This is a genomic window from Roseinatronobacter thiooxidans (assembly GCF_001870675.1).
Taxonomy (GTDB): Bacteria; Pseudomonadota; Alphaproteobacteria; order Rhodobacterales; family Rhodobacteraceae; genus Roseinatronobacter; species Roseinatronobacter thiooxidans.
The window spans coordinates 112,362-334,904 of record NZ_MEHT01000045.1 but is presented as its reverse complement, the minus strand read 5'-3'; the positions used below and the strand labels follow the sequence as shown (position 1 = coordinate 334,904).

General features: G+C 60.6%; 230 protein-coding genes, 2 tRNA genes and 2 other RNA genes (2 of these 234 running past the window's edge). 112 read left to right on the top strand and 122 right to left on the bottom strand.

What is annotated here, in order from left to right; genetic code table 11:
• The 6 genes from dapD to BG455_RS15630 form a co-directional block, all read left to right on the top strand.
• Positions 1 to 289 carry the 3' end of a 2,3,4,5-tetrahydropyridine-2,6-dicarboxylate N-succinyltransferase gene (dapD, locus tag BG455_RS15655; RefSeq protein ID WP_071470913.1) on the top strand. The gene continues 542 nt to the left of window position 1, outside the view, so only the last 289 of its 831 coding nucleotides appear in the window; the start codon falls outside the window, past its left edge; the stop codon is at positions 287 to 289.
• 245 nt (positions 290 to 534) lie between these two features.
• Complete coding sequence (ileS, locus tag BG455_RS15650) at positions 535 to 3,498, top strand: isoleucine--tRNA ligase (protein WP_071470912.1); 2,964 nt, start codon at positions 535 to 537, stop codon at positions 3,496 to 3,498.
• 75 nt (positions 3,499 to 3,573) lie between these two features.
• Complete coding sequence (locus BG455_RS15645) at positions 3,574 to 3,789, top strand: DUF2798 domain-containing protein (protein WP_071470911.1); 216 nt, start codon at positions 3,574 to 3,576, stop codon at positions 3,787 to 3,789.
• A gap of 80 nt (positions 3,790 to 3,869) precedes the next feature.
• Positions 3,870 to 4,535, top strand: coding sequence for an SDR family NAD(P)-dependent oxidoreductase (locus BG455_RS15640; protein ID WP_071470910.1), 666 nt, complete (start codon positions 3,870 to 3,872; stop codon positions 4,533 to 4,535).
• Complete coding sequence (locus BG455_RS15635) at positions 4,529 to 6,055, top strand: cryptochrome/photolyase family protein (protein ID WP_071470909.1); 1,527 nt, start codon at positions 4,529 to 4,531, stop codon at positions 6,053 to 6,055. Before BG455_RS15640 ends, BG455_RS15635 begins: the two co-directional genes overlap by 7 nt.
• Before the next feature lie 45 nt (positions 6,056 to 6,100).
• Complete coding sequence (locus BG455_RS15630; RefSeq protein WP_071470965.1) at positions 6,101 to 7,201, top strand: pyridoxal phosphate-dependent aminotransferase; 1,101 nt, start codon at positions 6,101 to 6,103, stop codon at positions 7,199 to 7,201.
• A 113-nt stretch (positions 7,202 to 7,314) separates the two neighbouring features.
• Here BG455_RS15630 and plsY read toward each other — a convergent pair whose 3' ends face one another.
• Genes plsY through BG455_RS15610 form a run of 4 tightly spaced genes read right to left on the bottom strand, consistent with a single transcriptional unit; the run spans position 7,315 to position 10,668 of the window.
• Positions 7,315 to 7,923, bottom strand: a complete 609-nt coding sequence (gene plsY / locus BG455_RS15625) for a glycerol-3-phosphate 1-O-acyltransferase PlsY (RefSeq protein WP_071470908.1) — start codon at positions 7,921 to 7,923, stop codon at positions 7,315 to 7,317.
• Between the two features lie 3 nt (positions 7,924 to 7,926).
• Positions 7,927 to 9,237, bottom strand: coding sequence for a dihydroorotase (pyrC, locus tag BG455_RS15620; RefSeq protein WP_071470907.1), 1,311 nt, complete (start codon positions 9,235 to 9,237; stop codon positions 7,927 to 7,929).
• Complete coding sequence (locus BG455_RS15615) at positions 9,237 to 9,707, bottom strand: hypothetical protein (protein ID WP_084386499.1); 471 nt, start codon at positions 9,705 to 9,707, stop codon at positions 9,237 to 9,239. Before BG455_RS15615 ends, pyrC begins: the two co-directional genes overlap by 1 nt.
• On the bottom strand, positions 9,700 to 10,668 hold the full coding sequence (locus tag BG455_RS15610; protein ID WP_071470906.1) for an aspartate carbamoyltransferase catalytic subunit: 969 nt from the start codon (positions 10,666 to 10,668) through the stop codon (positions 9,700 to 9,702). The genes BG455_RS15615 and BG455_RS15610 overlap by 8 nt, the downstream gene beginning before the upstream one ends.
• A 97-nt stretch (positions 10,669 to 10,765) precedes the next feature.
• Here BG455_RS15610 and BG455_RS15605 point away from each other — a divergent pair, with 97 nt between their 5' ends.
• From BG455_RS15605 to BG455_RS15590, 4 genes are all read left to right on the top strand, one after another.
• Positions 10,766 to 11,563, top strand: a complete 798-nt coding sequence (locus BG455_RS15605; RefSeq protein ID WP_071470963.1) for a uracil-DNA glycosylase — start codon at positions 10,766 to 10,768, stop codon at positions 11,561 to 11,563.
• Positions 11,560 to 12,102, top strand: coding sequence for a molybdenum cofactor biosynthesis protein B (gene moaB / locus BG455_RS15600; RefSeq protein ID WP_071470905.1), 543 nt, complete (start codon positions 11,560 to 11,562; stop codon positions 12,100 to 12,102). Before BG455_RS15605 ends, moaB begins: the two co-directional genes overlap by 4 nt.
• Positions 12,103 to 12,181: 79 nt before the next feature.
• The gene (locus BG455_RS15595) at positions 12,182 to 13,666 is read left to right on the top strand and encodes an efflux RND transporter periplasmic adaptor subunit (protein ID WP_071470904.1); all 1,485 of its coding nucleotides are present in this window, start codon (positions 12,182 to 12,184) and stop codon (positions 13,664 to 13,666) included.
• Positions 13,667 to 13,669: 3 nt separating this feature from the next.
• Positions 13,670 to 17,095 carry an efflux RND transporter permease subunit gene (locus BG455_RS15590; protein WP_071470903.1) on the top strand — a complete coding sequence of 1,142 codons (3,426 nt, stop codon included), beginning with the start codon at positions 13,670 to 13,672 and terminating at the stop codon, positions 17,093 to 17,095.
• On the opposite strand, the gene BG455_RS15585 is transcribed toward BG455_RS15590, so the two are convergent.
• Complete coding sequence (locus BG455_RS15585; RefSeq protein WP_071470902.1) at positions 17,071 to 17,877, bottom strand: protein-disulfide reductase DsbD domain-containing protein; 807 nt, start codon at positions 17,875 to 17,877, stop codon at positions 17,071 to 17,073. The two genes, BG455_RS15590 and BG455_RS15585, sit on opposite strands and share 25 nt — an antisense overlap.
• A gap of 154 nt (positions 17,878 to 18,031) precedes the next feature.
• Between BG455_RS15585 and BG455_RS15580 the strand changes: the two genes are divergently transcribed.
• Complete coding sequence (locus BG455_RS15580; RefSeq protein WP_071470901.1) at positions 18,032 to 18,610, top strand: YqgE/AlgH family protein; 579 nt, start codon at positions 18,032 to 18,034, stop codon at positions 18,608 to 18,610.
• On the opposite strand, the gene ftsY is transcribed toward BG455_RS15580, so the two are convergent.
• Positions 18,601 to 19,695: a signal recognition particle-docking protein FtsY gene (ftsY, locus tag BG455_RS15575; protein ID WP_071470900.1), complete on the bottom strand. Its 1,095-nt coding sequence runs from the start codon at positions 19,693 to 19,695 to the stop codon at positions 18,601 to 18,603. The genes BG455_RS15580 and ftsY overlap by 10 nt on opposite strands.
• Positions 19,696 to 19,875: 180 nt before the next feature.
• On the opposite strand from ftsY, the gene BG455_RS15570 reads away from it, so the two are divergent.
• Both BG455_RS15570 and BG455_RS15565 read left to right on the top strand, forming a co-directional pair.
• On the top strand, positions 19,876 to 20,880 hold the full coding sequence (locus BG455_RS15570) for an alkane 1-monooxygenase (protein ID WP_245735565.1): 1,005 nt from the start codon (positions 19,876 to 19,878) through the stop codon (positions 20,878 to 20,880).
• A complete protein-coding gene (locus tag BG455_RS15565; RefSeq protein WP_071470899.1) occupies positions 20,877 to 21,287 on the top strand; it encodes a hypothetical protein in 411 nt (136 codons plus the stop codon). Before BG455_RS15570 ends, BG455_RS15565 begins: the two co-directional genes overlap by 4 nt.
• 671 nt (positions 21,288 to 21,958) lie before the next feature.
• Here BG455_RS15565 and BG455_RS15560 read toward each other — a convergent pair.
• From BG455_RS15560 to purD, 3 genes are all read right to left on the bottom strand, one after another.
• Entirely contained in the window at positions 21,959 to 22,306 is a 348-nt protein-coding gene (locus BG455_RS15560) for an MmcQ/YjbR family DNA-binding protein (protein WP_071470898.1), read from the bottom strand.
• Positions 22,307 to 22,310: 4 nt separating this feature from the next.
• On the bottom strand, positions 22,311 to 22,694 hold the full coding sequence (locus tag BG455_RS15555) for a VOC family protein (RefSeq protein ID WP_071470897.1): 384 nt from the start codon (positions 22,692 to 22,694) through the stop codon (positions 22,311 to 22,313).
• 126 nt (positions 22,695 to 22,820) lie between these two features.
• Positions 22,821 to 24,083, bottom strand: coding sequence for a phosphoribosylamine--glycine ligase (gene purD / locus BG455_RS15550; RefSeq protein ID WP_071470896.1), 1,263 nt, complete (start codon positions 24,081 to 24,083; stop codon positions 22,821 to 22,823).
• 74 nt (positions 24,084 to 24,157) lie between these two features.
• On the opposite strand from purD, the gene xseA reads away from it, so the two are divergent.
• On the top strand, positions 24,158 to 25,570 hold the full coding sequence (gene xseA / locus BG455_RS15545; RefSeq protein WP_071470895.1) for an exodeoxyribonuclease VII large subunit: 1,413 nt from the start codon (positions 24,158 to 24,160) through the stop codon (positions 25,568 to 25,570).
• 55 nt (positions 25,571 to 25,625) lie between these two features.
• Here xseA and BG455_RS15540 read toward each other — a convergent pair whose 3' ends face one another.
• From BG455_RS15540 to sseA, 3 genes are read right to left on the bottom strand one after another with little or no spacing between them, the layout of a single operon-like run.
• Positions 25,626 to 26,807 carry an amino acid aminotransferase gene (locus tag BG455_RS15540; RefSeq protein ID WP_071470894.1) on the bottom strand — a complete coding sequence of 394 codons (1,182 nt, stop codon included), beginning with the start codon at positions 26,805 to 26,807 and terminating at the stop codon, positions 25,626 to 25,628.
• A gap of 12 nt (positions 26,808 to 26,819) precedes the next feature.
• Positions 26,820 to 27,380 carry a GNAT family N-acetyltransferase gene (locus BG455_RS15535; protein WP_071470893.1) on the bottom strand — a complete coding sequence of 187 codons (561 nt, stop codon included), beginning with the start codon at positions 27,378 to 27,380 and terminating at the stop codon, positions 26,820 to 26,822.
• Positions 27,377 to 28,222: a 3-mercaptopyruvate sulfurtransferase gene (sseA, locus tag BG455_RS15530; RefSeq protein ID WP_177190893.1), complete on the bottom strand. Its 846-nt coding sequence runs from the start codon at positions 28,220 to 28,222 to the stop codon at positions 27,377 to 27,379. Before sseA ends, BG455_RS15535 begins: the two co-directional genes overlap by 4 nt.
• A 121-nt stretch (positions 28,223 to 28,343) precedes the next feature.
• Here sseA and zapE point away from each other — a divergent pair, with 121 nt between their 5' ends.
• Positions 28,344 to 29,438, top strand: a complete 1,095-nt coding sequence (gene zapE, locus BG455_RS15525; protein WP_071470961.1) for a cell division protein ZapE — start codon at positions 28,344 to 28,346, stop codon at positions 29,436 to 29,438.
• Between the two features lie 31 nt (positions 29,439 to 29,469).
• On the opposite strand, the gene queG is transcribed toward zapE, so the two are convergent.
• From queG to fsa, 8 genes are all read right to left on the bottom strand, one after another.
• Positions 29,470 to 30,546, bottom strand: coding sequence for a tRNA epoxyqueuosine(34) reductase QueG (queG, locus tag BG455_RS15520; protein ID WP_111361412.1), 1,077 nt, complete (start codon positions 30,544 to 30,546; stop codon positions 29,470 to 29,472).
• A 24-nt stretch (positions 30,547 to 30,570) separates the two neighbouring features.
• Positions 30,571 to 31,236 carry an FtsZ-binding protein FzlA gene (gene fzlA, locus BG455_RS15515; RefSeq protein ID WP_071470960.1) on the bottom strand — a complete coding sequence of 222 codons (666 nt, stop codon included), beginning with the start codon at positions 31,234 to 31,236 and terminating at the stop codon, positions 30,571 to 30,573.
• Positions 31,237 to 31,297: 61 nt separating this feature from the next.
• Positions 31,298 to 32,050 carry a monofunctional biosynthetic peptidoglycan transglycosylase gene (mtgA, locus tag BG455_RS15510; protein ID WP_084386497.1) on the bottom strand — a complete coding sequence of 251 codons (753 nt, stop codon included), beginning with the start codon at positions 32,048 to 32,050 and terminating at the stop codon, positions 31,298 to 31,300.
• A 90-nt stretch (positions 32,051 to 32,140) separates the two neighbouring features.
• Positions 32,141 to 33,016 carry a 3-hydroxybutyryl-CoA dehydrogenase gene (locus BG455_RS15505; protein ID WP_071470890.1) on the bottom strand — a complete coding sequence of 292 codons (876 nt, stop codon included), beginning with the start codon at positions 33,014 to 33,016 and terminating at the stop codon, positions 32,141 to 32,143.
• Between the two features lie 203 nt (positions 33,017 to 33,219).
• Positions 33,220 to 33,933, bottom strand: a complete 714-nt coding sequence (locus tag BG455_RS15500) for a CDP-alcohol phosphatidyltransferase family protein (RefSeq protein WP_177190892.1) — start codon at positions 33,931 to 33,933, stop codon at positions 33,220 to 33,222.
• Positions 33,934 to 33,972: 39 nt separating this feature from the next.
• Positions 33,973 to 34,911 carry a tyrosine recombinase XerC gene (locus BG455_RS15495; protein ID WP_071470889.1) on the bottom strand — a complete coding sequence of 313 codons (939 nt, stop codon included), beginning with the start codon at positions 34,909 to 34,911 and terminating at the stop codon, positions 33,973 to 33,975.
• Positions 34,908 to 35,624 (bottom strand): DUF484 family protein, encoded by a 717-nt coding sequence (locus tag BG455_RS15490; RefSeq protein WP_071470888.1) that lies wholly within the window; start codon positions 35,622 to 35,624, stop codon positions 34,908 to 34,910. The genes BG455_RS15495 and BG455_RS15490 overlap by 4 nt, the downstream gene beginning before the upstream one ends.
• A gap of 58 nt (positions 35,625 to 35,682) precedes the next feature.
• Positions 35,683 to 36,336, bottom strand: coding sequence for a fructose-6-phosphate aldolase (gene fsa, locus BG455_RS15485; RefSeq protein WP_071470957.1), 654 nt, complete (start codon positions 36,334 to 36,336; stop codon positions 35,683 to 35,685).
• A gap of 85 nt (positions 36,337 to 36,421) precedes the next feature.
• Between fsa and BG455_RS15480 the strand changes: the two genes are divergently transcribed.
• The 4 genes from BG455_RS15480 (at position 36,422) to BG455_RS15465 (ending at position 40,892) form a co-directional block, all read left to right on the top strand.
• The gene (locus BG455_RS15480; RefSeq protein WP_071470956.1) at positions 36,422 to 38,620 is read left to right on the top strand and encodes a primosomal protein N'; all 2,199 of its coding nucleotides are present in this window, start codon (positions 36,422 to 36,424) and stop codon (positions 38,618 to 38,620) included.
• 58 nt (positions 38,621 to 38,678) lie between these two features.
• Entirely contained in the window at positions 38,679 to 39,329 is a 651-nt protein-coding gene (gene msrA, locus BG455_RS15475; RefSeq protein ID WP_071470887.1) for a peptide-methionine (S)-S-oxide reductase MsrA, read from the top strand.
• Between the two features lie 160 nt (positions 39,330 to 39,489).
• Positions 39,490 to 40,356, top strand: coding sequence for a 50S ribosomal protein L11 methyltransferase (locus BG455_RS15470; RefSeq protein ID WP_071470886.1), 867 nt, complete (start codon positions 39,490 to 39,492; stop codon positions 40,354 to 40,356).
• A gap of 119 nt (positions 40,357 to 40,475) precedes the next feature.
• Positions 40,476 to 40,892, top strand: a complete 417-nt coding sequence (locus BG455_RS15465) for a hypothetical protein (RefSeq protein WP_071470885.1) — start codon at positions 40,476 to 40,478, stop codon at positions 40,890 to 40,892.
• Between the two features lie 84 nt (positions 40,893 to 40,976).
• Here the strand turns inward: BG455_RS15465 and BG455_RS15460 are convergent, their stop codons facing one another.
• Positions 40,977 to 41,186, bottom strand: a complete 210-nt coding sequence (locus BG455_RS15460) for a DUF1127 domain-containing protein (protein ID WP_071470955.1) — start codon at positions 41,184 to 41,186, stop codon at positions 40,977 to 40,979.
• Positions 41,187 to 41,420: 234 nt separating this feature from the next.
• Here BG455_RS15460 and ruvC point away from each other — a divergent pair, with 234 nt between their 5' ends.
• The 3 genes from ruvC to ruvB are packed head-to-tail and all read left to right on the top strand — an operon-like array spanning position 41,421 to position 43,633.
• Complete coding sequence (gene ruvC / locus BG455_RS15455; RefSeq protein ID WP_071470884.1) at positions 41,421 to 41,924, top strand: crossover junction endodeoxyribonuclease RuvC; 504 nt, start codon at positions 41,421 to 41,423, stop codon at positions 41,922 to 41,924.
• Positions 41,921 to 42,592 (top strand): Holliday junction branch migration protein RuvA, encoded by a 672-nt coding sequence (gene ruvA, locus BG455_RS15450; RefSeq protein WP_071470883.1) that lies wholly within the window; start codon positions 41,921 to 41,923, stop codon positions 42,590 to 42,592. The genes ruvC and ruvA overlap by 4 nt, the downstream gene beginning before the upstream one ends.
• A 3-nt stretch (positions 42,593 to 42,595) precedes the next feature.
• On the top strand, positions 42,596 to 43,633 hold the full coding sequence (ruvB, locus tag BG455_RS15445; RefSeq protein WP_071470882.1) for a Holliday junction branch migration DNA helicase RuvB: 1,038 nt from the start codon (positions 42,596 to 42,598) through the stop codon (positions 43,631 to 43,633).
• 15 nt (positions 43,634 to 43,648) lie between these two features.
• Here the strand turns inward: ruvB and BG455_RS15440 are convergent, their stop codons facing one another.
• Complete coding sequence (locus tag BG455_RS15440) at positions 43,649 to 44,371, bottom strand: alpha/beta fold hydrolase (protein WP_071470954.1); 723 nt, start codon at positions 44,369 to 44,371, stop codon at positions 43,649 to 43,651.
• A gap of 52 nt (positions 44,372 to 44,423) precedes the next feature.
• Between BG455_RS15440 and BG455_RS15435 the strand changes: the two genes are divergently transcribed.
• A complete protein-coding gene (locus BG455_RS15435; protein WP_071470953.1) occupies positions 44,424 to 44,879 on the top strand; it encodes an NUDIX domain-containing protein in 456 nt (151 codons plus the stop codon).
• On the opposite strand, the gene trxB is transcribed toward BG455_RS15435, so the two are convergent.
• Positions 44,876 to 45,817, bottom strand: coding sequence for a thioredoxin-disulfide reductase (trxB, locus tag BG455_RS15430; RefSeq protein WP_071470881.1), 942 nt, complete (start codon positions 45,815 to 45,817; stop codon positions 44,876 to 44,878). The two genes, BG455_RS15435 and trxB, sit on opposite strands and share 4 nt — an antisense overlap.
• A gap of 168 nt (positions 45,818 to 45,985) precedes the next feature.
• Between trxB and BG455_RS15425 the strand changes: the two genes are divergently transcribed.
• Complete coding sequence (locus tag BG455_RS15425) at positions 45,986 to 46,486, top strand: Lrp/AsnC family transcriptional regulator (protein ID WP_071470880.1); 501 nt, start codon at positions 45,986 to 45,988, stop codon at positions 46,484 to 46,486.
• Between the two features lie 3 nt (positions 46,487 to 46,489).
• On the opposite strand, the gene BG455_RS15420 is transcribed toward BG455_RS15425, so the two are convergent.
• The 12 genes from BG455_RS15420 to BG455_RS15365 all read right to left on the bottom strand — a co-directional run bounded on the left by BG455_RS15420 (position 46,490) and on the right by BG455_RS15365 (position 58,393).
• Positions 46,490 to 47,800 (bottom strand): P-loop NTPase family protein, encoded by a 1,311-nt coding sequence (locus BG455_RS15420; protein ID WP_071470879.1) that lies wholly within the window; start codon positions 47,798 to 47,800, stop codon positions 46,490 to 46,492.
• A gap of 57 nt (positions 47,801 to 47,857) precedes the next feature.
• Positions 47,858 to 48,361 (bottom strand): prepilin peptidase, encoded by a 504-nt coding sequence (locus tag BG455_RS15415; protein WP_071470878.1) that lies wholly within the window; start codon positions 48,359 to 48,361, stop codon positions 47,858 to 47,860.
• Positions 48,361 to 49,218: a tetratricopeptide repeat protein gene (locus BG455_RS15410; RefSeq protein ID WP_071470877.1), complete on the bottom strand. Its 858-nt coding sequence runs from the start codon at positions 49,216 to 49,218 to the stop codon at positions 48,361 to 48,363. The genes BG455_RS15415 and BG455_RS15410 overlap by 1 nt, the downstream gene beginning before the upstream one ends.
• A 20-nt stretch (positions 49,219 to 49,238) precedes the next feature.
• Entirely contained in the window at positions 49,239 to 49,739 is a 501-nt protein-coding gene (locus BG455_RS15405; protein ID WP_084386495.1) for a tetratricopeptide repeat protein, read from the bottom strand.
• A gap of 86 nt (positions 49,740 to 49,825) precedes the next feature.
• Positions 49,826 to 50,806 (bottom strand): type II secretion system F family protein, encoded by a 981-nt coding sequence (locus tag BG455_RS15400; protein WP_071470876.1) that lies wholly within the window; start codon positions 50,804 to 50,806, stop codon positions 49,826 to 49,828.
• Between the two features lie 42 nt (positions 50,807 to 50,848).
• Positions 50,849 to 51,817 carry a type II secretion system F family protein gene (locus BG455_RS15395; protein WP_071470875.1) on the bottom strand — a complete coding sequence of 323 codons (969 nt, stop codon included), beginning with the start codon at positions 51,815 to 51,817 and terminating at the stop codon, positions 50,849 to 50,851.
• A gap of 3 nt (positions 51,818 to 51,820) precedes the next feature.
• Positions 51,821 to 53,281 carry a TadA family conjugal transfer-associated ATPase gene (locus BG455_RS15390; protein WP_071470874.1) on the bottom strand — a complete coding sequence of 487 codons (1,461 nt, stop codon included), beginning with the start codon at positions 53,279 to 53,281 and terminating at the stop codon, positions 51,821 to 51,823.
• 14 nt (positions 53,282 to 53,295) lie between these two features.
• Complete coding sequence (locus BG455_RS15385) at positions 53,296 to 54,522, bottom strand: CpaE/TadZ family protein (protein WP_071470873.1); 1,227 nt, start codon at positions 54,520 to 54,522, stop codon at positions 53,296 to 53,298.
• Positions 54,523 to 54,802: 280 nt separating this feature from the next.
• Positions 54,803 to 55,426, bottom strand: coding sequence for an OmpA family protein (locus tag BG455_RS15380; RefSeq protein WP_071470872.1), 624 nt, complete (start codon positions 55,424 to 55,426; stop codon positions 54,803 to 54,805).
• Between the two features lie 36 nt (positions 55,427 to 55,462).
• Entirely contained in the window at positions 55,463 to 56,824 is a 1,362-nt protein-coding gene (locus BG455_RS15375; protein ID WP_071470951.1) for a type II and III secretion system protein family protein, read from the bottom strand.
• Positions 56,825 to 57,141: 317 nt separating this feature from the next.
• A complete protein-coding gene (gene cpaB / locus BG455_RS15370; RefSeq protein WP_071470950.1) occupies positions 57,142 to 57,975 on the bottom strand; it encodes a Flp pilus assembly protein CpaB in 834 nt (277 codons plus the stop codon).
• Between the two features lie 202 nt (positions 57,976 to 58,177).
• The gene (locus tag BG455_RS15365) at positions 58,178 to 58,393 is read right to left on the bottom strand and encodes a Flp family type IVb pilin (RefSeq protein WP_071470871.1); all 216 of its coding nucleotides are present in this window, start codon (positions 58,391 to 58,393) and stop codon (positions 58,178 to 58,180) included.
• Positions 58,394 to 58,803: 410 nt separating this feature from the next.
• Here BG455_RS15365 and BG455_RS15360 point away from each other — a divergent pair, with 410 nt between their 5' ends.
• Positions 58,804 to 59,610, top strand: a complete 807-nt coding sequence (locus BG455_RS15360; protein WP_071470949.1) for a lytic transglycosylase domain-containing protein — start codon at positions 58,804 to 58,806, stop codon at positions 59,608 to 59,610.
• Positions 59,611 to 59,628: 18 nt separating this feature from the next.
• On the opposite strand, the gene BG455_RS15355 is transcribed toward BG455_RS15360, so the two are convergent.
• From BG455_RS15355 to tldD, 5 genes are all read right to left on the bottom strand, one after another.
• Entirely contained in the window at positions 59,629 to 60,258 is a 630-nt protein-coding gene (locus tag BG455_RS15355) for a CoA transferase subunit B (protein WP_071470870.1), read from the bottom strand.
• A 13-nt stretch (positions 60,259 to 60,271) separates the two neighbouring features.
• A complete protein-coding gene (locus BG455_RS15350) occupies positions 60,272 to 60,967 on the bottom strand; it encodes a CoA transferase subunit A (RefSeq protein ID WP_071470869.1) in 696 nt (231 codons plus the stop codon).
• A gap of 82 nt (positions 60,968 to 61,049) precedes the next feature.
• Complete coding sequence (topA, locus tag BG455_RS15345; RefSeq protein WP_071470868.1) at positions 61,050 to 63,623, bottom strand: type I DNA topoisomerase; 2,574 nt, start codon at positions 63,621 to 63,623, stop codon at positions 61,050 to 61,052.
• A gap of 166 nt (positions 63,624 to 63,789) precedes the next feature.
• Positions 63,790 to 64,929: a DNA-processing protein DprA gene (gene dprA, locus BG455_RS15340; protein WP_071470867.1), complete on the bottom strand. Its 1,140-nt coding sequence runs from the start codon at positions 64,927 to 64,929 to the stop codon at positions 63,790 to 63,792.
• 96 nt (positions 64,930 to 65,025) lie between these two features.
• A complete protein-coding gene (tldD, locus tag BG455_RS15335; RefSeq protein WP_071470866.1) occupies positions 65,026 to 66,447 on the bottom strand; it encodes a metalloprotease TldD in 1,422 nt (473 codons plus the stop codon).
• Positions 66,448 to 66,702: 255 nt separating this feature from the next.
• Between tldD and coxB the strand changes: the two genes are divergently transcribed.
• The 10 genes from coxB to BG455_RS15280 all read left to right on the top strand — a co-directional run bounded on the left by coxB (position 66,703) and on the right by BG455_RS15280 (position 75,747).
• Positions 66,703 to 67,548 carry a cytochrome c oxidase subunit II gene (gene coxB / locus BG455_RS15325; RefSeq protein WP_071470864.1) on the top strand — a complete coding sequence of 282 codons (846 nt, stop codon included), beginning with the start codon at positions 66,703 to 66,705 and terminating at the stop codon, positions 67,546 to 67,548.
• A gap of 51 nt (positions 67,549 to 67,599) precedes the next feature.
• Positions 67,600 to 68,574 carry a heme o synthase gene (gene cyoE / locus BG455_RS15320; RefSeq protein ID WP_071470863.1) on the top strand — a complete coding sequence of 325 codons (975 nt, stop codon included), beginning with the start codon at positions 67,600 to 67,602 and terminating at the stop codon, positions 68,572 to 68,574.
• Positions 68,574 to 68,774, top strand: a complete 201-nt coding sequence (locus BG455_RS15315) for a hypothetical protein (protein ID WP_071470862.1) — start codon at positions 68,574 to 68,576, stop codon at positions 68,772 to 68,774. The genes cyoE and BG455_RS15315 overlap by 1 nt, the downstream gene beginning before the upstream one ends.
• Positions 68,771 to 69,352 carry a cytochrome c oxidase assembly protein gene (locus BG455_RS15310; RefSeq protein ID WP_071470861.1) on the top strand — a complete coding sequence of 194 codons (582 nt, stop codon included), beginning with the start codon at positions 68,771 to 68,773 and terminating at the stop codon, positions 69,350 to 69,352. Before BG455_RS15315 ends, BG455_RS15310 begins: the two co-directional genes overlap by 4 nt.
• Before the next feature lie 40 nt (positions 69,353 to 69,392).
• Positions 69,393 to 70,196 carry a cytochrome c oxidase subunit 3 gene (locus tag BG455_RS15305; RefSeq protein WP_071470860.1) on the top strand — a complete coding sequence of 268 codons (804 nt, stop codon included), beginning with the start codon at positions 69,393 to 69,395 and terminating at the stop codon, positions 70,194 to 70,196.
• A gap of 56 nt (positions 70,197 to 70,252) precedes the next feature.
• Entirely contained in the window at positions 70,253 to 70,957 is a 705-nt protein-coding gene (locus BG455_RS15300) for an SURF1 family protein (protein ID WP_084386489.1), read from the top strand.
• Positions 70,958 to 70,971: 14 nt separating this feature from the next.
• Positions 70,972 to 72,360 carry a threonine synthase gene (gene thrC / locus BG455_RS15295; protein ID WP_071470858.1) on the top strand — a complete coding sequence of 463 codons (1,389 nt, stop codon included), beginning with the start codon at positions 70,972 to 70,974 and terminating at the stop codon, positions 72,358 to 72,360.
• Positions 72,357 to 73,619, top strand: coding sequence for a M16 family metallopeptidase (locus BG455_RS15290; protein ID WP_071470857.1), 1,263 nt, complete (start codon positions 72,357 to 72,359; stop codon positions 73,617 to 73,619). The genes thrC and BG455_RS15290 overlap by 4 nt, the downstream gene beginning before the upstream one ends.
• Positions 73,619 to 74,206, top strand: a complete 588-nt coding sequence (locus tag BG455_RS15285; protein ID WP_071470856.1) for a GNAT family N-acetyltransferase — start codon at positions 73,619 to 73,621, stop codon at positions 74,204 to 74,206. The genes BG455_RS15290 and BG455_RS15285 overlap by 1 nt, the downstream gene beginning before the upstream one ends.
• A gap of 110 nt (positions 74,207 to 74,316) precedes the next feature.
• The gene (locus BG455_RS15280) at positions 74,317 to 75,747 is read left to right on the top strand and encodes an FAD-binding oxidoreductase (RefSeq protein ID WP_071470855.1); all 1,431 of its coding nucleotides are present in this window, start codon (positions 74,317 to 74,319) and stop codon (positions 75,745 to 75,747) included.
• Here BG455_RS15280 and BG455_RS15275 read toward each other — a convergent pair.
• From BG455_RS15275 to greA, 4 genes are all read right to left on the bottom strand, one after another.
• Positions 75,718 to 76,047 carry an AzlD domain-containing protein gene (locus BG455_RS15275; RefSeq protein ID WP_071470854.1) on the bottom strand — a complete coding sequence of 110 codons (330 nt, stop codon included), beginning with the start codon at positions 76,045 to 76,047 and terminating at the stop codon, positions 75,718 to 75,720. The genes BG455_RS15280 and BG455_RS15275 overlap by 30 nt on opposite strands.
• Entirely contained in the window at positions 76,044 to 76,748 is a 705-nt protein-coding gene (locus BG455_RS15270) for an AzlC family ABC transporter permease (RefSeq protein WP_071470948.1), read from the bottom strand. The genes BG455_RS15275 and BG455_RS15270 overlap by 4 nt, the downstream gene beginning before the upstream one ends.
• 152 nt (positions 76,749 to 76,900) lie before the next feature.
• Complete coding sequence (locus tag BG455_RS15265; protein ID WP_071470853.1) at positions 76,901 to 77,884, bottom strand: hypothetical protein; 984 nt, start codon at positions 77,882 to 77,884, stop codon at positions 76,901 to 76,903.
• 1 nt (position 77,885) lies between these two features.
• Positions 77,886 to 78,356 carry a transcription elongation factor GreA gene (greA, locus tag BG455_RS15260; protein ID WP_071470852.1) on the bottom strand — a complete coding sequence of 157 codons (471 nt, stop codon included), beginning with the start codon at positions 78,354 to 78,356 and terminating at the stop codon, positions 77,886 to 77,888.
• A 261-nt stretch (positions 78,357 to 78,617) separates the two neighbouring features.
• On the opposite strand from greA, the gene BG455_RS15255 reads away from it, so the two are divergent.
• From BG455_RS15255 to BG455_RS15245, 3 genes are all read left to right on the top strand, one after another.
• Positions 78,618 to 80,264: an electron transfer flavoprotein-ubiquinone oxidoreductase gene (locus BG455_RS15255; protein ID WP_071470851.1), complete on the top strand. Its 1,647-nt coding sequence runs from the start codon at positions 78,618 to 78,620 to the stop codon at positions 80,262 to 80,264.
• A gap of 126 nt (positions 80,265 to 80,390) precedes the next feature.
• Positions 80,391 to 82,103, top strand: coding sequence for a tetratricopeptide repeat protein (locus BG455_RS15250; protein WP_084386485.1), 1,713 nt, complete (start codon positions 80,391 to 80,393; stop codon positions 82,101 to 82,103).
• On the top strand, positions 82,103 to 82,942 hold the full coding sequence (locus BG455_RS15245) for a 4-(cytidine 5'-diphospho)-2-C-methyl-D-erythritol kinase (protein WP_425438774.1): 840 nt from the start codon (positions 82,103 to 82,105) through the stop codon (positions 82,940 to 82,942). Before BG455_RS15250 ends, BG455_RS15245 begins: the two co-directional genes overlap by 1 nt.
• Here the strand turns inward: BG455_RS15245 and BG455_RS15240 are convergent.
• Positions 82,936 to 83,937, bottom strand: coding sequence for a polyprenyl synthetase family protein (locus BG455_RS15240; RefSeq protein ID WP_071470849.1), 1,002 nt, complete (start codon positions 83,935 to 83,937; stop codon positions 82,936 to 82,938). The genes BG455_RS15245 and BG455_RS15240 overlap by 7 nt on opposite strands.
• Before the next feature lie 54 nt (positions 83,938 to 83,991).
• On the opposite strand from BG455_RS15240, the gene BG455_RS15235 reads away from it, so the two are divergent.
• The 6 genes from BG455_RS15235 to htpX all read left to right on the top strand — a co-directional run bounded on the left by BG455_RS15235 (position 83,992) and on the right by htpX (position 88,263).
• Positions 83,992 to 84,207 carry a putative signal transducing protein gene (locus BG455_RS15235; RefSeq protein ID WP_071470848.1) on the top strand — a complete coding sequence of 72 codons (216 nt, stop codon included), beginning with the start codon at positions 83,992 to 83,994 and terminating at the stop codon, positions 84,205 to 84,207.
• Entirely contained in the window at positions 84,200 to 84,964 is a 765-nt protein-coding gene (locus BG455_RS15230) for a tRNA1(Val) (adenine(37)-N6)-methyltransferase (protein WP_071470847.1), read from the top strand. Before BG455_RS15235 ends, BG455_RS15230 begins: the two co-directional genes overlap by 8 nt.
• A gap of 39 nt (positions 84,965 to 85,003) precedes the next feature.
• Entirely contained in the window at positions 85,004 to 85,648 is a 645-nt protein-coding gene (gene nth, locus BG455_RS15225) for an endonuclease III (RefSeq protein WP_071470846.1), read from the top strand.
• Complete coding sequence (locus tag BG455_RS15220) at positions 85,645 to 86,640, top strand: adenosine kinase (protein WP_071470845.1); 996 nt, start codon at positions 85,645 to 85,647, stop codon at positions 86,638 to 86,640. Before nth ends, BG455_RS15220 begins: the two co-directional genes overlap by 4 nt.
• Positions 86,641 to 86,701: 61 nt before the next feature.
• Positions 86,702 to 87,259, top strand: coding sequence for a hypothetical protein (locus tag BG455_RS15215; protein WP_071470844.1), 558 nt, complete (start codon positions 86,702 to 86,704; stop codon positions 87,257 to 87,259).
• A 116-nt stretch (positions 87,260 to 87,375) separates the two neighbouring features.
• Complete coding sequence (gene htpX, locus BG455_RS15210; protein WP_071470843.1) at positions 87,376 to 88,263, top strand: zinc metalloprotease HtpX; 888 nt, start codon at positions 87,376 to 87,378, stop codon at positions 88,261 to 88,263.
• Here htpX and BG455_RS15205 read toward each other — a convergent pair.
• The 3 genes from BG455_RS15205 to BG455_RS15195 all read right to left on the bottom strand — a co-directional run bounded on the left by BG455_RS15205 (position 88,260) and on the right by BG455_RS15195 (position 91,895).
• Complete coding sequence (locus tag BG455_RS15205) at positions 88,260 to 88,997, bottom strand: metallophosphoesterase (protein WP_071470842.1); 738 nt, start codon at positions 88,995 to 88,997, stop codon at positions 88,260 to 88,262. The two genes, htpX and BG455_RS15205, sit on opposite strands and share 4 nt — an antisense overlap.
• An 81-nt stretch (positions 88,998 to 89,078) precedes the next feature.
• The gene (gene serA / locus BG455_RS15200) at positions 89,079 to 90,674 is read right to left on the bottom strand and encodes a phosphoglycerate dehydrogenase (protein WP_071470841.1); all 1,596 of its coding nucleotides are present in this window, start codon (positions 90,672 to 90,674) and stop codon (positions 89,079 to 89,081) included.
• Between the two features lie 66 nt (positions 90,675 to 90,740).
• Positions 90,741 to 91,895 (bottom strand): phosphoserine transaminase, encoded by a 1,155-nt coding sequence (locus BG455_RS15195; RefSeq protein WP_071470840.1) that lies wholly within the window; start codon positions 91,893 to 91,895, stop codon positions 90,741 to 90,743.
• A gap of 166 nt (positions 91,896 to 92,061) precedes the next feature.
• On the opposite strand from BG455_RS15195, the gene serB reads away from it, so the two are divergent.
• Together serB and BG455_RS15185 are read left to right on the top strand one after the other, a co-directional pair.
• Positions 92,062 to 92,943: a phosphoserine phosphatase SerB gene (serB, locus tag BG455_RS15190; protein ID WP_071470839.1), complete on the top strand. Its 882-nt coding sequence runs from the start codon at positions 92,062 to 92,064 to the stop codon at positions 92,941 to 92,943.
• 115 nt (positions 92,944 to 93,058) lie between these two features.
• On the top strand, positions 93,059 to 94,222 hold the full coding sequence (locus BG455_RS15185) for a M20 aminoacylase family protein (protein ID WP_071470838.1): 1,164 nt from the start codon (positions 93,059 to 93,061) through the stop codon (positions 94,220 to 94,222).
• Between the two features lie 63 nt (positions 94,223 to 94,285).
• Here the strand turns inward: BG455_RS15185 and BG455_RS15180 are convergent, their stop codons facing one another.
• Both BG455_RS15180 and BG455_RS15175 read right to left on the bottom strand, forming a co-directional pair.
• On the bottom strand, positions 94,286 to 94,558 hold the full coding sequence (locus tag BG455_RS15180; RefSeq protein WP_071470837.1) for a glycine zipper 2TM domain-containing protein: 273 nt from the start codon (positions 94,556 to 94,558) through the stop codon (positions 94,286 to 94,288).
• Between the two features lie 200 nt (positions 94,559 to 94,758).
• Positions 94,759 to 95,439 carry a histidine phosphotransferase family protein gene (locus BG455_RS15175; RefSeq protein ID WP_084386483.1) on the bottom strand — a complete coding sequence of 227 codons (681 nt, stop codon included), beginning with the start codon at positions 95,437 to 95,439 and terminating at the stop codon, positions 94,759 to 94,761.
• Between BG455_RS15175 and BG455_RS16995 the strand changes: the two genes are divergently transcribed.
• From BG455_RS16995 to olsA, 3 genes are all read left to right on the top strand, one after another.
• On the top strand, positions 95,341 to 95,613 hold the full coding sequence (locus BG455_RS16995) for a DUF3553 domain-containing protein (protein ID WP_425438770.1): 273 nt from the start codon (positions 95,341 to 95,343) through the stop codon (positions 95,611 to 95,613). The genes BG455_RS15175 and BG455_RS16995 overlap by 99 nt on opposite strands.
• Before the next feature lie 133 nt (positions 95,614 to 95,746).
• Complete coding sequence (gene olsB, locus BG455_RS15170) at positions 95,747 to 96,532, top strand: L-ornithine N(alpha)-acyltransferase (protein ID WP_071470945.1); 786 nt, start codon at positions 95,747 to 95,749, stop codon at positions 96,530 to 96,532.
• A complete protein-coding gene (gene olsA / locus BG455_RS15165; RefSeq protein ID WP_071470836.1) occupies positions 96,529 to 97,365 on the top strand; it encodes a lyso-ornithine lipid O-acyltransferase in 837 nt (278 codons plus the stop codon). Before olsB ends, olsA begins: the two co-directional genes overlap by 4 nt.
• A 123-nt stretch (positions 97,366 to 97,488) precedes the next feature.
• Here olsA and BG455_RS15160 read toward each other — a convergent pair whose 3' ends face one another.
• The gene (locus BG455_RS15160) at positions 97,489 to 98,106 is read right to left on the bottom strand and encodes a thiamine phosphate synthase (RefSeq protein WP_071470835.1); all 618 of its coding nucleotides are present in this window, start codon (positions 98,104 to 98,106) and stop codon (positions 97,489 to 97,491) included.
• Positions 98,107 to 98,235: 129 nt separating this feature from the next.
• On the opposite strand from BG455_RS15160, the gene BG455_RS15155 reads away from it, so the two are divergent.
• From BG455_RS15155 to BG455_RS15145, 3 genes are all read left to right on the top strand, one after another.
• Entirely contained in the window at positions 98,236 to 98,997 is a 762-nt protein-coding gene (locus tag BG455_RS15155; RefSeq protein ID WP_111361137.1) for an RNA methyltransferase, read from the top strand.
• 405 nt (positions 98,998 to 99,402) lie between these two features.
• Positions 99,403 to 100,557 carry a heme A synthase gene (ctaA, locus tag BG455_RS15150; RefSeq protein ID WP_071470834.1) on the top strand — a complete coding sequence of 385 codons (1,155 nt, stop codon included), beginning with the start codon at positions 99,403 to 99,405 and terminating at the stop codon, positions 100,555 to 100,557.
• On the top strand, positions 100,554 to 102,023 hold the full coding sequence (locus BG455_RS15145) for a carboxypeptidase M32 (RefSeq protein ID WP_071470833.1): 1,470 nt from the start codon (positions 100,554 to 100,556) through the stop codon (positions 102,021 to 102,023). The genes ctaA and BG455_RS15145 overlap by 4 nt, the downstream gene beginning before the upstream one ends.
• Here BG455_RS15145 and BG455_RS15140 read toward each other — a convergent pair.
• The 6 genes from BG455_RS15140 to BG455_RS15115 form a co-directional block, all read right to left on the bottom strand.
• Positions 102,011 to 103,351, bottom strand: coding sequence for an ATP-binding protein (locus BG455_RS15140; RefSeq protein ID WP_071470943.1), 1,341 nt, complete (start codon positions 103,349 to 103,351; stop codon positions 102,011 to 102,013). The two genes, BG455_RS15145 and BG455_RS15140, sit on opposite strands and share 13 nt — an antisense overlap.
• A 208-nt stretch (positions 103,352 to 103,559) precedes the next feature.
• Positions 103,560 to 105,650: a hypothetical protein gene (locus BG455_RS17385; RefSeq protein ID WP_177190891.1), complete on the bottom strand. Its 2,091-nt coding sequence runs from the start codon at positions 105,648 to 105,650 to the stop codon at positions 103,560 to 103,562.
• 36 nt (positions 105,651 to 105,686) lie between these two features.
• Positions 105,687 to 106,556, bottom strand: a complete 870-nt coding sequence (gene motA / locus BG455_RS15130) for a flagellar motor stator protein MotA (RefSeq protein WP_084386477.1) — start codon at positions 106,554 to 106,556, stop codon at positions 105,687 to 105,689.
• 104 nt (positions 106,557 to 106,660) lie between these two features.
• Positions 106,661 to 107,233: a MotE family protein gene (locus BG455_RS15125; RefSeq protein ID WP_084386475.1), complete on the bottom strand. Its 573-nt coding sequence runs from the start codon at positions 107,231 to 107,233 to the stop codon at positions 106,661 to 106,663.
• A complete protein-coding gene (locus BG455_RS15120) occupies positions 107,230 to 107,670 on the bottom strand; it encodes a hypothetical protein (protein ID WP_071470829.1) in 441 nt (146 codons plus the stop codon). The genes BG455_RS15125 and BG455_RS15120 overlap by 4 nt, the downstream gene beginning before the upstream one ends.
• 8 nt (positions 107,671 to 107,678) lie before the next feature.
• Positions 107,679 to 108,161: a flagellar basal body-associated FliL family protein gene (locus BG455_RS15115; RefSeq protein WP_071470828.1), complete on the bottom strand. Its 483-nt coding sequence runs from the start codon at positions 108,159 to 108,161 to the stop codon at positions 107,679 to 107,681.
• A gap of 117 nt (positions 108,162 to 108,278) precedes the next feature.
• On the opposite strand from BG455_RS15115, the gene fliF reads away from it, so the two are divergent.
• The 4 genes from fliF to fliP are packed head-to-tail and all read left to right on the top strand — an operon-like array spanning position 108,279 to position 111,423.
• Positions 108,279 to 109,829 (top strand): flagellar basal-body MS-ring/collar protein FliF, encoded by a 1,551-nt coding sequence (gene fliF, locus BG455_RS15110; RefSeq protein ID WP_071470827.1) that lies wholly within the window; start codon positions 108,279 to 108,281, stop codon positions 109,827 to 109,829.
• Positions 109,826 to 110,434 (top strand): FliH/SctL family protein, encoded by a 609-nt coding sequence (locus BG455_RS15105; RefSeq protein WP_071470826.1) that lies wholly within the window; start codon positions 109,826 to 109,828, stop codon positions 110,432 to 110,434. The genes fliF and BG455_RS15105 overlap by 4 nt, the downstream gene beginning before the upstream one ends.
• Entirely contained in the window at positions 110,421 to 110,693 is a 273-nt protein-coding gene (locus BG455_RS15100) for a FliM/FliN family flagellar motor switch protein (protein WP_071470825.1), read from the top strand. Before BG455_RS15105 ends, BG455_RS15100 begins: the two co-directional genes overlap by 14 nt.
• 4 nt (positions 110,694 to 110,697) lie before the next feature.
• Positions 110,698 to 111,423, top strand: a complete 726-nt coding sequence (gene fliP / locus BG455_RS15095) for a flagellar type III secretion system pore protein FliP (protein ID WP_071470942.1) — start codon at positions 110,698 to 110,700, stop codon at positions 111,421 to 111,423.
• 171 nt (positions 111,424 to 111,594) lie between these two features.
• Here fliP and BG455_RS15090 read toward each other — a convergent pair whose 3' ends face one another.
• Both BG455_RS15090 and BG455_RS15085 read right to left on the bottom strand, forming a co-directional pair.
• Positions 111,595 to 115,038 carry a pyruvate carboxylase gene (locus tag BG455_RS15090; protein ID WP_071470824.1) on the bottom strand — a complete coding sequence of 1,148 codons (3,444 nt, stop codon included), beginning with the start codon at positions 115,036 to 115,038 and terminating at the stop codon, positions 111,595 to 111,597.
• 87 nt (positions 115,039 to 115,125) lie between these two features.
• On the bottom strand, positions 115,126 to 116,286 hold the full coding sequence (locus tag BG455_RS15085) for an alpha-hydroxy acid oxidase (protein ID WP_071470823.1): 1,161 nt from the start codon (positions 116,284 to 116,286) through the stop codon (positions 115,126 to 115,128).
• A gap of 114 nt (positions 116,287 to 116,400) precedes the next feature.
• Between BG455_RS15085 and BG455_RS15080 the strand changes: the two genes are divergently transcribed.
• Entirely contained in the window at positions 116,401 to 118,782 is a 2,382-nt protein-coding gene (locus BG455_RS15080) for an ATP-dependent helicase (protein ID WP_071470822.1), read from the top strand.
• 336 nt (positions 118,783 to 119,118) lie between these two features.
• Here the strand turns inward: BG455_RS15080 and BG455_RS16990 are convergent, their stop codons facing one another.
• Both BG455_RS16990 and BG455_RS15070 read right to left on the bottom strand, forming a co-directional pair.
• Positions 119,119 to 119,331, bottom strand: a complete 213-nt coding sequence (locus BG455_RS16990) for a DUF1127 domain-containing protein (RefSeq protein WP_084386474.1) — start codon at positions 119,329 to 119,331, stop codon at positions 119,119 to 119,121.
• Between the two features lie 219 nt (positions 119,332 to 119,550).
• Positions 119,551 to 119,976, bottom strand: coding sequence for an HIT family protein (locus tag BG455_RS15070; protein WP_071470941.1), 426 nt, complete (start codon positions 119,974 to 119,976; stop codon positions 119,551 to 119,553).
• 134 nt (positions 119,977 to 120,110) lie between these two features.
• On the opposite strand from BG455_RS15070, the gene BG455_RS15065 reads away from it, so the two are divergent.
• The 8 genes from BG455_RS15065 to mraY all read left to right on the top strand — a co-directional run bounded on the left by BG455_RS15065 (position 120,111) and on the right by mraY (position 129,676).
• The gene (locus BG455_RS15065; RefSeq protein WP_071470820.1) at positions 120,111 to 121,181 is read left to right on the top strand and encodes an Mrp/NBP35 family ATP-binding protein; all 1,071 of its coding nucleotides are present in this window, start codon (positions 120,111 to 120,113) and stop codon (positions 121,179 to 121,181) included.
• 796 nt (positions 121,182 to 121,977) lie between these two features.
• Entirely contained in the window at positions 121,978 to 122,448 is a 471-nt protein-coding gene (locus BG455_RS15060) for a division/cell wall cluster transcriptional repressor MraZ (RefSeq protein WP_143079944.1), read from the top strand.
• Positions 122,445 to 123,437 carry a 16S rRNA (cytosine(1402)-N(4))-methyltransferase RsmH gene (gene rsmH / locus BG455_RS15055; RefSeq protein ID WP_071470819.1) on the top strand — a complete coding sequence of 331 codons (993 nt, stop codon included), beginning with the start codon at positions 122,445 to 122,447 and terminating at the stop codon, positions 123,435 to 123,437. The genes BG455_RS15060 and rsmH overlap by 4 nt, the downstream gene beginning before the upstream one ends.
• A 7-nt stretch (positions 123,438 to 123,444) precedes the next feature.
• Positions 123,445 to 123,819, top strand: a complete 375-nt coding sequence (ftsL, locus tag BG455_RS15050) for a cell division protein FtsL (RefSeq protein ID WP_071470818.1) — start codon at positions 123,445 to 123,447, stop codon at positions 123,817 to 123,819.
• The gene (locus tag BG455_RS15045) at positions 123,816 to 125,597 is read left to right on the top strand and encodes a peptidoglycan D,D-transpeptidase FtsI family protein (protein ID WP_071470817.1); all 1,782 of its coding nucleotides are present in this window, start codon (positions 123,816 to 123,818) and stop codon (positions 125,595 to 125,597) included. Before ftsL ends, BG455_RS15045 begins: the two co-directional genes overlap by 4 nt.
• Positions 125,598 to 125,675: 78 nt before the next feature.
• On the top strand, positions 125,676 to 127,160 hold the full coding sequence (locus tag BG455_RS15040) for a UDP-N-acetylmuramoyl-L-alanyl-D-glutamate--2,6-diaminopimelate ligase (protein ID WP_071470816.1): 1,485 nt from the start codon (positions 125,676 to 125,678) through the stop codon (positions 127,158 to 127,160).
• The gene (locus BG455_RS15035; RefSeq protein ID WP_071470815.1) at positions 127,157 to 128,587 is read left to right on the top strand and encodes a UDP-N-acetylmuramoyl-tripeptide--D-alanyl-D-alanine ligase; all 1,431 of its coding nucleotides are present in this window, start codon (positions 127,157 to 127,159) and stop codon (positions 128,585 to 128,587) included. The genes BG455_RS15040 and BG455_RS15035 overlap by 4 nt, the downstream gene beginning before the upstream one ends.
• Positions 128,588 to 128,590: 3 nt before the next feature.
• On the top strand, positions 128,591 to 129,676 hold the full coding sequence (gene mraY, locus BG455_RS15030; protein ID WP_071470814.1) for a phospho-N-acetylmuramoyl-pentapeptide-transferase: 1,086 nt from the start codon (positions 128,591 to 128,593) through the stop codon (positions 129,674 to 129,676).
• Between the two features lie 60 nt (positions 129,677 to 129,736).
• Here the strand turns inward: mraY and BG455_RS15025 are convergent, their stop codons facing one another.
• Positions 129,737 to 130,939, bottom strand: a complete 1,203-nt coding sequence (locus BG455_RS15025) for a pyridoxal phosphate-dependent aminotransferase (RefSeq protein WP_071470813.1) — start codon at positions 130,937 to 130,939, stop codon at positions 129,737 to 129,739.
• Between the two features lie 90 nt (positions 130,940 to 131,029).
• Here BG455_RS15025 and BG455_RS15020 point away from each other — a divergent pair, with 90 nt between their 5' ends.
• Both BG455_RS15020 and BG455_RS15015 read left to right on the top strand, forming a co-directional pair.
• Entirely contained in the window at positions 131,030 to 131,449 is a 420-nt protein-coding gene (locus BG455_RS15020) for a helix-turn-helix domain-containing protein (RefSeq protein ID WP_071470812.1), read from the top strand.
• 2 nt (positions 131,450 to 131,451) lie between these two features.
• The gene (locus BG455_RS15015; protein ID WP_071470811.1) at positions 131,452 to 131,718 is read left to right on the top strand and encodes a succinate dehydrogenase assembly factor 2; all 267 of its coding nucleotides are present in this window, start codon (positions 131,452 to 131,454) and stop codon (positions 131,716 to 131,718) included.
• Between the two features lie 37 nt (positions 131,719 to 131,755).
• Here the strand turns inward: BG455_RS15015 and BG455_RS15010 are convergent, their stop codons facing one another.
• The 5 genes from BG455_RS15010 to BG455_RS14990 form a co-directional block, all read right to left on the bottom strand.
• Positions 131,756 to 132,559 (bottom strand): amino acid ABC transporter ATP-binding protein, encoded by an 804-nt coding sequence (locus BG455_RS15010; RefSeq protein WP_071470810.1) that lies wholly within the window; start codon positions 132,557 to 132,559, stop codon positions 131,756 to 131,758.
• 10 nt (positions 132,560 to 132,569) lie between these two features.
• Positions 132,570 to 133,868: an amino acid ABC transporter permease gene (locus tag BG455_RS15005; RefSeq protein WP_071470809.1), complete on the bottom strand. Its 1,299-nt coding sequence runs from the start codon at positions 133,866 to 133,868 to the stop codon at positions 132,570 to 132,572.
• Position 133,869: 1 nt separating this feature from the next.
• Entirely contained in the window at positions 133,870 to 135,141 is a 1,272-nt protein-coding gene (locus tag BG455_RS15000) for an amino acid ABC transporter permease (protein ID WP_071470808.1), read from the bottom strand.
• A gap of 101 nt (positions 135,142 to 135,242) precedes the next feature.
• Positions 135,243 to 136,262, bottom strand: coding sequence for an amino acid ABC transporter substrate-binding protein (locus tag BG455_RS14995; RefSeq protein ID WP_071470807.1), 1,020 nt, complete (start codon positions 136,260 to 136,262; stop codon positions 135,243 to 135,245).
• 256 nt (positions 136,263 to 136,518) lie between these two features.
• Positions 136,519 to 136,595 (bottom strand) — tRNA-Ile (locus BG455_RS14990).
• A 137-nt stretch (positions 136,596 to 136,732) separates the two neighbouring features.
• Here BG455_RS14990 and purM point away from each other — a divergent pair.
• Complete coding sequence (gene purM / locus BG455_RS14985; RefSeq protein ID WP_071470939.1) at positions 136,733 to 137,779, top strand: phosphoribosylformylglycinamidine cyclo-ligase; 1,047 nt, start codon at positions 136,733 to 136,735, stop codon at positions 137,777 to 137,779.
• Positions 137,776 to 138,369, top strand: coding sequence for a phosphoribosylglycinamide formyltransferase (purN, locus tag BG455_RS14980; RefSeq protein WP_071470806.1), 594 nt, complete (start codon positions 137,776 to 137,778; stop codon positions 138,367 to 138,369). Before purM ends, purN begins: the two co-directional genes overlap by 4 nt.
• Here purN and BG455_RS14975 read toward each other — a convergent pair.
• The 3 genes from BG455_RS14975 to rlmB are packed head-to-tail and all read right to left on the bottom strand — an operon-like array spanning position 138,353 to position 140,710.
• Positions 138,353 to 138,928 carry a DUF2799 domain-containing protein gene (locus BG455_RS14975; protein WP_170124705.1) on the bottom strand — a complete coding sequence of 192 codons (576 nt, stop codon included), beginning with the start codon at positions 138,926 to 138,928 and terminating at the stop codon, positions 138,353 to 138,355. The two genes, purN and BG455_RS14975, sit on opposite strands and share 17 nt — an antisense overlap.
• 2 nt (positions 138,929 to 138,930) lie before the next feature.
• On the bottom strand, positions 138,931 to 139,917 hold the full coding sequence (locus tag BG455_RS14970; protein WP_071470804.1) for an aldose epimerase family protein: 987 nt from the start codon (positions 139,915 to 139,917) through the stop codon (positions 138,931 to 138,933).
• Between the two features lie 4 nt (positions 139,918 to 139,921).
• Entirely contained in the window at positions 139,922 to 140,710 is a 789-nt protein-coding gene (gene rlmB, locus BG455_RS14965) for a 23S rRNA (guanosine(2251)-2'-O)-methyltransferase RlmB (protein WP_071470803.1), read from the bottom strand.
• 179 nt (positions 140,711 to 140,889) lie between these two features.
• Between rlmB and BG455_RS17380 the strand changes: the two genes are divergently transcribed.
• Positions 140,890 to 140,973, top strand: a tRNA-Tyr gene (locus tag BG455_RS17380).
• A gap of 262 nt (positions 140,974 to 141,235) precedes the next feature.
• Here BG455_RS17380 and BG455_RS14960 read toward each other — a convergent pair.
• From BG455_RS14960 to BG455_RS14885, 18 genes are all read right to left on the bottom strand, one after another.
• Positions 141,236 to 141,469: a DUF2442 domain-containing protein gene (locus BG455_RS14960; protein WP_071470802.1), complete on the bottom strand. Its 234-nt coding sequence runs from the start codon at positions 141,467 to 141,469 to the stop codon at positions 141,236 to 141,238.
• A complete protein-coding gene (locus tag BG455_RS14955) occupies positions 141,450 to 141,692 on the bottom strand; it encodes a DUF4160 domain-containing protein (protein WP_071470801.1) in 243 nt (80 codons plus the stop codon). Before BG455_RS14955 ends, BG455_RS14960 begins: the two co-directional genes overlap by 20 nt.
• 69 nt (positions 141,693 to 141,761) lie before the next feature.
• Positions 141,762 to 142,229 carry a hypothetical protein gene (locus tag BG455_RS17200; RefSeq protein WP_143079943.1) on the bottom strand — a complete coding sequence of 156 codons (468 nt, stop codon included), beginning with the start codon at positions 142,227 to 142,229 and terminating at the stop codon, positions 141,762 to 141,764.
• A gap of 126 nt (positions 142,230 to 142,355) precedes the next feature.
• Complete coding sequence (locus tag BG455_RS14950) at positions 142,356 to 143,381, bottom strand: IS110 family RNA-guided transposase (RefSeq protein ID WP_071470800.1); 1,026 nt, start codon at positions 143,379 to 143,381, stop codon at positions 142,356 to 142,358.
• Entirely contained in the window at positions 143,327 to 143,662 is a 336-nt protein-coding gene (locus BG455_RS17195; protein ID WP_143079942.1) for a hypothetical protein, read from the bottom strand. The genes BG455_RS14950 and BG455_RS17195 overlap by 55 nt, the downstream gene beginning before the upstream one ends.
• Before the next feature lie 17 nt (positions 143,663 to 143,679).
• Positions 143,680 to 145,479 (bottom strand): translation elongation factor 4, encoded by a 1,800-nt coding sequence (gene lepA, locus BG455_RS14945; protein WP_071470799.1) that lies wholly within the window; start codon positions 145,477 to 145,479, stop codon positions 143,680 to 143,682.
• A 54-nt stretch (positions 145,480 to 145,533) separates the two neighbouring features.
• The gene (locus BG455_RS14940; protein WP_071470798.1) at positions 145,534 to 146,382 is read right to left on the bottom strand and encodes an urea carboxylase-associated family protein; all 849 of its coding nucleotides are present in this window, start codon (positions 146,380 to 146,382) and stop codon (positions 145,534 to 145,536) included.
• Positions 146,382 to 146,582, bottom strand: coding sequence for a hypothetical protein (locus tag BG455_RS14935; RefSeq protein WP_071470797.1), 201 nt, complete (start codon positions 146,580 to 146,582; stop codon positions 146,382 to 146,384). Before BG455_RS14935 ends, BG455_RS14940 begins: the two co-directional genes overlap by 1 nt.
• Before the next feature lie 31 nt (positions 146,583 to 146,613).
• A complete protein-coding gene (locus BG455_RS14930; RefSeq protein ID WP_071470796.1) occupies positions 146,614 to 147,234 on the bottom strand; it encodes a COG3904 family protein in 621 nt (206 codons plus the stop codon).
• 137 nt (positions 147,235 to 147,371) lie between these two features.
• Entirely contained in the window at positions 147,372 to 148,151 is a 780-nt protein-coding gene (locus BG455_RS14925; RefSeq protein WP_071470795.1) for a succinate dehydrogenase iron-sulfur subunit, read from the bottom strand.
• A gap of 10 nt (positions 148,152 to 148,161) precedes the next feature.
• A complete protein-coding gene (locus tag BG455_RS14920) occupies positions 148,162 to 148,473 on the bottom strand; it encodes a hypothetical protein (protein ID WP_071470794.1) in 312 nt (103 codons plus the stop codon).
• The gene (sdhA, locus tag BG455_RS14915; protein ID WP_071470793.1) at positions 148,473 to 150,278 is read right to left on the bottom strand and encodes a succinate dehydrogenase flavoprotein subunit; all 1,806 of its coding nucleotides are present in this window, start codon (positions 150,276 to 150,278) and stop codon (positions 148,473 to 148,475) included. The genes BG455_RS14920 and sdhA overlap by 1 nt, the downstream gene beginning before the upstream one ends.
• 9 nt (positions 150,279 to 150,287) lie before the next feature.
• Positions 150,288 to 150,668, bottom strand: coding sequence for a succinate dehydrogenase, hydrophobic membrane anchor protein (sdhD, locus tag BG455_RS14910; RefSeq protein WP_071470792.1), 381 nt, complete (start codon positions 150,666 to 150,668; stop codon positions 150,288 to 150,290).
• Positions 150,669 to 150,681: 13 nt separating this feature from the next.
• Positions 150,682 to 151,065 carry a succinate dehydrogenase, cytochrome b556 subunit gene (gene sdhC / locus BG455_RS14905; protein ID WP_071470791.1) on the bottom strand — a complete coding sequence of 128 codons (384 nt, stop codon included), beginning with the start codon at positions 151,063 to 151,065 and terminating at the stop codon, positions 150,682 to 150,684.
• Between the two features lie 261 nt (positions 151,066 to 151,326).
• Positions 151,327 to 152,355, bottom strand: coding sequence for a MaoC family dehydratase (locus BG455_RS14900; protein ID WP_071470790.1), 1,029 nt, complete (start codon positions 152,353 to 152,355; stop codon positions 151,327 to 151,329).
• A gap of 74 nt (positions 152,356 to 152,429) precedes the next feature.
• On the bottom strand, positions 152,430 to 152,633 hold the full coding sequence (locus BG455_RS14895; protein WP_071470938.1) for a DUF1737 domain-containing protein: 204 nt from the start codon (positions 152,631 to 152,633) through the stop codon (positions 152,430 to 152,432).
• Entirely contained in the window at positions 152,633 to 153,193 is a 561-nt protein-coding gene (locus tag BG455_RS14890) for an NnrU family protein (protein ID WP_071470789.1), read from the bottom strand. The genes BG455_RS14895 and BG455_RS14890 overlap by 1 nt, the downstream gene beginning before the upstream one ends.
• Before the next feature lie 5 nt (positions 153,194 to 153,198).
• Positions 153,199 to 154,065 carry an HpcH/HpaI aldolase/citrate lyase family protein gene (locus BG455_RS14885; protein ID WP_071470788.1) on the bottom strand — a complete coding sequence of 289 codons (867 nt, stop codon included), beginning with the start codon at positions 154,063 to 154,065 and terminating at the stop codon, positions 153,199 to 153,201.
• A gap of 193 nt (positions 154,066 to 154,258) precedes the next feature.
• On the opposite strand from BG455_RS14885, the gene BG455_RS14880 reads away from it, so the two are divergent.
• The 4 genes from BG455_RS14880 (at position 154,259) to BG455_RS14865 (ending at position 157,388) form a co-directional block, all read left to right on the top strand.
• Positions 154,259 to 154,558 carry a hypothetical protein gene (locus BG455_RS14880; protein WP_071470787.1) on the top strand — a complete coding sequence of 100 codons (300 nt, stop codon included), beginning with the start codon at positions 154,259 to 154,261 and terminating at the stop codon, positions 154,556 to 154,558.
• 75 nt (positions 154,559 to 154,633) lie between these two features.
• Positions 154,634 to 155,509, top strand: a complete 876-nt coding sequence (locus BG455_RS14875; protein WP_071470786.1) for a MurR/RpiR family transcriptional regulator — start codon at positions 154,634 to 154,636, stop codon at positions 155,507 to 155,509.
• Between the two features lie 2 nt (positions 155,510 to 155,511).
• On the top strand, positions 155,512 to 156,837 hold the full coding sequence (locus tag BG455_RS14870; RefSeq protein ID WP_071470785.1) for an aspartate aminotransferase family protein: 1,326 nt from the start codon (positions 155,512 to 155,514) through the stop codon (positions 156,835 to 156,837).
• On the top strand, positions 156,834 to 157,388 hold the full coding sequence (locus BG455_RS14865; RefSeq protein WP_071470784.1) for a carboxymuconolactone decarboxylase family protein: 555 nt from the start codon (positions 156,834 to 156,836) through the stop codon (positions 157,386 to 157,388). The genes BG455_RS14870 and BG455_RS14865 overlap by 4 nt, the downstream gene beginning before the upstream one ends.
• Before the next feature lie 65 nt (positions 157,389 to 157,453).
• On the opposite strand, the gene infC is transcribed toward BG455_RS14865, so the two are convergent.
• A complete protein-coding gene (gene infC, locus BG455_RS14860; protein ID WP_245735564.1) occupies positions 157,454 to 157,942 on the bottom strand; it encodes a translation initiation factor IF-3 in 489 nt (162 codons plus the stop codon).
• Positions 157,943 to 158,186: 244 nt separating this feature from the next.
• Here infC and BG455_RS14855 point away from each other — a divergent pair, with 244 nt between their 5' ends.
• Positions 158,187 to 158,828: a hypothetical protein gene (locus BG455_RS14855; RefSeq protein ID WP_071470782.1), complete on the top strand. Its 642-nt coding sequence runs from the start codon at positions 158,187 to 158,189 to the stop codon at positions 158,826 to 158,828.
• Between the two features lie 87 nt (positions 158,829 to 158,915).
• Here the strand turns inward: BG455_RS14855 and BG455_RS14850 are convergent, their stop codons facing one another.
• The 4 genes from BG455_RS14850 to BG455_RS14835 form a co-directional block, all read right to left on the bottom strand.
• On the bottom strand, positions 158,916 to 160,955 hold the full coding sequence (locus BG455_RS14850) for an ASKHA domain-containing protein (RefSeq protein WP_071470781.1): 2,040 nt from the start codon (positions 160,953 to 160,955) through the stop codon (positions 158,916 to 158,918).
• A gap of 85 nt (positions 160,956 to 161,040) precedes the next feature.
• Positions 161,041 to 161,457 (bottom strand): universal stress protein, encoded by a 417-nt coding sequence (locus tag BG455_RS14845; protein ID WP_071470780.1) that lies wholly within the window; start codon positions 161,455 to 161,457, stop codon positions 161,041 to 161,043.
• 149 nt (positions 161,458 to 161,606) lie between these two features.
• Positions 161,607 to 162,023 (bottom strand): universal stress protein, encoded by a 417-nt coding sequence (locus tag BG455_RS14840; protein ID WP_071470779.1) that lies wholly within the window; start codon positions 162,021 to 162,023, stop codon positions 161,607 to 161,609.
• Positions 162,024 to 162,046: 23 nt separating this feature from the next.
• Positions 162,047 to 162,460 (bottom strand): universal stress protein, encoded by a 414-nt coding sequence (locus BG455_RS14835; protein ID WP_071470778.1) that lies wholly within the window; start codon positions 162,458 to 162,460, stop codon positions 162,047 to 162,049.
• Positions 162,461 to 162,655: 195 nt separating this feature from the next.
• Here BG455_RS14835 and glmU point away from each other — a divergent pair, with 195 nt between their 5' ends.
• From glmU to BG455_RS14820, 3 genes are read left to right on the top strand one after another with little or no spacing between them, the layout of a single operon-like run.
• Complete coding sequence (gene glmU, locus BG455_RS14830) at positions 162,656 to 164,005, top strand: bifunctional UDP-N-acetylglucosamine diphosphorylase/glucosamine-1-phosphate N-acetyltransferase GlmU (protein WP_071470777.1); 1,350 nt, start codon at positions 162,656 to 162,658, stop codon at positions 164,003 to 164,005.
• A 6-nt stretch (positions 164,006 to 164,011) separates the two neighbouring features.
• Entirely contained in the window at positions 164,012 to 165,829 is a 1,818-nt protein-coding gene (glmS, locus tag BG455_RS14825; protein WP_071470776.1) for a glutamine--fructose-6-phosphate transaminase (isomerizing), read from the top strand.
• Complete coding sequence (locus tag BG455_RS14820) at positions 165,826 to 166,515, top strand: DNA alkylation repair protein (RefSeq protein WP_071470775.1); 690 nt, start codon at positions 165,826 to 165,828, stop codon at positions 166,513 to 166,515. The genes glmS and BG455_RS14820 overlap by 4 nt, the downstream gene beginning before the upstream one ends.
• On the opposite strand, the gene hisA is transcribed toward BG455_RS14820, so the two are convergent.
• Together hisA and BG455_RS14810 are read right to left on the bottom strand one after the other, a co-directional pair.
• Complete coding sequence (gene hisA / locus BG455_RS14815; RefSeq protein WP_071470774.1) at positions 166,512 to 167,234, bottom strand: 1-(5-phosphoribosyl)-5-[(5-phosphoribosylamino)methylideneamino]imidazole-4-carboxamide isomerase; 723 nt, start codon at positions 167,232 to 167,234, stop codon at positions 166,512 to 166,514. The two genes, BG455_RS14820 and hisA, sit on opposite strands and share 4 nt — an antisense overlap.
• A 95-nt stretch (positions 167,235 to 167,329) precedes the next feature.
• Positions 167,330 to 167,920 (bottom strand): PAS domain-containing protein, encoded by a 591-nt coding sequence (locus BG455_RS14810; protein WP_071470773.1) that lies wholly within the window; start codon positions 167,918 to 167,920, stop codon positions 167,330 to 167,332.
• Between the two features lie 204 nt (positions 167,921 to 168,124).
• On the opposite strand from BG455_RS14810, the gene BG455_RS14805 reads away from it, so the two are divergent.
• From BG455_RS14805 to BG455_RS14795, 3 genes are read left to right on the top strand one after another with little or no spacing between them, the layout of a single operon-like run.
• Positions 168,125 to 169,027 (top strand): YicC/YloC family endoribonuclease, encoded by a 903-nt coding sequence (locus tag BG455_RS14805; protein ID WP_342742046.1) that lies wholly within the window; start codon positions 168,125 to 168,127, stop codon positions 169,025 to 169,027.
• Positions 169,028 to 169,031: 4 nt separating this feature from the next.
• On the top strand, positions 169,032 to 169,679 hold the full coding sequence (gene gmk, locus BG455_RS14800) for a guanylate kinase (protein WP_071470772.1): 648 nt from the start codon (positions 169,032 to 169,034) through the stop codon (positions 169,677 to 169,679).
• A 22-nt stretch (positions 169,680 to 169,701) separates the two neighbouring features.
• Positions 169,702 to 170,289 carry a 5-formyltetrahydrofolate cyclo-ligase gene (locus tag BG455_RS14795; protein ID WP_071470771.1) on the top strand — a complete coding sequence of 196 codons (588 nt, stop codon included), beginning with the start codon at positions 169,702 to 169,704 and terminating at the stop codon, positions 170,287 to 170,289.
• A 2-nt stretch (positions 170,290 to 170,291) separates the two neighbouring features.
• On the opposite strand, the gene BG455_RS14790 is transcribed toward BG455_RS14795, so the two are convergent.
• The 4 genes from BG455_RS14790 to hpt all read right to left on the bottom strand — a co-directional run bounded on the left by BG455_RS14790 (position 170,292) and on the right by hpt (position 173,614).
• Positions 170,292 to 171,383: an AI-2E family transporter gene (locus BG455_RS14790; RefSeq protein ID WP_111361151.1), complete on the bottom strand. Its 1,092-nt coding sequence runs from the start codon at positions 171,381 to 171,383 to the stop codon at positions 170,292 to 170,294.
• 206 nt (positions 171,384 to 171,589) lie between these two features.
• Positions 171,590 to 172,471, bottom strand: coding sequence for a cytochrome c (locus BG455_RS14785; RefSeq protein WP_071470769.1), 882 nt, complete (start codon positions 172,469 to 172,471; stop codon positions 171,590 to 171,592).
• A gap of 65 nt (positions 172,472 to 172,536) precedes the next feature.
• Positions 172,537 to 172,995, bottom strand: a complete 459-nt coding sequence (locus BG455_RS14780; RefSeq protein ID WP_071470768.1) for a c-type cytochrome — start codon at positions 172,993 to 172,995, stop codon at positions 172,537 to 172,539.
• A gap of 82 nt (positions 172,996 to 173,077) precedes the next feature.
• Positions 173,078 to 173,614 (bottom strand): hypoxanthine phosphoribosyltransferase, encoded by a 537-nt coding sequence (gene hpt / locus BG455_RS14775; RefSeq protein WP_071470767.1) that lies wholly within the window; start codon positions 173,612 to 173,614, stop codon positions 173,078 to 173,080.
• Between the two features lie 63 nt (positions 173,615 to 173,677).
• Between hpt and BG455_RS14770 the strand changes: the two genes are divergently transcribed.
• Positions 173,678 to 174,124 carry a type II toxin-antitoxin system RatA family toxin gene (locus BG455_RS14770; RefSeq protein ID WP_071470766.1) on the top strand — a complete coding sequence of 149 codons (447 nt, stop codon included), beginning with the start codon at positions 173,678 to 173,680 and terminating at the stop codon, positions 174,122 to 174,124.
• Here the strand turns inward: BG455_RS14770 and BG455_RS14765 are convergent.
• Together BG455_RS14765 and BG455_RS14760 are read right to left on the bottom strand one after the other, a co-directional pair.
• Positions 174,115 to 174,606: a CinA family protein gene (locus BG455_RS14765; protein ID WP_071470765.1), complete on the bottom strand. Its 492-nt coding sequence runs from the start codon at positions 174,604 to 174,606 to the stop codon at positions 174,115 to 174,117. The two genes, BG455_RS14770 and BG455_RS14765, sit on opposite strands and share 10 nt — an antisense overlap.
• On the bottom strand, positions 174,603 to 175,112 hold the full coding sequence (locus BG455_RS14760; protein WP_425438768.1) for a phosphatidylglycerophosphatase A family protein: 510 nt from the start codon (positions 175,110 to 175,112) through the stop codon (positions 174,603 to 174,605). Before BG455_RS14760 ends, BG455_RS14765 begins: the two co-directional genes overlap by 4 nt.
• Before the next feature lie 466 nt (positions 175,113 to 175,578).
• Between BG455_RS14760 and BG455_RS14755 the strand changes: the two genes are divergently transcribed.
• Entirely contained in the window at positions 175,579 to 175,767 is a 189-nt protein-coding gene (locus tag BG455_RS14755; protein WP_071470764.1) for a hypothetical protein, read from the top strand.
• Positions 175,768 to 175,874: 107 nt separating this feature from the next.
• On the opposite strand, the gene fumC is transcribed toward BG455_RS14755, so the two are convergent.
• The 3 genes from fumC to ssrA all read right to left on the bottom strand — a co-directional run bounded on the left by fumC (position 175,875) and on the right by ssrA (position 178,314).
• A complete protein-coding gene (gene fumC / locus BG455_RS14750; protein WP_071470763.1) occupies positions 175,875 to 177,269 on the bottom strand; it encodes a class II fumarate hydratase in 1,395 nt (464 codons plus the stop codon).
• Positions 177,270 to 177,369: 100 nt separating this feature from the next.
• Complete coding sequence (locus BG455_RS14745; protein WP_071470762.1) at positions 177,370 to 177,834, bottom strand: SspB family protein; 465 nt, start codon at positions 177,832 to 177,834, stop codon at positions 177,370 to 177,372.
• A gap of 129 nt (positions 177,835 to 177,963) precedes the next feature.
• Positions 177,964 to 178,314: a transfer-messenger RNA gene (gene ssrA, locus BG455_RS14740) on the bottom strand.
• A gap of 84 nt (positions 178,315 to 178,398) precedes the next feature.
• On the opposite strand from ssrA, the gene BG455_RS14735 reads away from it, so the two are divergent.
• The 6 genes from BG455_RS14735 to BG455_RS14710 all read left to right on the top strand — a co-directional run bounded on the left by BG455_RS14735 (position 178,399) and on the right by BG455_RS14710 (position 182,102).
• Positions 178,399 to 178,872, top strand: a complete 474-nt coding sequence (locus BG455_RS14735) for a DUF2867 domain-containing protein (RefSeq protein WP_071470761.1) — start codon at positions 178,399 to 178,401, stop codon at positions 178,870 to 178,872.
• A gap of 232 nt (positions 178,873 to 179,104) precedes the next feature.
• A complete protein-coding gene (locus tag BG455_RS14730) occupies positions 179,105 to 179,791 on the top strand; it encodes a 50S ribosomal protein L21 (RefSeq protein WP_071470760.1) in 687 nt (228 codons plus the stop codon).
• A gap of 6 nt (positions 179,792 to 179,797) precedes the next feature.
• On the top strand, positions 179,798 to 180,067 hold the full coding sequence (gene rpmA / locus BG455_RS14725) for a 50S ribosomal protein L27 (protein WP_071470759.1): 270 nt from the start codon (positions 179,798 to 179,800) through the stop codon (positions 180,065 to 180,067).
• Positions 180,068 to 180,202: 135 nt separating this feature from the next.
• A complete protein-coding gene (locus BG455_RS14720) occupies positions 180,203 to 180,754 on the top strand; it encodes a GNAT family N-acetyltransferase (RefSeq protein WP_071470758.1) in 552 nt (183 codons plus the stop codon).
• Between the two features lie 170 nt (positions 180,755 to 180,924).
• Positions 180,925 to 181,698 carry a gamma-glutamyl-gamma-aminobutyrate hydrolase family protein gene (locus tag BG455_RS14715; protein WP_071470757.1) on the top strand — a complete coding sequence of 258 codons (774 nt, stop codon included), beginning with the start codon at positions 180,925 to 180,927 and terminating at the stop codon, positions 181,696 to 181,698.
• Positions 181,695 to 182,102 (top strand): c-type cytochrome, encoded by a 408-nt coding sequence (locus BG455_RS14710; RefSeq protein ID WP_071470756.1) that lies wholly within the window; start codon positions 181,695 to 181,697, stop codon positions 182,100 to 182,102. Before BG455_RS14715 ends, BG455_RS14710 begins: the two co-directional genes overlap by 4 nt.
• A gap of 6 nt (positions 182,103 to 182,108) precedes the next feature.
• Here BG455_RS14710 and BG455_RS14705 read toward each other — a convergent pair whose 3' ends face one another.
• From BG455_RS14705 to surE, 5 genes are all read right to left on the bottom strand, one after another.
• Positions 182,109 to 182,744: a L,D-transpeptidase gene (locus BG455_RS14705; RefSeq protein WP_084386466.1), complete on the bottom strand. Its 636-nt coding sequence runs from the start codon at positions 182,742 to 182,744 to the stop codon at positions 182,109 to 182,111.
• Positions 182,745 to 183,002: 258 nt separating this feature from the next.
• Positions 183,003 to 183,644 (bottom strand): bifunctional 4-hydroxy-2-oxoglutarate aldolase/2-dehydro-3-deoxy-phosphogluconate aldolase, encoded by a 642-nt coding sequence (gene eda, locus BG455_RS14700; RefSeq protein ID WP_071470754.1) that lies wholly within the window; start codon positions 183,642 to 183,644, stop codon positions 183,003 to 183,005.
• Between the two features lie 85 nt (positions 183,645 to 183,729).
• On the bottom strand, positions 183,730 to 184,914 hold the full coding sequence (locus BG455_RS14695) for a LysM peptidoglycan-binding domain-containing M23 family metallopeptidase (RefSeq protein ID WP_071470753.1): 1,185 nt from the start codon (positions 184,912 to 184,914) through the stop codon (positions 183,730 to 183,732).
• Positions 184,915 to 184,983: 69 nt separating this feature from the next.
• Positions 184,984 to 185,643, bottom strand: coding sequence for a protein-L-isoaspartate(D-aspartate) O-methyltransferase (locus tag BG455_RS14690; protein ID WP_071470752.1), 660 nt, complete (start codon positions 185,641 to 185,643; stop codon positions 184,984 to 184,986).
• On the bottom strand, positions 185,640 to 186,425 hold the full coding sequence (gene surE, locus BG455_RS14685) for a 5'/3'-nucleotidase SurE (protein WP_071470935.1): 786 nt from the start codon (positions 186,423 to 186,425) through the stop codon (positions 185,640 to 185,642). Before surE ends, BG455_RS14690 begins: the two co-directional genes overlap by 4 nt.
• 176 nt (positions 186,426 to 186,601) lie before the next feature.
• Between surE and rnpB the strand changes: the two genes are divergently transcribed.
• An RNA gene (gene rnpB / locus BG455_RS14680) (RNase P RNA component class A) lies at positions 186,602 to 187,007 on the top strand.
• A gap of 150 nt (positions 187,008 to 187,157) precedes the next feature.
• Positions 187,158 to 187,325 (top strand): 50S ribosomal protein L33, encoded by a 168-nt coding sequence (rpmG, locus tag BG455_RS14675; RefSeq protein ID WP_071470751.1) that lies wholly within the window; start codon positions 187,158 to 187,160, stop codon positions 187,323 to 187,325.
• 204 nt (positions 187,326 to 187,529) lie between these two features.
• Here the strand turns inward: rpmG and gatB are convergent, their stop codons facing one another.
• Entirely contained in the window at positions 187,530 to 189,044 is a 1,515-nt protein-coding gene (gene gatB / locus BG455_RS14670; protein WP_071470750.1) for an Asp-tRNA(Asn)/Glu-tRNA(Gln) amidotransferase subunit GatB, read from the bottom strand.
• Positions 189,045 to 189,235: 191 nt separating this feature from the next.
• Here gatB and BG455_RS14665 point away from each other — a divergent pair, with 191 nt between their 5' ends.
• Positions 189,236 to 189,853, top strand: a complete 618-nt coding sequence (locus BG455_RS14665; RefSeq protein WP_071470934.1) for a hypothetical protein — start codon at positions 189,236 to 189,238, stop codon at positions 189,851 to 189,853.
• 93 nt (positions 189,854 to 189,946) lie between these two features.
• Positions 189,947 to 191,032, top strand: coding sequence for a FliM/FliN family flagellar motor switch protein (locus BG455_RS14660; RefSeq protein WP_071470749.1), 1,086 nt, complete (start codon positions 189,947 to 189,949; stop codon positions 191,030 to 191,032).
• Between the two features lie 136 nt (positions 191,033 to 191,168).
• Here BG455_RS14660 and BG455_RS14655 read toward each other — a convergent pair whose 3' ends face one another.
• The 5 genes from BG455_RS14655 to ald form a co-directional block, all read right to left on the bottom strand.
• Positions 191,169 to 191,594, bottom strand: coding sequence for a protein tyrosine phosphatase family protein (locus tag BG455_RS14655; protein WP_071470748.1), 426 nt, complete (start codon positions 191,592 to 191,594; stop codon positions 191,169 to 191,171).
• 12 nt (positions 191,595 to 191,606) lie between these two features.
• Positions 191,607 to 192,041, bottom strand: a complete 435-nt coding sequence (locus BG455_RS14650; RefSeq protein WP_071470747.1) for a DUF6691 family protein — start codon at positions 192,039 to 192,041, stop codon at positions 191,607 to 191,609.
• Positions 192,041 to 192,469 carry a YeeE/YedE family protein gene (locus BG455_RS14645; RefSeq protein ID WP_177190894.1) on the bottom strand — a complete coding sequence of 143 codons (429 nt, stop codon included), beginning with the start codon at positions 192,467 to 192,469 and terminating at the stop codon, positions 192,041 to 192,043. Before BG455_RS14645 ends, BG455_RS14650 begins: the two co-directional genes overlap by 1 nt.
• Before the next feature lie 73 nt (positions 192,470 to 192,542).
• Positions 192,543 to 193,406, bottom strand: a complete 864-nt coding sequence (locus tag BG455_RS14640; protein ID WP_071470745.1) for an MBL fold metallo-hydrolase — start codon at positions 193,404 to 193,406, stop codon at positions 192,543 to 192,545.
• Positions 193,407 to 193,567: 161 nt separating this feature from the next.
• The gene (ald, locus tag BG455_RS14635) at positions 193,568 to 194,686 is read right to left on the bottom strand and encodes an alanine dehydrogenase (protein ID WP_071470744.1); all 1,119 of its coding nucleotides are present in this window, start codon (positions 194,684 to 194,686) and stop codon (positions 193,568 to 193,570) included.
• A 136-nt stretch (positions 194,687 to 194,822) separates the two neighbouring features.
• Here ald and BG455_RS14630 point away from each other — a divergent pair, with 136 nt between their 5' ends.
• A complete protein-coding gene (locus tag BG455_RS14630) occupies positions 194,823 to 195,281 on the top strand; it encodes an Lrp/AsnC family transcriptional regulator (RefSeq protein WP_071470743.1) in 459 nt (152 codons plus the stop codon).
• A 35-nt stretch (positions 195,282 to 195,316) separates the two neighbouring features.
• Here the strand turns inward: BG455_RS14630 and mscL are convergent, their stop codons facing one another.
• Positions 195,317 to 195,703 carry a large conductance mechanosensitive channel protein MscL gene (mscL, locus tag BG455_RS14625; RefSeq protein ID WP_071470742.1) on the bottom strand — a complete coding sequence of 129 codons (387 nt, stop codon included), beginning with the start codon at positions 195,701 to 195,703 and terminating at the stop codon, positions 195,317 to 195,319.
• Positions 195,704 to 195,794: 91 nt separating this feature from the next.
• Entirely contained in the window at positions 195,795 to 196,241 is a 447-nt protein-coding gene (locus BG455_RS14620; RefSeq protein ID WP_071470741.1) for a YtoQ family protein, read from the bottom strand.
• 140 nt (positions 196,242 to 196,381) lie between these two features.
• Between BG455_RS14620 and BG455_RS14615 the strand changes: the two genes are divergently transcribed.
• From BG455_RS14615 to BG455_RS14605, 3 genes are all read left to right on the top strand, one after another.
• Positions 196,382 to 197,035: a protein-L-isoaspartate O-methyltransferase family protein gene (locus BG455_RS14615; RefSeq protein WP_071470740.1), complete on the top strand. Its 654-nt coding sequence runs from the start codon at positions 196,382 to 196,384 to the stop codon at positions 197,033 to 197,035.
• A gap of 58 nt (positions 197,036 to 197,093) precedes the next feature.
• On the top strand, positions 197,094 to 198,461 hold the full coding sequence (locus tag BG455_RS14610) for a TolC family outer membrane protein (RefSeq protein WP_071470739.1): 1,368 nt from the start codon (positions 197,094 to 197,096) through the stop codon (positions 198,459 to 198,461).
• Between the two features lie 173 nt (positions 198,462 to 198,634).
• A complete protein-coding gene (locus BG455_RS14605; RefSeq protein WP_143079941.1) occupies positions 198,635 to 199,258 on the top strand; it encodes a hypothetical protein in 624 nt (207 codons plus the stop codon).
• 6 nt (positions 199,259 to 199,264) lie between these two features.
• On the opposite strand, the gene BG455_RS14600 is transcribed toward BG455_RS14605, so the two are convergent.
• The 3 genes from BG455_RS14600 to BG455_RS14590 are packed head-to-tail and all read right to left on the bottom strand — an operon-like array spanning position 199,265 to position 200,997.
• Positions 199,265 to 199,708, bottom strand: coding sequence for a YcgN family cysteine cluster protein (locus BG455_RS14600; RefSeq protein ID WP_071470737.1), 444 nt, complete (start codon positions 199,706 to 199,708; stop codon positions 199,265 to 199,267).
• 42 nt (positions 199,709 to 199,750) lie between these two features.
• Positions 199,751 to 200,350: a methyltransferase domain-containing protein gene (locus tag BG455_RS14595; RefSeq protein WP_071470736.1), complete on the bottom strand. Its 600-nt coding sequence runs from the start codon at positions 200,348 to 200,350 to the stop codon at positions 199,751 to 199,753.
• Positions 200,347 to 200,997, bottom strand: a complete 651-nt coding sequence (locus BG455_RS14590) for a class I SAM-dependent methyltransferase (protein WP_084386464.1) — start codon at positions 200,995 to 200,997, stop codon at positions 200,347 to 200,349. The genes BG455_RS14595 and BG455_RS14590 overlap by 4 nt, the downstream gene beginning before the upstream one ends.
• Positions 200,998 to 201,126: 129 nt before the next feature.
• Between BG455_RS14590 and BG455_RS14585 the strand changes: the two genes are divergently transcribed.
• The 6 genes from BG455_RS14585 to BG455_RS14560 all read left to right on the top strand — a co-directional run bounded on the left by BG455_RS14585 (position 201,127) and on the right by BG455_RS14560 (position 208,410).
• The gene (locus tag BG455_RS14585) at positions 201,127 to 203,568 is read left to right on the top strand and encodes a ligase-associated DNA damage response DEXH box helicase (protein ID WP_071470735.1); all 2,442 of its coding nucleotides are present in this window, start codon (positions 201,127 to 201,129) and stop codon (positions 203,566 to 203,568) included.
• On the top strand, positions 203,565 to 204,251 hold the full coding sequence (pdeM, locus tag BG455_RS14580; protein ID WP_071470734.1) for a ligase-associated DNA damage response endonuclease PdeM: 687 nt from the start codon (positions 203,565 to 203,567) through the stop codon (positions 204,249 to 204,251). Before BG455_RS14585 ends, pdeM begins: the two co-directional genes overlap by 4 nt.
• 193 nt (positions 204,252 to 204,444) lie before the next feature.
• Positions 204,445 to 205,614 carry an FtsW/RodA/SpoVE family cell cycle protein gene (locus BG455_RS14575; protein WP_071470733.1) on the top strand — a complete coding sequence of 390 codons (1,170 nt, stop codon included), beginning with the start codon at positions 204,445 to 204,447 and terminating at the stop codon, positions 205,612 to 205,614.
• Positions 205,615 to 205,675: 61 nt separating this feature from the next.
• The gene (locus BG455_RS14570) at positions 205,676 to 206,725 is read left to right on the top strand and encodes a UDP-N-acetylglucosamine--N-acetylmuramyl-(pentapeptide) pyrophosphoryl-undecaprenol N-acetylglucosamine transferase (RefSeq protein WP_425438766.1); all 1,050 of its coding nucleotides are present in this window, start codon (positions 205,676 to 205,678) and stop codon (positions 206,723 to 206,725) included.
• Positions 206,722 to 208,134, top strand: a complete 1,413-nt coding sequence (gene murC / locus BG455_RS14565; RefSeq protein WP_071470731.1) for a UDP-N-acetylmuramate--L-alanine ligase — start codon at positions 206,722 to 206,724, stop codon at positions 208,132 to 208,134. Before BG455_RS14570 ends, murC begins: the two co-directional genes overlap by 4 nt.
• A gap of 15 nt (positions 208,135 to 208,149) precedes the next feature.
• On the top strand, positions 208,150 to 208,410 hold the full coding sequence (locus BG455_RS14560; RefSeq protein ID WP_143079940.1) for a hypothetical protein: 261 nt from the start codon (positions 208,150 to 208,152) through the stop codon (positions 208,408 to 208,410).
• A gap of 71 nt (positions 208,411 to 208,481) precedes the next feature.
• Here the strand turns inward: BG455_RS14560 and BG455_RS14555 are convergent, their stop codons facing one another.
• Complete coding sequence (locus tag BG455_RS14555; RefSeq protein ID WP_071470729.1) at positions 208,482 to 210,092, bottom strand: GMC family oxidoreductase; 1,611 nt, start codon at positions 210,090 to 210,092, stop codon at positions 208,482 to 208,484.
• Positions 210,093 to 210,332: 240 nt separating this feature from the next.
• Between BG455_RS14555 and BG455_RS14550 the strand changes: the two genes are divergently transcribed.
• The 4 genes from BG455_RS14550 (at position 210,333) to BG455_RS14535 (ending at position 213,593) form a co-directional block, all read left to right on the top strand.
• Positions 210,333 to 211,337 (top strand): ABC transporter substrate-binding protein, encoded by a 1,005-nt coding sequence (locus BG455_RS14550; protein WP_071470728.1) that lies wholly within the window; start codon positions 210,333 to 210,335, stop codon positions 211,335 to 211,337.
• 53 nt (positions 211,338 to 211,390) lie between these two features.
• Positions 211,391 to 212,188: an ABC transporter ATP-binding protein gene (locus tag BG455_RS14545; protein WP_071470727.1), complete on the top strand. Its 798-nt coding sequence runs from the start codon at positions 211,391 to 211,393 to the stop codon at positions 212,186 to 212,188.
• Entirely contained in the window at positions 212,185 to 212,952 is a 768-nt protein-coding gene (locus tag BG455_RS14540) for an ABC transporter permease (RefSeq protein WP_071470726.1), read from the top strand. Before BG455_RS14545 ends, BG455_RS14540 begins: the two co-directional genes overlap by 4 nt.
• Positions 212,953 to 213,083: 131 nt before the next feature.
• Complete coding sequence (locus BG455_RS14535) at positions 213,084 to 213,593, top strand: MarR family winged helix-turn-helix transcriptional regulator (protein WP_071470725.1); 510 nt, start codon at positions 213,084 to 213,086, stop codon at positions 213,591 to 213,593.
• 448 nt (positions 213,594 to 214,041) lie between these two features.
• On the opposite strand, the gene BG455_RS14530 is transcribed toward BG455_RS14535, so the two are convergent.
• A complete protein-coding gene (locus BG455_RS14530; protein WP_071470724.1) occupies positions 214,042 to 215,205 on the bottom strand; it encodes a bifunctional 2-C-methyl-D-erythritol 4-phosphate cytidylyltransferase/2-C-methyl-D-erythritol 2,4-cyclodiphosphate synthase in 1,164 nt (387 codons plus the stop codon).
• A gap of 190 nt (positions 215,206 to 215,395) precedes the next feature.
• On the opposite strand from BG455_RS14530, the gene dusB reads away from it, so the two are divergent.
• The 5 genes from dusB to ntrX form a co-directional block, all read left to right on the top strand.
• Entirely contained in the window at positions 215,396 to 216,454 is a 1,059-nt protein-coding gene (dusB, locus tag BG455_RS14525; protein ID WP_084386462.1) for a tRNA dihydrouridine synthase DusB, read from the top strand.
• Positions 216,451 to 217,545: a two-component system sensor histidine kinase NtrB gene (locus BG455_RS14520; RefSeq protein ID WP_071470723.1), complete on the top strand. Its 1,095-nt coding sequence runs from the start codon at positions 216,451 to 216,453 to the stop codon at positions 217,543 to 217,545. Before dusB ends, BG455_RS14520 begins: the two co-directional genes overlap by 4 nt.
• Positions 217,545 to 218,936, top strand: coding sequence for a sigma-54-dependent transcriptional regulator (locus BG455_RS14515; RefSeq protein ID WP_071470722.1), 1,392 nt, complete (start codon positions 217,545 to 217,547; stop codon positions 218,934 to 218,936). Before BG455_RS14520 ends, BG455_RS14515 begins: the two co-directional genes overlap by 1 nt.
• 154 nt (positions 218,937 to 219,090) lie before the next feature.
• A complete protein-coding gene (locus tag BG455_RS14510) occupies positions 219,091 to 221,346 on the top strand; it encodes a sensor histidine kinase NtrY-like (protein WP_071470721.1) in 2,256 nt (751 codons plus the stop codon).
• Positions 221,343 to 222,543, top strand: the 5' portion of a protein-coding gene (gene ntrX / locus BG455_RS14505; protein ID WP_071470720.1) for a nitrogen assimilation response regulator NtrX. The gene runs 185 nt beyond the window's last position; only the first 1,201 of its 1,386 coding nucleotides appear in the window; the start codon lies at positions 221,343 to 221,345; its stop codon lies beyond the right edge, outside the window. The genes BG455_RS14510 and ntrX overlap by 4 nt, the downstream gene beginning before the upstream one ends.

Below are 222,543 nucleotides of genomic sequence, written 5' to 3'. Positions count from 1 at the left end.
CATCATCGAGGACAACTGTTTTATCGGCGCGCGCTCGGAAGTGGTTGAGGGGTGCATTATCCGCGAAGGCTCGGTCTTGGGGATGGGAGTTTTCATTGGCAAATCCACCAAGATCGTAGACCGCGAAACCGGCGCTGTGACATATGGCGAGGTGCCGCCCTATTCCGTGGTCGTGGCAGGGTCCATGCCGTCGAAAAATGGCATCAACCTGTATTGCGCTGTGATCGTCAAGCGTGTGGATGCGCAGACCCGCTCGAAAACCGGCATCAACGAGTTGCTGCGCGACTGATCGGTTTTGAGATGGCACAGGCGCGGTCTGCATAGACTGCGCCCGTGCCATTGCAACAGTTTCGGTCTGAACCCTTGTGCTTCCACACCCCCTCTGGACCCTTTTTGTCATGGCTCCTATAACGCGTCACATGTCTGGTATGCGGATCATTCAGCGAATTAGTTTCCCGGCACTCTGACGCGCCCAGAGTGCCGGGACCGCTTTGGCGCTTGGCCATTCCCTGATCTTCGCGAAAGTAGCTGACCATGACACAGACCCCTGACTATAAAGATACCCTGTCCCTGCCACAGACAGATTTCCCCATGCGCGCGGGCCTGCCCGCCCGAGAGCCGGAATGGCTGGCGCGCTGGGAACGGCTTGGCATTTATGACGGGCTGCGGCGCACGGCTGCGGATCGCAAGCCCTTCGTGCTGCATGACGGCCCGCCCTATGCCAATGGCCACCTGCATATCGGCCACGCGCTGAACAAGGTGCTGAAAGATTTTATCGTGCGCAGCCAGCAGATGCTGGGGCGTGATGCGCGCTATGTGCCGGGCTGGGATTGCCACGGCCTGCCGATTGAATGGAAGATCGAAGAGAAATACCGCGCGGCAGGGCTGGACAAGGACAAGGTCGATATCGTCGATTTCCGTCAGGAATGCCGCCGCTTCGCCGAAGGCTGGATCGACATCCAGCGCGAGGAATTCAAGCGCCTTGGGATCACCGGCAAATGGGACAAGCCCTACCTGACAATGGATTACCACGCCGAAGCGGTGATCGCGGATGAGTTCATGAAACTTGTGATGAACGGCGCGCTTTATCAGGGCTCGAAACCCGTCATGTGGTCGCCGGTGGAAAAGACCGCGCTAGCGGAGGCGGAGGTCGAGTATCACGAACATACGTCGCATACGGTTTGGGTGAAGTTTGAGGTTGTAGCTCTTTACTGGAAGGGTCAGTTTGTTGGCGATAAGAAACTCGCTGATGAATTTGGTTCTGATGGGGTTAAGTTAGCCGAGCGTGAATTACTGGCATCTTCAGTCGTGATTTGGACTACAACTCCTTGGACCATTCCTCAAAACCGCGCTGTGTGTTTTGGCCCTGAAATCGACTACGGCTTGTATGAAGTGTCCGAACTTCTGGAGGGCGCAAAGGAAGAACTGGGCGCGAAGGTCATTTTGGCGGATGCCTTGGCCCAAAGCGCGCTATCCGCCGCCAAGGTCAGCGCCACCCGCCTGCGCACCGTCAGCGCCGATGAGTTGGCCGCCCTGACGCTTGCGCACCCCTTCAGGGGTGTGGACGGCGCCAATGGCGAATGGGATTTCGACGTGCCCATGCTGCCCGGTGACCATGTCACCGATGAGGCAGGCACAGGCTTTGTCCACACGGCCCCCAGCCACGGCGATGACGACTACCAGATCGGGCTGAAGCATGGCCTGCCGATGACGTATAATGTGCTGGAAGATGGCAGCTACCGCGCCGATCTGCCGCTTTTCGGGGGTGAGGTCATCATCAAGCCCGATGGCAAGGAAGGCGGCGCGAATGTGGCCGTCATCAAGCAGCTGGCCTATGCGGGTGCGTTGTTTGCCAAGGGCAAGCTGCGCCATTCCTACCCCCATAGCTGGCGGTCCAAAGCGCCGCTGATCTATCGCAACACACCGCAATGGTTCGCAGCAATCGACAAGCCGCTGGAAGATGGCATGGGCACGCATGGCGACACCATCCGCGCGCGCGCGCTGGAATCCATCGACCGGCTGGTAAAATGGACGCCGCAAACGGGCCGCAACCGCCTGTATTCGATGATCGAAGCGCGCCCCGACTGGGTTCTGTCGCGCCAGCGCGCTTGGGGCGTACCGCTGACATGCTTTGTCAAAAAGGGCGCAAAGCCCACGGACCCCGACTTTTTGTTGCGCGACCCGAAGGTGAACCAGCGCATTGTCGCCGCCTTCGAGGCTGAGGGCGCGGATGTTTGGTATGTGCAAGGATTCAAGGAACGCATCCTTGAAAACCTGCATGACCCCGACGCTTACGCGCAGATTTTTGACATTCTGGATGTCTGGTTCGATAGCGGGTCCACCCATGCTTTCGTGCTGCGTGACCGTGAAGATGGCGCGCCGGACGGGATTGCGGACCTGTACCTTGAAGGGACTGACCAGCATCGGGGCTGGTTCCATTCATCCATGCTGCAAGCCTGCGCCACCAAGGGGCGCGCGCCCTATCACGGGGTGCTGACGCATGGGTTCACGCTGGACGAGAAGGGCATGAAAATGTCCAAGTCCCTTGGCAACACTGTCGCCCCGCAAGAGGTGATAGACGAATATGGCGCGGATATTCTGCGGCTATGGGTTGCGCAGTCGGATTACACAGTCGATCTGCGCATCGGCAAAGAAATCCTGAAAGGGGTGGCTGACAGCTACCGCCGCTTGCGCAACACCATGCGTTTCATGCTGGGCAATCTGGATGGGTTCGGCGAGGCCGAGCGTGTGGCCCCTGCCAATATGCCGGAGTTGGAGCAATGGGTTCTGCACCGGCTGGCGGAACTGGATACAGAAGTGCGCAAAGGCTATGCCGCTTATGACTTTCAGGGCGTGTTCCAGAAGCTGTTTACCTTTGCGACCACGGATTTGTCGGCCTTCTATTTCGACATCCGCAAAGACGCGTTGTATTGCGATGCGCCCGATAGCCCCCGCCGCCGCGCCGCGCGCACGGTGCTGGACATTCTGTTCCACAGGCTGACCACATGGCTTGCGCCCGTGCTGGTGTTCACGATGGAAGATGTGTGGCTGTCGCGCTTCCCCGGTGAAGATGCCTCGGTGCATTTGCAGGATTTCCCCGACACGCCGGCCAATTGGCTGAACGAGCCATTGGCACAGAAATGGGCGGGCGTGCGGCAGGCGCGGCGTGTGGTGACGGCGGCGCTGGAAATCCAGCGGCGTGACAAGGTGATCGGCGCCTCGCTAGAGGCGGCACCCGTGGTGCATGTGCGTGACGATGCCATCATGGCCGCGCTGAAATCGGTGGATTTTGCCGATATCTGCATCACCTCTGCCATCTCGCTGACCGCAGACCCGATTCCCGCAGAGGCGTTTCGCCTGCCCGAAGTGCAGGGCATCGGCGTGATCTTTGAGCGTGCCGAAGGCGAGAAATGCCAGCGCTGCTGGAAGATCAGCCCCGATGTGGGCCGTCACGCCCATGCTGGCACCTGTGCCAGATGTGACAGCGCCCTGAGTTGAAAAGCATAGGGCCGCGCCCTTGCCCTCAACACATTCAATACTATGATTGTGTTGAGGGCGAATGAAAGGCAAAGAATGAAGCTGCGCATTGTCACAGGGCTGCTGATGGGGACAATCATGTCCGTGGTTATTTCCAGCATCATCACGTTCATCAATACCGGCATGGATGCGGGCTATCCTATGCGCTGGCTAAAGGCGTGGTTTGTCGCATGGTGCATTGCTGTGCCTTTGGCCGTTATCCTGTCGCCCATCGCGCGGCGCTGGGCCGAGGCATTGGTGGCACCGAAATAACTGCTATATCGTGACAAAACGTTTGATCACTGGACAGGCGCCATGCGCCGCCTAGGTCATGCGCTCAACACGGAGGCAGCATGACACGGGCATTGGTGATCGGCGCATCGGGTGGCATTGGCCGCGCGCTTTGTACGGAATTGGCGGCGCAGGGCTGGCAGGTTACAGGCCTGTCCCGCAGCGCCGATGGGCTGGATGTGACAGATGAGGCGTCAATCGCGCAGCATCTGGGCGCGCTGGAGGGGCCATTCCAGCGCATCATCATTGCCACGGGCGCGCTGGAGATTGAGGGCCACGCGCCCGAGAAAGCGTTGAAACACCTGAGTGCCGAAGCCATGGCGCTGCAATTCGCGCTAAACACCATTGGCCCCGCGCTGGTGATGAAACACTCTGTCCCATTGCTGCCGCGCGATGCGCCTTGCGTGATGGCGGCATTGTCGGCGCGCGTCGGTTCAATCGGGGATAACAAGGCAGGGGGCTGGCACAGCTACCGCGCATCCAAAGCCGCGCTGAACCAGATCATCCGCGGTGCGGCGATAGAATTGGGGCGGACACATAAGCATGCGGTTTGTGTGGCGCTGCACCCCGGCACAGTCGCTACAACTTTCACCGAGAAATACCTTGGCCGCCATCCGGCTGTCCCCGCAGGAGAGGCCGCATCCAACCTGTTGCAGGTGATGGAGGGTTTAAGCCCCGGAGAGTCGGGGCAGTTCTTCGACTGGGCAGGGAAGCGCGTGGCATGGTGAAGCTGGTATTGGTGCTGGGCGATCAGCTGACAGACAGCCTGTCCGCGCTGCAAAAGGCCGATAAATCGCGCGATGTCGTGGTCATGGCCGAAGTTGCGACCGAGGCGGAATATGTCCCGCACCACCCCAAGAAAATTGCCTTTCTGTTCACCGCCATGCGCAAATTCGCAGCCCATCTGCGCCAGCAGGGGTGGCAGGTTGCCTATACGCCGCTGGATGACGCGCAGAATGCAGGCTCTATTCCCGGCGAATTGCTGCGCCGCGCGGAAGAAACCGGTGCGCGGGTCGTCTTGGCGACAGAGCCGGGCGAGTGGCGGCTGATCACGGCTTTGCAAGAGGTGCCGCTGGATGTGACCTTGCTGCCCGATGACCGCTTTCTGGCCACCCATAAGGAGTTTGAAGACTGGGCCGAGGGGCGCAAAGCGCTGCGGATGGAGTATTTCTACCGCGACATGCGCCGCAAGACCGGATTGTTGATGGAGGGTGACCAGCCAGCGGGCGGCAAGTGGAATTTCGACCATGACAACCGCAAACCGGCGAAAGCCGACCTGCTGCGATCCGGCCCGCCAGAAGTGCAGATGGACGAGGTTCTGTCCGAGGTTCTGAATCTGGTCGCGGCACGCTTTCCCGACAATTTCGGCACGCTGCGGCCCTTTCAGTTCCAGACCGACCGCGCCGGGGCGTTGCGCGCGCTGGATCATTTCGTCACCCATTCGCTGCCGGATTTCGGTACCTATCAGGATGCGATGGTCGAGGGTGACCCCTATCTGTATCATGCGGTCATTGGCCTGTATCTGAATGCAGGACTGCTGACGCCGTTGGAAATATGCAAGCGGGTCGAGCGGGCCTATCTGGACGGCAAAGCCCCTCTGAACTCTGCCGAGGGGTTTATTCGCCAGATCATCGGCTGGCGCGAATTTGTGCGCGGGGTGTATTTTCTGGAAGGGCCGGACTATCCGCGCCGCAATGTGCTGAACCACCAGCGCAAGCTGCCCGATTTCTACTGGGGGGCCAAAACGCAGATGAACTGTATCGCGCAAGCCGTTGGCCAGACACGCGATCTGGCCTATGCGCACCATATCCAGCGGCTGATGGTGACCGGCAATTTCGCGCTGCTGGCAGGGGTAAACCCGACCGAGGTGCATGAATGGTATCTGGCCGTCTATGCCGATGCCTATGAATGGGTCGAAGCCCCCAATGTGGTGGGCATGTCGCAATTTGCCGATGGCGGCATCGTGGGGTCAAAGCCCTATGTCAGTTCGGGTGCCTATATCGATAGGATGTCGGATTATTGCAAGTCCTGCCACTACAAGGTCAAGGACAAGACAGGCCCGCGCGCCTGTCCGTTCAACCTGCTGTATTGGCATTTCCTGATCCGGCACCGCGACCGGTTCGCGGGGAACCCGCGCATGGCGCCGATGTACCGCACATTCGACAAGATGGACGAGAGCCGCCGTAACACCGTGCTGGCCGAGGGCGATGCCTTTCTGGACCGTATGGGCAAAGGGGCGCTGGTGTGAAACTGTGGCTTGCCCCGGCTTGGCCTGTCGCTTATCCATAAAGGCATGAGCACCGCACGCTTCACAGAACTGGTTGAAAACCTGCCTGCCACGGTTCCCTTCGTGGGGCCAGATGCGCATATGCGCGCGTCAGGCCGTGCATTTCGCGCGCGGTTGGGGGCGAATGAAAGCGGCTTTGGCCCGTCACCCAAGGCGATTGCCGCGATGCAGGACGAAGCCGCGCAGGCATGGATGTATGGCGACAGCGAATGCCACGATTTGCGCATGGCGCTGGCTGCGCATCACCAGATCGCGCCCGAGAACATTCATGTAGGCGAGGGGATTGACGGGATTCTGGGCAATCTGGTCCGCTTGCTGGTGGCACCGGGTGACGCGGTTGTAACCTCGGACGGGGCCTATCCGACATTTAACTACCATGTTGCGGGGTTTGGCGGTGCGCTGCACAAGGTGCCCTACCGCGACGACCACGAAGACCCCGCCGCGCTGCTGGTGCGGGCGGAACAGGTTGGCGCGAAGCTTTTGTATTTCTGCAACCCCGACAACCCGATGGGCAGCTGGCACAGCGCACGGATTGTCCAGCGCCTGATTGACGCTGTACCCGAAGGCACGCTGCTGGTGCTGGACGAAGCCTATATCGATGCCGCCCCCGAAGGCACGGCCCCCGCACTGGATGCGGATGATACGCGTGTTATCCGGATGCGCACCTTCTCCAAGCTCTACGGGCTGGCGGGAATGCGGATCGGCTATGCCATCGGTGCGGCCCCGTTGATCGCAATGTTCGACCGTATTCGCAACCATTTCGGTGTCGGGCGTCTGGCGCAAGCGGGCGCATTGGCGGCGCTGCATGATCAGGCTTGGCTGGCACATGTGAAAACCAACCTTGACGCGGCCCGCAAGATGCTGGGCGAGATTGCCTCTGACAATGGCCTGCATGCGCTGCCATCGGCCACGAATTTCGTGACCATTGATTGCGGGCATGATGGGGCCTATGCCCGCAAACTGGTGCAGGAACTGATGTCGCGCGATGTGTTTGTGCGCATGCCCTTTGTCGCGCCGCATGACCGCTGCATTCGCGTCTCTGCCGGCCCGCCGACTGAATTGGCCGTGTTTGCCGAAGTGCTGCCGCAGGCGTTGCGCAATATCTGATTGCCCATTGGCGCTTTGAGAGTTCTGCATTCAGTGGCCCACAAAGCCCCGCAAGCGACCCCATAAGCTGCAAGCTGGGCCAAAGGGCACCCCATATCTCAGGCTGTGCAGCCTTAGCGCTTCTTGTCAAACCGCGCTTCGGTGCCGGTCAGCAGGCGGCGGATATTCTCGATATGTTTGTAAAAGATCATCGCTGTCAGAACGCCAAACAATGCGGCCATGCTCTGGTAGCCAAAAACCAGCGCAAGCATAGGGCTGAAGGCGCTTGCCACCAGTGCCGCAAGCGACGAGATGCGGCCCAGTTTGAACACCAGCGCCCAGATCGCGCAGACCCCCAGCGCGACGGGCCATGCCAGTGCCAGCGCTGTGCCGATGAAGGTTGCCACCCCCTTGCCACCCCTGAAACCCAGATACACAGGGTACAAATGGCCCAGAAACGCCGCCAAAGCCGCCGCCTGTGCGGCGTCTTCGCCCAACAGCGCCCATGCCACCAATGCCGCAATCGCGCCCTTGCCTGCATCCAGCACAAAGGTCAGCACGCCTGCGGCCTTGTTACCTGTGCGCATGACATTGGTGGCCCCGATATTGCCTGACCCGATCGCGCGCAGATCGCCCAAGCCCATCACGCGCGCGACCACCACCCCAAAAGGGATCGAGCCGATCATATATGCCACCAGCCCCACAACCCCCAGCAGCCATAGCGGTGTCAGCAATTCGGGCATGGCTTAGACCTTGTGTTCATAGACGCAGTTGCCCGCGACATAGGTGGCCAGAACGCGCCCCTCCATCCGTGCCCCGTCAAAGGGGGTGTTCTTGGATTTCGAGCGTAGCGCAAAACGGTCCAGCACGAAGGGCGCGTCGGGGTCGAACAGCACCAGATCGGCCGGTGCGCCCACTGACAGCCGCCCCGCCGCCAACCCCAGAAGTTGCGCGGGGTTGAAGGACAGCGCGCGCCAGATTTGCGGCAGGCTTAACCCTTCGGAATGATACAGCCGCATCGCAGCGGGCAACAAAGTTTCCAACCCCACCGCGCCAGAGGCGGCTTCTTCAAACGGCAGGCGCTTGGATTCCTCATCCTGAGGGGTGTGCATGGAACAGATGACATCGATCAGCCCTTCGGCCACGGCGCGCACCATCGCGCCCCTGTCGGTTTCGCTGCGCAGCGGCGGGGTGAATTTGAAGAAGGTGCGGTAATCGCCCACATCCATTTCATTCAGCGTCAGGTGATGGATCGAAATGCCAGCGGTCACATGCAGCCCGTTGCGCTTGGCGCGTTCCAGCGCGGGCAGGGTGCGTGCGCTGGTGATCTGGTCGGCATGGTAGCGCACGCCTGTCATCTCGACCAAGCCCATGTCGCGGTCAAAGCCCATCCGCTCTGCCATGGGCGAGACAGCGGGCAGGCCACGCAGCGAAGCAAACTTTCCGCTTGTGGCGCAGGCCCCGTCCGACAACCCGCCATCCTGCGGGTGCCCGATAATCAGCGCGCCCAAGCCCTTGGCATAGGTCATGCAGCGTGCCAGAACCTTGGTGTCGCCTACAATCCTGTCGCCATCGGTAAAGGCCACAGCGCCCGCATCCAGCAAAAAGCCGATCTCGGACATTTCGCGCCCTTCGCGCGCGCGGGTCAGGGTGGCCATGGCGCGAATGTTGACGGGGGTGCGCGCCTCGGCGCGGCGGGTGACATATTCCAGCACTTCGGGCGTGTCGATGGCAGGTGTTGTGTCAGGGCGCATGATGATGGTCGTGACCCCGCCCTTGGCCGCCGCCAGGCCTGCGGTGCGCAAGGATTCCTTGTGCTGCGCGCCCGGCTCGCCCACCTGCACACCCATATCCACAATGCCGGGGGCAAGGCATTTTCCTGCGCAATCGCGCGCTTCGGCACCATCGGGGCAGGGGCCGTCCAATTCTGTTATCATGCCATCCTGCACCAACAGGCTTCCCAGACGCTCAACGCCGTGTTCAGGGTCAATCAGTCGTGCATTGTGAAACCAGATCACGCGTGCTTCCTTTGGTGAATTTGCAGCTTGCGGGGCCATCACGCCCCCTTTCGCTTGGCGCGTTTGGCGCGGGCGGCTTCGATCTCGGCCACCAACTGGTCGGATTGGCGGATGTGCTTGATCAGATGTTTGTCGCCGCTTTTGGTGATCAGCTGGATATCGCCAAACAGGCGGCGCGCCTTTTCCAGTTCCAGCAAATACACCTGTCGCCCGCCCGGTCCGACAAGGCGCATATTACTCAGCACCCAGCGGAATTTCATCTGTTCCGAATACAGCCACAGCCCGCGTACGGCCAGCGCCAGCACCGCCCCGAGTGAGCCGATGGCCACATGGTCGGACCCGATGACAGACAGCACAATCCCCACGACCCCCATGCCCAAGACTGCCATCACCCCGTGATCGCGCCAATAGGTGGCCTTGTCGGACCGGATGTCGCGCAGGATCTTTTCGCCCGGTTCCGGCTCGAACACTGTATCGCCAAGGCTGCTTTCGCGGATTTCTTCAGCCATGGGCGGCCTTTCTCAGTCTGTCGCGTTCGCGCGTGCGACGCAGGTTTCGGGCCAGCAGGTCCATCGCGGCCATGCGCACCGCAACCCCCATTTCAACCTGTTCCTGAATGACCGAGCGGTTGATGTCATCGGCGATGGCGCCGTCAATCTCGATCCCGCGGTTCATCGGACCGGGATGCATGACGATGGCATCATCCTTGGCATAGGCCAGTTTCTCGGCATCCAGCCCGTAGCGGTGGAAATATTCGCGCTCTGAGGGTACAAAGCCGCCATCCATCCGTTCGCGCTGAAGGCGCAGCATCATCACCACATCGGCCCCTGCCAGCCCTTCGCGCATGTCGTCGAACACCTCGACCCCGAACTCTTCGACGCCCTTGGGCATCAATGTGGGCGGGCCGACTAGGCGCACGCGGTTTTCCATCTTGCCCAGCAGGATCAGGTTTGAACGCGCGACGCGACTATGGGCAATGTCGCCGCATATCGCAATGCTCAGCCGGTGCAGACGGCCTTTCTTGCGCCGGATGGTCAGCGCATCCAAAAGCGCTTGTGTTGGGTGTTCATGCTTGCCATCGCCTGCATTCAGAACCGCGCAATTCACCTTTTCCGCCAGCAGGTTGACGGCCCCTGACCGGCCATGCCGCACCACCAGCAAATCGGGGTGCATGGCATTCAGGCTAAGCGCCGTGTCGATCAGCGTCTCGCCCTTTTTCAGGCTGGACTGGGCCATGGCCATATTCATGACATCCGCACCAAGCCGCTTGCCCGCCAGCTCGAAACTGGCCTGTGTGCGGGTCGAGGCTTCGAAGAACATGTTGATCTGCGTCATGCCCGATAGCGCCGAGCCATGCTTCTCGCTGGACCGGTTCAGCGCGACATATTCATCCGCCAGATCAAGGATGGTGGTAATCTCTGTCGGGTGAAGCGGCTCGATCCCCAGAAGATGATTCTGTGTGAAAGTCATGCGTCCCCCGCCATTTGCCGCTGTGCCGTTATAGAAACCGCGCCCCGCGACGACAAGGCCGCTTTACCCTTTGTCATGTGCACATTACGGTATGGGCATGACAACGCAGGCCCCATGGGAAACAGACTGGCACATTGCGCGCGCCTGCCTTGAGTGGCAGGTTGAGATGGGCGCGCTTGAAGCCATTTGTGACGCGCCCATTGACCGCTATGCGCTGGACCCTGCGCCTGTTGCGGCCCCGAAAGCCGCCGCCACCCCTGCCATGACCACGCCGGTTGTCAATGCCGACCCTGTCGCAGAAGCGCAGGCCATGGCCGGTGCCGCCCCTGATCTGGAGGCGCTGCAAGCCGCGCTTGCCGCTTTCGAGCATAGCGATCTGAAACTTGGCGCGCGCAATCTGGTCTTTTGCGACGGCCAGCCCAATGCCCGCGTCATGATCGTGGGAGAGGCACCGGGCCGCGAGGAGGACCGCGCGGGAAAGCCCTTTATCGGGGAAGCGGGGCAGTTGCTTGACCGGATGCTGGCGGCCATAGACATGCGCCGCGACCATCCCGACCCTGCGCATGCGGTTTATATCACCAATATCCTGCCGTGGCGTCCACCCCAGAACCGCGACCCGAGTGCAGAGGAACGCGCCATGTTCCGCCCGTTCGTGATGCGCCATATCGAGTTGATCAACCCCGATGTGCTGATCCTGATGGGGCGCATTTCGGCGGGCACCTTGCTTGAAAGCCAGGAGGCGATCACCCGCATTCGCGGGCAGTGGCGCGAGGTGGCGGGGCGGCCTGCGCTGCCCATGCTGCACCCTGCTTATCTGTTGCGCAACCCTGCCGCCAAGCGCGAAGCTTGGGCCGATCTGCTGGAGTTGCAAGCCCGACTAAGGACCGTTTCATGACCCGAATTGACGAGACCAAACCCTTCATGCCAGTGCGCTTTGCAGTGCTGACAGTGTCTGACACACGCGCGCAGGACAATGACAAATCCGGCGACACGCTGGCCGCGCGCATTGAGGGGGCAGGCCATATCCTTGCCGCGCGCGATATCTTGCGCGACGAGCGTGACCAGATCGCCGCGCAGTTGCGCGTATGGTGTGCCGATCCGGGCATTGATGCCATTCTGACCACAGGCGGAACTGGCCTGACAGGGCGGGATGTCACGGTCGAGGCGCATCGGGATGTCTATGAGAAAGAGATCGAGGCGTTCGGCACAGTCTTTACCATCATCTCGATGCAGAAGATCGGCACATCGGCCATCCAGTCGCGGGCCTGTGCGGGGGTGGCGCAAGGGACATATCTGTTTGCCCTGCCCGGCTCTCCGGGGGCGTGCAAGGATGCTTGGGATGAAATTCTTGCGCTGCAATTCGATTTCCGCCACCGCCCTTGCAATTTTGTCGAAATTTTTCCGCGATTGGATGAACATCTGCGACGGAAGTAACGCGTTGGTGCGTTCAAGTAGATTGAACTGATGCGGCTTTTGCGGCGTAATCTGTATGTCGCCTTGAACTGGAGTGGCCATGCGTTTCCTGACCCGCAGCCTGATTGCGCTGTTTCTTGCGGCATTGTCTTTTTCGGCCCTTGCATATGCAGGCTATACGCTGGTCACCGCGATCCAGAGCAGGGCAGAGGTGACAGGCGGGCCGGGGCAGGGCGGGCGCGAACGCGTGTTCACGGTGCGCGCCATGCAGGTCACGTCAGGCGAAGTCACCCCGACCCTGTCGGCATTTGGCGAAGTGCGCACGCGCCGTTCGCTTGAATTGCGCACGCCCGTGGGCGGACAGGTGCTGGAAGTGGCGGCAGGGTTCGAGGATGGCGCAGACGTGCGCGAAGGCCAGCTTCTGTTCCGCATAGACCCGTCCGATGCGCAAGCAGCGCTTGCTTTGGCGCAATCCGATCTTGCCCGCGCCAAGGCCGAGTTGCGCGATGCCACCCGCGCGCTGGAACTTGCGGGCGAGGATGTGGCCGCAGCGCAGGCCCAATTCGATCTGCGCACCCGCGCGCTGGAGCGTCGTCGCGGTCTGGCGGAACGCGGTGTGGCAACCGAAGCCGCGCTGGAAGAGGCAGAGCTTGCGCTGTCATCCGCGCGTCAGGCCACTGTCGGGCGCAGACAGGCCGAAGCGCAGGCCATCGCGCGCCGCGATCAGGCCGAAAGCGCGCTGGAGCGCCAGCGCATTTCCCTAAGCGAGGCAGAGCGCCGCCTGTCCGACACCCGCGTTTATGCCAGTTTCAGCGGCACGCTGGCCGATGTCGGCATTTCTGAGGGCGCGATTGTCAACACCAACGAACAGCTTGGCCGCATCATAGACCCCGCATCGCTGGAAGTGGCGGTGCGCGTGTCTACCGCGCAATATCTGCGCCTGATCGACGACGATGGCCGTTTGCTGAACAACGAGGCAGAAGTTGCGCTGGAAGTGGCGGGCTTCGAGATCACCTCTCCTGCGCGGTTGGTGCGGGCCTCTGCCACTGTGGAACAGGGGCAAAGCGGGCGGCAGCTGTTTGTCGAGCTGGTGGCCCCACGGGGCTTTCGTCCGGGCGATTTTGTGACCGTGCGCTTGCAGGAACCCGCGTTGCAAGATGTGGCCTTGCTGCCCGCAACCGCCGTGAATGCCTCGGGCGATGTGCTGGTCATCAATGATGACAACCGCCTGTCTGCGCTGCCTGTCACAGTGTTGCGCCGTCAGGGCGATGATGTGCTGGTCGCGGCGCGCGCGCTGGCCGGATTAGAGATTGTGCGCGAGATTGGCCCTGCCCTTGGGGCCGGTATTCTGGTGCGCCCGCAGCGTGAAACCGCCACGGGCGAGGTGGTCATGGATGCGCCTGAAATGGTGATGCTTGACCCCGAACGCCGTGCGCGGCTGATTGCGCAGGTCGAAGGCAACACCCGCATGCCAGAACCCGTGCGCGCGCGCATGATCGCGCAGCTTTCCGAAGACTCCGTTCCCGCCAGCATGCTGGAACGGCTGGAAAACGGGGGCGGCGGACGCCCCCAAAGCGGGGGCTGAACCATGGCTGTGCGCAGCACGAAAGACAGGCTTGCAGTGCAAGCCTTGGGTCTGTTTCGCTATTTCACCCGCCACAAAACCGCCGCGAACCTGCTTTTGGTGGTCATGATCGTGTCCGGTCTGGCAGCCATCCCGCAGATGCGCGCGCAATTCTTCCCCGATGTGGTGGTTGATAACATCTCGGTCGATATCCGCTGGCCGGGCGCAGGGGCCGAAGACCTTGATCGCGGTGTGGTCCAGCTTGTCGGCCCCGCGCTGCAAGCTGTGGACGGGGTCAGCAATGTTACCGCCCAGTCACGCGAAGGGCGCGCCAGTTTCACCATCGATTTTGAAACCGGCTGGGACATGGCGCGTGGCAGTGCCAATGTGCAAGACGCGCTGGATGCGGTTGGCACTCTGCCCGAAGATGTGGAAGATCCGGTCACCCGCCGGTCCAGTTGGGCCGACAGGGTCACCAATGTCGTTGTGACCGGCCCTGTTGCAGTGGAACAACTGGCCCGCTTTGCCGATGAATTTGCAGCGCGGCTATATAATGAAGGGATCACCCGCACCACCATACGCGGCGTGGCCAGCGCCGAGGTGTTGGTCGAAGTGCCCACGCGCAACCTGATCGAACATGACCTGAGCATGGCCGATATTGCGCAGGCCATCCGCAGCACGGTCAGCACGGACCCTTCCGGCGAAGTGTCTTCCGGCGGCTCTCGGGTGCGCACCGGCTCCGAGCGGCGCTCTGCCGACCAGATGGCCGAGATTGCACTGCGCACCCGCGCGGATGGAACTGTGCTGCGCTTGGGCGATGTGGCCGAGCTAAGAGAGGGGCGCATCGACCGCGACCGCGCTTTCTGGGTGGGCGATGACCCCGCCATCACCTTGCGCGTTGACAGGTCCGAGCGGAGCGATGCCATCGAAATTCAGGCGCGTGTGCAGACCATGGCCGATGTCATGAACCGCAATCTGCCCGAAGGCGTGAAAATCGAGCTGGTTTCAACGCGGGCCGATTTCATTTCTGGGCGCATCATGATTCTGGTCAAGAATGCAACACTTGGTCTTGGCCTTGTTGTGGTGTTGCTGTTTTTGTTCCTGAATGCGCGCACGGCCTTTTGGGTATCTGCGGGCATACCGGCGGCCATGCTGGCCGCGATTGCTGTCATGTATCTGATGGGCCTAAGCTTCAACATGATCTCGCTTTTTGCGCTGATCATCACGCTTGGCATTGTCGTGGATGACGCGATTGTGGTGGGCGAGCATGCGGATTACCGCGCGCGCGAGTTGGGCGAGACGCCTGCGCAAGCGGCGGAAAACGCCGCCACCCGCATGGCGCAGCCGGTTTTTGCGGCAACGATCACCACAGTTCTGGCCTTTGGTGCGCTTATCCTTGTGGGCGGGCGCTTTGGCACCTTGATTGCCGATATTCCCCTGACTGTTATTGCTGTTCTCACCGCCTCGCTGGTGGAGTGTTTTCTGATCCTGCCCAACCATATGTATCATGCAATCGCCAGTGGCCTGAAAGAACGCTGGTATGACTGGCCCTCGCGGCAGGTCAATCGCGGCTTCAAATGGATGCGAGAGCGCGCGTTCCGGCCCTTTATCGGCATGGTGATCGCGGCGCGCTATCCGGTTGTGGCAGGGCTGATTGCGCTTTTAACGCTTCAGATGGCCCATCTTGTGCGTGGTGATCTGCCGTTTCGCTTCTTCAACCCGCCCGAGCAAGGCTCGATCACTGGCAATATTGTCATGACCGATGGCGCAACCCGCGCCGATACGCTGGACATGCTGCGCGAATTGCAGCGCGCCACCGAGGCACTGGCCGCCCGCATGGAAGCCGAGACCGGCATCAACCCTGTAATGTTCGCCATGGCTGAATTGGGCGGCCATGCCGGGCGGCCGCTGGCATCGGCTGACAACAAGGATGGCGACCTTCTGGGCGCAATCTCGATTGATCTGGTCGATGCCGATCTGCGCGAGATGTCGTCTTTTGCCTTCGCATCTGCCCTGCAAGACGAGGTGCAGTCGCTTCCGCGGTTGGAGGAATTCAGTTTCCGGTCATGGGGGACTGGTCCGGGTGGCGATTCGCTGTCGGTCGATCTGACAGGGGCCGATGCCGAGACGTTGAAAGCGGCATCCGAGGCGTTGCGCACAGCCCTTGTTCCCTTTCCCGAGATTACAGGGCTGGAAGACAATCTGCCCTATGACAAGCTAGAATTGCTGCTGCAACTGACCCCGCAGGGGCAGGCGCTGGGCTTTACGGTTGAAGGGTTGTCGCGCGACTTGCGCAACCGTCTGTCGGGCATCGAGGCTGCGACCTTCCCTGACGGGTTGCGCACAGGGCGCATTCGTGTGGAAGTCCCGGCATCCGAACGGGCTGCGGATTTTCTGGACAATATGATGATGCGCGCGTCATCGGGCAGCTATGTGCCGCTGGGCGATATCGTCTCGGTCGCCGAGCGGCAGGGCTTTTCCAGCATCCGGCGCGAGAATGGCGTGCGCGTGGTCACCGTCACGGGCGATCTGTCCGAAGATGACCCCGCCCGCGCCCGCGAGATTACGCGCCTGCTGACAGAACGTATCCTGCCCGATCTTGAGGCCGATTTCGGCATCACAACGCGACTCTCCGGTCAGGCCGAACAGGAACGCGAATTCATGACGGATGCGGCCATCGGCATCGGGCTGTGCCTGATCCTGATCTATCTGACCTTGGCATGGGTATTTTCCAGCTGGCTGCGCCCGATGGTGGTTATGGCAGTCATTCCCTTTGGCCTGATCGGGGTGATTTACGGGCATCTGAGTTGGGACATGGCCATGTCGATGTTCTCGGTCGTGGGTATGATGGGGATGGCGGGGATCATCATCAACGATTCCATCGTGCTGGTCACAACTGTGGACCAATATGCACGGGACAGGGGGCTTATCCCCTCGATCATTGACGCAACCTGTGATCGCCTGCGCCCTGTGCTGCTGACGACATTGACCACGGTGCTGGGCCTGACGCCCTTGATGTTCGAAAACTCGACCCAGGCGGCATTTCTGAAACCCACTGTGATTACGCTGGTTTACGGGCTTGGGTTTGGCATGTTCATCGTGCTGCTGCTGGTGCCTGCCTTGCTGGCCATCGGGCATGACATGCGCCGTCAGGTTGTGTCGCTACGGCGCGCCCTGACACTGCCTGCGCGCGGTGTGTCGCTGGTGCCGCTTGTGGCCGCATTGGGGCTGGTGGCGTGGTTCATCGCAACGCTGGGCGGGGTGATCGTGACAGGGCAGGTGCTGTGGCCCGACCTTGTCGCAGGGCTGGCAGACTCGCCCATGCGCGCGGCGATGGTGCTGTTTCTGGGCGGCGCAGTTCTGGGCTTGGGGGTGGCATGGTGCCTTGGCGCGCTGGGGGTCTGGCTTGGCACCCGACGCAAGCTTCAGTCGGAAACCGCGCAGCCCTGATGCACAGTCGTGCCATATTCGCTGATAATGCTGATCCGCAGGGCAGAGCGGTCTATGGACCCGCCGGTTTTGGTGCGAAACAGGGTATGGCCTGTCAATGTATCGCCAAGCCGTTCAGAGGGCAGCGCGCGCGTGGGCATGCCACTGCCCATCATTTCAATCAGCACAAATTCGGTGTTGCCTTGCGGGGGCATTTGCAGGTTTGCACTTAGCCGTATTCCGCGTTTGTCGGGGGTGATGTTGCACTCCATTGCCTGCAAGCCGGCCGTATGCGCCGCTTTCGGGCGGCGTGTCAGTGCGGCTGCGATTGCGGTATCGGGCGCGCCCGCGCCCTGCGTGGCCAGTTTCAGCGCCAGATCGACCGGAATGCAGATATCTGCACACACGCCCACTGACAGGATCGCATCCAGTTCGACGGGCTGCGCGGGGTTGGCAGGCGTCAGTTCTATCGGCAGCACGATTTCATCTGTATAGCCGATGCTGGCAAAACCGGCTTTGATATACAGCTTCGGTTCCGGCCAGATGATGCGCGCACCCGCCAGATTGCGCGAGCCTGACACATCCAGCGTGGGCACAATCCCGCTTTCGCCCGGATGGCGCCAATAGGTCATCCATTCTGGTGCAAGCCGAACATGCAGCGCGGCCATGTATGTGCCTGTCTCGGTTTTCCAGCCGGGGCGCATATTGGCCTGTACAATTTCGGCCACATGGGGGGCCTGCGCCGGGGCCGTAACCGGCAGCGCCAGCGCGCAAAGCGTCAGAAATGTGCAAAGTCTTTTCATAGCCCCTAGATTCCCTGTGCGCCCCGAGAAGGGAAGTCACAAGGGCGCGACATGGCGCGCCTGTGACACAAAAGCCTGTCTGCCCCGCTTGTGAACCCCTTGGCAAGCCCGCGCAAGACAGGCATGCTGCCCCAAAGACATCTCTTGGACAGACATGACCCATCTCGTCGGAAAATTGCTGATCGCCATGCCGTCAATGCCAGACCCCCGATTCGCGCATTCGGTGGTGTTGCTTTGCGCCCATTCAGAAAGCGGCGCGATGGGGGTTATTGTCAACAAACCCTTGCCTGACCTGACCTTGTTCAAATTGCTGACCCATCTTGACCTTGAGGCCCCCGAAGCGGGCAAGGGCTTGGGCGAAGACCCGGTAGATGGCCCTGTTCATTTCGGCGGCCCTGTCGAGACTTCGCGCGGGTTTGTGCTGCACTCGCCCGATTTCTTCAATGCCGAAGGCAGCCTGCAAGTCGCAGAGGGTATCGTTCTAAGCACCTCGGTCGAGGTGTTGGCCGAGATGGCGCGCGGGCAGGGGCCTGCGCATTCCATCGTGGCGCTGGGCTATGCGGGCTGGGGGCCAGAGCAGTTGGACAGTGAGATTCAGGCAGGCGGCTGGCTGATCGCCGATGCCGCGCCTGCCATGCTGTTTGGCACCGAAGACGGGGCCAAATGGACCGCCGCGCTGGGCCGGATCGGGGTTGATCCGCGGCTTTTGTCAGGTGCGACGGGTCACGCCTGAAGGTCGGTGCCGATAAGCGCTGCGGCAAATTCCTCTGGGTCGAAGGCTTGCAGGTCGTCAATCTGCTCGCCCACGCCGATGGCATGGATCGGCAGGCCGAAGCGATCAGCCAGCGCCACCAGAACACCGCCGCGCGCGGTGCCGTCCAGTTTTGTCATGACCAGCCCTGTCACATCTGCCAGCTTGCGGAAGATTTCCACCTGATTCAGGGCGTTCTGCCCAGTGGTCGCGTCCAGCACCAACAGTGTATTGTGGGGGGCGTCGGGGTCCAGCTTGCGCAGCACACGCAATATCTTGGCCAGTTCTTCCATCAGGTCAGCGCGGTTTTGCAGCCGTCCGGCTGTGTCGATCATCAGCAGGTCAATCCCTTCCGCCTTTGCGCGCGCCAATGCGTCATAGGCAAGGCTGGCAGGGTCCGAGCCTTCGGGCGCGGTCATGACCGGCACGCCCGCGCGTGTGCCCCAGACCTGCAATTGTTCCACGGCAGCGGCGCGGAACGTGTCGCCCGCCGCGATCATCACCGATTTGCCGGCCTCTCGGAACTGGCTGGCCAGTTTGCCAATGGTCGTGGTCTTGCCCGCGCCATTGACGCCCACCACCAGCACCACTTGCGGGCGCGCGGCATATAGCGGCAGCGGCTTTGCCACAGGCTCCATGATGCGGGTGATTTCATCGGCCAGCGCGGCCTTGATCTCGGACACCGACATTTTGCGTCCAAAGCGCCCTTCGGCCAGATTGGCACTGACGCGCATGGCGGTTTCAACCCCCATGTCGGACTGGATCAGCAACTCCTCCAGCCGTTCCAGCATCTCATCATCCAGCACACGGCGCGGCGCGTCGTCACGGCCCAGCATCCGGCCCAGAAGGCCCGGTTTCGCGCCCTGTTCGGCGGGTTTCTCGATGGGCTGCTCCTGGGCCTGTGGCGCAGGCACCGGATCAGGGCGCGGCTGGGGGGCAGGGGATTGCTCTGGCGCAGGGGGGGCATCTGCGCCAGAGCCCGCCTCTTCCACCAGCGCCTCCAACCCCTCATCCAGTTTCGAGGATGAGCGGAACATGCGCTGTTTCAGCTTCTTGAAAAACGACATGGCCTGATCCTTGTCTTGTCTGAGTGAGAGCTACCTCATGCGTGCCCGTTTGGAAAGCACCCGAAATCTGCAAACAGTGGCAAAATGCGCGGCTGTACTGGTGCGGAGGGCGTGATATGTTTTGCATTATTACCCTTTGGCGGATTTGAAATGCCGGTTTTACATTTTGCTTTTGCTGCATTGGCCCCAGTTATTTTGCTGGCGATCGGGGCCATTCATGGCGGTTTCTGGGTCTGGCTGGCGCTGGCCTATATCTCGGTCATCGCTTTCGCGCTGGATGAGGTGGTCCATGTGCTGACCCCCGCCACCGCCCCTGAAAAGGGGGTGTTCTGGGCCAATGCGCTGTCGGTTGCGCTGGCGCTTGGCCATTTCGCGCTGCTGGCCATCGGCGCCTATGCTGTGACAGGGGCAACAGGGCTAGGCATGGCCGAACGCGCGGCTGCTTTTCTGGGGTTCGGGCTGTTTTTCGGGCAGGTCAGCATTGCCAATGCGCATGAGTTGATTCACCGCACCCATCGCGGCTTGTTCGCGCTTGGCAAATGGGTGTTCATTTCCATGCTGTATGGGCATGTCACCACATCGCACCGGCTGCTGCATCACCCGCATGTGGCCACGCCCAAGGATCCGAATTTCCCGCCCAAAGGCACCAGTTTCTACCGCTATCTGCCCCGCAGCCTGTGGCGCAACCTGACCGAAGGCTACCGGATCGAGCATGCGCGCGCGCAGCGCTCGGGGCGGATGAACCCCTATGTTACCTATACGGGCGGCGCTTTGGGGGTGTTGGTTCTGGCATGGGCCGCACTTGGTTGGGCGGGCGTTGCCGCTTTGGTGGGGTTTGGGGCCTATGCCCAGTTTCAGCATGCGATGGTGGATTATCTGCAACATTACGGGTTGGCACGCCGCGCGCTGCCCGATGGCAGCTATGCCCCGCAACAGGCCTGCCACAGCTGGAACAGCCCGCATTGGTTCAGCGCGCTGATGACAGTGAATGTCACCCGCCATTCCGACCATCACGCCCATCCCGGGCGCATCTATCCGGCCTTGCGTTTGACGCCCGATATGCCGATGCTGCCCTATAGCCTGCCCGCAATGGGTGTGATCGCGCTGGTGCCGCCGCTATGGTTCAGGATGATGGACCGGCGGGTGGACCGTGTGTTGGCACAAGCACAAGGAGAGCGCGCATGACGCAGATCAAAAGCATTGCCATTCTGGCCCTGACCGCCTGCCTTGGCACAGCCGCACTCGGCCAAACCCCCATGAGCGCTGCGGAGTTCGAGGCCTATGTCACAGGCCGCACCCTGACCTTCGGGCAAAATGGCTTGCCCTACGGGATCGAGGAATTTCACGCAGGGCGACGGACCACATGGGCCTTTATGGGCGATGAATGCCGCAAGGGGCGCTGGTTTGACCGCGACACGCAGATTTGTTTTGTCTATGACAATGCGCCCGGGCAGGAACATTGCTGGATTTTCTGGCGGGGCGACGAGGGGCTGAATGCCCGCTTCATCGGCGAGGGCGAGCAGACCGAGCTTTACGAGGTCCAGCGCAGCACCCGCCCCCTGATCTGTACGGGGCCAGAGGTGGGGGTGTAGGGCTGGCGCTGGTTTCGGGGCATGGCCTGCGTGGCGTTAGGCCCTTGCGCGTTGCCGTGGCGATCCGAGGTGGGTTGGCCGCGATCTGGTGTCTTGCGCTATGGCGAGATGCGTCGATTTGAGGGCTTGGGGGGCTTTGAACGGCTGACCCAAGCCGCGCAGCGTCGGGCCGTGGTGCGGCGATCCTCGTGCCCTGCTACAGCGCTTTATGCTGGCAAAATCCGCGTATGATCAAGGCTGTGCGCTTGAGGCAGCCAAATCGCCGTGCCGGGGTACGGCCCGGCGATGCGCGGCGGGCCTGCGGCCCTTGATTCCGCGCGAATGGCTGAAAAGTACCGCATCTCAGCCCCCCCAAACCATCCCAGATCACGCCCCCCTACAGCGCGTGCCAGCTGATATCGATTTGGGGCTGAATGCCCGCTTCATCGGCGAGGGTGAGCGGACGCGCTATACGAGGTCCAACGCAGCACCCGCCCCCTGATCTGTCCGGGGCCAGAGCTGGGGGTATAGGGCTGGCGCTGGTTTCGGGGCTTGGCCTGCGTGGCGTTAGGCCGTTGTGCCTTGCCGTGGCGATCCGAGGTGGGTTGGCCGCGATCTGGTGTCTTGCGCTATGGCGAGATGCGTCGAATTGAGCCCAGAGCGCGTGATGCTGCGGGGAGAATGAATGTCTGTTATTGCGCAGTTCGGTTTTTGAAATTGGTGACCGAACGCTTGCTTGCAGAGTTTCTCCACCTCCGCTCCAAAAGCCGTTCAATGACATCAACCGGTGCATGTTCGAGATAAGCCAGCACAATTTCATGGCCGTGGTAGTGTGGTTCGCAAAAGAATACCTCCGGCATGATCTCTATCAGGTGCGCGCGTTCCTCTGCCGGGACGTCAAGAAGGACAATGGTGTCGTCGTCTAGACGGTGCCGTGCCAGCAATCGCTTGCGGATTTTCAATGACGGCTCGCCATAGGACGTCGCCTCGCTGACTTCCGGCCATTTCATTGCAAGCGTGACAACATCATTCCAAAGCATTGGCCTAGTTCCGATATTCTTCTTGCGTAGAAATCCACCAGACGATGCCATTCCCGTCAGCGATCCCACCGCGATAGTCCCCATCCCCTGAGCGAGTGATGTCTTGGACCACTTTCCCACCTTCGGCCACTGCCTTTGCAAAGGTCTCCTCCGCGTTCGGGACATAAACGTGAATGTGTGCTTCGCTGGCGTCGGGCACCTCGCCCATCATGATGATGCTGTCATCTATCCGGGCTTCGGCATGTGCTACGCCTGACCCATTTTCCCGAGGGTGCAGGCGCAAACGCGTCGCCGCGAACACAGCTTCCATGAACTGAAGGGTCTTCTCCGCGTCGCGCACCATGAGGTAGGGGCTGATGGTCGAATAGTTTTTGGGTTTCCAGGCCATGTTCAAATCTGACTTTCTGATGGGTTGGTTTGGCAGTTGAGTATAGCAGACATTGGATCAAATGCAGCGAAGGCCCGCTTTGTCCCGCATTACAGCCCCCCAGAACCAACCTATTTCACGCGCCCCCTACAGCGCGCGCCAGCCGATATCGCGGCGGCAGAACCCTTCCGGCCAGTCGATCTGATCCACCATGTCATAGGCGCGGTCGCGCGCCTCGGCCAGGCTGGCCCCCCGCGCGGTCACATTCAGCACCCGCCCGCCATTGGCCAGCACCCGCCCGCCCTCGGCCCGCGTGCCTGCATGGAACACCATATGCGCGCTATCCGCAGCGCAGCCTTCCAGCCCGCGCACCTCGCTGCCCTTGGCATAATCCCCCGGATAGCCCTGTGCGGCCATCACCACTGTCAGCGCATGATCCTCGGCCCAGTTGACATGCATCTCGTCCAGCCGCCCCTCGGCGCAGGCCAGCATCAGGTCCAGCGCCTGCGCGCCCAGCCGCATCATCAGCACCTGCGCTTCAGGGTCACCGAAGCGGGCATTGTATTCCACCAATCGCGGCTGCCCGTCCTTGATCATCAGCCCCGCATACAGCACCCCCTGATACGGCATGCCGCGCCGTGCCATTTCGGCCATGGTGGGGCGGATGATCTGGTCCAGCGCTGTCTGCGCAATCGCATCGGTCAGAACCGGCGCGGGCGAATAGGCGCCCATGCCGCCGGTATTGGGGCCGGTATCGCCGTCGCCCACGCGCTTGTGGTCCTGGGCGGTGCCAATGGGCAGGCAGACCTCGCCATCCACCAGCACGAAGAAACTGGCCTCCTCCCCCTCCATGAATTCCTCGATGACCACTTCCGCGCCAGCGGCCCCGAATTCGCCGCCAAACATGGTATCAACCGCCTCCAGCGCCTCGGCCTCGGTCATGGCGACGATCACGCCCTTGCCAGCGGCCAGACCATCGGCCTTGACAACGATCGGCGCGCCGGTTGCCCGAATATGGGCGCGCGCTGGGGCTGCTTGGGTGAAATGGGCATAGCCCGCAGTGGGCGCATCGACCGCGGCGCAGATTTCCTTGGTGAAGGCCTTCGAGGCCTCCAGCCGTGCCGCGGCGGCTGACGGGCCAAAGCATGCGATGCCCACCGCGCGCAACCTGTCCGCCACACCGGTCGCCAAAGGGGCTTCGGGGCCGATCACCACAAAATCGATCGCATTTTCTTCGCAAAACGTCACCACCGCGCCGCCATCGCAAATATCCAGATCCGCGCATTCGGCAATCAAGCCCATGCCCGCATTGCCCGGCGCGCAGATCAGCCGGTCGCATTTCGGGTTTTGCAGAATTGCCCAAGCCAGCGCATGTTCACGCCCGCCACTGCCCAGAACCAGAATATTCATTGCCCGCCCTCTCTTGGCACCCTTGCGCTTGCGTTCTAGGGTGGGTTTGCGCCCGTGACAAGCAAAGGCACAGCATGGACCTGATCGACGAACCCGCCAGCAACACCCCCGAGTTTTCAGTCTCCGAGATATCGGGGGCGGTCAAACGTGTGCTGGAAGGGGAATTCGGGCGCGTGCGCGTGCGCGGCGAGGTGGGGCGCGTGGTGGTGGCGCGCACAGGGCATATGTATTTCGACCTCAAGGATGATCGCGCGGTCATTGCCAGCGTCAGCTGGAAAGGCCAGGTCGCGCGGATGGAGGTGCGCCCCGAAGAGGGGATGGAGGTGATCGCCACGGGCCGCCTGACCAGCTTCGCGCCGCAATCCAAATACCAGCTCCAGGTTGAAAGCGTGGAACCCGCAGGCGCAGGCGCGCTGATGGCGATGCTGGAGAAACGCAAGGCGCAACTTGCCGCTGAGGGGCTCTTCGCGCCAGAGCGCAAGAAACGCCTGCCCTATCTGCCGCGCGTGGTGGGGGTTGTCACCTCGCCGCAAGGGGCCGTGATTCGCGATATCCTGCACCGGCTGCATGACCGCTTCGGGGTGCATGTGCTGCTCTGGCCGGTGGCAGTGCAGGGTCAGGCTTGCGCATCCGAGGTAGCGCGCGCGATTGCGGGCTTCAATGCCTTGCCCGAAGGCGGGGCGCTCCCGCGCCCCGATGTCATCATCGTGGCGCGCGGGGGCGGCTCGATCGAAGACCTCTGGGGCTTCAATGAAGAAATCGTCATTCGCGCCGTCGCCGCCAGTGCCATCCCGCTGATTTCCGCCGTGGGCCATGAGACGGATACGACGCTGATCGACTTCGCCTCTGACCAGCGCGCGCCCACACCGACAGCGGCGGCGGAAATTGCCGTGCCTGTGCATTCCGATCTGGCCGCCAGCCTTGCTGGGCTGGATGCGCGTCTGATCCGCGCGGGCGGGCAGGCGGTCAGCCAGCGCCGCCAACGGCTGAGTGATCTGGCGCGTGCGCTGCCCCGCGCCGAGGCGCTGCTTGCCCCCGCCACCCAGCGCTTTGACCAATGGGCCGAACGCTTCCCCGGCTCCCTGCGTGCGCTGATTGCCACCAAAACGCAGGACTTGCGCAGCACTGTGGCGGGGCTGCGCGCCAATACGATCCGCTTCCAGATCGACAAATCCCGCGACCGGCTGGAGGATCGCGCCACCCGCGCCACCCGCGCGCTCACAGCCTCTCTCGATCAACACGCCACCCGTCTGGCCGCATTGGAACGCCTGCGCCAGTCGCTCGGCTATCCGGCCACATTGCAGCGCGGCTATGCTGTGGTGCGCGATGCGGATGGCGCGCTTCTCACCTCGGCAGGGGCGGCTGCGAAAGCGCCCATGCTGGAGATTGAATTTGCCGATGGCCACCTTGTGGCCCTGCCACAAAAATCCGCCAAAGCCCCAAAGCCCAAAACCCCGCCGCCACCCCAGCAGGGCAGTTTGTTCTGATCATTTTCTTGCGCCAAATACTCCGGGGTGCGGGGCAGAGCCCCGCGTCTTTCCCCTAGCGCAGCACGCTTGCGATGGCTTGCGCGCAAACCGGCACGCTATAGGCATTCAACCCTGCCATATTCGCGCGCCCGTCGCCCATCATGTAAATGCCGTGATCGGCGTGCAGCTGCGCCACCTGATCGGGCGAGAGTGGCAAAAGCGAAAACATCCCGCGTTGCTGTGCGATCATGTCGAACCTGTCGCTGCCTGTCTTGGCGTGAAGTGCCGATGCAAGCGCGCGGCGGTTCTCTTCGACGCGCAGGCGCATCTCTTCCAACTCGGCCTGCCACATGGCGCGCAGGGCCGTGTCGCCCAGAATCGTGCTGACCACCCGCCCGCCATGATCGGGGGGAAAGGCGAAAACCTGTCGGCTTAGCCCCGCCAATGCTGCGGCCAAGGTCGCGCGCGCGGTCTCGGGCACAATCGCCATCGCCAGCCCCACACGTTCGCGGTACAGCCCAAAATTCTTGGAACAGCTTGCCGCCACCAGCACTTCAGGCAGGCGCGCGGCCAGATGTCGCAAGCCCCCTGCATCGGCATCCAGCCCCTCGCCAAAGCCCTGATAGGCCATATCGACAAAGGGCACCGCCCCGCGCCGCGCCAGCAATGCTGCAATCTCGGCCCAGTCCTGCGCGCTGAAATCAATGCCGGTGGGGTTGTGGCAGCAGCCATGCAGCAGCACCACATCGCCTGCGCAAACCTGCTCCAGATCGGCAAACAGGCCCATGTGATCCAGCGCGCCGCGCGCAGGGTCCATATAGCGATAAGGCTGCGCCTTCAGCCCCGCCGCCGCGATGACCGGCGCGTGGTTGGGCCATGTCTGCGCGCTGACCCAGACCACCGCCTCTGGCCGCGCGCTGCGGATCAATTCGCAAATCTGGCGCACTGCCGACGTGCCGCCGGGCGTGCCGACACTGGCCACGCGCGCAGCAGGTACAGCCCCGCCCAATAGCAGCGCGCCCATCGCGTCCAGAAACGCCTGATCGCCCGCAAGTGACAGGTAGCTTTTGCTTTCCTGTGTCTCGACACATCGCAGCTCTGCGGCCTTGACGGCCCGCATGACAGGGGTGCGGCCCGCCTCGTCGCGGTAGACACCCACGCCCAGGTCAATCTTGCCCATGCGCGGGTCTTGCGCGAAAGCCTGCATCAGAGCGATGATTCCATCAGGCTTGGGCGTTGGCAGGGACTCGAACATCGGCTGGGGCTTTCAGTTGGGTTGCGGGGTCCATGCGCGGGTCAGGACGCGCGCGCGCTGTTCCTGCCGGACGGGTGTGAAGCCGTGTTTCTGATACTGGATCAGCGCGCGGGGATGGTCCAATGTGCAGGTGTTCACGTGCAACACCTCGACCCCCTCGCGCGCCCATGCGGTCAGAATGGCGGTGCGCAGCATCCAGCTTCCAAGCCCGCGCCCGACCGAGGGCGGCACCAGCCCGAAATAGCACAGCTCGCAACTGCGGGGCGTGCGCCAGTCAAGCAGGAAGAACCCTTGCGGCCAGCCATGATCGATCAGCGAGTATAGCGCTACATCCTTGTCCTTCAGCCAGTCCGCAATCTCGCTGTCTTCGCTGGTATGCAGGTCTGTCCATGCATAATCGCGCCCGACCGCATCATAGAGGGCGCGGAAATACCACACAGGCGGCGTTTCCGCCTTCAGCAAAGCGCCAGTCATGCCATTCGGGGTATGCGGCCAGTCATAGCGGGGCCGCTCGGTCATTTCCAGAAAGGTCACAGTATAGGTGACGCTGTCGCCTGCGTGATGTGTTGTCATCCGGTTTCGACCTTCAGATCGGGGAACTGGCCCCATTCCGACCATGAGCCGTCATAAAGCGCATGGGCGCGGTGCCCCAGTATCTCCAGCCCAAGGCTGAGGACCGCCGCAGTCACGCCCGATCCGCAGGTGGTGATGATCTGGCGCTCCAGATCGACGCCTGCCCCCTCGAACGCGGCGCGCAGCGCATCGCCGCGTTTCATCGTGCCATCGGCGTTCAGCAGGGCAGTGAAGGGCAGGTTCAGCGCGCCGGGCATATGGCCTGCGCGCAGCCCCTCGCGCGGCTCTGGCACCTCGCCCCTGAAACGCTCGGGCGCGCGGGCATCCACGATCTGCCAGTCGCGCAGCTTGACCGCAGCGGCCACCTGACTGACATCCTTGACCATATGCGCCTGCCGTTGCACCGTAATGTGGCGCTCGCGCAGCAGGGGGGGCATGTCTTCCAGCGCGCGCCCCTCGGCCTGCCATTTCGGCAAACCGCCATCCAGCACGGCAACATCGGTTTTGCCCATCAGGCGAAACAGCCACCACACGCGCGCGGCCGAAAACAGGCCCATGCCGTCATATACAACAATCTGATGCCCGTCGCCCACGCCCATCGCCCGCATGCGCGACATGAATTTCTCGATCGGGGGGGCCATATGCGGCAGGCTGGAGCGGGTGTCGCTGATTTCGTCAATGTCAAAGAATCGCGCACCGGGAATATGCGCGGTTTCATATTCCGCCCGCGCATCGCGGCCCATTTGGGGCAGATACCAGCTGGCATCGATGATGCGCAGGTCAGGGTCATTGAGATGTGCGCCCAGCCAGTCGGTTGACACCAGTGTTTTCGGATCATCCATCAGCGACTCCCATCTGCTTTTGCGTTCGGCAATTCCCTTTATCCCTAACGGTGCAAGGCGAAGCTGGCAAGATCACAGCCCCTCTTTCACCTGTCGCGGCTTTGGCGTATCGATGCGGCCCATGACAGATCATTTGACACAGATATACGACCAGATGGTTGAGGCGGGCACGATCCGCCCCGATGCAGCGCAGCGCGCGGCCATGCCCCTGTTTGCGCCGATACTTGCCCATGTGGCGCAGCCAGCGCCGAAAACGGGCGGGCTGCGCGCGCTGTTGGGGCGCAGCAAACCTGCGCCCGCACCGGGCTTGTATCTGTGGGGCGGGGTCGGGCGCGGCAAATCCATGCTGATGGACCTGTTTTATGAGCATGCAGGCGAGATTCCCAAACGGCGCGTGCATTTTCACGCTTTCATGCAAGAGGTGCATTCCGGCCTGCATGCCGCGCGCCAGCGCGGTGTCGAGGATGCTTTGGCCCCTGTTGCCGATAAAGTCGCAAGCGAGTTGCGATTGCTGGCCTTTGACGAGATGCAGATCACCGACATTACTGATGCGATGATCGTGGGGCGGCTGTTCGAGCGGCTGATGGCGGCAGGTGTGGCGATTGTCACCACGTCAAACAGGGTGCCGGATGATCTGTACAAGGACGGGCTGAACCGCGCGCTATTTCTGCCCTTTATCGAATTGATCAAGACGCGGATGGTGGTGCATCAGTTGGTGTCCGAGACAGATTACCGCCAGCACAGGCTTTCAGGCGCGCAGGTCTATTTCAGCCCCGCCGATGCGGCCGCGCGCGCCGAGATGGGGCGCATGTGGGACGAATTGACAGGCCATGACCGTGGCGCACCATTGCGGTTGCAGGTAAAGGGGCGCGAGGTGGTGGTGCCAAAGGCGCATAATGGCGTGGGGCGCGCGGGGTTCTGGGACTTGTGCGGCAAGCCGCTGGGGCCGGGTGATTATCTGGTGATTGCGCAGGCGTTGCGGGTGCTGATGCTGGATGACATCCCTTATCTGTCGGCCACGAATTACAATGAGGCCAAGCGCTTCGTCACCCTGATTGATGCGCTGTATGAAGGCAAGGTGCGGCTGATCGCCTCGGCGGCCTCGGTGCCGGAGCAGTTATATATGGAAGGCGCGGGCGCGTTCGAGTTTGAACGCACCGCCAGCCGCTTGCGCGAGATGCAGGGCGCGGCGTGGGGGCAAGCGCAAGGGGGCTGAAGGGGCACGATCCTTCCCCCCATCGAGGGGGTCAGGATCGTGGGCGCGGTGCCGCGCCCGCGCCTGTGGCGGGCGGCGCAACAAGCCTTTGGGCGGCCCATTGCGCGGCATCGGCCACGGGTGCGTCCGGATCGGCCAGCAGCGCCTGCGCCGCAGGCAGCAGCCGTGCCGCCCCTGAATTGCCAATCGCATAAAGCACATTGCGCACGAAGCGGTTGCGCCCGATGCGTTTGATCGGAGAGCCGGAAAAACGCGCGCGGAACGCCGCGTCATCCAGCCCTGCCAGCTCTGCCAGATCGGGTGCCACCATGCCGTCGCGCGCGGCATATTTCACCTCGGACGCGTCGCGGGCGAATTTGTTCCATGGACAGACCGCAAGGCAGTCGTCGCAGCCATAGATGCGATTGCCCATCTTCTCGCGCAAGTCCAGCGGCACAGGGCCGTGATGCTCGATTGTCAGGTAAGAGATGCAGCGCCGTGCATCCAGCTGGAACGGCGCGGGAAAGGCATCTGTCGGGCAGATATCGAGGCAGGCGCGGCAAGAGCCGCAATTTTCCTGTGCGGGCGCATCGGGGGCCAGTTCCAGCGTGGTGAAGATAGAGCCAAGAAAGAACCAGTTGCCCAGATCGCGCGATAGCAGATTGGTGTGTTTGCCCTGCCAGCCCAGGCCCGCCGCTGCGGCCAAGGGCTTTTCCATGACAGGCGCTGTATCGACAAACACCTTGATCTCGCCGCCCGCGCGGTCGATCAGCCAGCGCCCCAGCCGTTTGAGGCGTTTCTTGACCACATCATGATAATCGCGTCCCAACGCATAGGCTGAGATCACGCCATTCTCGCGCTGGTCCAGCAGATCAAGAGGGTTGTACTCGGGCGTGTAGCTTTCGGCCAGCATGATGACGCTGCGCGCCTGCGGCCACAAGGCGGCGGGGTTGGCGCGCCATGTCATGCGCTCGGCCATCCAGCCCATTTGCCCGTGCCGCCCGCCCTCGACAAAGGCGCGCAACCTCTCGGGCGCGAACGGTATCGCATCGGGGCGGGTGAGGGCGCAGGCGTCAAAGCCCATCGCGCGGGCCTCATGCACCAGTTCTGATTTCAGGTCATCTGTCATGCCCATCACATGGGCCAAACCGGCCTAGAAATCCAGATCGGCATAATGCGCGGGCGGTGGCAGGCCCGGCAGCTGATCGGCCAGCAAGGTGCGAAAGGCGGGGCGCGATTTGATCTTGGAATACCATTCATGCACCAGCGCAGAGCGCGCCCAGTCCACATCATTGATATAATCAAGGCAGGACAGATGCGCGGCAGCGGTGAAATCGGCCAGCGTCATGTCATTGCCCGCCAGCCAGCGCCGCTGGCCCAGCAGCCAATCCATGTAATCCAAATGAAACTTGATACGCGCAGACCCCATCTTGATCCGCCCCGAATCGGGGTAGCCTGCATTCATGATTTTCTTGTTCACACGCTCATAGAGCAGGTTCGACGTCACCTCGACATGGAACTTGTCGTCAAACCATGTGCAGATGCGGCGCATCTCGTAGCGGGCCTCGGCCGTTTTGGGCACTAGCGGCGGGTTCGGGATGGTTTCGTCCAGATATTCGCAGATGGCCTGACTCTCGCTCAGCATCTTGCCTTCATGGCGCAGCACGGGCACTTTTCCGGCAGGGTTGCGGCGCATGAAATCTTGCGAGGGTTCCCAATACCGTTCTTCCAGCAATTCCACATCGATGCGCTTTTCGGCAAGTGTCAGACGCACCTTGCGGCAGAAGGGAGAGAGCGGAACATGATAAAGACGGGCCATGACTGCGACAGAACTTTCGGTTGCGGCGGATGCCCCCTCTTGCCGTGCAGCGCGCGGAAGTTCAACCGCCGATACAATCTGCCCGCCCGTCGCGGGCAATGGTTGCCGCCCCATCCACGATAGAGGCGGAGCGGTTGCGCAAAAACTGGGTGGGGTTGGCCGCGTCGCGCGTCTTGGGCGAGGGCAGCACAGCTGCAAGCCGCGCGGCCTGCACTGCAGTCAGATCACGGGCAGAAACACGGAAATAGCGCTGCGCCGCCGCCTCGACCCCAAAGACGCCCTCATCAAATTCAGCGATGTTGAGGTAGACTTCCAAGATCCGGCGCTTGGGCCACAGGGCCTCGACCATCAGGGTGAAGCCTGATTCCAATGCTTTGCGGACCCAGTCGCGGCCATGCCACAGAAACACATTCTTGACGGTCTGCTGGCTCAGCGTGGATGCCCCGCGCGTGCTGCCCTGCGCAATCACCTTGCGGATCTCGGCCATGTCAAAGCCCCAATGCAGGCAGAAATTCGCGTCTTCTGCCGCAATGACCGAGCGCGCCATCACAGGGGCGATCTGGTCCATCGGGACCCATTGGCGCTGGATTTCGCCAATGCGCCGGTACTCCTGAAACATGTATATGCCACCGGGAGGGGCCACAAACCGATAGAGCAAGACCCAAGCCACCAGCACCAGAAAAACCACCGCAAGACTGCGCCAGAATTTGCGCCGCACCCAGCGCAGCCCGTCGGCGGCCCGGTCCAGCACGTTCCGCCGGGGGGCGGATTTCGGGGCTTTCTTTGGTTTTGACTTCGTGGAAGGGCGGCTCATGGCGTGCTCATAGCGATTGAGGCTTTCGAGTCTATACCCGAACATCTGACTCGCAGATGCAAATGCGCGGAACTTGGCCCAAGTGGCGGCTTACCGTGTCGGTACAGGCACGTCGCCGCGATAATCGTAGAAGCCGCGATCGGTTTTGCGGCCCAGCCAGCCTGCCTCGACATATTTTGTCAAAAGCGGGCAGGGGCGGTATTTTGTGTCGGCCAGCCCGTCATGCAGCACATTCATAATGGCAAGGCAGGTGTCCAGCCCGATGAAATCGGCCAGTTCCAGCGGCCCCATCGGGTGATTGGCCCCCAGTTTCAACGATTCGTCGATGGATTTGACCGATCCGACCCCTTCATAAAGCGTATACACTGCCTCGTTGATCATGGGCATCAGGATGCGGTTGACGATGAAGGCGGGGAAATCTTCGGCGCTGGCCGCAGTCTTGCCCAGTTTTTTCACCACATCATGCAGCGCGGTATAGGTCGGCTCGTCTGTGGCGATTCCGCGGATCAGTTCGACCAGTTGCATGACAGGCACAGGGTTCATGAAATGGAACCCCATGAATTTCTCGGGCCGGTCGGTGCGGCTGGCAAGCCGCGTGATCGAGATGGACGAGGTGTTCGAGGTCAGGATCGTATGCGGCTGGATATGTGGCAACAAATCCTCGAAAATTGCCTGTTTCACCGTTTCACGCTCGGTCGCGGCTTCGATGATCAGGTCGGTGGGGCCAAGCTCTGGCAATTTGGTGGTGGTGCGGATGCGCGCCATTGCGGCGGCCTTGTCCTCGGCGCTGACCTTACCCTTTGAAACCTGCCGTTCGATATTGCGGTCGATCAGGGCAATTCCCTTGCCAAGCGCGTCTTCCGAGATGTCATTGAGCAGAACATCATAGCCCGCCAGCGCAAAAACATGCGCAATGCCGGTGCCCATCTGGCCTGCACCCACAATGCCGACAGTCTTGATGTCCATGTTTCCGCTCTCCTGTCCTGATATTGGGTGACCATATGACCCTGCACAGCCCGAGTGCAAGCGCGAAAGCCGCTGGGCTGTGCCCGCTGGCGCAGGCTTACCGCTTTTGCCGCAGCTTGCGCGTGTTTGCAGCGGTTTTGCAGCGGCCACGCTATGCGTCTTGTCTTGAACAGTTCCGGTGGTTGTTGTGCGCGAGTGGCGCATTAGCGCCGCAGCGGGATCATTTGCTGCACGATTCCCACAGCGATCAGATAAAGGCTGGTGACAATCAGGCCCAGTGTCACGAATTGGGGCTGGTCGAAATTCAGCCATGCTGCCCAGCCCGCAAGCCCTGTCCAGACAAAAGCAATCGGCAAGGACAGGGGGCGCCAGCGTTCTGTTCTGACGGGGTGGATGAATTTCAGCGGTGTGAACATGGCAACGGCCAGAAAGGCCACAATGGCAAGGATCACCCAGAATTCGGGCCGTGTGGCAAAGATGACCACAGCCGCCATGTTCCAGCACGCAGGGAAGCCGTGGAACGAATTATCCGCGCTTTTCATGCGGGTATCTGCAAAATACAGCACACTGGTGAAGGTGATGACGATAATTGCGATCCAGCCTGTCCAGCCGGGCAAAAGCCCGCTTTGGAACAATGCAAAAGCGGGAATGAACACATAGGTCAGATAATCAATAATCAGGTCCAGCAGCACGCCATCGATTGTGGGGGCATTTTTTTTCACATCATACCGGCGTGCAAGGGGGCCATCGATGCCATCCACAATAAAGGCCACAACCAGCCACAGGAACATCATGGCCCAATCGCCCTGAACAGCCTCCAGCAGCGCAAGCATGGCGAAAACCGCGCCGGTGGCCGTGAACAGATGGACTGAATAGGCTTTCAGATTGGGCGACACGCGCGCTTTCCTTCCTGTCATTTCAGCGCCCTCTTTCGCAAAGCGGGACGCAGGATTCAATCACCCATGCGCGCGGGGGTGGGAGGCGTGATAAATCTCCATCAACCGTCCGGCATCGACTGCGGTATAGACTTGGGTCGATTGCAAAGAGGCGTGACCCAGCAATTCCTGAATGGCGCGCAAATCGCCCCCCGCGCCCAAAAGATGGGTTGCGAAAGAATGGCGCAGCGCGTGCGGGGTGGCAGTGGCGGGCAGGCCAAGCTGCATGCGCGCCTGCTCCATCACCTTGGCAATATGGCGGCGGCTAAGCGCGCCGCCCCGTGTGCCGCGAAACAGGGGCGCGTCGGGGGCATTGGGGTGAGGGCAGGCGGCCAGATAGGCCGCCACCGCCTGCTGCGCGACCGGCAGCACAGGGACGACGCGTTCTTTCCCGCCCTTGCCGTGAATGCGCAACGCCTCGCGCAGCGGCGCGTCGCGGCCCCAAAGCCCCAGCGCCTCGGATACGCGCAATCCGCAGCCATATAGCAGCGTCAGAACGGCAGTGTCGCGTAGGCCCGTCCAGTCTTCGCGGGTTTGCAGGGCCGCGATTTCCAGCACATCGCGCGCCGCATCCGTACTAAGAGGGCGTGGCAGCTTGCGGCTGAAGCGCGGCGCGCGCGTTGCCAGTATGGCAGAAATGTCAAACGCTTCGCGGTCTGCCAGCCAACGTGCGAAGCTTTTGATGCTGGACAATTTGCGCGCAAGGCTGCGACTGCCAAGCCCCGCCGCGCGTTCCCATGCCATCCATGCGCGCATGTCGGACTGGGTGACATCGGCCAATTGCCGCAGGCCCGCACTGCCGCCATGGTGACCCGCCAGAAAGCCAAGGAATTGCCCGACATCGTGGCCATAGGCTGTGATCGTATGCTCTGACGCGCCATCCAGCGCATGCAGCCCTTGCAGCCAAAGCTGCAAGGCATCGCGCATGCCTGCACTTAGCTGCAAGCTGGTGGCACTCATGCCAGCCAGCGCCGCATCGACCTTTCAAAAATCCCTGCAAAAAAGGCAAGCAGGTCTGTGCCCTGACCGGGCTTGAACATATGCGGGTTCTCAGTGGCCATGACCAGCATGCCCGCCATGCGATGCGCGCCCAGGTCCAGCCGCATACATGCCTCCGATCGCAGATCAGGCGCTTTCGCGCCATAGAGCGTATCGGTTTGCGGGATCGACTGGCGCAGCAACACCTGCCGTGTGGTAGGGCCGCGCTCTGAACTCATATATGTCTCGATAAAGCTCAGCGGCACAACGCACAGCACATCCGAGATGCGCTCCAGCGCCGGGTCTGGTCCTGCCTCGGGGCTTTCCAATACCAGCTTGATGGCATCGACATTCAGGATTTGCGCCACATCGGTGCCCAGATTGCGCAAGAACCCCTCGAACTGGTCAGGGTCCAGCATGCGCAGAATCGCACGGTGAATCTGGTTTGTGCCTGACAGGTTCTCATAGGCTGCGGCAATGACCGCGCGGTGGGTTTCTTCCAGCCGGTCAAGGCGGGCTTCCAGCCGTTCCATGGCCAGACCGCGCAGATCAACGATATTGTCACCCATGCCGCGCTCGCTGGCAGAAACCAGCGTGCGCATAAGGTCTTTGTCATCCAGAATCAGCGAAGGATCTGCGATGATCCTGTCGCGTAATTCCGCGACCCCTTCGGGCCTGAGTGCTGTGCCTGTCATCTATTCGCCTGTCCGTTGACTGCTTTTATTGGTGTTGTTGGGCGGACTATAGCAAAGGTTACAGGATTTTTTGACCTGTTTTTTCCCAATCCTTCATGAATTGTGCCAGTCCGGCATCGGTCAGCGGGTGCGAGGCCAGCTTGCGGATCACTTCGGGCGGGGCTGTCATGACGTCTGCACCAATGCGCGCCACGTCCAGAACATGGTTCACCGACCGGATGGATGCGGCAAGAATTTGCGTCTCGAACCCGTAATTGTCATAGATCGTGCGGATATCGGCGATCAACTCGCAGCCATCCAGCGCGATGTCATCCAGCCGCCCGATGAAGGGCGAAATAAAGGTGGCCCCCGCTTTGGCCGCCAGAAGCGCCTGATTGGCGCTGAAGCACAGCGTCACATTGACCATCTTGCCTTCGCCCGACAACACTTTGCACGCTTTCAGCCCGTCCCATGTCAGCGGCAGTTTGACAGTGATGTTTGGTGCAATCTCGGCCAGTTTGCGGCCCTCGGCGATCATGGCGTCCGCGTCCAGTGCCACCACTTCGGCAGAGACTGGCCCTTCGACAATCCCGCAAATCTCGCGGGTGACCTCGATAATGTCGCGGCCTGATTTCAGGATCAGCGACGGGTTGGTGGTGACGCCATCCACCATGCCCAGATCGTTCAGGTCGCGGATTGCGTCTACATCTGCGGTATCGACAAAGAATTTCATGTCATGCCCCTTCGGGTTGCGGCCAGAGTTCGCCCGCGTCATACCTGATGCAGTGCCCAGCCGGAACCCCCCTTTGCCCATGCCAATGTCCGACGCCCTTGAATTTTTCGATGAAGGCACGCCTTGCGGGGTGCTGACGGCAGAGCCTTTGGGCCGGGTGCTGGATTATCTGGCCCCCGAAGGCGGGGCTTGGATCGGCGCTTTTGTCGAGGCGCCGCTGGGGCCGCGCCGCGTGGTCGGTGTGGTCTGGGGCGCGGCAGAGGGCAGCTTTCCCCGCGCGAAACTGCGCGCTGTCATCCGCGTGCTGGATGCCGTGCCGATGCGCGCGGAATTGCGCGCCTTTCTGGCGCGGGTGGCCGATTACACCCTGACCCCCCTGCCTGCCATGCTGCGGCTGGCCACGCGCGTGCCTGACCTTGGCAGCGGCCCTGCAACGCGCAAGCTCTTGTATCGCACAGACAGCGCGCCCCCCCGCATGACCGAGGCGCGCGAAAAGGTGCTGGCGGTGTTCGACGGGTTTGGCGGTGCGGGCCTGACGCCGGGCGAATTGGCACAGGCGGCGGGGGTCAGTTCCGGTGTGGTGCGCGGGCTGGTGCAGGCGGGTGCGCTACTGGAACGCGAAGCGCTGCGCGACCAGCCCTATCCGCGCCTTGACCCTGCGCGCGCGGGGGCAAACCTGACCGACGATCAGGCGCAGGCGGCGGCGGTATTGGCGGCGGGTGTGCAATCGGGGGAGTATGGCACAACGCTGTTGAAAGGGGTGACAGGGTCCGGCAAGACCGAAGTGTATCTGGAAGCCATAGCCGCCTGTCTGGCGCTGGGGCGTCAGGCGCTGGTCCTGCTGCCGGAAATCGCGCTGACATCCGAATTTCTGACACGGGTTGAAGCGCGGTTTGGTGCGCGGCCTGCGGAATGGCATTCCGGTGTGACGCTTAGCGAACGGCGGCGCTGCTGGCATATGGTGGGGCAGGGGGCCGCGCAGCTAGTGGTGGGCGCGCGATCGGCGCTGTTCCTGCCATTCCGCGATCTGGGGCTGATCGTGGTGGATGAGGAACATGACAGTTCCTATAAGCAGGAAGAGGGCGTTTTATATCATGCCCGCGACATGGCCGTTTTGCGTGCGGCCATGGCGGGGGGGCAGGTGATTCTGGCCTCGGCCACCCCGTCGCTGGAAACATGGGCCAATGCGCGGGCTGGCAAATATGCGCGGCTGGATTTATCCGCGCGTTTCGGCCCCAACACCTTGCCTGAAATGCGTGCGATCGATCTGCGCGCGGAAGACCTGCCCACTGGCCGCTGGGTGTCGCCCACGCTGCAACGCGCCGTCACGGCGCGGCTGGCTGCGGGCGAGCAGGCGTTGTTATTCCTGAACCGGCGCGGCTATGCGCCGCTGACGATCTGCCGCGCCTGCGGGCATCAGGTGGAATGCAGCGATTGCGACGCGCGCATGGTAGAGCATCGGTTCCTCAAGCGGCTTGTGTGCCACCAATGCGGGGCAACCGCGCCGATGCCTGCGACCTGCCCTGCCTGCGGGGCGGAAGACCGGCTTGCCCCTGTCGGGCCGGGGGTAGAGCGGCTGGAGGAAGAGGCCCGCGCGCTATGGCCCGATGCGCGCGTGGCGGTGCTGTCGTCCGACCTGTTCGGGTCCGCGCGCGCGCTGAAAGACCAGATTGCCGTGATCGCGGGCGGCGAGGCTGATATCATCATCGGCACGCAGATCGTGGCCAAGGGCCACAACTTTCCCAACCTGACGCTGGTGGGGGTGATTGATGCCGATCTGGGGCTGTCAGGGTCCGACCTGCGCGCGGCAGAGCGGGTGTTTCAACTGGTGCGGCAGGTGTCCGGCCGCGCAGGGCGCGCCGACAAGCCCGGCCGCGCGCTGGTCCAGACCAGCCAGCCCGATCACCCCGTGATCCGCGCCATCCTGTCGGGCGAGGAAGAGGCGTTCTGGCAAAGCGAATCTGCACAGCGCGAAGGGTTGCGCATGCCCCCCCACGGGCGGCTGGCAGGGGTGATCCTGTCGGCCCCTGCGATGGAGCCTGCGTTCGAGCTGGGCACGCGGCTGGCACAGGCGGATGCGCCCTTGCGCGCGATTGGCGCGCAGGTTTTCGGCCCTGCACCCGCCCCGATTGCGCGCATTCGCGGGATGCACAGGGTCCGTCTGTTGGTGAAAGCCCCGAAGGGCGCGGCCTTGCAAGGCGCGATCGCAGCATGGCTGAAGCCGCATAACCTGCCGCGCGGGCTGCGCCTGAGTGTCGATATCGACCCGCAAAGCTTTTACTGAGCCGTTGCAAACCGGCGGTGAAAGGCTATCTATCGGGAAGAAAACAAGGAGTTCACAGATGTTCGGATTTGGGCAGGACAAAACGCGCATGATCGCACCGCAAGACGCCCTTGCCGGTCGTGCCAGCGCCATTGCCACAGCAGACACGCATGCAATCTATGGTCGCCCGCTGAAAGCGCCTGTGCCAGAGGGCCTGCAAGAGGCCATGTTCGGCATGGGGTGTTTCTGGGGGGTAGAGCGGATTTTCTGGCAACTTCCCGGTGTGTGGCTGACAATGGTGGGCTATGCGGGCGGCTATACGCCAAACCCCACATATGACGAGGTCTGCACCGGCAAGACCGGCCATAACGAGGTGGTGCGCGTGATCTTTGACCCGGCCCAGATTTCGTATGAAGACTTGCTGCGCCGGTTTTGGGAGGGGCACAACCCGACCCAAGGCATGCGGCAGGGCAATGACCGTGGCACGCAATACAGATCGGGCATCTATGCCTATTCAGACGCGCAGAAATCCGCCGCCGAGGCCAGCCGCAAAGCCTATGAGGCGCGACTTGTGGAGGCAGGACATGGCGCGGTCACGACAGAGATTGTGGATGCGCCGGAATTCTACTTTGCCGAAGATTACCACCAGCAATATCTGCATAAGAATCCCGCCGGATATTGCGGGATCGGGGGCACGGGCGTCACCTGTCCCATTGGCCTGACGGCCTGAGGCGGCTGCGCCCTCGCTCCGGCGCGGCCCCACCCACCCACCCGCACGCGCCGCAGCAAGGGCGCAGCCGCCTTGGTGCAGCCTGCGGGGGTTTCGCTTGACCGGGGCAGGGCGGCCCGCTATCGCGGCCCTAACTTTTCTGTCCAGCAAAGGCTGCCCCATGCCCACCTTCACTGCCATCACCAAGCTGACCTCTGCCGAGCAAGCCTATTCCCTGTCCGAGGCGATGGAAAACATGACGCCAGAACCTATGGGTGTGGGCGTGTTCGAGATGGAAGATGGGTCTAACCTGTGGGAAGTTGGCGGGTATTTCACTGACTGCCCGGATGATATTGAACTGGCACTGCTGGCACAAGCCTTTGACGCAACGCCGTTTCTGGTGTCGGAACTGCCCGAGATCGATTGGGTTGCCAAAGTGCGCCGCGACCTCTCGCCGGTCGAGGCGGGGCGGTTCTTTGTCTATGGCAGCCACGATGCCGACAAACTGCCCGACGGGCGTGTGGGCTTGTTGATCGAAGCGTCGATGGCTTTTGGCACCGGCCATCATGGCACCACGCTGGGCTGCCTACGCGCGCTGGACCGGCTGGATTTGGCAGGGTTTCGGGGCCGCAATGTGGTAGATATCGGCTGCGGCACGGCAGTGCTGGCGATGGCTGCGGCAAAAATCTGGCCCCAGCCGGTGCTTGCCAGCGATATTGATGCCATCGCAGTCGAGGTGGCGCAGGTCAATATTGAAGCCAATGAGCTGACAGACCGTGTCCGCTGTCTGGAAGCGACAGGGTTTGACCACCCCGACTTGCAGGCCGCTTGCCCTTTCGATCTGGTTTTTGCCAATATCCTGATGGGTCCGCTGATCGAGCTTGCCCCCGAAATGGGCCGTGTCACGGCCACTGGTGGGCATGCAATTCTGTCTGGGCTGCTGGTGGAACAGGCCGAACAGGTGCTTGCGGCATATGTTGCTGCCGGTTTCACGCTCCATCACCGCGAAGATATTGGCGATTGGGCAACGCTGACCCTGCTGCGCTGACATTTTGCCTGAAACTGCGCAGGTTATGCCGCAGTTTTGCCGGATTTTCTTGCTAAACCCGCGCTGGATGAACGGCGCATGCCTTCATCCGCGATATGATGGTTTGCTGGGGCAAGACAATGACGGAAGAGCAAAAGACCGAATTTGAGCAACGCAGGCTTGCGGTGATGCGTGCCCATATCAGAAATGACCCAAAGCACCGGAAATTCCGGCGCAAGCGCCGGCTGGCAATGGCGCGTTCGGTTTTAGGAAGTATCGTCGCGCTGGGCGTGGCGTTGGTGCTGATCAAAAGCTTCATTCTGGCACTGGAAGGTCAAGGGGCCTATGCGCGGATGGTCGCTCCGATGCTGGAAGGGCAGGCCGAAGGCTCGATCTTGGCGCGCGCGCTTGGCCCGGACCCTGCCTCGACCCAGATTGCCGCAATGGTGCGCCCGCTGTTTCGTGACAGATCATCCCCCCAAACCGCAGGGCGGGCGCCTGTCCCTCTCGGCGTGTCGCAAACAGACATCGCGCCCGAACCTGAAGCGCTGCAATAAATCTGCCCCGAATAGCGATATGGCAGACAAAAGCCGCCCGAGACGGGGCGGCTTGAATCATGCAAGTGCTATGCGGCAAGCGCGTTACAGCAGTCTGTTGGCGACGCTGTCAATCTCTGCGCGGCACAGGCCAATATCGGCAAGTTCACGGTCTGAAAGCGCGTTAAGTTCGCGCCGCGTAATGCGTGCGTCGTTCCAGGTCTTGAGGGTGGCGAAGAAAGTGCCAAGCGACAGGCCCTGGAAACCGGCAAGCACTTGTTCCGTATGAATACGGCTTTGTGCGTAATAGGCCATTATAGTCTCCATAGGGTAAAAGTTTACAAACCGCATAGTCCTTATGCGGCTTCCACGCAGATAAGCGTAAACTGTGGGCGCGACTAGAATGCAAAATCGCAAGGCTATTATGCGGGTGCAGCATGGCTTGACCCGCTACAGGAACCGGCCTGTGATGAAACTCTTGGCAGATGTTCGCCTTTCGTGCTATCGCTTGCCCAGAGCAGAACAGACCAAAACACAAAAGAGGCCGCGATGCGCGTGATCGGTATCGACCCAGGGTTGCGCAACCTTGGCTGGGGGGTGATCGATGCCGATGGCGTCCATTTGCGCCATGTCGCCAATGGCGTGTGCCGGTCAGACCCGACAGGCACGTTGGCCGCGCGTCTGCTGGATTTGCACCAGCAATTGACGCGGGTGATGGTGCGCTATGCGCCTGCGGCAGCGGCGGTCGAGCAGACCTTTGTCAACAAGGACGCGGTCGCCACGCTGAAACTGGGCAGCGCGCGCGGGATCGCCTTGCTGGTGCCTGCGCAAGCGGGGCTGGAGGTGGGGGAATATGCCCCCAATGCCGTCAAAAAGGCCGTGGTTGGCGTGGGCAAGGCCGCCAAGGAGCAGGTGGCGCATATGGTGCGCATGCAACTGCCCGGCGTCCAGATTGACGGGCCGGATGCGGCGGATGCGCTGGCGATTGCCATCTGCCATGCGTTCCATGCCCAATCGGCGCGCGCTATGGCCATTGCGGAGCGGGTGCAATGATCGGCAAGCTGACAGGTGTGATCGACCAGCGCGGCACTGACCATGTGCTGCTGGATGTGCGCGGGGTGGGCTATATTGTTTATGTCTCTGATCGCACGCTGATGGGTTTGCCGGGCCGTGGCGAGGTGGCGGCGCTGTATATCGACATGGTCGTGCGCGAAGACCTGATGCAGCTTTTCGGCTTTCCCACCATGCTGGAAAAGGAATGGCACCGCGTGCTGACCTCGGTTCAGGGGGTGGGGGCAAAGGCGTCGCTGGCCATTCTGGGCGCTTTGGGGCCAGAAGGGGTGTCGCGGGCCATAGCATTGGGCGACAGTGCCGCGCTGCGCAAAGCCCCCGGCGTGGGGCCGAAACTGGCGCTGCGCATCGCCAATGAGCTGAAAGACAAAGCCCCCGCCCTGATGGCCGTGGTCGAGAGTGCAGCGGCAGCCCCGATGCACAGCGCTGTGCCGGACCCCGATCCGGCACCTCTGCCCAAGCCCCCCGCACAGGCGGCAGCCGCGCCGCGCAACAATGCTGTGTCCGAAGCCATGTCGGCGCTGGCAAATCTGGGCTACGCCCCCGCCGATGCTGCCCGCGCCGTGGCCGAGGGGCAGGCCAACACGCCAGATGCAGATACCCCAACGCTGATCCGCGCCGCCCTGCGCCTGCTTGCCCCGAAAGGCTGATCCATGACCACCCCCGACCCCAGCCTGCGCGGTGCGGATCTGCCCGAAGATGCCCCCGAACTGGACAAGGCGCTGCGCCCGCAATCGCTGGATGAATTCATCGGCCAGCGCGAGGCGCGCGCCAATCTGAAAGTCTTTATCCAATCCGCCCGCATGCGGGGCGAGGCGATGGACCACACCTTGTTCTATGGCCCGCCCGGACTGGGCAAGACCACGCTGGCGCAGATCATGGCGCGCGAATTGGGGGTGGGGTTTCGCATGACATCCGGCCCTGTGCTGGCCAAGGCAGGCGATCTGGCCGCCATCCTGACCAATCTGGAAAAGCGCGATGTCCTGTTCATTGACGAAATCCACCGCCTCAACCCTGCGGTCGAAGAAGTGCTCTACCCCGCGCTGGAAGATTTCCAGCTTGATCTGGTCATTGGCGAAGGGCCTGCCGCGCGCACAGTGCGCATAGAATTGCAGCCCTTCACATTGGTGGGGGCCACAACGCGGCTGGGCCTGCTGACCACACCTTTGCGCGACCGTTTCGGCATTCCCACGCGGTTGCAATTCTATACCGAAGCCGAATTGTGCCAGATCGTCGCGCGCGGTGCGCGGCTTTTGGGCGTTCCGGCAGAGGAGGCGGGCGTGCTGGAAATCGCGCGGCGCGCACGCGGCACACCGCGCATTGCGGGCCGCTTGTTGCGGCGGGTGGTGGATTTCGCATTGGTCGAAGGCGATGGACATCTGACCCAAGTGCTGGCCGACAGTGCGCTGACGCGGCTGGGCGTTGACCATCTGGGGCTTGACGGGGCGGACCGGCGCTATCTGGCCCTGCTGGCCGAAAATTATGGCGGTGGTCCTGTAGGGGTCGAGACGATTGCCGCCGCCCTGTCAGAATCGCGCGATGCGATTGAAGAAGTGATTGAACCATTCCTGCTGCAACAGGGTCTGATCGCGCGCACACCGCGCGGCCGGATGCTGGCGGCGAAAGCATGGGCGCATCTGGGGCTGGCAGCGCCCGCACACGTAGCGCAAGGGCGCTTGTTTGAAGAGTGACCGCCCGCCCGAGCGTCAGGGATTGGCCAGCTTGCGCAGCGCGTTGCCGAAGCTCATGCCATGGTCAAACGCGCCGTTGCGCAGGAATTCCAGCGTTTCGGCAATGACCATGGGGTTATTCATCATGAATGTATGCGTCACCGGCAAGACGATGTGATCTGCCATTCCTGCCAGTTTGGTGCTTTCAACCGAGACTTTGCCATCGTCATCGCCATCAATCAACGCCGAGGTCAGCGGGTTCAGCGACACATCGCCCGCGATGATCCCAAGCTGGTAGTCAGGGAATTCGGGCAGGATATTTGGCGTCGCATCCTGTCTGGTGCCCAGCTCCAGCCCCGCGGGGCCGTTGATCCATGAAAACGCCTCGATATCCGAGAAGAAATCAACCACTTCCGACCCGTGATTGGGCGGGGCCATCATCACCACGCGCCCCATGCTGTCGGGGCGGTTGCGCGCCAGCCATCCGCGCGCCAGAATGCCACCCATGGAATGGGTGACGAAATGCACGGTTCCCTCGCCGCAATTGCTGACGGCGATGCCTACATAGTCCATCAGCTCTGCAATCGGGGCCGCACGTGACGGGTAGCCATGATTGACCACCTGATAGCCATGCAGGTCCAGGGCTTCCTCCATGACCCGCATGGAATGTTCCGAACGCGCCAGCCCATGCAGCAGGACCACACAATCTGCGATTGCGGGGGCGGGGGCCAGAAACAGGGCTGTCAACCAAACTTTCATGGAGTAGATATAGGGTGCAGATACACAGATCACCAGTGGGACAATGGGCAGTATGACAAAACCGCGATTGGCCGTTCGGGCTGTTATTCTGCATCAGAACCGTTTGCTTTTGGTCAATGCCTGGCCCGGTGGCGTGAGTGATCTGTGGTGCGCCCCCGGCGGCGGGGTAGAGCCGGGGCAATCCCTGCCTGAAAACCTGCAACGCGAGGTGCATGAGGAATGCGGCCTGCACATTGCGGTGGGTGCGCCCTGTCTGGTGAATGAATTCCACGACCCCAAAAGCCGGTTTCATCAGGTCGATATCTATTTCCGCGCCGAGATCACAGGCGGGCAGATCGCGCCGGACTGGATTGATCCGGCAGGGGTGGTCACCACGCGCCAGTTTGTCACCGAAACCCAGTTGCGCGGTTTGCGCTATAAACCCGACAGCTTGCCTGAAATCGCATGGGGCGCGCCTGCGTTTGACGGGCGCGCGCTCTATGATGCGTTGGAACCGATCGTGCGCTAGCCGTGTTCGGCCAGAAACTTCTCGGCATCCAGTGCGGCCATGCAGCCCATGCCAGCACTGGTGACCGCTTGGCGGTAGGTGTGGTCGGTCAGATCGCCGGCGGCGAAAACACCGGGGATCGAGGTGCGCGTGCTGCCCGGTTCCACCCAGACATAGCCGCCATCCTGCATTTTCAGCTGGTCCTTGACCAACTCGCTGGCGGGGCTGTGTCCGATGGCAATGAAGACACCCGCGCAGTCGATATCTTTGGTGCTGCCATCTGTGACATGGCGCAGCCGCACGCCGCCCACACCGGGGGCGGCACTGTCGCCCAGGACTTCATCCAGTGTATGATCCCAGATCACCTCGACCTTGGGGTGGTTGAACAGGCGGTGTTGCAGGATTTTTTCGGCCCGCAGGCTGTCGCGGCGGTGCACCAGCGTCACCTTGGAGGCGAAATTGGTCAGGAACAGCGCCTCTTCCACGGCCGTATTGCCCCCGCCGATGACCACAACATCCTTGCCACGATAGAAGAACCCGTCACAGGTAGCGCAGGCAGACACGCCCATGCCCTTGTATTTCTCTTCCGAGGGCAGACCCAGCCAGCGCGCCTGCGCGCCTGTGGCCAGCACAACAGCGTCAGCCGTATAGATTGCGCCACTGTCGCCGGTGGCAGTAAAGGGGCGCTGCGACAGGTCAAGCGATGCGATATGTTCCGAGATGATCTCGGTGCCCATTTCCTTGGCATGGGCTTCCATGCGCACCATCAGGTCCGGCCCTGTTACCATCGTGTCGCCCGGCCAGTTCTCAACCTCGGTTGTGATGGTCAACTGCCCGCCCGGTTGAATGCCTTGCACCAGCACCGGCTGCAACATGGCGCGCGCCCCATAGACCGCAGCGGTGTATCCGGCAGGGCCGGAGCCGATAATCAATAGCCGTGTGTGGCGCGTGTCAGTCATACGTCATATCCCCAATCCAGATTCCGAGGCGCAATCTAAGCCCTGTGGCGCGCAGCACAAGGGGGCGGCAGTGTCGCAGGCCAGACTAAATTTATTGCGCATGATTGAAATATTATTGCGCAATCCATACCTGATGCGTAAAGAAGCGCAAAATACAGGAGTGAGCGCATGTCAGGCGGTAAGCTTGATCCGATTGATCGGAAAATTCTGGCAGAGTTGCAGGCAGATGGACGGATGACCAATGTGGAATTGGCCAAACGTGTGGGCATCTCGGCCCCGCCCTGTCTGCGCCGTGTGCGTGCGCTGGAAGAACAGGGTTTCATTCGCGGGTATCATGCGCAGGTCAATGCGCGCGATCTGGGGTTCGAGGTGCAGGTTTTCGCCATGGTGGGCCTGAATTCGCAGGCCGAAGCCGACCTTGCCCGTTTCGAGCAGCGCTGCCGCGAATGGCCTTTCGTGCGCGAGTGCCACATGCTGAATGGCGAGATTGATTTCATCCTGAAATGTGTCACGCCTGACCTGTCCAGCTTTCAGAACTTTCTGACAGAAGACCTGTTGGCCGCCGACAATGTGATCACTGTCAAGACATCGCTGGTGATCCGCTGCGCCAAGGTGGAACCGGGTGTTCCGTTCGATGTGCTGGAAGCGCGCGCCGCCGATATTGAATAGTGCCTAGCGCACGATGGTTTCCGATTGCACGAACATGTTTTTCCACGCCCTGTCGATCAGGGTGGGGGACATATGCCTTGGCTGGCCTTCAAAATCGCAAATGGCAATCATCTGGTCGATCAGAAACACCGGCTGATAATTGGCATACACATTGTCGATGGTCGGATATTTCGTCTGGATCATGTAGATCAGCGTGTCTTCATCCAGTTGCATTTTGCGCTTCTTTGCGACCATGGCAAAGATCTTCAGGAAATCCGACTGGCTGGGGCCGTCGATTTTGATCTTGTAGAAAATGCGCCGCAAGGCGGCTTGGTCAAAAATATCATTGGGGTGGAAATTGGTTGAGAAAATGACCAGCGTGTCAAAGGGCACGATGAATTTTTCGCCCGATTGAAGCGCCAGAATGTCGTAATTCATTTCCATGGGCACGATCCAGCGGTTCACGATGGATTGCGGAGGTTCTTCTTGGCGCCCAAGGTCGTCAATGATGAAAACCCCGCCGGTCGCCTTGAACTGCAAGGGGGCTTGGTAGGTGCGTGACACAGGGTTGAATTTCAGGTCCAGCATTTCCAAGGTCAATTCGCCGCCGGTAATGACAGTGGGGCGTTCGCAACAGACATAGCGGTTGTCAAACCTGTTGCCGGTCTGGCGCAGCAGGGACGGGTTGTCGTCAGAGCTTTCGACCAATGTATGAACAATCGGGTCATAAACATTGATAACCTGCCCCGCATGGACAACCGCGCGGGGCACATAAATCCGGTCGCCCATCGCCGCGCGGATACCGTTCGAGATAGAGGATTTGCCGTTGCCGGGGGGACCATACATCAGGATGGACCGGCCAGAGCTGACAGCGGGGCCTAGATCGTCGATCAAGCTGGGTGGCAAGATCAGATCGCCCATGGCAATCTGAATCTGCCTGCGCGTGATTTGTATGTCGCGGATGGATTGCCGCTTGATCTGGTGTTCATATTGCCCAAGCGGGACAGGCATGGCGCCATAATATTCTGATTGCGACAGCGCGTCCATTGCGCGCGCCTTGCCTGCTTCGGTCAGCTGGAAGCGCGCTTCCGATGTGGTGCTGGCCGTGGCAGAGGCGACAGCCTCGATCAGTTTCTCGCCGCGCGCAATATCGATCAACTCGATCGTCTGGGGAATTGGCAGACATAGGGTTTGCGAGATTTTGGTGACGTTTGACAGGGACATTCTGAAAATTGTCTTCAGCAGGATGTCACGCATCAAGACAGGGTCAAGACCTGTCGCTTCCAGGCTGCGAATGGCGGGTGGTGCGGTAATCTGGGCTTGATGCATGTTCATAATCTAGTTTTTACCAAGATGAATATTTGAAAAATATCAGGGGTATCTGGCCGCGGATCAGGGTGAAACCGTGCCGAAAATCGTGGCCAGACACAGGTAGAACAACAGGCTTGGCCCAAGGGCCAGCCCCATCGGGAATTCGCGGCGATGCAGGCTTTCCCATTCGGGCACAAGACCCTGCACAAGGCTGGTGCGTCTGGCAAGGCGGTGGGCAATGAAGCTGACCAGCGTCACACAGGCCAGCAGCATCACAAACAGGCTCAGATCGCCAAGCGCGATGAAAGGGGCCATGGCTGCGGCGAATTTGGCATCCCCTGCGCCCAGCAATCCGACCGAGCTGAGCACGAAGCCCACAACCAGCACCACAGCAAGGCTTGCCCAGCCCCATGCCCAGGATTGAAACGGCAGCGCGATAAGACCCACCACAAGATAAACTGCGATCAGGGCTAGAACGGCGTAATTATGAATTTTCATCCATTTCATATCGCTCCATGCGACCCAAAGTGCGATGGGCGTCACAAATGGCAAGAACCAGAGTGCAGTTTGTGCATTCAGCAGCATTACCCGCGCCCTCCGCCTTCAAGCGCGCGCATCGCGCGCACGGCCTCTTCATAATGTTGGGGATGCGTGTCTATGGCTTCTTGTAGCAATGTCCTGCCAATGGTCGCATCGCCCCTGCGGATGGCAGCGATTGACATTGTATATAACATTATCGCGCGTTCTTGCTGGGTCATGCGCACAATGGGCAGATTGTAATTTCCCTGCCCGGCCCGCGCCAGCGCCAGATTGTTTTTTGCCGTGAACAGATCGGGGTCATGTTGCAGGGCTTGTGTAAACAGCCTCTCTGCGTCACGCGGGTTGCCGCGAGTCAGCTTGGAAAAGCCCCAATTGTTATACACACCAGAGGGGCGCGTGGTCAGGCCCGCAGCGGTTTCGTAAAAATGGTCAGCGCGCGCCCATTGTTTGTTGGCATCAGCGACCATGGCTTCCAGCCGATACCTGTCAAAGGTTTCATGCGTGGGGGGAACAGCATTCAGGGCCTGTTCGGCGCGGTCCCAGTTGTTGTTTCGAATGAACGTATCCGCCAGCATGACGCGGTCGTCATTCGTGGCCTCTGGGTGGTTGATGACGTTTTGCCATGCTGGCACCGCCTCTGATGTGCGGCCCGCGCGCACCAGTGAGCGCGCAAGCCCGCGCAAATTACGGATATTTTCGGGGTCATTCTCAACCTGAGCGGCGAAATAAGCCACGGCTTCGTCGGGGTCACCAGCGGCAAGCATAAGGTCCGCCATATTCTGCTGATCGATAGCCTTGACGCTATCAATCGCCCGCGCAACGCTGGCTTGCTTGCTGTCTTCACACCCGGCAAGCCCCAAGACACTGCTTGCAAGCAGTGCGAATATCATAGGGTGGCGCATTTTTGCGTCCTCACTGCTCGTTATAGTGGCGTTGACAGAAGCAAATACCTGCCACTGCCCCGCCGCATCAGCAAAAGCTGAAATGCCTCAAAATCATCATACCCTGTTTGCTGCGATTTTTCGATGGCTAAACGCAGGTTGTCCCGAATTTCACTGGACCGGCCTGAATCGAATGCGAAGGCGATACGAAATTGCAGGCTGGCTTCGCCCCATTTGCCTTGCTCTGCCAATGTCACACCAAGGTTATTATGCGCAGGAACAAAGGTTTCATCCATTTCCAGCGCGCGGCGCAGGTCTTGTTCGGCTTGTTGCAATCGCCCAAGCCGCAGATTGGCGGACCCGATTGCAGAAAGCACATCGACCGTGGCCCCATCCGAGGCGGCCGCGCGATGATAGGCCCGCAGTGCAATTTCATACTCTCCGGCGGCCATGGCCCTGTGTCCGACAATCAGGCCATCCACGGCGTCGGGCACATCCAGACGCCCCGATACCGGGGCCATTTGATCGGGGCCAAGCCCCATGACGGCTGCGGCGGACCTGTCTTGCGACAGGTCCGAGCAGCCGGCCACAAGCCACACCCCGAGAAAGAGACCAACCAGACGCAAATTCAATTTCCAGGCATCGGAATGCCGCCATTCAAGTCACTCATGATCCCGACCACCGAAGGGCCAATGAGGATGATCAAAAGCGGCGGAACTGTGAACATCATTGTGCCCAAAGTCATCTTCGTGGGCAAGATATTTGCTTTTTCTTCGGCGCGCATGATCCGCTTGTCGCGCATTTCTGCGGCGAAGACGCGCAGCGCATCGGTAATCGATGTCCCGTAGGTTGCTGCCTGAATCATGACAGTCACAAAGGATGTTATATCGGTGACATCGCAGCGCTTGGCCATATCGCGCAAAACTTCACTGCGTTCGCGCCCGGCCTTGACCTGTTCGCCCACAGCGGTCAGTTCCTCGCTCAGGGCAGGGTAGGCGAAGTTGATTTCCTTCGAGACGCGCCGAATGGACTGGTCAAGCGACTGGCCCGCCTCGACACAGATCAGCATCATGTCAAGCGCATCGGGAAAGCCTGAAATGATCTCGGCCTTGCGCGCCTCGATGCGCTGTTCAAGCCAGCGTCTGGGGCCAAAATACCCGACAACCATAGGGGCCACCAGCGTGATGCCCTTCAAGATCGGGCTTTCAAAGCTGTCAGGTGCGATGACGAATACCAGCAAAACCGACCCGACCATTCCTGTAACTGCCAGAATGAATTGCAGGGCTGCGAAATCGCGCACGGCAGTCTTGCTCAGATAGCCTGCGCGGATCATCTTCTGCTGGGCGTCAGACAGCTCTTTTGCGTTTTCGGGTTCCAGAAAGCGCGCGTATTTTTCCAGCGATTTGAATTCGCGCCCGCCCTTGCGGCGCAATTGCGTTATGTCCGCAACCACGCCTGTTTTGTCCAGCTTTGCTTGCTCGAAGAATTTTTGCATGGGGTCGGTGCGGCCACTGGTGAGGATCGCGATCAGCGCCATGACAAGCAACAAGACAGCGCCCGTGGCTGTCAGAACAATCGGTCCCAGAGGGGAGTTGAACAACTCAAGCATTGTCGATGGGCCTTTCTTGGAAATTCATACCCTGCACCGGCCTCAGACCTTGATATCGGTCATTTTGCGCATGTACAGCACATTCACGATCAGAAACAGGCACACCACAACGGCCAAGGGCAGATAAAGCGGTGTCTCTTTCACATCGTCATAATAGTCGGGCTTGATGGCCTGAATCATGATCATGGCCGCGATGGGAAAGCCTGACAGGAACATGCCCGACCATTTTGCCTCGGCGGTGATGGCGCGCACACGGCGGAACAGTTTGAAGCGGGCGCGCACAACCTTGGACAACCCGTCCAGAATTTCCGCCAGATTACCCCCGGATTTCTGCTGGATCGACACGGCTACCGCAAGAAAGCGGATATCCTGCAAATCGACGCGTTCACCGAATTCTGCAATCGCTTCGCCTGCATCGCGCCCATATGACACCTCATCTGAAATCAGGCCCAACTCGCTTCCCAGCGGGTCTGATACTTCATCGGCTGCGATGGACAGCGCGGCCCCGAACGGATGGCCCACACGCAGGCTGCGCACCATCAGATCAATCGCTTCTGGCAGTTGTTCCTCAATGGCATTCACGCGTTTCTTGGCTTTGCCGGATACCCAGAAAAATACCCCGCCAAACCCGATGGCGATGGCCATACCGGCCCTGACGGATAATTCGGTCTCGGATACGAAGGTCAGCATAACAAAGCTGAATACGCTTAGTCCGATCATCAACCCGATCAGGGCTTTGGCTGAAAATGCGATATTGCCCTTGCGCGCGCGTTCTTCGATCAGGCCATAAATCGGGATGGAATATTTCTTGGTATGGGCCGAACGCTCTTTGCGCAGCTGCTCCATAACGTCTTTTTTCCCCCGACCTTTTTCGATCAGGTCAAGGCGCCGGTTGAGTTTTGAGCTGTGCTCGATGCTTTTGCCGAAAACCAGCAGGTAGATGCCTTGGATCAGCATCAGCACCGCGCCGAATACCGACATATAGATCAGGGGGCTAAGGGATAGATCCATGGGTTATCTCCGCACCTGAATTTCGTCATAAATGCTGCTGGGAAGGTCATATCCCCAACGCTTGAACCTGTCCGCAAAGGCAGACCGCAAGCCGGTGCCGGTGAAATGGCCCAGAATCTTGCCATTTGGTTCTAGGCCTGTGCGTTCAAAGCGGAAGATTTCCTGCATGGTGATGATCTCGCCCTCCATGCCTGTAATCTCTGTAATCGACATCATGCGGCGCGAGCCATCTTGCAGGCGCGAGACCTGCACAATCAGGTTTACCGCCGAACCGATCTGGCTGCGCACAGCGCGCAGTGGCATGTCGATCCCTGCCATTGCCACCATGTTTTCCAGTCGGCTGATCCCGTCGCGGGCAGTATTGGCGTGGATGGTGGTCATAGAGCCGTCATGGCCGGTATTCATGGCCTGAAGCATATCGATCACCTCTTCGCCGCGCGTTTCGCCCACGATAATCCGGTCAGGGCGCATCCGCAGGGCGTTGCGCAGGCAGTCGCGCTGGGTGACGGCCCCTTTGCCTTCCATATTGGCGGGCCGGCTTTCCATCCGGCCGACATGAACCTGTTGCAACTGCAATTCGGCGGTGTCTTCGATGGTCAAAACCCGCTCGTCATTGCCGATGAAACTGGACAAAGCGTTCAAGGTTGTTGTTTTGCCCGAACCTGTGCCCCCCGAGACGATGATATTCAGCCGCGTCGAGACGGCCGCTTCCAGATAAAGCGCCATCTCTTCCGAGAAGGCCCCGAATTTCACCAGATCAGAAATTGCAAGTTTGTCTTTCTTGAATTTCCGGATCGAGACAAGCGACCCGTCCACCGCCACAGGCGAAACCATCGCGTTGAAACGCGACCCGTCTGCCAGCCGCGCATCCACATAGGGGTTGGATTCGTCAACACGCCGCCCGACCGCAGAAACGATCTTGTCGATGATCCGCAGCAAATGGCGTTCATCCCGAAAGGTCACATCCGACAATTCCAGTTTGCCGGCGCGTTCAATGAAAATCTGCTTCGGCCCGTTAACCAGAATGTCGTTGATACTGTCATCTTGCAAAAGCGGCTCCAGTGGGCCAAGGCCCATCACCTCATAATACAATTCACGATTCAGCGTGGCGCGTTCTTCACTGTTCAGCACGACTTCCATTTCGCCCAGTGTCTCGGCAACGATGGTGCTGATTTCGGAACGCAGCTCTGCCTCGCTGGCATGTTCCAGCGCGGCCAGGTTCAGGTTTTCCAGCAATCGCTTGTGCATGTCCGATTTGATGCTGTTCAGACGCTGCTTGCGCTGTTCGGTGCGGTCTGGTGGCGCGGCCCGCGCGGGTGCGCGTGGCGCAGGTTGCGCTTGGCTTTGCGCTGCGCGCTCTGGCGCAGGGCTGGCGGCGGCGGTTGCGGGCTTGTGGCGCTCTGGCGCTGCTTCGACCGATTTGATTGGCTGTGCGCCGGTTGTTTTGCGATATCTTGCGAACATTTTACCCTACCTGACTATTCGGCTGCAATTGCGGTGGTTTCAGATGCATCGAACAGCGCGCGTGCGAATTTGTTAATCTCTTTATACAAGGGGTTCTTGACGGCATATTCGGCCAAGGGCAGGCCGTGATCATTGGCATCGCGGACCTGTGTGCCCCCATCGGGCAGGTTCACGGCAAAGCTGATGTCAAGGCTCTCGGCCATGCGTTTTGCGCGGGCCTTGCCCGAAAGGTCGGTGAATTTGGGCGCGCGGCTTAGGATGAAGCGGTATTTGTCCAGCGATATGCCATCTGCCTTCATTGCGCGGATCATGCGCAAGGCATTTTGCGCAGACCGCAAATCCAGTTCCAGAACAGCGAAATACAGATCAGCCATATTCAGGACTGTTTCAGTCCAGTGAACAACCGTTCGAGGCATGTCGATAATGACAAAATCGAACTGGTCGCGGGCCATGGTGATGACGCGCTCAATCTCGTCCGGGGTCAGCAGGTCCAGCGGCAACATGTCAGATGGCGCGGTCAAGACATGCAATTTGTCCTGAAATTTCTGCATGGCTGCAAAAAACGCGTCTTCATCCATATTGCTGGTCTGCGACAGCAATTCATACACCTTTTCTGTGCGCGCAAGGTCCAGATAGGTCGAAACGGCGCCAGACTGAAAATCGAAATCCAGAATGCACACGGTTTTCTTGGCCCCTTCGGCCATGCGGCACAGTTCCCATGCCAGATTCACCGCAAAATTCGTTCCGCCAACCCCGCCCGCCAGGGCGTGCACAGCAAAGATGGTGCCCTGTTTGCCACTGGGCGTTTGTGTGGGAGCCGGGACTAATGGCGCCGCGTCGGATTTCTGAAGTTTGTTGACCGCATCTTGCAGCGCGCTTTCCGGAAGCGGGTAGGGGACAAAGTCATTCGCCCCTGCGCGCAGAAGCTGATGCAGCAGAATCGGCGATAGCGCCTCTGCGATCAGAACCATACGGATATTGAGTGCGCTTGCCTTCTCGATCACCGAGCTGATGAGTGAGACGTTTCTCTGGTCTTTGTCATCAAGCGCGATGGCCAGGAATTCCAGATCCCGCGCTTCTTGCGTGTCGAGAAAGGCATGCGCCTCTGGGAATGTCAGGTTGCCCCAGTCTTCATGGAAGATGGCATCCATGTCTTCGATCAGAAGATCGAAATCATGGATATCTCGGGCGATCGTGCAGGCACAGACTTTCTGTAGCTGATCTTCATCGGTGCTGGACATGTCGCATTCCTCAACAAATACTTAAACGATGGATGGCCCCCCCTTTGAATTTTGGAAACGGGTTTTCCGCAGGGGTGCACCAGAGTGTTGCCCCAACATTGTTCATGAATCTGGCAAGATTTGGGCTAAATTACTTCATTTATTCGGTAGATTGCCATGATTGCAGTTTTGCCCCGCGTACCGATTTGTGCTGCATTGCTGCGTGATAGAAGCAAAAAACCCTGCGCATGGCTGGCGCAGGGCTTTCAAGAGTGGAACTTGGATTTTCCAGAGACCAGCCTTATTGCGAAACGTGCTGTTCTGTCGCGCTGGCCACATATTCACGGTGTATGATTCGGGCGTATTGCCCGTCCATGACTGTGGCACGCCGCACCAGACCTGAAATCTCGGTCACGGTCCGGCGGTTTGCTGGCTCGTAGCCTTCGCTTGCGATCAAGGGCTGCGACTCTCCGCGAGAGACGACCGCAATAATGCTGTTGCGTGGGATATTTCGTGATACCAGATAATGCATCACTGCATTTGCACGGCGCTGCCCAAGCCGAATGTTATAGGCCGCAGTGCCCACTGCATCGGTATGCCCGTAAATCTTGTAGCGCAATTCAGGGAATTGCCGCATCCACTGGGCCTGCATGCGCAAAATTGCTTTTGCGTCTTCGTCAAGAACGGCGCTGTCGAAAGCGAAGTTCACCATTGACGGCACCTCGGCATGGAAGCGGCGCGTCATCACCTCGGCCAGGCTGATCTGCCCTGATTGCAACATGGTGTTGTGCATCGTGGCGTTGCCAAAACCACCTTCATCAATGCTGATGCCCGCTTCGCGGTTAAACTGGTGCGACGGGTCGCTGCATGCGGCCAAGCCAAGGCTGGCAGCACCCATCAGGAAAAAACGTCTGTCAATTGCCATAACCGGCTCCTTTGTAAAGTGTCTGGGCTGATGGGGTCAGTCCAGAACATAGCCGTAAGAGCCGCCAAAATCCTGACGTGCGATTTCGCCCATTGCGCCCGATCCAGGTGCCGCCAGACGTCCGTTAAGGAAAAGGTCACGTTCGCTTGGGGGACGGATGCGGTCTGTCGGCAGCATAAGCGCCTCGCCCCGCGTCGGAGAGACAAGATGCGCGGTAATGACGATCACCAGTTCGGTCTGGTCGCGCTGATATTGGGCACTGCGGAACAAGGCCCCCAGAATGGGCAGTTCAGACAACCACGGCACACTGCGAGAGCTGGTGCGGAAATCGTCTTCCAGCAGTCCCGCAATTGCAAAGCTTTCCCCGTCGCGCAATTCAACAGTGGTCTGCGTCTCGCGCCGGCGGAACGAGACAGAGCCTTCGGGCAGGCCCACACCAACCACATTGCTGTCAATCGAACTTACTGCAGCGTCCAGTCGCAGGTTGATGACATTGTCATCCAGAACCCGCGGGGTGAAGGACAGTTCTACACCAAAGGGACGGTAATCAATGCTGATCGCGCCATTCTCGTTCTGCACGGGTACCGGATACTCGCCCCCCGCCAGAAACGACGCGGCCTGCCCCGATAGCGCGGTCAGGTTTGGTTCAGCCAGCGTGCGCGAAAGCCCTTGGGTTTCCAAAGCTTCCAGCAGCACTTGCGCAGTCAGGCGACCGCCGCCAACCCTGAACCCCAAAGTGCCGGTATTTTCGACATTGCTTAGGGCAAAACTGGCGTCACCCGTGCCGAAATTGCCGGTTGGCCCGTTTATCTGCAAGGTGGACCCAAGGCTTTTGCCGATACCGCGTTGCATTTCCGCGAATCTGACCTTCAGCATCACCTGCTGCGTGCCGCCGACACTCATGAGGTTCGAGATGCGATCTGGCGCGTAACGCTGCGCCAGCTCTACCGCGGCATCCAGACGTGCAGCGGTGGACACAATACCAGACAGAACAATGCCGTCATTGGCGGTGCGCACCTCGATTTTCTCGTTCGGCAAAATCTGACGCAGTCTTTCGCGGAATTCCGTAATGTCGGGTGTGACCTGCACTTCGATATTCGACACCAAGGCACCATCCGGCCCCAGAATCGTCAAGGTCGTGCGTCCCGGCGTTTTGCCCAGAACGTAGATCGAGCGGTCGGATAACGTGGAAATATCGGCAATGCCGGGATTGGCAATGGATAACTCTGCAAAGGGATTGTCGGTTTCGACCACCACTGCGCGGTTCATCGACACACGCAGGGTTGCCCCGGCAGCGCCATTGGCCACGCGGAATGTGTCGGCGTGAACCTGCGGCGCGACAGTGGCACCCAAGGTAGCCGCCAACAGCACCGCTGCTGCTATTTGAATGATTTTCATGGTGCCTGCCTTCTGAAACTTCTTTTCATCTTTTTTGTCCGCCATCTGTTAAGGGCAATAAGGACATTCAGATCTGTAAGGTATTTCCCTCACTATTGCCCAGACTATGCGCCAAACACGATTTATTTTCAATAATCTTGTGCTTAGGTGCCGATGTTGATGTGGTTTTCGCAACAAACTGCCATTGGCAGGCTATATTTGGGGCTTTGAAACTGCGAAACTACGCGATCTGGGCGTTTTGTATGAACAAGGGCGCACATGTTTGGCGTGCAAAGTCTGATTTATCACAGATGCCCCAACAGGTGCGGCGCGCCTGTTCAGTTTGTGCAAGGGATTTCGATCAGGACCATTTCATTGCCGCGGCGCGTGCGGATATGGCATTTCTCGGCAACTTCCACGCGGCTTTCCTCGCGCACGATCCCCAGCAGACGGTCTTGCGTCATCTCGATGGCGCCTGTTGCCGCATTATCCCCGATCCCGACCAGCGCCAGCGACAAACGGCCTGAATTTTGTGCTTGCGCCAAGGCGGCGGCCTGATTGGCCGTGGCTTCAACAGTAACCGTGCGCGCATCGGTGACAGAGGCGGTTCGATCCATATCCGCGCTTTGATTGACCGCGATGATACGGACCTGCGTCTCGATCAATTGGGTCATTTCGCCGGAATTTGCTGTGCGCCCTGTCCAGAAAATATCGACATGGTCGCCCGGGCGCAAAAAGCCTGCAACACCGCTGGTCTGGTTCACGGCTATGGTAAAGGCGCGCTTGCCGGGGCTAAGAAGCGAAGTGATGCCTGCCGCCTTGCCCGGCTCTGTCAGTTTGGAGACAAGCAACGGCTCTCTCGGGTCCATCGCGCGCAGGACGATGCGGTGTGTCGCATTATTGGGGAAAAGCTGATCAAGGTCTGTGTAGCTGCCTTGGGGAACCGCATATTCAGGGAAGGGCGCGACCAGAACATCCTCTCGCATAAGGTGCTCGCCATATCGCAGTGAACGGCTTGTCAGAAAGACATTGACCATTTCCACATTATTGGCTTTGCTGCGGGCATGGGCCAGTTCATTTTGCATTGCACTGATATACTGGTGGGTCTGCATCGCCGCGAAGCCGGCAAGGCCAAGACCGACAAGCAGGACAAGGGCAAAGACGCTACGCATGGCGGTATCCTTTTTCGTGCTGCGCGACAGACGCAGAAACAATTATGATGTTTCGCAGTCATAGCAGCACATCTTGGCAACAAGAGGCTGTCATTGTGGCGCGATTGTGGCGGATGCGCTTTATCTGCCAGTAAAAAAGCAATGGCCGCAAGCGTTGCTCGCGGCCTTGCAAGATCTTTGAAGCGTTGGCTTCAGTGTAGTGTCACTGTGGAGCTGGGTTGACGTTGCCAATGCCTGTCACTGTGCCGGTTGTGAGCGACGTGCTAATATTGTTTCCCAAAGTGGAGACCCCGGTGCGCACCGAAGTGACAACAGCAATGCCCAGGCCCACAATCGCAGCGGTCAGAACAACCCAGTCAACAGTTACGGCACCAGATTCATCTGCGGCGAAGTTTTTGATGTTTGCAAAAAAAGTCATTTTATATTTCTCCAGGTTTGAACGTTTCTACTCAGCCTCGGGTCACTCGGTTACCAGTGTTGTTCACCGCTTGGCTGAGACCCATATAGCCCCTGAACAATGTCCAGAATGGGGCATGTTTCGGACCAATTTAGGGTATGTTCTTGCGTGATTTCGGGCATTGTTTCGTTTCTTTGCAAAGCTGGATTAATTCCTGTTTCATTGTTTTCAATCTGGCGCCAATCTTCCGAAACGGCAGGTCTGCAACACCAGTTCTGTGTGAAAGCCTGCTGCCCAGAAACATATGGTCAGGGCGGTTTCGACCCTGCATACTGGCGCAAAAGTATAAAAGAGCTGTAAATCCGATGTCATTTTTCTGGCTCACGCGCCGATTTATCTTTTGTTATGCCATTTTCAGCATCTGTGCCGCTGTGCCCGAATCAGCGCAGGCCCAAGACGCGGCCCCTGCCGCCGCCCCGATTCGGGGCGATTTCTCGTTCCGGCGGGTGCAGGTTGCGCCCGTCCAGTCCGGCCCCCGAATCACAGTGCAGATCGATCCGGAAGAGCAAGCCCGCATGCTGGCCGTTGCCCCGAAGGTCGCGCCGGTCATTGTGCCGCGCGCCCCACAGGGGCAGGCGCCTGCATCGGGCTATGCGTGGTTCTGGGAATCTGTCTCGCCCAAGCTGGAAGATAAATCCGGCCGCTTCCTGTCTGCGGTGGCCGCGCTGAACTCTCCTGTCGCGGGGCGGTCGGTGCGTGCTCCGCGCATGCAATCCCTGCAAGACATTGCCAGCGCGCATGGCGCGCATATCTTGCGCGCCTCGGTTGGGACAAGCGTTTCGCCCGCTTTGGCATTGGCTGTGATTTCGGTCGAATCAGCAGGCCGCGCGGAAGCTGTCAGTTCGGCGGGTGCGCAGGGCCTGATGCAGTTGATCCCCGCCACGGCAGAACGCTTTGGCGTAACAAATGCCTTTGACACTGCACAGAATATTCGTGGCGGCATTCAGTATCTTGACTGGCTGCTGAAGCATTTTGACAATGACGTTGTGCTGGCCCTTGCCGGGTATAATGCGGGCGAGGGGGCCGTGCGGCGCAATAACGGCGTGCCGCCCTTCGCTGAAACCCGCGATTATGTGCCTAAGGTGCTGGCCGCGTGGCTGGTCGCGCGCGGGTTATGCGCAACTGTGCCCGAACTGCCGACAGATGGCTGCGTGTTCAAGATCGGGCAGGCGGGCTGAACGCCCGCCCTGACCTGTTCAGTTCACGAGTGTTGCCTCAGTCGCGGCGCGAATTTCGTCTTCGGTGACACCTTCGGCGCATTCCACGATCTTCAGGCCGCCCTCGACCACATCCAGCACGCCCAGATTGGTGATGATGCGCTTGACCACGCCTTGGGCTGTCAGGGGCAGGGTGCAGGCTTGCAGCACCTTGGAGTCGCCCGCCTTGTTGGTGTGGTCCATCACCACGATCACGCGCGCCACGCCTGCGACAAGGTCCATCGCGCCGCCCATGCCCTTGACCAGCTTGCCCGGGATCATCCAGTTGGCAATGTCGCCATTTCCCGCCACTTCCATCGCGCCAAGGATCGCCATGTTGATCTTGCCGCCGCGAATCATTGCGAATGATTCCGCGCTGTCGAAATAGGCGGTATGCGGCAGGGCCGTGACCGTCTGTTTGCCTGCGTTGATCAGGTCTGCGTCGACTTCGTTTTCAGTCGGGAAAGGGCCAATGCCCAGCATCCCGTTTTCCGATTGCAGCGTGACCTGCACGCCTTCGGGAATGTAATTGGCCACCAGCGTCGGAATCCCGATGCCAAGGTTCACATACATCCCGTCTTGCAATTCCTGCGCCGCACGCGCGGCCATCTGGTTGCGGTCCCATGCCATATGTCTTTCCCCCTCAAGCCGTGCGCACTGTGCGCTGTTCGATGCGTTTCTCGTGCTGCCCCTGGATCAGCCGGTTCACATAGATGCCGGGCAGGTGGATATTGTCCGGGTCCAGCGTGCCGGGTTCCACGATCTCTTCCACCTCCAGCACGCAGATTTTCCCGCATTTCGCCGCAGGCGGGTTGAAGTTGCGCGCGGTCTTGCGAAAAATCGCGTTGCCGGTGGTGTCGGCCTTCCAAGCCTTGACGATGGACAGATCCGCAAAGATGCCGCGTTCCAGAATATAGGTCTCGCCGCCGAATTCCTTGTATTCCTTGCCTTCGGCAATGACAGTGCCGACGCCGGTTTTGGTGTAAAACCCGGCAATGCCCGCGCCGCCTGCGCGCATACGTTCGGCCAGCGTGCCTTGGGGGTTGAATTCCAGCTCCAACTCGCCCGACAGGTATTGGCGCATGAATTCGGCATTCTCGCCCACATAAGACGACATCATCTTCTTGATCTGGCGGGTCTTCAGCAGCACGCCCAAGCCAAAATCATCCACCCCGCAATTGTTGGACGCGATGGTAATGTCCTTCGTGCCTGCCGCGCGGATGGCATCGATCAACAGTTCGGGAATGCCGCACAGGCCAAACCCGCCTGCGGCAATCGTCATCCCGTCGAACAAAAGCCCGTCAAGGGCCTCTGTCGCAGAGCCGTAGACCTTTTTCATCGCCAAAACTCCCTCATGTCACTTGGTTGCAAAATAAGTGACGCGGCGTTGCAGCGAAGTCAACCTCTGGCCGGTCTTGCGGTTATTTTGCTGGCTTTGCGGCCGGCTTCTTCTTTGCGGCGGGCTTTTTCGCGGCAGGTTTCTTGGCTGCGGGTTTCTTCGCTGCCGGTTTTTTCTTGCCTTTGGTGGCCGCCTTGGCATTCACCAACTCAATCGCCTGTTCCAGCGTTATATCTTCTGGTGCCATGTCCTTGGGCAGGGTCGCATTCACCTTGTCCCATTTCACATAAGGCCCGTAGCGCCCCTTCATAACCGCCAAATCGCCGCCATCGGGGTGCGCGCCCAGCTCTTTCAACGGTTCCGCCGCCGCAGCGCCCCCCCGTATGGGCTTGGAAGCCAGCACTTCGACCGCGCGATTCATGCCGATTGTGAACACCTCATCCACCTCGGGCAGGTTGGCGTATTTCTTGCCGTGTTTCACGAAGGGGCCGTAGCGGCCTATGCCTGCCTCGATCAACTCGCCATCTTCGGGGTGGGGGCCGATGGGGCGGGGCAGGGATAACAGCATAAGCGCGCGGTCCAGATCGATGCTGTCAACCTCCCACCCTTTGGGCAGCGAAGCGCGCGGGGGTTTCGGGTCTTCCTTGGTGGCCTCGCCGCGCTGCACATAAGGGCCGAAGCGGCCTGTGCGCAGGCTGATGGGGTCGCCATTGTCATGGCCCAGCAACTTGCCATCGCCCGACAATTCGGCATTGCCTTCGTCTTCGCCGGCAAGCGGGCGGGTATAGCGGCAATCGGGGTAGTTGTTGCAGCCGATAAACGCCCCGCCAGAGCGCGCGGTTTTCAGGTTCAGCCGCCCTGCGCCGCATTTGGGGCAAGCGCGCGGGTCGGTGCCATCTTCGCGCGGCGGGTACAGATGCGGGGCCAGCACCTCGTCAATTTTTTCCAGCACTTCGGTGATGCGCAATTCGGATGTTTCCGCAATCGCAGCCGAAAAATCGCGCCAGAAGCGGGCCAGCACATCCTTATAGTCCCGATCCCCTGACGAGACGTCATCAAGCTGGCCTTCCAGCTCTGCTGTGAAATCATATTCCAGATACCGGCCAAAGTAATTGACCAGAAAGATGGTGACCAAGCGCCCCTTGTCCTGCGCGATCAGGCGGTTCTTGTCTTTGGTGACATAGCCGCGATCCTGAATCGTGGTGACGATGCTGGCATAGGTGGATGGGCGGCCAATGCCGAGTTCTTCCATGCGCTTGACCAGCGTGGCCTCGGTATAGCGGGGGGGTGGCTGGGTGAAATGCTGCTCTGGCGTGACGTTGTGTTTGACCATCGCATCGCCCGCGGCCATTTGCGGCAAGCGCTTGTCGTCATCATCGATGACATCATCGCGCCCTTCTTCATAGACCTTCAGAAAGCCGTCAAACAACACAACCTGACCTGTGGCGCGCAAGCCAACTTGCCCGTCTTTCGACCCGATCTCGACGGTTGTGCGCTCCAGACGCGCCGCTTCCATCTGGCCTGCAATGGTGCGCTTCCAGATCAGGTCATACAGCTTGCGCTGGTCGGTGTCGGAAATCTTCAGCTTGTCAGGGCTGACCGCCATATCTGTGGGCCGGATACATTCATGCGCTTCCTGCGCGTTCTTGGCCTTGTTTTTATACATGCGCGGCGATTTTGGCACATATTCCGCGCCGTAGCGGTCCTTGATCACATCGCGCGCGGCCATCACGGCCTCGGGGGCCATGTCGATGCCGTCTGTCCGCATATAGGTGATATGGCCCGCTTCATACAGGCGCTGCGCGGTGGACATGCAATGCTTGGCACCCATGCCGAATTTGCGGCTTGCCTCTTGCTGCAAGGTCGATGTCATGAACGGGGCAGAGGGGTTGCGGCTGGCCGGTTTCGCCTCGACCGAAGTAACCGCCAGATCGCGCGAGCGCACGGCCTGCACGGCCAGTTCCGCCGCCTCTGACGTGGCGATGTCGAATTTATCCAGCTTCTTGCCCGCAAGGCTGACCAGCTTGGCGGTGAAATCCTGCCCACGCGGGGTTCCCAGCGCGGCAGACACAGTCCAGTATTCCTGCGCGCGAAACGCCTCGATTTCCATCTCGCGCTCGACAATCAGGCGCAGGCAGACCGATTGCACCCGCCCCGCCGATTTCGAGCCGGGCAATTTGCGCCACAGCACAGGGCTAAGGTTGAAGCCCACCAGATAATCCAGCGCGCGGCGCGCCAGATAGGCATGCACCAGCGGCATATCCACATCGCGCGGGTTTTTCATGGCTTCGGTGACAGCGGATTTTGTGATCGCGTTGAACACCACGCGCCGCACGGGCGTGTCCTTTTTCAGCGCGCGCGATTTTGCCAGCGCTTCGGTCAGGTGCCACGATATCGCCTCGCCCTCGCGGTCGGGGTCGGTCGCAAGGATCAGTTCATTGTCAAGTTTAAGCGCGTCGGAAATCGCCTTGAGGTGCTTGCGCGAGTCGCTGGCCACTTCCCAAGACATCTCGAAATCATGTTCTGTATCGACCGAGCCATCCTTGGGCGGCAGGTCGCGCACATGCCCGTAAGAGGCCAGAACAGTGTAGCCAGGGCCAAGGTATTTGTTGATGGTTTTCGCCTTGGCGGGCGACTCGACGACGACAACGGCCATGAAATTCCTCTGGTAAATGCGGGCCATCCCAGCCCGTTCAACTGGCCTTACATGTGTGAGGGTGGGGGCCAATGTCAATGCGCGGCAGTGCTGTGGTGTCAGATTGCTGCGTCGCGCATAGCGGGTCTGGCGCGGGTAGGCGGGGGGTATTTCGGGTGGCGCGGGGCTAGTTTCGGCTGACCAGCCCGCCGGGATGACGGCGCACCACCCCTTGCATTTCCATCATCACAAGCGCGGGGGAAATTGTGGCGGCAGATAGCGAGAGGTCGCGGATAAGCTGGTCTTCGGCAACAGGGCTGGGGCCTAGCAGGTCCAGAATGCGCTGGTGCAACTCTTGCGACGCGGGGGCGGGTTGCGGGGCAGGGGGCGTGGTGTCGGGTTCAGGGGCTGGTGGTTGGCCCTGCTTGGCCTGCAACCGGCGCAACACTTCCAACACATCTTCGACATGGCGCACAAGGGTTGCCCCTTCGCGGATCAGGCGGTTGCAGCCGCCTGCGCGCCCGTCAACGGGGTGGCCCGGAACGGCCATAATCTCGCGACCCTGATCCAGCGCATCGCGCACGGTAATCAGGGTGCCCGATTTCTCGGCGGCTTCAACCACCACCACGGCCAGCGCCAGCCCAGAGATGATTCGGTTGCGCGGCGGGAAATGGCGGGCTTGGGGGTGCAGGCTCATGGGTTGTTCGGACAGGCGCAGGCCCTGATCGGCGATGGCTGCGGCAAGCACGGTGTTTTCTGTGGGGTAGATCACGTCTACCCCGCCGCCCATGACAGCGATTGTGCCTGTCTTCAGGCTGGCATGATGGGCGGCGGCATCGACCCCGCGCGCAAGGCCCGAAACAATCGTATACCCTTCATGCCCCAGCCCTTCGGCGAGCGCGCGCGCCATGCGCGTGCCAAGGCTGGAGGCATTGCGCGCGCCCACAAGGGCCACCATCGGGCGCAGGATGGGCGCGCGTTTGCCGATGCACCACAATAGCGGCGGCGCGTCAGAAATGCTGGCCAGTGTATGCGGATAGGCGTCTGTTCCAAGACATAGCATGCGCGCGCCCTTGGCGCGTGCAAGCTCGATCTCGGCTTGCGCCACTTCGCGCGCGCACGGGCTGTAGCCATCGACGCCAGCGGCCTTGGCCAGCGAAGGCAGCACGTCAAGCGCGGTGGTGGCACAGCCATGTTCCGACATCAGCCGGTGAAAGGTTGCAGGCCCCACGCGGGGCGAGCGAATGAGGCGAAGCCAGGATAGCCTGTCTTCCTCCGTCGTGGGTGGGGTGAAGGGTGGGTGAGAAGAAAACAAATCTTTCGCCATTCCAACAACCTCGCCTCATTCTTTCCCCACATTGCCCTATGATAGTTAAGACGAAGTAAATTTTCCGACCGCTCGCAAAGTTTTTGCAGTGCCCGCTCAGGCCGCGCTGCCGCCCACTGTCAGCCCGCCAATCATCAAGGTGGGCTGGCCCACGCCCACTGGCACCCATTGCCCCGCCTTGCCGCAGGTGCCCATGCCCGGATCAAGCGCCATGTCATTGCCAAGCGCGCGAATTTTTGTCAGCGCGGTCGCGCCGTCCCCTATCAGCGTGGCCCCTTTGACCGGCGCCAGGACCTTGCCATCCTTCACGCGGTAGGCTTCGGTGCAGGAGAATACGAACTTGCCATTGGTGATATCGACCTGCCCGCCACCAAAGCCCACAGCGTAAATTCCGTCTTTCAGATCGGCCACAATATCTTCGGGCGCAGACTCGCCGCCCAGCATATAGGTGTTGGTCATGCGCGGCATCGGGGCATGCGCGTAGGATTCGCGCCGCCCGTTGCCTGTGGGCGCAACCCCCATCAGGCGCGCATTCTGACGGTCCTGCATATAGCCCACCAATACACCATCTTCTATCAGCACATTGCGCGCCGAGGGCGTGCCTTCGTCATCGATGCTGATTGACCCGCGCCGGTCGGGGATTGTGCCATCATCCAGCACGTTCACGCCTTTTGACGCGACCTGCTTGCCCAGAAGCCCCGCAAAGGCAGAACTGCCCTTGCGGTTGAAATCCCCTTCCAGCCCGTGGCCCACAGCCTCGTGCAGCAATATGCCGGGCCAACCGGGGCCAAGCACCACATCCATCACGCCCGCGGGTGCCGGTTCTGCTTCCAGATTGACCAAGGCGATTCGCAGCGCCTCGCGGGCCATGCCCTGCCATGTGTCGCGCTGCATCACACCATCCAGCCCTGTGCGCCCGCCCCCACCGGCAGAGCCTGATTCGCGCCGCCCGTTGTCTTCGGCAATGACCGAGATGTTCAGCCGGCTCATCGGGCGGGTGTCGCGCAGGTGCAGGCCATCGGGGCGCAATATCTCGATATGCTGCATCGCGGCGGCCATCGAGACGGACACTTGCACAACGCGCCGGTCAAGGCTGCGCAGGAACTCATCAACCTCGCGCATCAACTCCAGCTTGACGGCGAAGGCCGCGCCCGCAATCGGATCGGCATCTGTATAAAGGCGCTGGTTTGTGCGCTGCGGCGCATCGGCCAGACTGCCGCCGCCATCGGTAACGGCCAGCCGCGCGGTTTCGGCGGCACGGCGCAAGGCATTGATATTCATATGTGTAGAATGCGCATAGCCCGTCACCTCGCCGCGCACGGCACGCAGGCCAAACCCTTCTGACGCGTTGTAGCTGGCGGATTTGATGCGCTGGTCATCCAGCAAGATCGATTCGGACACGCGTTTTTCGGCAAAAATCTCGCCATCATCCGCACCTGCCGTGGCGGCGCGCAGCACTTCAAGCGCATCTTCCTTGTCGAATGCTGTCTCAAAAGGGCGGAAATCACTGTCGCTCATGGCTGTGGCCTTCTCTGGGTTTGCTGCGCTGCGGCACCTGTCGTTTTGCCTGTCGTTGATCCATATCAACAAATGGCGATGTGTCGCATCGGTTTTGCTTGTTCTGTCACGTCTAATATGGTTTTACGAATACAAAGCTCAACGGGATTCCATTGCATGCCGTGGCAAAGGTGGAATTGCGCTGCAATTTGCGGCCTTGTGCCGCAGTAATAAGAACGGGAACCGAAGATGCGACTTTCAAAAGCCCTTTCGTCAATGGCCGCTGCCGCTATGGCTGGTCTGACTGCGTTTCAGGCTGCTGCGGATGACCTGCTGCCGCAACTGCCTGTGCTTGGAGCACCCGTGCCGGATGGCATCGCGTTGCAGACGCCATATACAGCCCTTGCGCGCGAAGTGTTGTTTCTGGACAACCTGCTGATGTGGATCATCGTGCCGGTCACGATTTTTGTGACGGGTCTGCTGATCTGGGTCATCGTGTTCCACAACCGCCGCGCCAACCCAGAGCCTGCGCGCTTCACGCACAACACCACGATCGAAGTGGCGTGGACGGTCGTGCCTGCGCTGATCTTGCTGTTTATCGCGCTGTTCACCTTTCCCGCGCTGCGCCACCAGCAGATCATGCCTGAAGCCGATGTCACCATCAAAGTGACGGGTCTTCAGTGGTATTGGGATTATGAATATGTCGATCATGGTGTTCAGTTCTCGCAATTCATGCTGGAGCGTGAGGAACTGGCGGATTACGGCTACACAGATGATCTGTATTTGCTGGCCACTGACACTGCGATGGTGGTGCCTGTCGGCAAAAACGTTGTGCTGCAAGTTACAGCGGGTGACGTGATCCATTCTTGGGCGATGCCTGCCTTCGGGGTGAAACAGGATGGTGTTCCCGGACGTCTGGCCGAATTGTGGTTCAATGCCGAAGAAGAAGGCATCTATTTTGGCCAGTGTTCGGAACTGTGCGGGATTAACCACGCGTATATGCCCATCACGGTCAAGGTTGTGAGCGAGGAAGACTATATCGCGTGGCTGGAACGTCAGGGTGCCGAATTCGCAGGCGCACCATCGTGGATGGAGCGTATCCAGCTCGCCGCGTCGAACTAAGCGGCAATACACACAGCTTGCCTGCCAAGCTAACCCTGACTGGATCGCCAGATGTCCGATATCAGAACCAATATAGATTTCGTCCAGACCGGCGACGCAGAGTTCCGCGACTATGTCGCGCTGCTCAAACCGCGCGTCATGTCACTGGTCGTTTTCACGGCGCTGGTCGGGCTTTTGGTGGCCCCCGGCAGCCTGCACCCGATCGAAGGATTGGCCGCCATAATCTTCATCGCGCTTGGGGCAGGGGCCTCGGGTGCGCTGAATATGTGGTGGGATGCCGATATTGACGCGGTGATGAAGCGCACTGCCAAGCGCCCCATCCCCGCAGGCAAGGTCACCCCGCAAGAAGCCATGTCGCTGGGTGTGGCGCTGTCGGGCTTGTCGGTCATCATGCTGTGGCTGGCGACAAATGCGCTGGCCGCGTTCCTGCTGGCCTTCACGATCTTCTTCTATGCGGTGATCTATTCCATGTGGCTCAAGAGGGCCACGCCGCAGAATATCGTCATCGGGGGCGCTGCGGGTGCCTTCCCGCCCATGATCGGCTGGGTCGCGGTCACAGGCAGCATCAGCCTTGAAGCCTGCCTGATGTTCATGCTGATCTTCATGTGGACACCGCCGCATTTCTGGGCCTTGGCGCTGTTTATGAAGGGCGATTATCACAAGGCCAAAGTGCCAATGCTGACCGTCACACACGGGCGCAAGGCGACACGCACGCATATACTTGTCTATACGGCGGCCTTGTTGCCCTTTGCGCTGGCGGCGGGTTTCACCTCTATGGGCGGGCCGGTTTATCTGGCGCTGGCCTTGGTTCTGAACCTGATCTTCCTGCACGGCGCATGGGCGATCTGGTGGCGGGACGAAGCAGTGGCCGAAGCTGACAATTACCGCGTTGAAAAACGCGTGTTCCGCTTCTCGCTGTACTATCTGTTCGTGCATTTCGTCGCCATTCTGGCAGAGGGGGCGTTGGCCCATCTGCCAGTATACGCCGAATTTGCCACAAAATTCAAAATTCTGGAGGTGTTCTGATGGCGATTACCCGCGAACACGACCTGCACAAACGCCGCTCCGGGCGCAATATCGGGCTGGCGGTTGTGCTGCTGGCCTTCATTGCGCTGGTTTTTGGGCTGACCATTGCCAAAGTTTCTGGCGGCAATGCGCTACAGGCGTTTGACCATTCCTATCGCCCTGTTCTTGATCCTGACAATGTGAGGTTTCAGCAAAGATGATCGCAACCTGGACCAAACTGACCGGCATTCAGAAAACAACAGTGCAGACTGTCAGTGTCGTGCTGTTCATGGGGGCAATGGGCTGGGCGGCAGTGCCGCTATATGATCTGTTTTGCCGCGTGACGGGCTATGGCGGGACAACAAACACCGCCAGCGCATCTTCTGGCGTGGTGCTGGACCAGACCATGCGCGTGCGGTTTGACGCCTCGGTTGCACGGGATTTCCCATGGACCTTCAAACCCGTGGACCGCGTGACAGAAATTCAGATCGGCGAAGTCGGGCTTGCGTTTTATGAGGCGTATAACCCGACCGATGAACCGATTGCGGGAACCGCAAGCTACAATGTCTCTCCCTATGAGGCGGGTCGCTATTTCACCAAGATCGACTGCTTCTGCTTCGAGTTGCAGGTTCTGCAACCCGGCGAATCGGTGCTGATGCCAGTGACCTATTTCGTGGACCCAGATATTCTGCGCGACCGCGATGCAGGCGGAACGCATACAATCACGCTGTCCTACACGTTTCACCCCACAGATATTCCAGCCGATTATGTCGCGCCGGAACCCGCAATGACAAACTGAACTCGGGCCAAGATCCGAGCAAACCGAGGGAACACCTTTCATGGCGCACGCAAAGAACCACGACTACCACGTCCTACCCCCGTCGATCTGGCCTTTTGTGGCATCTGTATCGGCCTTTGTAATGCTGTTTGGTGCCGTGCTGTGGATGCATGGCAGCGGCCCGTGGCTGTTCCTGATCGGGCTTGCAGGTGTGCTATATGTGATGTTCGAATGGTGGAAGGATGTGATCGTTGAATCGCATGCGGGCGACCATACCCCTGTTGTGGTGATCGGGCTGCGCTACGGGTTCATTCTGTTCATCATGTCCGAAGTCATGTTCTTCGCGGCATGGTTCTGGAGTTTCTTCAAACACGCCATGTACCCCATGTATACCTATGTGGGCACCGAATATGTGCAGCCAGCGATCTATGCAGTGAATGCGTTTGAACTGCCCATCATCAATACACTGGTGCTGCTGCTGTCTGGCTGTGCGGTGACATGGGCGCACCATGAAATGGTGCATAATGGCAGCCGCAAGAATGTGGAATACGGGCTGTTGCTGGGCGTGCTGCTGGGCGTAGCCTTCACCTTTTTGCAAGGGTATGAGTATATCTATCTGGTGACAGAACGCGGCTACAGCTTTGCAGGCGATGTATTCTACGCAAACTTCTTTATGGCCACAGGCTTTCACGGGGTGCATGTCATCATCGGCACGATCTTTCTGGCGGTGTGCTATTTCCGTGTGCGCGCGGGCCATTTCACGGCCGAACGGCATGTCGGGTTTGAAGCTGCTGCATGGTATTGGCACTTTGTCGATGTGGTTTGGTTGTTCCTGTTCTTTGCGGTCTATATCTGGGGCATGTAACCCACACCGCCGCTTGAGATTGCAAGGCGCGCACCGCAGGGTGCGCGCCTTTCTATATGAGCCATGAGAGGAACAAGATGCTGCGCCAGATGATTGCCCCAGTGTTGTTCGGATTGCTTGGCACCGGCATTCTGGTGTCGCTGGGCCTGTGGCAACTGGACCGCGCAGGCCAAAAAGCCGCCCTGATTGCCGAGTTGGAGGCGCGCATCTTTGATGCGCCCGTGGCCTTGCCCGCACAGCCCGACCCCGACCAACACCGCTACCTGCCGGTAGAGGTAGAGGGCCGTTTCCTGCCAGAGCATGTCTTCGTGCTGTCTGCGCAAAAGGCATCCGGCCCGGGGTTCCATCTTGTGCAAGCCTTCGAGACGCAGGAGGGGCGGCGCATTCTGGTGGAGCGTGGCTTTCTGCCCGAGGCAGCACGCGCGGGCCTGACCATCGAAACCGACGAGGCTATGCGCCTTGCAGGCAATCTGCATTGGCCGCGCGACATTAACCAACACACGCCCGATTATGATGCAGGGCGCAATTTGTTGTTCGGGCGCGATGTGGCCGAAATGGCGGGCCTGCTGAACACGGAAGAATTGCATCTTGTCTTGCGCGCGGCCCAACCCGCACACCCCGAGATCACCCCTGTCCCTGTTTATGACGTTACCATCCCCGATCCGCATCTGGGCTATGCGGTGCAGTGGTTTTTGATGGCAATTGCATGGGTGGGGATGACAGTTTTCTTTCTGTGGCGTATCAGGGCGCAACGCGACTGAGGATCAGGCGAAACATGCACTATATATCGACGCGGGGCGCGGCCCCTGTTCTGGAATTTGAAGCCACAATGCTGACAGGTCTTGCCCGTGATGGGGGGCTGTACTTGCCAGAGCATGTGCCCCCCATGACGCAGGCCGAAATCGCGGCGCTTGCGGGGTTAAGCTATGAAGAGCAAGCCTATCTGGTTATGCGCCCCTTCGTTGGCGACACATTCAGCGATGACGAGTTTCGCAGTCTGATTGCCAAAGCCTATGCCGGGTTCGAGCAGCCCGCACGCGCGCCCCTCAAGCAGCTTGGGTCCAATCACTTCTTGTTGGAGTTGTTTCACGGCCCCACGCTGGCGTTCAAAGATTTCGCCATGCAGTTGATCGGCCAGTTGTTTCAGGCCGCACTTACACGCTCGGGGCAGCGGGTGACGATTGTGGGCGCTACATCGGGCGACACAGGCTCTGCCGCGATAGAGGCGTTTCGCGGGTTGGCGAATGTGGATGTGTTCATCCTGTTCCCGCATGGGCGCGTGTCCGAAGTGCAGCGCCGCCAGATGACCACGCCAGAAGATGCCAATGTCCACGCGCTGGCGATTGATGGCGATTTCGACACCTGTCAGGCGCTGGTCAAGGATATGTTCAACGATTTTGCCTTCCGCGACGGGGTGCGGCTGGCAGGGGTCAATTCCATCAACTGGGCGCGGGTTCTGGCGCAGGTGGTTTATTACTTCTCGGCGGCGGTGTCTTTGGGCGCGCCGCATCGCCCTGTCAGCTTCACAGTGCCGACGGGGAATTTCGGCGATATTTTCGCAGGCTATATTGCCCGCGCCATGGGGCTGCCGATCGAAAAGCTGATTGTCGCCACCAACCACAACGACATCCTGCACCGCGCGCTGAGTTCGGGCGGGTATGTGACTGATGGGGTCAAACCTTCGATCAGCCCGTCGATGGATATTCAGGTCAGCTCCAATTTCGAGCGCGCTTTGTTCGATGCCTATGGCCGCGACGGCGCAGCCGTGGCGCAACTGATGGATGAATTGAAAGCCAAAGGCGGCTTTCATATCAGCCAGGGCGCGTTGGAATTCTTGCGCGAGGCTTTCGCCTCTGGCCGCGCATCGGAAGAAGAAACCACCGCCACCATCACCCGCATCGCACAGGAAACCGGCGAGGTGCTTTGCCCGCATTCTGCCGTGGGCGTGCATGTGGCCGAACAGAACCTGTCGGCAACCCCCATGGTCACGCTGGCCACGGCCCACCCCGCGAAATTCCCCGATGCGGTCGAGGCTGCGACCGGCCAGCGCCCCGCGCTGCCCGCGCGCATGGCGGACCTGTTCCAACGGCCAGAGCGTGTGACGCGCCTGCCCAATGATCTGGGCGCGGTCCAAGCGCTTATCCGCGATCGGATCAGCGCATGAGTGTTCAGATCACAACATTGCCCAACGGCTTTCGCATTGTGACCGAATTCATGCCGGGGCTGGAATCTGCGGCCGTCGGCCTGTGGATCGAGGCTGGCGCGCGCCATGAAGCGGCCCATCAGAACGGGGTTGCGCATTTTCTGGAACACATGGCGTTCAAGGGCACAGCGCGGCGCAGCGCGCTACAGATCGCCGAAGAGATCGAGGATGTGGGCGGCTATATCAATGCCTACACCTCGCGCGAGATGACGGCCTATTATGCCCGCGTGCTTAAAGCCGATGTGGCGCTGGCGGTCGATGTGCTGGCCGATATCGTGCTGAATCCCGCTTTTGAAGCCCGCGAGATCGAGGTGGAGCGCGGCGTGATCTTGCAAGAAATCGGGCAGGCGCTGGACACGCCCGATGACATCATTTTTGACTGGTTGCAGGAAACGGCCTATCCCAGCCAGCCCATTGGCCGCTCGATCCTTGGGCCAAGCGCGCAGGTGTCTGGCTTCTCCGAAGGGGATTTGCGCCGCTTCGTGGCCGATCATTACGGGCCGGGGCAGATGATCCTGTCTGCCGCAGGTGCGGTCGATCACGATGCGCTTGTCCGTCTGGCAGAGCCGCTTTTCGGGCATATGGCCGAAAAGCCCCTGTTTCAGGCCGAACCTGCGCGCTTCCATAATGGCGAGCGGCGCGAAACGCGCGGGCTGGAGCAGGCGCATTTTGCGCTGGCGATTGAAGCGCCGGATTACCGCTCGGATGCGTTCTATACCTCGCAGGTCTTCACGGGTGCCTTGGGGGGCGGCATGTCCTCGCGGCTGTTCCAACGCCTGCGCGAAGATCGGGGGCTGTGCTATACGGTATTCGCGCAATCGGGGGCGTATTTCGACACAGGCATGGTCACGATCTATGCCGGCACCGGCGCGTCAGAGATTGGCGAGCTGGCAGAGCTGACCATAGACGAGATCAAACGCGCCGCACAGGATATGACCGAGGCGGAAGTGGCCCGCGCCCGCGCGCAGATGAAGGCAGGTTTGCTGATGGGGCTGGAAAGCCCGTCTGCGCGCGCTGAACGGCTGGCAAAGCTGCTGTCGATCTGGGGGCGCGTGCCCGATATTTCCGAAGCGATTGCCCGCATTGATGCCGTGACCATGCAGGGCACCCGCGAGCATGCGCAGGATTTGCTCGGCAATAGCCGCATGGCCTTGGCGCTTTATGGTCCGATCGAACGCGCCCCGCGCCTGTTGCAGATTAGCGAAAGGCTGGCCGCCTGATGCTGGGCCTGCGGGGCAAGCTGCGGATCGAGACAGAGCGGCTGGCCTTGCGTCTGCCTGTGCATAGCGATTTCCGGCAATGGTCGGAATTGCGCCGCCAATCCTCGGGTTTTCTGACCCCGTGGGAGCCGACATGGTCGGATGACCACCTGACGCGGCGGGCTTTCACCAACCGCGTGAGTTGGGCCACGCGCTGCTATAAGACCGACACGGCGCTGCCGCTGTTTCTGCTGCGCCGCGATGATGAGAGTTTGTTGGGCGCGATCACGCTCGACAATATCCGGCGCGGGCCCGCGCAGGCGGGCACGCTGGGCTATTGGGTAGGCGCGCCATATCTGCGGCAAGGCTATATGCGCGAGGCGATCGGGGCTGTCGTGCATCATGCCTTCAGCGTGATGGACCTGTCGCGGATCGAGGCGGCCTGCCTGCCCGAGAATGTGGCCTCGCGCGGTGTGTTGGAGCGCGCGGGGTTCAAATATGAGGGCGTCGCACAAAGCTATTTGCAGATTAACGGGCGTTGGCGCAATCATGTCCTTTATGCCAATCTGCGCAATGACCGGCGCGGGCGCACAGATGCGGGGCTGTGACAGGCGCAGTCAGGGCGCCCGCCCACCCACCCCCGGCGCTGTGGCTTGGCAGCCACAGCACCTTGCGCCCCGACTGCGCCTGCCACAGCCCCGCTGCCAAGGGAGGTGCCATGTTAACTGCATGTGATACAGATTTTCTGGCCAAGTTATCGGGGCTTTTGCCCCCCGATGCGCTGGCCGCACCAGAACCGCGCTATCTGGAAGAGCCGCGCGGGCGGCTGACAGGGCAGGGCGGTGCTGTGGCGCTGCCGCGCAATGTCGAGGAGGTGTCTGTGATCTTGCGCGCCTGTCATGCGGCGCATGTGCCTGTCATTCCCTATGGGGGGGGCACGGGGCTGGTCGGCGGGCAGGTGGGCTTGGGCAATGCGCTGCCGCTGATCCTGTCGCTGGAACGGATGCAGGCGATCCGGCAGGTCTACCCGACAGAGAATGTCCTTGTCGCAGAGGCGGGGGCGATTTTGGCCGATGTGCAGCGCGCCGCAGAGATGGCGGGGCGATTGTTCCCTTTGTCGCTTGCCTCGGAAGGGTCGGCGCGCATTGGCGGGTTGCTGGCCTGCAATGCGGGCGGGGTGAATGTGCTGCGCTATGGCAATGCGCGCGATCTGACATTGGGGCTGGAAGTCGTCCTTGCGGATGGGCGCATCTGGCACGGGTTGAAGCGGCTGCGCAAAGACAATACCGGCTATGATCTGCGCCATCTGATGATTGGCTCGGAAGGTACGCTTGGCGTGATCACTGCCGCCAGCCTGCGATTGTCGCCGCGCCCTGCGGTGCAGGGGGCTGCCCTGATGGTGGTGGATGGACCAAAGGCCGCCTTGTCGCTGCTGGCGCTGGCGCAAGCGCGGCTTGGGGACGGGATTTCAGCCTTCGAGTTGATCAGCGGGACGGGCCTTGCCTTTCTGGCCGAAACAATGACGCAGGTCCGCCAGCCCTTTGCTGTGCCACCAGACTGGATGGTGCTGATTGATCTGGGCCTGCCTGCGGGGGCGGATGCCTCTGACGCGCTGGAGCGGGTATTTGCCGATGCGCTGGAACAGGGCTTGGTGCGTGATGGTGTGATCGCGGCGAACCTTGCGCAGCGCAAGGCGTTCTGGAGCCTACGCGAATCCATTCCAGAGGCGAACCGCCATATAGGTGCCATCGCCAGCCATGACATTTCGCTGCCCTTGTCCGAGATCGCGCCCTTCATCGCCAAGGCGGGGCAGGCGTTGGCGCGGATCAAGGCCTGCCGGATCAACTGTTTTGGCCATCTGGGCGATGGCAACCTGCATTATAACGTCTTTCCCGCCACAGGGCACAGCCGCGCCGCGTATGATGGGGAGCGCGCGCAGATCACCACTTGCGTGCATGATCTGGTCCACCAGATGGGCGGCTCTGTCAGTGCAGAGCATGGGATCGGGCGGATCAAGGCGGCGGATCTGGTGACCTATGGCGATCCGGTCAAGCTGGCTATGATGCGCGCGATCAAAACCGCGCTGGACCCGCATGGAATATTGAACCCGGGGGCTGTGTTAATGCATGATGAAATGCAGGGCGAATAACACAGCAGCCCCGCCAAAAATTGTGAGCGTGGCATTGCGCGTCAGAAAGCTGATGGCGATGGTGGCAATAGCAGCCCCCATCCGCACAGGGTCAAGCGTGCCTTCTGTCGCCTGTGGAAACAGGATCAGCGGTGTGATCATGCCGGGCATGACCGCGACGGCCGTATAGCGCAGATGCCGCAGCACCCATTCGGGCAGGTCACGATTGCCGATGATGCCAAGAAAAGACAGCCGCAGCAGGTATGACCCCAGCCCCAGCCCGATGATGATCGTCCAGATATGCGCGGTGGTGAAACTCATGCTTGCCCCCGCAGGCTGATGCGGCGTTCCACCTCGGCGCCCGCCATCATGGCCAGCAGGGCGGCAAGCAGCAGGCCCAGATTGAAGGGCAGCGCGGCAAAGACCAGAACCCCGATGATCGACACCAGCGCGGCGGCGACATGCGCCATGCTGCGCAGCATCGGCACAATCAGCGCCAGAAAGGTGATCGGCACTGCGAAATCTATCGGCAGGTCCGCAGGCACAGCGGTGCCCAATGTGGCCCCGCCCCATGTGGCCAGATACCAGAGCGGACAGATCGGGGTGACGACGCCAAGGTAATAGGACAATTTGCTTTCGGGCGTCATGGACGGGGTGTTTTCATATTTCAGGATCGAGGCGGCATAGGCCTGATCGACCATGAAGTATGACACCACACCGCGTTTCCACCACGAAATCCGCCCCAGATGCGGCGCGAGCGAGGCGGAATACATCGCCATGCGCAGGTTCACGGCCAGCGAGGCGGCCAGTACGATCAGCACCGGGGCGTTATCGACCATCATCTGCACAGCCACGAATTGCGCGGCCCCTGCAATGACCAGCACGGAAAACCCCATGACCTGGGCAAGGTTCAGCCCCGCTTCGGTGGCAACAACACCAAACACCGCGCCGAAAGGCAGGATCACCAGAATGAACGGGGTGCCATCGCGCATGCCTTGACGGAAATCCTTGGACAGTGCCATGCGTCCCTCCATGTGTTGGGTCTTGCGCCCGCCTGTCACCGGCGCGCGTGTGGCAGGAGTTTTTGAGTATTTGGAGCAAGAAAATGCCCCAAAATTTAGTTCATATGTTCAGGATGTTTACTGCCGGGGCAGGGCAGGTGCAAGCCGGTGTTTCAGCGCGAGAACACGCCCGAGACGCGCCCGACCAGCATGAAAGCACGGGCCGAGCGCGTATCGGCGATGGCGGTGATCTGGCTGTCATCGGCCTGTGGGGTAAAGGCCGAGAAGACGCGGTCGAATTCGCGCAGGAACAGATGGGCGCTGGCGCGAAATTCGGGGTCAGAGCGCATCCGGCCAGAGGTGATCGCAAGGCAGGAGCGGTCGCGGATACCCCCCAAAGGCGCGATCATCGGCCCGCGCGTGCCTTGTGCGAAAGCGCGCCAGAATTCGGGGCGCGCGCGGTCGGGGCGCAGGTCATCCATATAGATGCCTTCTTGTGCCAGCCGTGTCAGCACATCCTGTGCTGCGCGGATCAGGGGGGCAATGCGCGGGTCCGAGAGCGCGCGGCGCAGCGAGTGGAAGCCTTCGGCATCGTCTTCGTTTTCGGGAAAGTTCAGCGCGCGGATCAGATCGGCGGGGGGAAGGGGGGCATCTGTGGTCTGAGCGTCGCTGTCCAGTGGAAAGGTGGCCTGCTGGTCGGGAGGCGCAGGCGCATCCGAGGGCATGGATGGGGGCCGCGTGCGCTGCGAGAAAAACATGGTCAGGCGCGTGTCGGTTTCTTCCTGTGCGGATTTCAGGTCTTCCAACCGGCTTTGCGCAACAGGTGACAGGGCGGCTGTTTCCGCCTCTCGTTGCACCACGACGCGGCGCAGTTCATCGACTGCGCCTTGTAAGTGATGCGTCTCGCGGCTGAGGGACCAGGTTGCCGCCGCCACAAGAAGCCCAAGCGATACGATGATCGCGGGCGTAAATGCTGCAAGGGCGATTGCGCCCAATGTCAGCCGGTCCATGGCCGTGAGATCTGCGACCAGTAAAAACCCCAGCCCCGACACCAGCCAGACCGCAAGCGCCCCTATGCGGGCAAGGCGCGGGTCCAGCCCTTGCGGCTTGGCTTTGCCGGGTGGTTTTGGGGCGGGGGCTGGCCGGTTGTCGGTCATGTTATTTGTAAATGATGGACAGAATCTCGTAATTGCGCGAGCCACCGGGGCTGCGCACTTCGACGCTATCGCCGACATCCTTGCCGATGAATGCCCGTGCAAGCGGGGATTTGATGTTCAGCAGACCTTTTTCCAGATCGGCCTCTGCCTCGCCCACGATCTGATAGGTGCGTTCCTCATCTGTGTCTTCATCCACGAAGGTCACGGTTGCCCCGAATTTCACGGTGCCTGACAACTTGGCAGGATCAATGACTTCGGCACGCGAGAGGATGGATTCCAACTCTTTTATCCGCCCTTCGGTGAAGCTCTGCTTTTCGCGTGCGGCATGGTATTCGGCATTCTCCGACAGATCGCCATGCTCGCGCGCCTCTGCGATGGCGCGGATAATTGCGGGCCGGTCTTCGGACTTGAGCTTGCGCAGCTCTGCATCCAGCAATTGCTGACCTGTACGGGTCAGGGGCAGTTTTTCCATTTTGTGTCCCCTCGCATTATAAAAAAGACCGCCCGCAGCATGGCTGGGGCTGTCCTCTCTTGTCAGCATATCTGACCGCACCCGCTGACAGATTGCAAGAGGAATGCGCGCGCGGCAGCATCGGGGCTGGATTGCGGCGCGATGTCGCGCGCGAATGCTGCGACGCCGCGTTTGCATTGACCATGGTTGTACCTGTGCGTTAGGGGTGTGACGAAAGATTATGTCAAACGCAGCCCGCCACGCGCAAGAACAGGAGTCCCCATGTCCGGCACTGAACGCGAAGCCATGGAATATGATGTTGTAATCGTTGGCGCGGGGCCTGCGGGCCTGTCGGCGGCGATCCGGCTGAAACAGCTTGATGCCGATCTCTCGGTGGTGGTGCTGGAAAAAGGGTCAGAGGTTGGCGCGCATATCCTGTCGGGCGCAGTGCTGGACCCGTGCGGGCTGGATGCGCTGATCCCCGACTGGAAAGAGCGCGGCGCGCCCATAAAGGTGCCGGTGAAAAAAGACAATTTCTATATGCTGGGGCAGGCGGGGCAAATTCGCGTGCCCAACTGGCCGATGCCGCCCTTGATGAACAACCACGGCAATTACATCGTATCCATGGCCAATGTCTGCCGCTGGATGGCCGAACAGGCCGAGGAACTGGGGGTCGAGATTTTCCCCGGCATGGCCTGTTCAGAACTGGTTTATGACGGCGCGCGCGTCAAGGGCGTGGTTGCGGGCGAGTTTGGCAAAAATCCTGATGGCACCCAAGGCGAGGGGTATGAGCCGGGCATGGAGTTGCATGGCAAATATGTTTTCCTGTCCGAAGGGGTGCGCGGGTCGCTGTCCAAGGAAGTGATTGCCAAATACGACTTGTCCAAGGACGCTGAGCCGCAGAAATACGGCCTTGGCATGAAAGAAATCTGGGAGATTGACCCAGAGAAACACGCCGAGGGCACGGTCACCCATACAATGGGCTGGCCACTGGGCAAGAATGCAGGTGGCGGCAGCTTCATTTACCATATCGACAATAATCAGGTCTATCTGGGGTTTGTGGTGCATCTGAACTATGCCAACCCCTATCTGTCGCCCTATCAGGAATTCCAGCGCTTCAAGCACCATCCTATGGTGGCCGAGCTGCTGAAGGGCGGCAAACGTGTGGCATATGGCGCACGCGCGATTTCCGAGGGCGGCTATCAGTCCATCCCCAAGGTGACCTTTCCGGGCGGCGTTTTGCTGGGCTGTTCGGCGGGGCTGGTGAATGTGCCGCGCATCAAGGGCAACCATAACGCCATGCTCTCGGGCAAGGCCGCAGCCGAAGCCGCGCATAAGGCGATCACGGCGGGGCGTGCCGGGGACGAGTTGAGCGATTACGAGGATGATCTGCGCAATGGTCCGATTGGCCGCGATCTGAAAAAAGTGCGCAATGTGAAACCGATGTGGTCGAAATGGGGCCTGATGCCTTCGCTGGGTCTGGGCGGTCTGGATATGTGGACGAACACATTGGGCTTTTCGCTGTTCGGCACCATGGCGCATGGCAAAACCGACGCCGCTGCCACCGGACTGGCCAAAGATCACAGCCCCATCGACTACCCCAAGCCCGATGGCAAGATCAGCTTCGACCGGCTGACGAATGTGGCCTATTCCTTTACCAACCACGAAGAAAGCCAGCCCGCACATCTGACCTTGAAAGACCCCTCCATCCCGATTGCTGTGAACCTGCCCAAATATGCCGAACCTGCGCAGCGCTATTGCCCTGCCGGTGTCTATGAGGTGGTTGCGGAAGAGGGGAAAGACCCGCGCTTTGTCATCAACTTCCAGAATTGCGTGCATTGCAAAACCTGTGACATCAAAGACCCCAGCCAGAATATTCACTGGGTCACGCCGCAAGGGGGCGATGGGCCGAATTACCCCAATATGTGACGCGCTTTTGCGTGACAATCGGGTGAGATTGCGGGTAGGCGCGATGTTTCGCGGCCATTATGATTGCCTCGGGGGGGTGTGCGGCCTAGTGTTGCACATAACTCAAACGAACGGAGCTGCCGCCTCGTGACACCCTCAAGTTCCTTTACGCGCATCATTGCCATTGCTGCGCTGTGTATACCGACCTTTTTGCAGCCTGTCGCAGCACAGGACGGCGCGACGCTTCCGCCGGGGCTTGCATCGGCCTTTCTGACGGGGCGGGTTGCTGTCGCCTCTGAGGATTTTGCGCGCATGGCGCAAAGCTATGACACCGCGCTGCAAGCTGATCCGGAAAACGAGACGTTTCGTGAACTGGCCATGCAAGGCTGGCTTCTGAGTGGCGATTTCGCGCGCGCAGCCGAACTGGCTGCGCAGGCCGCCGCATCGGGCGAGATGACGCAGGTCGCGGCTGTTATCCTTCAGGCGGATGAATTCAAGCGCGGCGACTATTCGGCTGTGATCGCGGCGTTGCAAGACGGGCGGCGCTCTGGCCCGCTTACAGATGCGATGGGCGTGGCTTGGGCTGAATTGGGCAAAGGCAGCATGTCAGACGCGGTGGAAGCGTTTGAAGCCGCAATTTCCGAGCGGGTGGAACTTGCCCCTTTCGCGCTGTACCAAAAAGCGCTGGCGCATGCTTTTGTGGGCGATATGGAACGCGCGGCGCAAATCCTGTCGGGCGAGGATGGCGCAGAAGTTAGCCTGTCCCGCCGTGGTGTGCTGGCCCATCTGACCATCCTGTCGCAATTGGGCCGGTTCGAGCAGGGACAGGCGCTGGCCGATGCCATATTCGGGGGCACCCCTGATGACGATGTGGCGGTTCTGATCGACGCCTTGCAGCAGGAAATGTCCATTCCTTTTGCAACTGTGACCTCTGCCAGCGACGGAATGGCCGAGGTGTATTTCGCGCTGGGCAGCGCGCTTGCAGGTGATCGCGGTGATTGGCTGCCCATCATATACGGGCAACTTGCACTTGCGCTGCGCCCGGACCATGGCGATGCCATCTTGCTGACAGGGCAGCTGTTGGAGCGGGTCGGGCAATATGACCTTGCGGACCAGACCTATGGGTTGATGCCCGCTGACAACCCGCAATATCTGGGGGCCGAACTGGGCCGCGCAAATGCGCTCTACCAGTCCGGTCAGGTAGACGAGGCTGTGGAACGGCTTGTGTCCTTAAGTGCGGCGCGCGCCGATTCGATCCTTGTGCACAGCTCTCTTGGTGACATGCTGCGCCGCGAGGAACGCTTTGCCGAGGCGGCAGAGGCCTATACTCGTGCCATCGACTTGATTGACGAGGTCGAGGCCCGCCATTGGGTGCTGCTATATACCCGCGCCATTGCCTATGAACGCACCGGCGAATGGGATTTGGCCGAACCGGAATTCCGCCGCGTGCTGGAATTTGTCCCAGATGAACCGCAGGTGCTGAATTATCTGGGCTATTCCCTGATCGAGAAGCGCCGCAACCTTGATGAAGCGCTTGATATGATTGAACGCGCGGTCGCAGGCGACCCCGAAAGCGGTTATATCACCGACTCGCTGGGTTGGGCCTATTACAGGTTGGGCCGCTATGAAGAGGCCGTGCCGGTGATGGAACGCGCGGTAGAATTGCTGCCGCGTGATCCGATCCTGAATGACCATCTGGGCGATGTGTATTGGGCTGTCGGGCGTCAGCGCGAGGCGCGCTTTCAGTGGCGCCGCGCGCTTTCATTTGCGCCCCATCCCGATCTTGATGTCGATCTGGTGCGCCGCAAGCTGGAAATCGGCAAAGAGCCAGCACTAGAAGAGTTTGACACCCCGCAATGATCGGCGCGGAACTTGCCCCGGCCAAAATTAACCTGACGCTGCATGTGACGGGGCAGCGCGCTGATGGCTACCATCTGCTGGATTCGCTGGTGGTGTTCACCGAAGCTGGGGACCATGTCAGCGCGCGCAAGTTGCAGGGGCTGTCATTGTCGATCACAGGGCGCGAGGGGGCGGGGCTTGGCACAGGTGCCGATAATCTGGTGCTGCGCGCCGCGCGCCTGATGGGGGCCAGTGACCTTGCCTTGACGCTGGAGAAGAACTTGCCGCTATCGTCTGGCATTGGCGGCGGGTCATCTGACGCGGCTGCCTGCCTGCGCCTTGTTGCGCGCGTGACGGGGGCACCCTTGCCTGCCATGCGCGCGGTGCTGGGGTTGGGGGCGGATGTGCCTGTCTGTCTGGCCCCGCGCCCCTGCCGGATGCAGGGAATAGGCGAAACACTCACGCCCGTGCCAAACCTGCCGCCTTTCTGGATGGTGTTGGTCAATCCGCGCGTCGAAGTCCCCACCCCGCAAGTGTTCCGCGCCTTGGCGCAGCGCGACAACGCCCCGATGCCATCCGCACTGCCCGACTGGCATGATACAGGTGCTTTGTTCGCGTTTCTGGCAGAGCAGCGCAACGACCTGCAACCCCCCGCCTGCCGGATTGCCCCACAGATTGGTCTGGTTCTGGATGCGCTTGACGCGGCGCAGGGCTGCGCGCTGGCGCGCATGTCAGGGTCTGGTGCAACCTGTTTCGGTATGTTTGCCGCACGCGCCGAGGCAGAGCACGCCGCGCAAGTCTTGCAGGCCGCGCACCCCGAATGGTGGGTGGTGCCAACAGGCCTTCTGGCCGGTCAGTAAAGCCGGGCCACGACATAATCGGCCAAGTCAGACAGCATGTCGCGTATGTCGTGATCCGGCATCAGGGCAATCGCCGCTTTCGCACGGTCTGACCATGCCAGCGCTTCGCGCCGCGTGCTCTCAAGCGTGCCGTGGCGGGTCATCAAGGCGCGGGCATGGGCGAAATCCCCGTCATTCTGCACGCCCTTGCCAATGACGCGCGCCCAAAAAGCACGCTCTTCACTGTCGGCCTGCGCAATGGCGCGGATTACAGGCAGGGTCACTTTGCGTTCGCGGAAATCATCGCCTATATTCTTGCCAATCGCATCGCCCGCGCCACCGTAATCCAGATAATCATCGACAATCTGGAAACTGACGCCAAGCGCGTCGCCATAGCTGAAAAGTGCCTGAACATGGTCTTCAGGTGCCCCCGCCAGAACGGCGCCCGCTTCGGTCGCGGCAGAGAACAGCGCCGCAGTTTTGCCACGGATTACCCGCAAATACTGGTCTTCTGTCGTGTCGATATTCTGCGCCGTGCTCAGTTGCAGCACCTCGCCCTCGGCAATGGTGGCCGAGGCGTTGGACAAGATATCCAGCACCCGCAGCGAGCCGCATTCCACCATCAACTGGAACGCGCGCGCAAACAGATAATCGCCCACCAGCACCGAAGATTTATTGTCCCATAACAGATTGGCGGTGGCGCGCCCGCGCCGCTGCTGGCTTTCATCGACCACATCATCATGCAGCAGGGTGGCGGTGTGAATAAACTCTACCGTGGCGGCCAAATGGTGATGGCGTGCGCCCTGATAGTTGCACAGATGCGTTGCTGCCAGAACCAGCATGGGGCGAATACGCTTGCCGCCTGCCTCGATCAGATGCGCCGTGACCTCGGGGATGCGCGGCGCATGCTCGGACGCCATACGCGCGCGGATCAGGGCATTCACCTGCTCCAGATCCTTGCCAAGATATGCGGCAAGGCGGTCATGGGGGGCTTGGGCCAGCTGCTGCGTGTCCATATTGTATTCAGTCCTGTCTCGACAAACTCTTCCATGAAGACATAGGGTGTGCGCATGAAAGAACTACTGCGCACAACAAACCCGACGATCATTCCCTTCGCCACGGCCATTCTTCAGGGCGAGGGTATAGAGGTGTTTGATATAGACGTCCATATGCACACGCTGGAATCAACCTTGGGCATGATGCCGCGCCGCTTGCTGGTCCGGCGAGAGGATCACTTCATGGCCGTCTCGATCCTGCGCGAAAACGGCATTCCCCTGCATGACTGACCCAGACCTGACGCGCGACGCGTTTCTTGATGGCAGGGTGCAGGCGTGGCAGCCGCGCGCGGGCTACAGGGCGGCAACCGATCCGGTGTTGCTGGCGGCAGCGGTGCCCGTGCGGGCAGGGCAAACCGTGCTGGAGCTGGGCTGCGGGGTGGGGGTTGCGTCCCTCTGTCTGGCCGCGCGGGTGCCGGGGCTGGAGATGACAGGCGTTGAGGTTCAGGCCGAATATGCCGCCCTTGCACGCCGCAACGCCGCCGAGAATGGCGCGGCCTTGCAGGTGGTGGAGGCTGATTTGGAAGCCCTGCCCACTGACCTGCGCGCGCGCCGGTTCGACCATGTGATTGCCAACCCGCCCTATTACGCCCCCCAAGGCCCTGCGGCGCAAAATGCGGGCCGCGACAAGGCGTTGCGCGAAGACACGCCGCTTGCGGTCTGGATCGACACCGCGCTGCGGCGCGCGCGCGATGGCGGCTATATCACCCTGATCCATCTGGCAGAACGGTTGCCCGATCTGCTGGCGGGTTTCGCGGGCCGTGCGTCGTGTCATGTCCTGCCGCTGGCGGCACGCGCGCAGCGCCCTGCGCGCCGCGTCATTGTGCAGGCCCGCAAGGGCGGGCGGGCGCCCTTCGTGCTGCTGCCGCCCTTGGTCATACATCAAGGCGCGGCGCATCTGGGCGATGGCGACGACTTCACCGACACGGCGCGCGCCCTGCTGCGCGATTGCGCCGCGCTGGGCTTGGGCGAAATGGCGCAGGCATAGGCTCTTGCCCCTGACCGATCTGCATTGCATAGGAAGCGCATGGCCCAGCAACTCGATTATTCCACAATCCGAGAGATATTTCGCCGCTTTCACGCGGCCGACCCAGAGCCGAAGGGCGAGCTGGAGCATGTCAATGTCTATACGCTGGTCGTAGCGGTCGCATTGTCGGCACAGGCCACCGATGTGGGCGTGAACAAGGCCACCCGCGCGCTGTTCCAGATTGCCGACACGCCCCAAAAAATGCTGGATTTGGGCGAAGAAGGGCTGATCGCGCATATCAAGACCATCGGCCTGTTTCGCAACAAGGCCAAGAATGTCATCAAACTCAGCCAAATTCTGGTAGATCAATATGGCGGCGAGGTGCCGTCCAGCCGCGCGGCGCTGCAATCACTGCCCGGTGTGGGGCGCAAGACTGCGAATGTCGTGCTGAACATGTGGTGGGGCATGCCCGCGCAGGCCGTGGACACCCATATTTTCCGCATCGGCAACCGCACCGGCATCTGCCCCGGGCGCGATGTCACAGCGGTTGAACGCGCGATTGAAGACCACATTCCCGCCGAATACCAGCTTCATGCCCATCACTGGCTGATCTTGCATGGGCGCTATGTCTGCAAGGCGCGCAAGCCCGCCTGTGGCGCCTGCCTGATCCGCGATTTATGCCAATACGAGGATAAAACCCTATGAAAACTTATAATATCGCTGGAATCGGCAATGCGGTTGTCGATGTCATCACCACTGTGGATGACAGGTTTCTGGACCGCATGGACATTCACAAAGGGATCATGCAACTGATCGAGCGCGCGCGCGCCGAAACGCTGTATGACGCCATGACGGACCGCGCGCAGGCCTCTGGTGGGTCGGTTGCCAATACTTTGGCGGGGGCGGGCAAGCTGGGGCTGAAAGCGGCCTTTGTCGGGCGTGTGAATGACGACGATCTTGGGCGGTTCTATGCCCAAGACACCGAGGCGGCGGGCACGCGCTTTGTCAATGCACCCGTTGCGGGGGGCGAATTGCCCAGTTCGCGCAGCATGATTTTCGTCACGCCTGATGGCGAGCGCTCGATGAACACCTATCTTGGCATCTCTGCCGAACTTGGCCCCGAGGATGTGGACGAATCCGTGATGGCCGATAGCGAGATTGTCTTTCTGGAAGGCTATCTGTTCGACAAGGACAAGGGAAAGGACGCCTTCCTGAAGGCCGCGCGCGCCTGTCGCGGGGCAGGGGGCAAGGCGGGGATTGCGCTGTCTGACCCGTTCTGTGTGGACCGTCACCGCGCCGATTTCCGCGATCTGGTGGCCAATCACATGGATTATGTGATCGGGAATGAACAGGAATGGGTGTCGCTGTATCAGGCGAATGATCTGGATGATGCGCTGGCCCAAGCGGTGCAGGATTGCCCGCTTGTGGTTTGTACCCGCTCGGGCGATCCGGTGTGGATATGCGCGCAAGGGCGCAAGCTGGAAATCCCCGTCACGCGCGCAGTGCCGGTCGATGCAACAGGGGCGGGCGACCAGTTCGCCGCTGGGTTCCTGTATGGGCTGGCCACAGGGCGCGATCTGGAAACGGCAGGGCGCATGGGCGTGATTGCCGCGTCAGAAGTCATCAGCCATATCGGTGCGCGCCCCAAAACCGATTTGCGCGCGGCCTTTCGGCGGGCAGGGTTGATTGGCGCATAAATTCCTTGTGCGAATGCAGGCTCTGCGGCAGGCTGGCACCATATTTGCCAGAGGGATAGCTATGAAACACGCAATTTATGCTGCGACCATCGCCTGCCTGACCACTTTGCCCGCCCATGCCGACCCGTTCGTCGAGGCGCTGGAAACCGCGATCGAGGCGTATCAGGACGGCGATTACCAATATGCCGAGGATGAACTGGCGCAGGCGCAACGCCTGTTGGGCGCGATAAAGGCCCAAGGGCTTGCAAATTTCCTGCCCCCCGCCCCCGATGGCTGGACGCGCGCGCTGGACACCGAGGGCAGCCAGATGATGGGCTTCATGGGCGGGGGCACAATGGCCAAGGCTGTCTATTCGGGCGATGCGGGAAGGTTCGAGTTGACGCTGATGGCCGACAACCCGATGGTTGCACAGCTTGGGATGATGCTGGGCAATTCAACCATGATCGCCCAGATGGGCGGGCAGGTTGAACGCATTGGCCGCGTGCGGTTCTTGCGCGAAGACCAAAGCCTGAAAGCCATTGTCGCCAACCGCATTCTGGTGCAGGCCGAAGGGGCGGATGCAGATGTGATGATCCCGCTTCTGGAACAGATTGATTTCCGCGCGATGGAGAATTTCTAACGCGCCATACAGACGGCACGAGCAAGGGCAAGTGCGGTTTGAAATGCTTGCAAAGCCAGGGCCTGCCGCCCATATCTGCACCGGATACAGTGCTTATGACCTGAGGGAGAGCCTTGATGGGGTATACCAAGACAGCCATGTTGATGGCCGCAATGACCGCCTTGTTCATGGGGGTTGGCTATCTTTTGGGGGGCGGTGCGGGCCTGCTGCTTGCCTTTGCCGTGGCGGCGGGCATGAATGCCTATGCCTATTGGAATTCCGACAAGGCTGTGTTGCGCATGCATAATGCGCAGGAATGCAACAGTCAGGTCCACCCCGATTTGCAGCGCATGGTGCATCAGTTGGCCGATGATGCAGGCATGCCGCATCCGCGTGTCTATGTCATAGACCAAGACCAGCCCAATGCCTTTGCCACAGGACGAAACCCTGAAAATGCGGCGGTCGCTGCCACAACCGGCCTGTTGCGGCGCATGTCGCGCGAAGAGGTGGCGGCGGTGATGGCGCATGAACTGGCGCATATCCGCAATTATGACACGCTGATCATGACAGTGACGGCCACTTTCGCGGGTGCCATCTCGATGCTGGCAAATTTTGCGATGTTCTTTCGCGGCGGGCGTAATCAGGGGGCAGGGGGCGCTATTGCGGCCATTGCTGTGATGATCCTTGCGCCCTTGGCGGCGGCGGTGGTGCAGATGGCCATTTCACGCTCGCGCGAGTATGAGGCAGACCGCGTGGGCGCCGAGATTTGCGGCAACCCGCTCTGGCTGGCCTCTGCGCTGGAAAAGATACAGGGGTTTGCCTCGCGCATCGATTATGACAAGGCTGAAGAGAACCCGCAGACCGCGCATATGTTCATCATCAACCCGCTGCATGTCCATAAGCGCGACAAGCTGTTTTCAACCCACCCGAACACCGAAAACCGCATCGCGGCCTTGACGCGGCTGGCACAGGAAAACGGCATTCGCCCTGCCATGCCAGCCCGTGCCCAGAACCCTTGGGGTTAATGCGGGGTCAATGGCAGGCGTCCTGACTCGGTCAGCACGGATACCTGCCGGTTTTCAATGACAATCGCGGTCAGGGGGCCGCCATATCCGGCGCGGCTGTCGATATTCACGCGGTTGCGGTAGTGCTTGGGGGCATGCAACGCTGTGTGCCCGTGAACGATAAGTGGCCCGTGATCGCGCGTGTCCATCAGGAACGGGTCGCGGATCCAGACCAGATCCTGTTCGGCCTGCTGCGATAGCGGTACACCGGGGCGAATGCCTGCATGGACATGCAGCACACCGGCATAAGCGTAATGCAGCGGCAGGTCGCGCAGAAAGGCAATGTCTTCGGGTGCGATGGCATCCAGAACCTGTGCCCGCGCGCGCTTGATATGGAACGAGGTGGGCCGGAACAGCCCGTAAGACATCAGCGTTTCTGCCCCGCCAATCGCAGGGTGCAGGTAAGTAACCTCCGCGCGCAAATTCGGGTCGTGCCAGTTAGGATCGGTCAGGAATTTCTCGAACAGGCGGTCGTGGTTGCCTTTCAGCACCACCCAAGGCGCCCCACCTTGCAGGCCCGCGCGCAGATACCGGACAACGCCTGCGCTATCCGGTCCCCTGTCCACCAGATCGCCCAGATGCACGATGGGCGCATCCGGGTCGCCGCAACGCTTGCGGTCGGCCTCGATCCAGCGATGGGCTTGGTGCAACAGGGCAAGCTGCCCGTGAATGTCGCCTATGGCATAGCTGCGCATGACCGTCCTTTTCAACTGCGTGCAGGCGGACACAACCAGCCGTGACGCCTTGGGTCAAGTCCAAGGCGTCACGCCAAGTCTTCAGGCTACGTCAAAGGCAAGCGGGCGCACTTGTTTGAACAAGCCTGTCGCGCGCAGCTTGTCCAACACGCTCTCGGGGGCGGGGGCGTCAAGATACAGCAGGGCAATCGCATCCTTGCCCGCCTCGGACCGGCCCAAGGTGAAGTTGGCGATATTCACGCCATTCTCGCCCATGGTCTGGCCCAAGGTGCCGATAATGCCGGGCATGTCTTCGTTGGTGGTGTAGAGCATGTGATTGCCCACTTCCGCGTCAAGGGTGATGCCCTTGATCTGGATGAAGCGCGGCTTGCCATCTGAAAAGACCGTGCCCGCAATGGACCGCTCGCGCGTGTCGGTCACGACTGTCAGCTTGATATAGGCATCGAACACGCCCGATTTCGCCTGTGTGGTGGTCGAAATCTGCACACCGCGTTCTTTGGCGACCACAGGCGCGGACACCATGTTCACATCGGGGTTGGTGGCTTTCATGATGCCTGCAATCACGCCGCACCCCAGCGCGTCAAGGTTCATATCCGCGACCTTGCCATCATAAAGGATGTTGATGGCCTTGATCGGCTCGTCTGTCATCTGGCCTGCAAAGGCACCCAGATGTGCGGCCAGTTTCAGCCACGGCCCCATGATCCGCGCTTCCTCGGCGGTGACCGATGGCATGTTGAGCGCGTTTTGCACCGCACCTGACAACAGGTAATCCGACATCTGTTCAGCCACTTGCAGGGCCACGTTTTCCTGCGCCTCGGTGGTAGAGGCGCCCAGATGCGGGGTGACAACCACATTCGGCATGCCGAAGAGCGGGCTTTCGGTGGCAGGCTCAACGGCGAACACATCGAGTGCGGCCCCCGCGACATGGCCGGATTTCAGCGCCTCGGCCAAAGCGTCCTCGTCAATCAGCCCGCCGCGCGCACAGTTGATGATCCGCACGCCTTTTTTCGTTTTGGCAAGGTTTTGTGCCGACAGAATATTGCGGGTCTTGTCGGTCAGCGGCACATGCAGGGTGATGAAATCCGCCCGCGCAAGCAGCGTGTCCAGATCCACTTTGGTGACGCCCAGTTTCGTCGCGCGCTCCTCGCTCAGGAACGGATCATAGGCGACAACCTTCATCTTCAGCCCCAGCGCGCGGTCGCACACGATGCCGCCAATATTGCCAGCCCCGATGACACCCAGCGTTTTGGCGGTCAGCTCCACCCCCATGAAACGCGACTTTTCCCATTTTCCTGCATGGGTCGAGGCATTGGCCTCTGGGATCTGGCGCGCAACGGCCATCATCAGCGAGATGGCGTGTTCGGCAGTGGTGACCGAGTTGCCGAAAGGCGTGTTCATCACGATCACCCCTTTTTTAGAGGCGGCAGGAATATCGACATTGTCCACGCCAATACCCGCGCGGCCCACGACTTTCAGATTGGTGGCCGCTTCGAGAATCTTTTCCGTCACCTTGGTGGCCGAGCGGATGGCAAGCCCGTCATACTGGCCAATGACTTCGAGCAGTTTTTCTTTGTCCTTGCCCAGATTGGGCAGGTAATCCACCTCGACCCCGCGATCGCGGAAAATCTGGACGGCAGTTTCAGACAGTTTGTCGGATACGAGAACTTTGGGTGCCATGATCGTGGCTCCTTGCATGAAAAATGGGGGAAGAGGTGGCGGGTCAAGCCCGCCACAATGCTGCACTCAGCCGGTGGCCAGTGCCGCGCGTTCTGTATGATAGGCCCAGTCCAGCCATGGCATTAGCGCCTCGATATCCGAGGTCTGGACCGTCGCGCCACACCAGATGCGCAAGCCCGCAGGCGCGTCACGATACGCCCCGATATCCAGCGCCACGCCCTCTTTCTCCAGCCGCTTTGCAACCGCTTTGGCGAAAGCCGCACCATCGGTAATGCTGGCATCGGTGAATTTCAGGCACACACTGGTGGTCGAGGCTGTTGCAGGATCTTCGGCCAGATTGGCGATCCAGTCATTCGCGGCGCAAAACTGCGCGATGACGTCTGCATTGGCGTCGCACCGCGCGATCAGGGCAGGCAGGCCGCCAATCTCGCGCGCCCAATCCAGCGCCAGCAGGTAATCTTCGACCGCCAGCATGGAAGGGGTGTTGATCGTCTCGCCCTTGAATATGCCGTCAATCAGCTTGCCGCCCTTGGTCATGCGGAAAATCTTGGGCATGGGCCATGGCGGCGTGTAGCTTTCCAGCCGTTCGACCGCGCGGGGGGACAGGATCAGCATGCCATGCGCCGCCTCGCCGCCCATGACTTTCTGCCACGAGAAGGTCACGACATCCAGCTTGTCCCAAGGCAGGTCCATCGCAAAGGCCGCCGATGTGGCGTCACAAATGGTCAGCCCTGCGCGGTTGGCGGGGATCATGTCCCCATGCGGCATGCGCACGCCAGAGGTGGTGCCGTTCCATGTGAACACAACATCTGTGTCATAATCGATGCTGGCCATATCGACGATCTGGCCGTAATCGGCGGTCTTGACCTCGGCATCCAGTTTCAGTTGCTTGACCGCATCTGTCACCCAGCCTGCGCCAAAGCTTTCCCATGCAACCATCGTGGTCTTGCGCGCACCCAAGAGTGACCACATCGCCATTTCAACTGCGCCAGTGTCAGAGGCGGGAACGATGCCGATATGATGATCGGCAGGCACGCCAAGGATGTCGCGCGTACCGTCAATCGCGGCTTTCAGCTTGGCTTTGCCCACAGCGGCACGGTGCGAGCGGCCCAAGGGCGCATCAGCCAGTTTTGCCAATTCAAATGTGGGGATTTTGGCACAGGGGCCAGAAGAAAAGCGCGGATTTGCCGGGCGCTTGGCCGGTTGAGCGGGTATCGACATGGTATCCTTCCAGATATTTGCCCTTCGTTGGGGAAGGGTGTCCCAAGGCAGCGTCTACGGCGCAATCGGTGCTGGCACAAGATGGAAAATTGCACTAGAGCGCCGCTTGAGCGCGCAAAAACGACGCAGCCTGTTCACCATCGGAAACTTGCCCCGGATTAGCCCCATGTATGTCGCCACATTGCTGACCAACCCCGCCACCCCCAAGCTGGACGCCACCACGGTCGAGGCGTTGCGCAACGCATGGGGCGGGGGCGCGGCGCTGTGGCTGAACCCGGGCGTGGCGGCTGAGTTCTCGCTGGATGTGATGCCTGAAAACCTGTGGCAGGTCTGGGCTGATTTGCAGCCATTGGGCATTGATCTGGCGGTGCAGCGCCAAGAAGGGCGGCGCAAGCAGATGTTGCTGGCCGATATGGACAGCACCATGATCGGGCAGGAATGCATTGACGAGCTGGCAGATGAGGCGGGCGTGGGGGAATATGTCGCAGGCATTACCGCGCGCGCGATGAATGGCGAGCTGGAATTTGAACAGGCGCTGCGCGAACGCGTGGCGCTATTGAAAGGGCTGGATGCAAGCGTCATCGCCAAGGTTCTGGCCGCGCGCATCACCTTTACCCCCGGCGGGCGCGAATTGATTGCCACGATGAAGGCCAATGGCGGCTATGCTGCCTTGGTCTCGGGCGGGTTCACGGCCTTTACCGCGCATGTGGCGCAGGCTTTGGCCTTTGACGAGCATCGCGCCAATACGCTGCATATTGACGGTGGAAAACTGGCAGGCACTGTCGCGGACCCGATTCTGGGCCGCGAAGCGAAGGTGGCCGCGCTGGACGAGATCAGCGCGCGGCTGGGCCTGTCGCCTGCAGATGTGATGGCCGTGGGCGACGGGGCCAATGATCTGGGCATGCTGGGGCGCGCGGGCGCAGGCGTTGCCCTGCATGCAAAACCCGCTGTGGCCGCAGAATGCGATTTGCGCATCAATCATGGCGATCTGACGGCGCTGTTATATCTGCAAGGATATAGCTGCGACGAGTTTGCACAACCCGCCTAAACGGCGCGCCCAGGTTTTTTTCGCGGCGCTGCTGGTGATGGCGTCGGGGCTGTGGCATGTTCGGCGCAGGGCATAAAAGCCGCCAGCCCGATGAAGACGCAACAGGAGAAAAGCCATGCCAATCAAGAACCGTTTTGCAGAAATGCTGCCTGAAATCATGGCATGGCGGCACGATTTCCATGCCCATCCCGAAATCCTGTTCGACTGCCACCGCACTGCGGGTATCGTGGCGGAAAAGCTGCGGCAGTTCGGCTGCGATGAGGTGGTTGAAGGGATCGGGCGCACAGGGGTTGTGGGTGTGATCCGTGGCAAAAGCACGCAATCCGGCCGTGTCGTGGGGTTGCGCGCCGATATGGATGCGCTGCCCATCCATGAGGCGACAGGCGTGGACTATGCCTCGAAAGAGGCGGGCAAGATGCATGCCTGCGGCCATGACGGGCATACCGCCATGCTGCTGGGGGCCGCGAAATATCTGGCCGAGACGCGCAATTTTGACGGCACGGTTGTCGTTATCTTCCAGCCCGCCGAAGAAGGCGGCGGCGGCGGTGACGAGATGTGCCGCGAGGGTTTGATGGCGCGGTTCGGCATTCAGGAAGTCTATGGAATGCACAACTGGCCGGGCAATCCGGCGGGTGAATTTGCCATCCGTCCCGGCCCGTTTTTCGCAGCCACAGACCAGTTTGAAATCGGGGTCGAGGGGCGCGGGGGGCATGCGGCCAAGCCGCATTACTGCGTCGATACAACGGTTGTCGCCGCGCAGCTTGTGGTTGCCATGCAAAGTATTGTCAGCCGCAACGCAGACCCGACACTGGAGATGGTTGTCTCTGTCACCTCTTTCGTGACTGATTCGCAGGCGTTCAACGTGATTCCCCAGCATGTGACGCTGCGCGGGACAGTGCGCACGCTTAGCCAAGACATGCGCGATCTGGCAGAGATGCGCATCAAGGCTTTGGCCGAACATACCGCCGCTGCCTTTGGCGCGCAGGCGCATGTCGATTACCGGCGTGGCTACCCCGTGATGGTCAATTCCGCGACCGAGACAGACCATGCTGTTGCTGCGGCGCGCGCTGTTTCAGGCCAATGCGCAGATGCGCCGCTTGTCATGGGGGGCGAGGATTTCGCCTACATGCTGCAAGAACGCCCCGGCGCGTATATTCTGGTCGGCAATGGCGACACTGCCGATGTCCATAACCCGGCCTATAATTTCAATGACACGATCATTCCTGCCGGCTGTAGTTACTGGGTGGAACTGGCCGAGCAGCGCATGCCTGCGGCCTGAGCGCAGATAGGCCAGAAAAAAGCCCCGGGAAAACCCGGGGCTTTTTGATGTGTTGCGCTGCGATCAGGGGCAGGGTGCTTCGTAATAGGTGCCGTCCCCACGCGCATAGGCGCATGTGCCTGTGCGGGCATTTTGTGCCAGCAACGTACCTGCTGCGGCACCGGCAACAGTTGTCAGGATTGTCCAGTTGGTATTGGCCCCAAGCAGGTTGCCAACGGCCAGACCGCCTGCCGCACCGGCAACACCGCCGACGACGCTGCGTTCGGTCTGGGTCATCTGGCACCCTGCCAAAGCCAGCGTGGCAGCGAGGATGGTGACTGGAAACAGTTTCTTCATGATTTCTCCTTCCGGGGATTACCCTGTCTTAATATACACGCAGTCTAACATATTCTCAGACGCTGTCACATCTTGTCGGGACATTTGGCAGAAGGTCAATCATGCCAGCATGTGGCGCTGGCGGAAAATCGCCACAAACGCATGGTCTTCCCCGTCTTGGTCCGGTCGCTGCGTATCAGGTATAACGCGCGCGCAGGGTGTCAGGTTCCGCAGTTTCTGCCATCCCCACATTCCAGTGCGACGCGTATTGCAAATGACGACTCTTGCGCAGTGACCGACACAGCGTAGCCCTGCGCCGCAATTTCTGCCCCCGCCAAGGCGAAATGTATCTTGGCCGAGGTCAAATCCTCGATCCTGCCTGCGTCGCATAGCGCGGTCCACAAGCTGTCCTCGATCCGCAGACGGTGCGCATTTGCGACCAGTTCCACCCCGCAGGGGGCAGAGCGCAACACGATTTCGCCGCCCCATGGCACTGTGGTTTCCAGACACATCAGCAACAGAAACATCAGCTTGACCTGCTGGCGCGTCAGCTCTGTGCCGCATGTCCAGCTGACTTTGTGTTTCTGGTGGGGTTGCAACGCATCCAGAATAGACAGGATTTCGGCGCGCGAAATCGACTGGCTGGCCGATACGATGCCAAAGGCGATCCGGTAAAAGCGCAGGCGCGCATTCGCGCTGTCGGTGCTTTGTGCCACCAGCGACAGTTCCGGCCCAAGTGTGGACGAGGCAAGCTGCATCAATTCCAGCCCGTTGCCAATTGCGCCCAGCGGGCTGACCAGATCATGACAAATGCGCGAGGCGACCATGGCACTCAGGTCTTGATCGGTGTTTCCGGTTTGCCCTGTGCGGCGCGCAGCGCTATGAGTGGCGTCATGAGCCATCTTATTCTTTCCCCCGGAATGTTCGTTCGTCACCCCCAGCACCCGGAATGGGGGGTCGGGCAGGTTCAATCTCGTATTGGCGAAATGGTAACAGTCAGTTTCGTTGAAGCGGGTAAACAGGTAATTAATGGATCAAAAATAGCTCTTATACTCGTCTCGGACGCAGAGCTTTAGCGTGGCACAACCTTGACGTGTAGGCAAGCCGTTTGATGACATATGTCTGGATATAGATAAGCGCTGCGCAAACCGGGGACGCACTGAGATGACAGCAGGAGCAGCAACCACAATGAGCATGGCAGCAGCGGGCATGACGCACCCTTCCCACCGGCTGACAGTGCGTCTTGCCACCACCGAGGCAGACTTGCGTGCCGCGCAAAGGTTGCGCTACCGTGTTTTTATCGAGGAGATGGGCGGCAGCGGGGAACTGGTCGATCACGCCGCACGGCTGGAACGCGACAGGTTTGATGCAGTTTTTGACCATCTTTTGCTGATAGACGCGGCCCGCGACCCGGCAGAACTTGACCATGTTGTGGGCGCATACCGGCTGTTGCCCGACACACGGCTTGCGCAAGCAGGCCGGTTTTATTGCGATGATGAATTCGACCTGACACCTTTGCGCCGCTCTGGCAGGCGTTTGCTGGAACTGGGCCGCTCTTGCATGGACCCTGCCTATCGGGGCGGGACTGGGATGTTGCAATTGTGGCAGGGGCTGGCGCAATATGTGATCGCGCATGACATCGAAATTCTGTTCGGCGCGGCCAGTTTTCATGGCACGGACCCGCAGCACTGGGCGCAATCGCTTGGCTGGCTGCACCATCACCACCTTGCGCCAAATGGGCTGCGGGCCTGCGCGCGTCAGAAAAACGGTTTTGTGCCAATCGCGCCCGAATTGCTGGACCGGCGGGTGGCACTGTCGCAGATGCCCTCGTTGATCCGCGCGTATCTGCGCTTGGGCGGGGTTGTGGGCGAGGGGGTTTTTGTGGACCCCGCATTTCGCACAACCGATGTCTGCATCATTCTGGACACCGCTGTCATGTCTGCGCAAGCGCGTGCCTTTGCAACACGCGTCAGTGCCGAAGGGCCGCCCGAATGACATGGACATCCGAAGTTCCGCCGCCAGAACAGGCGTTTGACGCGCGCGCGTGGCCGCGCGTGCTGTTGCGTTTGGGGGCGCTTGGGGGGCTGATGGTTTTCGGGCTGTCGTTCAAGCTGGTCCTTCGCATGGTCGAGCGTCCGGTTTTCGGGCTGCGCCGCCCCATAACGCCGATAATCACGCAAGCGGTGTGCCGTCTGGCGCTGAAAATCATGGGCCTGCCGGTGCATGTGCAGGGCCAGCCTATGCGCCAGCGCGGCGCGATTGTGGCCAATCACGCCTCTTGGCTGGATATTTTTGTGCTCAATGCTGCGGATCGGGTGTTTTTCGTGTCCAAGGCCGAAGTGGCGGATTGGCCGGGTATCGGCTGGCTGGCGCGCGCGACTGGGACAGTTTTCATCCGCCGCGACCGCCGCGAGGCGACCCGGCAAAAACTGTTATTCGAGGCGCGATTGGCTGCGGGCCACAGGCTGTTGTTTTTTCCCGAGGGGACAAGCTCTGACACGCAGCGCGTTTTACCCTTCAAATCAACGCTTTTTGCGGCGTTCTTCGTGCCGCAGTTGCGCGATAGCCTGCATATCCAGCCGGTCAGCGTGACTTATCATGCCCCCCAAGGGGCCGATCCGCGGTTTTATGGATGGTGGGGCGATATGGAGTTTGCGGGCCATTTGCTGTGCATCCTTGCAAGCCGCAGGCAAGGGCGCGTCGATCTGGTGTTTCACCCGCCCATCGCCGTGGCCGATATGCCAGACCGCAAGGCCCTGACACTGGCTGCCGAAGGCGCGGTGCGCGCGGGCTTTGCCGCGCAGCCCTGCTGGCAAGAAGAAAGGTGATGGCGGTTTTAGGGCGATCTAGCTTGAGCGGCTTCGCACTTAAAAATCTGGCCGTCTCTTTTGCCCGCGCCTTCGCCCCAAATACCCCCGCATCACACATGCACAAGGGCCGGTGGCGCGCCCCTAGCGCAGGGGGGCTGTCAGTTTGGCAAGCGCTGCGACCGGGTCTTCAGCGCCCCAGATTTCTTCGCCAAAGGCAAAGAAATCCGTAATCGGTGCAAAGGCTTCGACAAGTTCCACACTCAGCGCGCCTTCTGCGACAACGGGCAATTCGATCACTTCGGACCACCACTCGAACACGTCCCATTCGACCAGTTGCCCATCGCCCAGTGCTGTCTGCCCGACAGGGCCAAAGCTGACATAATCCGCGCCCGCTTCGCCCGCGCTCATCCCGTCATGGCGCGAGGTGCCGCAAAATGCGCCGATAATCGTATCCGCGCCCAATTCGTCGCGCAATTTGCGGATGCGGGCATTGGCATCGCTCAGGTGCACGCCATCCAGCCCCAGCCGTTCAACCATCAGCACATGGTCGGAAATCACCATCGCCACATCATGCGCATGCGCAATATCGCGCAGTGCATCGCCGGTGCGCAGGATTACATCCTCGTCGCGGGTGGCCAGTGACAGGCGCAGGCAGGCCACATCATGCGCCTCCAGCACCCGCGCAAGCGTGGTGGGGAATAGGTCCAGATCGATCACGGGCGGGGTGATCAGATATAGCTGTGGTTTGTCATCGCTCATGGCGGGCCTCTTGTGCAAAACTTGCGCCCTCATAGCCCGCGCGGGGGGCGGAAACAAGCACGCCTGCTTGAAGCAGCGGCGCAAGGGCGCTAAGGGCAGGGCCTAGCCCCCCCCGCACCCAGAGGCCCCATGACCCCACTTGATGACCAGCTCTTCGATGCACCCACGCCGTTCATGGTGCTGGTGCGCCCCCAGATGGGCGAAAATATTGGTGCGGCGGCGCGCGCGATGCTGAATTTCGGCTGCGCGCGCATGCGGTTGGTCGCGCCGCGCGATGGCTGGCCGAACCCCAAAGCCTCGGCCATGGCTTCGGGGGCGTATAAGGTGCTGGACCGTGCGGGCGTGTTCGACGATCTGCCTGCCGCGATTGGCGATTGCGATTATGTCTTTGCCACCACAGCGCGCGGGCGCGGGCTGACCAAACCTGTATTGACGCCTGAACACGCCATGATCCAGGCGCGCGCCATGTCGGCGCAGGGCAAGCGTGTGGCGGTGCTGTTTGGCCCCGAACGCGCGGGGCTGGAAAATGACGATGTGGCGCGCGCCAATGCCATTATCACAGTGCCGGTGAACCCTGCGTTCTATTCGCTTAATCTGGCGCAATGCGTGTTGCTGGTGGCCTATGAATATGCCCGTCTTGGTGCAGAAACCCCGCCCGAGGTGATGGCGATGGCTGGCACGGAATTCGCCACCTCGATCGAGCGCGAGAAGCTGGGCGACCATTTCGAACAACGGCTGGAGGATGCCGGTTTCTTCTTTCCCGAAGGCAAGGCCGAGACGATGAAACTGAATCTGCGCAACATGTGGGCACGCCTTGCCCTGACGCGCGCGGATGTGCAAAGCCTGCATGGGATGCTGCGCAAACTTGTGGGTGGGCAGGGGCAACGCTAGGGTTCCGAAGCTGACACAAGATGCCGCCATGCGTGGCACAGGGCTGTTGTGGCGGGACTTCAGCTGTTCGCGCGGAATCAAGGCGCGTAGCGCCGCCGCGCATCGCCGGGCCGTACCCCGGCACGGCGATTTGGCTTGGCTATGCGCGAAGCCTTGATCTTACGCGGATTTTGCCAGCATAAAGTGCTGTAGCAAGGGCGCAAGGATCGCCGCACCACGGCCCGACGCTGCGCGGCTTGGGTTACCTTCCCAATGTCCTCTAAAGCCCTCAAAGCGGTCATCGCGTATCTTTCGTCAGGCGGCGCGCACGAACCGAATGGTGCAGCCTGTCGCAGAACGCGGTTCTTGGCTTGAACCCATGGCGCGCACACACTAGCTTCCGCGAGACTGAGACAGGAGCGCCAGATGGCCCGCAAACGCGCAATTTTTGAAGATGTCAGCGCGACATCGACCCCCCGCACAGCCCCCCAAACGGGTGTGATCGACCGCCACCCGAAAGGCGCGCGCGGGGCCATCCGGATATGGCTGATGGCGCTGTTTGCGCTGGTCTGCCTGATGATCGTGGTGGGCGGTATGACGCGGCTGACCGATAGCGGGTTGTCGATTACCGAATGGCGGCCTGTGACTGGCGCCATTCCGCCCCTGAATGCCGAGATGTGGCAGGAAGAATTCGACAAATACCGCCAGATTGACCAGTATCAGCTGCTTAATCGCGGCATGACGATGGATGAATTCAAGATCATCTATTGGTGGGAATGGGGCCACCGCCAGTTGGGCCGCGTGATCGGGCTGGTCTGGGGCGTGGGCTTTTTGTTCTTCTGGCTGACCAAGCGTATTCCCACAGGCTGGACGCCGCGCTTGCTGGCCCTTGGGGCGCTGGGCGGGGTGCAGGGGGCGATTGGCTGGTGGATGGTGGCCTCTGGCCTGAATGAAGGGATGATCGCTGTCGCCTCTTACCGGCTGGCAACGCATCTGGGGCTGGCCTTTGTCATTCTGGGAATGATCGCGTGGTATACGTTCTTGCTGAACCGCCCCGAGGCAGAACTGATCGCCGCGCGCCGCGCGCGAGAGGGCAAGCTGTATTCCATGTCCACGGGCCTCATGCATTTCGCATTTCTGCAAATCATTCTGGGCGCGCTGGTGGCAGGGATTGACGCAGGGCGCGGCTATACCGATTGGCCGCTGATGAACGGGGTGTTCCTGCCGCCGGAACTGCTGGCGATGCAGCCACTATGGGTGAATTTCTTTGAAAACCCTGCAACCACGCAATTCATCCACCGCAAGGCGGGCTATCTGCTGGCCATCTTCGCGCTGGTCGTCTGGCTGCGCGGGCGCAAATCCACCCATGCCGCCACGCGCGCAGCCTTCCATGCCATGATCGTGGTGATGGGTGCGCAGATCGCTTTGGGCATTGTGACGGTTCTGTATGGCGCGCCGTGGCAATTGGGCATTGCGCATCAGGCGACCGCAGTGCTGCTGTGGGTGGTGATCATCCGCGCGCGCCATCTGGCACAATTCCCGCGCTTTGACAGCCTGCGCGGGCAGGGGGGTAAGGCATGAGTGCATATGAAAACCTTATGGCCCATGCGCGCCAGACCGAAGCCCTTGCGCAAATCGCGGGGCGGCTGGGATGGGACCAGCAAACCATGATGCCGCGCGGGGCAAACGCGCAACGGTCCGAAGAAATGGCCGCTTTGGAAGATGTCCTGCATGCCCGCCGCACCGACCCCCGGCTTGGGGCATGGCTGGAACAGGCCGAAGCGCCGGATGAGGTGGGCGCGGCCAATCTGCGCGAATTGCGCCGCGATTATGCGCGCCACACCAAAGTGCCTGCGCGGCTGGCCTCGGAACTGGCGCGCATAACCCCACTGGCCCAAACCGCATGGGAAGACGCGCGGCTTGCAGGTGATGTGGCGGCCTTTCTGCCATGGCTGAAGCAGATGATCGCATTGCGGCGCGAAGAAGGGCAGGCCATTGCAGGCGGCGGCGACCCGTATGATGCGCTGATGGAAGATTACGAGCCGGAAACCAGTTCCGACGCAGTTGCGGCCACATTCGCCCGCATGCGCCCCAGATTGGTGGCCCTGCGAGAGGCGATTTTGGGCGCCGACACCCCCCCCGCCCTGACCGGACATTTCGCGCAAGACGGGCAGATGCGCATCTCTCGCAGGCTGGCCGAGCATTTCGGCTATGACTTTGCACGCGGGCGCATTGATCTGGCGGTGCATCCGTTCTCTTCCGGCTCTGGCGATGATGTGCGCATCACCACCCGCGTGGCCATGGAAGACCCTTTCAACTGCTTTTACTCCACCATCCACGAGGTGGGCCATGCCGCCTATGAACAGGGGGTGGACCCCGCCCATGCGCTGACACCGATCGGGCGTGGTGTGTCGATGGGGGTGCACGAAAGCCAAAGCCGGATTTACGAGAACCAGTTGGGCCGGTCACGCGCGTTTTGCGGCTGGTTGCATGGCGCGATGCAGCAGGAATTCGGCCCCCTCAGCGTGGCCGATGCAGATGCGTTTTATGCCGCCGTCAACCGTGTGAACACAGGCTATATCCGCACCGAGGCGGATGAGGTGCAATATAACCTGCATATCATGCTGCGTTTCGATCTGGAACGCGCGCTGATCCGGGGCACGCTGGACGCGGAGGATCTGGAAGCGGCTTGGAATACACGCTTTGAGGCCGATTTCGGCTACAAGGTCGATAAACCCGCCAACGGGGTGTTGCAGGATGTGCATTGGTCGGTGGGGCTGTTTGGCTATTTCCCGACCTATGCCTTGGGCAATATCTATGCGGGGTGCTTGCACAAAACCCTGCGCGCCGATCTGCCTGATCTGGATGCGCAGCTTGCGCTGGGCGACACAACTGCGGCAACCAACTGGCTGAACAGCCGCTTGCAACAATTCGGGGCATTGCGGGGGCCAACCCAGACCATTTCCCATGCCTGCGGCTTTACCCCCGATGAACAGCCATTCATGGCTTATCTGGAAGCCAAATTCACCGAGCTTTACAGGCTGTAGCGCGCAGGCACTCGCAGAGCGGCGCGCAACCCGCCCAGCTCGGGGCTTTCGCTCAACTCCAATGTGCCGCCATGGGCGCGTGCGGCCTCTGCGGCAATGGCCAGCCCAAGGCCCATGCCACCCGTGTCGGAATTGCGCGCCTCGTCCAGCCGCACAAATGGCTCGCAGGCGCGCGCGCGGTCATCTGGCGCGATCCCTGGCCCGTTATCCTCGACATGGTATTCCAGCCAGCCTTGCTGCAAGGACATGCCCAGCGCGACTTTATCTGCATGCCGCAGCGCGTTGCTGATAAGATTGTCCAGCGCCCGCGCAAGGCTGCCAGGATGCATGAAGACCGGCCGGGGGGCCACAGGGCAGGGCCGCAAAGTGATCTGGTGACCCGCAGCGCGATAGCGCTCTGCCAGATCCGAGAGCAGCGCGCATGGCTCTGTCAATCTCAGGTCTTCCAGCACTTGCCCGCGTGTGTAATCCAGAAAGCCGTCCAGCCGTTTTTCCAGATCTGCGATTTCGGTTTCAAGCGCTGCGCGATCTTCGCCATCAGGCATCATCGACAGGATCAGGCGCATCCGCGTCAGCGGTGTGCGCATGTCGTGACTGACCCCTGACAGCATGATCTTTTGTTGCGCGCGCTGGCGTTCAATCCGGTTGCGCATGTCAATGAAGGCATGCGCCGCCACTCTGATTTCGCGTGCGCCAGAAGGGTGCACCGCCACACGTTCCCCCCGCCCATAGGCTTCGGCCGCCGCGCCCAACCTGCGGATGGGGCGAATTTGCAGCCTGAGAAACTGAAACGCAATCAAGGTCATCACCCCAGATGCCAGAAAGACGATGACAAGCAATTGATGCGGATTCGAGGTTGTCACCAACCCGCGCGGCAGATGGATTTCCAATATGCCATGGCGGCTTTCAACCCATAGCTGCACTGTCCCACGGGCCTGCACCAGATCGGCCCTCCGATACGAGGGCAGGTCTGCACCCAGCACGCGCACAATTTCCTGCCCCGCCAGATCGAGGCGCGAAATCTGGTCACGCTCTGGCATGGGGGCCGCTTGAGGCGGCAGGCGCACTTCGATTTGCAGGATGGTCAGAAAATCCGACAGCGCGTCTATTGCGGTTTCGGGGGCAGGGCTTGTGTCTATCCGATGTGTCAGAAAACTGATGTCGCGCAAAATGTTGGTGGTCATTTGCGCAGTCACCCGTTCATAATGCCGCTGGATAAATACGACCGACAGTACAATCTGAATCACGATGATGGGGATGATCAGAATAAGAATCGCGCGCCCGTAAAAACTGGCGGGAAACAGGCGATGAAAGTATCGGCGCGACATGCGTGCAGCATAGGCAATGGCGATGTGCGTCACAAGAGTTTGCGCGCAGCGCCCCGCGTGCGGGGCCGGCGGTCCGGGCGCGGGTATGGCCAAGGTGTATGACCATATATGTCGGGGTCTGTGTTTCATCCTGTTGCCGTGCCGTTTGCTGGGAAAACCCGCCGCGCGCGGTGCAACAGGGCTTTGGCGGGGCTGGTCTGCGTTGTGTTCATCGTGCGGCACCCTCTGCCAGCAGGGACAAAAGGCGCGTGCGTAGCGCTGCGCTTTGCGCAAGCGCGTCGCGGCTTTGGGCCAGCAAGCTTGCCTCGCGCCTGTCTTGGGTCTCGGCATCCTCCTGCGGTGCAAGGGGGGCGTCATCTCTCGTATTGTCCGGCATCTCGTTTGGGTTCATGCGGTCAGCCTGCATTGGCCGGGCATCGCGCTCTGCGCGGGGGGGGCGTGTGCGATCGTCCGGCATGGTGCGGTTGGCTTGGGCGATGCGCGCGCGCTGAAGATCCCTGTCATCCTGGGGTGTGCCAGAAGCGGTGCGCGCTGTTGCGTGGTGTGCCAGCAAGTCGGCTTGCAGATCGAAACCGAGAGGGCGCAGCCGCGCGGCAAGCTTTTGGGCAAGCGGTGCGGGCAGGTTGGCGTTGTCCCAAGGGCGCTGGTCAAAGACCCGGATCACGAATTCGGTATCCGGGGCGGTCTGGGCCAGCATGCTCAAGGCATCCCACCGCAAAACCGAGGCTTCAGCCGGATCAAAGCCAGCATCACGCCCGTCCAGAAGTTCAAAAGCCTGCCCGAAATCGCCCGCGCGCACCATCGCTTGGACCACAAGGCGCGCCATCTCGCGCCCTGTTTGTGTCCCGCGCAACGCGAAGATGCGCGTGCGCGCGGCGTCCAGCAAGCGGGGTTCCACATGCTCGGCCCCGGCAATGCGATGCGCCAGCAAAAACAGCAGGTCATCATCCGACCTTTCTGGCGATAGGGCTGTCTCCAAGGCGCGCGCCTCGTCCGGGGGGGCGTCTGGCAGGTCCAGCGTGGCGCGTGCAAGGTTTAGTTGAGGTGTGTCCACCTGCACCACCCGCTCCAACGCATCGCGGATCACGCGGGCCTGTTCTGACAGCCCCAAGCTGACCAGATATTGGACCACTTGGGGGCCAAGATGCAGGCGCAAATTTTGTGGCAGGGATTGGACCGCCTGAACCAGTGAATCGGTTGGAAAATTCGGTTTTGCTGCGGATTGGGGCTGCGCCAGAAATGCCCAAAGGCTGCCCATCGGGCCGCAGTCGCGCAGCGCGACCAGCAGGTCTGGTGACGGCGCTTTCTCTGCGTCCACGATATAGCTGATCCCTTCGAGCAGCTCAGTCGCCGCATCTTGGATTTCGCGCAGCGAAAGCGCCAGACGCGCCTCTGCCCCCAGACCAAAATACAGGAAAGACCGTGCAATATTTAGAATTTCACCATCATTTATCTGGTCCAAATCGTTGAAAATACCATTGAGGCGGTTTGGTATTTCAGCAAGGGTGGCGGGAACGTCCCAATTGGGGAGGTCAAACATGGCATCCCCCGCGCAATGCGATGCGCGCGGTGCCGATCCGGTTTGGCGCGGCGTGGGCACAGCAAGATGCGCGGTGAGATCGGGCGCATCGGGCGTGTGAACACCCTGCGTCTGCAAAGGGGGGGGCGCATTCGCATCTGGTTGCAAAATGCCTGTCGACACTGATCTGGCAAGCACCTGCCCAAGTGCCTGTGCCATCTGCGCGGGGGGCGCGCTGTCTTGTTGCGCAGGGGCAGGATGCGCGGGCATGCCCGAGGGAACATTCAGCGCCAACGGCTGCGGCGTGGTCTGTGCGGGGGTTTTCCCGCGCAGCACCTGTGCCAGTTCAACGCCCGCGCGGCGCGGGTCGGGGGTGGCCGTGGGCGCTGGGACGGCAGGGCGGGGGGGCGGCCGAATGCTGCGCTGCGGCGCATAAACGATATGGGAGGGCGCACCCACGATGTCTATGATCAGGAAGGGAGGAATATCTTGCTGAACGCGGATGTCGCAGTCACAAATGATGGTGAGATCAAGCCCGCCCCGTGACATGCGAATATCGCGCAAGCGTGTGCGCGGGATGCGCGAAAAGGTTTGTGTCAGATCGAATTCCACCGGCGGGCCAGAGATTTCCAGCCGCGCCGCGCCCGTGTTATGTGTGAACTGCCATTGGTTTTCCTCGGGGAGTTGAAGGATTAGCCGCGTGTAATCGCTATGCTCTCCGGCGCGCACATGGACGGGGGGGACCTGCGCAATCCCTGTGGCCGCGTAACAGACCAGCAAACAGGTAAAAAGAGTTCGTATGACATGGCGCATGGGTCAGGCCATATTCTTTTTCAGGTCACGCATCGCCGCTTCCAGATCGTTGAATTCGGGGCGGTGGTGATGGGGCGTATTCTGCCGCCCGACTTCGATGCAGATATTTGCAGGATGCGCATGCAGGTTTGCGACCATAACCTCTCGGATCAATTGATAGAAATGATCATCTTCTTCCATGATCATGCGCATGCGCCCAGCGATAGGGCCGACGAAACCATAGGCGAGAAACACGCCCAGAAAGGTGCCGGTCAATGCGCCGCCGATCATTGCGCCAAGAATTGCGGGGGGTTCGTCGATCGCGCCCATCGTCTTGATAATACCAAGAACAGCCGCGACAATACCCAAGGCAGGCAATGCGTCGGCAACGATCTGGACTGCGTGGCTGCTATGCAAGGCATGGTGCCTGCGCGCCTCCAGCCGTTTTTCAAGCACCTCTTCCACCTGATGGGGGTCGTCATAATTCATGGATGCGGCGCGCATGGTGTCGCAGATCAATTCCAGCGCTTCGGCATCGGCCTGTATTTTTGGGTAGCGAGAGAAAATCGGCGAATCTTTCGGGCCCTCGATATGTTCTTCGACGGCAACAGGGTTTTGCCGTGCCAGCGAGATCAGTTCAAACATCAGGCAGAGCAGATCGCGGTAATCATTCGGGGCCCATTTTACCCCTTTGAAAATGCGCGCCATATCGCGGCCAGAGGCTTTGACCGTGCTGATGTCATTGCCAAGAATGAACCCCCCGATGGCCGCACCCCCGATCATGACCATTTCGAAGGGCAAAGCTTTCAGAATAATTCCCATTGTGCCACCAGACCCAAGGTAGCCGCCGAAAACCATGACAAGGACAACGATTATTCCAATTAAAGCAAACACTGTGAACCTATCAAACTGGACGCAGGGGGGGGGCTGAAACGGCCCGTCATATGCAACAGTGTCGCATGAGTTTGTTAAGATGAGCTTACGCGACCGTGTCTGTTCTACTCGCGCGGTGTTCTGGCATGGCGCCCTGCAAGCACGGCACTGATCGCATAGGCAATCAGCGGGTCAAGCGCAGACATCACCTCTCCTGCGAAATCGGGGCGCAGGCGCGAGACAAAACCTGCCGCGAATTCTGTATCCATCTGCGAGAACAACTCTGCCGTTTGTGCGGGTTTCATGCTTTCAAAAACAGTGGTCAGGTGCTTCAGGTCATTCTCGGCTGCGGATTCGGTGAGGCGCAATGTGGCTGCAAGCTGTGCTTCTGCGGCAAGAAGCTGGTCAAGTTTATGCTGCAATTCGGCTTCTGCCGCGCGCAGGGCATGCGCATGTTCCTGCAAAGTGCTTTCTTGTTCATCAAGCTGCACCTTGCGCATTTGCAGGGCTGCATAGATGTCGTTTGGGTCGATATGCTCTGTCGCTGGGGGCAGGGTGTCGGGGGCGAGTGCCGGATAGGAATCGGCGGCAAATACTGTGGCCACCCCCAGCCCCAGCCGCGACAGGCCCGCAGTGCAAAACACTGCCGCCAAGAGTATCAGAAGATATGAGCGCCGCGCGCGCGCTGGCTTTTTCATCGGGATGCCCCCGCGTGGTCGCGTTGACGGATCACGCGCCTGCGCAGATCGTCTTGTGATCGTGGCGCAGCAGGGCGCATGGGCGCGAAAGCCGCGTGGTCAGTTCCATACGCGGGAATATCTTGCGCACCCTCAAGGTGCGAGGGCGCGTTCTGCCGGCTTGTCTGTGCTGCAGCCATCAGCAACTCCAGCCGTCGGGCAGCGGCTTCGGCCTGCGTGATTTGCTGGCCAAGCGCTGTTCCGGCCGCGCTGTTTTGCTGTTCGGCGGCGCGAAGCGCTGTGGTCAGGTCATCCACCTGTTTCGACAAAACGGCAATCGCGCGGCCGACATCGCCATCAAGGCGGGTCAAGGCGCGCAGCCTGCGCGACAGAAGCAGGCAATATGCAGCAGCAATGATTGCGCCCAGCGCAATCGCCAGATCGATCACAATATCCATATTACCCCCTAATCAAGGATGAATTCAGTTATAAGGAAATCTCTGATATGCCCCTCGCCCGCTATCATTTGCAGGCGGCGAAGCACTTGCGCGCGAAGCCGGATCAGTGCTGCGGGTTGGCGCAGGTCTTCGATATCGACCGCATGAAGATAGGTATTTATCAGGTCGATGAACCGGGGCTTCATGCGCAGCATGTCTTGAAAAGAGGTCTCTGCAACCTCGATCTGTCCGGCGAATCGCAAAAATCTGGCCCCGCTTTGGGGCGGCAACGAGATGGTGATAACTTCTATCGGGACAAAGCTGAAATCGCTTGCAGCGCGCGGCGCGGCTGGTGGTTTTTGCGAGGGGGGCAGGAGCAGCCCTGTATAGACAGCATAAAACATGCCGCCACCTAGCGCTGCAGCCCCGACAAGCCCCAGCAGCAGGGGTAGTTTTTTGCCGCCGGTCGCAGCGGGCGCAGCAGCTTCGGGTGTATCGGCAAGATCGGACATGGCACATTCCAACAAACTTCGGACAGGTCTGCTTTAACATGAGGGAACTAACCGAATGTTAAGCGATGGCTGCGAAAACCGACTTCAAGGCAGAAGCCGTTTTGAAGGAGATTCGCAGTGCAGCAACTTCAGTCTGTATGGAACGCGTTGGATGGACGGCGTCGCATATTGGCTATCGGGGCCAGCATGGCGATGGTCGCAACGCTTGTGATGTTGACAAAACTGGCCACCGCACCGGGCATGTCCTTGTTATATGCAGGGCTGGAAGATGCAGCGGCGGGAGAGGTTATTCAGACGCTGGAGGGGCGCGGCATTGCCTATGAGGTGCGCGGGGATGCGATTTTTCTGCCCTCCGGCCTGCGCGATGAGACACGCCTGATGCTGGCTGCGAACGGACTGCCCGCCAATTCGCATTCCGGCTATGAATTGCTCGAATCGCTGACAGGTTTTGGCACAACCTCGCAGATGTTCGATGCGGCCTATTGGCGGGCAAAGGAGGGGGAGCTGGCCCGCACCATTGTTGCCAGCCCCTATATCCGCACTGCACGCGTGCATATTGCGCAGGCCGCTTCCACAGGGTTCCGGCGCGAGATTGCGCCAACGGCGTCTGTGACGGTAACCACCTCTGCTGCGGTGCTCAGCGCGGCGCAGGCCCGCGCGATCCGGTTTCTTGTGGCCTCTGCAGTTGCAGGTATGACACCGGAAGATGTGTCTGTGATCGACGGTGCGGGGGGGCTTGTCTACGGCCCCGAGAGCGAGGCCGGACCAGCCAAAGACCGAACCCAAGACCTGCGCCGCAGTGTAGAGCGGTTGTTGGAAGCCCATGTGGGGCATGGCCGCGCGGTTGTGGAACTGAGTATCGAGACATTGACGGACCGGGAAGTGATCCATGAGCGGCTGTTGGACCCTGACACCCGCGTTGCGATCAGCAGCGAGGTTGAGGAAAACACCACCACCAGCACCGATACGCGCCAGCAAGGTGTCACAGTGGCCAGCAATCTGCCTGATGGGGACGCGGCCGCCACTGATGGCAGCGCCGAGGCGCGGGAAACCCAGTCGCGCCAAAGGACAAATTTTGAAGTGTCCGAGACCCGCCGCGAGATCGAGCGTCAGCCCGGCGCGATACGGCGCATGACGGTTGCGGTGCTGATCGACGGGGTGCGCACCCCGGGCGATGACGGGGCACTGGTCTGGGCACCGCGCCCGCCAGAGGAGTTGGAGGCGCTGCGCGAACTGGTGGCATCGGCGGTCGGGCTGGATGAGGGGCGGGGCGATGTGATCACCTTGCGCTCGCTCCCGTTCGAGCCGGTGACGGCCATTGGCAGCGAAGCGGGTTCTGGCCTCTTCTCGGTCACAAATCTTGACCTTATGTCCCTGATAAAATGGGCGTTTCTCTTGGCAGCCTTGCTGGTGATCGCGCTGTTCATGCTTCGGCCGGTCTTGCGTGCCCTCTCAGCCTCTGAGGGGCCGCGCGAAGGCCAGTTAGACGATTTTTCACCAGCCCTGCTGGATGCGGCAAATCTGGAAGAGGGGATGGGGCAACCCCGCGCATATGACGCGGTGGAGGATGATCCGGTGGAACGGATGCGCCGGTTGATCGAGATGCGCGGCGACGACTCGGTTCAGGTGTTGCGGCACTGGATGGACGAGCGCAAGGAGCCGACATGAGACCGGCCTTGTTGAACCTTGAAGTGTTCGAGCTTGGCCAGGTGGATGACCAGTCGCCCGTCCTTGACGCGTTTCAAGCGGAAAAAATGCGCGAATCCGCCTATGAACAAGGCTATGGGGCAGGGTGGCAAGACGCGTTGGAGCATATGCGCAACGAGGATGAGTTGCGCCAGATCGCAGCGCAGGAAGCGCTGCAAGCCATTGGTTTCAGTTATAATGAGGCGCATCAGGCCCTTGCCGGTTCTTTTCTGGCATTGACGCAGGCGATGCTGGACCGCGTCCTGCCGGAAGCGGCACGCGTTGCCCTGCCGGCCTTTCTTGCAGCAGAGCTGGAGGCGCTGATTGCCCAGCATACGCACCCCGATATCCAGATCCTGTGCGCGCCTTCCGTGCGCCAGTCGCTTGGGGCTGTCGTTTCATCCTGCACACAGACACGGATCGAACTGGTCGCAGAACCCAGCTTCACAGAGGCGCAGCTTGCCCTGCGGCTGGGCACGCAAGAGCGGGTGATCGACCTTGATGCCTTGCTGGCCCGCATGCGCGAGGTCTTCGCACAAACCCAAACTTGGCACACAGAACAGGAGGCAGCACATGGAAGAGCGTGATCTGACCAGCGGCATTCTTAATCAGGTTCCCATCGAAATTGCGATTTCAGTGGGGCGTGCGCGCCCCATTGTGCGCGACCTGATGAAACTGCGCCGCGATTCTGTGCTGGTGCTGGATCGCAGGGTCGATGACCCGGTGGAGTTATATATTGGCGACAAGCTGGTTGCGCGCGGGATGCTGCAAGAGATGGAGGGAGAGCAGGCAGGCTATCTGGGGGTGCGCCTGACCGAGATTGTCGATCTGCGCGAGGCGCTATAGCATGATGCCGCGCGCGCTTGTCTTTGCGGTTTTGGCGCTGCTGATTGGCAGTGCTGCGGCGCATGCACAAGATATCAGCGTGAATTTCGGCGATGAGGGCGCGCTGAGCGTGCGTGCGGTGCAACTGCTTGTTGTGCTGACACTTCTGAGCCTTGCGCCGGGAATTCTGGTGATGGTGACATGTTTTCCGTTCATTGTCACAGTGCTGGCTATTCTGCGTCAGGCTTTGGGGCTGATGCAATCGCCGCCCAATATGCTGATTGTCTCGCTGGCGCTGTTCCTGACCTATTTTGTGATGGAGCCAGTGTTTATCGCGGCATGGCAGGGCGGGATTATCCCGCTGAATGAGGGGGTGATCGGACCGGAAGACGCATTTGTTCAGGTGATGGAGCCGTTTCGCCTGTTCATGCTGGCGCGCGCCGATGCGGCCACGTTCGAAAGCCTTGCTAGTTTGCGCCCCGGTGTTGACCCTGCACTTTCACCCGATGCGCCGTTGTCGGTGCTGGTTCCGTCCTTCATGCTCAGCGAGGTGGCGCGGGCATTTCAGATCGGGTTTCTGATATTCCTGCCGTTTCTGATTATCGATCTGGTGGTGGCGGCAGTGCTGATGTCCATGGGTATGATGATGGTGCCGCCCGCCATCGTATCCTTGCCGTTCAAACTGTCGTTTTTTGTCATCGCCGATGGCTGGCGGCTGGTATCCGAAGCGCTGGTGCGCAGCTATTTTTGACCCTTTGTCAGATATCTGGCGGCAGCGCGGGTGCAGGGGGCCAAAGCAATTTCAGAAAAAGTTGATAGACTTTTTCGGTTCGAAATTGCGCCAAAACAAGGATCTAAAGCGCTTCGGCGTTTCAAGGAAAAACCCAAAGCGCTGTAGATTCCCCCTGCGCACGCATCTGGGTCACTCCTCCAGCTCGATCAGCAGATCCTTCGCTTCGATCTGCGCGCCGGGCTGCACATGCACGGCTTTGACCGTTGCATCGCGGTCGGCATGCAGGCCGGTTTCCATTTTCATGGCCTCGATCGTCAGCAACAGATCGCCCGGCTTTACTTTGGTGCCAACACTGACCGCAACCGAGGCCACAGACCCCGGCATGGGCGCGCCGATATGGTTGGCATTGGCCGCGTCGGCCTTCATGCGCTGGGCGGTCTTTGCCTTAACCTCGCGGTTGGGCACGCGAATGGTGCGCGGCTGGCCGTTCAGTTCAAAAAACACCTTGGCGTCGCCATCATCTGTTGTCTCGCCCAAAGTGATCAGGCGGATTTCAAGCGTCTTGCCGGGGTCAATCTCGGCTGAAATCTCTTCCCCCGGTTCCATCCCGTAGAAGAATGTGCGCGTGGGCAGCGTGCGCACTGGCCCATAGACGCGGTGCCGCCCCATATAATCGAGGAACACTTTGGGATACATCAGATATCCGTTCAGATCCTCGTCATCAATTTTCAGCCCTTCCAATTCCTCGATCAGCTTGGCGCGCACGGCTTCCAGATCGACAGGGGGCAGGTGTTTGCCCGGCCGGTCGGTCTGGGGGTGTTCATCCTTCAACACCTTGTGCTGGATCGCTGCGGGCCATCCGCCCGGGGGTTGGCCCAGATTGCCGCGCAGCATGTCGATCACGGAATCGGGGAAGCTGACATCTTTGTCGGGGTTTTCAACATCTGCGCGCGTCAGCCCTTGGCTGACCATCATCAGCGCCATGTCGCCCACCACTTTGGAGGAGGGCGTGACCTTGACGATATCGCCAAACATCATGTTCACATCGGCATAGGTGCGTGCAATCTCGGGCCAGCGGTCTTCCAACCCCATCGAGCGGGCCTGCGCCTTGAGGTTGGTAAACTGCCCGCCCGGCATTTCATGCAGATACACTTCGGATGAGGGGGCCTGTTGCGCGGATTCAAAAGCCGCGTAATGCGTGCGCACATCTTCCCAATAGTCCGAAATCTTGCGGATCGCGGCCATATCCAGGCCAGTGTCGCGTTCCGTATAGCGCAGCGCCTCGACGATAGAGCCCAATGTGGGCTGCGAAGTGTTGCCGGATAGCGCATCCATCGCGGCATCGGCGGCGTCCACGCCGGCCTCGGCTGCGGCCAGAATGGTGGCCCCTGCAATGCCGCCTGTGTCATGGGTGTGGAAATGGATGGGCAGGCCCACTTCTTCTTTCAGTGCCCTGACCAGAATGCTGGCAGAGGCAGGCTTCAACAGGCCTGCCATATCTTTCAGCCCCAGCACATGCGCACCCGCATCGCGCAAATCCTTGCCCATGGCGACATAATATTTCAGGTCATATTTCGCGCGGTCGGGGTTCAGAATATCGCCGGTGTAGCAGATTGTGCCTTCGCAGACCTTGTTCGCGTCAAGCACCGCATCCATGGCGACGCGCATGTTTTCAACCCAGTTCAGGCTGTCGAAGACGCGAAACACATCGACGCCGGTTTCGGCGGCCTGTTTCACGAAAAACTGCACCACATTGTCGGGGTAATTGGTATAGCCCACCCCGTTCGAGGCGCGCAGCAGCATTTGCGTCATCAGGTTGGGCATGCGTTCGCGCAGATCGCGCAGGCGTTGCCACGGGCATTCCTGCAAGAAGCGATAGGCCACATCAAAGGTGGCCCCACCCCAGCATTCTACCGAGAACAGTTGCGGCAGCATATGCGCATAGGCGGGCGCCACGCGGATCATATCGATCGAGCGCATGCGCGTGGCCAGCAGTGACTGGTGCGCATCGCGCATGGTGGTGTCGGTCAGCAAAAGCTGTTTTTGCGCCGCCATCCAGTCGGCCACGGCCTGGGGGCCTTGTTCGTCCAGAATCTGCTTGGCCCCGCGCGGGGGGGTGCCGGTGACAACAGGTGCCACGGGTGTCTTGATGCCAGCAGGGGGAAGGGCGCGGCCCGCAGTCTCGGGGTGGCCGTTCACTGTTATATCGGCGATATAATTGAGGATTTTCGTCGCCCTGTCGCGGCGTTTGCGGAAATGGAACAAATCCTCGGTCGTATCGATGAATTTGGTTGTATAGCTCATATCCACGAATGTCGGATGCTTGAGCAGGTTCTCGACAAAGGCGATATTGGTACTGACGCCGCGAATACGGAATTCGCGCAAGGCGCGGTCCATGCGGGCAATCGCTTCGGTCGGGGTGGGGGCCCATGCCGTGACCTTGACCAGAAGCGAATCGTAATAGCGCGTGATCACGCCACCCGCATAGGCAGTGCCGCCATCCAGACGAATGCCCATGCCGGTTGCGCTGCGATAGGCGGTCAGGCGGCCATAATCTGGAATAAAATTGTTCAGCGGGTCTTCGGTCGTCACACGGCATTGCAGCGCATGGCCTGAAAGGGTCACATCGCCCTGACTTGGCGTGCCTGTCGCCTCGGACAGGGTGGCCCCTTCGGCAATGCGGATCTGTGCCTTGACGATGTCAATGCCGGTGACTTCTTCAGTCACGGTATGTTCAACCTGCACACGCGGGTTCACTTCGATGAAGTAGAATTTCTGCTCGTCCATATCCATCAGAAATTCGACTGTGCCTGCGTTCTGATAGCCCACCGCGCGGCCAATCTTCAGGCCCAATTCGCAGATTTCGGCGCGCTGGTCGTCGCTCAGGTATGGCGCTGGCGCGCGTTCAACCACTTTCTGGTTGCGGCGCTGCACAGTGCAATCGCGTTCATACAGGTGGTACAGGTTGCCATGCGCATCGCCCAGCAACTGCACCTCGACATGGCGCGCGCGCTGGATCATCTTTTCCAGATATCCTTCGCCATTGCCAAAGGCGGCCTCGGCCTCGCGCCGGCCTTCGCGGACTTTGGCTTCCAGTTCCTCTGGGTTGAGGATTGCGCGCATCCCGCGCCCGCCACCGCCATGGCTGGCTTTCAGCATCAGCGGATAGCCGACCTTTTCGGCCATCGCGCGGACTTCATCCATATCCTCGCCCAGCAAATCGGTTGCGGGAATAACCGGCACACCCGCTTCGATCGCAACGCGCCGCGCGCTGGCCTTGTCGCCAAGCGCGCGCATCGTTTCAGCCTTTGGCCCGATAAAGGTGATGCCATTGGCGACACAGGCTTCAACCAGATCGGGGTTTTCCGACAGCAGGCCATAACCCGGATGGATTGCATCTGCGCCCGAACTTTTGGCCACACGGATGATTTCGTCAATCGACAGATAGGCGGCAACAGGCCCCAGCCCCTCGCCAATGCGGTAGGCTTCGTCTGCTTTGAAACGATGCAGTCCAAGTTTATCCTCTTCGGCATAGACAGCGACAGTGCGCTTGCCCAATTCATTGGCGGCCCGCATGATGCGGATGGCGATTTCACCCCGGTTTGCGATGAGAATTTTCTTGAACGCGGCCATATGTGTCCCTTTGACAAAAAAAGCGCTGGTATTGGTAAGGTTTTTAGACCGATTTCTGTGCAATCGTAAAGCATTTGCAAGAATTCGTTAGGATTCAGGTGCGGGGCCGTGTGTCCAAAGCTGCGAATATGCGTCTTTCGCGTGTGTGAGGCCCATCTGCATCATGTTGCTGGCAAGGTCGTCGCGCAAAATTTGTGCCAGATGGTCTGCCCCTTGCGCCCCCAAAGCCCCAAGCGCGTAATGCCAGCCACGGCCCAGCATGGTGAAATCCGCCCCAAAGGCAAGCGCGCGCAGCACATCCAGCCCCGATTCAATGCCGCCATCATAGATCAGCGGCATATCCGCGCCCAGAATCGCGCGCATCTCGCGCAGGGCATGCAGCGCGGCGGGCGCGCCATCGAATTGCCGCCCGCCATGGTTGGACACCCAGATCGCATCTGCCCCCGCATCGCGCAGGCGGGGGGCATCTTGCGCGTCCATCACGCCCTTTATCACCAGCGGCCCATCCCAGAGTTTGCGCACAGCATGCAGATAGTCCCAGTCAGGGGCGGCGCGCAGCAGATAACCGGGATGCGCAGTTGAAGGGGCGTTGCCGTCAAGCTTCAGGTAATCTTCCATCAGGCGCAAGCGCGGCTGGCCGTGGCGCAATGTACCTAACGCCCATGCAGGGCGCTGCGCGATTTGCCACAACATTGATGGCGTCAGCTTTGGCGGAATGGCAAGCTGCGCGCGCAACTGCCGTTCGCGCCGCGAGGGGCCAGGCAGATCGACTGTCAGCACCAGCACCCGAAACCCCGCCTTGCGTGCGCGGGCCAGAATATCGGCGCGAATCGAGGGGTCTTTGGGCGGGTAAAGTTGGAACCAGCCCATATCGCCTGCAATCGGCCCAATCTCTTCGGGCAGGCGGGTGGCCACTGTGCTTAGGCAATAGGGCAGGCGGGTGGTTTGCGCCATTCGGGCCAGTGCCGCTTCGGCCCCTGGCCAGATCAGGCCGGACATGCCAACAGGGGCAACCCCAACCGGCATGGCGTAATCCTGCCCCAGAAACCGCGTGCCCAACTGCGGCACAATGGGGCCACGCAAGACGGCTGGGCGAAACAGCACCTGTTCCAGCGCAGCACGGTTGCGCGGCTTCACCGATTCCGTGCCGGTGGCGCTGTCCAGATATTCCCAGACAAACCACGGCACCCGCCCTTTGCAGGCGGCTTTCAGGTCAGACAGGGCGGGGTAGCGCAGGTCAGGTGTCATAAGGGGCGACTATATCGGGCGCGGCGCGCTTGCCAATGGCTGCACGCAAATTCTTGTGGAACACTTGCAGAACACCGCTTCCCCTGCGCCGCTGCCCGCGCTAGAGTCGAGCGCATGTCAGATTTCAATTCCGATCTTCCCCTCTCTGCCCGCGCGATGGCCGCGCGGCCCGCGCCCTATCTGGACGGGCTGAACCCTGCGCAGCACCAAGCTGTCGAAACGCTGGATGGCCCGGTACTGATGCTTGCAGGCGCAGGCACCGGCAAAACCAAGGCGCTGACAGCACGTATTGCGCATTTGCTGAACAGCGGGCGGGCGCACCCCTCGGGCATATTGGCGGTGACTTTCACCAACAAGGCCGCGCGCGAGATGAAACTGCGCGTGGGCGGCTATCTTGGCGACGCGGTTGAGGGGATGGGCTGGCTGGGCACCTTCCATTCGATCAGCGCAAAACTTTTGCGCCGCCATGCAGAACTGGTGGGCCTGAAGTCGAATTTCACCATTCTGGATACAGATGATCAGCTTCGCCTGCTTAAACAATTGCTGGTTGCCGCCAATATTGACGACAAGCGCTGGCCCGCGCGGCTGCTGGCAAGCATCATCGACCAATGGAAGAACCGCGCATGGCGGCCCGATCAGGTGCCAAGCGCCGAGGCCAGCGCCTTTAACAACCGCGGGACAGAGTTTTATGCCGCCTATCAAGAGCGGCTGAAAACCCTGAATGCCTGCGATTTTGGCGATTTGCTGCTGCATTGCGTCACCATCTTTCAGGCGCATCCCGATGTGCTGCAAAGCTATCAGAACCGCTTTCGCTATATTCTGGTGGACGAGTATCAGGACACCAATGTGGCGCAATATCTGTGGCTGCGCCTGCTGGCCGAAGGGCATAAGAATGTCTGTTGTGTAGGGGATGATGACCAGTCGATCTATGGCTGGCGCGGGGCCGAAGTGGGCAATATCCTGCGGTTTGAACGCGATTTTCCGGGTGCCGTGGTGGTGCGGCTGGAACAGAATTACCGCTCTACCCCGCATATTCTGGCGGCGGCGTCGCAGGTGATTGCAGGCAATGAAGACCGCCTTGGCAAAACACTCTGGACCGAGGCGCGCGCGGGCGAGAAGGTGCGCCTGATCGGCCATTGGGATGGCGAGGAGGAAGCGCGCTGGATTGGCGAGCAGATTGAAGACCTGAACAGGGGCACGCGGGGGTTAAACCCGTTCAGCCTGAACCAGATGGCAATTCTGGTGCGCGCAAGCCACCAGATGCGCGCGTTCGAGGATCGCTTTCTGACCATCGGCATGCCCTACCGCGTTATCGGTGGGCCGCGTTTCTATGAACGCATGGAAATACGCGATGCGATGGCCTATTTCCGTTTGGCTGTCAGCCCCGGCGACGATCTGGCTTTTGAACGCATCGTCAACACCCCCAAACGCGGGCTTGGCGACAAGGCGCAACAGACCATCCAGCGCATTGCGCGCGCCAATGGTGTGTCGCTGGTTCAAGGTGCCGCGCTGGCCGTTGAAGCAGGCGAGATCAAGGGCAGGGGCGGGGCGCAATTGCGCGCACTGGTCGAGAATATCGCGCGCTGGCACAGGGCCGTTGGCACAACCGGCTTTGCCGAGGCGGAAGATGACCTGATCGAGATTGTCCGCCCCGAAGGGGGTGCACAAAACCATATCGAACTGGCCGAGCAGATTTTGGAAGACTCGGGCTATACCGAGATGTGGTTGAACGACAAAACCCCAGAGGCACCGGGGCGGTTGGAGAACCTGAAAGAACTGATCAAGGCGCTGGAATCCTTTGAGAACCTGCAAGGGTTCTTGGAACATATCTCGTTGATTATGGAAAATGACAGCGATGATAGTGAAGCCAAGGTCAGCATCATGACCTTGCACGGGGCCAAAGGGCTGGAATTTCCGGTGGTGTTTTTGCCGGGCTGGGAAGACGGGCTGTTCCCTTCGCAGCGGTCAATGGACGAATCGGGCCTTAAGGGCTTGGAGGAAGAGCGGCGACTGGCCTATGTGGGCATCACCCGCGCCGAGCAGCTGTGCACCATAAGTTTCGCTGCCAACAGGCGGGTTTACGGGCAGTGGCAGTCGCAAATGCCTTCGCGCTTTGTCGATGAATTGCCGGGCGAGCATGTCGAGATTCTGACCCCACCGGGCCTGTATGGCGGCGGCATGCCAAATGTCGCCAGCACGATCGAAGACCGCGCCCAGCGGGCTGATGTCTATAATTCGCCCGGCTGGCGGCGGCTGCAAACCGCGACAGAGCGGCCCGTTAGCCAGCCGCGCGAGGCGCGCAATATGGTAATTGACGGCACATCTGCCCCAGCGTTCGAGGTGGGCGCACGGGTTTTTCACCAGAAATTCGGCTATGGCCGCGTCACTTTGGTAGAAGGTGACAAGCTGTTCATCGATTTCGAGAAATCAGGCCCGCGCCATATTGTGGCGAAATTCATCGTGCCCGCAGAACAGGCCGATGACGTGCCGTTCTGACACTCTAAAATCTGCATGTAAAAATGAAAAAGGCGGCAGTCCCAGGGAGGAGGAGGGGACTGCCGCCAATTTTGCAAGGCCCTAGGGAGGAGGAGAGGGCCAAAGCAATTTGATCGGTCCGAAGACCGGGTATTCTCGGAACGATATGGCCAGGGAGGAGGAGGGCCAGATCGTTCCAACGTGCACCCCTAGGGAGGAGGAGAGGGGCGACGTGTCGTCTCCGGTGCCGGGCTATGCAGCCCTTGCCGGAATTAGTGACAGCGACCTCAAGGGAGGAGGAGGGGCCGCTGTCATAATCAAACCCTTCAGGGAGGAGGAGGAAGGGCCTGAAACTCTTTATTTCCCGTATGCTGCCTCATAAGCGAGGCGCGAAATCATTGACCGCGAGATACCCAGATCATCCAGTTCCCGCGTGCTGAGCTGGCTTAGCTCTGCGTGAGTTTTATTATACACACGGCGTTGCCCAAAGCGCTTTGACAAGCGCGCCAAAAGAGTTCCGATCGTGTTATTTCCGATAGAACCGCTTAGATTTTCAGCAATATGCGCCATCGTTACGCTACCTTTACACTTTCGCGGTCATGTTTCCGCTTCTGAGATGAAGATAACACTTCGCTGCATCTGCACAATGCAAATTGCTGCAATGCAGCTATGCGCTGACCGCATGTTTACCCTAGGTAATTTGTAAATTGCTTACCAAATGGTCAAACTGTCGGGTCGCCGCTCAAAGCGGTTGCGGAACGTGAACTGTTTTGCTGTGCCAGCGCGTTCTCAAAGGCTTTTGCGCAATGTCGCTGCGACTTCGGCCATTTTTTCAGGGGGCATTTGGGGGGGTGCGCTGAAACTGTCTGCCCCGTCGCGCAAATATGCGGCCGAGGTGACATCATGCACATGGTGCATCGGCACCACATGGGCATGCGCATGGGGGACATGAATGCCGGTGTAGAACAGGGCCACGCGCTCTACGCGGTAAATCTGCTTCATTGCGCGGGCGATATGCTGGGCGCAGGTGGTAATTTGCGTGGCAAGGTCCTGCGGCAGGTCTTCGAACCAGATATGATGGTCTTTCGGAATCACCAAGGCGTGGCCTTCGCGAATCGGGTGCAGGTCCAGAAAGGCCAGAATCTGCGCATTTTCGTATATCTTGTGGGCTGGTATGTCGCCTGAGGCGATCTTGCAGAAAAGACAATCTTCCAAGGCACCCTCCGAAACTTTGGGCCAGATTTGCACAGGCTGCGGGTCTGCGCAATCGCGCGGCACATGGTCTTATGGCCTTGCCGTAGCGGTAAAAATAGCCATGTTCCCCCCGAAAGCAGAAAAGGGAGCATAAGATGACACTCACGCGCGAGCGGGTTATGGCGGCCTTGGCGGCAGTCGGTTTGCCAGATGGCGGGACATTGGCCTCTCGGGATCTGGTGCGCGCGCTGGTGATCGAGGATGGAGCCGTGCGCTTTGTGATCGAGGCCGACAGCCCCGAGGCTGCCAAGACGCTTGCGCCTGTGCGCCAAGCCGCCGAAGCCGCGATCACCGCGCTGGAGGGGGTGACGCGGGTATCTGTGGCGCTGACAGCACATGGCCCTGCGGCCAAACCCAAGGGCGATGCGCCGTCGTTGAAGCTGGGCCGCCACCCGACAGACCAGCCGGGCAAGCAGGCTGTGCCGGGGGTGAAACACATTATCGCCGTCGGCTCTGGCAAGGGGGGGGTGGGCAAATCCACTGTGGCGTCCAATCTTGCGGTTGCCTTGGCGCGGCACGGGCAGCGCGTCGGGCTGCTGGATGCCGATATCTATGGCCCCAGCCAGCCGCGTATGATGGGGGTAGACCGCAGGCCCGCATCGCCAGATGGCAAAACCATCATCCCGCTAAAAGCGCATGGTGTCACCATGATCTCGATCGGGCTTATGTTGAAGGAAGATGACGCGGTCATCTGGCGTGGGCCCATGCTGATGGGGGCGTTGCAGCAGCTTTTGACACAGGTCGAATGGGGCGCGCTGGATATTCTGATTGTCGATATGCCGCCCGGTACAGGGGACATACAGTTAACACTGTGTTCAAAGTTCGATGTGCGCGGCGCGATCATCGTATCCACGCCGCAGGATGTGGCCTTGCTGGATGCGCGCAAGGCGTTGCGGGCGTTCCAGACGCTCAAGACCCCGGTTTTGGGGCTGATCGAGAATATGTCGACTTTCATCTGCCCGAAATGCGGCCATGAAGAACATATCTTCGGCGAAGGCGGGGTGCGCACCGAAGCCGCAAAGCAGGGACTGCCGTTTTTGGGCGAATTGCCATTGAGCGTTGAGGTGCGACTGGCCGGAGATGGCGGTGTCCCTGTCGCCGCCACAGACAGCCCCGTTGCCAAAGCCTATGAGCGCATGGCGGCGCGGTTGATCGAGGTTTTGTAACAACCGGCGATGGACCCATCCTGCGCCATGGAACTTTATGGGGCAGGGTGCGCTTGAGGGCATGGAATCTTATGGCACTGGACATCAAGCAGTGCCGAAACTGGCGGGTTTCCGGTTGAATTGACGATCACAGCGCAGTCGCAGGCGAATCACTGCGCTGTGATTCGTCGTGATTCCGCGCGCAACAGCCCTTTTTCAGAGATTTGCCACCCAATCCCACTGCGAAATCGTTGCTTTTCGGCAACAGCATGTGGGCGATTGGGGGTGGTCTGGAATTTTATGGTCCAAAATAGCAAGATTGCGCATGGGAATTGCTTTGTGCCTATCTGGTTGCGTTCTGAAATTGTTCTTACCAGATTTAGGGGAATTTCCCCGTTTCATGCTGGATATGCCCGTTGGTTTGCAAAAACTCCGGTTTGTTCCAAAGAATCCCACACATCTTTTTCCTTGATGACCATGAAGTTCCATGGCATTCCAGTTAGCAAGATAAACGGGCAGCACGGGGCACCAAGACCCCACCGAGGCAGACAATTCATACAGGCACCCGCTTTATCAAGGAAGAAAACAGATCCGGCGCGCTCGCGAGCAGCATCCCCCTCCTTCCCCCCAAGGAGCGAGCGCCAACCGGGCACCCAGAGATGGGACAGTCGGCGGATCGAGCAGTGGCAGCAGCTCGATCCGCCGTTTTCATTTGCGCAGGCCCAATTCCGGGCTGGCATTGACAAAAAAGGACCGCCGGGCAGTGGCACGCAGGTTCAGAAGCACGTTTCACCAGAAGGTGGATGGAAAGGGCCGCGTGTCCGTTCCAGCCTCTTTCAGGCGTGTGATTGAACAGGGCGACCCCGATTGGAAAGAAGGTCTGCGCCCGAATTTCATTATCGTGGCGGGGCTGGATTACCAAAAGCGTCTGGATTGCTTTACCATCACCGCCATGGAAGAGATCGAGGACCGCATCGACATGATGCAGCCCGGCTCGTCCGAGCGCAGCTTGATGGAACTGACCTATCATGCCAATTCCATCGAGGCGCAGATCGATGAGGATGGCCGTATCATCCTGCCCAACTACCTGCGCGAAAAGCTGGAACTGGATGCAGATGAGAAGGCCCGTTTCATGGGGCGCAACGACCATTTCCAGATCTGGAAGGAAGCGACATTTGAAGCGACCTATAGCAGCCAGACCGACTCTCTCATGATGGGTAAGGGGCCGGATTACGACCCGCGCATCCTGCTGCCCAACCCGTCGCGCGCGGCGCGTCTTGATCCATGACAAACACCACGTCTGACAGCCCGCATATTCCCGTTTTGTTGCGCCCCATTCTTGCGCATCTGGCCCCCATAACAGGCGTCTGGCTGGATGGCACGCTGGGCGCTGGCGGCTATGCGCGCGCCCTGCTTGATGCAGGCGCGGATCAGGTGATCGGGCTGGACCGTGACCCGCTGGCGCTGCAAATGGCCGAAAGCTGGGCCGCGCCTTATGGCGACAGGCTGCGGCTGGTTGCAGGCAATTTTGCGCAGCTGGACGCGCATGCAGGTGGTCTGGTCGATGGGGTTGTGCTGGATCTGGGCGTCTCCTCTATGCAGCTGGATCAGGCGGAACGCGGCTTTTCCTTTGCCAAGGATGGCCCGCTGGACATGCGCATGTCGCAAAGCGGCCTGTCCGCACGCGATCTGGTCAATGATGCGGAAGAAGAAACGCTGGCCGATATTCTGTATCATTTTGGCGAAGAACGCGCCTCGCGCCGGATTGCACGCGCGATTGTGCGCGAACGCCAAGATGCGCCGATTGAAACAACGCTGCGGTTGTCCTCGATCGTCAGCGGGTGCCTGCCCCGCCCCAAACCGGGCCAGAGCCATCCTGCCACGCGCAGTTTTCAGGCGTTGCGCATTGCGGTAAATGCCGAATTCGATGCGCTGGTGGCAGGGCTGGAAGCGGCCGAGCGTGCCTTGAAGCCGGGCGGCAAGCTGGCTGTGGTCAGTTTTCATTCAATGGAAGACCGGGTTGTGAAACGGTTTTTGACCGCGCGCGCAGGGCAGGGCGGGCGTGCCAACCGCTATGCGCCCGAAGCACCCGCCGAAGTGCCGCGCTTTCGCCTGATCGAGAAGCGCGGCGTCAGTGCCGATGACGAAGAACTGGCGCAGAACCCGCGCGCGCGTTCGGCGCGCCTGCGCATGGCGGAACGGCTGGATGGGCCGGCGGAACCCGTGGATCACCAGATCTTGGGGCTGCCCCGATTGATACTGAATAAACCAAGGTGAGGTGAGGATGCGAAGTCTGCTGTATCTGTGCACAGCGCTGGGTGTGATTGCTCTGGCGGCATGGGCGTATCGTGAAAACCACCTGACCCAGCAAGCCATGAACCAGCAGCGCGCTTTGGAACGCGAGATTGCGGCATTAAGCGAGGCGTTCAGCATCCAGCGCGCCGAATGGGCCTATCTGAACCGCCCCGACCGCCTGCGCGAACTGGTCGATCTGAATTTCGAGCGGCTGAAACTGGTGCCCATCACCGCGGCCCATTTCGGCGAAATCGGTCAGGTTGCCTATCCGATGCCCGAAGCCCGTTCCGAAGTTTTTGACACGATCGAGCTGTCTGGCGAGATCGAACAGCTTTCCGCCACCCTCGAAGAGTCGCTGCCATGATCCGCACCCCTTTGCGCCCGCTTGCCCGTGTTCTGCGTGCCCGCGAAACCGGCGAAAACCCGGACCTGATAGAGCGCGAGAACCGCAGGCTGCGGCAGGAAGCTGCGCGCGATCAGGCGCGAAGCCGCGCCGAGACGCGCCTTCTTGCGGTGGCGTTGCTGTTCATCTGTGCTTTTGTCGTGCTGGGTGCGCGCATGGGCCTGCTGGCCGCGACAGAGCCACTGGAACTGGCGCGCGGCCTGCCTGAAGATATTTCCAGCGCGCGCGCCGATATTCTGGACCGCGAAGGCCGCGTGCTGGCGACCAATCTCAGCACGCATGCGCTATATGCTGAAACCCACCGCATGGTAGACCCCGAAGGTGCCGCGCGCGAATTGGCGCGTATTTTCCCCGAAATGGATGCGCAGCGCATGGCTGCCCGTTTCACCGACCCGAACCGGCGGTTTACTTGGATCAGAACCCAATTGTCGCCCGAACAGATGCAGGCGGTGCATGATATCGGCGAGCCGGGCCTGTTATTCGCCCCGCGCGAGATGCGGCTTTACCCCAACGGGCGCATGGCGGCGCATGTTCTGGGGGGGGCAAGCTTTGGGCAACAAGGGGTGCGTGCCGCCGAAGTGATTGGCGTGGCCGGCACGGAATTGTTTTTTGATGCGCGCCTGCGCGACCCTGACCAGGTGCACAAGCCCTTGCACTTGTCGCTTGACCTGACAGTGCAGGCGACCGTCACCGAAGTGCTGGAAGGCGGCAAGCAGATGCTGAATGCACTTGGTGCCACGGCAGTGCTGATGGATGTGTATACCGGCGAGGTGATCAGCCTCGTCTCTCTGCCCGATTTCGACCCCAATAACCGCCCCGCCCCCCCGACTGAAGGGGAACCGGCGGACAGCCCGCTGTTCAACCGCGCGGTGCAGGGCTATTACGAGCTTGGCTCGGTCATGAAAGCCTTCGCCGTTGCGCAGGGGCTGGACGAGGGGACCGTCACGCCCGACTCGATCATTGACACGCGCGGGCCGCTGACATGGGGGCGCTTTCGCATCCGCGATTTCCGTAATTACGGGCCAGAGATGTCGGTCAAGGATGTGATGGTCAAATCCTCCAATATCGGGACCGCGCGGATCATGCAGCCCATCGGGGCCGAACGGCAGCAGGAGTTTTTGCGCAAATTCGGGTTTCTGGACACAATGCCGCTGGAACTGGCCGAAGCCGCCCGCGCCCGCCCGCTTTTGCCCGACCGCTGGTCGGACCTGTCGGTGATGACAATTTCTTACGGGCATGGCATGTCCACCAGCCCGCTGGCACTGGCTGCGGGCTATGCGGCGCTTGTCAATGGCGGGCGCAAGGTCACGCCAACATTGGTGCGGCAAGACCGCGTGCAGGCAGGGCCACAGATCATCTCGGAACGTACCTCGCAGCAAAAAAAGCTGATGTTGCATCAGGTTGTGCAGGAAGGCACCGCATCTTTCGCGCGCATCGCGGGCTATCCGGTGGGCGGCAAGACCGGCTCTGCCGACAAACCCAACCCGCGTGGGGGCGGATATAAAAAGGATGCGGTGTTGGCGACCTTTGCCAGTGTCTTCCCCGCGCATGAGCCGCGCTATGTGCTGGTTGTGACGCTGGATGAACCTGTCGACACCACAGGGCCAGAGCCGCGCCGCACAGCGGGGTGGACGGCAGTGCCCGTCTCGGCAGAGATTACGCGCCGTGTGGCCCCGCTGCTGGGTCTGCGCCCTGTATCGCTGGATGCCGCCAATGCCACCTTTGCGATGGGTCAGTGACCACAGGGCCATTGAACACGGTGTCCAAACTGGGGTAACAGGCGCCATTCCGGTGTCATTGGCAAGGAGAGCCAGCGCGTGACTGATCTTCCCCCCCGTCCGCTCTCCGCACTGGGCCTTAGCCCCAGCCGTGGCGGCAATGCCATTGTCACAGGTCTGGCCATCGACAGCCGCCAGATCCGCGAGGGCGCGCTATTCGCAGCGCTTCCCGGCAGCCGCGTGCATGGGGCCGAATTTATCACCTATGCCTTGCGCATGGGGGCGGCTGCCATTCTGACCGACCGCGAGGGGGCAGAGATCGCAAGCGACGTGCTGGCAGGTTCAAATGTCGCGCTGGTGCTGACCGAAGACCCCCGCGCCGCCCTTGCCGCTGCCGCCGCGCTTTGGTTTGGCGCGCAGCCTGAAACAATGGTCGCAGTGACCGGCACCAACGGAAAAACATCCGTTGCCAGCTTTACCCGACAGATTTGGGCGCATCTGGGCCATGAGGCGGCGAATATCGGCACAACCGGCATCGAGGGGGCGTTTTCCGCGCCCTTGGCCCATACCACCCCAGACCCGATCACCCTGCACCGCCTGTTGGCCGAAATGGCGCGGGCGGGCGTGACCCATGCCGCGATGGAAGCATCCTCGCACGGGTTGGACCAGCGCCGGCTGGATGGCGTGCGCCTGCGTGCCGCCGCTTTCACCAACCTGACGCAGGATCATCTGGATTACCACGCCAGCATGGCAGCCTATCTGGCGGCGAAAGCCCAGTTATTCGACCGCGTGCTGCCCGATGACGGGGTCGCGGTGATCAATATGGATGGGCCGCACGGGGCGGAATTTCTGTCCATCGCCGAGGCGCGCGGGCAGGGCACCTTGACCATCGGCCACCATGAAGACGCCGATATCCGCATTCTGGGCCAACGCTTCGATGTGGCGGGCCAGATCTTGCGCTTTTCCTATGACGGGCGCGTGTATCAGGAACATTTGCCGCTGATCGGCGGGTTTCAGGCCGAAAATGTGCTGGCCGCAGTTGGTTTGGCGCTGGCCTGCGGGGCCGAGATGCGCGAGGTCGCCATGCGTCTGTCGCGGCTTGAAGGCGTGCGCGGGCGCATGCAGCTTGCGGGCACCCGCACCAATGGCGCGCCGGTTTTTGTCGATTACGCCCATACCCCCGCCGCATTGCAGGTGGCGCTGCAAGCCTTGCGCCCGCATGTGATGGGGCGGCTTGTGGTGGTGTTTGGTGCGGGCGGCGACCGCGACCGCACCAAGCGCCCGCTGATGGGCAAGGCGGCTGCCGACAATGCGGATGTGGTCTATGTGACCGATGACAACCCCCGCTCGGAAGATGCGGCCGTTATCCGCAATGAAATCCTGCTGGCCTGCCCCGAGGCCAATGAGGTGGGCGACAGGGCCGAGGCGATCTTGCGCGCGGTCGATGCGCTGGGACCGGGCGATGCGCTGCTGATCGCAGGCAAGGGCCATGAAACCGGCCAGATTGTCGGCAACACGGTCTATCCGTTCGATGATGTTGAACAGGCCTCGGTCGCAATCGCTGCATTGGAGGCCCGCGCATGAGTTTATGGAGCGCGCAAGACGCCGCCGCCGCAACCGGCGGCCAGACCACAGGCGACTGGCAGGCCAGTGGTATTTCCATCGACACCCGCAGCCTGCAACCGGGCGATCTGTTCATCGCGCTTAGTGCGGCGCGCGATGGCCATGACTTTGTTGCACAGGCCTTTGAAAAAGGGGCGGCGGCGGCTTTGGTCACCCATCGGCCTGCAGATGTCCGCGCCGATGCCCCGCTGTTGATCGTGCCCGATGTGATGGCCGCGCTGACAGCCTTGGGCGCGGCGGGGCGCGCGCGGGCGAAAGCGCGCGTCATTGCGGTCACTGGCTCTGCGGGCAAGACCTCGACCAAGGAAATGCTGCGCGACATGCTGTCGGATATCGGCCAGACCCATGCCGCCGAGGCGAGTTTCAACAACCATTGGGGCGTGCCGATCACGCTTGCGCGGCTGGACCCTGATGCCGATTTCGCCGTCATCGAGATTGGCATGAACCACCCCGGAGAGATTGAACCGCTGGCCCGTCTGGCGCGCCCGCATATCGCCATGATCACCACCATCGCTGCCGCCCATCTGGAAGCCTTTGACGGGATAGACGGGATCGCCCAAGAGAAGGCCAGCATATTCGACGGGCTGCTGCCCGAGGGTTATGCCATCTATCCCTGTGATCTGCCAACTAGCCCCATCCTTGCCGCTGCAGCCGAAAGGGCAGGCGCGCATCAACTGGCGTTCGGGGCGGGGGCAGAACTGGTGCGGTTGCACGATATGACCCAGACCGAAACCGCGCTTGTGCTGCGCGCGCAAATCGGGCGAGAGCGTCTGGCCGTGCGGCTGAGCAATGCAGGCGCACATTTTGGCATGAACGCGCTGGGCTGTCTGGCCGTGGCGCAGGCGCTGGGGTTGGATCTGGCGCGCGCGGCACTGGCGCTGGGGCGCTGGCAGCCGCCTGCGGGGCGCGGGCTGCGCGAAACGGTCATGCTCGATGCTGTCGAAGAGATGCAGTTCACCCTGATCGATGACGCGTTCAACGCCAATCCTGCCTCGGTCGCGGCAGCACTGGATATGCTGGCAGCCCTGACGCCGGCGGCGGCGCAATCGGGCCGCGCGGGCCGCAGGGTTGCGATTCTGGGCGATATGCTGGAACTGGGGCCGCAGGAAACCGCGCTGCACGAAGCCATCGCCAGCCTGCCTGCCATGGCGCAAGTCGATCTGGTCCATTGCGTGGGGCCGCGCATGGCGGCCCTGCATGCCTGTCTGCCACCGCACAAACAGGGCCGTCTTGTCGCCAAGGCGGATGAGCTGGCGCGCGTTGCGCATCTGCTGGTCGCGCCCGGAGATATTGTTCTGGTCAAAGGGTCCAAATCCAGCTTCGTGTCGCGGGTTGTGGACAGTCTGCGCAATCTTGACGTGACGATGCGTAATGCAAAAGGAATTTAACGTATGTTTTTCTGGTTAACCGAGTTCACCGATACTGTCTCTGGCTTCAACCTGTTTCGCTATATCACCTTTCGGGCAGGTGCGGCCTTTCTGACGGCTTTGGTGTTCGGTTTCATCTTCGGCAAGCCCCTGATCAACATGCTCCGCCGCCGTCAAAGCAACGGGCAACCGATCCGCGAGGATGGCCCTGAAAGCCATCTTCTGACCAAGACAGGCACGCCCACCATGGGGGGCTTGTTGATCCTCTCGGCGCTGACCTTGTCAACATTGCTTTGGGCACGGCTGGACAATGGCTATGTCTGGATCGTGCTTCTGGTCACAGTGGGGTTTGGCCTGATCGGCTTTGCCGATGATCTGGCCAAAGTCTCGAAAGGCAATGTCAAAGGGGTGCCCGCAAGGGTCAGACTGCTGATGGGGGCGATCATCGGCATTGCAGCCGCGGTTGCGGCCATGTATCTGCACCCGACAGATCTGAAAGGCCAGCTTGCGGTTCCGGTTTTCAAGGAAGTGTTGTTCAATCTGGGCTGGTTCTTTGTCCCTCTTGCCGCTTTCGTCATTCTGGGCGCGGCCAATGCTGTGAACCTGACCGATGGTCTGGACGGGCTTGCCATCATGCCGGTGATGATCGCGGCCAGCACGCTGGGGATCATCGCCTATGCTGTCGGGCGGGTCGATTTCACCTCATATCTGGATGTGCATTATGTGCCCGGCGCAGGCGAATTGCTGATTTTCGTGGCAGCACTCTGCGGCGGGGGCTTGGGCTTTTTGTGGTATAACGCGCCGCCTGCGGCTGTGTTCATGGGCGATACAGGCTCGTTGGCGCTGGGGGGCGCACTCGGGGCTATGGCCGTTGTCATCAAACACGAAATCGTTTTGGGCATTGTCGGCGGCATCTTCGTGGTCGAGACGCTCTCGGTCATCATTCAGGTGCTGTATTTCAAACGCACGGGCAAGCGCGTCTTCCTGATGGCGCCCATTCACCATCATTTCGAGAAAAAGGGCTGGGCAGAACCTCAGATCGTGATCCGCTTCTGGATCATCGCACTCGTTCTGGCGCTTATTGGTCTGGCGACCCTGAAAATCCGCTGATCTTCATTTTCTTGCTCTAAATACTCCGGGGGGTGCGGGGGGCAGCGCCCCCCGCCCTTTTCAGCTCAAACCCGCGCAGAATTTCTGGATGCGTGTGCAGGCCTCGCGCAAGGCCTCATCCGAAGTCGCATAGCTGACGCGGAAACACGGCGATGTGCCAAAGGCCGCGCCGAACACCACTGCCACGCCGGTTTCTTCCAGCAGGGCGGTTGCGAAAGCTTCATCATCCACAATCTTCGCGCCCCCAGCCGAGGTCTTGCCAATGCAGCCCGCGATGGAAGGGTAGACGTAGAACGCCCCCTCTGGCACGGGGCATTCAATGCCTGTGGCGGCATTCAGCATTTCAACCACCAGATCACGGCGGCGCTGGAAGGTCTTGTTGTTTTCGGCAATATAGTCTTGCGGGCCGTTCAGCGCCTCGACCGCGGCCCATTGGCTGACCGAGCAGGGGTTCGAAGTGGATTGGGACTGGATCTTGCCCATAGCCTTGATAATCTCGACGGGTCCTGCCGCGTAGCCGATGCGCCAGCCTGTCATCGCATAGGCTTTGGACACGCCATTCACGGTCAATGTGCGCTCATATAGGGCAGGCTCGACTTCTGCGGGGGTGCAGAATTTGAAATCATCATAGACCAGATGCTCATACATATCATCCGACATGACCCAGACATGGGGGTGGCGCAGCAGCACATCGGTCAGGGCTTTCAACTCGTCCCATGTATAGCCCGCGCCGGTGGGGTTTGACGGTGAATTGAAGATCAGCCATTTGGTTTTGGGCGTGATCGCGGCCTCCAGCGCCTCTGGTGTCAGTTTATAGGCCGTCTCGGCGGTGGCTTCGGCAATCACGGGCTCGCCGCCTGCCAGCAGCACCATATCGGGGTAGCTGACCCAATAGGGGGCAGGGATCACCACCTCGTCGCCCGCATTCAGCGTGGCAACCAGCGCGTTATACAGCACCTGCTTGCCGCCTGTGCCGATGGTCACTTGCGCAGGTGTATAGTCCAGCGCGTTGTCGCGCTTGAACTTCGCGCAGATCGCTTTTTTCAGTTCTGGAATGCCATCGACTGCGGTATATTTCGTTTTCCCTGCATCAATAGCCGCTTTTGCAGCGTCCTTGATGTTTTGGGGTGTGTCAAAGTCAGGCTCACCAGCGCCAAGTCCGATCACGTCGCGGCCTTCGGCTTTCAGTTCAGCCGCCTTGGTTGTGACAGCGATGGTGGGCGAAGGCTTTACGCGGGACAGCGTGTCAGACAGAAAGGCCATGAGGGAAACTCCAGTTTGTAACTCGGGCGTGCATTTCATATGGTGGCTTATGCACCCATTCAAGCATAATAAAATCGGGAAGGATGCGATATGACAGATACACCCCAACCACCGGAAAGCGCCGAGACGGCAGATTGGTTTTCGGGGGATCATGCGACTTTCGGCGACCGTCTGACGGCTGCGCGCGATGCGCAGGGGCTTAGTCAGGCACAACTGGCCCGCCGCCTTGGGGTGAAGCTGAAAACCGTCCAGGGCTGGGAGAACGATTCGTCCGAGCCGCGCGCGAACAAGTTGCAGATGGTGGCGGGGTTGCTGAATGTCTCGATCCGCTGGCTGCTGACAGGCGAGGGGGATGGCGTGCCCGAACCTGCCTCCAGCGAGGAGTTGGCGGAAGGGGCGCAAGCGCTACTTAACGATGTGCAGCAGATGCGCGCACAGATGACCCAGCTTGCAACCCGTATGGGCAAGGCTGAAAAGCAACTTCGACTGATCCTGAAAGAGGCATTCTGAACATGGACATCACCCCGGCAGAGGCGCGTCTGAAAAAGCTGCGCATGCGGTCTTGGCGGCGCGGCATGAAGGAAATGGACCTTATCCTTGGCCCCTATTCCGATACGCAGCTGTCCCAGCTTAGCGCTGATGAGCTGGACGCGTATGAGCGGCTGCTGGATGAGAATGATCAGGATTTATATCTCTGGGTGACCGGCGCGCAGGACAGGCCAGCCCGTCTTATGCCGCTGATTGGCCAGATTGCCCGCGCAAGCGGGGTGGGCGCATAGCCCACCCTGTTGGATGCTGCGGACTAACAGCCCGCAATCAATGCCCCAGAATCTGGCTTAGGAACAGTTTGGTGCGGTCCGATTGCGGGTTGTTGAAGAATTCGCGCGGCTCGTTCTGTTCAACGATCTGGCCCTGATCCATAAAGATCACGCGGTTCGCCACCGCCTGCGCAAAGCCCATCTCATGGGTCACGCACAGCATGGTCATGCCTTCTTCGGCCAGCGCGATCATGGTGTCCAGCACCTCCTTGATCATCTCTGGGTCAAGCGCCGAGGTCGGCTCGTCAAACAGCATGATGCGCGGCTTCATGCACAGCGAGCGCGCGATGGCCACGCGCTGCTGTTGCCCGCCAGAAAGTTGGCCGGGGAATTTATTGGCCTGCTCGGGGATTTTGACCTTTTCCAGAAAATGCATCGCCGTTTCTTCGGCTTCGCGCTTGGGCACTTTGCGCACCCAGATCGGCGCAAGGGTGCAGTTTTCCAGAATGGTCAGATGCGGGAACAGGTTGAAATGCTGAAACACCATTCCCACTTCCGAGCGCACCTTGTCGATATTCTTCAGATCGCCCGACAATTCGGTGCCATCGACGATGATCTGCCCCGCCTGATGTTCTTCCAGCCGGTTGATGCAGCGGATCAGCGTGGATTTTCCCGAACCGGATGGGCCACAGATAACGATCCGTTCGCCGCGATTGACGGTCATGTTGATGTCGCGCAGCACATGGAAAGAGCCGTACCATTTATTCATGCCGGTGATCTGAATGGCGACCTCGTCCGTCACTTTCATGGCGCTGGTGTCAATCTTGCGGTCGATGCCGGGATCAAGCTGTATTTCGGTCATGACATTATCCTTACTTATGGTCGGTTTTCAGCCTGCGCTCCAGATACATGGAGTAGCGCGACATGCCGAAACAGAAGATGAAAAACAGCGCGGCGATGAAGATGAACAGCTCCCAATAGATGCCATTCCAGTTGGTATCGGCGCGGATGGCGTTGGACAGGCCGATCGGGTCCAGCAGGCCGATAAAGACCACCAGCGTGGTGTCCTTGAACAGCCCGATAAAGGTGTTCACAATACCGGGGATCGAGATTTTCAACGCCTGCGGCATGATGATCAGGCGTTGTGCCTTCCAGTAGTTCAGCCCCAGCGCATCTGCGGCTTCATACTGGCCCTTGGGCAGGGCTGCCAACCCGCCCCGGATAACTTCGGCCATATAGGCCGAGGCAAATAGCGTCACCATGATGATCACGCGCAAGATCAGGTCGAACGTGGTGCCGGGCGGCAGAAAGTAGTTCAGCAACAGCGACGCAGTGAACAACAGGGTGATCAGCGGCACGCCGCGAATAAACTCGATCACCACAACACAGACCGATTTCAGGAACACCATATCCGACTGCCGCCCCAGCGCCAGCAAAATGCCAATGGGCAGCGACAACGAGATGCCCGAGATGCCGATGATCAGCGAGATCAGGAACCCCCCGAACCTGTCAGACCGGACAAATTCCAGCCCCAGCGGTAAAATGGAACTCATCGTCTGGTCAAAGGCCCCTGCGGCGAAGGCCCACCAGAACACTGGCGCAAGGATGGCCCCGAAAACCGCAATCAGTGTGCTGACACGGGCAAGAAGAACATAGGCCAGATACCCCGCCACAAAGCCCAAAGCCACCGAGACAGGAAACCAGACCGAACCGCCCCAAAGCAGATGATAGCCGATAAAGGGGTAAACTGCGGTGAAGATCATCAGCTTGCGGGGCAGGGCGGGGAACAGCACAGGGGCAAGCGCCGCAAATAGCAGCGCCAGTGCCAGAACCGGCCGCCAGTAATGCTGTGGCGGGTAGAAGCCGAACAGCAACTGGTGCCAACGATCCGTGATCACCGAGAAGCAGGCCCCGCTGGTGCCATCCAGTATCGCGCGGCATTCAGCCAGTGAACCTGCGCTCCAGACCGAGTTCAGCAGCCATGGCCCGATTGCAGCCAGCGCATACCAGATCACCAGCAAAGAGGCGAGCGTCAGGATGGTGTTCAGCGCGCCTGAAAACAGGTTCTCGCGCAGCCATTTCACGGCCCCCGCTTCGCGCAAAGGCGGGTCGGACGGGGCCAGCATTTCATTGCGCACATAGGCGACAGTCTGGGCGTGGGTGTCGCTCATCTTATCGCTCCTTCAGCTTGACGCGGGCGTTATAGACATTCATCAGCCCCGAGATGGTTAGGCTGATGGCCAGATAGACCGCCATCAGCAACAACATCCCCTCCAACTCTCGGCCCGTCTGGTTGATGGTGATGCCCCCAAGGGTCGAGCGCAGGTCCATATAGCCCACAGCCAGCCCCAGTGACGTATTCTTGGTCAGGTTCAGATATTGCGAGATCAGCGGCGGAATGATGACCCGCAGCGCTTGCGGCAGAATGACCAGACGCATGGTCTTGCCGGGTTGCAGGCCAAGGGCAAAGGCAGCTTCGGTCTGGCCTTTGGAAATCGCCAGAATGCCACCGCGCACGATCTCGGCGATGAAGGCCCCTGTATAGATGCCAAGCCCCAGCCACATTGCCAGCAGCGAATTGCGCAAATGTGTGCCACCTGCAAAGTTGAAGCCGCGCAATTCAGGGTATTCCAGATGCGCACCCAGTGCGAGGAAGATCACGACCACCGGCCCGAACAGCACCAGCAGCGATTTCCACCAAGTCTTGGGGCGCAGGCCAGTTGCATTCTGCACCCGTGTGGCATGGGCGATGATGTATTTATTGGCAAACACACCTGCCACCAGAACCGCAAGGATCAGCACCCAGTTCAGAGAGGGCGAAATCGGGCCAAGGGGCAAAACGCCCAGTTCCGTGGTGAACAGGATGGCCGGGACATAGACGCCCCGATTGGTAATGGCGATGGCGTCAAAAATCATACTTGCCGACGGGTCATCGCCGCGAAAGGCGGATGGGGCAGGCATGCTTTCAGCCATGACCGCGCCAAAAATCAGAATCCAGATCAGCGTGGGGATATTGCGAAAAATCTCGACATAGACCGTGACAAGGCGCGATACGATCCAGTTTTTCGACAGGCGCAGCACACCCGCCAACACGCCCAGAACAGTCGCCAGCGCACAGCCCATGATGGCCAGAATGATGGTGTTCAAAAAGCCCACAAGCGCCGCGCGGCCATGCGTCATCTGGCTGTTATATTCAATCGGGCGCTGGTTGATGTCATAGCCCGCCGATTGCCATAGAAAGTTGAAGCTGAAGCTTCGGCCCAACAGGCGCAAATTGTTGATGACATTATCAATCAGCCAAGCCGCGCCCAGCATCAGCAGGAACAGGGCGAAAATCTGGATCGTGATCGAGCGATAGCGCTGGTCATACAGCAACATGCTTGGGTGAAAGGCACGCTTTTTCGGCGCCGTTTCCGCCATGCGCGGATCAGTTGTGCTTGACATGAAAGACCCCACTCATCAGCACGCGGGCCGTGCCAGATGCAGTTGCTTCAACTTGACGTTGGAAAAGCGCACCCCCGCGAAGGGGGGCGCGCAGTATCAGATTAACGGAAGGGGGGCGCGTAGAGCAGACCACCCTGTGTCCATTGTGCGTTCAGACCACGGGCAAGGCCGATCGGGGTCTGGTCACCAATGGTGCTGGCGAACAATTCGCCATAATTGCCGACAGCCGCGATGGCGCGGGCAGCCCATTCATTGTCCAGCCCCAGCATTTCGCCAAAGCCGCCTTCAACACCCAGCAGACGGTTGATTTCGGGGTTGTTGCTGCCCGCTTTCAACTCTTCAAGATTGGCGGATGTCACACCCAGTTCTTCTGCCGCGATAAGCGCGAACAGTGTCCACTGGACGATGTCCCCCCACTGGTCGTCGCCATGACGCACGACAGGGCCAAGAGGCTCTTTCGAGATGACTTCGGGCAGGATGGCATGTGCATCGGGCGAAGCGAAAGCCGCACGGCTGGAAGCGAGCGCCGAAACGTCCGTGGTGTAGACGTCACAGGCACCGGCCAGATACTGCTGCTGTGCTTCGGCTGCGGTATCGACAGGCACAGGCTCGTAGCTCATGTTGTTGACACGGAAGTAATCTGCAAGGTTCAACTCGGTTGTTGTGCCGGTTTCGATGCAGACTGTCGCGCCATCCAGTTCCAGCGCCGAGCTGACACCCAGATCGCGGGTAACCATGAAGCCCTGACCGTCATAGTAGTTGGTGCCAACGAAAGTCAGGTTCAGGTCAACATCGCGCACGAATGTCCATGTCGTGTTGCGTGCAAGCACGTCAACTTCGCCAGAGGCCAGCGCAGAAAAGCGGGTCTGGCTGGTCAGGGGTACGAAGGTCACGGCATTGGGATCGTTCAGCACAGCTGCGCCCAATGCGCGGCAAAAGCCAACGTCAAAGCCCTGCCATACACCGTTTGCATCCGGCGCGCCAAAGCCTGCCTGACCCGTGTTTGATCCGCAGATCAACTCGCCACGATCCAGAATCGTTTCCAAGGTTGTTTGTGCATGCGCAAATCCTGCGCCAAACGTCGCGGCTGTGAGCGCGCCGACGAATACGGTTTTTTTCATTTTAACCTCTCTGTTGTCGCCGCCTTGGCGGCGGTCTGCCCCGGATTTTCCCGGGAATGGCTGGTCAGCTACGATATTGCGCTAGACACAACAAAAGATGTGTCCCGATTCCTCAAAGCAGGTCAAGTCAAGAATTGCAGCCAACCTGCAAAACAAGGCAAACGCTGCTTTGTTGGGCGGATCGCGGAATTTTGTCCTGCGAATGGGAGGATTGCAAGGCAGGCAGGTGCGAAATGCGCCTTGTGTCGCCGGAGAGTGGTAGGCCCGGAGGGACTCGAACCCCCAACCAAAGCGTTATGAGCGCTCTGCTCTAACCAATTGAGCTACAGGCCCGGCGAGGGTTGGCTAAGCGAATTGCAAGACAGGGTCAAGCGGGCAGTTTGGCTGCTATGGCATGGGTATGGTTGCCCCTGACGGTGCAATCGGCTATCGCGCAGGGCAAATGGCATATGCTGCAAGGGGCTGCGATCATGCAAGAGGGCAAAAACGGGTTGAGTTATGCGCAGGCCGGGGTCGATATCGACGCGGGCAACGCGCTGGTGGATGCGATCAAACCTGCCGCCAAGGCGACAGCGCGGCCGGGTGTGATGGCCGGTCTGGGCGGCTTTGGTGCGCTGTTTGACCTGAAAGGCGCGGGCTATCATGACCCGATCCTTGTTGCCGCGACAGACGGGGTGGGCACGAAGCTGCGCATCGCCATTGACACAGGCACGCTTGACACAATCGGGATCGATCTGGTGGCGATGTGCGTCAATGATCTGGTTTGTCAGGGCGCAGAACCATTGTTTTTCCTTGACTATTTTGCGACAGGCAAGCTGGATGTGGGGGCTGCTACGCGCATCATAAATGGCATTGCCGAAGGGTGCCGCCTGTCAGGCTGTGCCCTGATCGGGGGCGAAACCGCCGAAATGCCGGGCATGTATGATGCCAAGGATTTCGACCTTGCGGGTTTTGCTGTGGGCGCGATGGAGCGGGGCACAGACCTGCCAGCAGGTGTTGGGGCGGGCGATGTGGTGCTTGGGCTGGCCTCTGACGGGGTGCATTCAAACGGCTACAGCCTTGTGCGCAAAGTGGTCGAGCGCGCGGGGCTGAGTTGGGAATCGCCCGCGCCTTTTGCGGAGGCAAGCCTTGGTGCCGCGCTGCTGGCCCCAACGCACCTGTATGTCAAACCCGCGCTTGCGGCGGTGCGTGCGGGCGGCGTGCATGCGCTGGCCCATATCACCGGCGGCGGGCTGACCGAAAACCTGCCGCGCGTGCTGCCCGAAGGATTGGGCGCAGAGATTGACCTGACATCATGGCCCCTACCGCCCGTGTTCGGCTGGCTGGCCGCCGAGGGCGGGCTGGAGCAGGCCGAATTGCTGAAAACCTTTAACGCAGGCATTGGCATGGTGCTGGTGGTGGACGCGGCCCGCGCCGATGCGCTGGCCGATCTGCTGGCGCAGGCGGGCGAGCGGGTTCACCGGCTGGGCATTGTCAGCGAAGGCACAGGCATCCGCTATTCGGGCGCTTTGGCATGAGCAAGCGCGTCGCGATCCTGATTTCAGGGTCGGGGTCGAATATGGTGGCGCTGGCGCAGTCCATGCAGGGCGATCATCCCGCGCGGGTGTGTCTTGTGCTGTCGAACGACCCGCAAGCGGGCGGGCTGGCCAAGGCGCAGGCCATGGGTATTCCGACGGCTGTGGTGGATCATCGCCCGTTCAAAGGGGACCGCGCCGCCTTCGAGGCGGAACTTCTGAAACCGCTGGAGGCCGCGCAGCCCGATTTCGTGGCGCTTGCCGGGTTCATGCGGGTGCTGACGGCGGATTTCGTGCGCCGGTTCGAGGGGCGTATGCTGAATATCCACCCGTCACTTTTGCCAAAATACAAAGGGCTGAACACACATGCCCGCGCGATCGAGGCAGGGGATCGTGAGGCAGGTTGCACTGTCCATGAAGTGACCGCCGCCTTGGATGACGGTCCAATTCTGGGGCAGGCGCGCGTGCCGATTCTGGCAGACGACACGCCGGATGCCTTGGCCGCGCGCATCTTGCCACTGGAACACCAGCTTTACCCGCTTGTCTTGCGCAGGGTGGCGGAGGGCGCGCGTGGGTTTATAGCGCTGCCCTGAAGGCGCGAATCTCGCGCTCGATCCGCAAAAGCTGCGCGCGGGCCAAGCTTTGCTCCAGCCGCAGCAACATGATTTCGCTTTGCGCGGCATGCCATGCGCGCTGTGCGGCAAGGGCTTCGGCGTCAGATTGTGGCGCACCCGACAGCGCGGTATTGCGGCTTTGCAACTGCGAAATCTCGCGCCCGATCTCTGCGATGCGGGCGCGCTGGCGGTGCGCGCTTTGGCCAAGATCATAGCCTTGCAGGAACCGCGCTTCGGTTGCGGCCGGGCAAACATCACGATAGGGGCGGCCTGCCTCGCCTTCGCGCAGGCCGGTCTGAGGCGTGCAATAGGTGGCCAGCCCGCGCGCATAGCCCTGTTCCCATGTGCCGCGCTCTGGTGTGATCTCGACCTTGGCGCAGGCAGTGACATGGCGGGCAAACTGCGCCTCCATCGCGCGGCCTTCTGTGCCGTCACGCTCGCCTATGCTGGCCCAGTCCCCCTGCAGACAGTCGTCGCGCGAGAGCGAGGCACAGCCAGACAGCGCGGCCAGCATCAGGACACTCAGTATTGCGCGCATTCTCATACCCTCCCATCAGGCGCAGCATGCAGCGCCCATCTTGTGCTCTGGACCAAGGCGCCATCCTCTGGTCGCAACAGGATTGATGGGTAATCGGGGTGGTTCGGCGCATCCGGCCAGCCCTGACTTTCCAGCGCCACACCAAAAAAGGGCCGCGTCTGGTCGCGCCCGCCATCATAGATCTGCAAGCCCGGCTCGGTTGTGGACATCTCCATGCGGGGCGCGTCCGGCAGATCAGGCAGGTCCAGCCATGCGACAGGGCGCATTGGCTGGCGCGTTTGCGACAGGCAGAAACACTGGTCATAACTGGGGGCATGGCCAAGCCACTGGCCCTGCCGTAAATCCAGATGCCCCGCCACGGGTTCGGGGTCGGCAATCGGGTATAGCTCTGGACCCACAGGCAGCACATGATCAGCAGCCACGCGCAGCCTGTGGCCTTGCAGGCTGGCTCGCCCGCCAAGGTTCCAGAACGCGTGGGGGGCAAGATTGGCAAGGGTGGGGCGGTCGGTACGGGTCACAAGATCCAGCGCAAGGGTCCGGCCTGTCACGCGGTAGCGCGCCTCAACCCGGCGATTGCCCGGAAAGCCCCCCTCGCAATGCGCCAGATCCAGCGCCAGTGTCACATGATCCGCGCCCAACTCTGTGATCTGCCACAGCCGCTGATGCAGGCCCGTATCCCCGCTATGCAACAGCTGCCGCCCATCATTGGGCACAAACCGCCAAAGCTGGTCGCCGATCATCGCCTCGGCCCCCTGCAACCGCCCTGCGACAGGGCCGACAACGGCACCGCAATAGATATTCTCGCCCCGATACGCCTCGGCACTGTCAAAGCCCACCACGACCGAGTGGCGCAGCCCCGCCAGATGGACGCTGTGCAGTATAGCGCCCAAGGTCAGAACCCCCACTTCCAGCGTGTCAGAGCGCAGCGCGATGCGCTGCACCTGCTGCCCCGCACTGTGCCCGAAGGCGGTGATCTGGCTTGCAGGCATGGCGCTAGCCCGCACCCTGCGCCATGCGCGCGGCATACAGCCCCACTGCGGCGGCGTTCGACACATTGAGCGAGCCGAAATCCCCCACTGCCGGAATCCGCACGATCAGATCACAGGTGTCGCGGGTCTTGTCGCGCAGGCCCGGCCCCTCGGCGCCCAGCACAATCGCAATCGGGCCGGGGGGGAATTGCGCCAAACCATCAGCCAGCGTCACCTCTCCCGTGCCATCGAGGCCCAGAATCACATAGCCCAGCGATTTCAGCACCTCCATCTCCTCGGCCAGATTGCGCACGCGCAAATAGGGCTGACGCTCCAGCGCGCCGCTGGCGGTTTTGGCCAGCGCGCCGGTTTCAGGCGCGGCATGGCGTTGGGTGGCGATGACGGCCTGCGCGCCGAACACTTCGGCAGATCGCAGGACCGCGCCCACATTATGCGGGTCGCTGACACGGTCCAGCATCACCACCAGCCCGCGCGCGCCGGTCGGGGCACAGACGCTGCGCGTATCGCCCCAATCCAGCGCGCGCACTTCCAATGCCGCGCCCTGATGCACCGCCTGCGCATCAAGGGGGGCTGCGAATTTGCGCGGATCGCTGATTTCCGCCTCCATGCCAGAGGCCGCCACCGCTTCCGCCAGCTTATCCGCCGCATTGCGCGTCAGGATCAGGCGCAGCTTGTGGCGGGCGGGGTTTTTCAGCGCGTCTTCCACCGCATGCAGGCCAAACAGCCACAGCGTGGCCGCAGAGCTGGCACGTTTGGCGCGTTCCTTGTCGATCACCCAATCGGGTTTTTTCATCTCACTATCGCTTCCATCATCTCGGGTAAGCCGCTGATGCACAGGCACAGGGCAGGGGCCAAGCATGCGCAGTGGGGGGCTTGGGCGCAAGGGTGAAATGGCGCGCGCAAGAAGTTGGGGCAGGGGGGCTTTTGTGCCCTTGACGCCTGCCTGTGCCTTCGGTAATTGGGCGCTATCTAGGGCGACGGGCTGCAAGGTGCGGCAGCGGACTGTAACTCCGCCGGGGAGACCCACGCCTGGTTCGATTCCAGGGTCGCCCACCACTTTCCTTTATATTTCAGAGTGGTGGGGATGTGTTGACATGTTGTCAGCGCATCATGTTCGCCTGATAATTGCCTGCGCGGAGTCAAGGGCGTCAGCCCGCCGCGCATCGCCGGGCCGTCCCGCGGCACGGCGATTTGGCTGGCCATTGCGCGCAGCTTAGGCCTTACGAGGATGTGGCAGGCATAAAGCGCTGTAGCTTTGCACGAGGATCGCCGCACCACGGCCCGACGCTGCGCGGCTTGGTTTTGCTGCGAGGGCCGCTCAGGCAGCGTGCGTGGCGCGTTTGCCTTCCAGCAGGGCCGGGATCGAAATATCTTCATCCAGTTCTGCCCAATGCAGGCCAAAGGGTGTGATCTCAACTGCCGCGCGCTGCGCATCCGTCGCGTTCAGCAGGCGGGGGAACCACACAAGCGGCACGCCAAGGATTCGGCCATCCGAGAGGGTGAGCCAGAGCGTCGCGTCGTCGAAACTGACTTTATGCGCTGAAATGGTCATGCCATGCCTTTACGATGCGTGATTGGTTGAAGTGTATCACTCTTCCGATTTGACGCAAGGTTTTGGCGTCGAAGCCGTGATTTCTGTCGAGTGCGACCGGATCGAGCCAGAATTTTGCCTCGCATCCGTCTTTCATGACGTGGACATGGACGGGTTCGCGCGGGTTGCCCTCGTTCGAGTAGAAGAAGAACCGGAAACCGTCATGGCGAAAAGTGGTAGGCATAGAACATCGAATATTACACTTTGAACTTTTTGTCACGTGCGGAAACTATGCAGGTCAGAAACCGTATTATTAAAAAATAACAGAATGAAGTGAAAAACTTTCATAAATAATGTTCATACCTAGTAGAAATAAGAGAATCAGACCAGAAATAAATCCAGAAATAGCAGAAAGTAAAAAAACAATATACCATGATGCGTAGTATTTTAGAGACCATCTTTGAAAATCTCTTTCGACTGCTTGGGCATCCCTTATCATAGAGTGAGCATCGGTATTCTGCGAAAGAGCTTTAGCCATCTTAATATTATGTCTTGAAAATAAAAAAGTTGTAATGATGTTCCAAAATACAAACAAAAATAACGAAAACCCGAGAATAAAGGCTAAAAGCGAAGAGTCCCAGGGGTGTGTATGGATGCCCCCGGTTTTGCAAGGATTTTCTGATCTGAATTCCGGCGATTGATTGCGGTCGTGTATTCGGCCTCGGGTTGCGGCTTTTGACACGCCGCGGGCCATGATGGTCAGTTCGCTGATCGGGTCCAATTCGATTCCGCGGGCTGTAGGCGCCCTACCCCTATCTGGCTTTCCAATCAGGATCTGTTCAATCGACGTCCATCACTTCAGAGCATTCCTTGCCATCTGCCCACTTAATGCAAGCGGGGCAGAAGCTTATGCGGCCACCTCCTGATTTGGCAGGTAGCCCTGTTCTTTGGTGATCATGGCCCAAATCTGGCGGGCCATTCGATTGGCGAGTGCAACAGCGGCCACCATCTTTGGCTTGCGATCCAACTTATCTTGCAGCCAGGGATGGCAGCGTTTGCCGCGTCGGGCGGCAGCAGCAATGCAGCTCATCGCTCCAATGATCAGCGCGCGGCGGATGTCCTTTTGGCCCATTTTGCTGGTTTGCCCGAGGCGGGTTTTGCCACCCGTTGAATGCTGTTTGGGAACCAGACCAAGCCAGGCCGCAAAGTCCCGTCCTTTTTCAAAAGCCTTCATATCCGGCGCAAAGGCTTCAATCACCATCGCCGCTATCGGGCCGATGCCAGGCATGGTTTGCAGCCGCCGTGCCTCTGGGCTGTCGGCGCAATGGCTCTTGATCCGCCCGGTGAGCGTGTCGATTTCTTCCGAGAAATGATCTATGCGTTTGAAATGCATCTTGGCCATCGTTACGACCAATTCTGGAAGATCCGGATGGTCATCGACCAGCTCCCGGAGCCGATCAACATTTTTCAATCCAACAGGGGCAATCAGCCCGAATTCAGCAAGATGGCCGCGCAAGGCGTTCACGGTTGCGGTGCGTTGCTCCAAAAGCTGGTCCCGAGTGCGCATCATCATGGTCAGGGCCTGGGTTTCAGCGGATTTTGGCACGACAAACGACATGTTGGGTCGTAGCGCAGCTTCGGTGATGGCCTCCGCATCTGCCGCATCATTCTTGTGGCGCTTCACGAATGGCTTCACATAGATCGGTGGAATGAGCCTCACCTCATGGCCCAACGACATCAGTTCGCGTGCCCAATAATGGGCTGTCGCGCAGGCTTCCATGGCGAAAAGGCTGCGCGGATGTTCAGCGCAAAACTTGGTAAATTGTGGTCGGCTCAGCTTCTTCCGAAACAAAACTTGCCCATCTCGGCGTGCGCCGTTCAGTTGGAAAACGTTCTTTGCCAGATCAACGCCAATGATGATATCTTCGTCCATGGGTGCTCCCTTTCTCTTCTGGTGGCGATCGTAAAACCACCATGGCACATCGCGATGCCGTTCGAGGAGGGGGCATCCACCGCATCAATTACGGGTTGGCTCCAAGCCCACAGCGTAAAAAAACCTGCGAAGCCTAACGAAACCACTATATTATTGTAGCTGGCTGCCTTATCGAAAGTCTTGGCTTGAACGTTGACCAAAAAGTCTACTAATTTTTCACGATTGCGATCTTCATCATAGGTAGAAAAAACACTTGATCGTTCGGGCACAACCGGGGGCACTATCCTATTTCCTTATTTCAATTGTCCATCTTCAACGCCGAAATAAACGCCTGCTGCGGAATCTCCACCTTGCCGAACTGGCGCATCTTCTTCTTACCGGCCTTCTGCTTCTCCAGCAATTTCTTCTTCCGCGTCACGTCGCCGCCATAGCATTTCGCTGTCACGTCCTTGCGCAAAGCCGCCAAAGTCTCGCGCGCGATGACCTTGCCGCCGATGGCCGCCTGAATCGGGATTTTGAACATGTGTCGCGGGATCAGCTCTTTGAGTTTTTCACACATTGCGCGCCCCCGCCCTTCGGCGCGGTCGCGGTGGACCATCATGGACAGCGCGTCCACAGGTTCATCATTCACAAGCACCTGCATCTTGACCAGATTATCCTGCCGGTAGCCGGTGATTTCATAATCAAACGACGCATAGCCCTTGGTGATGGATTTCAGCCGGTCGTAGAAATCGAACACCACCTCGTTCAGCGGCAGGTCATAGACGACCATCGCGCGGCTGCCTGCATAGGTCAGTTCCTGCTGAATCCCGCGCCGGTCCTGACACAGTTTCAGCACATCGCCCAGGTAGTCATCCGGCACAAGAATCGTGGCCTTGATGCGGGGCTCTTGCACATGGTCCACATGGGTCAGGTCGGGCAGGTCGGCGGGGTTGTGCAATTCCTGCACCTCGCCGTTGCGCATATGGATGTGATAGACCACCGACGGGGCTGTGGTGATCAGGTCGATGCCATATTCACGTTCCAGCCGGTCGCGGACGACTTCCAGATGCAACAGGCCCAGAAAGCCGCAGCGAAAGCCAAAGCCAAGCGCGGCAGAACTTTCCATCTCATAGCTGAAAGACGCGTCATTCAGCGCCAGTTTTTCAATGGCGTTGCGCAGGTCTTCGAATTCGGCGGAATCGACAGGGAACAGCCCGCAAAACACCACAGGCACCGAGGGTTTGAACCCCGGCAGCGCTGTTTCGCAGCCCTTTTTCTCATGCGTGATCGTATCGCCCACTTTGGTGTCGCGCACCTGCTTGATCGAGGCGGTAAAGACCCCGATCTCGCCCGGACCCAATTCGGCCACATCGACCATTGCGGGTTTCAGGACCGACAGCTTGTCCACGCCGTATTTCGCGCCGGTCTGCATCATCTTGATGTTGTCGCCCTTGCGGATCACCCCGTCCATGACGCGGATCAGCACGACAACGCCCAAATAGGCGTCATACCAACTGTCCACCAGCATGGCTTTCAACGGCGCGTTGCGTTCGCCCTTGGGGGGGGGCAGGCGTTTGACGATGGCTTCCAGCACGTCAGGTATGCCAAGGCCGGATTTGGCCGAGATCATCACCGCCTCCGACGCATCCAACCCGATCACATCTTCGATCTGCTGGCGCACCTGTTCGGGTTCAGCCGCTGGCAGGTCGATCTTGTTCAGGACCGGCACAATCTCGTGATCGGCATCCAGCGCGGTATAGACATTGGCCAGGGTCTGCGCCTCGACCCCTTGAGAGGCGTCCACCACCAGAAGCGAGCCTTCGACCGCGCGCATGGAGCGCGAGACTTCATAAGCGAAATCCACATGGCCCGGCGTGTCGATCAGGTTCAGCACATAGGCCTGCCCGTCATTGGCAACATAATCGATGCGCACGGTATTGGCCTTGATGGTGATTCCCCGCTCGCGCTCGATATCCATCGCGTCGAGCATCTGCTCTTTCATGTCGCGGTCGGATACCGTGCCGGTTGACTGAATCAACCGGTCAGCAAGGGTGGATTTACCGTGGTCGATATGCGCCACGATCGAGAAATTGCGGATGTTTGCGAGCTCTGTCATGCTGCTCGTATGTAGTGGAAAATGGCGCTGGTCAATATGCCATGCGCGCGCGGATCAGTTATGCGCGTGCCGGCGCGAATAGCGGTTGTTGGACGGGCTGTACCAGCCGTCAAGCGACCCTGCGGGCGGGGCGTGAATGGTCACTTCCAGCGGGTGGCATTGCGCGCTATCCGACGAATGTTCCGCCCCGCAATCGCCCCCCGGACAGGCAGAGAGGGCGCCCAGCAAGTCAATCTCGGCGAAGAATTCGATATAGTCGCCTTTGCGCGCGGGGCTGGCTTTCATGAAATACTGTCCCGTGTCGCGGGTGAAGCCGGTGCACATGAACACATTGAGCACATCATGCACCAGCGCTTCGGCTTCGTGCAGGGGTTTTTGCAATTCGTCAGCCAAGGCGCGGGTCAGGTTGGAATGGCAGGTGTGGTGGTAATCCTGCCCGCTGAGCAGGTGGTGGGTATAGGGGTCGCAGCGCGTGCCGATCACATCATGCACGCGGCCGCCATGTTCATCGACACCGTACCAGTCCAGCGTGTCTTCCATCACGGTGGCCATGGGGCGCAGATAGGGCAGGCAGGACCACAGCCTGTCGCCGGTGCGGATATGGCTGCCATGCAGGGCGCGGGTTTTGCCGGAATAAAACCGCTCGTCCAGATTGCGGGCTTCAAACAGGTTCAGATCACCCACCTGTGGCCCGTCAGGGCAGGATATGCGAAAGAAGCTGCCCGCAGTGACATAGAAACAGCGCGCCGTGCGCGGCGCAATCAGGATGCGCCCTGTCTCGGTGGCGCCTTCGCGGGCGGCGCGGTATTGCGCCATGGGCGGGCTGCGCAAGCCCTCGTTGGGGTAGCAGATCACGGGCGCAATCGCGCGGCGGGCTTCGGCATCCTTGGGGGGCTTGGGCATCAGGTCTCTCCGGCAAGGCAATGTCTGGGGGCACGGCCTTTGGGCAGGGCGGTTTCCGCGCCGCAGGCGGCGCAGGTGAACAGCACGCGCCCGTCAGCCAGTTTGCGTGCATCCTGCCGCCAGCGGCAGTCGCGCCGCTTCCACGGCTGCATGACAAGGATCAGCGCGAAAACGATAAGAAGGCCAAGAACTAGGATCATACCCTTGTTGTGGGGGCTGAAGGGCGCAAGGTCAAGGTTTCGTCACCAATCCTGCCGCGCGCAGCTCTGTATGGTCGGGGTACCACATGGGCATTTGCGGCAGCGTGGCCAGCCGCAAGACGAACTGTTCGTCTACAGATTGCGCGCGGTAAATCGCCAGATCGCGCTGCATTTCAACCTCTGGGTCGATCATGCCGAAATGGTGCTCGCGGCGCAGCGCATAGCCGTGCAACCCGATCTGCCCTTGCGGCGAGAGTGTGCGCGTGGCCCCGCCTGCAAAGATCAGCGCACAGGCCGATGCGCAATGCCCCTCGACATGGGTGGCAATCCCATGCGCGCGCAGCACTGTCACCACGCCACGCGCCTCGGCGATATAGCCGCCGCCGCTGTCCAATTCCATCCGCTTGATCTGCGGATGGGCGGCCACCAGAGCGCGCAACGCCGCAGTCAGGCCAAAATCGACCATGCCGCTAAACTCGAAACTGCGGCCATCAGCACTGATCGACAATTCGAATTGCGGTGGGGGCGGGATGCGGTAGGGCTTGGGCAGCGCGTCGGTTCGCGCCATGGCAATGCCCACAATGCCAAGCCCTGCAAGGGCAAGGGCCAGCAGGATGCGCAGGGCGTAAATATCTATTGGCCGTTCATTCATCCGCCAAGGATGCACGGAAAATACATATTTTTCTACGGTCGTTTTGTCGCGCTTGGGTCAGGATCGGGGAGAGATGAAAAAAGCCGCGTCCCCTTCACAGGCAGGACGCGGCTTTTCAGGGTACAGGGGCGATGCGTTTACAACACGCGCTCGACCATCATTTTCTTGATTTCCGAAATCGCCTTGGCCGGGTTCAGCCCTTTGGGGCAGGTCTTGGCGCAGTTCATGATCGTGTGGCAACGATACAGCTTGAACGGATCATGCAGATCATCCAGCCGCTCGCCCGTGGCTTCATCGCGCGAGTCGATCAGCCAGCGATAGGCATGCAGCAGGGCGGCTGGCCCAAGGTAGCGGTCGCCATTCCACCAATAGCTGGGGCAGCTTGTCGAACAACATGCGCACATCACGCATTCATACAGCCCGTCCAGTTTTTCGCGGTCTTCAATCGACTGCTTCCATTCTTTTGCGGGCGTGTTCGTGGTGGTTTCCAGCCAAGGCTTGATGCTGGCATGCTGCGCGTAGAAATGCGTCAGATCCGGCACCAGATCCTTGACCACGGGCATATGGGGCAGGGGGTAGATTTTAATGTCGCCCTTCACCTCGTCCATGCCGAAGATACAGGCAAGCTTGTTGCCGCCATCGATATTCATGGCGCAAGACCCGCAAATCCCCTCGCGGCAGGACCGCCGGAAGGTCAGCGTCGGGTCAATCTCGCTTTTGATCTTGATCAGCGCGTCCAGAATCATGGGGCCGCAGCTGTCCATATCGACGAAATATGTGTCAACGCGCGGGTTTTCCCCGTCATCGGGGTTCCAGCGGTAAATCTGGAACTTGCGCAGGTTCTTGGCCCCTTCGGGCTTGGGCCAGGTCTTGCCTGTGCGCATCTGGCTGTTCTTGGGCAGGGTCAGTTGGACCATGAGTGCCTCCTTAAAGCAGGAACGGGGCAAGCCCGTCTGTGGCTAGACATCTAATCGTTTCGGGGCGCGTGGCAATCTCGACCACCAGCGCGCTGGTCTGGGGGCTGACAGCGGGTTGGCCCGCCGCCAGCGCAAGGCGCGTCAACTCGTTTGCGCTGGCATTATTGATGACGCAATCGCTGGCAGGTTCCAGCGGCACGCCGGGAAAGTTTTCCGCCAATGCGGGGCGGACAGTCCGCTTTGCCGCATCCCGCGCCAGTTCATCTTGCACATCCGCGCAAGATGCCAGCGCCAGAAGCGCCCCGATGGCGGCAACCCGCATCAATAGACGCGCGCCTTTGGTGCGATTTTCTTCATGTCGATCCCGCCATCGGCTTCGGCGGTCAGGGGCGTTGTGACAACTGGGCGGTAATCCAGCCGCACATCGGCCCCATCAGCCCAAGCCAGCGTGTGCTTGCGCCAGTTGGTGTCGTCGCGGTCTGGGTAATCCTCATGCGCATGCGCGCCGCGGCTTTCCTTGCGCGCCTCGGCACTGACCACAGTTGTCAGCGCGCAGGGCATCAGGTTGTCCAACTCCAAAGTTTCCATCAGGTCGGTGTTCCAGATCAGTGATCGGTCCGTGACCTTCACATCCGCCATTTTGGCCGCGACGGCCTTCATCTTGGTGCAGCCCTCGGCCAGCGTCTTGTCGGTGCGGAAGACGGCAGCATCGTCCTGCATCGTCTTTTGCATCTCAAGGCGCAGATCGGCTGTGGGGATTGCCCCATTCAGATTGCGGAAATGATCGAATCGCGCAACCGCTTTGTCCACGCTGGCTTTGTTCAGCGTCGGGTTTGCCGCTTTCGGGTCGACCACTTGGCCCGCGCGAATGGCCGCCGCACGGCCAAACACCACCAGATCGATCAGAGAGTTAGACCCAAGGCGGTTCGCCCCATGCACAGACGCACAGGCCGCTTCGCCTACAGCCATCAGGCCGGGGGCTATGCGGTCGGGGTTCTCGCTATCTGCGTTCAGAACCTCGCCCCAGTAATTGGTTGGAATGCCGCCCATATTGTAATGCACGGTCGGCAAAACAGGGATCGGTTCCTTGTTCAGGTCCACCCCCGCAAACACCCGCGCCGATTCCGAGATACCGGGCAGGCGCAGTTTCAGCGTCTCTGGTGGCAGGTGGTTCAGGTGCAGATGGATATGGTCCTTATTCGGCCCAACCCCGCGCCCTTCGCGGATTTCCATTGTCATGCAGCGCGACACCACATCGCGGCTGGCCAAATCCTTATAGGTGGGCGCATAGCGTTCCATGAAGCGCTCGCCCTCGGAATTGGTCAGATAGCCGCCTTCGCCGCGCGCGCCCTCGGTGATCAGGCAGCCCGCACCATAAATGCCGGTGGGGTGGAATTGCACGAATTCCATATCCTGCAAGGGCAGGCCCGCGCGTGCAGCCATGCCATTGCCATCACCCGTGCAGGTATGCGCAGATGTCGCGCTGAAATAGGCGCGGCCATAGCCGCCCGTGGCCAGCACCACCATCTTGGCGCTAAACAAATGCAGCGTGCCATCATCCAGCTTCCATGCCAGCACGCCCTGACACACGCCATCTTCGGACATGATCAGGTCAGTGGCGAAATACTCGATAAAGAACTCGGCCTTTTGCTTGACCGACTGGCCGTAAAGCGTGTGCAGCATGGCGTGTCCGGTGCGGTCGGCGGCAGCGCAGGTGCGCTGCACAGGCGGGCCTTCGCCATATTCGGTGGTGTGGCCGCCAAAGGGGCGCTGGTAGATCTTGCCCTCTTCGGTGCGCGAAAACGGCACGCCGTAATGCTCCAGCTCATACACGGCCTTGGGGGCCTCGCGCGCCAGATATTCCATGGCATCCGTATCGCCCAGCCAGTCAGAGCCTTTGACCGTGTCATACATATGCCACTGCCAGCTGTCCGGCCCCATATTGCCAAGGCTGGCGGCAATGCCGCCCTGCGCGGCCACAGTGTGCGAACGTGTGGGGAAAACCTTGGTCACACAGGCGGTTTTCAGCCCTTGTTCGGCCATGCCAAGCGTTGCACGCAATCCGGCACCGCCCGCGCCGACCACCACAACATCATAGGTATGTTCTTCAATCTTATATGCAGACATTTCTTATCCTCAAGCGCTGAACAGCACAGTTGCAACCGACAGCACACCTGCCACGCCAACGGCCCAGCACAGCAGCGTATTCGCCAATAGCGCAGCGGTCCGCTGCGTCTTGTTTGGAACGTAGTCCTCGATCACGGTCTGCAAACCCTGTTGCAGGTGCGAAAAGGTCGCAATGATGAACAACACCGCCACCAGCGCATGCCACAGGTTGGAATATGTGGCGACAAACGCCTCATGCCCGCCCCCCAATGCGCGCCCGAACGGAAAGATGAACAACAGCGTCAGCGGAATCAGCGCCACGGATGTGACACGCTGCGACCACCAATGATGCGAGCCTTCGCCCGCAGCGCCAGACCCGTGCACGCGGGCATAATCTGTCTTGAACCCCATGTGTCCTGCCTCCTCAGACGATGATGATGGTCAATAGTGTCAGCACCACAGTGCCTGCGAACACAGCGTAGCTGGTCTTCTCGACAGTCTCGACATCCATCATCCGGCCGGTGTCCCAGATCAGGTGACGGATGGAATTGAGCATGTGATACCACAGCGCCGCCAGCGACCCGATCAGCACCAACAGCCCCAGAATCGATGTCAGCATACCGTCAACGAAATCAAAATATTCGGCGCTGAACGCGCCGGCTGCAAACCACCAGACAATCAGAACCGCGGCCAGCGTCATGCCGACACCTGTAATGCGGTTCAGGATCGATGTGATCGCAGACAGGGGCAGGCGGTAAATCTGCAAATGCGGAGATAACGGGCGCTTGCCCCGGTTCACGTCAGCCATGCAAGGCTCCCTTTGCTTTGACAAGGCTGCGGAATGGCAGCCCGACTGTTTATTCGTCTGACATACCGATTTTCACGCGAATGTCACGCACTCAGGTGGGTCAGGACGCGGGAATCCTGTATCTTTACGACAAAAACCTGTCCATTTCGGGGTTTGTGATCACTTAAATCAAACGTGTGATCACAAATAAAGCCGCGACTGCGCAGCGCCTCCCCGACTGGCCCGCACCACGGCCCCCCAAGGAATCGCGCCAAGTCTGCGCTAGAGGGGCATAAACACCCAGTAATCCAGATCAAGCAGCACATCGGGGTGATATTTCCCATCCGTGCCTTTCAGCACATCGCGCCCGCCCTTTGTGGCCACCAGCCGCAACCTCAGCGCGCCGACCCCGGGTGCCTGTGTCTCGGCCCGGTCCAGCACCTCGGACCAAGCGCGGATCGTGTCGCCCGCGAAACAGGGGTTGGCATGGCTTCCAGCATTGATCGCGGCAATCATCTGCGCATTGGCCAGCCCGTTGAACGACAGCGCGCGCGCCATTGAAATCACATGCCCGCCATAGATCAGCCGCTTGCCATCGGCCCGCTGCGTCCCGTCGAAATGTACTTTCGAGGTGTTTTGCCACAGCCGCGTGGCCAGCATATGCTCGGCCTCTTCCACCGTCACGCCGTCCACATGGTCGATCTTCTCACCAATCGCGTAATCGCCCCAGCGATGCGGCTCGCCCGACAGGGCCGTGTCATAGGTGCTGAAATCCAGCCCCTCTGGCACGATCAGCGCCTGCGCAGGCACCACAGCCGCCAGTTCCGGCACGACAGTTGCGGGTGCTGGCGCCTCCAGATCACGTTTGCGCACCATCACCCAGCGCACATAGTCCAGCACAGGCGCCCCATGCTGGTTCACGCCTTGCGTTCGCACCCAGACAACCCCGCTTTTACCGTTCGAGTTCTGCTTCAACCCGATCACTTCCGACTGGCTGCGCAGGGTATCGCCCGGATAAACAGGGCATAGGAACCGCCCCTCCGCATAGCCCAGATTGGCCACAGCATTCAGGCTGACATCGGGCACCGTCTTGCCAAAGACAATGTGAAACCCGATCAGATCATCGACAGGGCTTTGCGGCAGACCACAGGCCCGTGCAAATTCATCCGACGAATACAGCGCCGTGCGCGCCGGATACAGCGCATGATACATCGCGCGCTCTCCGCCAGAAACCGTGCGCGGCACAGCATGGTTAATCACATCGCCAATGCGGTAATCCTCAAAGAACCGCCCCGCAGTTGTCTTGCTCATCCCATCCTCATTTTCTTGCTTGCAAATACTCGCGGGGGGGGCCGCTTGCGGCCGGGGGCGGCAGCCCCCCTGACTTATAGACTTCCGAGCTTCAGCTCGGGCGAATAGGTCACATCCGCATCCTTCACCACGGCTTGCGCACAGCGCATCTGCCCGCTTGCGGGGTCATGGGCATAGGCGGGCGATCCATACAACTCCCACCCCTGCGCCAGAGCTTGCGTCACCTTGTGGCAGAAGGCGGATGTATCTTCCGCTGTCAACAGGCGGTACGCGCGCATCAGGACGCCCCCCCGAAGGGCCATGGCCCCAGCCAGCCATGGATCTGCCCCACCACCAGCATCAGGAACAGCGCGCCCACAATCGCCGCGCCTTCTTTCCACATGGGCGCTTCGGGCGGGCGGGTCCAGTCGCGGTTGGCGCGGTTGATCAAGATCACCGACACCACTGCCCAAGCCAGCAAGCCGCCAAACAGGATCAGCCCTTGCAGCGTGCCCACCACCAGTAAATGCCCGACCGCCCATGCCTTGAAGCCCGACAATTGCGGGTGGCGGATGCGGCGGTGCAGGTTGGTTTTCAGCCCCGAGACTGCATAAAGGTAAAAGGCCACGAACAGCAGCAGATTATTGAGATGCACCATCCAGAAGGGCGGGGTCCATAGCCAGACAGGGTCTGCCATGCGGTAGCCGATCACCATCAGCACGATCGAGATCAGCAGGGCAACCGCAACCACGCCCTTGCCACTCTCGCCCATCGCGGCGCGCTTTTCGGGGGCAAGGCGTTTGAAGAAATGCGCCCCCGCCCATAATGCGACCCCAAGGATCAGTAAAAAAGTTCCCATTCTGGCTACTCCGTCAATTCTGCAATGGCTTGTGCTTTTGCAAGGATTTGCTGTGCACTCACAATATGCAGGTTTTCAACGATCTTGCCATCCACAACCGCGACCCCTTCGCCGCGCGCTGTTGCCGCATCGAAAGCCGCGATCTGGCGCTGCGCCAGATCGATTTCGGCCTCGGACGGGGCGAAAACCGCGTTTGCAATGGAAAGTTGCGCAGGGTGGATCAGCGTTTTGCCGTCAAAGCCCATATCGCGGCCCTGTTCGCATTCCGCCCGCAACCCGTCCTCGTCCTTGAAGGCGTTATAGACCCCGTCAATCGCCACAATCCCTGCCGCTTTTGCCGCCAGCAGCGGCAATTGCAGTGACATCATCAGCGGCAGGCGGTCCGCGCGGTAGCGGCAACCCATATCCTTGGCCAGATCATTCGTGCCCATAATAAACCCCGCCATTCTTGGCGCGCAGGCAATCGCATGCGCATTCAGCACGCCCAAGGGCGATTCCATCATCGCCCAGATGCGCGTGTCAGCGGTGTGCGGGCTTGCATCAAGGCGGCGGGCAAGCTCTTCGATATCGGCTGCCTTATCGACCTTGGGCAGCAAGATCGCCTCTGGCTGCGCCTGTGCGATCACATCCAGATCATCTGCCCCCCATTCGGATGACAGCGCATTGATCCGCACCAGTTTTGCGCGTGTGCCATAGTCATGGCTTTGCAACGTCTCTGCCAGAAGCCTGCGCGCGCGGGCTTTCTCATCCAGCGCGACCGCATCTTCCAGATCAAAGATGATCGCATCAGCGGCCAGCCCTGTCGCCTTTTCAAGGGCGCGCTCTTTCGAGCCGGGAATATAAAGAACAGACCGGAAGGGGCGCGTATCCATGTGGTTTTCCTCGCAACTTTATGTCGCTTGTGCATCATTTCCGGTCACAAATGGCAAGGGGGTATGCGCTGCATCGCAGCAATTTCTTTCGATGTTGCGCGCTAACATGGGGCGAACGCTGGCTTAACCGGGTTTTCGCCAAAGCGTGGCAGGCTGTTGGAATGCTCGGCTCTGAATAGGAAGGAGGCATTTCATGCGCAAACTCTACTGTGCTTTCATGGTCGCTGTCGCAAGTTTTGGCGCACCACTTTCGGCGCAGCCCTTGCAATGTGGCCCGCGCGCGGCCGTGCTGGATATGCTGGCAGCACAAGACCAGTCGCGCCGCGCCATTGGTCTGGCAGGGCGCGCGGTGATGGAACTTTTTGCCGCGCCGGATGGCGGGCGATGGACAATCACGCTGACCATGCCCGACGGGCCGATGTGTCTGCTGGCCAACGGGGTTGCGTATGATGGCATGATCGAGTCGCTGCCCATGCAGGGCACGGCGTTGTAACAGGTGCGCAACATATGTTGCGTGATTTGGTTCAAGTGTTGCGTTGCGGGGGCGTGGGTGATATATCATCGCCCTATGACCGAGTCCTTTGCCAGAATCCTTGCCACACGCTTTGACGGGCTGCCCGCGCGGATGCAGCAGGCCGCGCGCTGGATTGCGGCGCATCCGCGCGATGTGGCGCTGTTGTCGATGCGCGAACAGGCGCGCATGGCGGGGGTGCAGCCTGCAACCATGACACGGCTGGCGCAGGCGCTGGGCTATGACGGGTTCGAGGCTTTGCGCGCCGAACATGCGGCGGCCTTGCGCCAAGCGCCATCGCGGCTGGCGCGGCAGGCGGATGACCGTTTGCCCCTGCATGCAGACAGTGCTGCAGGGCAGGCGCAAGAAATGCTGTCTGTCGCGCAAGACCAGATCACGGGGCTGCGCACAGACGAAATGCTTGCAGCCCTATCCTTGGCCGCAGACTGCCTGATCAAGGCGCGGCGCATCTATGTTTTGGGTCTACGCTCCAGCCATGCGGTGGCATGGCACCTGCATTATGCGCTGTCACTGGTCACAGACCGCGCGCATCTGCTGGACGGTGTTGGCGGCACCGGGCTGGATGCCCTGTGGCATGCAGGCCCCGAGGATGTGTTATTCGTTTGCGGTGTTGCCCCTTACACCCGCGCGGTGGTCGAGGCCACGTTGCAAGCGCAGGCGCGCAACATCCAGATTGTCGCCCTGACCGATTCGCGCCTCTCGCCCTTGATTGCCGCGCAAGGCGTGGCGCTGATCGTGCCCACCGGCAGCGCCAGTTTTCTGCATGCCATGACCCCCGCTTTCCTGATCGCCGACACGCTGGCCGCACTTGTCGCGCGCGCCGATGACCCCGGCACGCTGTCGCGGCTTGAAGGGCTGGATCGCCAGTTGGCCGCGCTGAACACCTATATCTCTCACCCGATCGAGGTTTGACCATGACACATCTTCTGCACCGTTCCATCCACACCCCGCCGCGCCATGCAGTTGCGGCAAAGGGGCTGCATTTTACCGATTCCGCAGGGCGCGACTATATCGATGCCTCTGGCGGCGCGGCAGTGTCCTGTCTGGGCCATGCCCATCCCGACGTGATTGCCGCCCTGCATGCCCAGCTTGACCGGCTGGCCTATGCCCATACCGGCTTTTTCACCACTGATGTGGCCGAAGAGCTGGCCGACACCCTGATTGCGGATGCGCCAGAGGGGCTAAGCCACGTCTATCTTGTGTCCGGCGGCTCCGAGGCGGTCGAGGCTGCGCTGAAAATGGCGCGGCAGTATTTCACCGAAACGGGACAGCCCCAGCGCCGCCATATCATCGCGCGCCGCCAAAGCTATCATGGCAACACGCTGGGCGCGCTGGCGGCAGGGGGCAATGAATGGCGCCGGGCGCAGTTCAAACCGCTGCTGATGCAGGCGCATCACATCGCGCCCTGTTTCGCCTACCGCGAACAATGGGCGGGCGAGAGTGACGCCGAATATGCCGCCCGCGCCGCCGCAGAGCTGGAAGCAAAAATTCTGGAACTGGGCGCAGATACGGTTGCGGCTTTTGTGGCGGAACCTGTGGTGGGCGCGACTGCGGGCGCAGTGCCCGCGGTGGGCGATTATTTCAAACGCATCCGCGCGATTTGCGACAAATACGGCGTGTTGCTGATCCTTGACGAGGTGATGTGTGGCATGGGCCGCACCGGCAGCCTGTATGCCTGCGAACAAGACGGAATATCGCCCGACCTTCTGACCATCGCCAAAGGGTTGGGCGGGGGCTATCAGCCCATCGGGGCCACACTCCTGAGCCAGAAGATTTATGACGCCTTCGCGCAGGGCAGCGGGTTTTTCCAGCATGGCCACACCTATATGGGCCACCCCATGGCCGCCGCCGCAGGGCTGGCGGTGCAAAAGGTCATCCGCGATGACAAGCTGTTGGACAATGTGCAGGCCATGGGGGCAGAGTTGCGCCACCAGTTGCATGCGGCTTTTGGCCAGCATGCCCATGTGGGCGACATTCGGGGCAGGGGGTTGTTTCAGGCCATCGAGCTTGTCGAGGATCGCCAGACCAAAGCGCCGTTTGACCCGTCGCGCAAATTGCACGCACGCATCAAGGCAGAAGCGATGGCGCGCGGGCTTATGGTCTATCCGATGGGCGGCACAATCGACGGCGTGCGCGGCGATCATGTGCTTCTGGCCCCGCCCTTTATCGTCACTGCTGCAGATGTGGCCGAGATAACAGGGCGTCTGGCCGAGGCGGTGAATGCCGCATTGCAGCCATGACGCGCCCCATCGCCCCAATCCGCGATGCAGATTGGCCCGAAGCGGTTGCAGATTTGCGCACAGGCTTTGCGGGCAAGATGAATGTTTACCGCATCATGGCCCATCACCCCGATTTGCTGCGCGCATGGACAGGGCTTCGGCACCATATCGTACAGTCCTCTGCCTTGGGCCGCATGCGGGCAGAGGTGGTGATCCTGCGTTTGGCCTATAAGCTGTCATCCAGCTATGAATGGAATCAGCATGTTCTGCGTGGTCTGGATGTTGGCCTGTCGACGAAGCGAATCGAAAGCCTGCGCGGGCCGGTATGTGACATGGCACAAGACGATGCGCAGCTTGCAGGCGCGGTTGACATGCTGCTGGCGCATCACCGATTGCCACCAGAGCAGCTGAGCCAGCTGGAAACCCTGATCGGGCGGCCCGCTGTGCTGGATCTGATGGCCACAATGGGCATGTATCTGACGCTTGGCTTCATGCTGAACAGCACGCAATGCCCATTGGACGATGATGTTGCAGCTGATCTGGCCGCAACCGCGCCAGACCTGATGATGTGATCTTCGCATAGAAAAAGCCCGCAATGTACTATTGCGGGCTTGTCGTTCTGGCTGTGCCGTTTGCGTCAGCGCGGCGCGATCATCATGATCATCTGCCGCCCTTCCATTTTGGGCATATTCTCGACCTTGCCAATCTCGCCGACATCGGCCGCGACGCGGTGCAGCAATTCCGCGCCAATATTCTGGTGCGCCATCTCGCGGCCACGAAAACGCAACGTCACCTTGACCTTGTCACCCCCTTCAAGAAACCGCATCACGTTGCGCATCTTGACTTCATAGTCATGCGTATCGGTATTGGGGCGGAATTTGACTTCCTTGATCTCGATGATGTGCTGCTTCTTGCGGGCTTCGGCTTCGCGCTTTTGCACCTCGTATTTGTATTTGCCGAAATCCATGATCTTGCAGACGGGCGGCGCTGCATTGGGAGAGATTTCGACAAGGTCTAGGCCGGCCTCATCGGCCAGCGCCATCGCCTGAGACGGGGTCACAACCCCCAGATTTTCACCTTCGGCCCCGATCAGGCGAATCTCTGGCGCGCGGATGCGGTCATTCACGCGCGGTCCGGTGTCACGTTGTGGCGGGGCATTATGCGGTCTGCGGGCTATGGTGTCGTTCCTTGTTCTGTTTAGATCGGTGAGATACAGTAAATCTGTGCCATGCGCAATTCAAGCGCGAAGATCATGCGCGCATTGCGATAACAAGCTTGTTTTCGCAGTTGCAGCAAAGCCCCCTTTGCAAAGGGGGGCAAGTCTGGCATAGCGCGCGGCAATAACTTTGAATGTTCACAAGGATCGTGCCATGAATAAATCCCTTCTTGTCGCAATTGCGGCTGCTGCGGCGGCCATCGGTATTTGGTTCGGGATTCAGTCGCGTCAGGCCCCTGAAGTTCTGGAGCCAGCGGTTGAAACCACACCCGCACCGGAAGTAACAGAGCCAGAGGTCGAAGCCCCCGAACCTGTAGAGCCTGAACCAGAGCCCGAACCCGCCATCGAAGAGCCGATCGCGGAAGAGGCTGCTGAAGAACCAACCACCGAAGAACTGATGGAAGATGTCGCATCGGATGCTGCCGAGACAGTTGAAGAGGCAGTCGAGGGTGCTGTTGATGCAACAACCGAGTCGGTTGACGCGATTGTGGATGACATTGTCAATGACGATGCCGAAGCAATTGACGAAGCCGCAGTGGAAGACGCCGTTCAGGATGCAGAGGAAACTTTGTCTGACGAAGCGGCTGAAGAGACTGCGGATGCGATCGAGGAAGCGATCGAGTTGCAAGACCTTGGTCTTGACCTGTCGCTGGAGTCGATTCGCGCCCAGATCGACGCGGCCAACCTGAATCTGGCAGAGCGTGGGATTATCGAAACCATGCTGCAAGCTGCTGGCGAAAACCCAGAATTGCTGGAACAGATCGTCGTGCGCCTGCGCGAGATGACAGGCAACTGATACGGCAAAAGCCTCTGTTAAAAGGCCCGGATACCTGTTGGTATCCGGGCCTTTTTCATAGTCAGCGATAAGCCGGCATGGCGCGGGTCAGCCCTTGCGCCGCCTGCGCCGCCCCCCCTCTGACTCGCCGCCGCCGGTGTTGAAGCTGACATTCGGCAAGGTGACGATCTTGCTTAACTCCGGAAATGTATCGACCGCGTGGGGCAGGGCGTTGGCATTGACGAAATGTTCCTGAAACCGCGGTTCAATCGCGGTTTCCACCTTGTGGATGCGCCGCACAGTCCCTTCAATCGCATGGCGCGCAGCAATACTGCACAACGCCATGCGCGCGCCGGTTCCGGCGGCATTGCCTGCGCTGGTCACATTCACCAGCAGCGCGTCAGGGATCATGCCCAGCACCATCGCGTGTTTGGAGCTGATATGCGCCCCGAACGCGCCCGCAAGAACCACGCGGTCCACATGGTCGGTTCCGATTTCATCCATCAACAACCGCGCGCCTGCATAAAGTGCCGATTTCGCAAGCTGGATTGCGCGGATGTCGCCTTGCGTCACAGTTATGTGCGGCCCGCCTGTCGCGGTGGCATCATGGATCAGATAGGCATGGGTGCGCCCCTCGGGCTGGTTGCGCCATGTGCCTGTCTGCTCGGCTGACCCGATCAGGCCAGACGCATCGACAAGCCCTGCCATGCGCATTTCGGCCACCGCCTCGATTATCCCTGACCCGCAAATGCCGGTAATGCCTGTTTGGGCTGTCGCGGCGTCAAAGCCCGGCTCATCCGACCACAGATCACAACCGATGACCCGAAAGCGCGGCTCTTTGGTGACAGGGTCAATCTCGATCTTCTCGATCGCGCCGGGGGCCGCGCGCTGGCCGGAGGAGATTTGCGCCCCCTCAAACGCGGGGCCAGTGGGCGAGGAACATGCCAGCACCCGCCGCTTGTCCCCCAGCAGGATTTCGGCATTGGTGCCCACATCGACCACCAGCACCAGATCATCCGATGTCTCGGGGCTTTCGGACAGCGCAACTGCGGCGGCATCCGCGCCGACATGGCCCGCGATGCAGGGCAGCAGATAGCCACGCGCGGCAGGGTTCATGGCCTTCATGCCCAACTCGCGGATATCCAGCGAGATTGCGTCAGACGTGGCCAGCGCAAAGGGGGCTTGGCCCAGTTCCACCGGATCAATGCCCAGAAACAGATGATGCATGACCGGATTGCACACGATCACGGCTTCCATAATCTCGCGTGGGCTGACCTGCACCTCTTCTGAAATGGCGGTGATCAGCGCATCCATTCCCTCGCGCACTGCGCGGGTCATTTCGACATCGCCGCCGGGGTTCATCATGGCATAGCTGACACGGCTCATCAGGTCTTCGCCAAAGCGGATCTGCGGGTTCATGATACCGGAAGAGGTGACAACCTCGCCCGTGCGCAGGTCGCACAGATGCGCAGCAATGGTGGTCGAGCCAAGATCGATGGCCAGCCCGTACAAGCCCCCCTCATACAGGCCCGGCCAGATATCCAGCACGCGGTGCGGCCCTGCCTTGTGGTCCTTGTGCAGCGCAACTGTGACGCGCCATTTCCCGTCGCGCAAAGTGGGTTGCAACTTGCGCAGCACATCCAGACCGGCAGTGATTTCGGGTATCTCCCACTCGGCGCGCAGCGCTTTGGCAAGGCGCTCGAAATCGCCCGAAGGTTCGTGCATATCGGGTTCCTGCACCTCGACGAAATACAGGCGGGTTGCAGGGTCCATCGTCATGGCGCGCGCAGTTGCGGCCTTGCGCACAACCTGACGGTGCACCTGGCTTTCGGGCGGCACGTCTATCACGACATCGCCCATCACTTTGGCCTGACAGCCCAGCCGCCGCCCCGCGACCAGCCCGCGCTTGTCGTGGTAGCGCTGTTCGACCGAATTCCAGTCCGACAGCGCATCGGGCGCGACCGTCACCCCGTGTTTGGAATATTCGCCCACCCCCGGTGTGATCTGGCATTTGGAACAGATGCCGCGCCCGCCACAGACTGAATCAAGGTCCACCCCCAGCTGCCGCGCAGCGGTCAGCACAGGGGTTCCAAAGGCGAAGCGGCCCCGCTTGCCTGAAGGTGTGAAAATTACCAGCGCATCCGACATGCATTTCCTCCTGAAGTCATCCCTCAGATAACCGTCTGCGCGCCAGAGGAAAGGCCGGATCGCGGCATATCGTGCCGAATTACCGTCAGCGGGCCACAAGCACCGAAATCTGCGAATGCCGCACAACCCGCGAAGCGGTGGAGCCGATGAAATAATCGCTCATCCCCGGCTTGTGGCTGGCAACCATGATCAGATCGGCCTTGCAGTCTTGCGCGCAGGCCAGAATATTCTCGGACGGGCGCCCGCCACGAATGTCGATATCGACAGTCTTGGCCCTTGCAGACGCGGCCAGCGAATCAAGCTGTTCGCGGATCGCCTTGCGGTGTTGCAACAATTGCTCGCGCGCGACAGCGGCGGCCAGATAGGGCGGAACTTCGTCCAGCACATGCACAAGCGTGATGCTGCCCCCCGCATCCACCAGTTTATTGGCTTTCTGGATCAGGGCGCGGCTGGTGGCCCCTTTGTTGAACAGGGCCACGGCCACAACAATTGATTTATACATGTTCACGTCCTTTCGCAGTTTCTGTGCAAGCGTCTTGCGCGCCGTGCAGATTGCTGTGGGCCAGCATTGCACAACATACCCGTGCAAGGCAATAAAAGGGCCGGACAGTGCAACTGTCCGGCCCCGAACCTTGCATCAAAGATGGTTTATCAGCGCGAAACCAGCACCGAAATGGGCGCATGGCGCACAATCCGCGCGGCGGTCGAGCCGATGAAATAATCACTCAGCCCCGGCTTGTGGCTGGCAATCATGATCAGATCGGCATTGGCTTCCTTCGCCGCCCCAAGGATCGAGGCAGAGGGTTGCCCCTCGCGGATAACGGTCAGCACGTTCAACCCCGGCGCGCCTTTTGCGATTTCGGCAAGCTGGTCGTCAACCTCACGCCGGCGCATGTTCAGATGCTCTTTCGGGATCGAGGCCGCGACATAGCCGGGTATTTCGTCGATCACATGCACCAAGGTAACTGTCCCGCCTTCATTCAGCAGGGTTTGCGCTTTTGCCAGTGCGGCGCGGGTGGTGGCCCCTTCGTTGAAAAGGGCGGCGGCGATTACGATGGAAGAATACATATTGGTTTTCCTGTTGTTGTCGTTCAGCGTTCTACAAGAACCGAGCATGTCGCATGACGTATCACGCGCGCAGCGGTCGAGCCAATGAAATAGTCCCGCAATCCGGGCTTGTGACTGGCGATCATGATCAGATCTGCGCCCGAATCCTCGGCGGCTTGCAATATCTGCCCCGAAGCTGGCCCGTGGCGTACCTCATGCACGACGCGAACATCCTCGTTTGGGTCAATCATGGCGCGCAACTCGACCGCAGCCGCGGCGCGGCGGCGCTCTGAGATGTCGCCGGGCAGTTCGGCGGCAATATATCCCGGCACTTCTTCCAGCACATGCAGCAGCCGGATTTCTCCGCCTGCGTCCAGAAATGATGTTGCGCGCGCCAATAGTGCGCGGCCCTGTTCGATCTGTTCCAGATCGACCGCGACGATAATTCTGCCATACATTCTGGCCTCTCCTTTCCTGTTGCGCGTTCATATCATGCACATACAGTTTAGCCTTGGTCGTTGATTTCGGTCAAACTGGGCGTGCTCTTGCCTGTATTACAGGGTGAAATCACAAGTGACCCTTGCACCCCTTGCGGCTATGCCGGTATCTGCGCCACAGGTGAGGCGGGAATTTAAAGCAGGATACGCGATTTCATGATGGTTTCACTTGTCATTCTGGCAGCCGGTCAGGGCAGCCGCATGCAATCTGACATGCCCAAAGTCCTGCACCCGCTGGGCGCTGTGCCGCTGGTGGTGCATGCCATGCGCGCCGGGCGCGCGCTGGACCCCGCGCGCGTGGTGGTTGTGGTCGGGCATGGCGGCGATGCGGTTGAACAGGTGGTCACTGCGGAAGATGAGGGCGCAATCGTGGTGCGCCAGACCGAACAGCTTGGCACGGCACATGCCGTCGATCAGGCCCGCGCGGCCTTGGCGGGGGTCGCGGGCGATGTGGTGGTGCTCTATGGTGACACGCCCTTCATCCGGTCTGACACGCTGGAGGCGATGATCGCTGCGCGCAAGACGCATGATATTGTGGTGCTGGGGTTTGAAGCCGCTGATCCGGGGCGCTATGGGCGGCTTGTCACGCAAGGCGCGCGGCTTGCGCGGATTGTCGAATACAAGGACGCCACCGAAGAAGAACGCGCGATACCCCTATGCAATAGCGGTGTGATTTGCGCAGATCGTGCAACCCTGTTCGACCTGATCGCACAAGTGGGCAATGACAATGCGGCGGGCGAATATTACCTGACCGATATTGTTGCGCTGGCCACGGCGCAAGGGCTGTCCGCCGGTGTGGTCACCTGCCCCGAGGCAGAGACGCTGGGCATCAACACCCGCGCGGAACTGGCGCAGGCAGAGGCCGGTTTCCAGACCCGCGCACGCGCCGAAGCGCTGGAGAATGGCGTCACACTCGTTGCGCCCGAAACTGTGTATTTCGCGCAAGACACGTTCATCGGGCGCGGTGCGGTGGTCGAGCAATTTGTGGTATTCGGCCCCGATGTCACTGTGGAAAGCGGGGCCACTATCCGCGCTTTCAGCCATCTGGAAGGGGCGCATGTCAGCCGCGGTGCAGTTGTCGGCCCCTATGCCCGTTTGCGCCCCGGCGCGGAACTGGCGGAAGATGTGCGCGTCGGCAATTTTGTGGAAATCAAGAATGCCGAACTGGGCGAAGGGGCCAAGGTCAACCATCTGTCCTATGTAGGCGATGCAAGCATCGGCGCGCGGGCCAATCTGGGTGCAGGAACGGTCACTTGCAATTATGACGGTGTGTTCAAGCACCGCACCGAAATAGGGGCGGGGGCGTTTATCGGCTCGTCCACCATGCTGGTGGCCCCTGTGCGCGTGGGGGCCGAGGCGCTGATCGGCTCTGGCTCTGTCATCACCACGGATGTGCCGGATGGCGCATTGGCGCTGGGACGCGCGCGCCAAGAGGTGAAGCCGGGGCTTGGCAAACGGCTGATGGATCGTTTGCGCGCGGCCAAGGCCGCAAAAGCGAAAGGATAAGGGCAGATGTGTGGAATTGTGGGCGTTCTGGGGGATCACGAAGTCTCTCCGCTTATCCTTGATGCGTTGAAACGGCTGGAATATCGCGGCTATGACAGTGCGGGTATTGCAACAGTTAACCATGGCAAGCTGGACCGTCGCCGCGCGGTGGGCAAGCTGATCAACCTGTCGGATACGCTGGTGCATGACCCATTGCCGGGCCGCGTGGGCATTGGCCATACGCGCTGGGCCACGCATGGTGGGCCAAGTGTGGCCAATGCCCACCCCCACCGCGCGGGGCGCGTGGCTGTGGTGCATAACGGCATTATCGAGAATTTCCGAGCTTTGCGCGAAGAACTGACCGCGCAGGGCGCGGAATTCAGCAGCGAAACCGACACCGAAACCATCGTGCAACTGACCAGCCAATATCTGGAACAGGGCATGACGCCGGTTCAGGCCGCGCGCGCTGCCTTGAAGCGGCTGGAAGGGGCCTTCGCGCTGGCTTTCGTGTTCGATGGCGAAGAAGACCTGATCATCTGCGCACGGCGCGGCTCGCCCCTATGTATCGGCCATGGCGAGGGCGAGATGTATCTGGGGTCTGATGCGATTGCACTGGCCGATATGACAGACCGCATCACCTATCTGGAAGAAGGGGATTGGGCGATCCTGTCGCGCGCAGGTGCCCAGATTTTCGACGAAAACGACCACCAGACCGCCCGCCCGATGACGCGGATCAATGTTGAAACCGCGCGCGTGGACAAGGCTGGCCACCGCCATTTCATGGCCAAGGAAATGGCTGAACAGCCTGCTGTGCTAAAGGCGGCGATGGGGTTTTACGCAGGGCAGGAAGACAACCGGATCGAGTTGCCGGACAGTGTAGATTTCAAGTCAGTAGACCGGCTGATCATGGTGGCCTGTGGCACGGCTTTCTATGCGTGTCAGGTGGCAAAATACTGGTTCGAGAAATATGCAGGTCTGGCAGTCGAACTGGATATTGCGTCAGAATTCCGCTACCGCGACCCGGTGCTTGGACCATCCAATATGGCGCTGTTCGTCAGCCAGTCGGGCGAGACGGCCGATACATTGGCCGCTCTGCGGCATGTCCGCCCCCATGTTGCGCAAGTGCTGTCTGTGGTCAACGTGCCCAGCTCTTCAATCGCGCGCGAAAGCGATGTGGCGCTGCCCATCCATGCGGGGCCGGAAATCGGCGTGGCCTCGACCAAGGCGTTCACGGCACAGTTGCAGGTGCTGGCGATCCTTGCGTTGAAAGCGGGGCTTGATCGTGGCTTCCTGAGTGCTGAGAGCTTCGCGGCGCGACTGGCCGAATTGCGAACCTTGCCCGGCTTCGTCGCGCAAGCACTCGACCGCGAAGAAGAAATCCGGCGCATGTCCGAGGCATTGGCGCAAGCGCGGGATGTGCTGTTTCTGGGGCGCGGGGTCATGTATCCGCTGGCGCTGGAAGGGGCGTTGAAACTGAAGGAAATCAGCTATATCCATGCCGAAGCTTATGCCGCGGGTGAGCTGAAACACGGCCCCATTGCGCTGATCGACACTGATTTGCCGGTGATCGTTTTTGCCCCATATGATGCGCTGTTCGACAAGACCATCTCGAACATGCAGGAAGTCATGGCGCGGCAAGGCAAGGTGCTTCTGATCTCGGATGCCAAGGGGCTGGCAGAGGCGGGCGATGTGCCCTTCCGGCTGCAAATGCCCACAGTGCCGGATTTCATTGCCCCCATCGTCTATGCTGTGCCCGCGCAACTTATCGCCTATCACACTGCCCTGCACAGGGGCACGGATGTGGACCAACCCCGCAATCTGGCAAAATCGGTGACAGTGGAATGACAACCTCGCAAACACTGTTGGACCAACTCTCCGCGATGGGTGACCCTGCCAAAGCCGCCGAACAGGCTGCTTATCACAAGACAGGGCGCATCTTCCTTGGCGTCCCCGCGGCGGCGCTGGATGAGATGGCGCGCGGCTTGCGCGCCGACCTTGACCTGCCCACGCGCTGCGCGCTGGCGCAGGACTTGTGGCAGGGCAACGTGCATGAGGGGGGCATTCTGGCGGCAAAACTGCTGACACAGGCGCGTATCCGGCCCGATGACACCCCCGTTTGGCAGATGATTGCAGACTGGGCGCAGGGCTTTGACAGTTGGGCGCTGGCCGATGCGGCCTCGATTGCGGGGGCTAAACGGCTGCAAGCCCTGCCTGCGCGACTGGACGAGGTTGAGGGGTGGACAGCCAGCGAAAACATGTGGACGCGGCGTGCGGCCTTGGTCATGACCCTGCCTTGGGCGCGCCTGCCGCACCCGAAAGCCGATGATCTGGCCGTGCGTGAACGCGTGCTGGCTTGGGCAGAAACCTATGTGCCCGACCGCGACCGCTTTATCCAGAAAGCCATCGGCTGGTGGCTGCGCGAGTTGTCGCGCCGCGACCCGGACCGCGTGCTGGTATTTCTGGAAGGGCCGGGCGCGGCCCTGACCAAAGGGGCCAAGACCGAAGCGATGCGCTTGATTGCTCAGGTTTAGCCCTTCAGCGCGGCCAGTGCTTCGGCCAGATCCAGCTTGCCATCATACAGCGCGCGGCCAGAGATTGCGCCATTCAGCGCCGCGCCGCAATCGCGCAGCGCGATCAGGTCTTCCAGCCGCGACACCCCGCCAGAGGCGATGACAGGGATCGACACCGCCTGCGCCAGCGCGGCTGTCGCGGCCACATTCGGCCCCTGCATCGCGCCGTCACGGTTGATGTCTGTGTAAATAATCGCAGCCACGCCGGCATCTTCAAATTGCCGCGCCAGATCGATGACATTCACATCGGTTTCCTCGGCCCAGCCTTTGGTGGCCACGCGCCCGTCGCGCGCGTCAATACCCACTGCAACCTGTCCGGGAAAGGCGGCGGCCGCCTCGCGCACCAAAGCGGGGTTCTCGACCGCCACGGTTCCCAGAATGACGCGCTGCAATCCGCGTTTCAGCCAACCCTCTATCGTGGCCATGTCACGAATGCCGCCACCCAGCTGGCAGGGGATTGTGACCGCGTCCAAAATCCCCTCAACCGCGCGGGCATTGACGGGCGCACCGGCAAATGCGCCATTCAGGTCTACCAGATGCAACCACTCCGCGCCCTGCTGCGCGAAGGCAAGCCCCTGCGCGGCGGGGTCGTCGTTGAACACGGTCGCCTGATCCATCTCGCCCTTGTACAGGCGCACACATTGTCCATCTTTCAGGTCGATTGCGGGATAGAGGATCATATGCTTACCCTTTTGCCAAGATTGCCCACCTCATAGCGCGGGGCATTGGGCAGGAAAACCGCAATTTCCCTGTCTGGCGCGGCTTTCTTTCGGGTTCAGGCTTTGCCGCCCTGAATAACCCGAAAGGCAGGCCGTGTGGGGGCCGATGGGGGCGGCAGTTCGGCAGTGAGTTCCACAGGGGTTGCCAGATCAAACCGGCGTGGCAGCTGGCCGGTTGCGCCCTGCCGTTCCAGCACACCCATGACCCGCGTGATCCCCCCTGCGGGGTCGGCAAGCGGCAGAAGTGCCAGTGTGGCTGTCATTTCCGGCTGGCCCATCCGCCCTGCCGATTTGAGTGACAGGGTCACGCGCGCGCCCAGTGCCACTTGCGCCAAGGCCTCGGCCAGTTGTCCGCGCGCCTCGCTCATGAACAGGGCAGCTACAGGCATGCCGCGCATGTCCAGCCCTTGCAGGTCTTCGATCTGATGCCCGCAGATGCGCAGCTTGGCAATACGCGGGGTGATCAGTTCTGCCAGAAAAACATGCGGCAGCGCCGCGCCTAGCGCGCCTGCGTCAATATCGCTGCGCTTGGGGATCGCGCCATTCTCGCGCAGGCCGGACCAATAGGCGCACACGCGCGAGATTACAGAGGCAGCGGCGAAATCCGCGTTCAACTCTTGCCCAGAGGGGGAAACATGCTCAGTCATAAAAATACCCTTTTCATCTTGCAGTCATCGCCGTGGCGGCCTGATCCAGCTTGGTTGACGGTCTGCGTTGCAGGATTTAGTTACCGTGTGCGCAAGCTCTCTTAACAGCGCCTTAATAGCTCAAATTTGGTCCTTATTCTGCGCAAAACTGTGCAGTTGGTTAAAGGCGGCTTTAGCAGAATTCAGACGCAGGAAAGGAACTGCATGCATTCGATGACAGGCTATGCGGGCGGGGCGGTGTCCAGAACGGTGGATACAGAAATCGCGGAATGGGAATGGGATCTGCGCGCGGTCAACGGGCGCGGGCTGGATATCCGGCTGCGCCTGCCCGAAGGGCTGGGCCGGTTGGAAAAGCCCTTGCGCGACAGGCTGTCGGCGCGGGTGGCGCGCGGCAATGTCACGCTTGGCCTGCGGCTGCGCCTGTCGCAAGGCAAGGCAGGTGTCAGGATTGACGCCGACGCACTGGCCGATGTTCTGGCCGCCCTTGATCAGGTTCAGACAACAGCGCAGGCCAGTGGCGTTTTGCTGCAAGCCCCCAGCGCGCTGGATTTGTTGGGCTGGCGCGGGGTGCAGGCGCAAGGCCCCGATCTGGCCGCACTGGATGCCGACACGCTTGATGCGCTGTTGCTGGATGATTTTGAACAGGTGCTGGACGCGTTCATTGCCATGCGGGCGCAAGAAGGGCAGGCGCTGGCCGCGCTTGTCACTGCGCAACTGGATGAAATTGCCCGCCTGACGCAAGCCGCGCGCGCCCTGCTGGACCAGCGCGCCGCCGATATGGCCGCGCATTTCCACAAAGCGCTGGCGCAGGTCACAGACCAGACGCGCAGCGATCCGGCGCGCCTTGAACAGGAACTGGCGCTTCTCGCCGTCAAGGCCGATCTGGCGGAAGAACTGGACCGGCTGGATGCGCATTGCGCAGCAGGGCGCGCGCTGGTGCAGGCAGAAGACCCCGTGGGCCGCAAGCTGGATTTCCTGACACAGGAATTCAACCGAGAGGCCAACACCTTGTGTTCCAAGGCCCAGCATCTGGAGATGACGCGCATCGGGCTTGACCTTAAGGCCGTGATCGACCAGATGCGCGAGCAAGTTCAGAATGTGGAGTAGGGCCATGGCGCGGCGTGGATTGCTGATTATCCTGTCTTCCCCATCTGGTGCGGGCAAATCGACCCTTGCGCGCCGCCTGATGCAATGGGACCCAACGATCCGTTTCTCGGTCTCTGCCACAACCCGCGCCCCCCGCGCGGGCGAGGTCGACGGGCGCGAATATTATTTCACCAGCCGCCCCGATTTCGAAGCGATGATCGACAAAGGCGAGATGCTGGAACATGCGGAAGTGTTCGGCAATTTCTACGGCTCGCCCAAGGCGCCGGTAGAGGCGGCCTTGCAAGACGGGCGCGACATGCTGTTCGATATCGACTGGCAGGGCGGGCAACAGGTGCGCAATTCGACATTGGGCAAGGATGTCGTGTCGATTTTCGTGCTGCCCCCTTCCATCGCCGAGCTTGATTCGCGGCTGCGCATGCGCGGGCAGGACAGCGAAGATGTTATCGCCGGACGCATGCTTAAATCGCGCAACGAGATCAGCCATTGGGCGGAATATGACTATGTCCTGATCAATGACGATCTGGACGCGACCGAGGCTGCGTTGCGTGGCATTGTGCAGTCAGAACGCTTGCGGCGCGAGCGGCAAACCGGCCTGAACGAATTTGTGCGCGGCTTGAACCGCGAATTTGAAGCGCGCAATTCGTCAGGCTGAACCGCAAGGCGGGGGGGAACCTATGGCCGATCCAGTGAGCGAGGCAAAACACAGCCTGCGCCAGCGCGTCAGCGCACAGCGCGCGCAGGTGTTTCATGCCCCGCAGGCCGAAACACTTGTGCGGAATGCAAATTCGCGCCTGATGCAGTTTCTGAAGGCGCATTTCGCAGATGCGCCGGGCCAGACTGTGATCTCTGGCTATATGCCCATGCGCAGCGAGATTGACCCGCTGCCCACCATGTCCGCACATTCCGGCCCCGTCTGCGTGCCTGTGATCGTGGCAAAGGCGCATCCTTTGGAATTCCACCGCTGGACGCCAGAAGGGGAGATGGTCGCGGGTCAATTCAAAGCGCTGATCCCCGCCGCGCGCGACCCGTTAACGCCGCAGGCCATGATCGTGCCTTTGCTGGCCTTTGACCGATTTGGCTATCGTCTGGGCTATGGTGGCGGGTTTTATGACCGAACCTTGCAGGGCTTGCGCGAACAGGGCGCTGTGCTGGCGATTGGCTTTGCTTTTGACGAACAGGAAGTCGCCGAAGTGCCGCGCGATGCAACCGATCAACGGCTTGATGCGATTGTCACCCCGTCACGGGTGATTGCGTTTCCCTGACATCACTCTGCCCCGACTGCGTGGCTGAACGGGCGCTCCTCCGGGGGGGCGGGGGGCTGGTCTGCGGGTGGCAGGGGGAATTCTTCTTCCGGCAACCCTTCGCGCGAGAGCAACACAGCCACAGGCCGCGCCGAAGGGATATGCGAGCATACGATCATGACCGCAACCATGAAGGGCACCGCCAGAAACATGCCCGGAATACCCCAGACAGCCCCCCAGAAGGCCAGCGAGATAATGATCCCGAATGACGACAGGCGCAGGGTTTTGCCCATCAGCATAGGGTCAATCACATTGCCCAGCAGAAATTGCGTCATGCCTGCGATCACAAAAATCAGCACGGCGGTTTGGGGTTCGGGCACCTGTATATAGGCGACAAGGGTTACAATCAGCGTCGCAATAATGGACCCCACCGACGGGATGAAATTCAACACAAAGGTCAGCAGCCCCATCGCGGCGGCAAATTGCAGGTTGAACACACTCAGCAGCAGGAAGATTGCAAACCCTGTTACCGAGGAGATCAGCGCTTTGACCAGAAGATAGTGGTTCACCCGCCGGATGATCGACCCGATAATCGCGCTGACGCGGCGGGCCTGCGCCTTGTCCGCCATGAGTTTTTCAAGCTTGGTGCCAAACCAGACCCGTTCGGCAAACAAAAACCCCACAAAAAGAATGATCAGCACAACCTGTGACAGGATCGTTCCCGCCTGACCGGCGGCAGAGCGCAGATAGCCCGAAATCTCGATGCTGCGTACGGTTTGCAGCACCGATTGTTCCACATCCTCGCCCATCCAGCCAAACATCTGGGCAATCGCGCGCTGCGCGTCATCAGTATAGGCAAGCGTTGTGCTAAGCACAGTGTTAAGCTGCGAAATTACCAATCCGGCCATGATCAGCAAGCTGGAAGCGATCAGAAACACTGCCGCGATAGAGGCCACCCAACTGGCGATTCGGAACCGACCGATCCGCACCCGCGAAATTGAATTTATCGCATCCGATGTCAGCGAGAACAGGATAATCGCAATCGCAAGCGCGATCAGGATGAACTTGGCTTGCACCAGCAAAAACAGGACAACCGCAAAGGCGATAATGCCCATCAGCCATGTTTGCAGGCGGAACTTTTCCGTAAATGTCAGCCGCGCAACGGCGCTGAGCTGTGCGGGTTTGTTCTCGTCTGGCATGGTCTGTGTCGGCTCGCGGCTGGGTATGTGTGCCCATAGTATGGGCTGCGGTCTTATTCCGCACAAGTCCATGCGCTGCATTTAGGGGTATTTTCACGCGAAACTGCGGCAGGGTGATGGCTTTATCGGCCTGCACGCAGAATATAGGCTGCAATCGCGTCAAGCTCGGATTTTTCCAGATGTTGCAGGCTGCGCACCACCGCCGCCATGCTGCCGCCGACGACATCGAAATCAGGTGTCAGGCCGGATTCCAGATAAGCGCTGATGTCAAAGGCCGTCCAGTCAAACCCGTCGCCTGCAATCGCCGGTATTCTGCCGGTGCCGGATGGGTTGGGCGCCCCAAGCAACCACCGCCCATGATCCAGCGCGCCCAATGCATTGCGCGGGCTGTGGCATTCGGCGCAGTGGGAAAGGGCCTCGGACAGGTATCGCCCGCGCGCTTCCTCTTCGCTCAAGTCACCTGTCACAACCCAACCCTCGCGCAGGAACAAAGCTTTCCACAGCCCCACGCCGCGCCGGATATTGAAGGGGAAGCCCAGATCATGCGGCTGCGACGGGGTCGCATCGGCGGGCAGGGTCATCATGAAGGCATATAAATCCGCGATATCCTGCGGATCGGCACGGATATAGCTGGTATAGGGGAAAGCGGGGTAATAATGCGCACCCTCGGGCGAGATGCCGCGCATGACCGCGTTGACGAACTGCCCGGCCGACCATGCGCCAATGCCATATTCGGGGTCCGGGCTGATATTCGGGGCAATAAACGTGCCGAAATCCGATGCGAATTCCCGCCCCCCCGACAGAACCAGCGGGTCTGCATCGCGCTCTGGTGCGATATGGCAAGATGCGCAGCCGGCGGCGTGAAACACCGCTTCGCCCTGCGTGGCGTCACCTGCAAGTGTGGCAAGGCTGGCGGCATCCATCGGTCTGGGCGCAGTAAGCGCCCAAAAGGCACCCCCCGAAAGGACGCCCACAATCACCGCGCCGAACAGCAGTTTGCGCATGTCTCACCTTATATCTGGGGGTGCCAGCCTGCGCACAGGCTGGCTGCGGGAACCAGCCCCAAGCCTTAGCTGGCCTCGTCGCGGTAGGATTCGTGGCATGCCTGACAAGCTTGGCCCACTGGCCCGAAGCCCGCGCGCATCGCGTCCAGCCCGTCGCCCGCAACGGCTTGCAACCCCTCTGCCGCGTCTTGCAGTGCGGCAAATTTCGTAACGAAATCATCCAGATCATCCCAGATTGCGGGGCTGGCGCGCGTGCCATCCACGCTCATGGAATCTGTGCCCTCTGGCCAAAGGCGGCTTTGGTCATGGCGGGTCAGGTGGAACAGGTTATCCGCGGCTGTCTGCGCCATATCCGCGTCATATTCCATCCGTCCCTGCGCCATGCCGCCCATCACACCGAAATTATGAACGTATAATTTGAACTGGCCCTGCCGCTGCTCGATCGCGGGGTTCTCCTCGGCAAGGACGGGCAGCGCCAAAGCGAAACTCAGGGCCGCGCCGCCCAGAAGTGATTTGAAAGTCATAAGCTATTCTCCCTGTGTGCTATTGCTGCAAAGGTAGCGCGTTTGCCCGCGCGCGCAAATTCACGGGCGCGTTACCTGCATGTCAAACAAAGCTGACCTTGCCGATATAGGGCAGGTTGCGGTTTCGTTGGGCATAATCGATGCCATATCCGACCACAAATTCATCGGGTATCTCGAATCCCGTCCAAGTGGCTTTGATATCCACTTCGCGCCGCGATGGTTTGTCCAGCAAGGCGCAGACTTCCAGACGTGCCGGTTCGCGCGCAAGCAGGATTTGCAACACATGGCTGAGTGTGAAGCCGGTATCGACAATGTCTTCTACAACCAGCACATCGCGGCCCGCGATCTTGCCGCTAAGGTCTTTCAGAATCCGCACCTCGCGCGAGGATTGAAGCGAGTTGCCGTAGCTTGAAGCCTCAAGGAAATCCACCTCGACCGGCAGGTTGATCTCGCGCACCAGATCGGCGATGAACACGAAAGAGCCGCGCAGCAACCCCACAACAACCAGCTTTTCTGTTCCGGCAAACGCGCGCGAAATCTCTCCGGCCAGTTCCTCGACCCGCGCGGCAATCTGCTTGGCACTGATCATCTGATCGATAACATAGGCATTCTGCGTCATAACAGCCCCTTGCTTTTTCGCCCCGACTTTAGGACATGTGCGCGCGACAGGAAAGAGTTGACCATGCCCAACCATCACGAATACCGCCACATGCCTTACAGCGCAGAACAGATTTATGATCTGGTCGCCGATGTTGCGCGCTACCCCGAATTTCTGCCATGGACAGCGGCTGCGCGCATCCGGTCACGCAAACCGATCGAGGGCGGCGAAGAGATCGAGGCGGATCTGGTGATTTCGTTCAAGGTATTTCGGGAACGCTTTGGCAGCCGCGTCCAGCTTTACCCCGAGCAGGGCAAGATCGACACGGCATATCTGGATGGCCCGTTCAAATATATGGTGTCGCATTGGCATGTGAAACAGGCCGAGGAGGGGGGCTGTGTTGTCGATTTTCATGTCGATTTCGAGTTCCGCAACCCCGTATTGCAGCGCCTGATTGGCGTGGTGTTCGATCAGGCAATGCGGCGCGTGGTCGGCGCGTTTGAAGCGCGGGCGAAGGCGCTTTACGGCTGAGCGGGGTGTGGCGCGCAGCCGTCCAGCGCGCGCAGCATCATGGCAATGGCATGTGCAACAGTCGCCTCGCGCACTTGCGCGCGCCCGATGGCACCGAATTCAATGGTTTCGGTGTCTGTTCGCGCGGGCATCGCCAGCCCGAAACACACCCGCCCTTCGGGTTTGAACTCAGACCCGCCCGGGCCAGCAATGCCGGTCACCGCAATGGCCAGCCCTGCGCGCGACCGCGCAAGCGCGCCTTGCGCCATTTCGGCGGCCACCTGTTCCGAGACAGCGCCATGTTGCTGCAAACTGTCTGATGTAACCCCCAACATTTCTTGTTTTGCAGCATTGGAATAGGTGACAAAGCCGCGGTCTATAACATCGGATGCGCCCGCAATCTCTGTCAGCGCCGCCATGATCAGCCCGCCTGTGCAGCTTTCAGCGGCCGCAATCCGCACGCCTTTCTCGCGTGCGGCATGCAACAGGCGCGCCGCGCTCATACGCCCATCACCCCATGCGCAAGCACCGCGAAAACGGCCACAACCATAGCAGCCAGCGCACCGGCGATAATGTCATCGAGCATCACACCCAGCGGCGTGTGCATCCGGTCGGCCAAGCCGACCGGGCCGGGTTTCCAGATGTCAAAGGCCCGAAACGCCAGAAACGCCACCACCCAGCCGGGCCAGAGCGCGGTAATCGGCACATCTTGACTCATCGCGCCCAGCGATACCGGCCAAAGTGCCAGCCACATGCCCGCAACTTCATCAATCACAATCTCCGAAGGGTCAGGGTCCGACAGGCCGCGCGTTTCCTGTATCGTGACCCACCAGCCAAGCAGGAACACAACGGCTGTGCCCAGTGCAAGCGCCCAAAACCCGCCAAACATGTGCAACAGCCACGCGACCGGCAAGGCCGCAACAGACCCCCAGGTGCCAGGTCCGGGGCGCAACAGACCGGCCCCGAAGAATGTCGCAACCAGCCGTGTCCATGTCATGTCTTTGCGCATCACCGCTCCTCGCTGCGTTCCGGTCGTTGCATTGTCACAAGGCTGCATAACTGAAACGCTGGCATGGCGAAAGCCTTGGCGGCTGGTCTTGTGTACCATGGGGATGTGCCATTTGGAACAGCACTGTCCCGAAGTCATGTCGCACACCCGCCCGACTGGCCAAAGATGCGCGTCTGGCCATGCTTTCGCGGCCTGTGCAGACCGGGATTCTTGAAGTTGCCATTGCTGCGCTTGGTACAGGGTGAACAGACCATCGTGATATCCTTTTCATCTCGCTGATTCTGCCAAGTTACCGCGCAAACCTTAACAAATGCCAAATCCAACGTGACGCATCCCGAACTGACTTTTGCCGGTGGACAGGGCGCATCGCCCCGACATGATGCCGACTCAGCAGTTGGCATTCATTATTTGTCAATCTGTGTCTGTCATAGTGGCGGTATTGTTGGTCTGGAAAAGGGGTTTGCTCATGATGGTTCCACACCTGTCCCTTGGTGTTATGCTTGCGCTGTGCAGCTGTCTGACCTTGGTTGCGATGGTCCTGGGGCTGTTTGCGCGTGCGCGCCTGCCCCATTGCGGGCGGCTATGTCTGCACGGGCCAGATAATGATGCCCTGTGCAGATATACCGGCCACCAGCAGCGGGTGGCGTTGGCATGAAAACCGTTCTCCGCCAGATCGGCTCTGGGCAGGGTGGTGGCGCAACTCTCTCGGGGACAACAAGAGAAAACGCGCCCCGCAGGGCGCGTTTTCCATGGATCAATCCGTCAGTCTTTCGGCCCGATCATATCTTCCGGCCGGACCACGCGGTCAAAGGTTTCGGCATCGACAAAGCCAAGGCGGATCGCCTCTTCCTTCAGGGTGGTGCCGTTTTTATGTGCGGTTTTGGCGACAGTGGTCGCGTTGTCATACCCGATCGTGGGGGCAAGCGCCGTGACCAGCATCAAGGATTCTTTCATCAGCCTGTCAATACGTTCGACATTCGCCTTGGTGCCAACAACCATGTTATCGGTGAAGGATGACGCGGCATCGCCCAGCAGTTGCATGCTTTGCAACACGTTATAGCTCATCATCGGGTTATAGACATTCAACTCGAAATGCCCTTGAGAGCCGGCAAACCCGACAGCGGCATCATTGCCCATGACATGGGCGCAAACCATGGTCAGCGCTTCGGCCTGTGTGGGGTTCACCTTGCCGGGCATGATCGAAGACCCCGGTTCGTTCTCGGGCAAGATCAACTCGCCCAGACCCGAACGCGGACCAGACCCCAAAAGCCGCATGTCATTGGCGATTTTGAACAGCGATGCAGCCACGGTTTTCAGCGCGCCTGAAAACATGACCATCGCATCATGCGCTGCCAATGCCTCGAATTTGTTGGGGGCTGTGACAAAAGGCAGGTCGGTGATCTGCGCGATATGGGCTGCGACATTCACATCCCAGCCCTTGCGGGTGTTCAGGCCGGTGCCCACCGCTGTGCCGCCCTGTGCCAGTTCGTAGATATGGGGCAGGCACATCTCGACCCGCGCGATGCCCATTTTGACCTGATGCGCATAACCGCCGAATTCCTGACCCAGTGTCAGGGGCGTGGCATCTTGCGTATGGGTGCGCCCGATCTTGATGATATCTTTGAATTCTTCGGATTTCGCGGCCAGCGCGGCGTGCAATTTGTGCAGCCCCGGCAGCAGCACATCGCGCGCCAGCATGCCGATGGCGACATGCATCGCAGTGGGGAACGTGTCGTTTGATGACTGGCCCATATTGCAATGGTCATTCGGGTGGACCGGGTCTTTCGACCCCATTGTCCCGCCCAGAATCTCGATCGCACGGTTCGAGATGACCTCATTGGCGTTCATATTCGACTGGGTGCCGGACCCTGTCTGCCAGACGACAAGCGGAAAATTATCGTCAAATTTGCCGTCATAGACTTCTTGCGCGGCTTGCGTGATTGCCTTGGTCAACCGCGCATCAAGCGTGCCCTGTTCATGGTTCACAAGCGCGCAGGCCCATTTGATCGCGCCAAGTGCGCGGATAATGGGCACAGGCTGGCGTTCCCAGCCAATCGGAAAATTCAGGATAGAGCGCTGCGTCTGCGCGCCCCAATACTTATCTGCGGGAACTTCGAGAGGGCCAAAACTGTCAGTCTCGGTACGGGTCGCGGGCATGGGTGGCTCCTTGGCGGCATCTATCCGACCCAGTGCTTAGCCCGTGCATAAACAGAAATCAATTGGCATGCGATTGCATACTGGTCTTGCCCGAGGGCAATTATTTCCGAAACCGATCAAGGCTGACAACTTCGCCGGTTTTTTCTTCCTGCGGCGCATCTTCCAGCATGGGCGCGTCTTCGTCGTCATCCTCGTCGTCGTCGAGCTCGTCGCTGTGCAATTCAAACCGCAGCCCGAATTCTACAGACGGATCGACAAAGGTCGAGATGGCGTCGAAGGGCACATAAAGCGGTTCCGGTGCGTTGCCGAAATTCAGGGTAATGGCAAAGCCGTCATCATCGACGACCAGATTCTCGAACCAATGCTGCACGACAAGGGTGATTTCCTCGGGATAGCGCGCGCGCAGCCAATCCGCCATTTGCATGTCGGGGTGGCCGGTATCGAGGGTGATGAAGAAATGATGCTCGCCGGGCAGGCCGTCACGGGCGACCCCGTCCATTACCTTGCGGATCAGTCCCCGCATGGCGTCATGCATCAGATTGCCATAATCTATACCGCGTGTCATTGGCCCCTCACTTCCTGCACATGCAGCATAGGCGTTTCACGGCGGAATAAAAGCCCTGACGCACCACCGCATATCAGATTTCTGCACTGTCCCGCCCTTGGGGCGCCGCATTTATGCAAATTTGATGAAAGTGCAGGCTTCTGTTGCCAGGTGCCTGCGAACCCCGCCTTACGCGGCTAAGCGCAAGGGCTTAAGTTTCGGTTTGGTTACTGCTTACGCAGCAACTGCTACCGGAGCACGGTTGTCATTTGCAACTGTACGTTTTGCACCGATAACGGTGGTGGCTCACCGAGACAAAGCATAACCCCTTTAGACGTTCGTCGATCCTGTTTCGGCCCCATGATCCCCAAATGAAGGATGATTGGTGGAGCCGCCGGGTACCGCCCCCGGGTCCGATCCGCTTATTACGAGCGCGTTTATGTCCATAGTCCCTTGCGGGACAGTGCAGATTTAGGGTGCAGCGCGGGCGGATGCAAGGGGAGCGTGGAAAAACAGCGCAAGAGATTGACTTGCGCGCGACCAGCCGACAGAAATCTGCAAACACGCGAGGGGCAGGGCCGTTCGATGAGTCAGCGCGCCAGAACGCTTGGGCCGCCAGAGGCGCTGGATTATTATGATGTCCGGCAGGTGCAATTGCCTGTCTCTCTGACACCGTTGGAGGTGTGGAACCTGATTATGCGCGATCCGCAGCCCGTCTTGCGCGTGGCATTTGCAGTTAGGGACGCAATTTCAGCACGCTTTGGTGTCAAACGTATCGGTGGTTTTTCGGGGCAGGCGCACGAGTCTGTGCAGGTGGGCGCATATCTGGATTTCTTTCTGGTCGAGCATATCGGCCCCGATTTCATGCTGCTGACCGAACGCGACCGCCATCTGGATGTCATGACCTGCATCGCCTGCGACAATGGTTGCGTGACCGTCACATCATCCGTGGTGACACATAATCTTTATGGCCGGATCTATATGCTGCCAGTCGGTCTGGCCCATAAATGGATCGTCAGTGGAATGCTGCGCCGGTTGAAGCGGCGCTTGCAGCGCTGAGAGTGCTGCGGTGTGGCTGGGCACATCGTTGCCCGCCTGTTCTGCGCATTTCTCCCCACTGCGGCTTGACTTCGCGCGCGCTTTCTCGCATAGGGCGGCTTCCGTTCGGGCATTCGGCCCGCGCGGCGTATAGCTATTGTCCGCAAGCGCGGGCACGCCGTTCGAGGCAGATCAACGCCTGCACCCGATGCAGGGGCCACAGAGCGCGGAAATGAAAAGAAGGAACAGGCCGATGTTTGCGGTCCTCAAGACTGGTGGCAAGCAATACCGGGTGCAATCCGGGGATGTGCTGCGCGTAGAGCGTATTGCCGCACAAGCTGGTGAAACAGTCCAGTTCAATGAAATTCTGATGCTGGGTGGCGATGCCCCCGTCATCGGCACTCCCACTGTTGAAGGTGCGGGCGTGCAGGCCGAAGTGATCGACCAGATCAAGGCCGATAAGGTTATCCATTTCGTCAAGCGCCGTCGTAAGCACAGCTCGCAGCGCACCAAGGGCCACCGCCAGAAGCTGACGCTGGTCCGCGTCACCGAGATTCTGGCATCCGGTGCGGATGGTACAGGCGTGAAAGCTGCAATCGGCACAGGGTCGGTTTCGGGTTTCGCAGTTGAAGCTGCCGCCCCTGCGAAGCCTGCCAAAGCGCCAAAAGCGCAAGCTGCTGCCGCGATCGAGGGCACCAAGCCCGCCAACCTGCTGACTGAAGCACGCGACGGGCAAGCCGATGATCTGAAAAAGATTTCAGGCGTTGGCCCCAAGCTTGAAGGCCTGCTGAATCAGAATGGTGTGTTCCATTTTGATCAGATTGCCGCTTGGACGCCGGAAGAAATTGCCTATATGGATGATCAACTGTCGTTCAAAGGCCGGATCGAGCGTGATGGCTGGATCGATCAAGCCAAACAATTCGCATCTGAAAAGGAGTAACCCCTCATGGCACACAAAAAAGCAGGCGGCTCCTCGCGCAACGGTCGCGATTCGGCTGGTCGTCGCCTTGGCGTCAAGCTGTATGGCGGTCAGGCCGCGATTGCGGGCAATATCATCGTGCGCCAGCGTGGCACCAAGCATTGGGCGGGCGCGGGCGTTGGCATGGGGCGTGACCACACGCTGTTCGCGCTGACCGATGGTCGCGTGGTCTTTACCAAGGGCCTGAAAGGGCGCAGCTTCGTATCGATCATGCCGATGGAAACTGCCGCGGAATAAGCCGAACTTTTACATTTTGAATGTAAGACAGGGTCGGCATCGCGCCGGCCCTGTTGCTTTTGATAGCCCGTTCACGTCAGGGGCACAGGGTGGCGCTGGAACATACCCAATGCACACCCGATTGGAGGAGTGACGATGAATTTGGACAAAAATATCACGGCGGATCAACCCATTCTAACCTCGCCGCGCATGGTGCTGCGGCCGTTGCAACCCTCTGATGCAGGCTTGCTGGCGCTGTACACGGGCGACAAGCGGCTTGCCGAAGGCACCCGCTCGATCCCGCATCCGCTGCCGCCCGGTGCGACAGAACAGTTTATTGCGCGCGCAATGGCGGCCGAGCGTGAGGAAGATGTGTGGGTGCTGGACGGGTCTGCCGCCGATGCGTCATCGGTGTTGGGGTTGTTGTCGCTGAAGCCGCTGGACCGCCAGCAAAGCCAGATCGGGTTCTGGGTCGCGCCTGCTTTCTGGAATGCGGGGTTCGCATCCGAGGCTGTGCGCTGCGTGATCGATCACAACCCCCACAAGGCCCGCACCCTGTTTGCCGAGGTGTTTCAGGACAATCCTGCCTCTGCCCATGTGCTGACCAATGCGGGCTTCGATTATCTGGGCGATGCCGAAGCCTATTCCGTGGCACGGCGTGCGACAGTTCCCACATGGACCTATATCCGCCGGATGACGGCGCCCTGATCTGCACCATCCCCGCAACCGGGGATGGTGCCTTTAAAAACCGCTAAATTGCGCGGCGGTGTTCACAGAATGCGCCAACTGCGGTGAAATATCCGTTTGGGCGGGTGGCAGGCTCTCGACCTTTCGCAGGGGTTTGTTACATTGAACGTGAAAGCGGGCAGGGTGAAACAATGCGCAGGCCAGTCGTCGGGATTATCGGCAATTCCTATCTGATCAACGATCAATACCCCGCCCATGCGGGGGGAACCATGAATTCCGAAGCGATTGCCGAGGTGTCGGGTTGCCTGCCCTTGTTGGTTCCTTCAGACCCGCGCCTTGTCTCGGTTGCTGAACTGCTGGAGGTGTGCGACGGCTTCCTGCTGACAGGCGGGCGGCCCAATGTGCACCCCGAAGAATATGGCGAGGCTGAAACCCCTGCGCATGGCGCTTTTGACCGCGCGCGCGATGCGGTCGCACTGCCATTGGTGCGCGCCTGCGTGGCAAGGGGGCAGCCGTTTTTCGGCGTCTGTCGCGGCTTTCAAGAGGTGAATGTCGCTATGGGCGGCACGCTTTATCCTGAAATCCGCGACCTGCCGGGGCGGATGAACCACCGCATGCCCCCCGATGGCACGCTGGAAGAGAAATTCGCCCTGCGCCACAAGGTCCGGTTTTGTGACGGGGGCGTGTTCCACCGGCTGATGGGCGCGCGCGAGGTGATGACGAACACCTTGCACGGGCAGGGGATCAAGACACCGGGCCAGCGCATTGTCATTGACGGCCACGCGCCCGATGGCACGCCAGAGGCGATTTATGTCGCAGATGCGCCGGGCTTCACATTGTCTGTGCAATGGCACCCCGAATGGCAGGCAGGGCAAGACCCTGTCTCGCGCCCCTTGTTCGAGGCGTTTGGCGCGGCAGTGCGCGCATGGGCAGGCGGGCGCCAGCCTTGGGCGCTAAGCGCATGAAACCTGTGCTTCTTGCTGGACTGGTGGCGCTTGGTGCAGGGGCGGGGGTTTATCTGCTCTCGGGGGACAAGGGCGGCGACAGCGGCAGTGTTATGGTAAATGTTACAGTTCCCCCGCTGGATGCAGAGCAGCAAGCCGGGGCGGCCGCCTATGCGCAAAATTGCGCCAGTTGCCACGGAGAGAATGGGGCAGGGCGGGACGGTGTGGGGCCGCCCTTGGTGCATATCATTTACGAGCCGTCACACCATGCAGATGGTGCCTTCTATGTCGCAGTGCAGTTGGGCGTGCGCGCGCATCACTGGAATTTCGGCGATATGCCGCGCCAAACCCATGTGACCGAGGGCGAGATTGCGCAGATCATCGCCTATATCCGCGCGTTGCAACGGGCGAATGGAATCGACTGACGCGCCTTAGACAACCACGACCCGCGTGCCAATCGGAACACGGTCATACAGATCAATCACATCCTGTTGCAGCATCCTGAAACACCCGGAAGAGGCAAACCGCCCGATCGAGCGCCATTCCGGCGTGCCATGAATGCGGTAACCCTGATCGCGCCCGTCTGTCATCAGATACAGGGCGCGCGCGCCAAGCGGGTTATCCGGCCCGCCCGGCTGGCCATCTTTCCAGCGTTCCAGATGCGGTTCGCGCTTGATCATCTCGGGCGGCGGCGTCCATGTCGGCCAATGCGCCTTGCGGTAAACGGTCGATTCGCCTGTCCAGTCAAACCCTTCGCGCCCGACAGACAGCCCGTAACGCAGCGCATAGCCATTTTCCAACACCAGATACAGCAGGCGATTCTGGTTCTCGATCACGATTGTTCCCACCTCCTCTTCGGTCGTGAAGGGGACAATCTGGCGGTGCAGGAATTCGGGAATAGCCTCTATATCTATCGCGCGCAGCCTGTGCGCACCGTCACGCCGCGCGGTATAGTCAAGCGGTTCCAGTTCTGGCGGCGGCGCGGGCACAAGGGCAGGAACACAGGCCGACAAAGCCAATAGGCTGCCTGACGCAGCAAGAACAGTCCGACGGGTAAATTTGGTCATGGGCATGCGATCCAGCTTACAAAAAACATCATAACAAGAACTTAAAGCAATTTCAGAAAAAGTTGATAGACTTTTTCGGTTCGAAATTGCGCCAAAACAAAAGGTTATAGCGTTTCAGTGTTTAAACACTGAAACGCTATAACATCAGGCAGGCTACACGCGCCGCTGACACCCCAGTGTAGGATGCGCCCGCGCGTTGCGCAAAGTGAATATGCGCCTGATGTTTCGGTTTTTTGTTTTGCCTGTCGGGAAACTGCCTTAACGCGCCAGTTGCGCGGCCGCTTGTGCCAGCGCGGTGATCGCGCCCCAGTCGCCTGCGGCCATGGCATCCTTCGGGGCCACCCAGCTGCCGCCCACACAAGCGACATTGGACAGGGCCAGATACTCGGGCGCGCGCGCGGCGCTGATGCCGCCAGTGGGGCAGAATGTCACTTGCGGCAGTGGCCCTGCGATAGATTTCAACGCATTGGCCCCGCCAATCGCTTCGGCGGGGAAGAATTTTTGCACTGTATAGCCCTGTTCCAACAGGTGCATCACCTCAGAGCAGGTTTGTGCGCCGGGCAGAAGCGGCATTTCATTCAGCCGCGCGGCGTCGATCAGCGCAGAGGTGGCGCCCGGTGCCACTGCAAAGCGTGCGCCCGCGGCGCGTGCCTCGCTCATCTGGTCTGGTGTCAGCACTGTACCGGCCCCGAGAACTGCCCCCTCGACCTGCGCCATGGCGCGAATCGCGTCCAATGCGCAATCGGTGCGCAAGGTCACTTCCAGCACTGGCAGCCCCCCTGCCACCAAGGCTTGCGCCAGCGGCACGGCATGGGCCAGATCTTCAATCACCAGCACTGGAATGACAGGGGCCATCTGGCACAGGGCAAGGGCGGTCTTGCTTTGCTCGGCTGGGGTCATGGCGGCATCTCCGGTTTTAGTTAGCGCTAACAGCTTGTAGCGGCACGCAGGCACCGCTGGCAAGCCCCGATATTTTCGCGCTGTGCTATTGCAAGTGGCGCATCGGATCGACGCTGTTCATACCATCGCGGATTTCAAAATGCAGGAAGCTGGGGTCGCCCGCGCGCACCCGCCCGATGGTCTGCCCTTGTGTCACTGTTGCCCCGCGCGCCACGGTCAGGTTTTCAAGCTGCGCATAGACTGACAATAACCCGTTGTCATGCTGGATGACGACAACCGGCACTTTGTTGGTATCTTCGGTGATTGCCGCAACCCGTCCGGCGGCCGCAGCGCGCACCGCGGTGCCGGAACTGGCGGCAATGCCGATGCCATGTTCATTGCGCCCCGGCGCATAGGCGCGAATGATCCGCCCGTCCACGGGCATGACAAAACGTGTGGGCGCAGGCGCGCTGCGTTCTTGCGACAATTCGGGCGAGGGGGGGCGCGCTTGTGCTGCGGCGGCTTCCGCTTCGCGGGCGGGGGGCGCAGGTTCTGGCATGGGCGCAGAGGCACTGGGCGGTGCAGGCGTTGCGCTGCCGGTTCCCGGTGCTGCCACTGCGGCAGGTTGCGGTGCCGGTTCTGCGGGCGCGCGCCGCGCAGGGGCAGGCTGGTCGGCCACAGGGATCAGCAGCATCTGGCCTTCGCGCACGCGCATTTCAGGGTCCAGCCCGTTCCAATCGGCCAAGGCGCGCGGCGCGACATTATACAGGCGCGCAATCTGGAAAGCGGTTTCCCCGCGTTGCACGCGGTGGCGCAACGGCTGCTGTTCGGCAGGTTGGGTTGCCGCAGGCGGGGTGGGCGCAGGCGCCCTGCCTTCGGCGCGCGAAATCGCGCTATCGGCCAGCGTGGAAATCTCGATCTCGCCCGCGCGGGTGGGGCTGCCAACGCTTTGGCCGTCCAGTTTGCGCGGCAGGGCCACAACCTCGCCTGCGCGCAGGCTGGTTTCTGGGGTCAGGGCGTTGAAGCGCGCAAGCTCTCCCTCGCTCATGCCGATGCGTTGCGCGACACTGCCCACAGTGTCACCGGCGCGCGCAATGGCGACCTGATAATCGGGGTAGCTGATGATGCCGCGGTCGTCAGGGCGGGGGCGATCTGCGGTGGCCTGTCGCGCGGCCTCGGCGGTGGAAAAACCGTTTCCCGAATTGCGCATGTCCAGATCGAAATCGCTGCAAGCGCCCAAAGCAAGGGTTGCTGCGCTACACAGCAAGACTATCCGACGGTGGTTCAACATCTGCTCTGCCCTTTGCATTGGCGCGGTGGTGCAGCGGTACAACCCGCTGTCATGTCGCTTGCGGCCCTTTTAATGGCCCAGCCCCTCAACCAGAGGGACAAAGCGCACAGCGCGCATCTCCTCATACTCATACCCAGTTTCCGTCCGGATAACACGGATCAGTGTCTGTACTGTATCAGACTGACCCACCGGAACCACCATAATACCCCCAACACGCAGCTGCGCCAAGAGCGGGCCGGGGGGGTCTTCGGCGGCGGCGGTCACGATAATGCGATCAAACGGCGTCAGATCGGGCAGGCCATAGCTGCCATCGGAAATCATGCAGGTGATATTGGTCAGGCCAAGCTTGTCGAACAGTTTTTGCGCCTCTCGCGCCAGCGGGCGGTGGCGTTCCACGGTATAGACGCGGCGTGCCAGCTGGCTTAGGATCGCCGCCTGATAGCCAGAGCCGGTGCCCACTTCCAGCACCTTGTCGCGCGGGCCAACCTGCAACGCCTCGGTCATCAGCGCCACAACCGATGGCTGGCTGATCGTCTGGCCGCAGGCAATCGGCAGGGGCATGTCTTCATAGGCGCGGTCTGAAAAGATGCCGGTCATAAAATCGCGCCGGTCGATCCGCTCCATCGCGGACAGCACGCGCGCATCCGTCACCCCGCGCGAGCGCAGCGTGTAGATAAAGCGCATCCGCGCCTCGGTCAGGTTTTCGGGCACATCGTCGGGTGTGCTCATTCCAGCGCCTTTCGCACATCATCCAGCGCATCATGCGCGGTCAGGTCCGCGCGCATGGGCGTGACAGAAATATATCCGTCCAGATTGACCGCCGCATCTGTTCCGGCGGCGGTGGGCAAATGCTGCGGCCCGCCCGTGATCCACAGGAATTTGCGACCAGAGGGCGAGATATGCGGCTCTACCCCGAAAAACGTGTCTTTGCGGTAGCCTTGCGGGGCAACTTTCAGGCCCTTCACATCATCCCGCCCGATAGGGGGGAAATTGACGTTATAGAACAGCCGGTAATCGCCCTGATCCCAGATCGCATCTTTCAGCAGCTTCTCGACCAGCGCCTGCCCATGCCCGATGGCAGCATCAAAAATGGATGGCAGGTCTTCCGACACTGGCCCCATATATTGCGACAGCGCAATCGCGGGCAGCCCTTGCAACGCGGCTTCCATCGCGCCGCCGACCGTGCCGGAATACAGCGCATTCTCGGCTGAATTATTGCCGCGATTGACGCCCGACAGCACCAGATCGGGCCGCGCGCCTTGCAGCACGTCATACAGCCCCGCCAGAACACAATCGGCCGGAGAGCCTTCAGCGGCGTAGCGGCGCGGGCCCAGTTTGGCGATCATGGTGGGGTGGGTATAGCTGATGCAATGCCCGACGCCCGATTGCTCGAACGCGGGCGCCACGACCCAGACCTCACCCTCCTTGCCCGCAACCGCGCGCGCAATCTCTTCCAGCACAGCAAGTCCGGGTGCATTGATCCCGTCGTCATTTGTTACCAGAATGCGCATGTCGGTTTTCCCTGTGTTTTCCATTCCCTGCTTAGTGTGTTGCCCCTTCGCGGGCAAGTGCATCGCAGCGCTACAGCGCATGGGGCTGCAAATTTGCCCAACAGGCGCCGCTTCTGCCCCGGCCCGGCCCTGCACTGGCTTGCGTCATGCCTTTTGCGCGCGTATGTAGCCTGCGTGCGGATGGTCGGATGACCGCGTGTGCAGGCCGCAAGGCCTGTATGCGAGGAAAGTCCGGGCTCCATGAGGCAAGGGTGCCGGGTAACGCCCGGCTGGGGTAACCCAAGGGAAAGCGCCACAGAAAACAGACCGCCATGCATCTGTATGGTAAGGGTGAAACGGTGGGGTAAAAGCCCACCGCGGGACGGGCAACCGGACCGGCACGGCAAGCCCCACCCGGAGCAATGCCGAATAGGGATCTCACGCGGGCATGATCCGGACAACCGGATATCACCGCAGGGCCGCCTCAGCCCGAGATCCGGGTTGGCAGCAAGACCCTGTCTGCAAAGGCAGGGCCAGATGAATGGTCATCCATGGGGGCACCCGCCCCCAAGACAAAACCCGGCTTACAGACCATCCGCACAAGATATGACACTGCAGGCATGAAAACATGCCCCATGCGCCCGAAACTTCCGACAATCGGGTTGACACGGGCGGGCATACGGGTAGAAGGCAGGCTCAGATTTCACGGGTTGCACACGATCTTGCGCGCGGCCTGGCTTAGGAGATGACATCATGGCGAAGCCAACCACCATCAAGATCCGACTGAATTCCACAGCCGGGACAGGGCATTTCTATGTCACCAAGAAAAACGCCCGCACCATGACGGAAAAAATGTCGATGCGGAAGTTCGACCCCGTTGTGCGCAAGCATGTCGAATACAAAGAAGGCAAGATCAAGTAATCTTGCCCGCCTTATCTACCTGAAAGCCGCGCCACTGTGCGCGGTTTTTGTTTTGCGCGGTTTTTGTGTGCGCGCCACGTCCAAACGCGCGCCACAGCACAAAAAAACAGACCTCGGGACATTGCCAAAGGTCTGTTCATTTTCTTGCTAAAAATACTCAAATTCCCGGCCCCGGCCAAATGCACTTCGGCCAGGGGCTGTGCGTCAGATCCCCAGTTTCGCACTCACGATCTCGTTGACCGCCGCAGGATTGGCCTTGCCGCCTGTCGCTTTCATCACCTGACCCACAAACCAACCTGCCAGCTTGGGGTTCTGCTTGGCCTTTTCCACCTGCGCGGGGTTGGCGGCGATGATGTCATCGACGGCCCTTTCAATCGCGCCGGTATCGGTGACCTGTTTCATGCCACGCGCCTCGACTATTGCTGCCGGGTCGCCGCCTTCGGTATAGACAATCTCGAACAGGTCTTTGGCGATCTTGCCAGAGATATCGCCTGCCTTGATCAGCGCGATGATTCCCGCCAGCTGGGCGCTGGAAACAGGGCTGTCGGAAATGTCGTGCCCTTCTTTCTTCAACCGCCCGAACAGCTCGTTGATCACCCAGTTGGCGGCCAGTTTGCCGTCACCCGCCTCTGCTGCGACTGCCTCGAAATAGGCCGCATTCGCCACATCGGCGGTCAGAACGCTGGCATCATAGTCGGTCAGCCCGAAATCACCCATGAAGCGCGCTTTCTTGGCATCTGGCAATTCGGGCAGGCTTGCGGCAATATCATCGACCCAAGCCTGCTCTATCTCCAGTGGCAGCAGGTCGGGGCAGGGGAAATAGCGGTAGTCATGCGCCTCTTCCTTGGACCGCATCGAGCGTGTTTCGCCCTTATCGGGATCATACAGCCGCGTTTCCTGCACCACGCTGCCGCCATCTTCCAGTATGGCAATCTGGCGGCGGGCCTCATAGTCGATCGCTGCCTGAATGAACCGCATGGAGTTCATGTTCTTGATCTCGCAGCGCGTGCCCAGATGGCCGAAATCCTGCGTTTCCTGATATTTCTCGTACTGGCCCGGACGGCAGACCGACACGTTCACATCCGCGCGCAGATTGCCGTTTTGCATATTGCCGTCACAAGTGCCCAAGTAACGCAGGATCTGGCGCAGTTTGGTCACATAGGCGGCCGCTTCCTCGGGGCCGCGAATATCGGGGCGCGAGACGATTTCCATCAGCGCCACGCCGGTGCGGTTCAGGTCCACGAAAGACATGTTCGGGTCCATGTCATGGATCGATTTGCCTGCATCCTGTTCGACATGGATACGTTCTATCCGCACCAGCCGCGCAACACCTGCGCCCAGTTCCACCAGCACCTCGCCCTCGCCCACCAGCGGGTGGTAAAGCTGGCTGATCTGATAGCCCTGCGGCAGGTCTGGGTAGAAGTAGTTTTTCCGGTCAAAGGCCGAGCGCAGATTGATCTGCGCTTTCAGGCCCAACCCCGTACGCACGGCCTGCTCAATGCAGTATTCATTCACCACAGGCAGCATGCCCGGCATTGCGGCATCGACAAAGGCCACATTGGCATTGGGTTCCGCGCCAAAACGGGTGGACGCGCCCGAGAACAGCTTGGCCCGGCTAGAGACTTGGGCATGTATTTCCATCCCGATCACCAACTCCCACGCGCCAGTCGCGCCAGAGATCACCTTGGGTTTGGGCGGCTCGAAACTCAGGTCCAGCATGGTTTGGCTTTCCTCTCGGGGGGTATTTTCAGGGCTTTCTAGCGGTGCATGCAGGGCGCAGCAAGGGGCCGGTCGGCAAAACCCCGCCGAAGTTGGGGCTTTGCGCGGCCTCTGATTTGCCTTTTGCACCGATTCGGAACCATAGCCCGCTCGCAGCGCAATTTAAGGGCTGCGTCACCTTTGGAAAATTCATGCCCCGTTTTCTGCCGCTTTCATTGCTGGCCGCCCTTGGCGCTGCTGCGCTTACCGCCGGATGCACGCTTGCCACACCTGACACAGGCGTAGAGGTGTCGCGCGCGGCGCATGTCACCACCCGTTGGGACCACCGCCCAGAGGCACAGCGCTGGACCGCCGCGAAATTCGCCGCATTGGAAACCGAGGGGCGCGCATTGGTGGCCACTGTGCCGCAAGATATCGACACATTCTGCCCGGGCTACGAGTCGGCGGATATGGACGGGCGCAAGGCATTCTGGACGGCGCTGTTCTCGGGCTTGGCAGGCTATGAAAGCACATGGCGGCCAGAGGCCGCAGGGGCAGGCGGGCGCTATCGCGGCTTGTTGCAGATCTGGCCGACATCGGCACGCTATTACGGCTGTGATCTGTCGCACCCCAAAGGGTTGTATGATGGCCCCACGAACCTGCGTTGCGCTGCGCGGATTGCCGCGCAGGCGGTAGAGCGGGACAAGGTTGTGGTTGGCAGTTCCGGAAATTGGGGCGGTGTTGCCAAGGATTGGCCGCCCATGCGCGATGCGCGCAAGCGCAATGACATTGCCGCCTTCACCCGCTCGCTGCCGGTGTGCCAGATCTGACACAGGGCGGTTGCCTGTCTGGCTGATGTGATCTTGTTCAGCTTTTGCTAACGCTTTTGCGCCATTGTCGGTGCAGGACGGGTGGCACAAGCGATGATGGATAAGGCAGAAGCAAACCATATGGACAGCGCCGCGCGTGACAACGCGCTTGGCAAAATGGCAACCCGGAATCGGGTGGCGCAGGCGCAGGAACGGGCGGTGTTCGTTGCGGCCTTGCGTGTTGCCTTTGGCCGCATGTCTGCCGATTGCCCCGGCCTTGACGGGATTGTTCAGGATGTGACGATCCGGCAAGGGGCCTTGGCAGAGGTGCTTGATCTGGCCGAACCGGGCATGTTTCTGGCGCTGCTGGACGGGCAGGGCGAACGGATGGGGCTGCTGATGGCCTCTGCCCCCGTGCTGGCGGGCATGGTCGAGGCGCAGGCCAGCGGGCGTGTGGACAAGGGACATGCGCCGCCGCGCATGCCCACGCGCACCGATGCGGCCCTGCTGGCGCCCATGATCGACACGTTCTTGCGCCTGATCGAATCGCGCTGCGCAGACTTGCCCCAAGCGGCAATGGTGTCGGGGTATGGGTACGGGTCTTTCCTTGATAATCCGCGCCCTTTGGCGCTGATGCTGGAAGAGGGGGTGTTTCACATTCTGCATCTGCGCGTGGCATTGGGCTTTGGCGCGAAAGAGGGGGATTGGTTCGTGATTCTGCCTGACCCCGAACCCAGCCCCCGGCTTTCTGCGCAGCAAAATGCGGCCGATGCGGGGCTGGACCAAGACTGGCAAGAGCGGTTGCATATGGCCATTGGCGACAGTGGCGTGGTGCTGAACTCTGTGCTGTGCCGGATGCAACTGACACTTACAGATGCACTGCGTCTGCGCGCGGGCGATGTTTTGCGCCTGCCCGACACGACGCTGGAAACCCTGACACTGGAAAGCATCGCGCAAACGCCGCTTGGCATCGGGCGGTTGGGGCAGGCGCGCGGGCAGCGGGCCGTGCGCCTAACGGCTGATCCCGGCCTGCTGGTCGATGCGACAGGGGCGAGTGTGCCAATGATCGCCTTGCCCGCCTCTATTCTGTGGGACAGATCAACACCGCCGCCATTCGCGCCAAGTGCTGGCAGCACCGCCGCGCCGGACGGGCGGGCGCTGGGTAGTGTTGAGGGGGGCACCCCGACAGATACAGAATGAGCGGCCCGCAAAGGCTAGGGCGTCGAGATGCGTAAATGGTTTTTCGCATACCGGCGCGGGGGCAAGGTTGCGCGCCCCATGAAAAAGCCCCGCCCCTTGGTGAAAGGGCGGGGCGGGATGTGATAAGCGCTGGGTGTCAGCCCTGTGCAAGCTGGTCCAGTGTTGCGCGAAACGGCTCTAGCCCGTAGCCGTGGCGGGCGGGAATGGCGATCAACTCATCTGTCGGGCGCGTGCCCGCATGAGCAAGCGCCCAGACGATGGAAGACCGGTTGCCGGACGCGCAATAGGCCAGAACCGGCCCTGTGCTGGCCTGCATCGCATCGGCCTGTGCGGTGACGTTATCCATGGAAATCGCGCCGCCGATAACGGGATTCAGCACAAAATGCAGCCCCGCGGCTTCGGCGGCGGCGCGAATGGCATCGGCCTGCACCTCTGGCGGGATCTCACCGTCAGGGCGGTTGCAAACCAGCGTGGTGAAACCTGCCTCGGCAATCGCGGCCACATCTGTGGGCGCGATCTGGGGCGAGACGGCGTAATCATCGGTCAGGGGGCGGATGTCCATGCATTTCTCCGGTCAGGTGGCTGCGAGTCTGTCAATGCGCAGGCGAAGGGTGGGTGCCAGCAACATACCCCCGATCATGGCAAGGATAAAGGTGATCCCGCCAGTCCCCCCCCAACTGAGCGAGGCAATAGCCGGGCCGGGGCACAGCCCCACCAGCCCCCAGCCCGCCCCAAACAGCACCGAGCCGATAATCAGGTTATGGCCAAGGCGCGGATCGGGCTTGGAGGGAAAGGGCTGTCCCACCAGTGAAGTGGCGCGTTTCGTGGTCAGGTGCCATGCCACCATCATCGGCAGGATCGCCCCGCCCAGCACAAAGGCCAGGGTTGGGTCCCAAGCGCCAAAGACATCCAGCCAGCCTTGCACCTTGGTGGTGTTGGTCATGCCCGAAACCAGCAGTCCGGCCCCGAACAAACCGCCCGAAAGCGCTGAAATCACAAGACGTTGCATCAGATCACCCCCAGAACATGCCGAAACAGCACCATCGCGATGCCACCTGCCAGCAGATAAAATACAGTCGCCACAATCCCGCGCAGCGAGAAGCGCGAAATCCCGCAGACCCCGTGGCCCGAAGTGCAGCCATTGGCCAGCCGTGTGCCGATGCCCACCAGCAAACCGCCTGCAATGACCAGCCCAAGGTTCGAGGTGATGTTGGTCGACACCTCGACAGTGTACAGCGGCAGCATCAGCGCGGGCACAACCACCAGCGCTGCCAGAAAGGCCACGCGGTCGGCCCAGTCGCCAAGGCCCGAGCGGTCCACCAGACCGCCGATTATGCCGCTTGCCCCCATGATGCGGCCATTTCCAAGCAGAAAGATTGCCGCCGAAGTTCCGATCATCAGGCCGCCGACAAGGCCCCAGATCCAGTCAGTTTGAATCATTGCAGTGTTCCTGTTCGCAAAGTGGCGCGGCATGTCTGTGCCGCGCCTGTGTTGGGTCTTTGGCTGCGGGTCAGAGCGTGTTGACCGGCACTTTCAGATAGACTGTGCCGTTGTCTTCGGCGGGTGGCATCTGGCCTGCGCGCATATTCACCTGCAGCGAGGGCACGATCAGGCGCGGCATGCCAAGCTGGGCGTCGCGTTCATTGCGGGCGCGCACGAAATCTTCTTTCGATTTCCCTTCGCCCACATGCTTGTTCAGGCGTTTCTGGTCGCCCACAGTGGTTTCCCACGCATAGGTTTCGCGCCCTTCGGCCTTGTAGTCATGGCCAACGAAAATGCGGGTTTCATCGGGCAGGGACAGGATTTTCTGTACCGAATCCCACATTGTATCGGCAGACCCGCCGGGGAAGTCGCAGCGCGCCGTGCCGAAATCGGGCATGAACAGCGTGTCGCCCACGAAAGCCGCATCGCCCACCACATAGGTCAGGCAGGCGGGGGTGTGGCCCGGTGTGTGCAGCACATCGCCACGCATCTGGCCGATGTGGAAACTGTCGCCTTCCTTGAACAGCGCATCGAACTGGCTGCCATCGCGCTGGAATTCGGTGCCTTCATTGAAGACCTTGCCGAAAGTGTCCTGCACAATGCGGATATTCTCGCCAATCGCGATCTTGCCGCCCACTGCGGCCTGGATATAGGGCGCTGCGGACAGGTGGTCGGCATGGACATGGGTTTCCAGCAGCCATTCCACCTCGTAGCCCTTGTCCTTGATGAATGCGATCACGGCATCGGCAGACCGGGTGTCGGTGTTGCCAGAGGCATAATCGAAATCGAGGACCGAATCGACCACAGCGCATTTCTGGCTTTGCGGGTCGCGCACCACATAGGTGACGGTGAATGTTGCTTCGTCGAAGAAGGCTGTAATTTCAGGTTGCATAAGAAGTCTCCATTTCCGGTGTCTGAAAGGAATATATACCTCTTTATACATATTGCAAGTTTTGAATGTAATGTTTCCGAAGTAGGCCGCCCAAGGATGCACAAACCAACGCCCGCCCCCTTGCAGGGGCGGGCGGGCAAATCTTGTGCGGCGGGGCGGCGTTATACCTTCAGCGCCTTGCTGGGGGAGAGCACGTCAATTCCCAGTGCCTTGCCCACAGCATAATAGGTCAGATGGCCTGCATGGGTGTTCAGCCCCGCCAGCAAATGCGGGTCATCTTCGCAAGCCTTGCGCCAGCCCTTGTCGGCCAGTGCCAGCATGAAAGGCATGGTCGCATTGGCCAGCGCGATTGTGGCGCTGCGCGCAACCGCGCCGGGCATATTGGCGACGCAGTAATGCAAGATGCCGTCCACCGCGTAGATGGGGTCTTGGTGGGTGGTGGCGTGCGATGTCTCGAAACAGCCGCCCTGGTCGATGGCGACATCGACCAGCACGGCACCGGGCTGCATCTGTGCCAACTGGTCGCGCCGGATCAGCTTGGGCGCGGCCGCGCCCGGAATAAGCACCGCGCCAATCACCATATCCGCGCGCGTGATCAGGTCTGCAACTGCGGCAGAGTCCGAGAATTGCGTGGTCAGGCGGCCATGGAAAATGTCGTCAAGATAGGACATGCGCTGGATCGAGCGGTCCAGAATGGTGACATTCGCCCCCATCCCAACTGCCACCCGCGCCGAGGCAGTGCCAACCACACCCCCCCCGATGATCACTACATTGGCAGGCCGCACACCCGGCACACCCCCCATCAGAACGCCGCGCCCGCCATTGGCTTTTTGCAGCGCCCATGCGCCCATTTGCGGCGCCAGACGCCCCGCCACTTCGGACATGGGCGCCAGCAGGGGCAGGCCGCCATTGCGGTCGGTCACGGTCTCATAGGCAATCGCTGTCACGCCAGAATCCAGCAGATCGCGCGTCTGGGCAGGGTCGGGGGCAAGATGCAGATAGGTGAACAGCACTTGGCCTTCGCGCAGCTGCGCGCGCTCGCCCGCTTGGGGTTCCTTGACCTTGACCACCATATCGGCGCGGGCGAATATCTCTGCGGCGCTGTCCACCACCTGCGCACCGGCTGCGCTGTAATCTTCATCGGTAAAGCCAGACCCAAGGCCCGCGCCCGCCTCGACACAGACCTGATGCCCATGCGCGCAGGCTTCTTGCGCGGCATTCGGGGTCAGGCCTACGCGAAATTCCTGTGGTTTAATTTCTTTCGGGCATCCGATTAGCATGTCAATCTCCTTGTTGCGATAAGTCCAGAGTATCGCAAGGATGCGCGGATTTCCTTGACACTTCGGCCCGTTTGCACAAGCTCTGTCGCAGAAACGTGCAAGAATTGGCACAATTAGAGCAAAAGGTTGCGCTGCAATGCAGCTAGACGCGACAGATCGTCGGATATTGCGGGTGCTGCAACGGCAGGGCCGTGTCACGAATGCCGAACTGGCAGAACTGGTGCATCTGTCACCTTCGGCCTGTCACCGGCGGGTGCAGCGCTTGGAAAGTGAAGGGGTGATTGCGGATTATGTCGCCCTGCTGGACCTCAAGCGGATCGGGCGGCCCACGATTGTCTATGTCGAGATCAAACTGTCAGGGCAAAGCGACGAGATATTGGACGCGTTCGAGCGTGAGGTCGCGCGCGTGCCGGATATTCTGGAATGTCACCTGATGGCGGGGGCGGCGGATTACCTGCTCAAGATCATTGCCGCAGATACCGAAGATTTCGCGCGCATCCATCGCCGCTATCTAAGCCGCTTGCCCGGTGTCACGCAGATGCAGTCGTCTTTCGCGCTGCGCACGGTCGTCAAGACCACGGCCATCGACATCTGATATACGGGGGCAGCGTGGGCCGCCCCCTTTTGGCCTTAGCGTGCCTGCAAGGCGTCGCGGATCTCGATCAGCAACTCCTCGGTTGTGGGGCCTGCGGCGGGTTCTTCCACGGCAAGGGCTTCTTCTTTCTTGTTCATATTTGCGACCTTGTTGATGGTGCGCACCAGCATGAACACGACAAATGCGATGATCAGAAATTTGATCACTGCATTTACAAAATTGCCAACCATGAACTGGGCTTCCCCCAGCCCGAAACTGATTGCGCTGAAATCGATTCCGCCTACGAAAATTCCGATCAGCGGGTTGACCAGATCATCAACCAGCGAGGTGACGATCGCGGTAAATGCCGCGCCGATGATAATACCGACAGCCATATCCATGGCATTGCCGCGCGAGATGAACGCTTTGAACTCTTGGAGCATGGGTAATCCTTTACTAAAAAATAACGCTGAAAAGATATACCCGAGAATGGGAAAAGCGAAACCCGCATTTTGGGGGCGGGTGTGCTTTTTGTCAGGGCAGTTTGCCGTGCAGCGTGTAGCGCAGCAGCTGCACCACCTGTTCGGGCGTTTCGGCCACGGCAAGGGCGGCTGCGTCCACTTCCTTCAACGCGTGCTGGTGCTCGGCCCCGTGCAGCACGATGATGGATTTTCCCAACGCCGCCGCAAAGCCTGCGTCAAATGCGGCGTTCCACTGGCGGTATTTCTCGCCAAAGCGCACCACAACAATATCGGCATCTGTCAGCGCCTTGCGGGTGCGGATGGCGTTGAGTTTAGCACCCTTGTGGTCATGCCAGAATTTCTGGTCTTCCCCACCCAGAATGGCCACGCCGCAATCATCAGAAGCGGCGTGATCGGTGACTGGCCCTGTAAAGGTGATTGCCAGATCTTGTGCGCCGGTGATGATCTGGTCGCGCCAATCTGTGTGAATTTCGCCTGCAAGATAGACATTCAGGTTCATTTTTCTGTCTCCCGTCACTGTGTCGGATGCGCTTTAGCACAGCTGGGCCGCAGACCAAAGCCCATGCGCAGGCATGTTGCGGGCGGCGCGGTTCTGTGGCATTGAAACCCTTGGCCCAGCATAACCAAAGAGTTCCGTCGATGACCGATTTCGCCTCTCGCCGCAGAATTATGGTGGACACGCAAGTGCGCCCCTCTGATGTTACGAAATTTCCCATCATTGACGCCATGCTGGACGTCCCGCGCGAAATATTCGCCCCAGAGGGCAAGGCAGAGGCCGCGTATATCGGCGAAAACCTGCATCTGGAAGATGGCCGCGTGCTTTTGGACCCGCGCACATTGGCCAAGATGATTGACGCGCTTGAGATTACGGCCAATGATCTGGTGCTGGATATCGGGTGCGGGACGGGCTATTCCTCGGCGGTGATCTTGCGCATGGCGCAAGCGGTCGTCGCGGTGGAGGAGCATGAAAGCTTGGCGCGCGCCGCGAATGCCGCCCTGGCGCGTACCGACTCTGAAACAGTGGTGCTGCATATCGGCAAGCTGACCGAGGGCGCGCCAGAGCATGCGCCCTATGATGTCATGATCCTGCAAGGCGGGATCGAAAGCTTTCCGCAAGAGTTGGTGGGCCAGTTGCGCGATACAGGGCGCGTTGCGGCGGTCTTTATGGAAGGGGCGCTGGGCGTGGTGCGTTTGGGCTTGCGCAAGGGTGATCACATTGTCTGGCGTGATATATTTAACGCAGCAGCCCCAATTCTGCCGGGTTTTTCCAAGGATCGTGAATTTTCATTCTAAGATACGACACTAAAAGCAGGCAGAACAAAACAAACAGCAGCTTCGAGAGGCCGAAAGCATGAAACATCTCACAAAACTCTCTGCGCTTGCGGTGGCCTTGTGTTTGGTTTCAGTGCCGGCCTCGGCGCAATCGCTGGCCGATACATTCGCCGCAGCCTATCGCAGTTCCGACCTGTTGGAACAGAACCGCGCCTTGTTGCGTGCCGCAGATGAAGATGTCGCCATCGCAGTTGCGCGGCTTAGGCCAGTGGTGAATTTCGTAACCGGCGCGCAAACCAGCATCCGCTCTGGCGGGCAGCAGTCCACGTCGATGAACCTTGGGTTGAACGCGGAAATCACATTGATCGATTTCGGACGCGGCAAGCTGGCGCGTGAAGGGGCAAAAGCACAGGTGCTGGCGCTTCGGCAGGCGCTGGTCAATTTTGAACAAACCGTGCTGCTGGATGCAGTGTCCGCCTTTATGGATGTGCGCAGCGCCAGCGAAGCCGTGTCGTTAAGTCAGGCCACTCAGCGTGTGATTACGCAAGAACTGAATGCCGCGCGCGAACGCTTCGAGTTGGGAGAAATCACGCGAACCGATGTGTCACTAGCCGAGGCCCGCCTTGCTGCCGCACGCTCGCAGCTTGCTGCCGCCGAAGGTGATCTTGCTGCCGCGAGAGAGTTTTACAAGCTTGTCACAGGCGCCTATCCGGCCCAGTTGCGCCCGCCCCCTGCCTTGCCGCGCACAGCAAGCAATCTGCAAACCGCGCAAGACATCGCGCGGCGCACCCACCCCCTGATTGCGCAGCGCCAGAACGAAGTGACGGCAGCGGAACTGGGGGCCGAAAGCGTGCTGGCCGAACGCAGCGGCGCGGTGACGGGGTCAGCCTCTGTCGGGCGGCAGTTCGGTGGCGTGACAGGCGAGGGAAGCTCTGCCACTGCCGCAATCAATTACCGCCGCCCGATTTTTCAGGGCGGGCAGTCGGGTGCCCAATATCGCAAAGCGACGGCGCAGCGCGATGCCACCCGCGCGCGCCTTCACCAGACTGTTGCACAGGTTTTGCAGAATGTGGCGGTGGCTTGGGCCAATGTGGATGTGGCGACTGCCCGCATTGCCGCCAGCCAGCAACAGGTGCGCGCCTCGCAAAGTGCGTTTGAAGGCACACGCGAAGAAGCCCGCCTTGGCGCGCGCACCACGCTGGATGTGCTGAATGCCGAAACCGACCTGCTGGATGCGCGCACGACATTGTTGCAAGCCCAAGCCGCGCAGCAGATCGCAACCTATAATCTTTTGGCGGCCATGGGGCTGTTGACAGTGGATCATCTGGGCCTTGGCATTCCCACCTATGACGCCGAAGCCTATTACAATGCCGTGCGCAACGCGCCGTTGTCATCGCCCCAAGGCGACGCTCTTGACCGCGTGTTGCGCGCGATTGGCCGCGACTAAGGCAGTTATATGTGTCTGGATGGCAGAATTGACAGCGATTTGACTTCGACATTGTGCGAAGGCCAAGACCAAGCTACACTTTGGCAATAATAAATTTTGGGGTCCGGTCTGGCCGGAATTTTCCCCCGACGTGGCAAAAATTTGGCAAGAGGGCAGACAGAATGACAGAAGCCATGTCCCGACGCGAAATCGAGGATGTCCTGTCGTCCATCCGCAGAATCGTCTCGCATGACGTGCCCGCAGAAGGGGCGTCTGCGCCGCCGCCCGATTTGAACGACAAGCTTATTCTGACATCGGCCTTGCGGGTTGATGATGCGGCCGCGCAACAAGACGGCGCGCCCGCGCCCGCCCTGTCCGAGAGTTCGGATGCAGGCGAGGGGGCTTTGCCCATGCCCGCCACCAGCGTTGAAGAAAGCGTGGTCGTGCCATCGCTGCTTGGGCGGATTGCCACTGCAAGCAGAACGCCGCCGCTTGTTCTGGACGCTGCGCCAGCGCAAGAGCAGGGCAATCCCGAGCCCGAAGACAATCTGCATGCCAGTCTGGAAGACCGCGCGATGGAAGCCACTTTGGCGCGGCTGGAAGCCGTTTTGGCCAATTCCGTGCAACCGGCCAAAGCCAAGCCTGCATCTGCGGGCGCTGCCGAGGATGAGATCATTGATGAGGGGGTGTTATACCAGCTTGTCGCGCATATTGTCCGGCAGGAATTGCAGGGCGAGTTGGGCGAGAAGATCACCCGCAATATCCGCAAGCTGGTGCGGTCTGAAGTCGCCCGAGAGTTGGAATTGCGCAAGTTCTAGCGCGGATCAGTCGTCCAGCGGGTAATCTTCCCAATCTTCCACTGCAATCGCGTGCTCTGACACCGTACGATCAAGCATCGAAACCCCTGCCTTGTGGGTCGAGTCCGGATCGCCTGTGACCAGCGGGTGCCACTCTGGCAAGCGCTGGCCTTGGTGCAGCAGCCGGTAGGCGCAGGTGTCCGGCATCCAATAGGCGATTTCATTCAGGTTTTCGGGCGTCAAAACAACACATTCCGGCACGATCTTCTTGCGTTGCGTGTAATTGGCGCAGCGGCAGGTTGTGTCGTCGAACAGGCGGCAGGCCACGCGGGTAAAGATCAACTCTTCCGTGTCGATATCTTCCAGCTTGTTCAGGCAGCAGCGTCCGCAGCCATCGCACAGGGCCTCCCACTCCTCGGGGGTCATCTGGTGCAGGGGCGTGGTTTCCCAAAATCTGTGTCTTGTGTCCATAGGCGGCAGATAAGCTGCCTTGCCGCGCGGGGAAAGGGGCAATCAGCTTTCATTCAGCGCAAATACCGCCATCTGGCTGGCCCCGCCAAGGGTGGGGTGCGCCCCGCCGATATCGGCGAAGCTGACTTGCGCGCGCCCGCGCTGCGCCACGCGCGTGCCCCAGTCGCGGAACCGCGCGCGGCTCCATTCAAAGCGGTGGCCGGGGTGGCGGAACCTGTGGGCGGGCACACCCAGCAGCGGGTTGAATTCCGCGTTGGGGGTGGTCAGGATAATATGCCTGGGCCGTAACACATGAAACAAGGCGCGTTCCAGTTGCGACAGATGGGCAGGGTCCAGATGCTCGATCACCTCGATCATGACTGCGCAATCAAAACCGGCCAGCTGCGGGGCAGGTGACAGGATTGATCCTGACCTGATTTCAATGTGGGGCGCATGGCCTTGGGCGTGCAAGCGCCCCTCTAGGCGGGTCACGGCACCTGTATCGATTTCAATGCCCACCAAGCGCGTAATGTCGGCCCGCGCGGCCAGCCGCAGAAAGAAATCCCCATCGCCGCAGCCCAAATCCAGCACGCTGCGCGCGTTGCACCCCGCAAGCGCATCTTCAACAGCGGCAATCCGCTCCATATGCAGCCATGTGGTCATAAGGGGCGCTGTAGCAGGGCCACATCCTTGCACGGCACATCGCAATGCCAGCCCCAGCTTTGTGCCAGATAGCGCAAGGTCGCCTCTCGGTAAAACACCACATGGGTGATGTCGCGGCGGTAGTGCCAGTTGGCAAATTGCGTGTCATCGGTCTGGAAGCAGGTCATGATCGCCAGCCACCCACCGGGGCGGATCATGGCGCGCAATCGCGCAAATTCGGATACAGGGGCGTGGAAATGCTCGGCCACTTCGGTGCAGGTGATGAAATCATAGCTTTGCGCCAGCGCCGCGCGGTCTGGTGCGAAAAGCGGGTCATACAGTGCCATCTGGTGGCCCGCCGCGCGTAGCATGGCCGCCAGCGCGGGGCCGGGGCCGCAGCCATAATCCAGCCCCACCGCGCCGAAGGGGAGCCGCGCAAGCAAGGGCGTGGTCAGTTTGGCCAGAAAGCGCCTGTAGCGCGGGTCGTCCACATTGTTGTCATGCAACCTGTATTCGGCGTGTTCGGCCGCGCGTGTCGGATAATGCGCGGGGTCCAGATAGCGCGCGTCGCAGACCGTGCAGGCGCGGTAATCGCGCCCCTCGATCCGCGCCAAGGCCCGCGTTTGCAAAGCCAGACAGACAGGGCAGGGCAGGTTTGCGGGGGGCATGGGACCGTCACTGAATTGGGTAAGCGTGCGTCTGCCTAGCACTCTCTTGCCATAAAGCGAAAGCCCAAGTGGTTGTCATTGCCGCACTGCGCCTTACCCTATGCGCTGCCTTGAAGGACCGCACAGAGCATGCCCGCTTTCGACCATACCAGCCCGAATGACCTGCCCGCGCCCCTTGCGCGCTGGTTTGCGGCGCAAAACTGGGCACCGCACCCGCATCAGGTGCAGATGCTACAGGCCACAGGCAACGCGCTGCTGATCGCGCCGACAGGTGGCGGCAAGACATTGGCAGGGTTTCTGGCAACCTTGGCGGCGGCATGCAGGGGCGATATGGGGGCAGGGCTGCACACGCTGTATGTCTCGCCCCTCAAGGCGCTGACCTATGACATTGGTCGCAATCTGGCGCGCCCTGTCGCCGATCTGGGCCTCTCATGCCGGATCGAGGACCGCACAGGCGACACATCCGCCACCCGGCGCGCGCGCCAGCGGGTGGACCCGCCGCATGTGCTGCTGACAACGCCCGAAAGCCTTGCCTTGATGCTATCCTACCCTGAAGCGCCCAAAATCTTCGGGTCGCTGCTGCGGGTGGTGATTGATGAAATCCATGCATTGGCGGAATCAAAGCGCGGCGATCAACTGATGCTGTGCCTGTCGCGGTTGCGCAGGCTTGCGCCGCAGATGCAGGTGGCCGGGCTGTCGGCCACAGTCGAGAACCCCGCCGCATTGGCGCAATTCATGGGCGGGGCCGAGATTGTCATAGCCCATCCCGGCCCTGCGCCCGATATCGCCATGCTGCCCACCACGGCCACCCCGCCTTGGTCGGGGGCGGGCGGGGCCTATGCTGCGCGCGATGTGATGCGGGCGATTGCCGATGCGCGCCTGACGCTGGTCTTCATCAACACCCGCGCGCAGGCAGAACTGTTCTTTCAGGCGCTCTGGGCTGTGAATGACGACAACCTGCCTATTGGCCTGCATCATGGCAGCCTGTCGCGCGAGGCACGCCGCCGCGTCGAAGGGGCGATGGCAGACGGCGCCTTGCGCGCTGTGGTCGCCACCGGCAGTCTGGATCTGGGGTTGGATTGGGGCGATGTCGATCTGGTCATCCAGATTGGTGCGCCCAAGAATATCAAGCGGCTGGTGCAGCGCATCGGGCGGGCCAATCACCGCTTTGACACACCTTCGCGCGCCCGCATCGTGCCTGCCAACCGCTTCGAGGTGCTGGAATGCATTGCCGCCCTGCAAGCGGTGGAAGCGCAAGAGTTGGATGGCGACGGGCGTGCGCCAGTGGGCGGGCTGGATGTGTTGTGCCAGCATATGCTGCTGCTGGCCTGCGCCGCCCCGATTGATGCGGATGCGCTGTTTGCCGAGGTCACACGCGCTGGCCCCTATGCGGGGCTGACCCGCGCGGATTTTGATGCCTGCCTCGATTTCGTGGCCACAGGCGGCTATGCGCTGCGCGCCTATGACCGCTGGCAAAGGCTGGTCTTGCGCGAGGGGCTGTGGCACCTGCGCGACCCGCGCGCGGCGCGCGCCATCCGCATGAACCTTGGCACGATTGTCGCACCCGAATTGCTAAGCGTGCGGCGTGGCCCGCGTGGCGGCGCGCCCTTGGGCGAGATTGAAGAGAGTTTCGCCGCCGCACTTTCCCCCGGCGACACGTTCCTGATTGGCGGGCAAACCGTGCGCTATGACCGTTTGCGCGACATGATCGTAGAGGTGACCCCCCAGCCCGCGCGAGAGCCGAAAATAGCCGTGTTCAACGGCCTGAAAATGGCCACCTCGACCGAGTTATCGGCCCGGGTTCTGGCGCTGATCGGGGACCGCGCGGCTTGGGCCGCGCTGCCCTGCCACATCCGCGACTGGCTGGCCCTGCAAGACCGGATTGCCTGCCTGCCGCAGCCCGGCACCATGACATGCGAAAGTTTCCAGCGGGGGGGACGGTGGTATTTCGCGCTCTATTCCTTCGCGGGGCGCAATGCCAACCAGACGCTTGGCCTGCTGCTGACCCACCGCATGGAACGCGACGCGCTGGCCCCTTTGGGCTTTGTTGCCACCGATTACGCCACCCTGATCTGGGGTTTGGAGCCTGTGCGCGACCCCGCCCCCCTGCTGGACCCGGAGGGGTTGCGCGCGGGCTTGCAGGACTGGCTGGCCGAGAATGCAATGATGAAGCGCAGCTTTCGCGCGGTGGCCACTGTGGCGGGGCTGATCCAGCGCAACCTGCCCGGCGCGCGCACATCCGGCAAACAGGCGACATTTTCCAGCGATATCTTGTATGACACGCTGCGCAAATACGACCCCGAGCATGTGTTGCTGAAAATTACGCAGGCAGAATCGATGCGCGGGCTGGCCGATTTCGGGCGGATTGAAGAGATGTTGCGCACCCGCGCGCAGATCGTCCATTCCATGGCCCCGCATGTCACCCCCTTTGCCGCCCCCCTGATGCTGGAGGCAGGGCGTATTCCCATCCGTGGGGCAGGCAGCGCGCGCCTGCTGGAAGATGAAGCGGCGCGCATGATGGCAGAGGCGGGCTTGACGCTGGAGGATGTTGGCGCAAAGACACAGGCATGACCGCTTGCCCCTTTCGCTTTCAGGACCACGATTTCATCGCGCGCCCCTCTGGCGCGCTGTTCTGGCCTGCGCAGAACGCGCTGGTTGTTGCTGACCTGCATCTGGGCAAGTCAGGCCGCATGGCGCGGCGGGGCGGTGCGCTGTTGCCCCCGTTCGAGACCCGCGCAACGCTGGAGCGGCTGGGCGCAGAGCTGCAAGACAGCGCTGCGGCGCGGCTGATCTGTCTGGGCGACAGTTTCGACGATGACAGGGCCATTGCAGAACTGGGCACCGAACGCGCGCTGCTAGAGCAGATTTGCGCGCAGCATCAAACACTGTGGATCACGGGCAACCATGACCCCGCGCCGGAACACCTGCCCGGCCTTGTGGCGCAGGACTGGCACGAAGCGGGCCTGACCTTGCGCCATATCGCGGGCGATGGGCCTGATATTTCAGGGCATTACCACCCGAAACTGCGCCTTGCCGGCCAGCGCCTGCCTGCATTCCTGATCGGGGCTGTGCATCTGATCGTGCCTGCATTCGGCGCCTATACGGGCGGGCTGGATCATGACGCGCCCGCGCTGGCCGCTTTGGTGCCACAGGGGCGCGCGATTGTGACTGGGGCTGCTGCGCGCATGGTGCCACTGCCCTTGCCGCCCCAAAAGCGCGCAGGGGCCGCGCGGCGCTGGTCTGCGCGGCGCTGATCCGGCACGCCGCAGATGCAGGGGCGGCGGCTTTACGCTGAAGGGCTTGGCATGGCGGGCTGCACACAGCTATTTGCGCGTGATTATGCTGGAATGGGCACGCGTTTCGGGTTACGCTGCGCCTTACAGACCCGGCAAACGGGCATCGACCAGGCAAATTCAAGATACCCGGCAGTACGATCGAGGCAGTGACATGACGGAAATGGTATATGGCACCACGCCTGTGCGTGTGGTGGAACCTGTTATCCCGCGCTGGTGGCGCACGATTGACAAGGTCACCTTGACATCGGTGTTGTTGCTGATGGCGGTTGGCTTGCTGCTGGGGCTGGCCGCTTCGCCGCCGCTGGCCACGCGCAACGGGCTGCCGCCGTTCTACTATGTGCAACGGCAGGTGTTTTTCGGCATCCTTGGTGTGGTGGCAATGATCCTGCTGTCCATGTGCGCCCCCGAGCGTATTCGCCGCTTTGCAGTTGTGGGGTTTTTCATCTCGTTGCTGGCGCTGATGCTGCTGCCGTTTTTTGGCACGGATTTCGGCAAGGGTGCTGTGCGGTGGTTCAGTCTAGGGTTCGGGTCGTTCCAGCCGTCAGAGTTTCTCAAACCCATGCTGGCGGTTTTTGCCGCTTGGTTGCTGGCTGCAGGGCGCGAACCTAACGGGCCACCGGGGCAGGCGCTGTCGCTTGGGTTTACCATGCTGGTGCTGGGGCTTTTGGTTATCCAGCCGGATTTCGGGCAGGCGGCCTTGATCGCGGCAGGCTGGATGGTGATGTATTTCATCGCGGGCGCGCCCATGTTCCTTTTGTTGGGGTTTGCGGGGCTGGTGCTGGCAGGGGGCTATACCGCCTATCACAACTCCGAGCATTTCGCCCGCCGCATTGACGGCTTTCTTGCCGCCGAGGTCGATCCGCGCACCCAGATGGGCTATGCGCAAAATGCCATCTCGGAAGGCGGGTTTTTCGGCACCGGCGTGGGCGAGGGGCGCGTCAAATGGAACCTGCCCGATGCGCATACAGATTTTATCATCGCCGTCGCGGCGGAAGAATATGGCCTGATCCTCGTGTTGTTCATCATCGGGTTGTATGCGACCATCCTGACCCGTTCCTTGTTCCGGCTGATGCGCGAACGTGACACGTTCATCCGTCTGGCGGGCACGGGGATCGTGATCATGTTCTCGATACAGGCCATGATCAATATGGGCGTTGCTGTGCGGCTGCTGCCGTCCAAAGGCATGACTTTGCCATTCGTGTCCTATGGCGGGTCATCCTTGCTTGCGACAGGCATGGCAATCGGTATGCTTCTGGCATTTACACGGGCGCGCCCGCAGGGCGAAATTGGTGATATGCTGTCGCGGCGCGTGTATTCCTGAGGGGGAACCAATGGCCAGACCGCCACTTCTACTGATCGCAGCCGGAGGAACCGGGGGGCATATGTTCCCCGCTCAGGCCCTGGCTGAAGCGATGCTGGCGCGGGGGTGGCGGGTCAAACTGTCAACAGATGCGCGCGGCGCGCGCTACGCGGGCGGCTTTCCCGATGCTGTCCGGATCGAGCAGATCAGCGCTGCAACTTTCGCGCGTGGCGGGCTGGCGGACAAGATCATGGTGCCGCTGAAACTGGCGGCCGGTGTTCTGGCGGCTGGATTTTCAATGCTGACAGACCGCCCCCGCGTTGTGGTGGGCTTTGGCGGCTATCCGTCCATTCCGGCGCTGTCTGCGGCATGGGCGCTGCGGGTGCCGCGCATGATCCATGAACAAAATGGCGTGCTGGGCCGCGTGAACCAGATTTTCGCGCGCCGCGTAAACCTGCTGGCCTGCGGCACATGGCCCACAAGCATGCCCGAGGGGATTACGGCCGAGTTCACGGGCAACCCTGTGCGCGCCGCGGTGCTGGAGCGAGCGGGCGCAGGCTATATCCCGCCCGGAGATTACCCGATGGACCTGCTGGTGATCGGCGGCTCGCAAGGCGCGCGCATTCTGTCGGATGTCGTGCCCCAAGCCATTGCCGCGCTGCCAGAGGCGATCAAGCGCAACCTTGGCGTGGCCCATCAGGCGCGCGAAGAAGATATCGCGCGCGTTGTCGCCGCCTATGAGGCGGGCGGGATTGATGCGGAAATTGCCCCGTTCTTCAACGACATTCCGCGCCGCCTGTCCGAATGCCAACTGGTTGTCAGCCGCGCGGGCGCATCCTCTGTGGCCGATATTTCCGTCATCGGGCGACCTGCCATTCTGGTGCCCTATGCGGCGGCGGCGGCCAATCATCAGGCGGCAAATGCCAAGATGCTGTCTTCGGTAGATGCAGCCGTTATCTTTCCCGAGGCCCATTTCACCGCGGCCGCCCTGACAGAGTGTCTGGAATCGATTTTGACAAACCCCAAGGCCGCACAGGCTATGGCGCAGGCGGCCTTGTCGGCAGGTCGTGCGGATGCAACCGAACGGCTGGCCGAAATGGTCGAAGCCCTTGCCCGAAAGGAAACACCATGAGTCCGGCCACAAAACTGCCCACAGATATTGGCCCGATCCATTTTATCGGCATTGGCGGGATTGGCATGTCGGGCATCGCCGAGGTGTTGATGACGCATGGCTACCGTGTGCAAGGCTCTGACCTGAAATCCAGCCCGATCACGGCGCGTTTGGTAAGCCTTGGCGCGGAAGTGTTCATTGGCCAGCAGGCCAGCAATATCGGGCCTGCGGCTGTGGTCGTCGTCTCGACCGCGATCAAGCCCGACAACATGGAGTTGCAAGAGGCGCGCCGCCTTGGCCTGCCTGTTGTGCGCCGCGCCGAGATGCTGGCCGAGTTGATGCGTCTGCGCTCGAACATCGCGGTGGCGGGCACGCATGGCAAGACCACGACCACCACGATGGTGGCCGCCCTGCTGGACGAAGGCGGGCTGGACCCGACAGTTATCAATGGGGGCGTGATCCATGCCTATGGGTCGAACGCGCGCGCCGGTGCGGGCGAATGGATGGTGGTGGAAGCAGATGAAAGCGACGGGTCGTTCAATCGCCTGCCTGCGACGATGGCGATTGTCACCAATATCGACCCCGAACATATGGAGCATTGGGGCGATTTCGACGCCCTGCGCAAAGGGTTCTATGATTTCGTCTCGGGCATTCCGTTCTATGGTCTGGCGATCTGCTGCACCGATCACCCCGAAGTGCAGGCGCTGGTCGCCAAGCTGACCGACCGGCGCGTGGTGACCTTCGGGTTCAATGCGCAGGCCGATATTCGCGCGCTGAACCTGCGCTATGACAAGGCCGTGGCGTATTTCGATATCGCGTTGCAGGATGAGGGGCGCATCATCAAGGATTGCACCTTGCCCATGCCGGGGGACCACAATGTGTCGAACGCACTCGCGGCGGTTGCGGCGGCGCGGCATCTGGGCATGAACGCTGCCGAGATTCGCAGCGCGCTGGCCAAATTCGGCGGCGTCAACCGCCGCTTCACCCGTGTGGGCGAAGTGGGCGGCGTGACCATCATAGATGATTACGGCCATCATCCGGTTGAAATTGCCGCTGTGCTGAAAGCCGCGCGTCAGGCTTTGGGCGGGCAGGGGCGTGTGATTGCAGTGCACCAGCCACACCGCTATACCCGTCTGTCAAGCCTGTTCGAGGAATTCTGCACCTGCTTCAACGAGGCGGATATTGTCGGCATCGCCCCTGTCTATGCCGCAGGGGAAGACCCGATCGCGGGTGCCAGCCGTGATGATCTGCTGGCGGGATTGCGTGCACATGGTCACCGCTCTGCCCATCCTGTCGATACGGAAGAGGCGCTTGAAGCGCTTGTGCGCGCGCATGCACAGCCCGGCGATATGGTCATCTGCCTTGGTGCAGGCACGATCTCGGGATGGGCGCATGGGCTGGTGCCACGGCTGCAAGCGAAAGCGGCCTGAGTGATGGGGCCAGAGGTGCGACTCTATATGCTGATGGGCGTCTCGGTTCTGGCGGGTGTGCTGCTGGGGGCGGCCTTGCTGCGCAAAAACATGCCGCGCGCCTATGGGGCCGTATTTCTGGGCCATGTTCTGGCGGCTGTGGCGCTTTTCCTTGCCGTGCAACAAGGGCGAGAGATGCAGGGCCTTGGCCCTGCCATCATGCTGGCCGTCTTCGTTCTGCCCGCCACGCTGGGCATGGCGTTGGGCGGCGGCGTTATCTGGTGGCGCAGGCGCTGAGGTAATTTCAGCAAGAATCAGACCGGGTTTTTCAGCGTCAAATTGCGGTAAAAACAACCTGCGGCAGCGTGTTAGCGGCGCGCATCTTCCAAGATCATATCGGCGGCCTTTTCGGCGATCATGATCACAGGGGCCTGTGTGTTGCCTGATGTGATGCGCGGCATGATCGAGGCATCGACCACGCGCAACGCCTCTACCCCCCGCACGCGCAGGCGCGTATCCACCACCGCGCCCGCATCCGTGCCCATCCGTGCTGTGCCCACAGGGTGAAAAATGGTCGAGGCAATATCGCCCGCGCCTTTGGCAAGCTGTGCATCTGTCTGGAATTCGGGGCCGGGTTTGAATTCTTCGGGCCGGTAGCGCGCAAGCGGGTCTTGCGCCATGATCCGCCGCGTCAGCCGGATGGCGCGCGCCGCCACCAGCCTGTCCCCCTCGGTCGAGAGGTAATTGGGCTGGATCACCGGATGCGCCTTCGGGTCTGGCGAGTTCAGCCGCACATGGCCCCGACTTTCGGGGCGCAGATGGCAGACACTTGCCGTGATCGCAGGAAAGGTGTGGGGCGGCTGGCCGAACGCGTCCAGTGTGACAGGCTGCACATGGTATTCCAGATCAGGGCTTGCCAGATTGTCAGAGGAATAGGCAAAGGCCCCAAGCTGGCTGGGGGCCATTGCCATAGGCCCGCGACGACGCAGCAGGTATTCCAGCCCGATCTGTGCCTTGCCAAACAGGCTGGACGCCATGGTGTTCAGCGTCTTCACCCCTGTGACCTTGAAAGCGCAGCGGATTTGCAGATGGTCTTGCAGGTTCTCGCCCAGTTCGGGGATGTCCTGCGCCACCTCTAGCCCGTGGCTTTGCAACAAGCCCCCCGGCCCAAGGCCGGACAGTTGCATCAGATGGGGCGAGCCGATGGCCCCTGCCGACAGGATCACTTCGCGCCCGGCCTGTGCCCGCGCGGGCAGGCCATGATGCGAAAACCGCACACCAGCGGCCCGCCGCCCGTCCAGAATCAGCCCCTCGCTTTGGGCATGGGTCAGAACGGTCAGGTTGGGCCGTGCCATCGCGGGGCGCAAAAAGCCGCGCGCAACGGACCAGCGGAAGCCAGCTTTCTGGTTCACCTTGAAATAGCCAACCCCGAAATTGTCCCCAAGGTTGAAATCCGCGCTTTCGGGAATGCCAGCGGCAATCGCGGCGTCCTTCCATGCGTCCAGTATTTCCCAGCTTAGCCGCTGTTCCTCGATTCGCAGGCCACCGCCCGCGCCATGTTGCCCCGGAATTTCGCCCGCGTAATAGTCTTCGGATTTCAGGAAATAGGGCAAGACATCGTCCCAGCCCCAGCCGGTATTTCCCATCTGTTTCCAGCCGTCATAATCGGCAGATTGCCCGCGCAGATACAGCATGCCATTGATCGACGAACACCCCCCCAACACCCGCCCGCGCGGGTAAAGCAGGCTGCGCCCGTTCAGGCCCGCTTCGGGGGCTGTGCGATAGCGCCAGTCCGTGCGCGGATTGTCGATGCAATACAGATAGCCCACAGGGATATGCACCCAGTGGTAGCGGTCCGACCCGCCCGCTTCCAGCAGCAGGACGCGGTTTTTCGGGTTTTCGCTCAGTCGGTTGGCAAGCACGCATCCGGCCGAACCCGCGCCCACGATCACATAGTCGAATGTGCCGAAATCCTGCACGCTGCCTCCTGCTGTTTTGGGGCGTAAGGTTGCGTATCGGGGCACGCACTGCAAGCCCAAATAATGCGCCCTGTGCTTATGGAAGCAGCAACATGTCGCTTAAATCGGTTGCAAAGCGGCGCAGGTTGCACAAGAATGCGGCAACGGGGCCAGATGTTGTGGGGTGGAGTGTTCCAAGCCATGACACCGCCCTTTGAAGCGCTTAGGCAGATTGCCATACGTCCAACAGGAGGGATATTGATGTTTCACCGCACCGTGACTGCTGCCATAGGCTTCAGTGCTCTTGCCGTTTCAGCCCATGCCCAGACCGCGATGCCCTTCGCGCTGGATTGGCGGTTCGAGGGGCCATCGGCCCCTTATTTCGTGGCCATCGACAAAGGCTATTTCGCCGATGCAGGGCTGGAAGTCGAAGTCACCGCAGGGCAGGGCAGCCTTGATGCCATTCCGAAAGTGGCGACAGGCGCCTTTCCGGTCGGCTTTGCCGATATCAACAGCCTGATCAAGTTTCTGGACCAGAACCCCGATGCCCCCGTCATCGGTGCGATGATGGTCTATGACAAGCCACCTTTCGCCATTGTGGGCCGCAAGTCGCTTGGGATCGAGACCCCCTCGGATCTGGAAGGCCGCACCCTTGGCGCGCCGCCCCCCGATGGCGCATTTGCCCAATGGCCGATCTTTGTTGCCGAAACCGGCATTGACGAAAGCAAGGTCACGATCGAACCTGTGGGTTTCCCCACGCGCGAGCCGTCGCTGGCCGAAGGCACAGTCGATGCCGTGACAGGGTTTTCGTTCACATCATTCCTGAGCACCGCGCGCCTTGGCGTGCCTGAAGATGATCTGACCGTCATCCTGATGGCCGATCACGGGGTTGACCTGTATGGCAATGTGATCATCGTCAATACCGACTTTGCCGAAGCCAACCCAGATGCTGTCTCGGCTTTTCTGGAAGCGGTCGCCAAGGGCTGGGTTGACACTATCGCAGACCCCGCCGCCGCCATTGAAAGCCTTGTCAGCCGCAACCCCGCCATGGATTCAGAGCTGGAATTGCGCCGGCTGGAACTGGCCATGCAGGATTCGGTTGTGACCGATTGGGTCATGGAAAACGGGATGGGTATTATTGACGATGCCCGCTTCGCCAACTCGATCGAGCAGATCAAGCTGACATATGAATACCAGACAGAGCCGGATGCCAGCCTGTATTTCACAGACGCCTTCCTCCCCGAGGGTGGCTTCAAGCTCGATTAAGCTGATACAAACCAGCGCCCTTGCGGCGCTGGTTTTCTTTTTACGGGGACAGAATGCAAAACCTTATTGAAATCAAGGATGTGCGGCATGCTTACCGCACTGATGCCGGTCCGTTGCCTGTGCTGGACGGGTTAAATGTATCTGTGCCCGAAGGCGGCTTTGTCGCGGTTGTCGGCCCCTCTGGGTGCGGCAAGTCCACGCTGACGCGCCTGATCGCAGGGCTGATGAAGCCCGACCATGGCGAGGTGTGGTTGCATGGCGAACGCGTGAAAGGGCCGCGGGCCACTGTGGGCATGGCCTTTCAGAACCCCGTACTTCTGGAATGGCGCACGATTTTGAAAAACGTGCTGCTGCCGCTGGAAATCGTGCCCTCGAAACTGTCCAGAAAGCAGGCCGAAGACCGCGCGCGCTTTCTGTTGTCGCTGGTGGGGCTGGAAGGGTTTGAAGACAAGCGCCCCTCTGAATTGTCGGGCGGCATGCGCCAGCGCGCCTCGCTGTGCCGCGCGCTGATCCACCAGCCCGAAGTGTTGATCCTTGATGAACCCTTCGGCGCGCTGGATGCGTTCACCCGCGAAGACCTGTGGCAGACCATGCACCGCGTCAAGGAACGCGAACCTTTCACGGGCGTGCTGATCACGCATGACTTGCGCGAATCCATTTTCCTTGCCGATCAGGTGGTTGTTCTGTCGGGGCGGCCTGCGCGCACGCAATATGTGCTGGACATCCCCTCAAACGGGCCGCGCACGCTGGATGATCTGTATACCCCCGTTGCGGCAGAGCAGTTGAACATCCTGCGCCACCAGATCCAGATCGCCCAAGGGCGCAGCACCGCCGAGGAGGGCGCGGCATGAACAAGCATATTCGCGCCTTTGTCGTGCCGGTCATCGCGGTTGTGGTGTTTCTGGCATTCTGGGAATGGCTGGTCTGGTTCAATGGCTGGCCACGCTTCAAGATGGCGGCCCCGTCCGATTTGCCCCCCGCATTTGAGCGTCATTGGCCGCTCTTCCTGTCGATGGGCTGGCAAACGCTGTGGCGCACTGTGGTGGGGCTGTTGCTGGCGGTTTTGTTTGGCACGCTCTTGGGCATGATCATGGGGTTCTCGCGCACCATGCGCGACGCGCTTTATCCGCTGTTGGTGGGGTTCAATGCCATCCCCAAGGCCACTGTGGTGCCCATTGTCGCGCTGATGTTCGTGGGCCAGCACGATTTCAACACGGTGCTGCTGGCCTTCATGATCTCGTTCTTTCCCATCGCGGTGTCGGTCTCTATCGGGCTTTCGACGCTAGAGCCGGAATACCGCGACATCCTGCGCAGCCTTGGTGCCTCGCAAGCCACGATCTTTTGGAAAATCGCGCTGCCCAAGACCTTGCCGGAATTTTTCGGCGCGCTGAAAGTGGCAGTGACGCTGGCTTTCATCGGCACAAACCTGATGGAAATTGTCAGCCCGCACGGGCGGGGCTTGGGCGCGTTGTTTGACAGCGGGCGCACCAATTCCGATTTCCCGCTGATGTTTGCGGTGCTGATCGCCTTGGCCTTTCTCGGGATTGTTCTGTATTATATCGTCGTCGCGCTGGAGAAAATCTTTGCAGGCTGGGCCGAACGCAGTCCGGGCTGACCGGGCTTGCGTGCCCTGCACAAAGGCGCATCCGGTGACGGATAAAATTGAACATAAATGCTCTGAAACTTCTGGGCGCTTTAACGCAATCTTTGCCTGTGGCTGGCAGATTGCGGTGTTGACGCACAAGGATGGAGTGTTTTGTGAGTATTCAGCAGGAATTCGGCCCGTCACTGCGAAACGAGTTTTTGTCGCGCTATCTCGACAACCTCGCGTTGCTGGAACGGCTGCACCGCCTTATGCTCGATGTCATCAAGGACGAGTTCGAGCGGCTTGGGGTGATGACAATCAACCCTGTTCAGGCGCTGTTGCTGTTCAATATCGGGGATCACGAGGTCACCGCAGGTGAATTGAAATCGCGCGGCTATTATCAGGGATCAAACGTGTCCTATAACCTGAAAAAGCTGGTTGAACTTGGCTATATGCACCACCAGCGCTGCGCGGTTGACAAACGTTCGGTGCGGGTGCGGCTGACGCCCAAGGGGCAGGCCATTCGGGGCAAGCTGTCGGACCTGTTCGACCAGCATGCTAGGGTGCTTCAGCAAGATGAAATTCTTGATTTCGGCGCGCTGGATACTGTCGCGCGCACCCTGAAACGCATGGAGCGGTATTGGGGCGATCAGATCCGGTATATTTATTGACCCCGCCCTTATCCGACCGCGCAGGCAGCGGCATTGCGGCAGATATATGGGGCTTGCCCCGCAAACCACGGCCAGGGTGGCGCGGCTGATACGAGATGCCGCTTTGCGTGATACAGGTCAATTGTGCGGGATTGATCCGCCATTCGGCTGCATCTCTCGCGCGGAATCAAGGCCGTAGGCCGCCGCGCATCGCCGGGCCGCACCCACGGCACGGCGATTTGGCTTGGCTATGCGCGAAGCCTTGATCTTTCGCGGATTTGGCTGGCATAAAGTGCTGTAGCAGGGGCGGGGGATCGCCGCACCGCGGCCCGACGCTGCGCGGCGGGCCTGCGGCCCTTTGTTCCGCGCAAGGGATGTCTGAAAAGCCCCGTAAAGCCATCATTGCTGATCTCTTGTCAGGTAGCACCAGATTGGGGGGGCGCCGTTATCAGGGCTGCGTGGCTATGCGTCACACATCGGGCACGGTACGGCTTAGGCAGGCCGTGGCGATAGCGGCGATTCCCTCTTCGCGCCCTGTAAACCCAAGCCGCTCCGATGTTGTGGCCTTGACGCTGACACGATCCGGCGCGCAGCCCATGATGGCGGCAAGGGCTGCTTGCATCGCATCTGCATGCGGCCCTATTTTGGGGCGCTCGCACACAAGGGTGACATCGCAATTGCTAAGCTGGTAGCCGCGTTCGCGCATCAGATCGACGGCGTGGCGCAGGAAAATCTGGCTGTCTGCACCTTTCCATTGCGGATCACTGGGCGGGAAATGCCGCCCGATATCGCCTTCGGCCAGCGCGCCATAAATCGCATCTGTCAGGGCATGCATGCCCACATCGGCATCGGAATGCCCCTGAAGCGCGCGGTCATGGGGCACCAGAACCCCGCATAACCAGCACCCGTCGCCCGGACCAAAGCGGTGAACGTCATAGCCATTGCCCAGCCGAATATCCATGTCATGCCCTTGTCGTTGTGCAATCAACCGCGCGGCGCGGTCGAAATCTGCCTGATATGTCAGTTTTATATTCTCCTCGCAGCCCGGTGTCATGGCGATTTCCATGCCAGCGGCGCGCGCAATCTCGACATCATCTGCGGCCTCGCCCCTATGGGCGCGGTGGGCGGCCAGAATCGCGTTGAACTCGAAGCCCTGTGGTGTTTGCGCGCGAAACAGCCCCGCGCGGCTGACAGCTGCCGCGACCTGTCCTTCCTCACCGCGCCAAAGCGCATCGACGACAGGCAGGGCGGGGGCGGCACCCGTGGCGCGGACCAAGGCATCGCGCACATCGGCGATAACGCGGGCGCTGACTAGCGGGCGCGCGCCGTCATGGATCAGCACATGATGGGGGGCATCCTGCGCCAGCGCCTCTAGCGCTGCCCGCACTGACTCCACCCGCGTGCCCCCGCCCATGACGATCGCCACATCCGGTGCCGACAGGGCTTGCGCCTTGTCCATATCCTCGGGGTGGATCACAAGCACCAGCCGCGACAGGCCCGCTTGGCGCAAAGCCTCCAGCGTATGGGCCAGAACAACGCGGCCCGCCAGCATCCGCCACTGCTTTGGCACCCCGCTGCCCGCGCGTGTTCCGCGCCCTGCCGCGACGATGATTGCTGCACAGTCCTCGCGCATGTTTTGCCCCTTCTTTAAGTGCCTCTGCTATAAGCCGAAGCAGCCCGTGCTGACAATCCGCGCGATTGCTCAAAATAGTTGCACAAAATTTCATCATCTGATGAAATTCTCGCCAGTGGTGCTACGATGAGGTTTGCGTCACAGGCAGGGCGGGGCTAGGACAAATCACATGAGGAAGCAGGGCAGGGTAATGCAAGACGACCGCAAGATTGATCGCGCCCAGTCACACAGGGTGAAGACAGGCCAGCACCCGACATGCGGGCCATTGGCGGATCTGTCAATCGACCCGCCCGTTTTGCTGGCCCCGCTTGCAGGGATCACAGACTTGCCCTTTCGCCGCGTTGTCGCCGGTTTCGGTGCAGGGCTGGTTGTGTCGGAAATGGTGGCCAGTCAGGAAATGGTGCAGGCCAAGCCCTCGACCCGGGCAAAAGCGCGCGCGGAACTGGGGCTGGGCGAGGTGCGCACCGCCGTGCAGCTTGCAGGGCGCGACGCCTATTGGCTGGCCGAAGCCGCGCGCATGGTTGCCGATAACGGGGCCGAGATTATTGACATAAACATGGGCTGTCCGGCCAAGAAAGTCGTGGGCGGCATGTCAGGTTCCGCCCTGATGCGAGAGCCGGATCTGGCCTTGCGCCTGATTGAAGCCGTTGTAAACGCGGTGGATATTCCGGTCACCCTCAAGACGCGGCTGGGCTGGGATGATGCGTGTCTGAATGCGCCCCTGCTGGCGCAGCGCGCCGCAGAGGCGGGCGTGCGGATGGTCACAATCCACGGCCGCACGCGCTGCCAGTTCTACAAAGGTCAGGCCGATTGGGCGGCGATTGGCGAGGTTGTGCGCGCCTGTCCGGTGCCCGTCATTGCCAATGGCGATATCACCTCGTGCCGCGCGGCGCGCAAGGCCTTGGCACAGTCGGGCGCGGCTGGCGTGATGATCGGACGGGGCGCGCAGGGGCGGCCATGGCTACTGGCGCAGGTCGCGGCCGATCTGTTCGGCACACCCGCGCCCAAGACCCCCGAGGGGGCAGAGCTGGTCGCGCTGGTCAGCGCCCATTACGAGGCGATCTTGTCGTTTTATGGCAGCGCGTTTGGCCTCAAGACCGCGCGCAAGCATCTGGGCTGGTATAGCGAGGCGGCAAACGGGTGCGTCGCACTGCGCCGCAGGCTTCTGACCGCGACAGACCCGGCCGAGGTGCTGCGCCTGTTGCCCGACGCGCTGTGCCCCGTTCCAGATGTGGAGCGCGCAGCATGACACCGCCCACCACAGGAACCATCTGGGCGGCCTTGCCTGTGCCGGCCCTGATGATCGGGCAAAAGAACGGGGTTGAATGCATTGCCGATTGCAACCCTGCGGCAGAAGGGTTCCTTAGCCTGTCACGCCGCTCGGTGCTGGAGCGGCCCTTGGCACAGATCGTGCAGATCGATGCGCCGATAGAGACTGCCTTGCAGCGCTGCCGCGAAAACCGCGCGCCTGTGTTCATAAATGATGCCCCCGTGGTTCAGGGCGAGCGGCCAAGCGTGCATTGCGCGATCCAGCTGGCCTTGCTGGGCGACCGGCGCGATCTGGTCCTGATGCTGATGACCCCGCGCGAGATTGCGGGCAAGCTGGGCAAGGCAGATGGCATTCGCCATGCCGCGCGCTCTGCGATTGGCATGTCGCAAATGCTGGCGCATGAAATCAAGAACCCGCTGGCAGGCATTACAGGGGCCGCACAGCTTTTGTCGATGGGCCTGAGTGGCGAGGATCGCGCGCTGACTGACCTGATTGTGGCCGAGACCCAGCGCATCGTCAAATTGCTGGATCAGGTTGAACAATTCGGCAACCAGCGCCCCCCCGAATGCCGCGCGGTGAATATCCATGATGTTCTGGAACGGGCGCGCCGGTCTGCCGAAGTGGGCTTTGCCGCGCATATGCAGATACGCGATGCGTATGACCCGTCCTTGCCGCCGGTCTGGGCCGATGCAGACCAGCTTTTGCAGGTGTTTCTGAACCTTCTGAAGAACGCAGCCCAAGCGCAGCTTATGGGCGGGCGCATTCGCATCAAGACGTTTTTTGAACAATCCTTGCGGCTGCGCGGCTCTGGCGGGCAGGAAGTGGCCCTGCCCATCCATGTCGAGATCATAGATGACGGCCCCGGCCTGCCTTCCGAAATCGCGGATGAGGTGTTTGACCCTTTCGTGTCGGGGCGTGAAAACGGAACAGGTCTGGGGCTGGCGCTGGTGTCGAAAATCATCGCGGCCCATGACGGCTGGGTATCGGTAGACAGCAAGCCGGGCCGGACTGTCTTTCGCATTTCGCTGCCCCGCGCGCCCAAAATAACTGACAGCAAGGAGAGTCGCTGATGGACGGTACAGTTCTGGTGGCAGATGATGACCGCACAATCCGCACAGTGCTGACACAGGCACTGACGCGCGCAGGCTGCAAGGTCCATGCCACATCCAGCCTGACCACGCTGATGCGCTGGGTCGAAGAAGGGCGCGGTGATCTGGTGATCACCGATGTCATGATGCCCGATGGCAACGGGATAGAGATGATCCCCAAAATCTCGCAGGAACGCCCTGATCTGCCGGTTATCGTCATTTCGGCGCAGAATACGATCATGACTGCGATTCAGGCCAATGAAGTCAATGCGCATGACTATATGCCCAAACCCTTCGACTTGCCCGATTTGCTGAAACGGGCAGGGGCTGCGATGAAAAATCGCCGCCGCGTGTCGGTCAATGACCCGCCCGCACGCCCAAGCCCTGCACCGCGCGGCGATATGCTGAGCATGGATTCGATGCCGCTGGTCGGGCGCACGCCTGTGATGCAGGAATTATACCGGCTGATCGCGCGGGTGATCAATTCGGCCATGCCTGTCCTGATTCTGGGTGAATCCGGCACCGGAAAATCACTTATCGCGCGCACATTGCATGACTTGTCAGACCGGCGAAACCAGCCCTTTGTGTCGGCCACGGCAGAAGACCTGAACACCTTTGACGGCGCGCAAATGCTGATGTCACGCGTGCGCGGCGGCACTTTGGTGTTTGATGAAATCCTGTCTTACGACACCGATGCGCAGTTGCGCGCCGCGCGCCTGCTGGATGCCTTGCCCGAAGACGGGCCGCGCGTCATGGCCACGGCACAGGGCAATCTGACGCGCGCGCTGGCCGATGGGGCCTTGCGCGAAGACCTGTATTACCGGCTGGGGGGCGTGGTGCTGAATGTGCCCACGCTGCGCGAACGGATTGACGATCTGGAACCCTTGGCGCGGCATTTTCTGTCACAAGCCGCAGATGACGGCGCGACCCCGCGCAGCCTTGCGCCGGACGCGCTGGAAGTGGTGCGCCTGTATTCATGGCCCGGAAATGTGCGGCAGTTGCAAAACACCCTGCGCCGCCTTGGCCTGACCAGCACAGACCCGATCATTGCACGCGCCGAGATTGAGGGCGCGTTGCACAGCCAGCCCAGCGCGGTATCCGTGGGCGAGCGGTTCACTGACGAAACCCTGTCCGAGTCGGTCGCGCGGCATCTGCGCCGGTATTTCGACCTGCATGGTCAGGATTTGCCGCCACCGGGCCTGTATGGGCGCATCTTGCGCGAAGTCGAGACACCCTTGATCGAACTTGCCTTGGATGCGACAGGCGGAAATCAGGCGCGCTGCGCCGATCTGCTGGGGATCAACCGCAACACCTTGCGCAAGAAAATCACAGAACTGGATATTCCCGTGTCCCGCAGACGCAAACTGACCTGACAGAAACACACCTTGCCCAAGTGTGATTTGATGTAGAATTACCACAGGGCATGTGGCAAACTCGCCGCAATGCATCGCAGAAAAAGGGGGTAGCCCTTTGATGGAACAGATGCTGGCGGAGGGGGTGGCGCGTGCTTGAGGACAAGGATCGCCCATGCTGAAAGCGGCGATGACCCAGATCGGGGGCAGGCGCTTGTCCAACCGTGTGGCGCTGGCGCTTGTTCTGGCTGGCCCGCTGCTGGTGTTTCTGACGCTTCTGGCGCTTGGCCCTATGGGGCAGGTCTTCGATTCCCGAAGCCTGCTGTTGGTGCTGCTGGCCGACCTTGTCTATGTGCTGATTATTGCCGCACTTGTGGCGGTGCGTGTTGCGCGGCTGATTGCTGCGCGGCGATCGGATTCCGCAGGCTCGCGCTTGCATCTGCGGCTGTCTACCCTGTTTGCCACGATTGCGCTGGTGCCGACTGTGACAGTTGCGGTATTTGCCGCGCTGACGCTGAATGTGGGGCTGGAAGGGTGGTTTTCGGACAGGGTGCAGCGCGTGGTGGGCAATTCACTTGCCGCAGCCGAGGCATATCAGTTTGAACAGGAACGCGACCTGCGCACCGATACGCGCGAACTGGCCGCGTATCTGGAAACAGTGCGCCGCGTCTTCCCCCTGCTGGAAGATGGCGAATTGCGCAACCTTCTGTCCGAGGCGCAGGCGCAAATCCAGCGCGGGCTGCGCGTGGCCTTTATTGTTGATGGCGCGGGCGAGATTCGCGCGCGCGGAGAGCGCTCTTTCAGGTTCAATTTCTCGCCCCTGTCGCCCGATGACATTGCACAGGCACAAGACGGGATCGTGGTGATCCGCGATTGGCCCAATAACGAATTTCGCGCCCTTGTGGCCCTGGATAATTATTTTGACAGATACCTCTATGTCGCCAGAGAGGTGGATGGCGCTATCCTGAGCCTGCTGGATGAAACCCGAGAGACTGTTGTGTTCTATCAACAGCTTGAACGCGAACGCGGGCGGCTGCTGTTTCAGTTCGGCGCGCTGTATCTGGGCTTTGCGCTGATCCTTATTCTGGCGTCAATCTGGCTGGGGCTGAATTTTGCAGAGCGGCTGGCCCGCCCTGTCGGGCGTCTGGCCGAAGCGGCAGAACAGGTGGGCGGCGGGGATCTGGATGTGCAGGTCGAGGTGGCACGCGATGATGATGAAATCGCGCTTCTGGGGCGGGTGTTCAACCAGATGACGCGGCAGTTGAAAGGGCAGCGCGAAACGCTGCTGGAAAACAACCGCCAGATCGAGGCGCGCAGGCGTCTGTTCGATTCGGTGCTGGGGTCGGTCACTGCGGGCGTTGTGGGGCTGGATGCAGAGGGGCGTGTGGAATTCATCAACCGTGCGGCGGTTGCCATGCTGGAACTGGATGCCACTGCCAGCCCCGACGCGCCGCTGGATCATGTCGTGCCGGAATTTGCGCCGCTGCTGGATCATCTGCGCAGCACATCCGCCAATCTGGGCCGCGTGCAAGAAGAACTCAGGCTGTCGCGCTCGGGCCGTCTGGAAACGCTGCTTGTGCGCATGGCCGAACGCCGCCGCAGCGACGGGCAGCTGGAAGGGTATGTCGTGGCCTTTGATGATGTGAGCGAGCTGGTCTCGGCGCAGCGCATGGCCGCATGGGGCGATGTGGCGCGGCGCATCGCGCATGAAATCAAGAACCCGCTCACCCCGATCCAGCTTTCGGCAGAACGGATAGAGCGGAAATTCGCGCGCAAGCTGGATGGGGCAGATGCTGAAAGCCTGTCCCAGCTTACTGCGGTAATTGTACGCCAGACCAATGACTTGCGCCGCATTGTTGATGAATTCTCGCGCTTTGCGCGCATGCCCGAACCGGACCGCCGCCCGCATGATCTGACAACGATTTTGCGCGATTGCGCGCTGTTGCAGGAAAGCGGGCAGCCCGATGTGCGGTTTCACTCGGACCTGCCCGATGCGCCCGTGATCGTAGAGGTGGACGAGACGATGATGGCGCAAGCCTTTACCAATTTGATTAAGAATGCAGGAGAAGCCATTGAAAGCCGTATTGAAAATGAAAACCACGGGGCGTTTGTGCCTGAAATCCGCCTGTGGTTCGAGGCGCGCGAAACTGACCTGCACATCACCATTTCCGATAATGGTGTGGGCCTGCCCGAAGACCGCGCGCGCCTGTTTGAACCCTATGTGACCACGCGCGCGGCAGGCACAGGGCTGGGCCTGTCGATTGTGCGCAAGATTATAGAAGAGCATGGCGGCACCTTGCGTCTGGAAGATGCCGCCGTTTTTGATGGCGATGTGCATGCAGGCGCGATGGCCGTGATCCGCCTGCCACGCCTGACCCCCCAACAGATGAGCGGGCAAGACATGACCAAATTGGCGAGTACTGACGCATGAGTGATATTCTTATTGTCGATGACGAGCGCGATATCCGCGAGTTGATCTCTGATATTCTAGAGGATGAGGGCTTTACCACCCGACGCGCCGCCAATTCCGACGAGGCGATGGCGCAGGTGAATGCCAACCCGCCCGCATTGATGGTGCTCGATATCTGGCTGAAAGACAGCAAGATGGATGGCATCGATATTCTGATGACGGTCAAACGCTCGAACCCCGATATTCCCATTGTCATCATCTCGGGGCATGGCAATGTTGAAATCGCGGTCGCTGCGATCAAGCAAGGCGCGTATGACTTCATTGAAAAGCCGTTCAACATTGACAAGCTGATGGTCGTCATCTCGCGCGCGATGGAGGCATCGCGCCTGCGGCGTGAAAACATGGTTCTGCGGCGGCGCGACACCAACAGCACCCAGATGCTGGGCGAAAGCCATGCCTACCGCACCATGTGCGCACAGCTGGAAAAGGTGACAGGGTCCAATGCGCGGGTCATGTTCACCGGCCCTGCGGGCAGCGGCAAGGAAGCGGCGGCGCGCTTCGTGCATGAACATTCCGACCGCGCGACCAGCCCCTTTGTCTGCGTCTCGGCCGCCACGATCGAGCCAGAGCGCATGGAGGAAGTCCTGTTTGGCCGCGAAAGTTCCGAGCGCGGCGTCGAGCCGGGCTTGCTGGAACAGGCGCATGGCGGGGTGGTCTATCTGGATGAAGTGGCCGATATGCCCATGGGCACCCAGTCCAAAATCTTGCGCGTGCTGGTCGAGCAGCAATTCACCCGTGTGGGCGGCGCGGACAAGGTACGGGTTGATCTGCGCGTCATGAGTGCCACCAGTCAGGATTTGCCCAGTCGCGTGCGCGACGGGCTGTTCCGGCAGGAATTGTTCGACCGGCTGAGTGTGGTGCCGATTCCGGTGCCCGGTCTGGAAGACCGCCGCGAGGATATTCCGCTTCTGGCCGAACATTTCATGGAAGAGTTGCACCGCACGCAGGGTCTTGCCAAGCGCGCCCTGTCAGATGCCGCATGCGCGCATTTGCAAGCAATGCGCTGGCCCGGCAATATCCGCCAGCTGCGCAACGTGATCGAGCGGGCGATGATTCTGGGCGATGCGGGCCGCGCCATCGACATCCGCGATCTGCAAACCGAAACCCCTGCCGAAGGCGATGACGCAGATCCCAAGCTGGTGCTGTCCGGCAGCCTGA

Bases quoted from the DNA above. Each gene is read 5' to 3' on its own strand.
- BG455_RS14600 (WP_071470737.1), bottom strand. From the start codon at position 199,708: ATGGACACAAGACACAGATTTTGGGAAACCACGCCCCTGCACCAGATG.
- mscL (WP_071470742.1), bottom strand. From the start codon at position 195,703: ATGCTCCAAGAGTTCAAAGCGTTCATCTCGCGCGGCAATGCCATGGAT.
- BG455_RS15610 (WP_071470906.1), bottom strand. From the start codon at position 10,668: ATGACTTTCACACAGAATCATCTTCTGGGGATCGAGCCGCTTCACCCG.
- sdhA (WP_071470793.1), bottom strand. From the start codon at position 150,278: ATGTCTGCATATAAGATTGAAGAACATACCTATGATGTTGTGGTGGTC.
- sseA (WP_177190893.1), bottom strand. From the start codon at position 28,222: ATGGATGATCCGAAAACACTGGTGTCAACCGACTGGCTGGGCGCACAT.
- BG455_RS14575 (WP_071470733.1), top strand. From the start codon at position 204,445: ATGACGGAAATGGTATATGGCACCACGCCTGTGCGTGTGGTGGAACCT.
- BG455_RS15480 (WP_071470956.1), top strand. From the start codon at position 36,422: ATGTCCGACGCCCTTGAATTTTTCGATGAAGGCACGCCTTGCGGGGTG.
- BG455_RS15415 (WP_071470878.1), bottom strand. From the start codon at position 48,361: ATGCTGCTGAATGCACAAACTGCACTCTGGTTCTTGCCATTTGTGACG.
- BG455_RS14820 (WP_071470775.1), top strand. From the start codon at position 165,826: ATGACAACCTCGCAAACACTGTTGGACCAACTCTCCGCGATGGGTGAC.
- gatB (WP_071470750.1), bottom strand. From the start codon at position 189,044: ATGCTGGACCTGAGTTTCGAGCCGCCCAAACCCAAGGTGATCTCTGGC.
- gmk (WP_071470772.1), top strand. From the start codon at position 169,032: ATGGCGCGGCGTGGATTGCTGATTATCCTGTCTTCCCCATCTGGTGCG.
- BG455_RS14545 (WP_071470727.1), top strand. From the start codon at position 211,391: ATGCAAAACCTTATTGAAATCAAGGATGTGCGGCATGCTTACCGCACT.
- BG455_RS14550 (WP_071470728.1), top strand. From the start codon at position 210,333: ATGTTTCACCGCACCGTGACTGCTGCCATAGGCTTCAGTGCTCTTGCC.
- BG455_RS15300 (WP_084386489.1), top strand. From the start codon at position 70,253: ATGAGCCATGAGAGGAACAAGATGCTGCGCCAGATGATTGCCCCAGTG.
- mraY (WP_071470814.1), top strand. From the start codon at position 128,591: ATGTTTTTCTGGTTAACCGAGTTCACCGATACTGTCTCTGGCTTCAAC.
- glmU (WP_071470777.1), top strand. From the start codon at position 162,656: ATGATGGTTTCACTTGTCATTCTGGCAGCCGGTCAGGGCAGCCGCATG.
- BG455_RS15100 (WP_071470825.1), top strand. From the start codon at position 110,421: ATGGAAGAGCGTGATCTGACCAGCGGCATTCTTAATCAGGTTCCCATC.
- BG455_RS15585 (WP_071470902.1), bottom strand. From the start codon at position 17,877: ATGAAAAGACTTTGCACATTTCTGACGCTTTGCGCGCTGGCGCTGCCG.
- BG455_RS14855 (WP_071470782.1), top strand. From the start codon at position 158,187: ATGAATAAATCCCTTCTTGTCGCAATTGCGGCTGCTGCGGCGGCCATC.
- purM (WP_071470939.1), top strand. From the start codon at position 136,733: ATGCAAGAGGGCAAAAACGGGTTGAGTTATGCGCAGGCCGGGGTCGAT.
- BG455_RS15425 (WP_071470880.1), top strand. From the start codon at position 45,986: ATGTCAGGCGGTAAGCTTGATCCGATTGATCGGAAAATTCTGGCAGAG.
- BG455_RS15595 (WP_071470904.1), top strand. From the start codon at position 12,182: ATGCGTTTCCTGACCCGCAGCCTGATTGCGCTGTTTCTTGCGGCATTG.
- eda (WP_071470754.1), bottom strand. From the start codon at position 183,644: ATGACCCCAGCCGAGCAAAGCAAGACCGCCCTTGCCCTGTGCCAGATG.
- BG455_RS15175 (WP_084386483.1), bottom strand. From the start codon at position 95,439: ATGGCTCATGACGCCACTCATAGCGCTGCGCGCCGCACAGGGCAAACC.
- BG455_RS14595 (WP_071470736.1), bottom strand. From the start codon at position 200,350: ATGACCACATGGCTGCATATGGAGCGGATTGCCGCTGTTGAAGATGCG.
- BG455_RS14970 (WP_071470804.1), bottom strand. From the start codon at position 139,917: ATGCCTGCAAGCCAGATCACCGCCTTCGGGCACAGTGCGGGGCAGCAG.
- BG455_RS14705 (WP_084386466.1), bottom strand. From the start codon at position 182,744: ATGACCAAATTTACCCGTCGGACTGTTCTTGCTGCGTCAGGCAGCCTA.
- BG455_RS14895 (WP_071470938.1), bottom strand. From the start codon at position 152,633: ATGCGCGCGTACCGCCTGTTGACAGCGGAAGATACATCCGCCTTCTGC.
- glmS (WP_071470776.1), top strand. From the start codon at position 164,012: ATGTGTGGAATTGTGGGCGTTCTGGGGGATCACGAAGTCTCTCCGCTT.
- BG455_RS14885 (WP_071470788.1), bottom strand. From the start codon at position 154,065: ATGGATACGCGCCCCTTCCGGTCTGTTCTTTATATTCCCGGCTCGAAA.
- BG455_RS14930 (WP_071470796.1), bottom strand. From the start codon at position 147,234: ATGAATGAACGGCCAATAGATATTTACGCCCTGCGCATCCTGCTGGCC.
- BG455_RS15080 (WP_071470822.1), top strand. From the start codon at position 116,401: ATGTCAGATTTCAATTCCGATCTTCCCCTCTCTGCCCGCGCGATGGCC.
- BG455_RS15495 (WP_071470889.1), bottom strand. From the start codon at position 34,911: ATGAGTGCCACCAGCTTGCAGCTAAGTGCAGGCATGCGCGATGCCTTG.
- BG455_RS14650 (WP_071470747.1), bottom strand. From the start codon at position 192,041: ATGCAACGTCTTGTGATTTCAGCGCTTTCGGGCGGTTTGTTCGGGGCC.
- rpmG (WP_071470751.1), top strand. From the start codon at position 187,158: ATGGCGAAGCCAACCACCATCAAGATCCGACTGAATTCCACAGCCGGG.
- BG455_RS15490 (WP_071470888.1), bottom strand. From the start codon at position 35,624: ATGACAGGCACAGCACTCAGGCCCGAAGGGGTCGCGGAATTACGCGAC.
- BG455_RS15410 (WP_071470877.1), bottom strand. From the start codon at position 49,218: ATGCGCCACCCTATGATATTCGCACTGCTTGCAAGCAGTGTCTTGGGG.
- ruvA (WP_071470883.1), top strand. From the start codon at position 41,921: ATGATCGGCAAGCTGACAGGTGTGATCGACCAGCGCGGCACTGACCAT.
- BG455_RS14890 (WP_071470789.1), bottom strand. From the start codon at position 153,193: ATGGGAACTTTTTTACTGATCCTTGGGGTCGCATTATGGGCGGGGGCG.
- BG455_RS15005 (WP_071470809.1), bottom strand. From the start codon at position 133,868: ATGAGCGACACCCACGCCCAGACTGTCGCCTATGTGCGCAATGAAATG.
- BG455_RS15115 (WP_071470828.1), bottom strand. From the start codon at position 108,161: ATGTCCGATCTTGCCGATACACCCGAAGCTGCTGCGCCCGCTGCGACC.
- BG455_RS14875 (WP_071470786.1), top strand. From the start codon at position 154,634: ATGACCGAGTCCTTTGCCAGAATCCTTGCCACACGCTTTGACGGGCTG.
- BG455_RS15540 (WP_071470894.1), bottom strand. From the start codon at position 26,807: ATGTTCGAGTCCCTGCCAACGCCCAAGCCTGATGGAATCATCGCTCTG.
- msrA (WP_071470887.1), top strand. From the start codon at position 38,679: ATGTTCGGATTTGGGCAGGACAAAACGCGCATGATCGCACCGCAAGAC.
- BG455_RS14690 (WP_071470752.1), bottom strand. From the start codon at position 185,643: ATGAGCACACCCGACGATGTGCCCGAAAACCTGACCGAGGCGCGGATG.
- BG455_RS15470 (WP_071470886.1), top strand. From the start codon at position 39,490: ATGCCCACCTTCACTGCCATCACCAAGCTGACCTCTGCCGAGCAAGCC.
- BG455_RS14720 (WP_071470758.1), top strand. From the start codon at position 180,203: ATGAATTTGGACAAAAATATCACGGCGGATCAACCCATTCTAACCTCG.
- BG455_RS14770 (WP_071470766.1), top strand. From the start codon at position 173,678: ATGCCCAACCATCACGAATACCGCCACATGCCTTACAGCGCAGAACAG.
- surE (WP_071470935.1), bottom strand. From the start codon at position 186,425: ATGCGCATTCTGGTAACAAATGACGACGGGATCAATGCACCCGGACTT.
- BG455_RS15215 (WP_071470844.1), top strand. From the start codon at position 86,702: ATGAAACACGCAATTTATGCTGCGACCATCGCCTGCCTGACCACTTTG.
- BG455_RS14715 (WP_071470757.1), top strand. From the start codon at position 180,925: ATGCGCAGGCCAGTCGTCGGGATTATCGGCAATTCCTATCTGATCAAC.
- BG455_RS15290 (WP_071470857.1), top strand. From the start codon at position 72,357: ATGAGTGTTCAGATCACAACATTGCCCAACGGCTTTCGCATTGTGACC.
- BG455_RS15085 (WP_071470823.1), bottom strand. From the start codon at position 116,286: ATGACACCTGACCTGCGCTACCCCGCCCTGTCTGACCTGAAAGCCGCC.
- BG455_RS14920 (WP_071470794.1), bottom strand. From the start codon at position 148,473: ATGCGGGTTGCCGCCATCGGGGCGCTTCTGGCGCTGGCATCTTGCGCG.
- BG455_RS15235 (WP_071470848.1), top strand. From the start codon at position 83,992: ATGAAAGAACTACTGCGCACAACAAACCCGACGATCATTCCCTTCGCC.
- BG455_RS15365 (WP_071470871.1), bottom strand. From the start codon at position 58,393: ATGACTTTTTTTGCAAACATCAAAAACTTCGCCGCAGATGAATCTGGT.
- BG455_RS15420 (WP_071470879.1), bottom strand. From the start codon at position 47,800: ATGAACATGCATCAAGCCCAGATTACCGCACCACCCGCCATTCGCAGC.
- fsa (WP_071470957.1), bottom strand. From the start codon at position 36,336: ATGAAATTCTTTGTCGATACCGCAGATGTAGACGCAATCCGCGACCTG.
- purN (WP_071470806.1), top strand. From the start codon at position 137,776: ATGAGCAAGCGCGTCGCGATCCTGATTTCAGGGTCGGGGTCGAATATG.
- BG455_RS15350 (WP_071470869.1), bottom strand. From the start codon at position 60,967: ATGAAAAAGGTCTACGGCTCTGCGACAGAGGCCCTTGACGGGCTTTTG.
- BG455_RS15560 (WP_071470898.1), bottom strand. From the start codon at position 22,306: ATGCTTTGGAATGATGTTGTCACGCTTGCAATGAAATGGCCGGAAGTC.
- BG455_RS14620 (WP_071470741.1), bottom strand. From the start codon at position 196,241: ATGAACCTGAATGTCTATCTTGCAGGCGAAATTCACACAGATTGGCGC.
- xseA (WP_071470895.1), top strand. From the start codon at position 24,158: ATGGACCTGATCGACGAACCCGCCAGCAACACCCCCGAGTTTTCAGTC.
- BG455_RS14995 (WP_071470807.1), bottom strand. From the start codon at position 136,262: ATGAAAAAAACCGTATTCGTCGGCGCGCTCACAGCCGCGACGTTTGGC.
- BG455_RS15270 (WP_071470948.1), bottom strand. From the start codon at position 76,748: ATGGCACTGTCCAAGGATTTCCGTCAAGGCATGCGCGATGGCACCCCG.
- BG455_RS14630 (WP_071470743.1), top strand. From the start codon at position 194,823: ATGCAGCTAGACGCGACAGATCGTCGGATATTGCGGGTGCTGCAACGG.
- ftsY (WP_071470900.1), bottom strand. From the start codon at position 19,695: ATGTCGTTTTTCAAGAAGCTGAAACAGCGCATGTTCCGCTCATCCTCG.
- trxB (WP_071470881.1), bottom strand. From the start codon at position 45,817: ATGACTGACACGCGCCACACACGGCTATTGATTATCGGCTCCGGCCCT.
- topA (WP_071470868.1), bottom strand. From the start codon at position 63,623: ATGGCCGTTGTCGTCGTCGAGTCGCCCGCCAAGGCGAAAACCATCAAC.
- BG455_RS15025 (WP_071470813.1), bottom strand. From the start codon at position 130,939: ATGGCCTTTCTGTCTGACACGCTGTCCCGCGTAAAGCCTTCGCCCACC.
- pdeM (WP_071470734.1), top strand. From the start codon at position 203,565: ATGACCGCTTGCCCCTTTCGCTTTCAGGACCACGATTTCATCGCGCGC.
- BG455_RS15105 (WP_071470826.1), top strand. From the start codon at position 109,826: ATGAGACCGGCCTTGTTGAACCTTGAAGTGTTCGAGCTTGGCCAGGTG.
- BG455_RS15065 (WP_071470820.1), top strand. From the start codon at position 120,111: ATGACACTCACGCGCGAGCGGGTTATGGCGGCCTTGGCGGCAGTCGGT.
- BG455_RS14660 (WP_071470749.1), top strand. From the start codon at position 189,947: ATGATGGATAAGGCAGAAGCAAACCATATGGACAGCGCCGCGCGTGAC.
- dusB (WP_084386462.1), top strand. From the start codon at position 215,396: ATGCAAGACGACCGCAAGATTGATCGCGCCCAGTCACACAGGGTGAAG.
- BG455_RS15460 (WP_071470955.1), bottom strand. From the start codon at position 41,186: ATGGCCTATTACGCACAAAGCCGTATTCATACGGAACAAGTGCTTGCC.
- BG455_RS15400 (WP_071470876.1), bottom strand. From the start codon at position 50,806: ATGCTTGAGTTGTTCAACTCCCCTCTGGGACCGATTGTTCTGACAGCC.
- BG455_RS14585 (WP_071470735.1), top strand. From the start codon at position 201,127: ATGCCCGCTTTCGACCATACCAGCCCGAATGACCTGCCCGCGCCCCTT.
- BG455_RS14665 (WP_071470934.1), top strand. From the start codon at position 189,236: ATGCCCCGTTTTCTGCCGCTTTCATTGCTGGCCGCCCTTGGCGCTGCT.
- BG455_RS15500 (WP_177190892.1), bottom strand. From the start codon at position 33,933: ATGACAGGAAGGAAAGCGCGCGTGTCGCCCAATCTGAAAGCCTATTCA.
- BG455_RS14935 (WP_071470797.1), bottom strand. From the start codon at position 146,582: ATGATCCTAGTTCTTGGCCTTCTTATCGTTTTCGCGCTGATCCTTGTC.
- thrC (WP_071470858.1), top strand. From the start codon at position 70,972: ATGCACTATATATCGACGCGGGGCGCGGCCCCTGTTCTGGAATTTGAA.
- pyrC (WP_071470907.1), bottom strand. From the start codon at position 9,237: ATGGCCCCGCAAGCTGCAAATTCACCAAAGGAAGCACGCGTGATCTGG.
- BG455_RS15000 (WP_071470808.1), bottom strand. From the start codon at position 135,141: ATGTCAAGCACAACTGATCCGCGCATGGCGGAAACGGCGCCGAAAAAG.
- BG455_RS14975 (WP_170124705.1), bottom strand. From the start codon at position 138,928: ATGCGCGCAATACTGAGTGTCCTGATGCTGGCCGCGCTGTCTGGCTGT.
- BG455_RS15230 (WP_071470847.1), top strand. From the start codon at position 84,200: ATGACTGACCCAGACCTGACGCGCGACGCGTTTCTTGATGGCAGGGTG.
- zapE (WP_071470961.1), top strand. From the start codon at position 28,344: ATGACAGATCATTTGACACAGATATACGACCAGATGGTTGAGGCGGGC.
- nth (WP_071470846.1), top strand. From the start codon at position 85,004: ATGGCCCAGCAACTCGATTATTCCACAATCCGAGAGATATTTCGCCGC.
- BG455_RS15565 (WP_071470899.1), top strand. From the start codon at position 20,877: ATGACGCAGATCAAAAGCATTGCCATTCTGGCCCTGACCGCCTGCCTT.
- BG455_RS15355 (WP_071470870.1), bottom strand. From the start codon at position 60,258: ATGGCATGGGACCGCAACCAGATGGCCGCGCGTGCGGCGCAGGAATTG.
- BG455_RS14535 (WP_071470725.1), top strand. From the start codon at position 213,084: ATGGAGTGTTTTGTGAGTATTCAGCAGGAATTCGGCCCGTCACTGCGA.
- BG455_RS15280 (WP_071470855.1), top strand. From the start codon at position 74,317: ATGTTAACTGCATGTGATACAGATTTTCTGGCCAAGTTATCGGGGCTT.
- htpX (WP_071470843.1), top strand. From the start codon at position 87,376: ATGGGGTATACCAAGACAGCCATGTTGATGGCCGCAATGACCGCCTTG.
- BG455_RS14790 (WP_111361151.1), bottom strand. From the start codon at position 171,383: ATGGGCATTATCGCCTTTGCGGTTGTCCTGTTTTTGCTGGTGCAAGCC.
- BG455_RS15015 (WP_071470811.1), top strand. From the start codon at position 131,452: ATGGACATCACCCCGGCAGAGGCGCGTCTGAAAAAGCTGCGCATGCGG.
- BG455_RS14745 (WP_071470762.1), bottom strand. From the start codon at position 177,834: ATGACACGCGGTATAGATTATGGCAATCTGATGCATGACGCCATGCGG.
- sdhC (WP_071470791.1), bottom strand. From the start codon at position 151,065: ATGGCTGACGTGAACCGGGGCAAGCGCCCGTTATCTCCGCATTTGCAG.
- BG455_RS15395 (WP_071470875.1), bottom strand. From the start codon at position 51,817: ATGGATCTATCCCTTAGCCCCCTGATCTATATGTCGGTATTCGGCGCG.
- ruvC (WP_071470884.1), top strand. From the start codon at position 41,421: ATGCGCGTGATCGGTATCGACCCAGGGTTGCGCAACCTTGGCTGGGGG.
- BG455_RS14850 (WP_071470781.1), bottom strand. From the start codon at position 160,955: ATGTCGGATGCGCTGGTAATTTTCACACCTTCAGGCAAGCGGGGCCGC.
- BG455_RS15305 (WP_071470860.1), top strand. From the start codon at position 69,393: ATGGCGCACGCAAAGAACCACGACTACCACGTCCTACCCCCGTCGATC.
- BG455_RS15185 (WP_071470838.1), top strand. From the start codon at position 93,059: ATGCCAATCAAGAACCGTTTTGCAGAAATGCTGCCTGAAATCATGGCA.
- BG455_RS14735 (WP_071470761.1), top strand. From the start codon at position 178,399: ATGAGTCAGCGCGCCAGAACGCTTGGGCCGCCAGAGGCGCTGGATTAT.
- BG455_RS14530 (WP_071470724.1), bottom strand. From the start codon at position 215,205: ATGCGCGAGGACTGTGCAGCAATCATCGTCGCGGCAGGGCGCGGAACA.
- ileS (WP_071470912.1), top strand. From the start codon at position 535: ATGACACAGACCCCTGACTATAAAGATACCCTGTCCCTGCCACAGACA.
- BG455_RS14835 (WP_071470778.1), bottom strand. From the start codon at position 162,460: ATGTATGGCAGAATTATCGTCGCGGTCGATCTGGAACAGATCGAACAG.
- BG455_RS15140 (WP_071470943.1), bottom strand. From the start codon at position 103,351: ATGTCGCGCCGATACTTTCATCGCCTGTTTCCCGCCAGTTTTTACGGG.
- cyoE (WP_071470863.1), top strand. From the start codon at position 67,600: ATGTCCGATATCAGAACCAATATAGATTTCGTCCAGACCGGCGACGCA.
- BG455_RS15405 (WP_084386495.1), bottom strand. From the start codon at position 49,739: ATGGGGCTTGGCCCCGATCAAATGGCCCCGGTATCGGGGCGTCTGGAT.
- olsB (WP_071470945.1), top strand. From the start codon at position 95,747: ATGACGCACCCTTCCCACCGGCTGACAGTGCGTCTTGCCACCACCGAG.
- ruvB (WP_071470882.1), top strand. From the start codon at position 42,596: ATGACCACCCCCGACCCCAGCCTGCGCGGTGCGGATCTGCCCGAAGAT.
- BG455_RS15310 (WP_071470861.1), top strand. From the start codon at position 68,771: ATGATCGCAACCTGGACCAAACTGACCGGCATTCAGAAAACAACAGTG.
- BG455_RS15615 (WP_084386499.1), bottom strand. From the start codon at position 9,707: ATGGCTGAAGAAATCCGCGAAAGCAGCCTTGGCGATACAGTGTTCGAG.
- BG455_RS15160 (WP_071470835.1), bottom strand. From the start codon at position 98,106: ATGAGCGATGACAAACCACAGCTATATCTGATCACCCCGCCCGTGATC.
- ftsL (WP_071470818.1), top strand. From the start codon at position 123,445: ATGCGAAGTCTGCTGTATCTGTGCACAGCGCTGGGTGTGATTGCTCTG.
- BG455_RS14810 (WP_071470773.1), bottom strand. From the start codon at position 167,920: ATGACTGAGCATGTTTCCCCCTCTGGGCAAGAGTTGAACGCGGATTTC.
- BG455_RS15220 (WP_071470845.1), top strand. From the start codon at position 85,645: ATGAAAACTTATAATATCGCTGGAATCGGCAATGCGGTTGTCGATGTC.
- BG455_RS15605 (WP_071470963.1), top strand. From the start codon at position 10,766: ATGACAACGCAGGCCCCATGGGAAACAGACTGGCACATTGCGCGCGCC.
- BG455_RS15640 (WP_071470910.1), top strand. From the start codon at position 3,870: ATGACACGGGCATTGGTGATCGGCGCATCGGGTGGCATTGGCCGCGCG.
- BG455_RS15505 (WP_071470890.1), bottom strand. From the start codon at position 33,016: ATGGACATCAAGACTGTCGGCATTGTGGGTGCAGGCCAGATGGGCACC.
- BG455_RS14655 (WP_071470748.1), bottom strand. From the start codon at position 191,594: ATGGACATCCGCCCCCTGACCGATGATTACGCCGTCTCGCCCCAGATC.
- BG455_RS15090 (WP_071470824.1), bottom strand. From the start codon at position 115,038: ATGGCCGCGTTCAAGAAAATTCTCATCGCAAACCGGGGTGAAATCGCC.
- BG455_RS14755 (WP_071470764.1), top strand. From the start codon at position 175,579: ATGATGGTTCCACACCTGTCCCTTGGTGTTATGCTTGCGCTGTGCAGC.
- BG455_RS14570 (WP_425438766.1), top strand. From the start codon at position 205,676: ATGTTCCCCGCTCAGGCCCTGGCTGAAGCGATGCTGGCGCGGGGGTGG.
- BG455_RS15045 (WP_071470817.1), top strand. From the start codon at position 123,816: ATGATCCGCACCCCTTTGCGCCCGCTTGCCCGTGTTCTGCGTGCCCGC.
- BG455_RS14695 (WP_071470753.1), bottom strand. From the start codon at position 184,914: ATGTTGAACCACCGTCGGATAGTCTTGCTGTGTAGCGCAGCAACCCTT.
- BG455_RS14900 (WP_071470790.1), bottom strand. From the start codon at position 152,355: ATGAGCAAGACAACTGCGGGGCGGTTCTTTGAGGATTACCGCATTGGC.
- mtgA (WP_084386497.1), bottom strand. From the start codon at position 32,050: ATGAGCCGCCCTTCCACGAAGTCAAAACCAAAGAAAGCCCCGAAATCC.
- BG455_RS15275 (WP_071470854.1), bottom strand. From the start codon at position 76,047: ATGAGTTTCACCACCGCGCATATCTGGACGATCATCATCGGGCTGGGG.
- BG455_RS15385 (WP_071470873.1), bottom strand. From the start codon at position 54,522: ATGTCCAGCACCGATGAAGATCAGCTACAGAAAGTCTGTGCCTGCACG.
- BG455_RS14955 (WP_071470801.1), bottom strand. From the start codon at position 141,692: ATGCCTACCACTTTTCGCCATGACGGTTTCCGGTTCTTCTTCTACTCG.
- BG455_RS16990 (WP_084386474.1), bottom strand. From the start codon at position 119,331: ATGGCGCATATTGCTGAAAATCTAAGCGGTTCTATCGGAAATAACACG.
- rsmH (WP_071470819.1), top strand. From the start codon at position 122,445: ATGACAAACACCACGTCTGACAGCCCGCATATTCCCGTTTTGTTGCGC.
- BG455_RS15645 (WP_071470911.1), top strand. From the start codon at position 3,574: ATGAAGCTGCGCATTGTCACAGGGCTGCTGATGGGGACAATCATGTCC.
- BG455_RS15285 (WP_071470856.1), top strand. From the start codon at position 73,619: ATGCTGGGCCTGCGGGGCAAGCTGCGGATCGAGACAGAGCGGCTGGCC.
- murC (WP_071470731.1), top strand. From the start codon at position 206,722: ATGAGTCCGGCCACAAAACTGCCCACAGATATTGGCCCGATCCATTTT.
- fumC (WP_071470763.1), bottom strand. From the start codon at position 177,269: ATGCCCGCGACCCGTACCGAGACTGACAGTTTTGGCCCTCTCGAAGTT.
- BG455_RS14785 (WP_071470769.1), bottom strand. From the start codon at position 172,471: ATGCGCAAACTGCTGTTCGGCGCGGTGATTGTGGGCGTCCTTTCGGGG.
- BG455_RS14950 (WP_071470800.1), bottom strand. From the start codon at position 143,381: ATGGACGAAGATATCATCATTGGCGTTGATCTGGCAAAGAACGTTTTC.
- olsA (WP_071470836.1), top strand. From the start codon at position 96,529: ATGACATGGACATCCGAAGTTCCGCCGCCAGAACAGGCGTTTGACGCG.
- BG455_RS15375 (WP_071470951.1), bottom strand. From the start codon at position 56,824: ATGAAAATCATTCAAATAGCAGCAGCGGTGCTGTTGGCGGCTACCTTG.
- dprA (WP_071470867.1), bottom strand. From the start codon at position 64,929: ATGGCGAAAGATTTGTTTTCTTCTCACCCACCCTTCACCCCACCCACG.
- BG455_RS15465 (WP_071470885.1), top strand. From the start codon at position 40,476: ATGACGGAAGAGCAAAAGACCGAATTTGAGCAACGCAGGCTTGCGGTG.
- BG455_RS14640 (WP_071470745.1), bottom strand. From the start codon at position 193,406: ATGCAACCTGAAATTACAGCCTTCTTCGACGAAGCAACATTCACCGTC.
- serA (WP_071470841.1), bottom strand. From the start codon at position 90,674: ATGGCACCCAAAGTTCTCGTATCCGACAAACTGTCTGAAACTGCCGTC.
- BG455_RS14520 (WP_071470723.1), top strand. From the start codon at position 216,451: ATGACACCGCCCACCACAGGAACCATCTGGGCGGCCTTGCCTGTGCCG.
- BG455_RS15240 (WP_071470849.1), bottom strand. From the start codon at position 83,937: ATGGACACGCAGCAGCTGGCCCAAGCCCCCCATGACCGCCTTGCCGCA.
- purD (WP_071470896.1), bottom strand. From the start codon at position 24,083: ATGAATATTCTGGTTCTGGGCAGTGGCGGGCGTGAACATGCGCTGGCT.
- ctaA (WP_071470834.1), top strand. From the start codon at position 99,403: ATGGCCCGCAAACGCGCAATTTTTGAAGATGTCAGCGCGACATCGACC.
- BG455_RS14540 (WP_071470726.1), top strand. From the start codon at position 212,185: ATGAACAAGCATATTCGCGCCTTTGTCGTGCCGGTCATCGCGGTTGTG.
- BG455_RS16995 (WP_425438770.1), top strand. From the start codon at position 95,341: ATGACAAATGCGCGAGGCGACCATGGCACTCAGGTCTTGATCGGTGTT.
- BG455_RS14765 (WP_071470765.1), bottom strand. From the start codon at position 174,606: ATGAGCGCGGCGCGCCTGTTGCATGCCGCACGCGAGAAAGGCGTGCGG.
- BG455_RS15440 (WP_071470954.1), bottom strand. From the start codon at position 44,371: ATGAAAGTTTGGTTGACAGCCCTGTTTCTGGCCCCCGCCCCCGCAATC.
- rpmA (WP_071470759.1), top strand. From the start codon at position 179,798: ATGGCACACAAAAAAGCAGGCGGCTCCTCGCGCAACGGTCGCGATTCG.
- coxB (WP_071470864.1), top strand. From the start codon at position 66,703: ATGGCCGCTGCCGCTATGGCTGGTCTGACTGCGTTTCAGGCTGCTGCG.
- BG455_RS15020 (WP_071470812.1), top strand. From the start codon at position 131,030: ATGACAGATACACCCCAACCACCGGAAAGCGCCGAGACGGCAGATTGG.
- BG455_RS15155 (WP_111361137.1), top strand. From the start codon at position 98,236: ATGACCCCACTTGATGACCAGCTCTTCGATGCACCCACGCCGTTCATG.
- BG455_RS15265 (WP_071470853.1), bottom strand. From the start codon at position 77,884: ATGACCGACAACCGGCCAGCCCCCGCCCCAAAACCACCCGGCAAAGCC.
- BG455_RS15555 (WP_071470897.1), bottom strand. From the start codon at position 22,694: ATGGCCTGGAAACCCAAAAACTATTCGACCATCAGCCCCTACCTCATG.
- BG455_RS14880 (WP_071470787.1), top strand. From the start codon at position 154,259: ATGCGCAAACTCTACTGTGCTTTCATGGTCGCTGTCGCAAGTTTTGGC.
- ald (WP_071470744.1), bottom strand. From the start codon at position 194,686: ATGCTAATCGGATGCCCGAAAGAAATTAAACCACAGGAATTTCGCGTA.
- BG455_RS14865 (WP_071470784.1), top strand. From the start codon at position 156,834: ATGACGCGCCCCATCGCCCCAATCCGCGATGCAGATTGGCCCGAAGCG.
- BG455_RS14925 (WP_071470795.1), bottom strand. From the start codon at position 148,151: ATGGTCCAACTGACCCTGCCCAAGAACAGCCAGATGCGCACAGGCAAG.
- BG455_RS15205 (WP_071470842.1), bottom strand. From the start codon at position 88,997: ATGCGCAGCTATGCCATAGGCGACATTCACGGGCAGCTTGCCCTGTTG.
- BG455_RS14870 (WP_071470785.1), top strand. From the start codon at position 155,512: ATGACACATCTTCTGCACCGTTCCATCCACACCCCGCCGCGCCATGCA.
- BG455_RS14710 (WP_071470756.1), top strand. From the start codon at position 181,695: ATGAAACCTGTGCTTCTTGCTGGACTGGTGGCGCTTGGTGCAGGGGCG.
- BG455_RS15255 (WP_071470851.1), top strand. From the start codon at position 78,618: ATGTCCGGCACTGAACGCGAAGCCATGGAATATGATGTTGTAATCGTT.
- BG455_RS14730 (WP_071470760.1), top strand. From the start codon at position 179,105: ATGTTTGCGGTCCTCAAGACTGGTGGCAAGCAATACCGGGTGCAATCC.
- BG455_RS15145 (WP_071470833.1), top strand. From the start codon at position 100,554: ATGAGTGCATATGAAAACCTTATGGCCCATGCGCGCCAGACCGAAGCC.
- sdhD (WP_071470792.1), bottom strand. From the start codon at position 150,668: ATGGGGTTCAAGACAGATTATGCCCGCGTGCACGGGTCTGGCGCTGCG.
- BG455_RS15180 (WP_071470837.1), bottom strand. From the start codon at position 94,558: ATGAAGAAACTGTTTCCAGTCACCATCCTCGCTGCCACGCTGGCTTTG.
- queG (WP_111361412.1), bottom strand. From the start codon at position 30,546: ATGACAGATGACCTGAAATCAGAACTGGTGCATGAGGCCCGCGCGATG.
- rlmB (WP_071470803.1), bottom strand. From the start codon at position 140,710: ATGAAAAAACCCGATTGGGTGATCGACAAGGAACGCGCCAAACGTGCC.
- BG455_RS14610 (WP_071470739.1), top strand. From the start codon at position 197,094: ATGAAACATCTCACAAAACTCTCTGCGCTTGCGGTGGCCTTGTGTTTG.
- BG455_RS15035 (WP_071470815.1), top strand. From the start codon at position 127,157: ATGAGTTTATGGAGCGCGCAAGACGCCGCCGCCGCAACCGGCGGCCAG.
- BG455_RS15380 (WP_071470872.1), bottom strand. From the start codon at position 55,426: ATGGCAATTGACAGACGTTTTTTCCTGATGGGTGCTGCCAGCCTTGGC.
- BG455_RS14590 (WP_084386464.1), bottom strand. From the start codon at position 200,997: ATGCCCCCCGCAAACCTGCCCTGCCCTGTCTGTCTGGCTTTGCAAACG.
- plsY (WP_071470908.1), bottom strand. From the start codon at position 7,923: ATGCCCGAATTGCTGACACCGCTATGGCTGCTGGGGGTTGTGGGGCTG.
- BG455_RS14515 (WP_071470722.1), top strand. From the start codon at position 217,545: ATGGACGGTACAGTTCTGGTGGCAGATGATGACCGCACAATCCGCACA.
- BG455_RS15010 (WP_071470810.1), bottom strand. From the start codon at position 132,559: ATGACCGAAATACAGCTTGATCCCGGCATCGACCGCAAGATTGACACC.
- BG455_RS14840 (WP_071470779.1), bottom strand. From the start codon at position 162,023: ATGTATTCTTCCATCGTAATCGCCGCCGCCCTTTTCAACGAAGGGGCC.
- hisA (WP_071470774.1), bottom strand. From the start codon at position 167,234: ATGATCCTCTATCCCGCAATCGACCTGAAAGATGGACAATGTGTGCGC.
- BG455_RS14780 (WP_071470768.1), bottom strand. From the start codon at position 172,995: ATGACTTTCAAATCACTTCTGGGCGGCGCGGCCCTGAGTTTCGCTTTG.
- lepA (WP_071470799.1), bottom strand. From the start codon at position 145,479: ATGACAGAGCTCGCAAACATCCGCAATTTCTCGATCGTGGCGCATATC.
- fliP (WP_071470942.1), top strand. From the start codon at position 110,698: ATGCCGCGCGCGCTTGTCTTTGCGGTTTTGGCGCTGCTGATTGGCAGT.
- BG455_RS14605 (WP_143079941.1), top strand. From the start codon at position 198,635: ATGTCCCGACGCGAAATCGAGGATGTCCTGTCGTCCATCCGCAGAATC.
- serB (WP_071470839.1), top strand. From the start codon at position 92,062: ATGTATGTCGCCACATTGCTGACCAACCCCGCCACCCCCAAGCTGGAC.
- BG455_RS14795 (WP_071470771.1), top strand. From the start codon at position 169,702: ATGGCCGATCCAGTGAGCGAGGCAAAACACAGCCTGCGCCAGCGCGTC.
- BG455_RS15120 (WP_071470829.1), bottom strand. From the start codon at position 107,670: ATGGATATTGTGATCGATCTGGCGATTGCGCTGGGCGCAATCATTGCT.
- cpaB (WP_071470950.1), bottom strand. From the start codon at position 57,975: ATGCGTAGCGTCTTTGCCCTTGTCCTGCTTGTCGGTCTTGGCCTTGCC.
- BG455_RS15195 (WP_071470840.1), bottom strand. From the start codon at position 91,895: ATGTCGATACCCGCTCAACCGGCCAAGCGCCCGGCAAATCCGCGCTTT.
- BG455_RS15390 (WP_071470874.1), bottom strand. From the start codon at position 53,281: ATGTTCGCAAGATATCGCAAAACAACCGGCGCACAGCCAATCAAATCG.
- BG455_RS15590 (WP_071470903.1), top strand. From the start codon at position 13,670: ATGGCTGTGCGCAGCACGAAAGACAGGCTTGCAGTGCAAGCCTTGGGT.
- hpt (WP_071470767.1), bottom strand. From the start codon at position 173,614: ATGACGCAGAATGCCTATGTTATCGATCAGATGATCAGTGCCAAGCAG.
- BG455_RS15125 (WP_084386475.1), bottom strand. From the start codon at position 107,233: ATGAAAAAGCCAGCGCGCGCGCGGCGCTCATATCTTCTGATACTCTTG.
- BG455_RS15315 (WP_071470862.1), top strand. From the start codon at position 68,574: ATGGCGATTACCCGCGAACACGACCTGCACAAACGCCGCTCCGGGCGC.
- greA (WP_071470852.1), bottom strand. From the start codon at position 78,356: ATGGAAAAACTGCCCCTGACCCGTACAGGTCAGCAATTGCTGGATGCA.
- BG455_RS14960 (WP_071470802.1), bottom strand. From the start codon at position 141,469: ATGACCATTTCAGCGCATAAAGTCAGTTTCGACGACGCGACGCTCTGG.
- BG455_RS15580 (WP_071470901.1), top strand. From the start codon at position 18,032: ATGACCCATCTCGTCGGAAAATTGCTGATCGCCATGCCGTCAATGCCA.
- BG455_RS15535 (WP_071470893.1), bottom strand. From the start codon at position 27,380: ATGACAACACATCACGCAGGCGACAGCGTCACCTATACTGTGACCTTT.
- fzlA (WP_071470960.1), bottom strand. From the start codon at position 31,236: ATGGCCCGTCTTTATCATGTTCCGCTCTCTCCCTTCTGCCGCAAGGTG.
- BG455_RS14760 (WP_425438768.1), bottom strand. From the start codon at position 175,112: ATGCGCAAAGACATGACATGGACACGGCTGGTTGCGACATTCTTCGGG.
- BG455_RS14615 (WP_071470740.1), top strand. From the start codon at position 196,382: ATGACCGATTTCGCCTCTCGCCGCAGAATTATGGTGGACACGCAAGTG.
- BG455_RS14940 (WP_071470798.1), bottom strand. From the start codon at position 146,382: ATGCCCAAGCCCCCCAAGGATGCCGAAGCCCGCCGCGCGATTGCGCCC.
- BG455_RS15630 (WP_071470965.1), top strand. From the start codon at position 6,101: ATGAGCACCGCACGCTTCACAGAACTGGTTGAAAACCTGCCTGCCACG.
- BG455_RS14845 (WP_071470780.1), bottom strand. From the start codon at position 161,457: ATGTATAAATCAATTGTTGTGGCCGTGGCCCTGTTCAACAAAGGGGCC.
- BG455_RS15635 (WP_071470909.1), top strand. From the start codon at position 4,529: ATGGTGAAGCTGGTATTGGTGCTGGGCGATCAGCTGACAGACAGCCTG.
- BG455_RS14805 (WP_342742046.1), top strand. From the start codon at position 168,125: ATGCATTCGATGACAGGCTATGCGGGCGGGGCGGTGTCCAGAACGGTG.
- BG455_RS14510 (WP_071470721.1), top strand. From the start codon at position 219,091: ATGCTGAAAGCGGCGATGACCCAGATCGGGGGCAGGCGCTTGTCCAAC.
- BG455_RS15435 (WP_071470953.1), top strand. From the start codon at position 44,424: ATGACAAAACCGCGATTGGCCGTTCGGGCTGTTATTCTGCATCAGAAC.
- tldD (WP_071470866.1), bottom strand. From the start codon at position 66,447: ATGAGCGACAGTGATTTCCGCCCTTTTGAGACAGCATTCGACAAGGAA.
- moaB (WP_071470905.1), top strand. From the start codon at position 11,560: ATGACCCGAATTGACGAGACCAAACCCTTCATGCCAGTGCGCTTTGCA.